This window comes from Larkinella sp. C7 (genome assembly GCF_006149005.1).
GTDB lineage: Bacteria > Bacteroidota > Bacteroidia > Cytophagales > Spirosomataceae > Larkinella.
The window spans coordinates 115,344-346,029 of record NZ_VBSL01000003.1 but is presented as its reverse complement, the minus strand read 5'-3'; the positions used below and the strand labels follow the sequence as shown (position 1 = coordinate 346,029).

183 protein-coding genes, 1 tRNA gene and 1 pseudogene (1 of these 185 running past the window's edge) are annotated in these 230,686 nt (G+C 52.3%); 88 read left to right on the top strand and 97 right to left on the bottom strand.

The window, feature by feature from the left end:
- The 4 genes from FH871_RS09755 to FH871_RS09740 form a co-directional block, all read left to right on the top strand.
- Positions 1 to 1,078: the 3' end of a TonB-dependent receptor gene (locus FH871_RS09755; RefSeq protein WP_229317180.1), read on the top strand. The gene continues 2,312 nt to the left of window position 1, outside the view; only the last 1,078 of its 3,390 coding nucleotides appear in the window; its start codon lies off the left edge, out of view; the stop codon is at positions 1,076 to 1,078.
- A gap of 20 nt (positions 1,079 to 1,098) precedes the next feature.
- The gene (locus FH871_RS09750) at positions 1,099 to 2,637 is read left to right on the top strand and encodes a RagB/SusD family nutrient uptake outer membrane protein (RefSeq protein ID WP_138991251.1); all 1,539 of its coding nucleotides are present in this window, start codon (positions 1,099 to 1,101) and stop codon (positions 2,635 to 2,637) included.
- A gap of 120 nt (positions 2,638 to 2,757) precedes the next feature.
- Positions 2,758 to 5,106, top strand: a complete 2,349-nt coding sequence (locus tag FH871_RS09745; RefSeq protein ID WP_138991250.1) for a PSD1 and planctomycete cytochrome C domain-containing protein — start codon at positions 2,758 to 2,760, stop codon at positions 5,104 to 5,106.
- Between the two features lie 5 nt (positions 5,107 to 5,111).
- Positions 5,112 to 6,569 (top strand): DUF1501 domain-containing protein, encoded by a 1,458-nt coding sequence (locus tag FH871_RS09740; protein WP_138991249.1) that lies wholly within the window; start codon positions 5,112 to 5,114, stop codon positions 6,567 to 6,569.
- Positions 6,570 to 6,825: 256 nt separating this feature from the next.
- On the opposite strand, the gene FH871_RS09735 is transcribed toward FH871_RS09740, so the two are convergent.
- The 6 genes from FH871_RS09735 to FH871_RS09710 form a co-directional block, all read right to left on the bottom strand.
- Positions 6,826 to 7,122 (bottom strand): HPF/RaiA family ribosome-associated protein, encoded by a 297-nt coding sequence (locus FH871_RS09735; RefSeq protein ID WP_138991248.1) that lies wholly within the window; start codon positions 7,120 to 7,122, stop codon positions 6,826 to 6,828.
- A gap of 35 nt (positions 7,123 to 7,157) precedes the next feature.
- A complete protein-coding gene (locus FH871_RS09730) occupies positions 7,158 to 8,324 on the bottom strand; it encodes a hypothetical protein (protein ID WP_138991247.1) in 1,167 nt (388 codons plus the stop codon).
- A 198-nt stretch (positions 8,325 to 8,522) separates the two neighbouring features.
- On the bottom strand, positions 8,523 to 9,713 hold the full coding sequence (locus FH871_RS09725) for an alkaline phosphatase family protein (protein WP_229317178.1): 1,191 nt from the start codon (positions 9,711 to 9,713) through the stop codon (positions 8,523 to 8,525).
- Positions 9,714 to 9,784: 71 nt separating this feature from the next.
- The gene (locus tag FH871_RS09720; protein WP_138991245.1) at positions 9,785 to 10,663 is read right to left on the bottom strand and encodes a metallophosphoesterase; all 879 of its coding nucleotides are present in this window, start codon (positions 10,661 to 10,663) and stop codon (positions 9,785 to 9,787) included.
- A 10-nt stretch (positions 10,664 to 10,673) separates the two neighbouring features.
- Positions 10,674 to 12,467, bottom strand: coding sequence for a RagB/SusD family nutrient uptake outer membrane protein (locus FH871_RS09715; protein ID WP_138991244.1), 1,794 nt, complete (start codon positions 12,465 to 12,467; stop codon positions 10,674 to 10,676).
- A 24-nt stretch (positions 12,468 to 12,491) separates the two neighbouring features.
- Positions 12,492 to 15,752, bottom strand: coding sequence for a TonB-dependent receptor (locus FH871_RS09710; RefSeq protein ID WP_229317175.1), 3,261 nt, complete (start codon positions 15,750 to 15,752; stop codon positions 12,492 to 12,494).
- 235 nt (positions 15,753 to 15,987) lie between these two features.
- Here FH871_RS09710 and FH871_RS09705 point away from each other — a divergent pair, with 235 nt between their 5' ends.
- The gene (locus FH871_RS09705; protein WP_138991243.1) at positions 15,988 to 16,626 is read left to right on the top strand and encodes a TetR/AcrR family transcriptional regulator; all 639 of its coding nucleotides are present in this window, start codon (positions 15,988 to 15,990) and stop codon (positions 16,624 to 16,626) included.
- 318 nt (positions 16,627 to 16,944) lie between these two features.
- On the opposite strand, the gene rhaT is transcribed toward FH871_RS09705, so the two are convergent.
- A complete protein-coding gene (gene rhaT, locus FH871_RS09700) occupies positions 16,945 to 17,982 on the bottom strand; it encodes an L-rhamnose/proton symporter RhaT (protein ID WP_138991242.1) in 1,038 nt (345 codons plus the stop codon).
- A gap of 332 nt (positions 17,983 to 18,314) precedes the next feature.
- Here rhaT and FH871_RS09695 point away from each other — a divergent pair, with 332 nt between their 5' ends.
- From FH871_RS09695 to FH871_RS09670, 6 genes are all read left to right on the top strand, one after another.
- Positions 18,315 to 19,025: an SDR family NAD(P)-dependent oxidoreductase gene (locus FH871_RS09695; protein ID WP_138991241.1), complete on the top strand. Its 711-nt coding sequence runs from the start codon at positions 18,315 to 18,317 to the stop codon at positions 19,023 to 19,025.
- A 64-nt stretch (positions 19,026 to 19,089) separates the two neighbouring features.
- Complete coding sequence (locus FH871_RS09690) at positions 19,090 to 21,987, top strand: pitrilysin family protein (protein WP_138991240.1); 2,898 nt, start codon at positions 19,090 to 19,092, stop codon at positions 21,985 to 21,987.
- 310 nt (positions 21,988 to 22,297) lie between these two features.
- Entirely contained in the window at positions 22,298 to 23,542 is a 1,245-nt protein-coding gene (locus FH871_RS09685) for a hypothetical protein (RefSeq protein ID WP_138991239.1), read from the top strand.
- A gap of 138 nt (positions 23,543 to 23,680) precedes the next feature.
- Positions 23,681 to 24,292, top strand: a complete 612-nt coding sequence (locus FH871_RS09680) for a TetR/AcrR family transcriptional regulator (protein WP_138991238.1) — start codon at positions 23,681 to 23,683, stop codon at positions 24,290 to 24,292.
- Positions 24,293 to 24,364: 72 nt separating this feature from the next.
- A complete protein-coding gene (locus FH871_RS09675) occupies positions 24,365 to 25,111 on the top strand; it encodes an SDR family oxidoreductase (protein WP_138991237.1) in 747 nt (248 codons plus the stop codon).
- 90 nt (positions 25,112 to 25,201) lie between these two features.
- Positions 25,202 to 25,681 (top strand): YdeI/OmpD-associated family protein, encoded by a 480-nt coding sequence (locus FH871_RS09670; RefSeq protein WP_138991236.1) that lies wholly within the window; start codon positions 25,202 to 25,204, stop codon positions 25,679 to 25,681.
- A gap of 104 nt (positions 25,682 to 25,785) precedes the next feature.
- Here FH871_RS09670 and FH871_RS09665 read toward each other — a convergent pair whose 3' ends face one another.
- The 3 genes from FH871_RS09665 to FH871_RS09655 all read right to left on the bottom strand — a co-directional run bounded on the left by FH871_RS09665 (position 25,786) and on the right by FH871_RS09655 (position 29,864).
- Complete coding sequence (locus FH871_RS09665) at positions 25,786 to 26,223, bottom strand: nuclear transport factor 2 family protein (protein WP_138991235.1); 438 nt, start codon at positions 26,221 to 26,223, stop codon at positions 25,786 to 25,788.
- A 147-nt stretch (positions 26,224 to 26,370) separates the two neighbouring features.
- Positions 26,371 to 28,941: a glycoside hydrolase N-terminal domain-containing protein gene (locus tag FH871_RS09660; protein WP_138991234.1), complete on the bottom strand. Its 2,571-nt coding sequence runs from the start codon at positions 28,939 to 28,941 to the stop codon at positions 26,371 to 26,373.
- Positions 28,942 to 29,177: 236 nt separating this feature from the next.
- Entirely contained in the window at positions 29,178 to 29,864 is a 687-nt protein-coding gene (locus FH871_RS09655) for an SDR family NAD(P)-dependent oxidoreductase (RefSeq protein WP_138991233.1), read from the bottom strand.
- 113 nt (positions 29,865 to 29,977) lie between these two features.
- Here FH871_RS09655 and FH871_RS09650 point away from each other — a divergent pair, with 113 nt between their 5' ends.
- Positions 29,978 to 32,596, top strand: a complete 2,619-nt coding sequence (locus FH871_RS09650; RefSeq protein WP_138991232.1) for a PQQ-dependent sugar dehydrogenase — start codon at positions 29,978 to 29,980, stop codon at positions 32,594 to 32,596.
- On the opposite strand, the gene FH871_RS09645 is transcribed toward FH871_RS09650, so the two are convergent.
- The 8 genes from FH871_RS09645 to FH871_RS09610 form a co-directional block, all read right to left on the bottom strand.
- The gene (locus tag FH871_RS09645; RefSeq protein ID WP_138991231.1) at positions 32,577 to 34,859 is read right to left on the bottom strand and encodes an FdhF/YdeP family oxidoreductase; all 2,283 of its coding nucleotides are present in this window, start codon (positions 34,857 to 34,859) and stop codon (positions 32,577 to 32,579) included. The two genes, FH871_RS09650 and FH871_RS09645, sit on opposite strands and share 20 nt — an antisense overlap.
- Positions 34,860 to 34,917: 58 nt before the next feature.
- Positions 34,918 to 35,574, bottom strand: coding sequence for an SCO family protein (locus FH871_RS09640; protein WP_229317173.1), 657 nt, complete (start codon positions 35,572 to 35,574; stop codon positions 34,918 to 34,920).
- The gene (locus FH871_RS09635) at positions 35,546 to 36,130 is read right to left on the bottom strand and encodes a toxin-antitoxin system YwqK family antitoxin (RefSeq protein WP_138991229.1); all 585 of its coding nucleotides are present in this window, start codon (positions 36,128 to 36,130) and stop codon (positions 35,546 to 35,548) included. The genes FH871_RS09640 and FH871_RS09635 overlap by 29 nt, the downstream gene beginning before the upstream one ends.
- Positions 36,102 to 36,896: a YHYH protein gene (locus FH871_RS09630; protein WP_138991228.1), complete on the bottom strand. Its 795-nt coding sequence runs from the start codon at positions 36,894 to 36,896 to the stop codon at positions 36,102 to 36,104. The genes FH871_RS09635 and FH871_RS09630 overlap by 29 nt, the downstream gene beginning before the upstream one ends.
- A gap of 49 nt (positions 36,897 to 36,945) precedes the next feature.
- Positions 36,946 to 37,467, bottom strand: a complete 522-nt coding sequence (locus tag FH871_RS09625; protein ID WP_138991227.1) for a Spy/CpxP family protein refolding chaperone — start codon at positions 37,465 to 37,467, stop codon at positions 36,946 to 36,948.
- 3 nt (positions 37,468 to 37,470) lie between these two features.
- Entirely contained in the window at positions 37,471 to 37,770 is a 300-nt protein-coding gene (locus FH871_RS09620; RefSeq protein ID WP_229317171.1) for a hypothetical protein, read from the bottom strand.
- Positions 37,771 to 37,870: 100 nt separating this feature from the next.
- Positions 37,871 to 38,467: an RNA polymerase sigma factor gene (locus FH871_RS09615; protein ID WP_138991226.1), complete on the bottom strand. Its 597-nt coding sequence runs from the start codon at positions 38,465 to 38,467 to the stop codon at positions 37,871 to 37,873.
- 24 nt (positions 38,468 to 38,491) lie between these two features.
- Positions 38,492 to 39,223 (bottom strand): LytTR family DNA-binding domain-containing protein, encoded by a 732-nt coding sequence (locus tag FH871_RS09610; protein ID WP_138991225.1) that lies wholly within the window; start codon positions 39,221 to 39,223, stop codon positions 38,492 to 38,494.
- A gap of 124 nt (positions 39,224 to 39,347) precedes the next feature.
- Between FH871_RS09610 and FH871_RS09605 the strand changes: the two genes are divergently transcribed.
- From FH871_RS09605 to FH871_RS09580, 6 genes are read left to right on the top strand one after another with little or no spacing between them, the layout of a single operon-like run.
- Positions 39,348 to 39,590, top strand: coding sequence for a PqqD family protein (locus FH871_RS09605; protein WP_138991224.1), 243 nt, complete (start codon positions 39,348 to 39,350; stop codon positions 39,588 to 39,590).
- Positions 39,587 to 40,660 (top strand): ATP-grasp domain-containing protein, encoded by a 1,074-nt coding sequence (locus FH871_RS09600; RefSeq protein WP_138991223.1) that lies wholly within the window; start codon positions 39,587 to 39,589, stop codon positions 40,658 to 40,660. Before FH871_RS09605 ends, FH871_RS09600 begins: the two co-directional genes overlap by 4 nt.
- Before the next feature lie 26 nt (positions 40,661 to 40,686).
- The gene (locus tag FH871_RS09595) at positions 40,687 to 42,054 is read left to right on the top strand and encodes a diaminopimelate decarboxylase (RefSeq protein ID WP_229317170.1); all 1,368 of its coding nucleotides are present in this window, start codon (positions 40,687 to 40,689) and stop codon (positions 42,052 to 42,054) included.
- A 22-nt stretch (positions 42,055 to 42,076) separates the two neighbouring features.
- Positions 42,077 to 44,284 (top strand): urea transporter, encoded by a 2,208-nt coding sequence (locus tag FH871_RS09590; RefSeq protein WP_138991222.1) that lies wholly within the window; start codon positions 42,077 to 42,079, stop codon positions 44,282 to 44,284.
- Entirely contained in the window at positions 44,281 to 45,510 is a 1,230-nt protein-coding gene (locus FH871_RS09585; protein WP_138991221.1) for a hypothetical protein, read from the top strand. The genes FH871_RS09590 and FH871_RS09585 overlap by 4 nt, the downstream gene beginning before the upstream one ends.
- A gap of 24 nt (positions 45,511 to 45,534) precedes the next feature.
- On the top strand, positions 45,535 to 46,146 hold the full coding sequence (locus FH871_RS09580) for a tetratricopeptide repeat protein (RefSeq protein ID WP_138991220.1): 612 nt from the start codon (positions 45,535 to 45,537) through the stop codon (positions 46,144 to 46,146).
- A gap of 62 nt (positions 46,147 to 46,208) precedes the next feature.
- Here FH871_RS09580 and fdhD read toward each other — a convergent pair whose 3' ends face one another.
- Positions 46,209 to 47,048, bottom strand: coding sequence for a formate dehydrogenase accessory sulfurtransferase FdhD (gene fdhD / locus FH871_RS09575; protein WP_138991219.1), 840 nt, complete (start codon positions 47,046 to 47,048; stop codon positions 46,209 to 46,211).
- 255 nt (positions 47,049 to 47,303) lie between these two features.
- Between fdhD and FH871_RS09570 the strand changes: the two genes are divergently transcribed.
- The 9 genes from FH871_RS09570 to FH871_RS09530 all read left to right on the top strand — a co-directional run bounded on the left by FH871_RS09570 (position 47,304) and on the right by FH871_RS09530 (position 60,079).
- On the top strand, positions 47,304 to 49,439 hold the full coding sequence (locus FH871_RS09570; protein WP_138991218.1) for a bifunctional aldolase/short-chain dehydrogenase: 2,136 nt from the start codon (positions 47,304 to 47,306) through the stop codon (positions 49,437 to 49,439).
- Between the two features lie 123 nt (positions 49,440 to 49,562).
- The gene (locus FH871_RS09565; protein ID WP_138991217.1) at positions 49,563 to 50,837 is read left to right on the top strand and encodes a TIM barrel protein; all 1,275 of its coding nucleotides are present in this window, start codon (positions 49,563 to 49,565) and stop codon (positions 50,835 to 50,837) included.
- Positions 50,838 to 50,940: 103 nt separating this feature from the next.
- Entirely contained in the window at positions 50,941 to 52,338 is a 1,398-nt protein-coding gene (locus FH871_RS09560; protein ID WP_138991216.1) for an FGGY-family carbohydrate kinase, read from the top strand.
- A gap of 13 nt (positions 52,339 to 52,351) precedes the next feature.
- A complete protein-coding gene (locus FH871_RS09555; RefSeq protein ID WP_138991215.1) occupies positions 52,352 to 52,927 on the top strand; it encodes a Crp/Fnr family transcriptional regulator in 576 nt (191 codons plus the stop codon).
- Between the two features lie 111 nt (positions 52,928 to 53,038).
- Positions 53,039 to 53,773, top strand: coding sequence for an SDR family oxidoreductase (locus FH871_RS09550; protein WP_138991214.1), 735 nt, complete (start codon positions 53,039 to 53,041; stop codon positions 53,771 to 53,773).
- Positions 53,774 to 53,873: 100 nt separating this feature from the next.
- Positions 53,874 to 54,350 carry a MarR family winged helix-turn-helix transcriptional regulator gene (locus FH871_RS09545; RefSeq protein ID WP_114407456.1) on the top strand — a complete coding sequence of 159 codons (477 nt, stop codon included), beginning with the start codon at positions 53,874 to 53,876 and terminating at the stop codon, positions 54,348 to 54,350.
- A gap of 79 nt (positions 54,351 to 54,429) precedes the next feature.
- Positions 54,430 to 55,758 (top strand): TolC family protein, encoded by a 1,329-nt coding sequence (locus FH871_RS09540; protein WP_138991213.1) that lies wholly within the window; start codon positions 54,430 to 54,432, stop codon positions 55,756 to 55,758.
- A 104-nt stretch (positions 55,759 to 55,862) separates the two neighbouring features.
- Positions 55,863 to 56,918 (top strand): efflux RND transporter periplasmic adaptor subunit, encoded by a 1,056-nt coding sequence (locus FH871_RS09535; RefSeq protein WP_138991212.1) that lies wholly within the window; start codon positions 55,863 to 55,865, stop codon positions 56,916 to 56,918.
- Positions 56,919 to 56,947: 29 nt separating this feature from the next.
- Entirely contained in the window at positions 56,948 to 60,079 is a 3,132-nt protein-coding gene (locus tag FH871_RS09530; RefSeq protein ID WP_138991211.1) for an efflux RND transporter permease subunit, read from the top strand.
- 286 nt (positions 60,080 to 60,365) lie between these two features.
- On the opposite strand, the gene FH871_RS09525 is transcribed toward FH871_RS09530, so the two are convergent.
- Positions 60,366 to 61,079 (bottom strand): head GIN domain-containing protein, encoded by a 714-nt coding sequence (locus tag FH871_RS09525; protein ID WP_138991210.1) that lies wholly within the window; start codon positions 61,077 to 61,079, stop codon positions 60,366 to 60,368.
- A gap of 228 nt (positions 61,080 to 61,307) precedes the next feature.
- Between FH871_RS09525 and FH871_RS09520 the strand changes: the two genes are divergently transcribed.
- Positions 61,308 to 61,943: an HAD-IA family hydrolase gene (locus FH871_RS09520; RefSeq protein WP_138991209.1), complete on the top strand. Its 636-nt coding sequence runs from the start codon at positions 61,308 to 61,310 to the stop codon at positions 61,941 to 61,943.
- Positions 61,944 to 62,238: 295 nt separating this feature from the next.
- Here the strand turns inward: FH871_RS09520 and FH871_RS09510 are convergent, their stop codons facing one another.
- The 7 genes from FH871_RS09510 to FH871_RS09480 all read right to left on the bottom strand — a co-directional run bounded on the left by FH871_RS09510 (position 62,239) and on the right by FH871_RS09480 (position 71,765).
- Entirely contained in the window at positions 62,239 to 62,643 is a 405-nt protein-coding gene (locus tag FH871_RS09510) for an energy transducer TonB (RefSeq protein ID WP_138991207.1), read from the bottom strand.
- Between the two features lie 141 nt (positions 62,644 to 62,784).
- Positions 62,785 to 66,012 (bottom strand): gliding motility-associated C-terminal domain-containing protein, encoded by a 3,228-nt coding sequence (locus FH871_RS09505; protein WP_229317168.1) that lies wholly within the window; start codon positions 66,010 to 66,012, stop codon positions 62,785 to 62,787.
- A 280-nt stretch (positions 66,013 to 66,292) separates the two neighbouring features.
- Entirely contained in the window at positions 66,293 to 66,907 is a 615-nt protein-coding gene (locus tag FH871_RS09500; protein ID WP_138991205.1) for an ATP-binding cassette domain-containing protein, read from the bottom strand.
- A 113-nt stretch (positions 66,908 to 67,020) separates the two neighbouring features.
- Positions 67,021 to 67,815: an acyl-ACP--UDP-N-acetylglucosamine O-acyltransferase gene (lpxA, locus tag FH871_RS09495; protein WP_114407409.1), complete on the bottom strand. Its 795-nt coding sequence runs from the start codon at positions 67,813 to 67,815 to the stop codon at positions 67,021 to 67,023.
- 99 nt (positions 67,816 to 67,914) lie between these two features.
- Entirely contained in the window at positions 67,915 to 69,309 is a 1,395-nt protein-coding gene (locus FH871_RS09490) for a bifunctional UDP-3-O-[3-hydroxymyristoyl] N-acetylglucosamine deacetylase/3-hydroxyacyl-ACP dehydratase (protein ID WP_138991204.1), read from the bottom strand.
- Between the two features lie 75 nt (positions 69,310 to 69,384).
- Entirely contained in the window at positions 69,385 to 70,416 is a 1,032-nt protein-coding gene (gene lpxD, locus FH871_RS09485) for a UDP-3-O-(3-hydroxymyristoyl)glucosamine N-acyltransferase (protein WP_138991203.1), read from the bottom strand.
- Positions 70,417 to 70,490: 74 nt separating this feature from the next.
- Positions 70,491 to 71,765: an HD domain-containing protein gene (locus FH871_RS09480; RefSeq protein WP_138991202.1), complete on the bottom strand. Its 1,275-nt coding sequence runs from the start codon at positions 71,763 to 71,765 to the stop codon at positions 70,491 to 70,493.
- A gap of 174 nt (positions 71,766 to 71,939) precedes the next feature.
- Here FH871_RS09480 and FH871_RS09475 point away from each other — a divergent pair.
- The 3 genes from FH871_RS09475 (at position 71,940) to FH871_RS09465 (ending at position 73,391) form a co-directional block, all read left to right on the top strand.
- A tRNA-Ile gene (locus FH871_RS09475) sits at positions 71,940 to 72,013 on the top strand.
- Positions 72,014 to 72,119: 106 nt separating this feature from the next.
- On the top strand, positions 72,120 to 72,350 hold the full coding sequence (locus FH871_RS09470) for an Arm DNA-binding domain-containing protein (RefSeq protein ID WP_138991201.1): 231 nt from the start codon (positions 72,120 to 72,122) through the stop codon (positions 72,348 to 72,350).
- Positions 72,351 to 73,391 carry a site-specific integrase gene (locus FH871_RS09465; protein ID WP_138991200.1) on the top strand — a complete coding sequence of 347 codons (1,041 nt, stop codon included), beginning with the start codon at positions 72,351 to 72,353 and terminating at the stop codon, positions 73,389 to 73,391.
- A 1,376-nt stretch (positions 73,392 to 74,767) separates the two neighbouring features.
- Here the strand turns inward: FH871_RS09465 and FH871_RS09460 are convergent.
- The 3 genes from FH871_RS09460 to FH871_RS33760 all read right to left on the bottom strand — a co-directional run bounded on the left by FH871_RS09460 (position 74,768) and on the right by FH871_RS33760 (position 75,679).
- Positions 74,768 to 75,046, bottom strand: coding sequence for a hypothetical protein (locus FH871_RS09460; protein ID WP_138991199.1), 279 nt, complete (start codon positions 75,044 to 75,046; stop codon positions 74,768 to 74,770).
- Between the two features lie 74 nt (positions 75,047 to 75,120).
- Positions 75,121 to 75,420: a hypothetical protein gene (locus FH871_RS33765; RefSeq protein ID WP_229317164.1), complete on the bottom strand. Its 300-nt coding sequence runs from the start codon at positions 75,418 to 75,420 to the stop codon at positions 75,121 to 75,123.
- Positions 75,356 to 75,679 carry a hypothetical protein gene (locus FH871_RS33760; RefSeq protein WP_229317163.1) on the bottom strand — a complete coding sequence of 108 codons (324 nt, stop codon included), beginning with the start codon at positions 75,677 to 75,679 and terminating at the stop codon, positions 75,356 to 75,358. The genes FH871_RS33765 and FH871_RS33760 overlap by 65 nt, the downstream gene beginning before the upstream one ends.
- A 208-nt stretch (positions 75,680 to 75,887) precedes the next feature.
- Here FH871_RS33760 and FH871_RS09450 point away from each other — a divergent pair, with 208 nt between their 5' ends.
- On the top strand, positions 75,888 to 76,097 hold the full coding sequence (locus FH871_RS09450) for a hypothetical protein (RefSeq protein WP_138991198.1): 210 nt from the start codon (positions 75,888 to 75,890) through the stop codon (positions 76,095 to 76,097).
- Between the two features lie 277 nt (positions 76,098 to 76,374).
- Here FH871_RS09450 and FH871_RS09445 read toward each other — a convergent pair whose 3' ends face one another.
- The 4 genes from FH871_RS09445 to FH871_RS09430 form a co-directional block, all read right to left on the bottom strand.
- The gene (locus FH871_RS09445; protein ID WP_138991197.1) at positions 76,375 to 76,821 is read right to left on the bottom strand and encodes a PH domain-containing protein; all 447 of its coding nucleotides are present in this window, start codon (positions 76,819 to 76,821) and stop codon (positions 76,375 to 76,377) included.
- Between the two features lie 264 nt (positions 76,822 to 77,085).
- Positions 77,086 to 77,937 carry a hypothetical protein gene (locus FH871_RS09440; protein WP_138991196.1) on the bottom strand — a complete coding sequence of 284 codons (852 nt, stop codon included), beginning with the start codon at positions 77,935 to 77,937 and terminating at the stop codon, positions 77,086 to 77,088.
- 381 nt (positions 77,938 to 78,318) lie between these two features.
- Positions 78,319 to 79,938, bottom strand: coding sequence for a RagB/SusD family nutrient uptake outer membrane protein (locus FH871_RS09435; RefSeq protein WP_138991195.1), 1,620 nt, complete (start codon positions 79,936 to 79,938; stop codon positions 78,319 to 78,321).
- Between the two features lie 11 nt (positions 79,939 to 79,949).
- A complete protein-coding gene (locus FH871_RS09430) occupies positions 79,950 to 83,477 on the bottom strand; it encodes a SusC/RagA family TonB-linked outer membrane protein (protein WP_212768210.1) in 3,528 nt (1,175 codons plus the stop codon).
- 354 nt (positions 83,478 to 83,831) lie between these two features.
- Between FH871_RS09430 and FH871_RS09425 the strand changes: the two genes are divergently transcribed.
- Positions 83,832 to 84,755 carry an AraC family transcriptional regulator gene (locus FH871_RS09425; RefSeq protein WP_138991194.1) on the top strand — a complete coding sequence of 308 codons (924 nt, stop codon included), beginning with the start codon at positions 83,832 to 83,834 and terminating at the stop codon, positions 84,753 to 84,755.
- A gap of 80 nt (positions 84,756 to 84,835) precedes the next feature.
- Here FH871_RS09425 and FH871_RS09420 read toward each other — a convergent pair whose 3' ends face one another.
- Genes FH871_RS09420 through FH871_RS09395 form a run of 6 tightly spaced genes read right to left on the bottom strand, consistent with a single transcriptional unit; the run spans position 84,836 to position 94,022 of the window.
- Positions 84,836 to 85,798, bottom strand: coding sequence for a C-terminal binding protein (locus FH871_RS09420; RefSeq protein WP_138991193.1), 963 nt, complete (start codon positions 85,796 to 85,798; stop codon positions 84,836 to 84,838).
- A 54-nt stretch (positions 85,799 to 85,852) separates the two neighbouring features.
- Positions 85,853 to 86,869, bottom strand: a complete 1,017-nt coding sequence (locus FH871_RS09415) for a zinc-binding dehydrogenase (protein WP_138991192.1) — start codon at positions 86,867 to 86,869, stop codon at positions 85,853 to 85,855.
- A gap of 13 nt (positions 86,870 to 86,882) precedes the next feature.
- Complete coding sequence (locus tag FH871_RS09410; RefSeq protein WP_138991191.1) at positions 86,883 to 87,506, bottom strand: cyclase family protein; 624 nt, start codon at positions 87,504 to 87,506, stop codon at positions 86,883 to 86,885.
- A gap of 4 nt (positions 87,507 to 87,510) precedes the next feature.
- Complete coding sequence (locus FH871_RS09405) at positions 87,511 to 88,260, bottom strand: SDR family NAD(P)-dependent oxidoreductase (protein ID WP_138991190.1); 750 nt, start codon at positions 88,258 to 88,260, stop codon at positions 87,511 to 87,513.
- Between the two features lie 27 nt (positions 88,261 to 88,287).
- Positions 88,288 to 91,029 (bottom strand): family 78 glycoside hydrolase catalytic domain, encoded by a 2,742-nt coding sequence (locus FH871_RS09400; protein WP_138991189.1) that lies wholly within the window; start codon positions 91,027 to 91,029, stop codon positions 88,288 to 88,290.
- A complete protein-coding gene (locus FH871_RS09395) occupies positions 91,026 to 94,022 on the bottom strand; it encodes a family 78 glycoside hydrolase catalytic domain (protein WP_171062809.1) in 2,997 nt (998 codons plus the stop codon). Before FH871_RS09395 ends, FH871_RS09400 begins: the two co-directional genes overlap by 4 nt.
- Positions 94,023 to 94,711: 689 nt before the next feature.
- Here FH871_RS09395 and FH871_RS09390 point away from each other — a divergent pair.
- Together FH871_RS09390 and FH871_RS09385 are read left to right on the top strand one after the other, a co-directional pair.
- Positions 94,712 to 96,178, top strand: a complete 1,467-nt coding sequence (locus FH871_RS09390) for a glycoside hydrolase family 28 protein (RefSeq protein WP_138991187.1) — start codon at positions 94,712 to 94,714, stop codon at positions 96,176 to 96,178.
- 100 nt (positions 96,179 to 96,278) lie between these two features.
- The gene (locus FH871_RS09385; protein WP_138991186.1) at positions 96,279 to 98,981 is read left to right on the top strand and encodes a hypothetical protein; all 2,703 of its coding nucleotides are present in this window, start codon (positions 96,279 to 96,281) and stop codon (positions 98,979 to 98,981) included.
- Between the two features lie 383 nt (positions 98,982 to 99,364).
- Here the strand turns inward: FH871_RS09385 and FH871_RS09380 are convergent, their stop codons facing one another.
- The 5 genes and pseudogenes from FH871_RS09380 to FH871_RS09365 all read right to left on the bottom strand — a co-directional run bounded on the left by FH871_RS09380 (position 99,365) and on the right by FH871_RS09365 (position 105,785).
- Positions 99,365 to 102,811: a putative Ig domain-containing protein gene (locus FH871_RS09380; protein ID WP_229317159.1), complete on the bottom strand. Its 3,447-nt coding sequence runs from the start codon at positions 102,809 to 102,811 to the stop codon at positions 99,365 to 99,367.
- Between the two features lie 30 nt (positions 102,812 to 102,841).
- Positions 102,842 to 103,540, bottom strand: a pseudogene (locus FH871_RS34150) (hypothetical protein); the annotation flags it as partial.
- Between the two features lie 482 nt (positions 103,541 to 104,022).
- Positions 104,023 to 104,457 carry a cupin domain-containing protein gene (locus FH871_RS09375; RefSeq protein ID WP_138991184.1) on the bottom strand — a complete coding sequence of 145 codons (435 nt, stop codon included), beginning with the start codon at positions 104,455 to 104,457 and terminating at the stop codon, positions 104,023 to 104,025.
- A 72-nt stretch (positions 104,458 to 104,529) separates the two neighbouring features.
- Positions 104,530 to 105,111, bottom strand: a complete 582-nt coding sequence (locus FH871_RS09370; protein ID WP_138991183.1) for a Crp/Fnr family transcriptional regulator — start codon at positions 105,109 to 105,111, stop codon at positions 104,530 to 104,532.
- Positions 105,112 to 105,353: 242 nt separating this feature from the next.
- Entirely contained in the window at positions 105,354 to 105,785 is a 432-nt protein-coding gene (locus FH871_RS09365; RefSeq protein WP_138991182.1) for a cupin domain-containing protein, read from the bottom strand.
- 84 nt (positions 105,786 to 105,869) lie between these two features.
- Here FH871_RS09365 and FH871_RS09360 point away from each other — a divergent pair, with 84 nt between their 5' ends.
- The 10 genes from FH871_RS09360 (at position 105,870) to FH871_RS09320 (ending at position 116,216) form a co-directional block, all read left to right on the top strand.
- Entirely contained in the window at positions 105,870 to 106,508 is a 639-nt protein-coding gene (locus tag FH871_RS09360; RefSeq protein ID WP_138991181.1) for a TetR/AcrR family transcriptional regulator, read from the top strand.
- A gap of 511 nt (positions 106,509 to 107,019) precedes the next feature.
- Positions 107,020 to 108,381 (top strand): hypothetical protein, encoded by a 1,362-nt coding sequence (locus FH871_RS09355; protein WP_138991180.1) that lies wholly within the window; start codon positions 107,020 to 107,022, stop codon positions 108,379 to 108,381.
- A gap of 341 nt (positions 108,382 to 108,722) precedes the next feature.
- A complete protein-coding gene (locus FH871_RS09350) occupies positions 108,723 to 109,619 on the top strand; it encodes an NAD(P)-dependent oxidoreductase (RefSeq protein WP_138991179.1) in 897 nt (298 codons plus the stop codon).
- Entirely contained in the window at positions 109,616 to 109,747 is a 132-nt protein-coding gene (locus FH871_RS33975; protein ID WP_255516899.1) for a hypothetical protein, read from the top strand. Before FH871_RS09350 ends, FH871_RS33975 begins: the two co-directional genes overlap by 4 nt.
- Before the next feature lie 85 nt (positions 109,748 to 109,832).
- Positions 109,833 to 110,777: an SMP-30/gluconolactonase/LRE family protein gene (locus tag FH871_RS09345; RefSeq protein WP_138991178.1), complete on the top strand. Its 945-nt coding sequence runs from the start codon at positions 109,833 to 109,835 to the stop codon at positions 110,775 to 110,777.
- 472 nt (positions 110,778 to 111,249) lie between these two features.
- On the top strand, positions 111,250 to 112,209 hold the full coding sequence (locus tag FH871_RS09340) for a hypothetical protein (RefSeq protein WP_138991177.1): 960 nt from the start codon (positions 111,250 to 111,252) through the stop codon (positions 112,207 to 112,209).
- Positions 112,181 to 113,212: a prolyl oligopeptidase family serine peptidase gene (locus FH871_RS09335; protein ID WP_171062807.1), complete on the top strand. Its 1,032-nt coding sequence runs from the start codon at positions 112,181 to 112,183 to the stop codon at positions 113,210 to 113,212. Before FH871_RS09340 ends, FH871_RS09335 begins: the two co-directional genes overlap by 29 nt.
- Before the next feature lie 470 nt (positions 113,213 to 113,682).
- Positions 113,683 to 114,837 (top strand): zinc-dependent alcohol dehydrogenase, encoded by a 1,155-nt coding sequence (locus FH871_RS09330; RefSeq protein ID WP_138991175.1) that lies wholly within the window; start codon positions 113,683 to 113,685, stop codon positions 114,835 to 114,837.
- A 7-nt stretch (positions 114,838 to 114,844) separates the two neighbouring features.
- Complete coding sequence (locus tag FH871_RS09325) at positions 114,845 to 115,363, top strand: hypothetical protein (protein ID WP_138991174.1); 519 nt, start codon at positions 114,845 to 114,847, stop codon at positions 115,361 to 115,363.
- A gap of 130 nt (positions 115,364 to 115,493) precedes the next feature.
- Positions 115,494 to 116,216, top strand: a complete 723-nt coding sequence (locus FH871_RS09320; protein ID WP_138991173.1) for a DUF72 domain-containing protein — start codon at positions 115,494 to 115,496, stop codon at positions 116,214 to 116,216.
- Between the two features lie 48 nt (positions 116,217 to 116,264).
- Here the strand turns inward: FH871_RS09320 and FH871_RS09315 are convergent, their stop codons facing one another.
- From FH871_RS09315 to FH871_RS09295, 5 genes are all read right to left on the bottom strand, one after another.
- Positions 116,265 to 118,091 carry a glycoside hydrolase family 2 protein gene (locus FH871_RS09315; protein WP_138991465.1) on the bottom strand — a complete coding sequence of 609 codons (1,827 nt, stop codon included), beginning with the start codon at positions 118,089 to 118,091 and terminating at the stop codon, positions 116,265 to 116,267.
- Between the two features lie 136 nt (positions 118,092 to 118,227).
- Positions 118,228 to 119,022 (bottom strand): hypothetical protein, encoded by a 795-nt coding sequence (locus FH871_RS09310; protein WP_138991172.1) that lies wholly within the window; start codon positions 119,020 to 119,022, stop codon positions 118,228 to 118,230.
- 572 nt (positions 119,023 to 119,594) lie between these two features.
- Complete coding sequence (glf, locus tag FH871_RS09305) at positions 119,595 to 120,716, bottom strand: UDP-galactopyranose mutase (RefSeq protein ID WP_138991171.1); 1,122 nt, start codon at positions 120,714 to 120,716, stop codon at positions 119,595 to 119,597.
- A 52-nt stretch (positions 120,717 to 120,768) separates the two neighbouring features.
- The gene (locus FH871_RS09300; protein ID WP_229317153.1) at positions 120,769 to 122,058 is read right to left on the bottom strand and encodes a family 1 glycosylhydrolase; all 1,290 of its coding nucleotides are present in this window, start codon (positions 122,056 to 122,058) and stop codon (positions 120,769 to 120,771) included.
- A gap of 20 nt (positions 122,059 to 122,078) precedes the next feature.
- Positions 122,079 to 123,314, bottom strand: coding sequence for a glycosyltransferase (locus tag FH871_RS09295; RefSeq protein WP_229317152.1), 1,236 nt, complete (start codon positions 123,312 to 123,314; stop codon positions 122,079 to 122,081).
- Between the two features lie 245 nt (positions 123,315 to 123,559).
- Here FH871_RS09295 and FH871_RS09290 point away from each other — a divergent pair, with 245 nt between their 5' ends.
- From FH871_RS09290 to FH871_RS34120, 3 genes are all read left to right on the top strand, one after another.
- Positions 123,560 to 123,973, top strand: a complete 414-nt coding sequence (locus FH871_RS09290; protein WP_138991169.1) for a response regulator — start codon at positions 123,560 to 123,562, stop codon at positions 123,971 to 123,973.
- A gap of 242 nt (positions 123,974 to 124,215) precedes the next feature.
- Positions 124,216 to 125,484, top strand: a complete 1,269-nt coding sequence (locus tag FH871_RS09285) for a sensor histidine kinase KdpD (protein WP_171062806.1) — start codon at positions 124,216 to 124,218, stop codon at positions 125,482 to 125,484.
- A 236-nt stretch (positions 125,485 to 125,720) separates the two neighbouring features.
- Positions 125,721 to 125,834, top strand: a complete 114-nt coding sequence (locus FH871_RS34120; RefSeq protein WP_306439234.1) for a DUF6766 family protein — start codon at positions 125,721 to 125,723, stop codon at positions 125,832 to 125,834.
- Positions 125,835 to 126,134: 300 nt separating this feature from the next.
- Here FH871_RS34120 and FH871_RS09280 read toward each other — a convergent pair whose 3' ends face one another.
- Positions 126,135 to 128,417 carry a hypothetical protein gene (locus FH871_RS09280; RefSeq protein ID WP_138991167.1) on the bottom strand — a complete coding sequence of 761 codons (2,283 nt, stop codon included), beginning with the start codon at positions 128,415 to 128,417 and terminating at the stop codon, positions 126,135 to 126,137.
- 106 nt (positions 128,418 to 128,523) lie between these two features.
- Between FH871_RS09280 and FH871_RS09275 the strand changes: the two genes are divergently transcribed.
- Complete coding sequence (locus tag FH871_RS09275) at positions 128,524 to 129,387, top strand: response regulator transcription factor (protein ID WP_229317201.1); 864 nt, start codon at positions 128,524 to 128,526, stop codon at positions 129,385 to 129,387.
- A gap of 146 nt (positions 129,388 to 129,533) precedes the next feature.
- Positions 129,534 to 130,010 carry a response regulator gene (locus FH871_RS09270; RefSeq protein ID WP_171062804.1) on the top strand — a complete coding sequence of 159 codons (477 nt, stop codon included), beginning with the start codon at positions 129,534 to 129,536 and terminating at the stop codon, positions 130,008 to 130,010.
- Between the two features lie 32 nt (positions 130,011 to 130,042).
- Here the strand turns inward: FH871_RS09270 and FH871_RS09265 are convergent, their stop codons facing one another.
- Both FH871_RS09265 and FH871_RS09260 read right to left on the bottom strand, forming a co-directional pair.
- The gene (locus FH871_RS09265) at positions 130,043 to 130,804 is read right to left on the bottom strand and encodes an OBAP family protein (RefSeq protein ID WP_138991164.1); all 762 of its coding nucleotides are present in this window, start codon (positions 130,802 to 130,804) and stop codon (positions 130,043 to 130,045) included.
- Complete coding sequence (locus FH871_RS09260; protein ID WP_138991163.1) at positions 130,797 to 131,549, bottom strand: succinate dehydrogenase/fumarate reductase iron-sulfur subunit; 753 nt, start codon at positions 131,547 to 131,549, stop codon at positions 130,797 to 130,799. Before FH871_RS09260 ends, FH871_RS09265 begins: the two co-directional genes overlap by 8 nt.
- Before the next feature lie 273 nt (positions 131,550 to 131,822).
- Here FH871_RS09260 and FH871_RS33095 point away from each other — a divergent pair, with 273 nt between their 5' ends.
- Both FH871_RS33095 and FH871_RS09250 read left to right on the top strand, forming a co-directional pair.
- Positions 131,823 to 131,978 (top strand): hypothetical protein, encoded by a 156-nt coding sequence (locus FH871_RS33095; RefSeq protein WP_171062803.1) that lies wholly within the window; start codon positions 131,823 to 131,825, stop codon positions 131,976 to 131,978.
- A 146-nt stretch (positions 131,979 to 132,124) separates the two neighbouring features.
- Entirely contained in the window at positions 132,125 to 133,000 is an 876-nt protein-coding gene (locus tag FH871_RS09250) for a DUF808 domain-containing protein (RefSeq protein ID WP_138991162.1), read from the top strand.
- A gap of 63 nt (positions 133,001 to 133,063) precedes the next feature.
- Here FH871_RS09250 and FH871_RS09245 read toward each other — a convergent pair whose 3' ends face one another.
- Positions 133,064 to 134,227 (bottom strand): glycoside hydrolase family 43 protein, encoded by a 1,164-nt coding sequence (locus FH871_RS09245; RefSeq protein ID WP_138991161.1) that lies wholly within the window; start codon positions 134,225 to 134,227, stop codon positions 133,064 to 133,066.
- Between the two features lie 445 nt (positions 134,228 to 134,672).
- On the opposite strand from FH871_RS09245, the gene FH871_RS09240 reads away from it, so the two are divergent.
- The 3 genes from FH871_RS09240 (at position 134,673) to FH871_RS09230 (ending at position 144,883) form a co-directional block, all read left to right on the top strand.
- Positions 134,673 to 138,575, top strand: coding sequence for an ATP-binding protein (locus FH871_RS09240; RefSeq protein WP_171062802.1), 3,903 nt, complete (start codon positions 134,673 to 134,675; stop codon positions 138,573 to 138,575).
- Positions 138,576 to 138,860: 285 nt separating this feature from the next.
- Positions 138,861 to 141,950, top strand: coding sequence for a putative Ig domain-containing protein (locus tag FH871_RS09235; RefSeq protein ID WP_138991159.1), 3,090 nt, complete (start codon positions 138,861 to 138,863; stop codon positions 141,948 to 141,950).
- Between the two features lie 98 nt (positions 141,951 to 142,048).
- Positions 142,049 to 144,883 carry an Ig domain-containing protein gene (locus FH871_RS09230; RefSeq protein ID WP_138991158.1) on the top strand — a complete coding sequence of 945 codons (2,835 nt, stop codon included), beginning with the start codon at positions 142,049 to 142,051 and terminating at the stop codon, positions 144,881 to 144,883.
- Between the two features lie 15 nt (positions 144,884 to 144,898).
- Here the strand turns inward: FH871_RS09230 and FH871_RS09225 are convergent, their stop codons facing one another.
- Positions 144,899 to 145,321: a response regulator gene (locus FH871_RS09225; protein ID WP_138991157.1), complete on the bottom strand. Its 423-nt coding sequence runs from the start codon at positions 145,319 to 145,321 to the stop codon at positions 144,899 to 144,901.
- Between the two features lie 216 nt (positions 145,322 to 145,537).
- Between FH871_RS09225 and FH871_RS09220 the strand changes: the two genes are divergently transcribed.
- The 6 genes from FH871_RS09220 (at position 145,538) to FH871_RS09195 (ending at position 155,532) form a co-directional block, all read left to right on the top strand.
- On the top strand, positions 145,538 to 145,975 hold the full coding sequence (locus FH871_RS09220; RefSeq protein ID WP_138991156.1) for a response regulator: 438 nt from the start codon (positions 145,538 to 145,540) through the stop codon (positions 145,973 to 145,975).
- 539 nt (positions 145,976 to 146,514) lie between these two features.
- Positions 146,515 to 149,877, top strand: coding sequence for a TonB-dependent receptor (locus tag FH871_RS09215; protein ID WP_138991155.1), 3,363 nt, complete (start codon positions 146,515 to 146,517; stop codon positions 149,875 to 149,877).
- Positions 149,878 to 149,895: 18 nt separating this feature from the next.
- Entirely contained in the window at positions 149,896 to 151,683 is a 1,788-nt protein-coding gene (locus FH871_RS09210; RefSeq protein ID WP_212768209.1) for a RagB/SusD family nutrient uptake outer membrane protein, read from the top strand.
- Positions 151,684 to 151,863: 180 nt separating this feature from the next.
- Complete coding sequence (locus tag FH871_RS09205; RefSeq protein WP_138991154.1) at positions 151,864 to 152,268, top strand: T9SS type A sorting domain-containing protein; 405 nt, start codon at positions 151,864 to 151,866, stop codon at positions 152,266 to 152,268.
- A 189-nt stretch (positions 152,269 to 152,457) separates the two neighbouring features.
- Positions 152,458 to 153,684 carry a sorbosone dehydrogenase family protein gene (locus FH871_RS09200; protein WP_138991153.1) on the top strand — a complete coding sequence of 409 codons (1,227 nt, stop codon included), beginning with the start codon at positions 152,458 to 152,460 and terminating at the stop codon, positions 153,682 to 153,684.
- Between the two features lie 486 nt (positions 153,685 to 154,170).
- Entirely contained in the window at positions 154,171 to 155,532 is a 1,362-nt protein-coding gene (locus FH871_RS09195; protein ID WP_138991152.1) for an ATP-binding protein, read from the top strand.
- A 61-nt stretch (positions 155,533 to 155,593) separates the two neighbouring features.
- On the opposite strand, the gene FH871_RS09190 is transcribed toward FH871_RS09195, so the two are convergent.
- Both FH871_RS09190 and FH871_RS09185 read right to left on the bottom strand, forming a co-directional pair.
- On the bottom strand, positions 155,594 to 155,998 hold the full coding sequence (locus FH871_RS09190; protein ID WP_138991151.1) for a hypothetical protein: 405 nt from the start codon (positions 155,996 to 155,998) through the stop codon (positions 155,594 to 155,596).
- 227 nt (positions 155,999 to 156,225) lie between these two features.
- Positions 156,226 to 159,093 (bottom strand): PVC-type heme-binding CxxCH protein, encoded by a 2,868-nt coding sequence (locus FH871_RS09185; protein WP_138991150.1) that lies wholly within the window; start codon positions 159,091 to 159,093, stop codon positions 156,226 to 156,228.
- A gap of 250 nt (positions 159,094 to 159,343) precedes the next feature.
- On the opposite strand from FH871_RS09185, the gene FH871_RS09180 reads away from it, so the two are divergent.
- The 4 genes from FH871_RS09180 (at position 159,344) to FH871_RS09165 (ending at position 162,558) form a co-directional block, all read left to right on the top strand.
- Positions 159,344 to 160,027: an MCP four helix bundle domain-containing protein gene (locus FH871_RS09180; RefSeq protein WP_138991149.1), complete on the top strand. Its 684-nt coding sequence runs from the start codon at positions 159,344 to 159,346 to the stop codon at positions 160,025 to 160,027.
- A 171-nt stretch (positions 160,028 to 160,198) separates the two neighbouring features.
- Positions 160,199 to 160,948 (top strand): OBAP family protein, encoded by a 750-nt coding sequence (locus tag FH871_RS09175; RefSeq protein ID WP_138991148.1) that lies wholly within the window; start codon positions 160,199 to 160,201, stop codon positions 160,946 to 160,948.
- Between the two features lie 94 nt (positions 160,949 to 161,042).
- Positions 161,043 to 161,936 (top strand): ROK family protein, encoded by an 894-nt coding sequence (locus FH871_RS09170; protein ID WP_138991147.1) that lies wholly within the window; start codon positions 161,043 to 161,045, stop codon positions 161,934 to 161,936.
- A gap of 61 nt (positions 161,937 to 161,997) precedes the next feature.
- On the top strand, positions 161,998 to 162,558 hold the full coding sequence (locus FH871_RS09165; protein WP_138991146.1) for an SIS domain-containing protein: 561 nt from the start codon (positions 161,998 to 162,000) through the stop codon (positions 162,556 to 162,558).
- A 94-nt stretch (positions 162,559 to 162,652) separates the two neighbouring features.
- Here FH871_RS09165 and FH871_RS09160 read toward each other — a convergent pair whose 3' ends face one another.
- A complete protein-coding gene (locus tag FH871_RS09160) occupies positions 162,653 to 163,363 on the bottom strand; it encodes a sulfite oxidase-like oxidoreductase (protein WP_138991145.1) in 711 nt (236 codons plus the stop codon).
- Positions 163,364 to 163,436: 73 nt separating this feature from the next.
- Here FH871_RS09160 and FH871_RS09155 point away from each other — a divergent pair, with 73 nt between their 5' ends.
- Both FH871_RS09155 and FH871_RS09150 read left to right on the top strand, forming a co-directional pair.
- Entirely contained in the window at positions 163,437 to 164,312 is an 876-nt protein-coding gene (locus FH871_RS09155) for a LytTR family DNA-binding domain-containing protein (protein WP_138991144.1), read from the top strand.
- A gap of 111 nt (positions 164,313 to 164,423) precedes the next feature.
- Entirely contained in the window at positions 164,424 to 165,164 is a 741-nt protein-coding gene (locus FH871_RS09150) for a hypothetical protein (RefSeq protein ID WP_138991143.1), read from the top strand.
- Between the two features lie 369 nt (positions 165,165 to 165,533).
- On the opposite strand, the gene FH871_RS09145 is transcribed toward FH871_RS09150, so the two are convergent.
- Both FH871_RS09145 and FH871_RS09140 read right to left on the bottom strand, forming a co-directional pair.
- Complete coding sequence (locus FH871_RS09145; RefSeq protein ID WP_138991142.1) at positions 165,534 to 168,068, bottom strand: YfhO family protein; 2,535 nt, start codon at positions 168,066 to 168,068, stop codon at positions 165,534 to 165,536.
- A gap of 87 nt (positions 168,069 to 168,155) precedes the next feature.
- A complete protein-coding gene (locus tag FH871_RS09140) occupies positions 168,156 to 169,064 on the bottom strand; it encodes an LEA type 2 family protein (RefSeq protein ID WP_138991141.1) in 909 nt (302 codons plus the stop codon).
- 97 nt (positions 169,065 to 169,161) lie between these two features.
- Here FH871_RS09140 and FH871_RS09135 point away from each other — a divergent pair, with 97 nt between their 5' ends.
- Positions 169,162 to 169,725, top strand: a complete 564-nt coding sequence (locus FH871_RS09135; RefSeq protein WP_138991140.1) for a Uma2 family endonuclease — start codon at positions 169,162 to 169,164, stop codon at positions 169,723 to 169,725.
- Positions 169,726 to 169,732: 7 nt separating this feature from the next.
- Here FH871_RS09135 and FH871_RS09130 read toward each other — a convergent pair whose 3' ends face one another.
- Positions 169,733 to 172,156, bottom strand: coding sequence for an endonuclease MutS2 (locus FH871_RS09130; RefSeq protein WP_138991139.1), 2,424 nt, complete (start codon positions 172,154 to 172,156; stop codon positions 169,733 to 169,735).
- A 238-nt stretch (positions 172,157 to 172,394) separates the two neighbouring features.
- Between FH871_RS09130 and FH871_RS09125 the strand changes: the two genes are divergently transcribed.
- Both FH871_RS09125 and FH871_RS09120 read left to right on the top strand, forming a co-directional pair.
- On the top strand, positions 172,395 to 173,483 hold the full coding sequence (locus tag FH871_RS09125) for a patatin-like phospholipase family protein (RefSeq protein ID WP_138991138.1): 1,089 nt from the start codon (positions 172,395 to 172,397) through the stop codon (positions 173,481 to 173,483).
- 58 nt (positions 173,484 to 173,541) lie between these two features.
- Entirely contained in the window at positions 173,542 to 174,423 is an 882-nt protein-coding gene (locus FH871_RS09120) for a hydroxymethylglutaryl-CoA lyase (RefSeq protein WP_229317151.1), read from the top strand.
- Between the two features lie 12 nt (positions 174,424 to 174,435).
- Here the strand turns inward: FH871_RS09120 and FH871_RS09115 are convergent, their stop codons facing one another.
- Positions 174,436 to 174,960, bottom strand: coding sequence for a hypothetical protein (locus FH871_RS09115; RefSeq protein WP_138991137.1), 525 nt, complete (start codon positions 174,958 to 174,960; stop codon positions 174,436 to 174,438).
- Positions 174,961 to 175,134: 174 nt separating this feature from the next.
- On the opposite strand from FH871_RS09115, the gene FH871_RS09110 reads away from it, so the two are divergent.
- Positions 175,135 to 175,461, top strand: coding sequence for an iron-sulfur cluster assembly accessory protein (locus tag FH871_RS09110; RefSeq protein WP_138991136.1), 327 nt, complete (start codon positions 175,135 to 175,137; stop codon positions 175,459 to 175,461).
- 82 nt (positions 175,462 to 175,543) lie between these two features.
- On the top strand, positions 175,544 to 179,299 hold the full coding sequence (locus FH871_RS09105) for a PAS domain-containing sensor histidine kinase (RefSeq protein WP_229317150.1): 3,756 nt from the start codon (positions 175,544 to 175,546) through the stop codon (positions 179,297 to 179,299).
- 30 nt (positions 179,300 to 179,329) lie between these two features.
- Here the strand turns inward: FH871_RS09105 and FH871_RS09100 are convergent, their stop codons facing one another.
- Positions 179,330 to 179,917 (bottom strand): HNH endonuclease, encoded by a 588-nt coding sequence (locus tag FH871_RS09100; RefSeq protein WP_138991461.1) that lies wholly within the window; start codon positions 179,915 to 179,917, stop codon positions 179,330 to 179,332.
- Positions 179,918 to 180,277: 360 nt separating this feature from the next.
- Between FH871_RS09100 and FH871_RS09095 the strand changes: the two genes are divergently transcribed.
- Complete coding sequence (locus tag FH871_RS09095) at positions 180,278 to 180,640, top strand: CoA-binding protein (RefSeq protein WP_138991134.1); 363 nt, start codon at positions 180,278 to 180,280, stop codon at positions 180,638 to 180,640.
- 72 nt (positions 180,641 to 180,712) lie between these two features.
- On the opposite strand, the gene FH871_RS09090 is transcribed toward FH871_RS09095, so the two are convergent.
- From FH871_RS09090 to FH871_RS09070, 5 genes are all read right to left on the bottom strand, one after another.
- Entirely contained in the window at positions 180,713 to 181,714 is a 1,002-nt protein-coding gene (locus tag FH871_RS09090) for a 3-oxoacyl-ACP synthase III family protein (RefSeq protein ID WP_138991133.1), read from the bottom strand.
- Between the two features lie 21 nt (positions 181,715 to 181,735).
- Positions 181,736 to 181,987: a phosphoribosylformylglycinamidine synthase subunit PurS gene (gene purS / locus FH871_RS09085; protein WP_114408823.1), complete on the bottom strand. Its 252-nt coding sequence runs from the start codon at positions 181,985 to 181,987 to the stop codon at positions 181,736 to 181,738.
- Between the two features lie 49 nt (positions 181,988 to 182,036).
- On the bottom strand, positions 182,037 to 182,720 hold the full coding sequence (pssA, locus tag FH871_RS09080; RefSeq protein ID WP_306439233.1) for a CDP-diacylglycerol--serine O-phosphatidyltransferase: 684 nt from the start codon (positions 182,718 to 182,720) through the stop codon (positions 182,037 to 182,039).
- A 125-nt stretch (positions 182,721 to 182,845) separates the two neighbouring features.
- Complete coding sequence (locus FH871_RS09075; RefSeq protein ID WP_138991132.1) at positions 182,846 to 183,835, bottom strand: 2-hydroxyacid dehydrogenase; 990 nt, start codon at positions 183,833 to 183,835, stop codon at positions 182,846 to 182,848.
- A 143-nt stretch (positions 183,836 to 183,978) separates the two neighbouring features.
- A complete protein-coding gene (locus tag FH871_RS09070) occupies positions 183,979 to 184,830 on the bottom strand; it encodes an aldo/keto reductase (RefSeq protein ID WP_138991131.1) in 852 nt (283 codons plus the stop codon).
- Between the two features lie 150 nt (positions 184,831 to 184,980).
- On the opposite strand from FH871_RS09070, the gene FH871_RS09065 reads away from it, so the two are divergent.
- Positions 184,981 to 185,670, top strand: coding sequence for a hypothetical protein (locus tag FH871_RS09065; RefSeq protein ID WP_138991130.1), 690 nt, complete (start codon positions 184,981 to 184,983; stop codon positions 185,668 to 185,670).
- 68 nt (positions 185,671 to 185,738) lie between these two features.
- Here FH871_RS09065 and FH871_RS09060 read toward each other — a convergent pair whose 3' ends face one another.
- Together FH871_RS09060 and FH871_RS09055 are read right to left on the bottom strand one after the other, a co-directional pair.
- Positions 185,739 to 186,734: an alpha/beta fold hydrolase gene (locus FH871_RS09060; protein WP_138991129.1), complete on the bottom strand. Its 996-nt coding sequence runs from the start codon at positions 186,732 to 186,734 to the stop codon at positions 185,739 to 185,741.
- A complete protein-coding gene (locus FH871_RS09055) occupies positions 186,731 to 187,315 on the bottom strand; it encodes a hypothetical protein (RefSeq protein WP_229317149.1) in 585 nt (194 codons plus the stop codon). The genes FH871_RS09060 and FH871_RS09055 overlap by 4 nt, the downstream gene beginning before the upstream one ends.
- A gap of 146 nt (positions 187,316 to 187,461) precedes the next feature.
- On the opposite strand from FH871_RS09055, the gene FH871_RS09050 reads away from it, so the two are divergent.
- Positions 187,462 to 188,106, top strand: coding sequence for a flavin reductase family protein (locus FH871_RS09050; RefSeq protein WP_138991128.1), 645 nt, complete (start codon positions 187,462 to 187,464; stop codon positions 188,104 to 188,106).
- A complete protein-coding gene (locus FH871_RS09045) occupies positions 188,107 to 188,247 on the top strand; it encodes a DUF2256 domain-containing protein (RefSeq protein WP_138991127.1) in 141 nt (46 codons plus the stop codon). It abuts the gene before it with no gap.
- Positions 188,248 to 188,259: 12 nt separating this feature from the next.
- Here FH871_RS09045 and FH871_RS09040 read toward each other — a convergent pair whose 3' ends face one another.
- Genes FH871_RS09040 through FH871_RS09030 form a run of 3 tightly spaced genes read right to left on the bottom strand, consistent with a single transcriptional unit; the run spans position 188,260 to position 189,723 of the window.
- Entirely contained in the window at positions 188,260 to 188,904 is a 645-nt protein-coding gene (locus FH871_RS09040) for a DUF2306 domain-containing protein (RefSeq protein WP_138991126.1), read from the bottom strand.
- A 47-nt stretch (positions 188,905 to 188,951) separates the two neighbouring features.
- Entirely contained in the window at positions 188,952 to 189,353 is a 402-nt protein-coding gene (locus FH871_RS09035; protein WP_138991125.1) for a group III truncated hemoglobin, read from the bottom strand.
- A gap of 22 nt (positions 189,354 to 189,375) precedes the next feature.
- Positions 189,376 to 189,723 carry an ArsC family reductase gene (locus FH871_RS09030; protein ID WP_138991124.1) on the bottom strand — a complete coding sequence of 116 codons (348 nt, stop codon included), beginning with the start codon at positions 189,721 to 189,723 and terminating at the stop codon, positions 189,376 to 189,378.
- Between the two features lie 282 nt (positions 189,724 to 190,005).
- Here FH871_RS09030 and FH871_RS09025 point away from each other — a divergent pair, with 282 nt between their 5' ends.
- Both FH871_RS09025 and FH871_RS09020 read left to right on the top strand, forming a co-directional pair.
- Positions 190,006 to 191,280 carry a dienelactone hydrolase gene (locus FH871_RS09025; protein ID WP_229317199.1) on the top strand — a complete coding sequence of 425 codons (1,275 nt, stop codon included), beginning with the start codon at positions 190,006 to 190,008 and terminating at the stop codon, positions 191,278 to 191,280.
- Positions 191,281 to 191,365: 85 nt separating this feature from the next.
- The gene (locus FH871_RS09020) at positions 191,366 to 193,255 is read left to right on the top strand and encodes a YgiQ family radical SAM protein (RefSeq protein WP_138991122.1); all 1,890 of its coding nucleotides are present in this window, start codon (positions 191,366 to 191,368) and stop codon (positions 193,253 to 193,255) included.
- Between the two features lie 290 nt (positions 193,256 to 193,545).
- Here the strand turns inward: FH871_RS09020 and FH871_RS09015 are convergent, their stop codons facing one another.
- From FH871_RS09015 to FH871_RS09000, 4 genes are all read right to left on the bottom strand, one after another.
- Entirely contained in the window at positions 193,546 to 194,796 is a 1,251-nt protein-coding gene (locus FH871_RS09015) for a DUF2264 domain-containing protein (RefSeq protein WP_138991121.1), read from the bottom strand.
- A 114-nt stretch (positions 194,797 to 194,910) separates the two neighbouring features.
- A complete protein-coding gene (locus tag FH871_RS09010) occupies positions 194,911 to 196,131 on the bottom strand; it encodes an NADP-dependent isocitrate dehydrogenase (protein ID WP_114408808.1) in 1,221 nt (406 codons plus the stop codon).
- Positions 196,132 to 196,301: 170 nt separating this feature from the next.
- Positions 196,302 to 196,511: a DUF2281 domain-containing protein gene (locus FH871_RS09005; RefSeq protein ID WP_229317148.1), complete on the bottom strand. Its 210-nt coding sequence runs from the start codon at positions 196,509 to 196,511 to the stop codon at positions 196,302 to 196,304.
- Between the two features lie 72 nt (positions 196,512 to 196,583).
- Positions 196,584 to 197,534 carry a hypothetical protein gene (locus FH871_RS09000; protein WP_138991120.1) on the bottom strand — a complete coding sequence of 317 codons (951 nt, stop codon included), beginning with the start codon at positions 197,532 to 197,534 and terminating at the stop codon, positions 196,584 to 196,586.
- 112 nt (positions 197,535 to 197,646) lie between these two features.
- On the opposite strand from FH871_RS09000, the gene FH871_RS08995 reads away from it, so the two are divergent.
- Together FH871_RS08995 and FH871_RS08990 are read left to right on the top strand one after the other, a co-directional pair.
- On the top strand, positions 197,647 to 199,311 hold the full coding sequence (locus FH871_RS08995) for an amidohydrolase (protein ID WP_138991119.1): 1,665 nt from the start codon (positions 197,647 to 197,649) through the stop codon (positions 199,309 to 199,311).
- A 6-nt stretch (positions 199,312 to 199,317) separates the two neighbouring features.
- Entirely contained in the window at positions 199,318 to 199,905 is a 588-nt protein-coding gene (locus FH871_RS08990) for a Crp/Fnr family transcriptional regulator (protein ID WP_138991118.1), read from the top strand.
- 76 nt (positions 199,906 to 199,981) lie between these two features.
- Here FH871_RS08990 and FH871_RS08985 read toward each other — a convergent pair whose 3' ends face one another.
- The gene (locus FH871_RS08985) at positions 199,982 to 200,218 is read right to left on the bottom strand and encodes a hypothetical protein (protein ID WP_138991117.1); all 237 of its coding nucleotides are present in this window, start codon (positions 200,216 to 200,218) and stop codon (positions 199,982 to 199,984) included.
- 241 nt (positions 200,219 to 200,459) lie between these two features.
- Here FH871_RS08985 and FH871_RS08980 point away from each other — a divergent pair, with 241 nt between their 5' ends.
- Together FH871_RS08980 and FH871_RS08975 are read left to right on the top strand one after the other, a co-directional pair.
- Entirely contained in the window at positions 200,460 to 201,248 is a 789-nt protein-coding gene (locus FH871_RS08980; RefSeq protein ID WP_138991116.1) for an alpha/beta hydrolase, read from the top strand.
- A 190-nt stretch (positions 201,249 to 201,438) separates the two neighbouring features.
- Positions 201,439 to 201,903 (top strand): Lrp/AsnC family transcriptional regulator, encoded by a 465-nt coding sequence (locus FH871_RS08975; RefSeq protein ID WP_114408801.1) that lies wholly within the window; start codon positions 201,439 to 201,441, stop codon positions 201,901 to 201,903.
- Here the strand turns inward: FH871_RS08975 and FH871_RS08970 are convergent.
- The 5 genes from FH871_RS08970 to FH871_RS08950 all read right to left on the bottom strand — a co-directional run bounded on the left by FH871_RS08970 (position 201,897) and on the right by FH871_RS08950 (position 209,018).
- A complete protein-coding gene (locus tag FH871_RS08970) occupies positions 201,897 to 202,514 on the bottom strand; it encodes a trimeric intracellular cation channel family protein (protein ID WP_138991115.1) in 618 nt (205 codons plus the stop codon). The two genes, FH871_RS08975 and FH871_RS08970, sit on opposite strands and share 7 nt — an antisense overlap.
- Positions 202,515 to 202,627: 113 nt before the next feature.
- On the bottom strand, positions 202,628 to 203,581 hold the full coding sequence (locus FH871_RS08965; RefSeq protein ID WP_138991114.1) for a nitrilase family protein: 954 nt from the start codon (positions 203,579 to 203,581) through the stop codon (positions 202,628 to 202,630).
- 358 nt (positions 203,582 to 203,939) lie between these two features.
- Positions 203,940 to 205,961: an SUMF1/EgtB/PvdO family nonheme iron enzyme gene (locus tag FH871_RS08960; protein ID WP_138991113.1), complete on the bottom strand. Its 2,022-nt coding sequence runs from the start codon at positions 205,959 to 205,961 to the stop codon at positions 203,940 to 203,942.
- Between the two features lie 365 nt (positions 205,962 to 206,326).
- Complete coding sequence (locus FH871_RS08955; protein WP_138991112.1) at positions 206,327 to 207,295, bottom strand: dihydrodipicolinate synthase family protein; 969 nt, start codon at positions 207,293 to 207,295, stop codon at positions 206,327 to 206,329.
- 124 nt (positions 207,296 to 207,419) lie between these two features.
- Positions 207,420 to 209,018: a sodium:solute symporter gene (locus tag FH871_RS08950; RefSeq protein ID WP_138991111.1), complete on the bottom strand. Its 1,599-nt coding sequence runs from the start codon at positions 209,016 to 209,018 to the stop codon at positions 207,420 to 207,422.
- Between the two features lie 234 nt (positions 209,019 to 209,252).
- Between FH871_RS08950 and FH871_RS08945 the strand changes: the two genes are divergently transcribed.
- From FH871_RS08945 to FH871_RS08930, 4 genes are all read left to right on the top strand, one after another.
- Positions 209,253 to 210,119, top strand: a complete 867-nt coding sequence (locus FH871_RS08945; RefSeq protein ID WP_138991110.1) for an AraC family transcriptional regulator — start codon at positions 209,253 to 209,255, stop codon at positions 210,117 to 210,119.
- A gap of 116 nt (positions 210,120 to 210,235) precedes the next feature.
- The gene (locus FH871_RS08940; RefSeq protein ID WP_212768208.1) at positions 210,236 to 211,606 is read left to right on the top strand and encodes a DUF3748 domain-containing protein; all 1,371 of its coding nucleotides are present in this window, start codon (positions 210,236 to 210,238) and stop codon (positions 211,604 to 211,606) included.
- Between the two features lie 54 nt (positions 211,607 to 211,660).
- Positions 211,661 to 212,188, top strand: a complete 528-nt coding sequence (locus FH871_RS08935) for a hypothetical protein (protein WP_138991109.1) — start codon at positions 211,661 to 211,663, stop codon at positions 212,186 to 212,188.
- Positions 212,189 to 212,585: 397 nt separating this feature from the next.
- A complete protein-coding gene (locus FH871_RS08930; protein WP_138991108.1) occupies positions 212,586 to 215,429 on the top strand; it encodes a putative Ig domain-containing protein in 2,844 nt (947 codons plus the stop codon).
- A gap of 285 nt (positions 215,430 to 215,714) precedes the next feature.
- Here FH871_RS08930 and FH871_RS08925 read toward each other — a convergent pair whose 3' ends face one another.
- Positions 215,715 to 216,074: a hypothetical protein gene (locus FH871_RS08925; protein WP_138991107.1), complete on the bottom strand. Its 360-nt coding sequence runs from the start codon at positions 216,072 to 216,074 to the stop codon at positions 215,715 to 215,717.
- Positions 216,071 to 216,847 (bottom strand): HNH endonuclease, encoded by a 777-nt coding sequence (locus FH871_RS08920; RefSeq protein WP_138991106.1) that lies wholly within the window; start codon positions 216,845 to 216,847, stop codon positions 216,071 to 216,073. The genes FH871_RS08925 and FH871_RS08920 overlap by 4 nt, the downstream gene beginning before the upstream one ends.
- 281 nt (positions 216,848 to 217,128) lie before the next feature.
- On the opposite strand from FH871_RS08920, the gene FH871_RS08915 reads away from it, so the two are divergent.
- Positions 217,129 to 217,482, top strand: coding sequence for a hypothetical protein (locus FH871_RS08915; protein WP_138991105.1), 354 nt, complete (start codon positions 217,129 to 217,131; stop codon positions 217,480 to 217,482).
- Positions 217,483 to 217,574: 92 nt separating this feature from the next.
- Here the strand turns inward: FH871_RS08915 and FH871_RS08910 are convergent, their stop codons facing one another.
- The 10 genes from FH871_RS08910 to FH871_RS08865 form a co-directional block, all read right to left on the bottom strand.
- Positions 217,575 to 219,248: a hypothetical protein gene (locus tag FH871_RS08910; protein WP_138991104.1), complete on the bottom strand. Its 1,674-nt coding sequence runs from the start codon at positions 219,246 to 219,248 to the stop codon at positions 217,575 to 217,577.
- A gap of 79 nt (positions 219,249 to 219,327) precedes the next feature.
- Positions 219,328 to 219,825 carry an NADH-quinone oxidoreductase subunit C gene (locus tag FH871_RS08905; RefSeq protein ID WP_138991103.1) on the bottom strand — a complete coding sequence of 166 codons (498 nt, stop codon included), beginning with the start codon at positions 219,823 to 219,825 and terminating at the stop codon, positions 219,328 to 219,330.
- An 8-nt stretch (positions 219,826 to 219,833) separates the two neighbouring features.
- Positions 219,834 to 220,178: a hypothetical protein gene (locus tag FH871_RS08900; protein ID WP_138991102.1), complete on the bottom strand. Its 345-nt coding sequence runs from the start codon at positions 220,176 to 220,178 to the stop codon at positions 219,834 to 219,836.
- Positions 220,179 to 220,257: 79 nt separating this feature from the next.
- Complete coding sequence (gene nuoB, locus FH871_RS08895) at positions 220,258 to 220,806, bottom strand: NADH-quinone oxidoreductase subunit NuoB (protein ID WP_138991101.1); 549 nt, start codon at positions 220,804 to 220,806, stop codon at positions 220,258 to 220,260.
- An 82-nt stretch (positions 220,807 to 220,888) separates the two neighbouring features.
- Positions 220,889 to 221,359 (bottom strand): NADH-quinone oxidoreductase subunit A, encoded by a 471-nt coding sequence (locus tag FH871_RS08890; protein WP_138991100.1) that lies wholly within the window; start codon positions 221,357 to 221,359, stop codon positions 220,889 to 220,891.
- A gap of 6 nt (positions 221,360 to 221,365) precedes the next feature.
- Positions 221,366 to 221,986, bottom strand: a complete 621-nt coding sequence (locus tag FH871_RS08885; protein WP_138991099.1) for a sterol desaturase family protein — start codon at positions 221,984 to 221,986, stop codon at positions 221,366 to 221,368.
- 110 nt (positions 221,987 to 222,096) lie between these two features.
- Positions 222,097 to 223,428 carry an NAD(P)/FAD-dependent oxidoreductase gene (locus tag FH871_RS08880; RefSeq protein WP_138991098.1) on the bottom strand — a complete coding sequence of 444 codons (1,332 nt, stop codon included), beginning with the start codon at positions 223,426 to 223,428 and terminating at the stop codon, positions 222,097 to 222,099.
- 113 nt (positions 223,429 to 223,541) lie between these two features.
- Complete coding sequence (locus FH871_RS08875; RefSeq protein WP_138991097.1) at positions 223,542 to 224,465, bottom strand: bifunctional UDP-sugar hydrolase/5'-nucleotidase; 924 nt, start codon at positions 224,463 to 224,465, stop codon at positions 223,542 to 223,544.
- On the bottom strand, positions 224,443 to 225,207 hold the full coding sequence (locus tag FH871_RS08870; protein WP_229317145.1) for a 5'-nucleotidase C-terminal domain-containing protein: 765 nt from the start codon (positions 225,205 to 225,207) through the stop codon (positions 224,443 to 224,445). The genes FH871_RS08875 and FH871_RS08870 overlap by 23 nt, the downstream gene beginning before the upstream one ends.
- A 4-nt stretch (positions 225,208 to 225,211) precedes the next feature.
- Positions 225,212 to 226,894, bottom strand: coding sequence for a M1 family metallopeptidase (locus FH871_RS08865; RefSeq protein ID WP_138991096.1), 1,683 nt, complete (start codon positions 226,892 to 226,894; stop codon positions 225,212 to 225,214).
- Positions 226,895 to 227,034: 140 nt separating this feature from the next.
- Between FH871_RS08865 and FH871_RS08860 the strand changes: the two genes are divergently transcribed.
- The gene (locus FH871_RS08860; protein WP_138991095.1) at positions 227,035 to 227,691 is read left to right on the top strand and encodes a DUF3267 domain-containing protein; all 657 of its coding nucleotides are present in this window, start codon (positions 227,035 to 227,037) and stop codon (positions 227,689 to 227,691) included.
- Between the two features lie 107 nt (positions 227,692 to 227,798).
- Here the strand turns inward: FH871_RS08860 and FH871_RS08855 are convergent, their stop codons facing one another.
- A complete protein-coding gene (locus FH871_RS08855) occupies positions 227,799 to 228,845 on the bottom strand; it encodes a response regulator (protein ID WP_138991094.1) in 1,047 nt (348 codons plus the stop codon).
- Entirely contained in the window at positions 228,823 to 230,439 is a 1,617-nt protein-coding gene (locus tag FH871_RS08850) for a PAS domain-containing sensor histidine kinase (protein WP_138991093.1), read from the bottom strand. Before FH871_RS08850 ends, FH871_RS08855 begins: the two co-directional genes overlap by 23 nt.
- Positions 230,440 to 230,686: the final 247 nt, after the last annotated feature.

Below are 230,686 nucleotides of genomic sequence, written 5' to 3'. Positions count from 1 at the left end.
ATTCGGAAATGCCCTCGTGCAGGGACGAAGCCCCAACACGATTGGCAATACGAGCCTGACCTGGGAAACCACCACCGGAATGGACATTGGCCTGGATGTGGGGCTGCTAAACGACCGGATTTCGTTAACGGCGGATTATTACAACAAAAGAACCAAAAACATGCTGTATCAGGTGGATATTCCGACGGGTACCGGTTTTTCCAACATCCAGGACAACATTGGCGAATTTCATTTCTGGGGGTATGAATTTGGCGCCACCACCCGGAATCTGGTCGGTACGCTGAAATGGAGCAGCGATTTCAATATTTCTTTCAACCGCAACAAGGTTATCAAGTTAGGAACCAATGACACGCCCATCGGAGGCATCGGCAACTATTCCAGTACGATCTGGAAAACGGAAGTGGGCCATCCGATCGGGCAGTTCTACGGCTATTTATTCGATGGCATCTACAAAACGCAGGAAGAGTTTGATTCACAGCCCAAACACAGCACCTCCAAGGTGGGCACCATGCGCATGAAAGACATCAACGGCGACGGGATCATCAACACCCTGGATAAAACGTACATCGGCAACCCCAATCCGAAATTTGTGTATGGCATCAACAATACGTTTGCCTACAAAAATCTGGATCTGAATGTTGTGATTTCGGGGGCCTACGGCGGAAAAATGTACTATGCACTGGCGGAATGGACCGAAACGCTGGAAGGCATTTTCAATGTCGAAACGTACATGAAAGACCGCTGGCGGTCGCCCGAAAACCCCGGTGCCGGTATTGTCGGCCGTTCGCTGTCGGGAACCACCGAATTTCCGCGCAATGTGCAGGACCGTCTGGCGCTCGATGCCTCGTATCTGACCGTAAAAAACATCACGCTGGGCTACACCCTGCCGAAAGTATCGCGCTACATCACCAAATCCCGGATTTTTCTGAGTGTGCAACAGGCGCTGGTTTTGACCAAATACAAAGGAGCTAATCCGGAAGCCAGTTTCAACGGTTTGAGCGGCCTGAGCGAAGGGGTCGACATCAGCCCGTATCCGGTTCCCCGGACGTTTGCGCTGGGTCTGAATTTGAATTTTTAATCGTATCGAAAATCAAAGACATGAAAAAGCTCCTGTATATATCGTTTTTAACGACCTTGCTCCTGACGGGCTGTTCCGAAGATTTTCTGGAACGCGTGCCGGAAAGCTCCGTAACGTCCGGTAATTTTTACCAGACCGAAGCCCAGTTCGAACAGGCCATGGTGGGTGCCTATGCGGCAGTCCGGGACGCCAAAGGATCGATTGCCGCCTGGTGCATGGGCGAGATGCGTTCCGACAACACGCACCTTGAGTTCAACAACACCAACCGTGGCCCGGCCTATATCGAGCGGGAATACACTGATTTTTTTCTGGATGATGTCACCAGTACGCTGGTCGCCGACAAGTATAACCGGTGTTACGTCGGCATTGCCCGCGCCAACAGCATCATCGACTACCTGCCCGGGGCGGGGCTGAGCCAGCAGGTAGCCGACCGGCTGACGGGTCAGGCCCGGTTTCTGCGGGCGTTGTTTTACTTTGATCTGGTGCGGTATTTTGGCGGGGTTCCGCTATACCTGAAAGCGGTCTCAGGAGCCGGTGATGCCTATCTTCCGCGTTCGTCCGTGGAGGAGGTGTATAAAGTCATTGTCGACGACCTGAAAGATGCCATTGCCAAACTACCGGCACCGGCGTTTCCGCAAACAGGACGCGCCACGCAGGCAGCGGCTAAAATGCTGCTGGCCGATGTGTATCTGACGCAGAAGAATTTTGCCCTGGCCGAAACCGAATTAAAGGGCATTACCCCGATGGGCTTTGCGCTTCTGCCCGACTATGCCTCGGTTTTCAGCTTATCGAATAAAAACAGCCGGGAGTCGCTGTTCGAGATTCAGTATCAACAGGGCAATCAGGGTCAAAACAGCAACTTTCTGTATCCTTTTCTGCCCCTGGCTTCGGACGTCAGCAAGATCACCGGCATCACCTCCCAAAATCGCCAGGGGGGTGGCTGGAACGTTCCGACTTTCGAGATGATCGGCACCTACGAACCCGGCGACAAGCGGCTGGAAGCGTCGATTGGCATTGCGGAGGGCACCGGCGTGGTGGGCGACATGGCCATTGAAACCCTGAAAAGCCCGGTTGGCTACGTCAAACCGGCGGGTAAAAGGGCGTATCCGTACATCAAAAAGTACCTCCACCCCCACAGTCTGGAGCAGAATACTGACGACAATTTTCCGATTTATCGTTATTCCGATGTGCTCCTGGGGCTGGCCGAAGCCCTCAATGAACAAAATAAAGGTGCCGAGGCTCTGACCTATCTAAACCCGGTTCGGGTTCGGGCGGGTCTGGCCCCGTCGACGCAAACCGGTCAGGCAGCTTTGCGGGACCTGATCGCCCACGAACGGCGTGTTGAATTGGCCTTTGAAAACAAACGGTGGCTGGATTTGGTCCGCACCGGTAAAGCCATCGAGGTGATGAACAAGAACGGGGAGTACATCAAGGCGTTTCATGCCGGCGAATCGTATCTGCCCGGTACCAGTTACAATGTAACCCAGAACCGTTTGCTGTTCCCGATACCGAATCGCGAAATATTGATCGGTAAGCTGCAACAAAATCCGGGTTATTAACGCGGGATGTGGGTAAAAAACAAGATGAACCTGTTTTATAAATGAGACGCTCCAGGGCGGTTTGCTTATAAAACAGGTCTTTTAAATTTTAGTCCAATTTTAGTCAGTCCAGACGTTACAATGAAAAGGCTTTCTTATTTGCTGTTCATGGTGGCAGGTAGTGCAGGTGCTTTCCAATCCTGCTCTACGGGCTTGACGAGCGGGTCAGCGGAGGAGAAATTACCGGAAACCGTCAGCTATAACTTTGACATTCGGCCTATTCTGTCGGATAAATGCCTGGCCTGCCACGGGCCGGATGCCAACAAGCGGGAGGCCGGTCTGCGGCTCGATGTCGCCGAAAGCGCCTTCAAAGCCCTCGCTGAAAACCCGACGGCCCACGCGCTGGTGGCCGGGAAGCCCGAACTGTCGGAGGCTTTTCTGCGGATCACCACGCAGGATACGTCCCTGCTGATGCCACCACCGTCGTCTAACCTGAAGCTCTCCACCCGCGAAATCAACCTGATTGAAAAGTGGATCAAACAGGGCGCAAAGTACGAAAAACACTGGGCGTTTGTGGCTCCCCAAAAAGCGGCCCTGCCGCCCATCGATCAGACGGCGTGGCCACGGAATGAGATCGATTATTTTATTCTCCACAAACAGGAGCAGAAAGGCCTGGCCCCCAACGAAGAATCCGACAAGGAACGCCTGCTCAAGCGCGTCAGTCTGGACCTGACCGGATTACCGCCCACCTTGTCGATGATGGATCAGTTTTTGGCCGACAACAGTCCGAAGGCCTACGAAAAAGTGGTCGATCAGTTGCTGAAAAGTCCGGCCTATGGCGAGAAAATGGCGCTGCACTGGCTGGATCTGGCCCGGTATGCCGACTCCTACGGCTACCAGATGGATAATTTCCGGACGCAGTGGCCGTGGCGGGATTGGGTCATTCATGCCTTCAACCAGAACATGCCCTACGACCGGTTTGTCACCTGGCAACTGGCGGGCGACCTCCTGCCGGTATCGCCCGGTGGCTCCTCCAATAAGGAACAGCTCCTGGCGACCGGTTTTAACCGCAACCATAAAATCACCGAAGAAGGTGCTGTCGACGAAGAAGAATACCGGGTTACCTACGTGACCGACCGCAACGACACCTTTGGCAAAGGGCTGCTGGGGATCACGCTGGAATGTGCGCATTGCCACGACCACAAGTATGACCCCTTCTCGCAGAAAGAATATTATCAGCTCTTCGCCTTTTTCAACAACGTCGATGAAATGCGCCCCAAATACACGGCCATCGACCCCGCCGTTGGCAAACCGGAATCCTATGCCAAAAAACCGCTGATGGAAATCAGTAACGACGATGTAAAGAGCCTGTTGAAGTTCATCAACAAACCGGACACCAGCCGCCTGATTGTATCCGTCATGGGTGATCTGGATACGCTTCGCAAAACGTACATTCTGAAAAGGGGTGTTTTCGATGCCTACGGCGACGAAGTGCAGCCCGGTACCCCCATATCCATTCTGCCGTTCAACAAAAAATATCCCCAAAACCGCCTTGGACTGGCCCAGTGGCTGTTCGACAAAAAGAATCCGCTGACGGCCCGCGTCTACGTCAATCGCATCTGGCAGGAATTCTTCGGGCGGGGCATCGTCAAAACCGCCGGGGACTTCGGGATGCAGGGCGAGCTTCCCTCCCATCCGGAACTGCTGGACTGGCTGGCCGTCGACTTTATGCAGCACGGCTGGAACATCAAACGGCTGGTCAGGCAGATCGTTACGTCGGCCACCTACCGCCAGTCGATTGTCGTTAGCCCCGAAAAGCTGCGGGCCGATCCGGAGAACGTGTTGCTGGCCCGGGCACCGCGCTACCACATGCAGGCCGAACTGGTGAAAGATCTGGTGCTGGCGAGCAGCGGTCTGCTGAACCGGGCCATCGGTGGACCCAGTGTAAAACCGTATCAACCGCCCGGTTTGTGGGAAAGTGCCACCGCCGGGGGCGACGGCATGTTGTCGACCTATAACCAGGATCACGGTCCGGCTTTGTACCGGCGTGGTATGTACACGTTCATCAAGCGAACCGTTCCGCCCCCCTCCATGGCCATCTTCGATGCCAGCAACCGCGACCAATGCGAAGTAGGGCGGAGCAAAACCAACACGCCTTTGCAGGCGCTGGTGATGATGAACGACCCCACGGTTTTGGAAGCTTCGCGGGTGCTGGCGGCCCGTTTGTTGCAGGAAAAAACCGGGATGGAAACCAAAATCGGCCAGGCCTTCCGGCTGATTGTCAATCGAAAACCGACCCAACCGGAACTGAGCGTACTGGTGACCTATTTCGGAGAGGAAATGCAGACGATAAAAACGACGGAGATTGAAAAAGTGCTGGCCGTCGGGGAATATCCAGTTCCCGAAAAAATCGACAAAAAGCGGCTGGCGGCCCTGATGCGCGTGGTATCGATGATTTACAACCTGGAAGAATCCATTACTAAATCCTGACCGTCATGGAAAAAGAACTGCTGGACCATTTGATGACCTTCAACCGGCGACGGTTTTTCTCGAAACTGAGTTTGGGCCTGGGCAGTGCTGCGCTGGGTTCGCTGCTGATACCGGATCTGTTTAGCAAAAACAGCGATTCCGACGACCCTGATTTCATTCCCGGAACCCCGCATTTTGCGCCAAAAGCCAAGCGGGTCATTTATTTATTCCAGAATGGCGCACCCTCTCAGCTCGAAACGTTCGACTACAAACCCAAGTTGCGGGAGTTGTTCGGCAAAGACCTCCCGCCGTCGGTGCGGGGTGGGCAGCGACTCACCGGTTTTACCGCCACCCAGACCTCCCTGCCCCTGGCCGGATCGTTCGTCGATTTCAAGCAGTATGGGCAGTCGCGGGCGTGGGTGAGCGATCTGTTGCCGCACATGGCCAACATTGTGGATGATCTGTGCATCGTGAAATCGATGCACACCGAAGCCATCAACCACGATCCGGCCATCACGTTTTTTCAGACCGGTGCTCAGCAGGGCAACCGCCCGAGCATGGGCTCGTGGCTGAGCTACGGACTGGGCAATGAAAACAAAAACCTGCCCAATTTTACGGTGTTGATTTCCCGGGGAAAAGGCAACAGTCAGGGGGTGTATTCCAAACTGTGGTCGAACGGTTTTCTGGATTCGATTCACCAGGGCGTGCAGTTCAGCAAAGGCGAAGATCCGGTCCTGTACCTGCGCGACCCGGAAGGCATGGACCGCCAGTCGCGCCGGAAAATGCTCGACCGCTTGGCGGAAATGAACCAGCTGGCCTACGAGGAGGTGCATGATCCGGAGATCAATGCCAAAATCAAGCAGTACGAAATGGCGTACCGGATGCAAACCGCCGTGCCGGAAATTACGGACCTGTCGAAAGAACCGGATGATATTATCAAACTCTACGGCTCAGACTGTCTGATTCCCGGAACCTTTGCCGCCAACTGCCTGCTGGCCCGAAAGTTGTCCGAAAACGGCGTGCGGTTTGTGCAGTTATACCACCAGGGCTGGGATCAGCACGTCAATCTGCCCGAAGAGATTACCGGCCAGACCAAAGATGTCGATCAGGCATCGGCGGCTTTGGTGACCGACCTCAAACAACGCGGACTGCTCGACGAAACGCTGGTGATCTGGGGCGGTGAATTTGGCCGCACCTGCTTTAGCCAGGGCAAACTGACGAAAGAGAAATACGGCCGCGACCACCACCCGCGCAGCTTCACGATCTGGATGGCTGGGGGCGGCATTAAACCCGGTATGGTGTACGGCGAAACCGACGAATTCGGCTACAACACCATTGCGAACCCCGTTCACGTCCACGATTTTCAGGCCACGGTATTGCACCAGTTGGGTTTGAATCACGAGAAGCTGGTTTTCAAACACCTCGGCCGCCGGTACCGGCTAACGGATGTTTCGGGTAAAGTGGTCCGTGATATTCTGGCTTAGCGAAATCTACACCAATACTATTGTAGGCTACTGGTCGATTTTCAAACAATGACTACTTAACTATTTGATCGTTAACACAATTAATTTGCTATAATCGAAGGCGTTAGAATACGGTTTCACAAAATACCAGGGACAAACCACCAACGCCCGCCCGGCTGAAAAACCGGCTCGATTTTGACAAACACAAACAATCCGGGCCACTTGTCAATCTGACAAATGGCCCGGACTTTATTCGATTGCCGTTTACGACGGTGGTTCAGTCCACAAACTGACGGCGGAGTTTGTCACTGGCGTCCCGCAGACCGGCGGCCCAGTTGGGACCGGTTCCTTCAGCAAACAGGTCGTTGCCGGGAATGCCCAGCCGCCAGCGCACCGTTTTGTTGTTCTCGGGGTTGCGTCCTTCTTCGCGCAGGTAAATATCGGCGGCAACGATGTCATTCCGGAAACGCATCACCCGGCGCAGTTCGCTTTCCACCTGGTTTACCAGTTCGGGCGTTTCGTCGAAGCCGACGGTTTGCAAATCAATTTTGATGTTATCAACAGAATATTCCATGAGATTTCGATGGTTGGTTAACGTTTTGTACTGAATTAGAACCGGTAAAGGGCCGTGATCATCACCGGACTGCGGCTGTTGAGCAATTTGACCTCATCCATTAAATATACCTCGCCACCGTGGCGCAGCGTCAATAAAGCCGCCTGATCGATCAAGGAAGCATCCCCTTCGTTTTCATTTTCGTGGATGGTGGCCGTCAGGGTTTCTTCGTTGAAATGCCCCCAGGCTTGGGCATCGTGCCGAACAAACAGAGCCTCGATTCGACCCGTTACAGCGGCTTCCAGGATCTGGCGGAGATCACGCGAGACCAACTCACTTCCGCTGTTGTTCTGGTATTGTCTGATCCGTTGCAGACGCGGCCCCTCAAAGTAATCGCCCAGCTGTTCATTGGCCATCTGATGCAATTCATCAATCTGAACGTGATCAAAATTGCCCGTCAATCCGCCTTCGTGTAAATACGGATACGAGTTGACCTGCCGGTAGATGGGTTGGTAATAGGCAACCGATGCCAGCAGCAGCGGAATGGTCTGGGTGCCGTTAAGCTTCATCATGGCCTCGTCGACGAGCCGGAAATAATCGGCCAGCAGATGGTCTTTGTCTTTGTTGTCAGTATCGTCACTCGCATACATCGCCGTCATGCCGCCTGCCCCTTTCGTGCGTCCCTGCAATTCCTGCTCAAAATCGTAGTATTTCGTTACCTCTTCCATACCGGACGGCATTGCATCTCCGGTTTCAACAACGGTAATCGCGTACTGATCGGCCTGATAGAGCACTACGCCGTTTTTCCCAAGTTGCAGCAGGAAGTATTGCCGGGAAGGCTGCACGTACGACAGCAGGGGTCTTACCCAAAACTGCGGGCCAATTTTATGGAAATCGTCCAGCGGTACCGGACTGTCAAATGTAAAAAAGTGGTCGGAGCTGCGAAAAACCGCCAGGCCCTCGGAGCGGTGCCGCCAGAATTGCGGATCATCCAGGAGCGCATCCAGCGGTAGCATCAATGCATCGATCTCGTTGCCCGGGAGCGCCTGCGCTTCAAGTTCAAGCCGAATGGCCTGAAGGTGGTTTTTGAACGCAATGCTGTCCTGACCTTCCAATACTTCCTTACCCCGGCGGTGGGTCGGAATAAAAATCGAAATCGAATGCTCGTGAGCATGATCAGCCAGTTCAAGCAGGGCTTCTTTGTTAAAATCTAAGGACGTCATCGCGTGAATAGGATTAAAAACCGGGGCGGTGGTAGATAGGCAGAAACCGCATCGAACCCGGTCAGGTTAATAAGAACTCTAAAAAGTAAACCCGCCGGTTATGACAATGTTGGGTATACTTTTAGAATGGGATCGATTTTTTAACCCTAAACAGCGTCAGTGAGGGGGATAGGCAGGTTTTATTTTTTTATCAATTACTTACTCCACAATCCAGCGGCTCAACGTATTATACCGCCCCTCCAGCACGATTTTGTAAAAACCGGTGGGCAATTTAGAGACGTCGATCACGGCTTTTTCGGCTTTGACGGGGAGTTCGTCCATCAGCAAATACCGGTCGCGCTGGCCCTCTTCGAAATGGTTGGTGGTCGTGAGCCAGATTTTGACATGGCCTTCCGGGTCGGCGGCTTTCCAGCTCAGGGCGATTTTCCCGGCTTCTTTTTTCGCCGTCGGATGGGTCAGCGACAGCTTGCCGGTGAGCGGAATACCGTCAATCTCAAAGGTTTGTTCTTTCGGAATGGAAACCTGCAGGTGCCGGGCCAGCGTCGGCATGATGTCGACAATACCGGGGGTCGAATGTCGGAAATACGGATTCAGGTTTTTGGCGTTCGTCACCATCCACGTACTCCGCTCCCGCTCCGACTGCCCGCCGTGGTTTTTGCCGGTATCCGCGCTCCGGCCGTGGTCGGTTGTGATGAACACCTGCCAGTCTTCGCCAAACGTTTTCTGCCGGTACTGCACGGCTTTCCACAACCGCCCCATCTGGTCGTCCATCATCCGGATGGCCGCATGGAACCGCTCACCATCGCCGTACCGGTGGCCCATGTCATCTGTGTATTCCAGGTATACCCACGACAGATCCGGACTTTCCTGCCGGATGTAAGCCGCGGCTTCGTTCACCACTTTTTCGTCAATCTGGTGGATGTACAGCTTGTCTTTGTCGTGCGGAAAATGGAGCGTGTCCAGCTCAAAACCGTCGAACGAATAGTCGAGACGCAGGTGGCCCGTGGCCGGAAGTCCTTCACCCACCAGTTTAGTGCGGTTGTCGAGCCAGGTCGAGAAAACGGCGGTTTTTTTCTGGGGATATTGCGATTCAAAAAACCGGAAGATCGTCCAGTACTGATAATTCGGGTCCTTGATGTCGTTGTCCCAGACGTTGTGTTTGTTGACCCACGTCCCCGTCAGCAGGCTGTTGTAACCCACCGCCGAAATCGTCGGCGTCTGCGAATACGTCCCTTTCTGTCCACCAACGTATGCCCGGACATAACCGCCTTCCCGGGCAATCGCGTCCAGATTCGGTTTGGCAATCTTCTCGATTACATCCGCCGAAATACCGTCGACAATGACAAACAACGCCTTTCTTTTATCCGACTGGCCCCGGCAGAGCGACATAGATAAGAAACTGAAGAAAAGAAGGAACGGGATTCTAACAGGGTGCATGGTGATTACGAACAGTAAAAAGGTCAATAATGATGGGGAAAGTAGGTATTCGTGACCGAGCCATCGGCGAACAGTTCCAGGATGGCGTAACCGGGCGGAGTTTCCTGGTAATAATTCGGTGCGGCTGATTCGGCATCGCCTTTACCCCACCAAAAACCGCTCACGGCTCCGTTGCAGCAGTAATGAACACCGTTGTAAACCGCGTGGTCGAGCAGGTGCTGATGGCCACTCAGGCACACTTTCACCTTGTCGCGGTGCTGGTAAAAGAGCGCTTTCAGGGCTTTGAAATCCGAATGTCCACCGCCGACGAGGTAAGGCGTCACGCCCAGAATCGGGTAGTGCGACAGGAGCAAAACCGGCGTGCGGGCCGGGAGTTGGGCCAGTTCGTTTTTCAGCCAGTCCATCTGCTCGGTGTCCAGCGATACATTGGCGTTGTTGCCGTCGAGGATGATGAAATGCCAGCCTTTGCGCGAAAAGCTGTAATAACGGCCCGGCATGCCCAGTCGCTTCACCACGTAATTTTTGCCGTACATCGCATCGTCCGGCGTCGGAGCCGCCCACCACGGATCATGGTTACCGATGCAACTGAATACCTCAAACGACTGAATGGTTTTCCGGCAGTCATCCCAGATCGCCCACTGCGCCAGCATCTGCTCGCGGGTTACGTCCTTGTAATCAGCCGCGTGGATGGAGTCTCCGCCGTTCAGGAAGAAGTCGACCTTGTGCTTTTTGACGTCTTCCAGGCATTTCCGAAACCGCTCAGGGGCGCGGTCGCCCTCGCGGATGTGCACATCGGTGATGTGCGCCACCGTCAGCGTTGGCTTTTGGGGGCGCGGTTTTGTCAGTTCCGGGCTGGTCAGCGCGACCAGCCCGGTTTGTTTGAGCCAAAGGCGTCGATTCATAGCACGTTGATTACCAGCCAAAAATCTGCTTGAGCGCCGGGTTCAGCAACACCTGCTGCTGCGGCACGGGCCGGTAATAATATTTGGGATCGTCGAATTTCCGGGGCGTCGTTTCGGTCACCATCGTACCGCCGTTCGCGCCGTTTTTCAAATATACCGTCACATCGTCGGTGCTGCTGCCGGTTTTGTAATAAATCAGCGTCAAGCCCAGCGAATTTTTCTCTTTCTTGTCCTCCGTCGGAATCGACACGCTCTTGTCGATCAGGATGATGTCCTCCACGCCGTCGCCGGTCAGGTCGTATTTGCCCAGGCCGGGGAAGTACATGCCTTCGGGAATCGTGGTCAGCAATTTACCGGCTTTCCAGCGCATGAGGTCATCGTAGCGCGAATTTTCGAAGGCAAACTCCACGCGCCGTTCGCGCCGGATTTCGAGCAGAACGCCCCGGTTGGCCCCGCTCAGGTTCGGGTATTTCTGCCCCATGAACGGATCGGGCGTGGCATTGGCTTTGGCCAGGTCGAGGTTGGGCAATCCGGCCCGCTTCCGCAACAGGTTCACCGACTGGTCGAGATCGGCCTGGGTCAGTTTGCCGAGTTCGGCCTGCGCTTCGGCGTAAATCAGCAGGGCTTCGGCGTAACGGTACACCGGGAAGTCGACACTGTTGACGGTATTGGTATTCGTATTGTTGATGAACCCTTTCAACTGGTGGTAGCCCGTAAAGTTCTTGTTCAGCCGCTGGATGTAGGGCTGCGCGTCGGGCTGGCGCACCCAGCCGGGATAGGCCACGGTTTGCATCAGACGCGGGTCGCGGTTCTGAAACTCCTTCACAAAACCGAATTGCTGGTAGCCGGTCTGGCCCGAAAAATACGAACCGTCCTTCATCAGGTAGGTCTGCACCAGGTCGCGGGCGGGTGCCTGCTCGTAATCCCCGAAAACCGTCCCGTTGACGCCCCCACTCCGTTTTTTATCCACATCGTAGGCATTCGTCAGGATCACTTCCGGGTTGGTCAGCAGGTTCTGGCTCGAGAACAGGGCCGCATAATCCTCGTTCGGTTTTCCGGTATTGTAAATGGAAAACTTCTTCGACGCCATGATTTCAGCGGAAACCGTCGCGGCCGTTTCCAGGAACGCATTGGCCGTGGCTTGCAGGTTCAGTTCGTCGTGGTATTTGCGGTAGGTGCCTTCGTAGAGCGCCACCCGGGCCTGCAACAGCTTGGCGGCCCATTTGCCGGGCGTGCCGGTCGGTACGTTTTCGCGCACATTGGCAGCCGCAAAGGCCAGATCGGCCATCACGCTGTCCACCACCATCGTGCGGGCGTCGCGCGGTTTGTACAAAGCCGGATCGTCGGGGTTTAGCGATCCCGAATACCAGGGCACGTCGGAATACCGCTTCACCTTGTCGAAATAAAACTCCGCCCGGTAATACCGCGCCAGGCCCGCGTAATGGTTCCGAACCGCCGGAGCGACGTTGGCTTTTCGGTAGTTGTCCAGAAAATAGTTGATGTTCCTCAACCGCCCCCAACTCCAACCGCCGGTGATGTTCTGGGCGGTGGGCGTGCCGGTCATGATGGTTTTGACCTCCACGGCACCGGTCGTGGCGGCATTGTCGGTGTTCTGGTCGTTCAGATAGGATTCCGTGCCGGGCAGCGAAAGCAGGCCATTCGTGTACAGCGCCAGGTCTTCTTCGGTATTGAAAAATGCTTCCGGCGCGATGGACGTTTGCGGATACCGGTCCAGAAAATCGTCGTTGCAGGCGGTGGCCCCGATCAGCAGGCCGGAAAGCAGGAGATAGAAAGTCTTTTTCATGATTTCGAGCGAGTTAGAGAGCCATTACAATTCGAAGTTGAGGCCCACGGCCATTTTCCGCTGGAACGGATAGGCCCAGCCATTCCCGGTGTTGATCGCTTCGGGGTCGGTATATTTCTTGATTTTCGAGAATTCGAAGAGGTTCTCACCGCTGGCAAACACCCGCACGCGGTTGACCTTGATCCGGCGGGTCAGTGCCGAGGGGAGCGTGTACCCGATGGTCACGTTCTTGATGCGCACGTAAGCCGCACTGAGCAGGTACTTGGTTTGGGGAATATCCAGCCCGGCCGCCCCTCCTCCATTATAATTGTGATCCGCCAGCCAGGATTGTAAAACCGGGAATTCGGCATCGGTATTGGCATCGGCCAGTCCCGCCTGGATATACGAAGCCGAGTGTTTCGCCCGGTCGGCCGCCGGTTCGGCCGTAGCCCGGTAGAAGTCGAGGTTCCAGGGGTAAATATTGGCGTACGGCTGCTGATAGGGTCCCCAGTACAGGTAATGGCTCGGGTAGTAATCGGCTTTGCCGACGCCCTGCAGGAAAACCGCTACGTCAAACCCGTGCCAGTTGGCGTTCAAATTCAGCCCCAGCCGGTAACGGGGCGTCGAGTTACCGATGATCGACAAATCTTTGGGGTCTTTGGCCGACAGGCCCTTCTCAATCTTCCCGTCGCCGTTCAAATCCCGGTACCGGGGCCAGCCCGGCACAATCGACAACGCCCCCCAGGGGATGATGGCCGTCTGGTCGATCTGCTTGATTTCGTCTTCCGTCCGGAAAAAACCGTCGTTGGTCAGGCCCCAGATTTCGCCCAGTTCCTGGCCCACCCGGTAGCCCGAGAACAGTTCCTGCTCGTTTTTAAACTTGGTGATGAACGAGCGCGAATCGGACAGAATAAATTTGGCGTCGAACGTAAGCGGTTTGGCCCCCACCGCGTACGAATCCCGGTAATTCAGCGTCAGTTCCCAGCCTTTGGTTTGCAGGTCGGCGGCATTCTGACTGGGCACCGTCGTGCCGAGCACGGCTGGCAATTCCTGCCCCGCCGTCAGCATCCCTTTCGTATTCCGGATGTAGTAATCGAATGAAAGCAGCACCTTTTCTTTCAGCAGGCCCACATCCGCCCCGAAGTTCAGGGTCGACACCCGCTCCCAGGTGTAATTGCGCGGGTCGATCCGAAGCGAGGGAGCACTGGTAATGACGGTTTGCTTGTTGCCATTGATCAGATAACCCGACAGGTCGGTGGGCAGCGTCTGGATGTAATTAAAGTTCCCGACACTCTGGTTGCCCAGGTCGCCGTACGAAGCCCGCAGTTTGAGCGTCGGCACGTAGGGCAGCATCCCGTTCAGGAAGGGTTCGGCGCTGGCCACCCAGGCCCCCGAAACCGAGGGGAAGAAGCCCCAGCGGTTGTTCGACGGAAACCGGGATGATCCATCGTACCGCCCATTGGCTTCCAGGATATACCGCTCTTTAAAGGTGTAGTTTAACCGGCCAAACAGGCTGCGGGTGGCAAACGACTGGTACGACGGGCGGATGAAGGCATCGCCGGTGGTCAGACCGATGTAGGGCAAGGAGGACGAAATGAGCACGTTTTTCTCGGCTTCCACCGAAGCGTACACGTAACTTTCCTGGTTGTAGCCCGCCAGCGCCGTCAGGGCGTGGCTCCCCAGCGTTTTCGAATAATTGGCGTAGAGGTTATACACGGTGTTGGTCAGCGTGCCGTTGCGCTCGATCACGTAGCCATTGCCGCCCTCCTGCCGGATGTCGCCGGGGCCGAACCCGATGCTGAATTTGCGCGAATCCCAGTTGTATTTCCACTGCTCGCGTTTGAAACTCGCGTCGCCGGTAATCTGCAAGGCGTTATCCAGAAACGACGCCACAGCCCGCGTGATGTTCTGAAACCCGAACATGGTTTCGGTATTTTTTCCGCCGTCGGTTAGCCGGGCCGCCAGCCGTCCGGCTGCGGTATTGGCCCAGGTGCCATCCGGGTTTTTGGCCACATCGGTGGGTTGCAGAAAGTACGTATCGATGATGGAAGCCGTCGGGTCCGCGCGCTCCGTCTGGTAAATGGTTCCGTTGTTATCGACTTTCAGCCATTTCAGGGGCGTAAAATTGAAGCGTCCCCGGAGCGTGTACCGATTCCAGTAATCATCGGTCAGCTTGTTGAGGCCATTTTCCTTGTTGTAATCCGCCGACAGGTAATAGCCAATCGGCATCTTGTCGGCACCGGCGCTGCCCGACATCGAAACGCTGTGGTTCTGCGACAGGCTCGACCGGTGGTAAAAGTAATCGTACCAGTTGTTGCTGCCCATGTAGGCCCATTTCGTCGGGTCGGCAGGATTCAGGCGCACGTCTTCCAGGGCCGGGTTTTCGGAGCGTTCCTTGGCCCAGCGGTAATGCTCATCGGAATAATTGACGTAATCCCAGGGCGTGTTGTCGGTAGCCGTTTCCAGCACACGGGAATAAATATACGGATCGGTGACCGGCTGCGGCAGCACGGTCGATTTGCCCCAGGAGAAGAAATTGTTGTACACCACCGACTGCCGTCCCTGCCCCCCCTGTTTAGTGGTGATCAGTACGACCCCAAAAGCCGCCCGTGCACCATAGATCGAAGCCGAGGCCGCATCGCGCAGCACCGAAAACGAGGCAATATCCGACGGGTTCAGGCGCAACAGGTCATCGTTATTGGCCGACGGAATTCCATCGATCACGATCAGCGGCTGCCCTCCGTTGATGGACGTAAAGCCCCGGATGTTGATGCTCGGAATCGTGCCGGGCCGCCCCCCGCCGTAGGTAATGTTCAGGCCCGGACTAATGCCCTGCAAGCCCTGCAAGACGTTGGCGACCGGCCGGTTTTCAATTGCCCTCCCGGCAATCTGATCGACGGCTCCGGTGATGTTGATTTTCTTTTGAGTCCCATAGCCCACCACCACGACTTCCTGCAGGTTAGCGGCATCCTGCGCCAGGTTGAGGTCGATCGTCGTGCGTCCGTTGACCGGTTCTTCCAGGCCGAGATAACCAATAAACGACACCGCCAGCACGGCGTTTGCGGGTACATTGCTGAGGGTGTACCGGCCCTGCCCATCGGTCGTGACGCCCTTTTGGGTGCCTTTAATGACAATGTTAACGCCCGGCAGGGCTTCCCGGCCGGTTCCGCCGGTGATCAAACCGCTGACGGTAATACCTTGCGCCAGGACCAGTCCCTTCGTCAACAGGACGAACCCCCAGACGATTCCCCAGACGGGGGCAGAAGGCAACCCCTTAAATAAAACACGTGATAGATTTCTCATCATACACAACAGTTAACAGTGGAAGAGAAGAGATTGAAAATCAACTTTTTCATGGAAAGACCCGGTCAAGTCAGGTTGATGCAAAGGTAGAGTTCAGCGTCTCCAATGAAGGGTAATCCAGTGTTACAAAATTGTTAATTTTGTTTGAATATTCATTCAATTTATTTAAAATTTACAGATTGATTTTTCCCGTATATTTGGGACTTTTTAGTTCATAGATTGACCGATCAGCAGTAGAATGGGAAGAAAAAGCCTCAAAGACACCCGGCAGCAGGAAATCATCCAAATGTTTTATCAGGTTGCCAAGAAGGAAGGGCTGGAGAACACCTCAATTGCCAAGATTGCGGGTATGATGTCGATCAATCCCAGTCTGATCATGCACTATTTTCAGACGCGGGACGATTTGATCAGCGGGTTGATCGATTTTATGCTGGCCAAATACCAGTTTATTTTCGACATCACGACGCCACAGCACGACGACAATCCGGAAGCGGTTTTACTGAAAGTCGTCGACCGGTTATTCTCCAAAGACTGGAATCAGTTATTCGACGACGGCCTGTTTTACAGTTGTTATTCGCTGACGTTTCGGAATGCGGTGATTCAGGAGAAGTATAAAACGATGCTGGATTCGCTGCGGCACAAACTGGCCCGGCTGATTCAGGATTGCGCCAGTGCCGACGCTTACCAAACCGCCGACGCTTACCAGACCGCTGATCTGGTTTTTATCCTCGTCGACGGGGCGTATTATTATTTGAGTCTGGTTAGCGATCAAAGCGAATACGAGCAAAAACTCAGTCAGTACAAGCAACAGGCTCTCGCTTTGCTTGATCCGTCAAAAACGCTGAACGGACCGGTTGTTCTGGTAGATCGCCCATAATCCAATCAGCAGCCAGGACACGTTGACAACGATACTTTGGCTATCATGTGTGTGCAAAGAACTGACAATGAGCCCTACTGCGCCCAGAATATTCAACAGGTGGTACACTAATTTATCTGCACGCAGTAATTTGAGAGTAAGCAGTAAGTAGGCCAGTAAGTAGCACAAAACGCCCAGCCACCCGGCCAGTTCGATCCAGAAAAACGCCATCGGAGTGTAAAGTCAGTCACGGTATAAACGGCTTGAATGTACAAATTATTCGCCGTTCAAACCTGATTAATCTGCTTCTAATGGCCCCAAACCCCTGAAACCGGTTTTTTATTCCGCCAGATAATTCCCGATACCGACCACGACCGTCGAAAAGACCACGGTGGCAATCCCGAGGGTAATGGTGCGCATGGTCTGCCGGTTGGCCCCCCGCCACTCGTGCAGATACAGCCCCCAGAAGCTGCTGAAGGCAATGATGAACGCCATGTGCAGGGTCCAGCCCGAAAACCGGTATTCGCCCATTTTGCTGTCGCCCATGCCGTAAAAGAAGAATTGCAGGTACCACGTCACCCCGGCCATGGCGCAGAAAATGATGTTCCGCACAGCGGGTGCCGTTACATTGCCGTAATCCGTATACGTCTTATTCTTGATATTGAGGTAGATACACCAGATGGCGTTGGTGGTCAAGCCGCCCAGCAGGATGAATACGAGGGGTGCATTGTTCATGTACAGCGGGTCGGCACCGTTCTGCACCGCCAGTTCGGCAATGGGTTGGCCGGCCGTTAGTCCGAACGAAAAACAGGCACTCATGATGCCCGAGAAAACCGCCACGAGAACGCCCTTTTTGAGATCAAATTCGGCGATGGTTTCTTTTTTCTGGTCATCCGTCATCGACTTTTCTTTCATCATGCCGGCAATACCGCAAATCGAAATCCCCAGTACGCAGACCGCTAAACCCAGAATGATGACCTGGCCGGACAGCGTGCTCATCAGCGTGCCGAATTGCCCCTGCCAGATGGGTGGAACGACGGTTCCGAAAACCGCACAGAGTCCCAACACCACGGCCATGCCGAGCGACAGGCCCAGGTACCGCATCGTCAGGCCGAACGTCAACCCGCCAAATCCCCAGAGTACACCCCAGAAATACGACCACCAGACGGTTTCGGATGGGGCTTCGGCCAGTACGTCAAACAGATCCGGGACGGTGAGCAGGCCGAAAATCAGCGGAGCAAACACCCAGGAAAAAATACCGCCCACGAGCCAGTAACTTTCCCAGGACCAGCCCTGTACTTTTTTATACGGTAGATAGAAACTGCCGGAAGCAAACCCTCCGAGCGCGTGCAAGACTACTCCCCAAATGACGGCCATGTATAGTGATTTTTCAACAAATCTGTGTAGTTTCCGGAGAAAGACCTTCCTGCGCTCTCCTGAATTCATAAAGCGAAAAGTTGGCCCGGTCTAACGATACAGCCCCTGAACTATTTTTTTAGAAGACCGTACAGAGCAGGAGACCACGGTATAGTTAGCTCGTTCTAAGTCAATACTTTTGCACCGTAGAATACTATTTCATCATAGGTTAGTAGGATAAGCCCGCTAGATTTCTAATGGGCTTATTTTGTTTTTTATGCCTTCAGCGCTTTCCTCTCCCCTTTCTTTCAACTTTTTTCTAACCACAAGGCTCAACATCGTGTTGGCCCCTCATGAACAACTTCGAAGGAAAAAACATCCTGATTGTCGGCGCATCGTCCGGCATTGGTCAGGCAACCGCCCAACGGGTTCAGGCGGCAGGGGCCACGGTTTTTACGGCCGGTCGGCGACAACCCGAAGGCATTCAATCTACCCACCTGACCTGGGACGCCACCCAACCCGGTGAGTCCGACCTGAGTGGTTTACCCGACACCCTACACGGGCTGGTGTATGCGCCCGGCTCTATCCGGCTGGCCCCGTTTGGCCGACTGACCCTCGATCACTTCCAGGAAGATTTCGCGCTGAACGTGCTGGGAGCCATTGCCATCCTGAAAACCGTCATGCCCGCGCTGCTTCAGTCCAAGTCGGCCAGTGTGGTGCTGTTCAGCACGGTAGCGGCCCAACTCGGCTTCGGGCTGCACTCGTCGGTCAGCGTGTCGAAGTCGGCGGTTGAAGGCCTGACGAAATCCCTGGCGGCCGAATATGCTCCGCACCACATCCGGTTCAACACCGTGGCCCCCTCCCTCACCGATACGCCCCTGGCACAAGCCGCCGGGCTGGTCTCGCCCAACCGGCTCGAAGCGGCTGGCAAACGGCATCCGCTGGGTCGCATCGGCACCTCGGCCGACATCGCCGGTATGGTCACATTTCTGCTGTCGGAGGAGTCCGGCTGGGTCACGGGGCAGATTCTGGGCGTCGATGGCGGAATGAGTACGCTCAAATAAGCAAACCGCTTTCAATCCTGCGCTTATTCCAGTTAATTTGTATAGATTTCATCAGCCTATACAAATGAGAAAATTACGCTATGGCATCGGGCTTCTTGGCCTGATGCTGACCCACCTGGCCTGGTCACAGACGAAACTCGTGGAAACCGTCACCCGCAAAGAGGGCGAACTGATTATTCCGTACCAGAAGTACGTGTTACCCAACGGATTGACGCTGGTCATTCACGAAGACCATTCCGATCCGATTGTCCACGTCGATGTTACTTACCACGTCGGGTCGGCGCGGGAAGAAATCGGCAAGTCGGGGTTTGCCCACTTTTTCGAGCACATGATGTTTCAGGGCTCCGACCACGTGGCCGATGATGAGCATTTTAAGCTCGTGACCGAAGCCGGCGGCACCCTGAACGGGACCACCAACGGCGACCGCACCAACTATTTCGAAACCGTCCCCAGCAACCAGTTGGAGCGCGCGCTCTGGCTCGAAGCCGACCGGATGGGCTTTCTGCTGGATGCCGTGACCCAGAAAAAATTCGAAATCCAACGGGCGACCGTGAAGAACGAACGCGGTCAGAATTATGACAACCGCCCGTACGGTTTGTCCTATGAGTATACCGCCAAGAACCTGTATCCCTACGGCCACCCGTATTCCTGGCTCACCATCGGTTACATCGAAGACCTGAACCGGGTGAATGTCAATGACCTGAAGAACTTCTTCCTGCGCTGGTACGGCCCCAACAATGCGGTTTTGACCATCGGTGGCGATGTGGACCCCAAACAGGTGGTGCAACTGACGGAGAAGTATTTCGGCAGCATTCCGAAAGGCCCGGAAGTGACCAAAACCATTGTGCCGCCGGTGGTGGTCGATAAAGACCGCTATGTATCCTACGAAGACAACATCCGGTTCCCGATGCTGCGGATTACGTATCCGACCGTGGCGCGTTTCCATCCGGACGAAGCACCCCTGGACGCGCTGGCTCAGATTCTGGGCGGTGGCAAAAGTTCGCTGTTCTACAAAAACCTGGTCAAAACCGAAAAAGCGGTTCAGGCCAACGTCGGCCACCCGGCCAATGAGTTAGCCGGTGAGTTTACGTTTACGGTGCTGCCTTTCCCGAACGTCCGGCTGGACAGCGCGGAAACGATCGTCCGGAAATCGTTGGCCGAATTCGAAGCCCGTGGGGTCACCGACGACGACCTCGCCCAGTTTAAAGCCACCCGCGAAGCCGAAATTATTGATTATCTGTCCAGTGTTTCCGGCAAAGTTTCGCAACTGGCCTCTTTCCAGACCTTTACCGGATCGCCCAATTACCTGCCGACCGAACTGAAACGCTATCAGGCCCTCACGAAAGCCGACATCATGCGGGTCTACAACCAGTATATCAAGGGCAAAAATGCCGTTATTCTGACGGTTTATCCCAAAGATAAAAAGGAGATTGTAGCGCATCCCGACAACTACACGATTGCGACGGAAGGCTACAAGGCCCCGGATTACGGCTACGACGGCCTGAAATACGTCAAGGCGAAAGACTCGTTCGACCGCAGCAAAAAACCGGCTGCCGGTGCCAGCCCAACCCTGAAAGTGCCGCCGTTCTGGTCCGACAAACTGCCGAACGGCCTGAAAATGATCGGGACTAAAAACGACGAAATTCCGACGGTTACCCTGCTGTTTTCGGTAAAAGGCGGTCACACGCTGTCGGCCAAAGACCCTTCCAAAGCCGGGATTGCCCAGCTTACGGCGGCATTGATGAACGAAGCGACGCAGAATTTCAGCAACGAAGAAATCAACGCGAAGCTCGAAAAACTGGGCAGCAGCATCCAGATTTACGCCAGCACGGAAGAAATTCAGGTGTCGGTTTCGTCGCTGACCAAAAACCTGGACGCGACGCTGGCGCTGGTGGAAGAAAAAATGTTCCGCCCCAAGTTTGCCACGGAAGACTTTGTCCGGCTGAAAAAACAACAGCTCGAACTGATCTCGAACCAGAGTACGCAGCCGGTGGTGATTGCCAACAAAGCCTACAGCCGCCTGCTCTACGGCGCGGACAACATCCGGGCGATTCCGACCAGCGGGACGATCAAAACCGTTGAAAATATTTCGCTGGACGACGTGAAAGCGTTCTATCAGCAGAACTTCTCGCCCTCCGTCACAAACCTCGTCATCGTGGGTGACGTCGAAAAAACCACCATTCTGCCGAAGCTCGACTTTCTGAAAAAATGGGCTGCCAAACCGGTCGTTTTACCCAAAGCGCCCGTTGCCAAAAAAATCGACAAAACCCGTATCTACCTGATTGACAAAGACAAAGCCGCTCAATCGGAAATCCGGATCGGTTATTTGACGGATTTGCCATACGATGCCACGGGCGAGTATTACAAAGCCGGACTGGCCAACTACATCCTCGGCGGTGCGTTCAACAGCCGGATCAACATGAACCTGCGCGAAGACAAAGGCTGGACGTATGGTGCCCGCTCGTCGTTCGGCAGCACCAAAACGCCCGGCCCTTTCACGGCTCAGGCCGGGGTGAAAGCAGCCGCTACGGATAGCTCGGTGGTCGAATTTGTCAAGGAACTGACAAACTACGGCAAAACCGGGATTACGGAAGACGAACTGGCCTTCCTGAAAAGTTCGGTCGGCCAGCGGGACGCCCTGCGGTACGAAACCTCGTTCCAGAAGGCGCTTTTCCTGAACCAGATCATCGACTACGATCTGCCGGGCAACTTCGTGGAGCAGCAGAGTCAGATTCTGCAAAAAATGACGAAGAAAGAAATCGACGCCATCGCCAAAAAACGCCTGCCTGTCAACAACCTGATCATCACGGTCGTGGGCGACAAATCGGCCGTCAAACCGGGTTTACAGCGATTGGGCTACGAAATTGTTGAACTTGACAAGGAAGGGAATCCGGCCGTGGCCGAAGGCACAACCACACCAGCCGCGCTGGGTGGTGCGTCGTCGACCAATCCGAAGAAATAAATCCGGAATTGAAAATACAATTACGCCAAAAGCCACTCCGGGGAGTGGCTTTTGGCGTAAATAGCGATTGCTTGGGTTGATTCAGAACGCCCGGTATAAAAACCGCAACTATTAATTGGTGCTGCTCTTGCATGTTACCAATTTGTTTTTAACTTTGGATCACAAAGTACTTTTAGTAAAAACAACAATTAGATGCTGTTCGGAATACTGCTGAGATACACTCATCCAGTGCGGCAATGTTCGGAAGGGCTATGGTCAACCTTTTTTAAAAGCGGAGAAACAAATCGTATTCATTTTAAACTACTGTGTCATGAAAGATGAAATTCTATCAAATCTCGACAACCCCGGACAGCTTGAGAGATTGTATAGAGCCGACAAACCAACGTTTAAGCGCGCATTCAAAGCGCTCTATCCCGAACTAAAAGACAACACCCTGCTTACCTTCTGGAACGAACGAATCAATTTCGCGAGTGAAGACATTTCCTGGGGGTCGCGGAAAGACCTGATGGTTGTCTTTGTCGCTTCTCTTGTGGCCGGTGGCATCGCCAAGTTACCGGTACTTTTATCCATCGATGAAGAATATTTTTACACCCGAAACATCGGTTTTATCATTTTTCCGGTCCTGGCGGCCTACTTTGCCTGGAAGAATAAATTATCGATGGGTAAGCTTATTTTTATAGCGATCTCAATCCTCGTAGCTATACTTTTTATCAATTTTCTACCCGACGTTAAAAGAAGCGACACCCTGGATTTAGCGTGTATTCACGTTGTTTTATTTCTATGGTCACTACTCGGTTTTGCCTTTGTCGGAGAGACGGGTACTGCCGACGAGAAACGGCTTAACTATTTGAGGTACAACGGCGACCTGATCGTCATGACCACCCTCATCCTGATCGCCGGTGGCATCATGACCGGTTTAACCATCGGCCTTTTCAAATTGATCGGTTTTGAGATTGAAAAACTTTATTTCGATTACTTCGGCATTTTCGGGCTTTCTGCGGCTCCCATCATAGGCACGTATCTCACCCAGACCAATCCGCAATTAGTCGGTAAAGTTTCACCGGTGATCGCTAAAATATTCAGTCCGCTGGTCGTTGTCATGCTGGTTATTTATCTCGTAGCCATCGTTTATTCCGGCAAAGATCCCTACAACGACCGGGAGTTTTTACTGCTGTTCAATGCGTTATTGGTTGGCGTTATGGCCATCATCTTTTTTTCCGTCGCAGAAACATCGAAAACCACAAAAAGCCAGTTGGAAATCTGGATACTTTTCCTGCTATCGGCCATCACAATCGTGGTAAATGGCATTGCGTTATCGGCCATCCTGTTCCGGATTTCAGAATGGGGCATCACGCCCAACCGGACCGCCGTGCTGGGCAGTAATGTTTTAATTTTAATCCATCTTCTGCTGGTAACCACGCAACTTTTCAGGGTCCTTTCCAGGAAGACAACGATAGCCAGCGTCGGAAAAGCCACCGCCTTCTACCTGCCCGTTTACGCCCTGTGGACCATTATTGTTACCTTCCTGTTTCCGGTTTTGTTTGGGTTTAAATAGCGTATTGCCCCGTATTCATCACGACCTGTCTCATCAGCGGTTCGAAATCAGGCACCGCTCACTCAGCCCGAATGAGCGGTGCCTGAAAAAAAATCAGAAATAGTTTGCACTTTATATACCGATCGGTATATTTGCAGCATGAAATTTACCCCGCGATCGGAAGCCACCCGCCAATTCATCATTGAAACTGCCGCCGGTATTTTCAACAAGAAGGGGTATGCAGGCACGTCGCTATCGGATCTGACCTCGGCTACGCGGCTGACGAAGGGCAGCATTTACGGAAATTTCGAGAACAAAGAAGATGTTGCCCTGGCGGTTTTCAATTTCAATGCCGCCCGCCGGAACAAGCTGGTTCGGGCCCGACTCAGCCGGGCTGTTCGTCCGAAAGAAAAGCTGCTGGCCTTTATCGATCTGTTCAGTCGGGAAGAAATTCAGCAATTTCCGGAAGGCGGTTGTCCGCTGCTGAATGCGGGCGTTGAAGCCGATGATACGCACGAACCCCTACGGCAACGCGTAGCGGAAGAACTGATCGAAACGCAGACCGAACTGGCTTCCATCGTTCAAATGGGCATTCAGGCAACCGAGTTTCAGGCGGATACGGATGCCGAAAAAGTGGCCGTTACGCTGGTTGCGCTCATTCAGGGCGGTATTTTCATCGCCCGGACGACCCAAAATCCGTTTTATCTGGATACGGTGCTGGAAACCGCCCGGAAAATGGTGGCCGACATCGAAATAAAATCATCACCTTAATTTTTTTTGAGTCCATATATACCGATCGGTATATATCAGTTATCCAATCAATTCACAGTCTATTTTACAACCATGAAAACGCAGAACAACACGGTTTTAATTACGGGCGGCAGTGCCGGGATCGGTTTTGAAATCGCCAAATTATTCGCTCAACGTGGCAATCAGGTCATCATCACCGGCCGGAATGCCGAACGACTGCAACAGGCCGCAGCGCAACTGGACAACACCACGGCCATCGTCTCCGACGTCAGCAATCCGGCGGATGTCGATCAGTTGGTGAAACGCTTGAACAAAGATTTCCCAACCCTGAATCTGGTCATCAACAACGCCGGCCGGGCATTCTATTATTCTTTGTCCGAAGATGGCATTCAGGCGAGCGACAAAGCCGGGGAGGAAATGACGACGAACTACCTTTCCATCATCAGCCTGACGGAAAAGCTATTGCCACTCCTGAAAAAACAAAGCGAGGCCGCGCTGGTCAATGTCTCGTCCATTGTCGCTTTTGTTCCCGGCCACACCACAGCCACTTACTCGGCCAGCAAAGCTGCCTTGCACGCCTACACACAAGCGATGCGGTATACGCTGGCGAAAGATACGGCCATCAAAGTGTTTGAATTGATGCCGCCATTGGTCAATACCGATTTCTCGCAGGAAATTGGCGGCATCAACGGCATCTCACCCACGGTCGTAGCCCAGGACCTGCTGACGGCCCTGGAAACAGACACCTACGAAATCCATGTCGGCAACACCGCAACGCTCTACAAACTCTTCCTCTCCTCACCCGAAGAAGCCTTTCTGGCGTTGAATACCGGTCGATAAAAGCAGATTTTTCCAGCCTTCGCAGGCTATTCAGCGCCTTTTTTTATGCCTATCTTTGGGCAATGGCGTTGAATCGGCCGCCTTACTGCTATGGAAAAACCGTTGGTCAATGGCTCGTATCTGTTGGAAAAATTTCAGGGGAAAGGGGGCTGGACGTATGCCGCCCTGCCCGATGTGAAACCGGATAAAAAAGCGTATTTCAACTGGGTAAAGGTGAACGGCACGATCGACGGCTACGCGATCCAAAACTACAGCCTGATGCCGATGGGCAATGGCCAGTTGTTCCTGGCAGTGAAGGCCGAAATCAGGAAGCAGATCGGGAAGAAAGCGGGCGATTGGGTGGAGGTGGTGTTGTATCCCGCTCAGGCTCCGGTCGATACACCAAAAGACCTGCTGCTCTGCCTGGAAGACGAACCAGCCGCCCATCAAACGTTTTTAAGCTACACGAAAGCCGAGCAAAAAGCATACATTGACTGGATCGATTCGGCCAAAAGCGAAGAAACCAAAATTGACCGCCTGGCCGAAACCATCAACCGGTTGCTGAGGAAGCAAAAGTTCTCGGAGAAGTGAAAGGCGGTATTCGGTTTACCGTATTCGATTTAAAGTTTACGGTGCATCAGTCCCGGCGGGGAACCACACCGTAAGCTTTAAACCGAATACGGTAAACCGTAAACTTAAATCTTAACCGCCTGTCGGGCCAGCAATTTCCAGTCGCCTTTCTGCTTGACCCAAACCAGCAAAACCGAGAGTTTGACCGTTCCGGCCACGCCCTTGTTGTTGGTCGTTCCCGACAGTTTGTGCCGGACCCAGGCGGTGTTATCCACGATGGAAATGCTCTGATCGGCCAGGTCAATCGTCACAAAATCAGACTCTTTGCTCACCAGGGCTTTGACAAAGGCGGTTTTGTCTTCCAGCAATCCATTGGAGTGTCCGTACGTCAGTTGATCGGTGACGAGGGATTCGAGCGTGGCCTGATCGGCATCGATAATGCCTTTCCGCAGCTTCTCAACGGCTTGCTCGACGGCCTGTTTCTCGTCTTTTTTACCGGGCTCGGTGGCCATCAGGTTGCCGGTTAGCAACAACAATACAAGCAGGCATTTCAGGGTTTTCATGGTAGTAAAAGTAAGGGTAACTCGTTAGGAATAAGACAATAGAATAAAGAAGTGAGACAAAAGAGTAAAGAAGTGAGACAGGAAATCTGAGACGGAAAACGGGTGACCAATCTCCGGTGTCTGTTCTCACTTCCTGACGCTCTTGTCTTATACACCCAGCAAAACATATTCTTTCCCCGGTTCCGTCGCCAGGTCGTAGAGATAGACGCCGTTGGCGGGGGTTTCGGGTTTGGTCGTTTGGTAACGGTTTTCCGGCTGCTGAAAAAACGCATTCGGATTGGTGCCTTTGGCGGTTTGAAGCCGGGTTTTCCCATCGCTCTTCAGCGCACTCGTTACCCGCAGCCGGCAGTTGCCACCCAGCGCCGAGCGAACGGCCACGCGCGTCAATTTGCCGTTTTTCCAGCTCATATCGAGTTCATAACCGCCCCGCGTCTTCATTCCTTTCACCTCGCCAGTGGCCCAGGCATCGGGTCGGGCGGGCAGCAGGTTGAGCAAACCGTCGTGGCTCTGCACCAGCATTTCACCAATGCCCGATGTGCCGCCAAAATTCCCGTCGATCTGGAACGGCGGGTGCGCACAAAACAGGTTGGGATACGTGCCGCCCCCTTTGGCGTAATCGGTGCCTTCGACGCCCGTCAGTTTCAGCAGTTCGCGCAGGAGTTTGTAGGCATGGTTGCCGTCGTGCAGCCGCGCCCAGAAGTTGATTTTCCAGGACTTGCTCCAGCCCGTTCCGCCATCGCCCCGGATTTCGAGGGTTTTGCGGGCCGCATCGGCAAACTGGGGCGTGGTCAGCGGAGAAATTTCGCGACCCGGATGCAGTGCATACAGGTGCGAAACGTGGCGGTGCTGCGGATCTTCGTCCTGCCAGTCTTTGTACCACTCCTGCAAATTGCCGCTTTTTCCGATCTGCAACGGAAACATTTTACTTTTTTTATCGGACAATGTTTTCCGAAAATCCGCATCAATTCCCAGTTGCGACGAAGCCTGAATGACGTTCGAAAACACATCCCAAATTAACCCCATGTCCATCGTGGTGGCTACGGAAACGGATTGCTTGACGCCTTTATCCGTGATAAATACGTTTTCCGGCGATGTGGACGGTGCCGTTACCAGACGTCCCTGCGGGTCTGCCACCAGCCAGTCGAGGCAGAACAGGGCCGCATCCTTCATCAGTGGGTAGGCATAGGTTTGCAGGTATTTTTTGTCACCGGTAAACAGGTAATGGTCGTAAAGATGCTGGCTCAGCCAGGCACCACCCACCGCCCAGTTGGCCCACGACGGACTGCCCTTGCCCTTGTCGCCGACGGGATTCGACGCGCCCCAGATGTCGGAATTGTGGTGAACCGTCCAGCCCCGGGCGTTGTAAAAGTTCTTCGTGGTTTCACGACCGGTTTTTGCCATGTAACCAATCCAGGTCAGCAAGGGCGTGTGCAGTTCCGACAGGTTGACCATTTCCGCCGGCCAGTAATTCATTTCGGCGTTGATGTTGGTCGTGTAGTTGCTGCTCCAGGGTGGACGAACCATCGGATTCCAGAGTCCCTGGAGGTTGGCTGGTGGTCCGCCGGGGCGGGAACTGGAAATGAGTAAATACCGCCCGAATTGAAAATACAGCGTTTCCAGTTCCGGGTCGGCACCGCCTTCGGCATACCGCTTCAGCCGTTCGTCCATCGGCAGATTAACCGCCGATGCGGTTTCCAGCGTAAAACTGGTGCGGTTAAAATACCGTTGATAATCAACCAAATGAGCCTTCCGAAGCGCATCAACGGTTTTGGTGAGTGCTTTTTTCAGGTAGCCGTCCGCCAGTTGTTTTTCATCCCGCCCTTCCCGATCGGGGCATTTGTCAAAACCGTTGAAACTGGTAGCCGCCGTCAGCAGCAAAACCGCTTCCGTCGCATTTTGAATGCGAATACCCGCCGTATCGGTCGAAACCGTGCCATCCGTCGAGCGAACTTTCACCCGCCAGTCGAAACGCATGCCTTTGCAGCCTGCAGAATCGCCGTAAATAACCGGTTTCGGATTGTAGTTGACGTAATTCGGATCCGCGTGGGCGGGGGCTTTTCCGCGAATAACCAGTTCGTCGCGCCCCTGTGCTGATTTCGTAACCGGATGCGGACTTCGGGCGGCTGCCGTTAGCGTCAGGGCTCCTTTCTTATCCGCCGTCAGGCGCACAACCACGACCTGATCGGGCGCGGAGACGAAGATTTCGCGGGTATAATTGACACCATTTACCCGAAACCGGGTGGTTGTCGTGGCATTTTTTATATTCAGATCGCGGTAGTAATCCGTAGGTTGTCCCGAAAAATCCTGTTTCAGTAACAGATCACCCAGCGGTTGGTAGGCTTCCGTATAGAGCCCCTGCATGTGCTGCGTCAGTTTGGCAGCGGCTTCATAATCTTCCCGGAAAAGGGCTTCCCGAATTTCGGGTAAATACTTGGCAACACCGGGATTGGGATTGCGGTTGACCGGCCCGCCCGACCAGAGCGACGATTCGTTCAACTGAATCAGTTCGTCACCGGCGCGGCCAAAAACCATCGCCCCCAGCCGACCGTTGCCCACCGGCAGGGCTTCGTTCCAGTTGCGGGCGGGCTGACGATACCAGATTGCCGGCGGATTCTGGGCAAATACGGCATGAATAATCAGCCACAGTAAACCAGTCCAGATAAATCTTCGATTGATTAGGGAATACAGTCTTCTAAAAAAAAGAATGAAAAAGAACATGTGTTTGAAAGCGAATGAAAGCTGCAAATTACGACACGAACCGGACTTTACAGCCGTTTCAAGCGATTACCAATGGAAGTGTGGAAGCACGTCCGTTCTCATAACACAAACAAGCACTGACTATCAATGCGTTATTCAATAAAATTGCATTTCCTCGCTGAAAACCCTTAGCCGGGACCATTTATCGTTGGAAACAGGAAGCCCGGTCGGTGCTTCGGGTAGCTTTTTCGGTTTCTCTAGGCCTTGTTGTACACTTTCAAAACCGATTCGCGCAACATCTTTCCGGCGCCAAAGGTCACAAAATCAATCAGTTCGGCAATGTCTTCAGGTTTTACCCAATTGGCCGGATCGGCATTGGGCATGGCTTTGCGGTTGGTCGGCGTGTCGATGGTACTCGGCACCAGAACCGTCGAGATAATATTCTTGTCTTTGCCGGCGGCATTGAGGATTTCGGACAACTGGATAACCAGCGATTTCGAGAGGGCATAGGCCACCATACTCTTCCCGGCCGACGGAACCAGGGCCGGGCGGGCACCAATCAGCACAAACCGTCCGCCCTGCGCCTGCTGGCTCATCTGCTCAAAAACCGGGCGGGCCACCTGGTAGGTTGTCTGAAAATTCAGCCGGAACAGGTGATCGATGGCGGCAAAATCGGTGTCCGTGATCGACCCCATCGCAAAACCGCCCACCAGCAGGATGGCCGCATCGATGCCACCGTGTTCGGCCACCACCTTCTGAACCAGAGCCCGACAACCCGCTTCGTCGGTCAGGTCCAGTTCGTGCGTCACCAGATTGGGCTGCGCGTCGAGCGTGTGTCCGCCCGGTTCGAGGGTGGCAATAACGGTATGGCCACTGTTTAGCAACTGTTGGGTAATGGAGCGGCCCAGACCACCGGCTCCTCCGGTCAATAATACGGTTGACATAGGGTGTTATGTTGATCAGGCTAAAAATCAAATGTAAGGAATGGAACGGGCCTATTCCAAAACAAAACCGGATTGAATTACATTTGAATAAATGAGTCGTCCCTAAACACGCTATGAAAATAGTCCGTCTTTTTTTGCCACTGATCCTGGTTGGTGTACTCTCGGTTGCTTTTCGGCAGGACCGCCCGACCGAAGCACCCGACGAACACCGGTTTCGGAAAGTGGAACTCACCGGCAACCTCCGCGACCTGATCGAACTGGACATTGCCCCGAATGGCGATGTGTACTACATCGGCCATCGTGGTGAGCTGTATGTTCACCGGGTTGCCACCAAAAAAAACAAACTGCTTGGAAAAATCGACCCGCAACCGTCGGAAGCTACGCTGCAATCCATTGCCCTCGATCCGGGATTTATGCAAAACCGGCACCTGTATTTGTACTATGCCCCGAAAACCCGCAAGAACGTCAACGTGCTGTCGCGCTTCACGCTCCGGGGAGATTCGCTCGATCTGAGTTCGGAGAAGATGATGCTGGAAGTTCCCGATTCGTGGGAATGCTGCCACTCGGGCGGAGGCATGACGTTCGATCAACACGGAAACCTGTACATTACCACCGGCGACAACACCAATCCGTTCGGCACCAATTTTGCCCCGCTCGACGAACGGCCCGGCCGGGAACTCTTCGATGCCCAGCGTTCGGCGGGCAATACGCACGATTTACGCGGGAAGATTCTCCGGATTCATCCTGAACCCGATGGCACCTACACCATTCCGAAAGGCAATCTGTTTGCCGATTCCAAAGACACACTGACAAGGCCCGAAATTTACGTCATGGGCTGCCGGAATCCGTTTAAAGTGACCGTCGATCAGGACACGGATTTTGTATACTGGAGCGAAATCGGCCCCGATGCCAGCGACACTGAGTCGCGCGGACCCCGGGGCTACGACGAACTGAATCAGGCCCGCAAAGCCGGTAACCACGGCTGGCCGTTGTTTATCGGCAACAACGAACCGTATGCCAAGGTGGATTTCACGAAAGATTCCGTCCTGTTTCAGTTCGATCCGCAACATCCGATCAACACCTCGGTGAACAACACCGGTTTGCGGGATTTGCCACCGGCGCAACCGGCTTTTCTGGCGTATCCTTACGACGTGTCGACCGAACACCCGGAATTAGGCTCCGGCGGACGAACGCTCGTGGCCGGACCGATTTACTATTTTGATCCCAAGAACCCCTCCCCCATCAAATTCCCGGCCTATTTTGACCGCAAGCTGTTTCTGGGCGAATGGATGCGGAACTGGATGAAAACCGTGTCGTTCGATGACCAGAAAAACCTGAAAGCCATCGAATCGTTCATGCCTTCCACAGCTTTTCGCAAGCCGATTGCCATGCGATTCGGACCGGATGGCGCCATCTACCTCATCGAATTTGGGGCCTTGTGGGGTGGAAACAGCGATTCGCGCCTGGTCCGGATTGAATACATTGCCGGCAACCGTCCGCCGGTGGCAAAGCTGGAGAAAACAACCGAGGCCGGGGCCGTACCGTTGCCGGTTCGGTTTTCGGCCAAAAACTCGCTGGACTACGACAAAGACGACCAACTCGCCTACCGCTGGTTCATCAACGGAAAACCGCTCAGCCAGACATCCGCCGACCTTTCCTATACATTTCGGAAACCGGGCAACTACCGCGTCAAACTGGTGGTCAGCGACCGGGTGGGGCTGCGTTCGGAAACCGAAACCGTGGTGAGTGCGGGCAACAATCCGCCCAAAGTAACCATTGAACTGGCCGAACCGGGGCGGCTGTATGGTCCGGCGGTTTCGTACCGGACGAAGGTGGAAGACGCGGAAGATGGCCGCGTCGATCCGGCCCGGATTCAGGTAAAACTGACGTATTTGCCCACCCGAAAAACCGTTTCGCTTTCGGAAAAAGGGGAACTAAAATTGCCCAACCAACGCGGCTACACCTGGATCGAGGAGAACGACTGCAAAGCCTGCCACGCGTTGAACGACAAATCCGTCGGGCCGAGTTTTCGGGAAATTGCGGTGAAGTACCAGCCCAAAAAAACCGATCCGGCGCTCATTGAGCAACTCAGTAAAAAGATTCTGAAAGGCGGTTCCGGCGTATGGGGGCCAACCAACATGAGCGCCCATCCGCAGCTTTCGGATGAGGTAACGTCAGAAATGGTGCGATATATCCTGTCGTTGTCAGACAAAAAGACCGAGAAAAAAGTCCCGGCGGAGGGCAAATTTGCTACCGATCCGGCCGCCCAGGGAACGTATGTGCTGACGGCCACCTACACCGACAAAGGCCATAAAACCGCCCGCCCGCTGACCCGCCAGTCGACGGTGGTGCTGCGCCCACCCGTGCTGACGGCCCAGGATTTTGATGCCCATTATGAACTTCAGCGCAGTGACATTATGTACGACATTCATAAAGCGGGCTGGGTGATGATGCGCCAGTTCGATTTAACCGGCATTTACGCCATCGACTTCACGCTCGCGACCGAAACCAAAGGCACCAGCATCGAAATCCGGCTCGACAGCCCTGCCGGTGAACTGGTGGGTGAAATGGATGCACCCGCCACCGGAAAGCGGAGGGAATGGGTCGAGAAAACCCTGCCCATCAAACCGGTGACGGGTGAACACGATGTCTACATTGTTTTCCGTAACCGTCTGACCGTCGTTGACTTGATGGAAGTGAAAGCGGTTCGGTTCAGGAAGGATGCACCGTAATCACAATCGACTTCGACGTGGGTGTCAGGCTTCCTTCGGCAAACTGATCGATGGGCAGCAGCACGTTGGTTTCCGGGAAATAAGCCGCCGTACAGCCGCGCGGAATGTTGTAGGGAACCACGATAAACCGCTCGGCGGTACGGATTTTTCCGTCATACCGGCTTTGCAGATTCACCACCTGCTGCGGTTTCAAGCCCCGGTTTGCGATGTCGTCGACGTGCATGAACACCACCCGCCGTTCGTTGTGAATGCCCCGGTAGCGGTCATCCCGGCCATACACCGTCGTGTTGAACTGGTCGTGGCTGCGAATCGTCATCAACAGCAGTTCGTCGGGTTGCAAGGCGATTTGGCTGGGGACATTGATCGAGAAGTGCGCCTTGCCATCTTTGGTTGGAAATTTCCGTTCGCGGGGGCCGTTGGGCAGGTAAAAACCGCCCGGTTTCCGGACACGCTCGTTGTAGTTGTCAAAACCGGGAACGACTTTTTCGATCAGGTCGCGGATGTAATCATAATTGGCAATCAATTGGTCCCAATCGACGGTGTTCGGGCGATTCCGGAAAACCGCCCTGGCCAGTTCCGCCACAATCGCCGGTTCACTTTTTAAGTGCTTCGAAACCGGTTCCAGGGTGCCATGCGACTGTTGAACCACGCCGGTGGTGGCTTCGGTCGTCACAAACTGATCACCCGAAGCCTGCGCATCCCGGTCGGAACGCGCCAGACACGGCAGGATCAGGGCCGTTTCGCCATGAACCAAGTGGCTGCGGTTTAGCTTGGTAGACACCTGAACGGTGAGTCGGCAGCGTTGCAGGGCCTCGGCGGTGTAGTTCGTATCGGAAACCGCCATCAGAAAATTGCCACCCATCCCGAAAAACACTTTGGCGTCTCCCTCGTGCATGGCTTTCACGGCTTCGACTACGCTAAAACCGTGTTCGCGCGGGGGTTCAAAGCCAAAGACGGTTTTCAGTTTGTCCAGAAACTCCGGTTTCGGTCGCTCCCAGATGCCCATCGTCCGGTCGCCCTGCACATTGCTGTGTCCGCGAATGGGAGCCGCTCCCCCGCCTTCAATGCCAATGCTTCCCTTAAGCAACAGCACGTTGATCACTTCGTTGATGGTCTGAACGGAATTGCGGTGCTGCGTCAACCCCATCGCCCAGCAAATGATGATCTTCTTTTTGTGTTTGAGAATATCGACCGTCTGCTGAATCTCCGCCAGCGACAACCCGGTTTGGCCCACCAGTTCGCTCAGTTCATAGTGCGCCAGACTGCTGATAAAAGCCTGATAATCTGCCGTATATTCCTCAATAAAAGCGTGATCAATGACTTTACCCGGTGTTTTCTTCTCCTCTTCCAGCAGCAGTTTACAGATGGCTTTCAGAAAAGCCAGGTCCGAGTTGATCCGGATTTGCAGATACAGGTCGGTCAGTTTCTGTCCACCCAACACCATGTCCCGAACACTTTGCGGAAACTGGAAGGCCAGCAAACCGGTTTCCACCAGCGGATTGACGGCGATGATCGTGGCCCCGTTGCGCTTGGCCTGTTCGAGGGGCGTCAACATGCGGGGGGCGTTGGTGCCGGGATTCTGGCCCATGATCATGATCACTTCCGCTTTTTCCAGGTCTTCGTAGACAATCGACGCTTTGCCCAGCCCGAGGGTTTCGGCCAGTGCGACGGAGGTCGATTCGTGACACATGTTGGAGCAATCCGGCATGTTGTTGGTGCCATATTGCCGGACAAACAACTGGTACAGGAAAGCCGCTTCGTTGCTGGTTCGGCCCGAGGTATAAAAAACCGCTTCGTCCGGCGAATCGAGCGCATTGAGGTGGTCGGCAATGAGTTGAAAGGCATCGTTCCAGGCGATGGGTTCGTAGTGCGTCTGCCCTTTCCGAATCACCAGCGGCTGCGTCAACCGCCCCTGCTGTCCGAGCCAGAAATCATCCTTTTGCAGCAAGTCCGCCACCGAATACCGCTGAAACAGAACCGGCGAGGCTGTGTGCTTCGTCATTATTTCGTCGGCAACGGCTTTGGCACCACTTTCGCAATACTCCGCAATGGATGAACGGTCATCGTCGGGATCGGGCCAGGCGCAACTCGGGCAATCGTAGCCGTCTTTCTGATTGAGCTGATACAGCGCTTTCCAGCCGCGCACCAGTTCCGTCTGGCGAAAAACGTGTCGAAAAGATTCGGTTACAGCGGTCAGCCCGGCGGCCGTATCCTTCGGTTTGGTAATTTTCAGATCGGTTAAGGTATCAGGAGCAAGTTTCATAACGGGCTTTCTTTGCGGTAGCGTGAAAACAAAAGTACGATTCCGGTGAAACTTTCCTTCAACGCTCCTGCTGCAAAGTCTTTATGTCAGCAATAAGTTGCTGCATCTCTAGTTCAAGTGTCCCATTATAAATGCCGCGGATGCGTTTTTGTTTATCGACCAGTAAAAAATGTTCGGTGTGCAGAAATTGGGTACTGTCTTTGCTGAACCCCAATTCTTCTTCGGCAAAGTAGGATTGCCGCGCTAGTTGGTAAATCTCGGATTTTCGGCCCGTCAGCAAATGCCAGGTTTTCGATTGAATCCGGTTGGCTTCGCTGTATTTTTTCAACCGTGCAACCGTATCGATCCAGGGCGTCACGCTGTAGGAAAGCAAAACCAGGTTTTGGTCATTCGGGAACGCCTTTTCGACCATCTTCAGGTGTTTGGTCATCTTAGGGCAGATGACTCCGCAGGAAGTAAAGAAAAAATCGGCGACGTGAATTTTACCTTCAATATCCTTCTGGCTGATGGTCACGCCGTTTTGATCTTTGAATGAAAAGTCGGCGATGGTATGGGGGATTTTTTCAGCCACACTGCCTGCCGATTCCAGAAAGACGGGTGTAAAATCCGGGGTGTTGTAATACGGTAATCCGGGGTTGGTTTCCGGCGGGTTACAGCCAAAACAGACTGCCAGAAACAGCCAGAAGCTAGTTCTTAAATACGCTGTCGGCCACATTGACGCAGTTTTTTGTTCCGAGTAACCCATACCTTCTTCCTTCGCTGATGATGTAATTGGCTTTTACCTTACCGTTATCATAAAACGCTTTTTGACGCCCCTCTTCGTAACCCTGTTTATACGTCATTTCTTTCAGGAGCAATCCCGACTCCGACCATTCTTTACAAACCCCGTGGTATTCGCCATTTTCAAAATGGTAGTCCAGTTTCTTACGGCCGTTGGGCCACCAGGCAACATAGTCCCCGTTTTTTTTTCCGTTCCTGAAAAACCGTCTTTCCATCAATTTCCCGGACTCATAAAACCGTTTCCATTCGCCGTGTTCGACGCCATTCCGGAAACCGACAATTTCCGCCGTGTCTTTTTTGTTCTGCCACAAGGTGTAGACGATGCCGGTAAACGGTCGGTTGTCGGCGAAAGCCACGCCATTTTGTGCCTGAATTTTTACGTCCGCAGCGTTAACGACCGGCATCTGTTCCGACTCGTTTGAGTCGGAACATGCGACCAGCAGGGCCAGAAGTGCCAGAATTTTATTTGGAAAATGTACCCGCCGTGCCATAATAGCCACTTCCGTTGATGTATGGGTCCGACGCCGTGATGTGGTAATGGTAAATACCGTTGGGATAATCAGCCGTTGCGTGCGTGTGGCCGTGATACGCATCCAGCGACGAACTGGCAACCAAAGCGCCATTCTCTTCCGGTCCGTAAACCGGAAAACCGTCCAATAAAAAGCCCAGCAGGGAAGATTTGGTGGCTTTCACGGTGGTCAGGTATTTCGGTTCGACGTGGTAGTGGTATTCGCTCGTGGGAGCCGGGTGGCCCCACCACTGATCGAAAGAGACAATTTCGCCGGAGAGCGGCTGGTTGGGACCGGCGTATTGGTTAAAAAAAGGAACCCCATTGAGCGAAACACCGATAGCCCCCAGGTTGGTGGCCGAATGCGTGGATGCCACTTTCGGATTCAGCGGTATCTTAAACGTAAAATTCTGCGTCGCAATGGAGTTGGGGTTTTTGGAAAACGTGTTATCGCCGAAGGTTTTGCCCGAAAACGTTTCGTACAAACTGTTCGTGGTGGCATAATAAACACTTTTGTGGTCGGGTGTTCCGGTCGTTTTGATGGTTACATACGTTCCGTCAGTCGTGATGCTGGTGGCTCCATAGATTTTTTTATACACCTCCGGAACGCCCGCGCCAACGGTGGTCGTCGTGCTGCTGGTGCCGGTTGTTGTGCCCGTAGAAGGCGACGCTTCGTCTTCACGATTATGGCAGGCGGAAAGGGTAAGGCCCAGGGCCGAGAAAAAAGCGCAGAACAGGAGTCGATTCATGGTGGTTGGTGGTTAATTTTACCGTTAGACGATGCCACCAACGGAATTCCTACGGCCTGTGCGGAAAATTTTCTGGCGGCCCTCCGACACCCGGCCGGGGTGGTTGATGCCGACCGAACAAACCTGCCAGGTCGTCTGCCAACGCCCGAAAATCGGCTTGCTGATCGGGGCGACACAAGGCTTTGATTTGCTCAAAATGCCGGAAATTTAATTCCGCCTGTGCTTTCTGGTTGTCGGCAATTTGTTGGCTCAAAACCGTTTGCCGGGCCGAGTCGGAGGTTGTGGCCGCCAACAGACCGTAATACCGCTGGTGCAGTTGTTTCATCTGTTCAGTCAGCCTGTTTACCTGTTTCCGGTGCTCTTCGATCAGTTTTTGGTAAGCCTGTTGCTGATTCGGGTCGAGACGAAGCCGTGCGATGATGATTCTGGCGGGTTCTTCCCGACCCTGGGGGCCGTTTGGCCGACCGGAATGCGGACCTCCGCCCGGACTAAACACCAGAAAGCCAATGGTTGCCAGATTGAGCAGGATCAGTCCGGCAACTGCAAAAGTCAGCAATTTTGTCCGCTCCATCTTTTAATAGAGTTGATTGCCTGTCGGGAAAAGATTCAGCTCCGTGGCAACGTGGGTTAAATCTGTGGATTGGGAGGGCGCAGCATTTGACGGCCAATCTACCACCCGCCAGTTGAGCAGGATCAGCAAGGCGAAAGTGGCGACGGTCAGCCACACGGTTACGGGCGAGACATACACCGGCGGGGCACCCGATGGTAGCCGATTACGGATTTTGGCAAACAGAAAAGCCCCAGGTTCTGCCCGCTGCATTCCATCCGTACTGTTCAGTATATCGTTAATCCATTGCTCTTTTTTAGGTTCCATAGCGGTTGAGACGACAAGTATAATCGATTCCTGCGGGTTACGATAAAGATTTGTTACTTACCTTATTCTGCATCAATAGTGCCAACGAGTCGGGTTGGATTTAACCGCCCTCATTTATGGATTTGTAAACGCGGGCCAATTGTTTCTTCAGATTTTCGGTTGCCCGCTGCAAAAGCGATTCCACCGCCCCCACGCTGGTGGTCAGGATGGCTGCGGTTTCGATGTTACTCAGCCCTTCCACTTTTGTGAGCAGGTAAGCGGTTTTTTGTTTGTCGGGAAGGGTATCGATGGCCCGGAAAAGCCGGGCCGCGTTCTCCTGGTTTTCGAGTGCAATACCGGGATGAAAAAAGTCGGTGGGCTGGTGCAGCACTTCGCCCGATTGGGTGTCGAACAGGCTCGTGAAGAAAGCAAAGCGTTTTTGCCGTTTCCGGTGTTTCAGAAAATCAAGCGACTTATTGACGGCAATGCGGTATAGCCAGGTCGTTACGCTGGCATCGCCTTTGAACGTATGGGACGAAAGAAATACTTCCAGAAATACATCCTGCATAATTTCTTCGGCGTCTTCGCGGTTGCGCACATAGCCCAGCACCAGGTTGTACACCCGGTTTTTAGTCTGCTCATAAAAGCGCCGGAAATCCGTTTCGTTGCCTTCCCGGATGCCCTGAATTGCTAAAAATAGATCATGTCCTTCGTTCATTCCTGGCTGCTATCCAAGGTATTGTTATAAGAGCCCCACCTGTTCAATCAATTCCAGAAAAGGTTTCTTTTGGCTTTTGCTGATCGGTAGTTGATGGTTTCCAACCGATACTACATTGTTCTGGATGAAATTGATTTTATACAGGTTGACGAGGTATGAACGATGAATCCGCAGGAACTGCTGGGTAGGCAGTACTTCCATGAGTCGGGAAAAGGACTGTAATACAACATACTTGGCGGTATCCGTATAGATTCGGAGGTATTCACCCAACCCTTCGACAAACAGAATATCGTCGAAATTAAGTCGAACCAGTTTATAATCCGATTTGACAAAGATAAAAGGCATCTGAGCCCGGTGGCGCTGACCAACGCCCAGACTCATCGTATTTTTTGCCAATAGCTGCCCAATCTGCTGACTCAGGTGTTTCGGCTGGATTTCGCTGGACAAAAAACCGGACGCCCCCAATACGAAGGCATCGGCGGCTACGGCCCGATTGGAACTGCATACGAGAAAGGGAGGGCAGAAATCCAGCTTCTGGATAAACAAGAAATCGTTGATTTCCAATTGGCTGACCACCAGAAATGCCAGATGATAATCGTCTTCCCGGAGCCGCTGTTCCAATTGCTTTATTTCGCTGACAACCCGAATCAGCGGTTTCTCCGACAAACCGGGCAGCCCTTGTTTGAGCCAGCGACCAGCGTCAAAAGTATCTTCATAAATCAGACAATGGAGCGATTCAAAGGCGTTGGTCGTCATGTTCCGTTAGCTGAAACGATAGGTCCGTTTACTGAACGATTCGGTGTTTTGGTTGAATCGTCCGAAGGTTTTCTCTATTAGACGTCGTCTTTACTGCAGATGTCACTTAAATGCCAACTTCTTTATGAAACTCAAAAAAAGCGTTGCCATTAGCGAAAACGGCTTTGTTTTTAACGCGTCGCGGGGGGATTCGTTCTCGACAAACCCGACTGGCACCCAGATTCTCAACTGGCTCCGGGAAGGTCAAACGGATACCGAAATGAAGGCGCTGCTTCTGGAAAAATACGAAATCGACGAAGCGACCTGTGAGAAAGACCTGTATGACTTCATCAAAATGCTGAACCAACAAAACCTGATCGAAGCATGAAAAAGATACCCCTCACCATCGCGGTCACGGGCCTCAACAATTCCGACAATCCCGGCCCCGGCATTCCCGTCATCCGCAGTCTGCGCGAAAGCCGTCACCTCGCCGTCCGGATTATCGGGCTCTCTTACGAAAACCTCGAACCAGGCGTTTACATGGACGGCATGGTTGACATGGTTTACGCCATTCCGTATCCGTCGCTGGGCCACGAGACCCTGCTCTCGCGGCTGGCCTACATCCACGAACAGGAACAACTTGATTTGATTATTCCCAATTTTGATGCGGAATTGTTCAGTTTTATCAAAATCAGCGATCGGCTGACGCGGATGGGCATTCGGACTTTGCTGCCCACGCAGGAGCAGTTCGATGCCCGGCTCAAAGGTAAATTGGTTGAATTTGGCGAACGCTTTCACATCGACGTTCCGAAAAGTTTGACGGTTTTCAACACCGACGAACTGGCGCAGGCACTCAGTGAATTTAGCTACCCGGTGGTAGTAAAAGGCAAATTTTACGAAGCCTACGTCGCCCAAACTGCCGAACAGGCCCACGGTTACTTCCATAAACTGGCGACCAAATGGGGCACCCCGATCATTCTCCAGCAATTCATAAAAGGCCAGGAGTACAACATCACCGCCCTCGGCGACGGAAAAGGGCGACTTATGGGCGCCGTAGCGATGCGAAAAACCTACATAACGGCCACGGGCAAAGGATGGGCCGGTGTTTCGATCGACGATGAAAATCTGCTTGACATGGCCCGTGAGGTGGTTACGCAAACCCGCTGGGGTGGCGGTCTGGAGCTTGAACTGATGAAGGAAGACAGCTCCGGCAACGTCTACCTGATCGAAATTAATCCCCGTTTTCCGGCCTGGGTTTATCTGGCAACGGCCTGCGGGCAAAACCACCCCGAAATGCTGGTGCGGCTGGCCCTGGGCCAGGACGTGGACCCGCAGCAAGACTATGAAGCGGGCAAAATGTTCGTTCGATATTCCTGGGATATGATCTGCGACCTGAGCCGCTTTCAGGAAATCGCCACCACGGGCGAAGTGGCCATCCGTCCGCTGGAACTGGCGTAAACCATTCACTCAATCACTCATTAAAAATGGAAACCTTGCAAAAATTAAAATACGAACGCCCGGTCATTAAGCAACTTAATGCGGGTATTACCAATAAATTCGGAGCGCAAACCGGCTTTATTCCCCATACACACATCGATGGTCTGGCTGTGAAGGACCTGACGGCCCGGTTCGGCTCTCCGCTGTTTGTGATTTCAGAACGCACCATCCGCCAGACGTATCAGGAAGCTTACAATGCGTTCGCCAACCGCTATCCGAATGTGCAGTTTGCCTGGTCCTATAAGACCAATTACATGAACGCCGTTTGCCGCGTTTTTCACCAGGAAGGTTCCTGGGCCGAAGTGGTATCACGCTTTGAATATGAAAAAGCACTGGGCAACGGCGTGCCCGGCGACAAGATCCTATTTAACGGTCCCGACAAAACCGCTGACGACCACCGAGTGGCGGTGTTGAATAATTCGCCGATCCACATTGACCATTTCGACGAACTGTACGGATTAATCGAGGTCAGTACCAAACTCGGCAAACGTCCGAAAGTAGCGATCCGTGTGAACATGGACACGGGCGTTCTGCCCATGTGGGATCGCTTCGGCTTCAACTACGAAAATGGCCAGGCGTGGGATGCCATTACCAAAATCATCCAGACCGACAAAATGGATCTGGTGGGCTTGCATTGCCACATTGGCACTTTTATGCTGACCACCAGCGCCTATGCGGTAGCGGCTTCGAAAATGGCCGACCTCGCCCTGAATATCAAACGGCAGTTCGGTTTAGACATTCAGTACCTCGACATGGGCGGTGGATTTGCCTCAAGAAATACGCTGAAAGGCGCTTATCTGAGCGGAACCGACATTACGCCCTCTTTTCACGAGTATGCCGAACAGATCTGCACGACGCTCATTAAAGCCGGTTTCCGGTCGGAAGAATTGCCATTGCTGATTCTGGAAACAGGCCGGGCTTTAATCGACGATGCGGGCTATCTGCTCGGTACTGTACTGGCCAACAAGCGGTTGTCGGACGGTCGGCGGGCTACCATCATGGATTTTGGGGTCAATTTGCTCTTTACGTCATTCTGGTATGAACACGCCGTTTCGCCCGCCCAGGACTGCAGTCAGTATGCCGAAGATGCGGTTTTGTATGGACCACTTTGCATGAACATCGACGTTGTGCGCGAGAATGTAAAACTCCCACCCCTGAACAAAGGCGATCAGATGGTTGTACACCGGGTCGGGGCCTATAACATGACGCAGTGGATGCAGTTTATCGCCCTTCGCCCCAACATCGTGCTCATCGATCAGGACGGCCAGCCACACCTCATCCGCAAACACGAAACGGTGGCAGACCTCACCCAGTTGGAATCGACCCCAACCCACCTGGAATCGTTCGATTTATAAGTTTCTTCAATCCTTTTTATCTATGAAAAATACCGTCACAACCCTCTTTACGGGGGTCCTGAATAGCTATGCGCAATTGTTTTTTACGCAGAGCAAAGTAACGGGTGTGCTGGTGCTGCTGGCATCGTTCACGAACCCATCCGTGGGCCTGTGGGGGCTGACGGGGGCGGTAGTTTGCAACCTCCTGGGGCTCTTGATCCGAACCCATCCGGCCCTGCTGAAACAGGGCATGATGGGCTACAATGGTGTGCTGGTTTCGCTGGGGCTGGCATCGGCCCTTCAGGTAAACGGGGCTTTTCTTGGATTATTCGGGGTCGCTTGTCTGTTGACGGTAGGGCTGTCCATCGCCTTTTTTCATCAAATGAGCCAAATAAACCTCCCCTCGCTGAGCATGGCCTTTGTGAGCGTTTACTGGATCGTCATGCTGGCCTCAACCGGTTTTTCGGAACTGCATCTCCAGCCGGTTTCCACCGACCAGTCGGCCCAGTGGTACGGTTTTGTTCAATACGGGCCGTTGCCCGACTGGATACGGTTCTACCTGCAATCGCTGGGTGGTATTTTGTTTCAGGGGAATGTCGTGGCCGGCTTGCTGGTGGTCCTGGGCATGCTGTGGGCTTCCCGCATCAGTTTTACGTTATCGGTTTTGGGTTTTCTGACGGGATACGGTTTTTTCAGCAGCCTCGGTGGTAACCCCGTTCACATCAGCGACCATTTTATCGGCTTCAATTTCGTCCTGACAGCCCTTGCACTGGGCGGATTTATGTACATTCCCAACTGGCGTACCTACGGGCTGGTTGTACTGGTAATGCCAGTGGTCGTGTTGCTGATCGTTGCAGGCACCAACCTGTTCGGCAAGGCGGATTTGCCCGTTTTATCGCTGCCGTTTGTGATGATTGTCCCGCTGGTGATGTATGCTCTGCGCAAGGGTGGCCTGGTTCCGGAAATGGTGGAAGTGACCCATCAGCACGATGCACCGGAGATCAATCTGTATTCGTTTCGAAACTACCGGCAACGGTTCGGGAAATCTACCTACCTGGAAATTGGCCTTCCTTTTTTCGGAGAATGGACTGTTTATCAAGGCTATAACGGAAAATACACCCACAAAGACGCCTACCGGTTTGCCTGGGACTTTGTGATCCGGGATGTCGCCGAAAAATCCTTCCGGACCACCGGCCTCACCCCCGATGATTACTATGGTTACAACATGCCGGTGGTAGCGCCGGCTTCGGGCTATGTCGTGACCATCGTAGACGGTATCGAAGACAACCCCATCGGCAACATGAACATGAAGGAAAACTGGGGCAACGCGATAGTCATCAAACACGCCGATTACCTGTATTCCAAGATTGCGCACCTGAAAAAAGACAGTTTCACCGTGCGGCCGGGCGATTATGTACGCAAGGGCGATGTCGTAGGCATCCTGGGTAATTCGGGTCGTTCGCCAGAGCCACACATCCATTTTCAGGTACAGGCAACACCCGACGTGGGCGCACCGACGATTCAGTATCCGATTACCTACTACCTGCTGAGAAACCATCCCGAAATCCGCCTGAAAAGTTACGATGTGCCGCAGGAGAACGAGACGATAGCCAACATCCGGACGACCCCGCTGCTCCGCGAAAGTTTCGGATTTGTGCCCGGCCAGGTGCTGCAATTTCAGGGAGAATCGGAGACCGAACGCTTTGCGGAGGAATGGGTAGTGGGCACAACAAGCCAGAACCAAGCTTATCTGCACTGCGCGGGCACCGGTTCGACGGCCTTTTTTGTCAATGACGGAACGATGTTCTATTTCTCATCATACAGTGGTCCGCGCCACACGCTCTTGTACTATTTCTACCTGGCGGCCTATAAAGTGATGCTGGGATTTTACAGGAATACCACCATCGACGATGAGATTCCGCTCCATCAGATTGATCAGGGCCCGGGGCGTTTGGTGCAGGATTTTCTAGCTCCCTTTGCCATTTACCGCCATTACCCCTACCGGCTGACCTACGGACAGATGGATCATTACATCCGGCCTAAAATGATAAAGATCCAATCTTCTGTGAAAAGGGAAGTACTGGGCAAATCGGTGAAACTGTACCATTTCGAGATGCTGCTCGAAAACAAAACCATTGCCCAATTCACCATTCGTCATCAGAACCGCACGTTGGTTGTCCGCCAGATTTTGCCGTTTACCGATTCTACCGACGTTTTACCCGCTCCTGTTTTAATCGAGGAAACCGTATGAAAAAAGCTGCCGTGTTGATTACCACCATCCTTTTGGGGGTGGTGATACAGGATGGGTTTGCCCAGAACAAACCGGATTACCTCAGTATTGAAGCCCAGATACAGGAAACCTACGCACAACGGAACTGGTGGAAAGTATTGAAAATAAGCCAATTATCGATCAACAACCAAATCGACTATCTGGCGTTACGCCAGCGTGCCGGGATTGCCAGCTTTTTACGGGGCGATTTCGGCCAAAGTATCGTGCATCTGAACGCAGCGCGTCACTTCGATCACCGCGATTCGGTTGCACAAGTTTATCTCTACTACAATTTGCTGTATGATGGTCGCCCTGCCGAAGCCGTTGCCCGTGCCGATGCGTTTCCGACGGTTGTGCAACAACGCCTGGGGTTTCGCGCCCGACAGTTCATTACCTCCCTGAACCTGGAAAGTGGAATCAAGGTCAGTTCGGTTCCGGATCAGGTCGGAAATGCCACTTATCTGACGATTGGCCTGGAGCACCGCCTTAGTCCGTTTATGCACCTATACCAATCGCTTAGTCGACTTTCGCAAGGCTACGGCACTGATATCCATCTCATTCAGCTCCAGTATTTTATTCGTACGGACTTGCGTCTATCGCCCGGTTGGCTCGTTTCACCCGCCTTTCATCGGTTTTCAGTCACGGGTACCGGCACTGCCATGACCGGCCTTCAACAGCGCGGTACGGTTTTTCACCTCAATCTGACCCGAAGCGGCAACGAATGGAAAGTCTTTCCGTTGCTGACGTATTCGCAAATCAGCAATGGCGGCACCCCATCGCCTGATCAGGGACCACCACCAGGAGGGGGAATTCCGAACAAAGAAAGCCAGTGGCAAATCGGGCTGGGTGGAGAATATGCCATTCATCGGGTACGGTTTCAAGGGAGTTATGAGCTTCAGAATAAATCACTCACAAGCACCTGGAATCCACTTTGGAGCCTGAATGCGGTTTTTACGAGTTCGCCGAAGTTTAGCATCAAGGCGGGCTACGGTTATTTCCAAACCACTAATTTTCTGGAATCGACCACGGCCATTTACAACAACGTACCAGATCCGACCCGCGACAAAACCACCCTGCTGTTCAACGTTGGTGTCGGCAAACGCACGTCATTGTATTTGCTCGGCCAATACGAACGGAAAGGATCGAATATCCTGAATCAAAATTACCACTACCTGACCGTTACGGGCGGTTTTATCATTCCATTTTAATCTCTGTTTAAATTACCTAACACGATGAAAACCACGCAAAAAATCGCTGCCATCCTTATTTTTTGTGCCATTTCTCTGGCATCACTACACGCCCAAACGCTAAATGCTTTCAAGGAAAGCTATACACTGGAAACCAAAAAAGAGTACAAACAAGCCATCGCAGCTCTGAAGAAAACGAACGACAATTCGTATGAAATTAACCTGCGGCAAGGCTGGCTCCACTACCTCGCCGGTTTATTACCCGAATCGGTTACCTACTACGAAAAGGCGATCATGCAGCGACCAACTTCCATTGAAGCCCGGCTGGGCTACGCGCTGCCTGCCTCGAGCCTTAACCACTGGGACCTGGTAACGGAACAATATCAGGCGATTTTAAAACTCGACCCTAACCATACCCTTACCAATTATCGAATGGGGCTGGTGTTTTATTACCGCAAGGAATACAAAACCGCCGAGGTCTATTTTCAGAAGGTCCTCAAACTGTATCCCTTCGATCATGACAGCCTGCTCATGCTGGGCTGGACCAAATACATGCTGGGACAAGCGAACGAAGCCCGCGGACTGTTCAACCGGGCTTTGCTCAATACGCCCACCGACTCCTCGGCCGTGCAGGGGCTGGCGGCCCTGAAGCAGTAGGTATCGGAATCATCACGGCCCACGGTTCTGACCGTGGGCCACCCAAGCCAAGCCATTCAATTTCAGGAATATACAACATTCTTCACCAGCGTATAGTTGTTAAACCGGTTTTCCCGGACAAAACCGAGCAGCGTCATTCCGGCTTCATTTGCCAGTTCCACGGCCAGACTCGACGGGGCACCCACGGCGGCCAGCAGCGGAACACCCGCCATCCAGCATTTCTGCACCAGTTCGAACGCAACGCGCCCGCTGACCAGTACCCCAAACCGGCTTAGTGGCAACCAGCCCTGCCAGAAAGCCGCACCGATGAGTTTGTCCAGCGCGTTGTGCCGCCCGATGTCTTCCCGAACCAGCAGCAACTGCCCGGTTTCATCGAACAAAGCCGCTGCGTGTAGTCCTCCCGTGCAAGCAAACGTCCGCTGGGCCGCCCGCAGTTTTTCCGGTAAACGGTGAATAATTTCCGAATCTACCCGAAAATCGGCAGAAAGGGGGGTCTTACAAGCGGTTTGGACCGCTTCAATGGACGCTTTTCCGCAAATCCCGCAACTGGAAGCCGTATAACTGTGTCGTTCGAGCCGCTGCCAGTCGATTTTGACGTCCGGCTGCAGTTCAACGCGAAGAACATTGCCTTTTTTCTCCGAATCGGTAACACAATGTCGGACGGAAATGATTTGGGAAGGCGTAAAAAGTATATTTTCAGTAAATAAAAAGCCCAGGGCCAGTTCTTCATCGTGGCCTGGCGTCCGCATCGTGACGGCTACGCTGCGCTGCTGGCGGTCGTCGGGCGGGCCAAACCCCAGGCGGATTTCCAGTGGTTCTTCCACCGCCAGCAGGTCGCTGTGCTCCTGAGGTTCATGGTTTTGACTGATTTTCTGGATTTTGACGGGTGTTACGGCCAACATGCGGTTTTATATTCTTTATTTAAAAAACCCAATTAACAGAAAAGAGTTTAAACGTGCTAAATTGGCGGATTGTCGTCTCCAAAGCCTGAGTTGACAGACAGAAAATTCATTTTTCAGGCACAAAATAGGACAGTACATGAAAGTAAGGCTGTCGGAAGCGTTTATCTTTGGGTATAATTTGGTTAAAACCGCTTTTTAGTACAGAATTAAGGCTCTGAAGTTTCAATCGCGTCGGCGTTCCGACATCAATTCGATATGCTCAGTACGAACAAAACACGGCAGGCGAACGAGTTTCGTCATGTAAGCTACTTGTGGGACGAAGCCAAAGCCGCCCAACTGGCCGGTGACGAAGTAGCCCTCCTCATCTATCGTTCTAACCTTTTAGGTGCCGACCTCCGGCTGACCAACTACGGTGGCGGGAACACCTCCTGCAAAGTGATGGCCAAAGACCCGCTGACGGGCAACGATACGGAAGTGATGTGGATCAAAGGTTCTGGCGGAGACATTGGTACACTCAAAAAAAGTGGTTTGGCGGCACTTTACGTCGATCGGTTGCGGAGTCTGAAAAACGTCTACCGGGGTATTGAGTTTGAAGATGAGATGGTGGAACTGTTCAACCACTGCATTTTCGATTTGTCCTCCAAAGCGCCTTCAATCGATACGCCCCTGCACGGTTTTCTGCCTTTTGCCCACATCGACCACCTGCACCCGGATGCGGCCATTGCGATTGCGGCTGCCAAAGACGGCAAAAAAATTACGCAGGAACTGTTCGATGGCACCATCGGCTGGGTCGAGTGGCAACGTCCCGGTTTTGACCTGGGTCTGAAACTGGCCGAATGCCTGGAGCAGAATCCGGGTATCCGGGGCATCATGCTGGGCTCACACGGCTTGTTCACCTGGGGTGACACGGCCTACGAAAGCTACATCAATACGCTGGAAGTTATTGAAAAATGCGCGGAATATCTGGAAGAAAACTACGGCAAAACCCGTCCGGTTTTTGGTGGTGCCAAAATTGAAAGCCTCGAAAAAGACGCCCGGCTGAAGCAGGCGGCCACGCTGGCCCCGGTTCTGCGCGGTTTCTGCTCCAACCATACGCCGATGGTCGGCCATTTTACGGACGACGAGCGTGTGCTGGAATTCATCAACTCCAATGATCTGGACCGGCTGGCTCCGCTCGGAACCTCCTGCCCCGACCACTTCCTGCGGACCAAAATCAGCCCGCTGGTGCTTGACCTGAAACCGGACGAGGATGTGACGGATACCGCAACGATTCAGGAAAAACTGGCTCCGGCGTATGAAGCCTACCGGGCGATGTACCAGACGTATTACGAAACCTGCAAACACCCGAACAGCCCCGCCATCCGCGATAAAAATCCGGTCGTGATCCTGTGGCCGGGTGTGGGCCTCTTTACGTTTGCCAAAGACAAACAAACCGCCCGCGTGGCGGCCGAGTTTTATACCAACGCCATCAACGTGATGAAGGGGGCGGAAGCCATTTCGGAATACACCTCGTTGCCGCGTCAGGAAGCGTTCGACATTGAATACTGGCTGCTGGAAGAAGCGAAATTGCAGCGGATGCCGAAGCCAAAACCCTTGTCGGGCAAAATTGCGCTGATCACCGGCAGTGCGGGTGGAATCGGAAAAGCCATTGCCAAGCGGTTTGTCGCCGAAGGCGCGGTGGTGGTCATCAACGACAACGATCCGGAACGGTTGAAAGGCGCGGATGAGGAATTCCGCCAGCAATACGGCCGGGATACGCACACCTCCGCAACACTCGACGTAACCAGTGCCGAAACCATCAGCAAGGCCTTTGAAGCGGCTGCGCTGGCGTTTGGCGGGGTGGATATTGTGGTAAACTGCGCCGGTCTGTCGATCTCGAAACCGATTGAAGAGCATACCGAAAAAGACTGGGATCTGCTGTATGACGTCCTGGTAAAAGGCCAGTTTCTGGTCACCCAGAAGGGCGTCGAGATCATGCGGAAGCAGAAACTGGGGGGCGACGTCATCAACATCGCCAGCAAAAACGGTCTGGTTTCCGGCCCGAACAATGCCGGTTATGGTTCGGCGAAAGCGGCCCAATTGCACCTGAGCCGACTCAATGCCGCCGAACTCGGCAAAGACCACATTCGCGTCAATGTCGTGAACCCGGATGCGGTGATTTCCGACAGTAAAATCTGGGCGGGTGCCTGGGCCGAAGGCCGGGCGAAAGCCTACGGCGTAACGGTAGCCGAACTGCCAGCTTACTACGCGAAACGGACCTTGCTGAACGAAATCATTCTGCCGGACGATATTGCGAATGCCTGTTTCGCGTTCGTCGGCGGTTTATTGAGTAAATCGACCGGCAACGTGCTGAACGTCGATGGTGGTGTGGCGATGGCATTTGTGAGATAATGTATGTTGTTGTTACACAGAGCTAATCAGAGAACATCAGAGGCAACCAGAGTTTTTTTCTGATAAACTCCAATACGCTCTGATTAACTCTGTGTAACAACAGCCTTAAACCCTTACCCTGACATGCAACTCGAAGCGTATAAAATAGCCGATCATAACCAGAAGGCACTGGAAGCGCACCAGCGCAAGCTATCCTACTGGACGGATGAAATTGCAAACGCCGAACCCATCATCCAGAAGCTGATCGATTTTCAGATTGCTATTCCGAGTTGGGCGCTCGGCACCGGCGGCACCCGGTTCGGGCGTTTTCCGGGCGGTGGAGAACCGCGTTCGCTGGAAGAAAAAATTGCCGATGTGGGCCTATTGCACGCTCTCAACCAATCGAGCGGGGCGATTTCGCTGCACATTCCGTGGGACATTCCGACGGACGGCGAAGCCATCAAAAGTCTGGCGGCCAGCTTCGGTCTGCGGTTTGATGCCATGAACTCCAACACGTTTCAGGACCAGCCGAACCAGGAGCATAGCTACAAATTTGGTTCCTTACAGCACGTCGACCGGGCGGTTCGACAACAGGCCATCGACCACAACATCGACGTGATTAAACACGGGGTGGCGCTGGGCTCCAATTCGCTGACAGTCTGGTTATCAGACGGCTCCTGTTTTCCGGGGCAATTGAATTTCCGGAAAGCGTTTGAACGCACGCAGGAAAGTTTGCAGGAAATCTACACAGCTTTGCCCGACGACTGGAAGGTCTTCGTTGAATACAAAGCCTTTGAACCCAATTTCTATTCGATGACCGTCGGCGACTGGGGTTCGTCATTGCTGTTTGCCACTAAACTCGGACCGAAAGCCTACACGCTGGTCGATCTGGGTCACCACCTGCCGAATGCCAACATCGAGCAAATCGTTTCGCTGCTGCTGATGGAAGGCAAATTGGGCGGTTTTCACTTCAACGACTCCAAATACGGCGACGATGATTTGACGGTTGGCAGCATTCGCCCCTATCAGTTATTTCTGATTTTCAACGAATTGATCGAAGGTATGGACGCCAAAGGCATGAATCACGCGACCGATCTGGGTTGGATGATCGACGCCAGCCACAACGTCAAAGATCCGCTGGAAGATTTGCTGCAATCGGTCGAAGCCATTCAATTAGCCTATGCACAGGCGCTGCTGGTCGATCGGTCGGCCCTGGAAGAAGCCCGCGACGCCAACGATGTGGTGCGGGCGCAGGAGATTTTGCAGGAAGCCTACCGCACCGACGTCCGGCCCCTGGTGGCCGAAGCCCGTCGGCGCGCCGGTGGAGCTTTGCACCCCCTGGCTCTCTTCCGACAATTGAACATCCGTCAGCAACTCATCGGCGAACGCGGCCTGAAAACCATCGCCACAGGACTTTAAATTCAATTGTGAATGAGTGAATGAGCGAATGAGTGAATAACCTGCCGGATTCATGGTACTTTATTCGCTCATTCGCTCATTCACTCATTCACTCATTCAAAAAATGAAAACGCCCGTTATTGCCATTTTCGACGTCGGGAAGACGAATAAGAAGCTGTTTCTGTTTAACGAACGGTATGAAATCGTGTGGGAGCGATCGGAACCGTTTGACGAAATCGTGGACGACGATGGCGATCCGTGCGAAGACGTTGCCCGGCTCACGGCCTGGGTGCAAACCCTGCTGCGGGACGTCTTGCAGTTACCCGAGTTCGACATCCGGGCGTTGAATTTTTCGACCTACGGAGCCAGTTTCGTCCATCTAGACGAGGAAAGTCGCCCCATCGGCTATCTCTATAATTACCTGAAACCGTATCCGGCCACCATCCGGCAGAAGTTCTACAGTACGTACGGTGACGAAACGACGCTGGCGATGCAAACCGCTTCCCCGGCTTTGGACAGCCTGAATTCGGGCCTGATGCTTTACCGGATCAAGTATGACAAACCGAAGTTGTTCCGCCGGATCTGGTATTCGCTGCATTTACCCCAGTACCTGAGTTACCTGTTTACCGGACAGGTGCTGACGGACGTCACCAGCATCGGTTGCCACACGATGCTGTGGGATTTCAACAAAAACCAGTACCACGACTGGGTCATCGCCGAGCAACTGGACAAACTTTTTGGCCCTATTTTCACATCGGACAGTGTGCTAAACGCCATCTGGCTAAACCACCCGCTCAAGGTAGGCGTTGGTTTGCACGACAGTTCGGCGGCTTTAATTCCCTATCTGGCCTCTTTTCAGGAACCGTTCGTGCTGATTTCGACCGGAACCTGGTCGATCAGCCTGAATCCGTTCAATACCATTCCGCTGACGGCGGAAGAATTGCAGTACGATTGTCTGTGTTACCTGCATTACCAGGGCCAGCCGATCAAGGCGTCGCGTCTGTTTGCCGGCTATGAACACGAACAGCAGACCAAACGAATTGCGGCCCATTTCCAGACACCGGTCGATCAGTACAAGCAGGTCGATTATGATTCGGATCTGATTCAGTATTTGCGGGAGTCGCGCCCCAATTCCGACAACCGGTTTGAGGGCGTCAAAGCTCCTCCGCTCCAGGAATCGTTGTTCCGGCACCGTGATTTGTCGGTTTTCCGGTCCTACGAAGAAGCCTACCACCAGTTGATGCTCGATATTGTGTCGCAGCAGTTGATCTCGACCAACCTGGTGCTGGAAAACTCGCCGGTCAAGCGCATTTTTGTGGATGGCGGATTCAGCAAGAACCCGATTTACATGAATTTGCTGGCATCCGCTTTCCCCCATACCGAAGTGTTTGCTGCTTCGATGGCCCAGGCGACGGCGCTGGGGTCGGCCCTGGCGATTCACCACCACTGGAATACCAAACCGTTGCCGGGTGACACCATTGAGTTAAAACATTACTCGGCTACCGGCCGGTATGCGGTTTAGGCACTGCGGAGTCTTGGAAACCCTAAAAGCCTTTCTGAACACCCTCACACCCCTTCGTCCCGAAACCTGGCAAAGGGTGGAACCGCTTTTTTCAGAAATCCGGTTGCCGAAAGGCCAGTATTTTCTGGAAGAGGGACGCAAAGCCACGCAAATTGGCTTTCTAACGGAAGGCATTATCCGGGCCTTTTACCGGAATCGGGACGGTACGGAATACAACAAACATTTTTTCGTCCCGGATTCCTTCGCGGGTGGTTATGCGTCACTGATTACCGGCAAACCAAACCAAATCTGGCAGCAGGCCCTAACCAACTGCCGCTTGCTGGTAGCCGATTTTGCGGCCCTCTCGGCCCTTTATGACGGCGCTCCCGATCTCGAACGGGCGGCCCGGATGCTGGCGGAACGGTTTTTTGTTCAGAAAGAAGAACGGGAAATTGAACTCGTTTTGCTGGATGCCCAAACCCGCTATGCACTCTTTCAGCAACATTATCCCGGACTCGAACAACGCATTCCGCAATACCACATTGCTTCCTATCTGGCCGTCACCCCGACGCAGTTAAGCCGCATCCGGCGAAAAATAGCGCAGCGCTGATTTCTTTACCTATGTCATTTTTTTTTCATTTCGTGTCCGATAGTTTTGGCGGCAAAAGATACGACAGTAAACTCTCCTTCAGGCGTTTACCGTCAACTGACAGCCTATTCTATGAAAGTCACGAACAATACGATTCTGCTGACCGGCGGCACTTCGGGCATTGGGTATGAACTGGTCAGGCGGTTTTATGAACTCGGCAACCGGCTGATTGTGGTTTCCAGTGATCCGGGCAAGTTAACCAACCTTCGCAGTCAATTTCCAGACATCGACACCATTCCCTGCAATCTCGCGGATGCGACGCAGGTCAAGGCCCTGATCCGGCAATGCCTGGAGGATTATCCGGACATCAATGTACTGATCAATAATGCAGGGGTTCAATACCCGTACGATTGGCAAACCGAATCGGATGGTTATCAGAAAATCAGCAACGAAATCACGATTAACCTGACCAGCCCTTTACAATTAGCCTACGGCCTTCTGCCGGTTTTGTTGAAACACCCCGAGGCCGCTCTGGTGACGGTGTCATCCGGTTTGATTTATGCGCCTAAAAAATCAGCGCCGGTCTATTGCGGAACCAAAGCCGCTATCCATACGACCACGAAAGCCCTGCGGTATCAGCTTGCGAAAACCGGCATAAACGTTTTCGAAATTATTCCGGCGCTGGTCGATACGCCCATGACGGCCGGCCGGGGAAAGGGGAAAATAACGCCCCAACAACTGGTGGATGAGTTCATTCGCCACTTTCGGAAGAACCACTTCGAAAGCCGGATCGGGAAAACCAAACTGCTCCGGCTGCTCCAGCGGCTCTCGCCCGCATTGGCCGACCGGCTGATGAAGAATGGGTAGCTTTTACCATTCATCCTCCTTATCGACCGCATCCTCAAAAAATACAAAACTTTTTCCGGAAAAATTTGGTTGACATATCAACCTATTATAAGTTTGCACCATGATCACGCAAGAAGAAACCAGTATACGGGAAAAGATATTCAATCAGATGGGGGGATTTGTGGTATTTAACGTGAACCACTTTTTACACCAGGTTGCCAAAAAAGCGAATCGGGATCTGGCCAAAGCCGGTTTTACACTCCAGTATGAACAGCTTCCGGTACTTTTTGTCGTCAACTTTGCTCCGGATGGCTTGCTTTCGCAGCAGGACATTGCCAATGCCTTGCAGAAAGACAAATCGGGCATTCAACGCTCTATTCGCACCTTGGAACGCGATGGTTACCTCCGAATTACCCCGGACAGCATCGATCGGCGCAAAAACCTGATTCAGTTGACCCCGGCTGGCAAGATGATTATCGATCAGATTATCGAAGCGGCCAAAAGGCAGGACGAAGAAGTGCGAAGCCAGCTTGATCCGGAAGAGGTCGATACGTTGCTCAAACTCCTTCGGAAGTTGACGGCTTTGGTTGAAAGTTGATTTTTTATTTACCCATATTGTTGACATATCAACAGTAGACCTATCAACAATATAAGTTTTTCTTAGTTTATTACCAATCATGAAAAAAATAGTTGTTCTGCTTGTATCCCTCTCAATAACCGCTTCGCTGCCCGGTTGGGCACAGACAAGCTGGTCGCTGAAAAAATGTATCGATTACGGTCTTCAGCATTTTGGAACCGTGAAAATTGCCAGCTATCAGGTTGAAACCGCCAATCAACAGGCCCGGCAGGCGTTGGGGCTTTATTTACCGCAGGTATCGGGTTCTGCGTCATTCACGGATAACGTCAAGTTGCAAACATCCGTCATACCGGCGGGTCCGCTTACGCCGGAACCGATTCGGGTTGTCTTTGGCCAGAAATACCAGAACAATGTGGTAGCCCAGGCCACTCAGCCTATTTATGACCGGGCTCTGTTGCTGGGGTTGAAGGCGAATAAGCCCAACCAGCAACTGGCCGAACTCAACAACCGGCAAACTCGTGAGGACGTTATTTACAACATCACGAGCAACTACTACCAGGTTTTTATTTCCCAGCAACAGATCGCCCTCTTGAAAGACAACCTGGAGCGGACGCAGCAGGTGCTGAACATTCTGAAACTGCAACGCGATAACGGCGTGATTCAACCCGTGGATTATACGAATACGGAAGTGAGTTACAACAACACCCGTTCGCAATTGTCGCTGGCTGAAAACGATGTAAACCTGGCCCTGAACCGTCTGAAATACCAAATGGGCTTATCGCAGGATCAGCCGCTGACGCTATCGGATTCGTTGCTGATGAGGGTGGCGCCCGTGGTGGAACAAACCCAGTTCGACGCCAAAAATCTGGTGACGTTTCAGCAAGCCGAGACGAACCTGGCCCTGCAACGATTGCAACTCCAGCGAATCCGGGCCGGTTATATGCCCAGTTTAAATTTCACGGCCAATTACGGTACGCTGAACTTTGCGAATCAATTCAGCAATGCCTTTAAGAATTTTATCGGGTATGGCAGCATCGGGTTGCGATTGAACGTGCCGATTTTCGACGGATTCCAGCGCGATGCGCAGGTGCAGCAGGCTAAATTGACCGTATTGACCCAGGAAGAGCAACAGCGGCTGAACAGCTCGGCCTATCAGCTTCAGTTCAGCAATGCCCAGTCGCAAATTCAGAAAGCGAAACTGAACGCCGAAAACGACGAACGAACCGTGAAGCTGGCGCAGGAGGTTTATAACATCACGACCTTACAATACAAGCAGGGAACCAAACCGCTGACGGATCTGATCAATGCCGACAATTCGTACCGGCAGGCCCAGTCGAACTACATCAATTCGCTCATTAATTTCTACCAGGCCCGACTCGATCTGGAACAATCGCAGGGCACGTTGTTAACCTTTTATAACCAGCTCTAAAAATAGTTTAGTGTTCAGGATTTATAGATTAAAGTTAAAACACTGAAAATCAACTACAAATCATAAATTCTAAACCGATCAACTACACTATACAACCGAACAAAATGAAAAAGACCACCATCATCGTCATCGTCGCTCTCTTGGCCATTACGTCACTCATCGGCTTCCGGCTGGCTTCCAACAAGAAGAAAATCGATGAAAAAAACCAGATGCCGACCAACACCAACACCGCCATTCCGGTGACCGTTGCACCGGTTGCAGAAGGAACCGTCAGCCAGCAACTGGTCAAAACCGGCAATCTGATCCCGTTCAAGGAAGCCGACATTACGGCCACCACCGCCGGCAAAGTGACGCAGGTCAATTTTGATCTGGGTTCTTCGATCCGGCAGGGCGCGACGCTGGTGCAACTCGACAACAAACTGAAAGAACTGTCGCTGGAAGCCACCCGACTGAACATCGAAAAGCTGAAAAAAGACGTGACGCGGTATACCACCCTGCTGGCGGGCAATGCAACCACCGAAATTCAGTTGAATGAGACAAAATATAACTACGAAAACGCCGTCAATCAGGCCGAGCAGATTCAGAAGCAGATTGCGGATGCCAACGTGAAAGCGCCGATCAGCGGCCGGATTGTGAAGAAAAACATCGAACCGGGCGAATACATCACCGTCGGGACGGTGTTGGGAACGGTGTTGGACGTGGCCCGGCTGAAAGTACAGGTGCCGGTCAACGAAAGTGACGTGTACCGGTTGCGCGAAGGCCAGACGGTTCGCGTGTCGGCGGATGTGTTTCCGGGAAAAACGTTCAGCGGCCGCATTTCATACATCGCTCCGCAGGGGACCGAGGAACACAATTACCCGGTTGAGATTACCATCGACAACGCCGGTGGACTGAAAGCCGGAACGTTTGTCAACGTTGATTTCTCGCAGAAATCCAACCAGAAAGCCCTGCAAATTCCGCGCATGGCCCTGGTCGAGAGCATCAAGAATCCGTACGTATACATCATCAACGGCAATGCCGTGCAGAAACGCGTTATCAAAGTGGGCCGGGAATTCGACAATTCCATCGAAGTGCTGGAGGGGTTATCGGCTGGCGATCAGGTGGTAACGACGGGTCAACTGAACCTGAGCGACGGCAAAACCGTACAGATCACCCAATAACCGTACCTACGGCTTAAACGATTCAAACCATGTCCATATCCGAAATAGCGGTCAAACGGCCGTTGCTGGTAATCACCATCTTTATTGTACTCATCCTGTTTGGGGCACTGAGTTACAAGCAACTGTCTTACAACCTGTTGCCGAAGTTCGAAGCCAACGTCATCAGCGTGGCCACGACCTACCGCGGAGCCTCCGCCGATGAGGTGGAAACCAACGTGACCAAGCGCATTGAAGACGCGCTATCGTCGCTGGAAGGGCTGGATCGCATGACCTCAACCTCGCAGGAAGGGGCCTCCATTGTGATTATTCAGCTTAAAAACGGCATCAGCACCACCCTGGCCCAGCAGGATGCCCAGCGGAAAGTGGAGCAGATTGTCAACCTGTTGCCCGACGAAGCCGACCGCCCGATTCTGAACAAATTCTCGACCGATGAAATCCCGGTTTTGCGGATGGGGGTTACGGCCGATATGTCACCGACGGCGCTGTACGACCTAATCGATAATGACATCAAACCGCAGTTGTCAAACGTTTCCGGCGTGGGCCAGGTCAACGTCATCGGCGGCAACGAACGCGAAATTCAGGTGAACGTCAACCCGGAAAAACTTCGTGCCTACGGTGTGTCGATTGGCCAGGTTTCACAGGCCATCAACGCGGCCAATACCAGTTATCCGGCCGGTCAGTTGGAAACGCGCGAGTCCCAGTATTCGATTCGTTTTGATGCTTCCGTCGAAACGACCAACCGCCTGCGCGAGTTGATCATTGTCCGCAAAACCAACGGCAGCCAGGTGTTGCTCAAGGATCTGGCCGAAGTGGTGGACGCAACCACCAAACCGACCGCCATCAACCACATCAATGCCCTGCCGGCCATCGGGTTGCAAATTCAGAAACAGTCGGATGCCAATGCCGTATCGGTCAGCCAGTTGACGCAGGTCAAGCTGACGCAACTGGAAAAACAATACAGCAAGTTCAAGTTGAAATTCAACATTGCCTCCGATCAGTCGATCTACACCCTGGCGTCGGCCAATGCCGTCGTCTTTGACATGGGACTGGCGATTCTGATTGTGTCGGTGGTCATGCTGCTCTTCCTGCACAGTTTCCGGTCGGCCATGTTCGTGCTGGTGGCCCTGCCATCGTCGATGATTCCGACCTTTGCGCTCATGTACATCATGGGTTTTTCACTGAACCTGATGACGCTGATGGCCTTGTCGCTGGTAGTCGGTATTCTGGTCGATGACTCGATTGTGGTGTTGGAAAACATCAACCGACACCTCGAAATGGGCAAAGACAAACGGACGGCGGCTTTGGACGGACGGAGTGAAATTGGTTTCACCGCTTTAGCGATTACGCTGGTGGACGTCGTGGTGTTCGTGCCATTGGCCATGACCGGCGGTTTGATCGGGAACATCCTGCGGGAATTTGCCCTGGTGGTGGTTTTCTCGACGCTGATGAGTTTGCTGGTCTCCTTTACGCTGACGCCTTTGCTGGCATCGCGCTTTGGCAAGATCGAAGTCCTGAGCAAAAGCTCTTTGTGGGGACGTCTGAACCTCGGTTTCGAAAGCCTGATCGACCGGCTGACGGCCGCTTATGGTCGGATTCTGGTCTGGGTGCTGGGCCACAAACGCTATGTATTCATCGGTATTTTTGCCTTGCTGGTGGGTTCCATTGCCTTAGTGCCGGCCGGTTTTATCGGTGGTGCCTTTATGCCGGCCAGTGATCAGGGTGAAATGAGCATCCAGATTGAACTCGCACCGACGGCTTCCATTTATCAGAGCAATGCCGTAGCGCAGCGGGCGGAGCAAATTATTATGAAACACCCCGAAGTGACCAATGTGTTCACCAATGTGGGGTATACCAGCAGCGGGATTGCTACCTCCTCGAACAGCAACATTGCCGATCTGAACGTGAAACTGATCGATAAAAAACTGCGCACCATATCGACTGAGGGCTTCGGTCAATTGCTGAAAGAAGAAGTTGGCAAAATTCCGGGCGTGAAAGTAACGGTTGTTCCGGTGGGTCTTGTGGGAGCTTCGCAGGCACCGATTCAGATTGCCGTGAAAGGAACGAACCTGGCCGATATCCGGAAAGCCGCTGCACAGGTGAAGGAAGTGACGCAATCGGTGCCGGGCACACAGGATGTGAAGTATTCGGTGAAAGACCCAAAACCGGAAGTAACGGTCAATCTCGACCGCGATAAAATGGCCCAGTTGGGGATCAATGCCTCTGAGGTTGGGATCGAGTTGCAAAATGCCTTCCGGGGTAATGACCTGTCGAAATTCAAGCAAAAAGGGAATGAGTATGATATTCTCATCAGCCTGGATCAGTTCGATCGCACCAAGCCGGAGGACATCAGCCGGTTGACATTTGTCAACAACCAGGGCAAAACGTTTGAACTCTCGCAATTCGCTCAGGTGCAGGAGCAAATCGGGGAAAGCGTGCTGGAACGCATCGACCGGCTTTCTTCGGTAACGGTTAATGCCCAGGTGGTGGGTCGTCCGGTGGGAACCGTTGGGACGGATATTCAAACCAAAATGGCGAACGTGAAACTGCCGGAAGGCGTTTCGATTCAGTATCTGGGTCAGTTGCAGCAACAATCCGACGCGTTTGGTAGCCTCGGACTGGCGTTGATGATTGCCATTCTGCTGGTGTATTTCATCATGGTGGCACTCTACGAAAGCGTGGTCTATCCGTTCGTCGTGTTGTTCTCCATTCCGGTGGCCCTGGTGGGAGCCTTGCTGGCGCTGGCGCTGACGATGGAAAGTCTGACGGTTTTCTCGATTGTCGGGATGATCATGCTGCTCGGTCTGGTGGCCAAAAACGCCATTCTGATCGTTGACTTTACGAACCAGTTGAAAGCCGAAGGGCACGATGTGGTCGATGCCCTGATCGAAGCCGGGAAAGAGCGGTTGCGCCCGATTCTGATGACGACGCTGGCGATGATTCTGGGGATGCTGCCGATTGCGCTGGCGAGTGGTGCCGGTGCCGAAACCAAAAACGGGATGGCCTGGGTCATCATCGGCGGTCTGACGTCGTCGCTGATTTTGACGTTGCTGATCGTTCCGTCGATGTATCTGGTGGTCGATCGGATTATCGCCCGGTTTACCGGAAAGAAAGTAAAACCGAAAAAACCGCAGGAACTGGAAGTGGCGCAGGCGATTGATTGACAAGCAGTTTGAATTAACCGGGGAGGGCCCTGGAAGGGCGGTCTGTCAATAGACAACATACATCAGCGCGTGGTAGCTCCGGAGCGGTCTATAAACATCTTCAGACCGCTCCTCCGGAGCTACACGCGCTGATGTTGTTGTCTATTGACAGGACAGGCTTCCGGCCTTTGCTCAAACAACTTCTGAGTTTTTTCAAAGCAAGTACAGAAGAAAGGAGCACTTGTCGGGTGCTCCTTTTTGGTTAAAAAGTCTTTTCTCTTTACTCTCACTTCTTGCATCGTTGAAATCAATCCTTGCGCACGGTGCTTGACCCCGATATATTGGTTTTTACCTCGGGAGTACCCCGATACCGCACGCTGCTGGCGCCACTGGCTTTTACTTCGAGCAGTTTCGACACCCGGACGCGGGCCGTGCTGGCTCCCGACAAATCCAGTTCGGCTTCATCAACCGGATAATCAAAGGCTTCTACTTTGCTGGCTCCCGACAACTCGCCGATCAGCAGCCCACTCGCTCCCCTGAGATCGAGGTCTGATGCGCCCGACAGGTCGATGTTGGTCCGGTCGGCATCGATGTCGACCGTTGAACGGGATGCACCCGTCAGCCGGATATCGAAATCCCGCAGGCCCTGAAAACCGCTGATGTCGGAACGCGAGGCACCGGAAAAATCGACGCCCCGCAGGCTTGGCATCGTAATCGTGATGTTCATGTCGTAACGCCGGTGCCGCGACGAGCCATTGCGATAGCGGGCGTACAGCGTACCGGCGCGGGTGTAGATGTCGAGATCATCCAGATCCCGGCTGTTGCCGCGGGCTTCGATGCTAAAGTTGCTGCCTTGTTCGACGCTGATGGTAAAGGCACTGCCCATGTCGAGCCGGTCGAAGTTGGTCAGGCCAAACGAGCGGTCGTCCTCTTCATAAGGGCCGACGTGTTCAAAGTCGCAGGAGGTCAGCGACACCAGGGCGAAAAGAAAAAAAGCGGAAAGAATGGTGGATAATTTCATGGTTGTCATAGCGATTTGTGAATGTATTTGCTGTTGTATACGGCTATGACCCGCGTCGGAATCGCTCCCCCTACGCGGTTTTGAAAAAAAGTTTTTTGTAGAAAAGAAAATGGGGATGATGGATGGAAAAACCGCTTATCAGCCTGAACTTTGGGAGTTTCTCTTGAACAAGTTCCCATCCAGACGGCCTTTCAGGACTTTAAATCGGCAAGTAAAACAACAAAGACGATGAACTACAAACTGGTTATTTTCGATTTCGATGGCACGCTGGCCGATTCCTTTCCTTATTTTTTGAAAACGGTAAATGTGCTGGCGGAGACCTACCATTTTCCACCCATCGATCCTGAAAATGTCGATCAGCTCCGGGGCATGGATGCCCGTCAGTTGATGAAAAACACCCGGCTGCCCGCCTGGAAAATACCGCTCATTGCCAATGCCTTTATTCGCCAGATGGGCAAAGACATTGCGCAAATTCCGTTGTTTGAAGGTATTCCCGATCTGTTAAAGCAGTTGTCGAATCAGGGCGTCCGGCTCGCCATTGTCAGTTCGAATTCGGAAGAGAATATCCGACGGGTGCTGGGCCCCGAAACCGCAGCCCTCATTACGCACTACGGCTGTGGCAGTTCGCTGTTCGGGAAACAGCACAAATTCCGAAAAGCCCTGGCAAAAGTTGGCGTACAGCCCGGCGAAGCGCTTTGTGTCGGCGATGAAATTCGGGACATGGAAGCTGCGAAAGGAGCCGGTATTGCCTTCGGTGGCGTTGCCTGGGGCTACACCCGCGCCGATGTACTGGAAGCCTACGCCGATAGTACGGTTTTTTATACCGTACAGGACATCGTCAAAACCGTGGTCTCAGCCGGGTAAGGGGCAGGGTGTTACGCTCCTTTTTTTCTCCTCTTTTTCCGCCTGCCAGTTCGTCAGAATCGAAAAAGGCCAAAACATAGTAGACACAATGGCTTTATGCCAATTCGGTTTGCCAGGCGTGCGCAATGCTTTTCCGCAATACCAGGCCAGGACAACGAGGGATATAAACCATGCCAATGCCATATCGTTGGTAATTTATGGGTCGTTAAAGGTAGTAAAAAAGTTCATAGGATGAACGCTTCTGCAAACATCAACTACTCAGCTGTTTAGCAGACCATTTTGAATCCTGTCTTCGTTACATCCCATACAGATAAGCGGTTCTTAACTTTACTTTTACCGGTTTTCCCGCCAGTTTACCCGGCACCCATTTGGGCATGGTTCTGAATGCCTCCAGTGCTGCCTCATCACACCCATAGCCCAAACCTTGGGTTACTTTAAAGTTGCCGGGCGTTCCATCTTCATGAATAACAAATTCTAAAAAAACTTTGCCCTGAATCTTATTCTTACGGGCTTCTTTTGGGTAATGATGATTTCCATCCACCAGTTTCATCAGCGCTTTCATTCCACCCGAAAACTGAGGCATTTGATCCACTTTGGTATACACACTATCCGTTGAAACATGCGCATCAACGGTCTGGGCATTAGCTACACTGATCGCAGCAACCAGGATTAGAGCAGATAAATAGAGTGATCCTATCATAGAATTTAAGGTAATAGCTTATACCTCTGCAATATATAAGTAAACTTTATATATTGCAGAAATACAGGTTGGAATCCAATGGGAATTCTTCTATTAAATTCTACGACAAAGCTTAAAGAATCTTCAATTGGTTACAAAAACTCACTCCAGCACCTCCACCCAGCCCTTGCACTGCGTCCCCCGCTGCGTCGTCAGCAGGTAATAATACAAGCCGCCCGGTGCCTCATCTCCCCAGTTGTTCGTGTAATTTTCACTGCGGTAAATCAGTTTGCCCCAGCGGTTAAAAATCTCCAGCTTTGCTCCCGTGAATCCCACGTTGAACACATCGTTTTTCCCGTCGTTGTTGGCCGTTACGACGTTCGGAACCTCACTCATGTTCTCGATAATAACCGGTAGATTGAGTGCCAGACTGCACCCGTTTTTGGAAGCCGTCACAGTAATTTCATACTGCCCGGATTGCGGATATTGATACGGCTCGGGCGAATTAGTCCGCAACGTGTCACCATTGCCCATGATCCACTCCAGGCCGGTGGCACCCGTCGTTTTGTTGACCAGTTCCACTTTCATGGGCCGTCCGCATTCCGAACTGAGCCGCACCTCGGCAACGGGCCGGAAGGAATCATCGGTGGTAATGGTCACATTTTTGGTGGTCGAACACCCATTTTCGTTCGTGATCTTTACGGAATAGGTGGTGGTTTGGGTGGGATTCACCACCGGGTTGCTCACCGTCGCCGTGGTCATTCCCTGCGTGGGCGTCCAGGCGTAGGTGGCTCCCCCTTCCGCCAGCAGTTGAACCGGCTGTCCCGGACAAATCGTAGTGTCTTTGCTGACCTTGAAATTGGTGGGAAAGACTTTAATCACCTTTTTGGCAACATCGACCCGCTTGCAGGTCAGCCGGTTGTAGGCCGTCAGCGTAACCGTGTATTCGCCCGGTTTATCAAACGTATGGCTCACCTGCGCCGGGTTGGTTGAGGTGCCGGTGTCGCCAAAATCCCAAGCGTAGGTAATGCCGCCTTCACTGGTGTTGACGAAATTGAGCGTCAACGGCGTACAACCCTGAATGACGTCTTTCTGCGTTCCCTGATAGGCATCGAAGGTGGCTTTCAGCCGGTCGATGTCGAATTTGAAAGCCGCATTGTTGCAGTTGGGGCTTTTGTTGGTTTGTGACCAGACCTGGGCCGTCGCCGGAAAAGACGTTCCTCCACAGGCACAGGCCGCGTGGTAGATCACCCCACTTTTATCGAACCGGCTGGTTCCGCCATCGACGTGATCACCGCGCCCAGCCGGGTTTTGACTACCGAAATAGGTGGCATACAAAAGCGATTTCCCGCCCTGCTCCAGCAACGCCAGCCAGAAATTGCTGCCATCGGTCGTCCGTCGGAAGGCATCCGCTGTGACGGGCAACCCACGCGTGCTGCTGTTGACGTTGGCACTCCGGATATTCACATTGCCGCCCCAGCCCGACAAATAAATATTGCCGCATTCGTTCACCAGAAAAGCCGTCGGTGAAATATCCGGCCCCACCCGGCCGGAACCGATGACGGTTGAAAAGACGGTTTTTGACAGCGTGGGGTCAAGCGCGTGAATGAACTGCCCGCTCCGGGCGTTTTGATACACACTGTCCGTCACCGCGTACGTTCCCCGGGTTAGGCCAAAAACGTGCGGATTTTCCTGCGGGTCGAGGTCGATGAGGTAAGCGGCATCGTCGGCGTTGGTGCCCAGGTAGGTGCTACGGTCGAGCTGGTTGTTGGTAAATTTGACCAGAAAACCGTCTTCCTGACCGCCAATGGCCGGTTTGAAGGCACCGGCCATACCCGGCAAATCTGCGCTACGAGTGGTCCCAACGGCATACAGCGACCCCGACGCGCCGATTCGCAACGCGTAAGCGACATCGTAACCACTTCCGCCAAAATACGTACTCCAACGCAACTGGCTTAAATCCGGACTCAGTTGCAGCAAAACCGCATCGGCCGGGCCGTTGAGTTTGGGTTGCGGAGCGTTGGCCGTTACCGGGAAATCAGCGGAAAACGACACCGTGGCCACGTAGACATTGTCGTTTTTATCGACCATGATTTCTCCCCGCAGGTCGTCGCCGTAATTGTAGATACCCAGGTATTGATCGGCCACATTGATGCCATCGTTGGCCGAACCGCCGACGTACGTACTGCTTTTCAGGGTCCGGCCGTCGGTGCCGAGGTTGGCTAAAAACAAATCGGTTCCGGTTCGGAAGTAGATGGTTCCGAAAAGACTGCCCGGTTCGGGCAACCCATTCCCGATGGGAATATACCCCGTACCACCCGCAAATTTCCGGCTGTAGGCTGAAGCCGTTGTCGGGAAATTCGCCGATGAGGTAACGCCGTAAATCAGCAGTTCGTTTTTACTGTTCACAATCAGACTGTTAGGCGTTTCTCCGGTCGATCCACCCAGGTAGGTTGCATACAACAGCTGTTTCCCGTCCGGGCTGAATTTCATGATGGCCACATCCATTTCGGCTCCATACCGGGTTTGAAACGCGCCGGTGGTCGGCACAAAACTGGTCCCGTACACGGTTCCGGCCGTGTAGAGGTTGCCGTCGTTGTCGTAGGTGGCCGTGTGCCCCCAGTTGTCGCTGACCGAACCGGAATAGGTTGAAAAGATCAGGGTCGGATCGATGGTGAGCGGTTGCTGTTTGTCGTAGCCATTGGGAAAACGAAACGTGGCGGTTTTATCTTCCAGCACCCAATCGGCCGGGACCTCCGTGGTTTTGTTGTTTTTTTCGGTAAACGAATACGGTTTTTCTTCCCGAAAGGGCAAAAGGCTGGTTTCAATAACCAGTTGTCCCTTTTCCGAACGAACCGACGACGCTCCGTCATACCGCAACCGGATCACCGACGGATCGGCACCCGGTTTTACCAGAAACTCGTATTTCATCGTCTGGTAATAGGCAAACAGCCGCAGGTCGATTCCGGGATAAATATCGTGGTAGATGATTTCGCCAAAAGCCGGAACGGCACTCGCCCAGCGGTTGGAGTCATTCCCCAAAAAATAATTCAGATGTTCGGAAACGCGGTTTTTGCTTTCAATTTGGGCCGTGGGCAGGCTGTTTTGCAGTTGTACATCCACGCCGTGGGCATTCACCAGCGGTTCGGCGCGTTCGGGGGGCGCTGCCGTTCGGGCTGCAGGCTGGTTAACAGGCCCCGCGTGAAGCCGATCCAGGGTTTCGGTATCGTAAAAAACGTAGTGGAGCGACTGCTTTTTCAGGAACAAAAAACCGCCCGGTAATTCGGCCCGGAACAGCACTTCCGGCGACCACTGGCCCTTGTTCTGCACAAACCGTACGGCCCCACCCGGAGCCTCAGCAAAAGCGGAAGAGAGCAGTCCCAAAAGCACGAAAAACAAAGCGAAAGTAAACGTTCTGCACATAGACCGGCGACATCAGTAAAGAATTTCAAGATAATCATTTTAGAGGAAAGAGCCGCGACGGCGGACCGTTGAGACCAGAGAGGAAAGACACCTTCTATCCTACTCAAAATACCAATTCTCTATTCTCTTGTCTAACTTCTTTTGTCTCAATTACCATGACTCCATAACGACGCGAAGAGTTGCAACTGTATGTTCCTGAAAGGCTGTTTTGAGGGACAATTTAGCCCATCAGCAAGCCTGGAAAGAATTACTTCCAGCGGCTGATGTCGATGACGTTGGGGCAGAAATCGTATTCGTCGGGCTGGTTGGAGCCGATCAAGACGAGTTGGTCGGAAAGCAACCGGACGCGCTCGCGGTACCAGGCGACGCCCTGTTTGTCGAGGTTGGACGTGGGTTCGTCCAGCATCACGATGGCGGCTTCGGAGTAAAACGCCAGGCCCAGTTTGACGCGTTGTTTCATGCCCGACGAAAACGCTTTGATTTCCTTGTTCCGGGCGTGGCTCAGATACATCAGTTCGCAAAGCTGGTCGGGCGTAAGCTGGTTTTTAAACGGTTTGAAGGCCTGGTGGAACGTCAGCAATTCGAGGAGCGTCAATTCTTCAATCAGTTCGAGGTACGGAGCCGCTACCACCAGGTGGCGGAACCAGTCGTCAATGTCGACCGGTTTTTCCTGAACCGTATAGTGGATGCTACCTTCCGAAGCGGGCAAAACGCCGGCGAGGGTCTGGAGCAGGGTTGATTTTCCACTGCCGTTCGGGCCGACAAAGGTGTAGCTGTTTCCGGCCCGCATCGTCAGATCAACGTTCCGGAAAATCCACTCGCGCCGGAAGCGCTTGCTGAGTCGTTCGGTGGTAATTTGCATATATTTCAAACAAAAAAATAACGAATGTTAAATATTGAATAACGAATAACGAAATCCGGGTAAAGGCTTCGATATTCAGTATTCAATATTCAGTGTTCGTTATTCAATTCTCCTTACTCTCCCACTTCCCGCCCCGATGGGCCTTTCATGATGCCGCGTTCGGAGTTGCGAATGAAGTTGACGATTTCGTCGCGTTCGTCGGAAGGAGGCAATTCCAGGTCGATGCGGGTGAGCGCTTCGGCGTTGTTCAAGCCACGCAGGTAGACATACCGGTAAATTTCCTGAATCTGGTTGATTTGCTCGTTGGTATAGCCGCGCCGACGCAGCCCCACGGAGTTGATCCCGGCATAGGTGATCGGTTCGCGGGCCGCTTTGGAAAAGGGCGGAACGTCTTTCCGAACCAGCGAACCACCCGAAATGAAGGAATGAATCCCGATTTTAGCGAACTGGTGTACGGCACTGAACGCGCTGATGATCGCCCAGTCGCCGAGTTGAACGTGGCCCGCCATCTGGACGGTATTGCCAATGAGACAGTGGTTCCCAATCCGGCAATCGTGCGCGACGTGCGCATAGGCCATGATCAGGCAATCGCTGCCAATTTCGGTTCGGCGGTGTTCTTCGGTTCCCCGGCTCACCGTAGCGTACTCCCGAATGGTGGTATTATCGCCCACGAAGGTGAGCGTATATTCGCCTTTGAATTTCAAATCCTGGGGAATGGCCGAAATGACGACCCCCGGATAAATGCGACAGTTTTTGCCGATGCGGGCGCCCTCATTAATAACGGCATGGGAGCCGATCCATGTTCCTTCACCGATTTCGACATCTTTATGGATGATTGCAAATGGCTCGATAACAACGTTTTGAGCAATTTTAGAATCAGGATGGATGTATGCAAGTGGTTGAATCATTCAACTTTGTGGTTTAACGTTTTCGGTTTAACGTCTTCCGTTTAAAGCGGGGCGTTGGAATGGAACGCGTCCTTAAACGTTGAAATTCAAACCTTAAACCTATTTTTTCTTAACAAGACTGGCGATCATTTCGGCTTCGCAGACAAGTTGCCCGGCGACGTATCCCCGGCCGGACATTTTGACGATCCCCCGCTTCATGGGCGAGATAAATTCACAACGAAAAATCAGCGTATCGCCCGGAACGACATTCCGGCGAAAACGGCAGTTTTCGATACCGATCAGGTAGGGCCAGTAGTTCTCCGGATCCGGAACGGTGCTCAGCACCAGAATTCCGCCGGTTTGGGCCATCGACTCGAGTTGCAATACACCCGGCATCACCGGATTTCCCGGAAAATGCCCCATGAAATATTGCTCATTCATGGTTACATTCTTCACGCCAACGACGCTGGTTTCGTCCAGAGCGATGATTTTGTCGATCATCTGGAACGGGTAGCGGTGCGGGAGCAGGCTGGCGATTTTGTGAAAATCATACACCGGCGGTTGAGTCGGGTCGTAGGCCGGGCTCGTGTTCGCGGCATTTTTCTGCATCAACTTCTTGATCTTTTTGGCAAAAGCCACATTGGCCGCGTGGCCGGGCCGGGCCGCCAGAATCTGCGCCTTGATGGGCCGCCCCACCAGGGCCAGGTCGCCGACGAGGTCGAGCAGTTTATGGCGGGCCATTTCATTGGGGTAATGCAGATCGAGGTTATTCAGGATTCCCTCCTTCTTATTGACGCTAACTTTCGGTTTGTTCAACAGGTCAGCCAGGTAATCCAGCTCGCCCTCGCGCACATCCCGATCGACAATAACGATGGCGTTGGTCAGATCACCGCCCTTGATCAGGTTCTGTTTGTAGAGCATTTCCAGTTCGTGCAGAAACACAAAGGTTCGGCACATCGCGATCTGCGACGAAAACTGGCTGATGTCATTTAGAAACGCGTGCTGGCTCGTGATGACCCGCGAGTTGTAGTCCACCATGACGGTGAGCCGATAGTCGTTGAGCGGTAAAGCAGCAATTTCAATGTCTTTTTCGGAATTCTTGTAATGAACGTATTCGTTGATTTCGAAGTAGTTACGGTACGCATTCTGTTCTTCAATTCCGGCATCCTGCAAGGCTTCGATGAACTTGATCGAGCTGCCGTCCATGATGGGCGGTTCGGGGCCGTCGAGCTGAATCAGAATGTTGTCGAGTTGCAACCCGACCAGCGAGGCCAGGGCATGTTCGACGGTATGAATCCGCGCGCCGTTCTGCTCCAGGGTGGTGCCGCGGGACAGATCGACCACATTATCGACATCCGCATCGACAATCGGCTGACCCGGCAAATCGACGCGTTGAAATTTGTAACCGTGATGGGCGGGTGCGGGCAGGAACGTCATCGTTGCCGTAACGCCTGTATGCAACCCCACACCTGAGACCGATACCGATTTTTGAATTGTTTGCTGTTTGGTATTCATTCCGTAAGCTTCTGACCAGAAGACTATTATCGTCACTTCATAACGGCTATTCCGTAGGAAACCGTTCGTTTGTAACTACTGATTGTTTAGTTTATTTTCTAACACCCCGATGCGTTTTTCGAGTGACGGCAGCCGTTGAAAAACAAGGGCCGATCGCAAGCTGTCTTTGACATCGAAAGCGGGCATGCCATTGAGCGACAATCCCTCTTCTTTCACGGACTTGGTAACGCCCGACCGACCGCCCACTTTCGTGCGGTTGGCTAGGACAATGTGACCGGTGATACCGCTTTGTCCGCCAATGACGCAGTTTTCGCCAATTTTAGCGGAACCGGCAATGCCACACTGGGCCGCAATAACCGTGTTTCGGCCAATTTCAACGTTGTGTCCCACCTGAATCAGGTTGTCCAGCTTGACGCCTTTCCGGATGATGGTGGAACCCACCGTGGCGCAATCGATGGTGGTGTTGGCCCCAATGCTAACGTTGTCTTCAATGATGACGTTGCCCAACTGCGGAATCGCCCGGTAGCTTCCGTCGGGTTCGGGGGCAAACCCAAACCCTTCGCTGCCAATCACCGCATTCGGTTTAATGACGCACTGCTGACCAATTACCGTATTGTCGATGATCCTTGCACCGGCATGAATGATCGTGTTGTCTCCGATGGTAACGTTGTTACCAATATAGGCCTGTGGGTATATTTTGACATTGCTGCCAATCAGGCAATTTTCTCCAATGTACGAAAAAGCCCCGCGGTAGACCCGGTCACCGATCCGGCTGGTTTCGGCCATAAAGGAAGGTTGCTCCACGCCAATTTTTTCTGTGGGCTGGAGCCGGTTTACGTGCTCCAGTAACTTGGTAAAAGCGGAATAGGAGTTATCTACGAAAATTAAGGTTGCCTGAACGGGTTGCCGGGGTTGAAAAGACTGATTGACAATGACGGCTGACGCGGCTGTTGTATACAGATACTGTTCGTATTTCAGATTCGCTAAAAAAGAGATGCTGCCTTCCTTACCCTCTTCAATTTTGGACAGTTGACTGATTTTCAGAGATTCATTCCCATCAACTGTACCGCCGAGCAGGGCAGCAATCTGCTTCACTGTAAATTCCATAGAGTTGACGTCGTCGTCGTTGGGGCTATGTAAGACTCGGATATTTGTGCCGCTAAGGTAGAGAACAAATTGAACTATACCAACCGAACCGGTTGCTGGGTCAGGTTTTTCGCCCAGCAGAGGTAGTATCGCCTGACCATATTGGTCAGGGCTTTAATACCGGGCAGATCGGACGCATCGGCAATGTCAATAATACGATCATCTTTCAGCTTGATATTTATATTATCGATAGACGGTAAATAGGCTGAATTAGTGGCAACGCCTTCGACCAGAAAATAGGACAATTCGTCCTGCTGAATTCCGGCTTCCAGCAATTGCTGCTCAATTTCACGTACCAGATCCCCGGCAAAAGGCTGATCCGACAGAATGATTTTAAACAGCCGCCGGTCGAGCAGCATCTGGCACAGCGTAGACAAAACCCGGTCGGGATGTCGGCTCCAGAATTTGACCGACGTCCAGATGTCGTAATCGTCCAGTTGCGTAAACGCGTTCAAATAGTCCGGATTCTGTTGAAAGTCTTCCATCGTGATCGGTTTTGACAGAAACGTGTGCAGGGCGGGGGTCGTAAAAACCGCCGTTTCGCGGTCCTGACCCGACCCGGTTTGTGTAAGCAAAAACCGCGCCCGTCGGATAATCTGCACCAGCATCGATTCGGCGCAGAGCGACGTTTTGTGCAGATACACCTGCCAGTACATGAGCCGCCGGGAACTCAGAAAGTTTTCGATGCTCAGAATCCCCTTGGCTTCCACCACCAGATGGTCGTCGACGAGGTCGAGCATTTTGATGATGCGATCCGCGCCGATGGTTCCTTCGGCCACGCCCGTGTAGAAACAATCGCGGTTGAGGTAATCCATCCGATCCATGTCCAACTGACTGGAAATCAACTGGTGGAAAAACGGCCGGGGATAGGTTCCCTCAAACATCTGAATGGCAATCGACAGGCCACCGTTGAATTGCCGGTTCAGGTCTTCCATCAGCAGCAACGACAGGCGCTCGTGCGGAATGCCTTGCAGGATGGTGTATTCCAGGACGTGGGAAAACGGCCCGTGGCCAATGTCGTGCAGCAGAATGGCGATTTGGGCGGCATCGCATTCCGGTTCCGAAATCCGGTGGCCTTTGCCGCGCAGGGTCTGGATGGCCTGCCCCATCAGGTGCATGGCGCCCAGGGCGTGGTGAAACCGGGTGTGCAAGGCCCCGGGATACACCAGTTCCGACAGTCCCAGTTGCTTGATCCGCCGGAGCCGCTGAAAATACGGGTGTTCGACCAGATCGAACGTCAACTCGTTCGGGATGGTAATAAACCCGTAGACGGGGTCATTCAGGATCTTTTTTTTGTTCTGGGAAGCCAACTGGAATGGGACCGGTTTTCAGACAAATATACGCCAAAATGGAGTAGAGTGTTGCACAACGCCAGCGAGACCATCCAATTGGGCGACTTTTGTGGTTACGATTTGAAGCGGAAGTCGATTTTTGTATATTTGCAGACGCTTTGCCCCAGGGTCGGAGCCCCGGTTTTCCGGTGCGGGCCTATAGCTCATTCGGTTAGAGCAACTGACTCATAATCAGTAGGTGCTTGGTTCGATTCCAAGTGGGCCCACGAAACAAGTCAAAAAGTGCCCATACGCGCCGTATGGGCACTTTTTTTATTCCTAATTCCATTCCTAATCTCTTTTTCAACCCCTTTCATTCCTAATTCATTCCTAATGGGAAACGTCCAAGACTTTTTCAAAAAGGTTATTATCAAAGACGATTACGTGAAGACTGACGGCACGTCAGCACTGTACATCTATGTCGCTATCAATGGCTCTAAGGTTCGAATTCCATTAAAGCTTGCATGGCCACCCAATTATTTCGACAAGGCAGCAGGGAAGCTTTTGCCTCGATCAAAAGACGATAAGGATTATGCCGATTTAAACATGATGATTGAAACCTAAATGGGGAAAATCAACGAAATTTTTAAGACGTTCCGATTGGCAGGGAGAGATTTGAGTATTGAGATACTGGAGCGAGAGTACTACAATTTTAGGAAGCGGAATTGCTTTTTGCAATATATAGACATGGAGTCAAAAGAGCGATATAAGCGAAAGAAAATCGAAAAGGCTACCTACGACTGCAACCAGGTTGCACTCAACAAATTAAATGCGTTCTGGGTAAGTGAATGCAACAGAAAAAACCAGAACGCTGTGGTAACTGAAGAAAATCGGTTTCCAGTCCCCCTCCCCTTCAGTCAGCTTTCCGTGAAGTTGCTGGAAAACTATGTAGCCTACTGCAAAAATCTATACGGAAACTCCCCGATCACCATATCAAAGAATTTGCGTGACTTCAAAACGTACATCAATCGGGCACAAAATGACAAGCATGTTTTCGACAACCCCTTCAATAAATTCAAATATAAAGCGACTGAACCTCTCCCGAATGCTCATACTGAAGATGAGTTAGTGGCCCTTCTCAAATTATTGAATCACCCTGTTACAACTGAGTCCTGGAAAAAGGTTTTACAACATTACTTATACAGTTGCTTTACGGGTCTACGAATCTCTGACATTCTGGCTGTCGGCCATAGCAATATCCAGGATGGTTGGTTGGTCCTAAAACCTCATAAAACCCGTCGCTGGGACAAGACGGTACGGATTCCACTTCATCCCATCTGCCAGAAATTTATCACGTCCACGACCGGAAAATTATTTAAAACTTTTTCAGAGCAATACATCAACCGGATTTTGAAGGAAATTGGAAAATACCTGAATATTCCATTTGAACCTTCCACTCATACAGCCAGGCACACGTTCGGAACCATTTTTATTGAACTGGGTGGCGATGTCGTAACCCTGAAAGATTATATGGGCCATTCTGACATTGGAACGACCATGAAATACGTCCACATCAGCGAGAAGCGGAAGAAAGAAAAGATCAACGTGTTTGATAAACTGTTTGCTAAGCCAGACAAGGATGGCAAAAAGAAAAGAGGGACTTAAACGATTTTCCTATAAAACAGAACATTCTTTGGTTGGTGAGCCGCTGCACCTGGTTGATACCGACCAGGTCCGGCGCTCGAGCGACCGCCGGTGGATGCTTTGCGAGGAAACCACCCAAAGATTGTTCTGTTTTTCTCACACCCGCCACAAGTCCACTTCCCCCGGAATGACCCCGCCTTTCGATCCCAGCTCCATTTTGAGCGACCCCACCAGGTAATGCACGCCCTGGAGTGGTTTTGTAACTAAAAATTGAGAACAAAAGCTAATTCGATTTAAATATTTTGTTAATACGATTTTGTATTGAAAAAATACCAATAGGAAAAATCCAAAGTAATAAAAATTCTGGTACTGATTCGCCAAATTGTGAGATCTTATTGTTTTCAACGCTTTTTAAGTACTTGGCTACAAAATATGCACAGTAAATAAAACTGAATACATAAAGCATTTGCAATCTATTAATAATAATATCAATGGATATATAAGATAATTTGTCAGGGGTAATAAAATAAGAACCAACTACTATTGATGCGAATAGTATCATGAGTACGGGTATAAATAGACTGACTTTAAACATTAACAATTCTAGTTTATGGGATGCGTTCGACTCTCTAAACAAGTTACTGCCAACTACCCAGAACCACGTAGATAAACATAGTAATATCCAAACTCCTGCTAAGCCGGTAATGGAAGCCCCTAGAAAAGGGTCTTCGAATGGAATAAAATTAATGAGTAGTATTGGGACATAAGTGGCTAGAAATATTTGCCAGTGTTTTATCTTCAGAACAAAACCCATGATTAACAATGCTGAAATATATTATATAAGTATCTTTATATTAAGGAAATAAGTACAGAACGGTTAGAATGATCGTCGAGGCAAATCATTAAATAAAATTATATTCTCCTGTTATCCATTTACCCTTAAAAACAGTATTAACCACATTGTAATCCGGAAATATTAGAAAAATGCAGATGACACTCACTTTATCATTAAAGGTTATTGCAAAATAAAAATAGCTTTCTGAAGGAAGTTGCTTAATCCCAAAATTCTCAATATTCTTCGATCCTACTATCTTGATTGAACTAATGTCAGAAAGAGATCGATAAATACTGAGGGTGTCATTTGTTATCGTAATCCAGCCGTCAGAAATCGTGACCATCTTGTTCTTATCTTTTCGGTAATAGTCTATATGAAGCGGCAGAAATGAAATATGCAAAGGTTATGGCAGAAGAGTGAAGTTGAAGGTAATATACCGTTCCGATTATGCCAAATATGATCAACAATACATACCTAACAGCCTTGATATGATTGCCTAAGGTTTGCTTAAATATCATCTGTCTAAGTATTATATAAGTGCATTTATGTTTGGCTGACCCTACTATTTATCATGAAAATCGGGTATAAATTCTTTACCTCCAGCAGAGTTAAAGTTTTTGATAAACTTCTCTAATACCTCGAACGGAATAACATGCTTAAAAGAAGTGTACTGAATTGTCTTAGTACCATCATTCCTAAAGAGTTCAGACAAAAGAATACGTTCAGTCAGTAAATGTTCCCATAGCTCCCAGCAAAGGCCATCGCGGTCTACATCACTAGAAACGATTATCTCAAATGATCTACTTTCAACTTCGAAAATCTGCAACATATTCTGTTGCATAATGTAGCGTTAAGATAATTAGTACGCAAATATCATACTATTTCTATCATTCCGTCCCTTCTATTTTATAGATATTAATTCTCAAAACGCTGCTTAATAGCCTGCATAATCGGCTCAGGCAACGCTTCCAGCAGTTTCGCCGACGTGCTGCAGATCAGTTTCCCCCACGCCGGATTGTAAAACGCGTTCCGGCTTTTGCGGCTCCGGCCCGAATCCCGGAGTTGGGCGTGCTGCCGCATACTGGCCCGGATTCCCCAGGCGATGCGGTTGATCGCCCGGCTGTCGGGAATGATCGCCCGGCGTTTGGCATCACTGAGGTAGCCGGGAACGTACTGAAAATTCTCCACCCCAATCTGTTGAACAAAGTCTTCCATCACCGCGATGGGCGGCATTTAGCTTGCGCATGTCTTTGAACCGCCCGTAGCCCGCAAAGCCAATCGAAAATTCGGCGTACAGGTCTTTGGCCAGCACCGCCGTTTGCAGGTGCTGCGACCGGAGCAGATCACCCATCAGCACAAAACCGGCATCCTGCACCCGGCGCTGCATCACCTGCAACGCTTCCTGCACGATACCGGCCACCACGTCGCCGGCGATCCGCTCAAACTCGTCCTGGGTCAGTTGAATCGGGAGCATTAGAAGTCCGCGGCCGACCGCGATGAAGCCAGCACCACGAGTCAGCTGGCGATTATTGAGGCTCCGGTCGAGGATTACACCACCCCAATGCAGCAGGCCGTATAATCGCGATGATCATTAATGGAACGGTTTTGAGGTTCGGAATAGCAGTCGCGCCCTGAAACGACCGGCCTCCCTGAATGTACGGGCCTCTCTCATGGCGGAAGTGATGAGAAAGATTGCAGCCTACGTCCTGATCGATGAGAAACCCGTTGTGTCTTCCGGACCCAGCGGAACCGGTCTTGAGGTAGGAATTGCGTTTATGACCCTGCATCGGGACAGCTACAAAAAGGTGCTGGCTTTACTGCTGGAACTCGCCAGGGATGATAAGGAGAATGCAACGCATCGGCAGATTCGGGCGATTATGGAACAGGGGTAAATTGATCTGTATTCGTGACAGCTTCAGTACCCTGATTTGCAAAGAGACCCTTTCTTAAACTGATTCATCCGTCAAGCGGTAAAGTCCAGTAAACCGACGTTTTATAAGTCGTCAACCGGACTTGATTTCGGACTTTAATTTGCAGAACGAGTTGTTTTTCACTATTGAACACCAAAGCTCTATACTTCAAATCTTCAGCCAATTGTTACCTAATCCCAGGTTTTATGGAATTCATAAATCTTGCAGGGGCTCGTAATAGACAAAAATCTAGCAACGCCTATTTATTAAGATGATTCTCCTGACTGATGGGAACTTTACTTTTCAGGTGGACCTCAATCTCTGGCTTAACGTCGGCCAACGCCTTAATGAAACTCATCTTGTCGATTGGTGAAATAAGAACACTATCGTATTGATTGTAGATTAGTTCGATTCGATCAAGCGAGAGTGCAGGTGAACTAATAGGATTACGGGTTTCGACGATCTTCCTGATGGAATCAATTTTAAGTGACTTATTAAAGAATAATCCGGATTTGATTTGTATGGTATGGCCGTCAATTGTATAGGAAGTCGTCATAAACAGATGCCCAATAAAAAGGGCGATGATCATGATAATACCGACTCCTTCCCAGATTCCTTTGTAAACCATTAAACTTCCAATACCAATAAACAGGATTGAAAATGGGATCATTAGCTCAAGTCCGATTTTGGATTTTTGTGCTGTCATTAGTACCAATTTTAGAATCGTCCAATACTTAATAAGGAGCTAGGAGGAATAAGCTGCAAAACAATATCCTGCGCCCAGGTCTAGGTGACTCAAATTTACTTTTTTCGAGCAGGGGAACAAATCATTTAAGTCAATATAAACCTCCGTTTCGCAACTGATGAATGCGCTGAACACCCCTGACGGTCGGCCAAGGTGCGGCAATGAGTGATTTTATTGTATAATTTTTGCCGGGGGCACCTCGCTCGGGCCATTGGCCATGTTCCATCAATATGTCGGGCAATTCAGTGTATAACGGTCAATCAGGAGCAAATCCGGCTGCTGGGGTCTTTTTACATAATCAACTTTGTAGACACGGCCTTCCGCTTCGTGGAGATAGTGAACCTTTACATCGGCGGTGTCTCCATTCTGGTCCTTACTTTGGTATTCAGTCAGCAAATTGGCATCCGACTTGCCATTGAACGGATAAATAGCTGGAATCGGATTGGCTTTGGTGATGTCAAATTTGTAGTCATAGACCAGATAGCTACTTCCGGCATAATAAGGCCCTTCGACGAATTTGATCACGTTTCCGTTCGATACCGTATATGTTTGGGAATAGGCATCGTAACGACGTTCGACCACGAACCCATTTTCGTAGGTTACTTTCGGGTCGATCACAAGCCCATCGCTCGTCAGTTGTAAGGTTCTGACCAGCGTGTCGGGTTTCGGTCGAACGGGCAAATCCTGGATAGTGGTTACGATAATCTTGCCGGGTTCATAGCTGTATTCATTGTAAAAGGTGGCCCCTGAAAAGGCACGCGGGGTTTGGTTAACGGTTCTTTTAACCCGGCCCTGCGAATCGTACTCATAGGTTGTAATAGCGTCAGGCCCACCGACAGCATACGAATCGTCACCGATCTTGATGATGCCCAGCACCGGCCAGGTATACAGCCGCCCGGTTACAACCTGACCAATTGTAACAGTTTCACCGGGTGCCAATTTGTAATAATCGAGGCCGTCCAGAAATTCAGTAACCTGACAGGAGTCGGATGACGGAATCACATGGTCCTGAACCGAGCAGGCACCAAGCAGGAGAACAAACCACAGGGGTAAGATAAACCGAAGCGATTTTGGCATGGCTTGAACAGATTATAGGTTTAGAAGGGGACGTATTCTAACTAAAGGATGAAGACACAGTTGTTACAGGAAAGGTTGGAAACCGTAAGATAAAATTGCGACACCGAGTCTATCCGAAAATAAGGAAGGCTGAACAAAAAATGCTCTGGCGAAGGCCGAAGAAACCGCCTTTTCAGTCGGATTACTTTGTAAAGTGCTGGCTGCCAGCAAAAGTAGCTATTGTGCTTATGGAACGGGATAACCTTTATACAAGCGATTCATGATCAACCCACGACAACGGCGATTGATTACGATCTTCCTGTATGGTTCAATATTTTGCAAAGCCAAAAAAAGAGAGGTGGCCATTGCGGAACACCTCTCTTTCTAAACTTCAAAAATTGATTAATTCTGCACAGCCAACGGGTTGTACAAAATTTCATCTTCGGGAATCTGAAGGGTCATCTTGGCTACCGGTAAACTGGACTTGGTAACATGGTTGTCAGAGCTGGCTCTGTCCACAGGGATATTCCAGCGCTTGTTGTTGTAGAACTCGCGGCCGCCTTCACCCCATAGTTCGATGCGGGTTTGTAGCTGCACCATTTGTAAAGTGGTGAGCCCCTGCATCGCAGGATAAGTAGCCGTAGTTAGCGGTGTCATTCCTGTTTTGGTACGGGCCGCCAACAGCCTGTCGAGCGTTGCTTTGGCCGCAGCTTCTGTAGCTGGCGACATCGCTTCCGCTTCCGCTTTCATAAGCAGTACTTCCGAAGAACGCATGTAAAACGCCGTTGAAGCGCCCACATCAATTTTGTTGTTGCTGTTCAATCCGTGGGTAGCTGCAAATTTTAGGTTCGTGTAAGAAGGGATAAAGGCAACCGTGTTGTTTGGCGGATAGGTATAGTTGCCAAGTGGTGCCAGCGAAAAGGCATCTTTACGGAAATCATTGGGTGCTATTTTTTCATACAGTCGGTTATCAATCCGCTTGTAAGCCCTTTCCAGTCCTCCGTTACCTCTACCGTAGGGATTCATGTAAGCGGTAAAGTACGTGTTGGCAGCACCAAGCGGGAAACCTAAAATGACCTCCGGATTTTGCGCATTATTGAGAAAGCCATTGGTTTCCGGCCTGATTTCGGGAGCTGCTGCGGTGCCTATGTTCTTACCTCCGTACTGTACCTGGCTCAGCAGCGTGGGATACTTTGCCAGAATCTCATTGCACGCACTGATCGCAGTAGCCCAGTCCCCCGTCCAGATCGATACACGTGCCAGCAGGAAATTGGCCACAGCCAGATCGATATCGGTTATATCAGCCGTATAGCCAACCCCAGCCTCTTTGAACAAGGCAATGGCACGGTTCAGGTCGCTTTTGATAAAGGCATACGTTTCTACAGCAGAGGAACGAGGCTTGTTTTCCTGAGTGGGTTGAAACCGGTCATACAACGGAAGGCCAAGTTTGTCCTTTCCGCCCTGCAGGAAGGCGTCCTGATAATTTTCCATTAGGTAGTTGTACCCATAGGCTCTGGCAAACAATCCTCTGGCTTTACATTCCTTCAGAAAGTTGTTGCTGGCCACGGTTTCATCCGGAAGATAATTGAGCATCTGGTTAGCAGTAGTAATACAAAACCAGCCATACCTCCAGTAATTAGCATTCTTTGCGTTGGCAGATCCAATGAAGTCACCGAGCTGATATTCGATTGAACCGAAGAGTACGTTCAGCCCTTCCTGATCGCCCAGAATGATATCATTTCCTTCAATAGAACGATTGACATCCAGTCCCTGACTGGAATAATACATGTCCGCAACGCCCGCACCTGTGGCACCTGCGTTGTTGAACAGCAGGGGCATGGCGTTGGCCATTCCACCCATGACGATCCGGATCTTGGCCTCGTCACCCGACGCCAGAAGTTCGGCTATTTGCTTGTCGGTAATGCTGTGGGGGGGCTCCACTTCCAGCTTATCGGCACACCCAGAAAATAGCAGCATACCCGAAACTGCCAAACCCGTTATCCATTTATTTAGAATACTCATCTTTCGACTGATTAAAAGTTAAAATTAATACCCACCGAAAAGGTGCTCATAGGCAGATACACGGCTGCCCCTACTTCCATTCCACCGACCAGCGACATGCGCGGATCAATACCTGAGTGAGCCGTCAACATGGTCAGGTTGTCGCCGGATGCATACACCCGTATACTTTTTGTATTCAACTTGTCCAGGATAGCGCCACTAAGCGTATACCCCAGGGTGAGGTTTTTGATATTCAGATAAGAAGCGCTGAATAGAGCCTGATCGGTATACTGCCACGGCCCAAAGGTAGACCCGCCCGTATAGAACGTATCTCCATAAAATGCCATCGGGAATTTGGCGTCTCTGTTCTCAGGTGTCCAGGTATTTCCCAATACTTCCTTCGATAATGCGTTCCCTATGTTCCCCGATCTGTACAGGTGGTTGGCATATTCCACACTCAGGAATTTACCCCCCAGTTGGTAGGCCAGGATAGCGGTGAAGTCGAACCCTTTATACTGAAAGCTTGTAGAAAAGCCACCAATAATTTTGGGAATTGCACTACCCATTTCATACCGGTTGGCCAGCGTGTAATTAGTTGTGCTCACAATGTCTCCCACGCTGCTATCCGTAAAGCGCCCTGCATCCTGGTCTTGCTGCGTAACGGTGTGATGGAACAAGGGCAACCCTGTGCTCTGATCCACTCCTGCGTACTTGTAGAGATAAAGGTTGTAGTAATCCTTATTTTCACCACGCAGGTACATGATCTGGCCGGCGGTGTTAGCACCGCCATTGGCAATTCCCCATCCATCGATGAAGCCTGTAAAGTTTCCGCCCAGTGATGGCGAACCTACACTTTTGGGAAATTTAGTCAGAATGGTGCGGTAGTGGGTACCGTTCAATCCAATGCTCCAGTTGATATTTTTGTTTTGGATGAGTTTGATGTCCAAGGCAATTTCCACACCGCGGTTGACAATTTCAGCGTTGTTCAGGGTGAGTGAAGCTTGTCCCATTGAAGCGGCAAGAGGCTGTGCAAACACGGAGTTTACCGTCTTCTTGTTGTATACATCGATGGTTCCACTCAATCTCCTGTTCAAAAGGGTGAAATCGATACCGGCATCAAAGGTATGCGTGTTTTCCCAGGTTAATTTATCATTTACGGCAGCACCTTGCTGAAGTGTGTACGTTGCAGGAACACCTGTTCCAGCCGTTGAGTTTGTGTAAACTGCACCGTAGCTCCAGGTCTGATAACCCGAATAGTTGCTGATACCGCTCTGGTTACCGATAACCCCATAGCTGGCCCGTAGTTTCAGTTCGTTGATGACGTCACTGAATCTCTGCATGAATTTTTCCTGAGAAATACGCCATCCACCACCAACAGACCAGAAGGTTCCCCAGCGATTCTCGTTGAATCGGAATTTGGACGAACCGTCTCTGCGCAGCGAGCCTTCCACAAAATACTTGTCTTCATAGTTGTACACCGCCCGTCCAAAATAGCTATCCATGGTCGTGATGTCTCCACCATAACCCGGAACACCAAACGGTGCGCCCGCTGTATTGTACCGGCTGGTAAAGTTACCGGCGCCGGTAAACCCATTGATCAGCGAATACGCGGAGGCAAAGTTCACCAGATCACTTTTAAATTGGTAGAATTCATGGGCAGCCAGTGCCGTAACGGAGTGGCGACCAAATTCTTTACCCCAGTTAAGCAACTGTTGCGTGTTGAAAACGCCGGTGTTCGTATAATACTTTCCAATCGCACCTATACCCACGACAGCTCCCGTCTCAGGCGTACCGTAACGCGTCCGCTCTTCCGTAAAGCGGTCATACGAAATGTTGTTTGTAAAGCTGAAATTCTTGAGGAAATTCACCGTGAAATACCCTTTAAGGTTCAAGTCGTGCGATTCCCTACGATCGATATCTTTATCCAACAGGTCGATCAGGTTGGTTGCATAAAGCGGTTGGCTGGTGGTTCCGTTCGGAAAATTGGGCTGAACGCCAAGGGGCGAGTAGGTATCATTCGCATTATCAGATACCATGTCGGTGCCGTTCGGATTTTTACGGATGTTTCCCTGAAGGTCTCTGGCGAACAACGGTACGAGTTGATTCTGCCCATTCACCCACCTAAACGCGTTTTGCTGCACGGTTCCGGGGTTACGTCCGAAACGGGTAGCCGGAGATTGGGTATTCCGCATACTGTAACCCAGATTTGTTCCTACTTTCAGCCAGTTGGTGAGTTGCGCATTCACATTTGTACGTGCGTTGTAACGCTTGAATGTCGACCCTCTGATATAAGAAGGATCTTCCAGCATGCCCACAGAAACAAAATAATCCATTTTATCGGAGCCACCGCTTGCCGATACCGTATGCTCCTGACGGAACATTTTTTCGAAGAAGTAATCCTTGTACGATCCGGCTTCCCAAAGTGGTCTTGCATTCGGATTCAACTTGCCCGTAGTCGGGTCAATCAGGTACGCACCCGACATGGTCGCACTGGCATTGGCCCCGCTACCGGTGGTGGTATACACTGCGCCCGGCACGTCATAGGCCATGTAGTTCCCCAATAGGTTCATGGCAAAGTTGGTCTTTGATCCGGTGTAATCGAATAAATGGGCACTGGCAAACAAACCGGCCGCTTCATGAGACATGTTGGGATTGGCGACATTCGTCGTGAATTTACCGTCGGTAGATGATCCGCCGTTCACACCGTAGCGTGCAGAGTTGTAGATGGCCAGCCAGGCATGTTCATAAATGTCTTTGGCATTATCCATGAGATCAAACCGCAATCCACCCAGATAATTAAATCCAGCCCGAGTTTGTACCGAAATATTCGGTTTGCCTTTTGTTCCTTTTTTAGTCGTCACGAGCAAAACCCCATTTGCTCCACGCGAACCGTAAACGGCCGTGGAAGCAGCATCTTTCAGCACGCTGATGCTTTCAATGTCCTTTGGATTGATGGAAGACAGGGCATTGGGGTATTCAGTGGGCACCCCATCGATCACGATCAGGGCATTGGAGCTGTTCTGGCTGGTAGAGCCCGCTCCGCGTAAACGAATACCCATGTCCAGACCGGGCTGGCCATCAATGGAAGCGACCTGAATCCCGGGGACCACCCCTTCAAGGGCTCTGGTAACCGTGGAGTTTGCCTGCACAGAAATGATTTTAGAATCAACCTGTGATACGGCACCAGTAAGCGTGCTTCGCTTGGCGGTACCGTACCCGATCACGACTACTTCGCTAAGCTGATTGTCTGCCGCAGCCAGCTTAATGTCAATAATTTTCCTGTTGCCCACAACGGTTTCCTGGGTGGTGTATCCGATAAAGGAGAATACCAGGGTGGAATTTACACTAGGAACATTTGGGATGGTAAAAACACCATCGGAATTGGTGACAGTGCCAGTCGTTGTCTCTTTAACGATCACACTCACCCCGGGCAACGTGGCCCCTGAGGCATCGGTTACCTTTCCGGAAACCTGTACCTGTGCATAAAGGCCCAGGCTAAAAAACAGGTTGCACAGCAGGAATAAGGATCCTTTTCTTTTGATCGTAATGATTTTGAGCATACCGGAATAAGAGTAAAGGTGAATAATAAAATGAAAAAAAATTAATCTAAGAAAAATGTAAATAAAAAATAAAAATAAAGAACTTGTGTTAAAAATAATATTATTTCAATATAAATTCATGTTCATCTAAGCAATTTATATGAACAAATTGATATGAAATCGACAACACATCCTGAAAAACACGTTCTACTTTCTTCCAATCGTGCGATCCATAACCGCGCGGGCGGCCCCGCTTTGACCGGACCGCTTTTAGGAAAGACCTCAGCAACCTCCCTGTCTTAATCTTTGAACGATCCAGTAATTGGAGCATGGTTACTTTTCCGCAAATTGATTAGCTGTTCGAAAATACATTCTATGGATCCTCTTCTTTTGAAAGTTAAAAAAACAGAAACTGATTCTTTCAGTGTCAATTATTTCAAATATAATGGCCCATTTCCGGGCTTGTGGCATTACCATTCCGAATACGAATTAACGCTAATCGTTAAAAGCTCTGGAACCCGATTCGTCGGAGATCATATTGATCGATATAATGAAAACGATCTGATTTTTATTGGAAAGAATTTAGCGCATACCTGGAAATCCGATAGTTCTAAAGAAAAACCTCAGTCGTCAGAAGCGCTTGTAATCCATTTTAAAAAAGATTTTTTAGGAAATTCTTTTTTTAAAACACCAGAATTATATGCGATAGAACAGTTCCTGCAACTATCCCAGCGAGGAATCAAAATAATGGGTAAAACCCAGACCGAAGTTATCGATCAAATGTATCAGATTCAGACTTTAAGCGGTGTTCATAAATTAATCAAATTGTTGCAAATTCTTTGCTTGTTAGCTGATTCTAAAGAGTTAACCTTATTGTCCAGCGAGGGATACAACTTAAATATCAATGAAAAAACGAATGATCGATTAAATAAGGTTCTTGCCTACATCATGAATAATTTCAAATCATCTATTCGATTAATTGATGCTGCAGATATTGCCAATATGAGTCCAACGGCTTTCTCTAGGTATTTTAAACAACGAATGCAAAAACCATTTTCACAATTTGTAAATGAACTGAAAGTTGGCTATGCCTGCAAACTCTTAATGCTGCATAAATTTAGTATACAGCAGATTTGTTTTGAATGCGGCTTTCAAAATGTCTCAAACTTTAACAAACAATTTAAAAGCTTTACCGAACTGTCACCTAAACAATTCCAGCTTAAGCATAGATCTATGTACTTTCAGGCTTCACTATACCAGCTTCAGGAAAACAATTTTACTGATAAGGATACGACTTAGAGAAAATCATAAATAATCCTCCGAACGTATTCAAAAAAACATTCCGGATAAATTTACTCGAAGCAGAGTCAATATGACTATTAAGCCACTTGGTTCTTCAGCGGTTCTCCGTTTATCATTCTCAATACTTCTTCGGCGGCAAATTGCTGAAGAATCGGAATGCTGCGTTGGCTATACCAGGCCGTATGTGAGGTAAGTATCGCATTGGGTGCCTGAAGGATTGGATGAGATTCCGGAAGCGGTTCCTGTTCAAATACATCGATACCGGCGCCACCGATTTTGTTTTCTTTCAATGCCTGAGCTAGGTCAATCGTGTTGATCAATCCCCCCCGGGACGTATTGATTAAAACCGCATTCGACTTCATTTTCAATAACGTTTCCCGGTTCATGAGATGATGGGTTTTGTCGTTAAGCGGCAGATGCAGGGAGAGAATATCCGAATTAGCCAGGGCTTCCTCAAAGGTTATTTTCTGGACACCCAATGCCTGCATTTCTTCGTCGCTCACAAATGGATCAAATGCCGCCAGTTTAAAATGGAACGCTGCGGCTTTTTGAAGGACAACCCGGGCAATCCGTCCGAATCCCAGCGTCGTAAACAAGGCATCTTTACAGGCCGGAACCGTACCGGGCGGAATGATTTTCCAAACACCCTCCCGAACCCGTTGATCCGTCGATACTAATTGCCGGTGGAGCGCCATCGCCAAGGCCATCGCGTGATCAGACACTTCATCGATGCAATAATCCGGGACGTTGCAAACCGGTATTTGTCTTTGCCTGGCTGCCGCCAGATGGAGATTATCAACACCAATACCGTAGCGTACAATGAGCCGACAATGATCCAGGTTTCGGATGACGGTTTCCGTAATGGGTGCCCATTGGACGATCAGGGCAAAAGCATCTTTGGTGGCTGCTAATAACTCGGCTTCGTTTTTACATTGGGCGTCGATAAGCTCATAGCCCGATTGTTCCAACACCGCTTTTTCCGGGTTGATGTTGGAAAAGCCGTGATCCGTAATAACAATTTTCTTCGTGCTGCTAGTCATAAAAATTCAAGGGCGACAGGTTAGGAATGGGAAAAGACGGATGGAGAAAGAAGGTTAAAAAAGAATAACCGATTTAACGTGAGCCCCCTTTGCCATCATCATATCGGTAAAGGCCGTAACCCCGTCATCCAGTGAGTAATAGTGTACCCATGACGTCACGTCTACTTTCCCGGAAGCGATTAACGCCAGCGATGCTTTGATTTCCTGCTGCGTGGCCGCGTAGGTGCCGATGATTTGTTTTTCGGCTAAAATAATGTCGTACGAAAAAAAGGACTGAGCGTTTTCATAAAGACCGATGAGCACAATTGCCCCGCCGGGCCGAATGACTTTCAGGGCCTGCTGGTTGGTTTGCGATGTCCCCACGGCATCGACAACCAGATCAATTCCTTCCTGATCAGTCAATTGATTAATCGCAGCCACCAGGTCTTCCTCCGAGGAATTGATGGTGGCCGTAGCCCCTAATTTCTGCGCAATGGAAAGCCGTTCATTCCGCAGGTCGGCTACGTATACCACTACGCCAGGCAGGGATTGAAATGCCTGCTGTGTCACCAGTCCGATGGGTCCGGCACCGATCAACAAAACTTTTTTAGGATTTAAGTGCCGGGTCAGGTTCACGATATGAATCCCATTGGCCAGCGGCTCGGTCATGCAGGCGGCTTGCGGGGTCACGTTCGCAGGCATCGGCACCAGGCAGTGGGCCGGTACGTTCACGTACTCCCCAAAGCTCCCTCCCCGATGCATCCCAAAGATTTGCCGGTTTTTGCATAAGTTTGTTAATCCCCGTTTACAGGGATCACAGGCTCCACAGGACACTACGCTATTACTGGCCACCCGATCGCCTTTCGTAAAGCCTGTTACGTCGGAACCAATATCTTCAACAATTCCACAAAATTCATGGCCCATAATTAAAGGCGGGACACGGCGGGGGCTTTGGTTTTTAAAGGTTTCCAGCTCACTCCCGCAGATACCACAAGCCAGTACTTTCAGCAAGACCTCATCCTCGGAAAAAGAAGGTAATGGCCTTTCTGCAATCGTGAGTTTGTTAAACTCGGGATAAAAAAGTGCTTTCATAGGTAGCTGACTTTCAGAATTGAGCTACTGCTCTTATTGGGGAGCCGTCACGGCCTTGTAAGTTGAGCGGAAACCCCATGAAGGTAAATTCATCCGGAACCTGATCCAGGTTCGTCAGACTTTCCACAATGACGATTTCTTTTTTCAGCAGGATGTGATGCACTTCGTACCAGTCGCGGCTGGGCGTTGGCGTGTCCATGCCCAGCATCCGGATATTCCGGTCGGCCAGATACGTGCTGGCTTCCTGCGTCAGCGAGGGGAAATTTTCGAAGAAATCATCCTTCCCGAAGTTTTTGTACCAACCCGTGTCGTAGATGATTTTAGCCTCCGGAACCAGCAGATGTTCATACGGTAAAAAATCATCAACGGTAATTTCTTCCCGGGCTTCTTTGGGTATTCTCAGCACGTGCACCTTCCCGTAAAACCAGTGTAAAGGCATCTGATCCAGCGTTTTGCCATCATCCAGAAAGTGGTACATCGCGTCCAGGTGCGTTCCCTGATGCGACCCCATCACGATTTGCGTAATGTTGTATTTCAACGTTCGGGTCGTTCCGTGCGGAACAATGCTCAGCTTGGGGTCCGACGGAAACGTTTGCTGCCCGTGGACCAGGGGATGAGATAGATCGACAAGTTTCATCGTTTTATTTAGCTAAATAGCCGCCATCAACCAATAAGTCGCTGCCGGTCATGAAGGAAGAATCGTCACTGGCCAGAAAGGCGGCTGCCGCGGCTACTTCTTCGGGCCGTCCCTGCCGGTTCAGCAGGTGCATGGCCGAAGCCCGCCGATCTTCTTCGTCGATGTTCAAACCCAGTTTTTCGCAAGAATTGATAAAGGCGCTGGTGTAGATGTAGCCCGGGCAAAGGGTGTTCACCCGAATGCCAAACGGCGCCAGATCCTGCGCCCAGCATTTGGTGAGTCCCCGAATGGCGAACTTGGTGGCGTTGTACGTAGCAAAGTTGGCTTGCCCGACAAAGCCGCTCACCGATGAAAAATTGATGATACTGCCACCACCGTTCTTTTTCATTTGCGGCACGATGTATTTGGTCATCAGCGACGTACCGCCAATGTTGACCGCATTGATCTGCTGCCACTCGTCTGCCGTGGCTTCTACCCCTTTGAAGATAAACCGGGCTGCGGTATTGATGAGCACATGAGCGGGGCCAACCTCGTTTTCAATGGCCGCGCAGGTTTCCGCCACGGCAACTTCATCGCTGATATCAAGTTGCCAGAAATGGGCATCCAGATCTGAGGCTTTATGCTTCGTATCGGGCTGAAGATCAACCAGAACAACCACACAGCCCTCTTCGGTCATTCGGGTGGCGGTGGCATAACCCAGATCACCCAGACCACCGGTAATGACTATAACTTTGTCTTTTAATCCTCTCATCATTTCATCCAATTCATTCTAGTACGTTGATCACTCGACCTTTAGCTCGTACTGACCCGAACCTAGTTCCAGCAGAGCCGTATCCGCTTCGCTTTTATAATTCCGGACGATTTTCCCATTTTTATAAATTTTTGAACGGGTCGTCGCTGGCAGATAAACGGTTGCGCGGGTGTTAACGGGAATTTCCACCTGAAAGGTTGACAGGCCACCGGTCCTGGTCCAGCCGGATTTGATCCAGCCGTACGGCGAATGGAAACGGGCCCTGGCCCAGGTCAGATCGCCCACGGGCTGGGGACGAATTTTCAGGTGCTTAAACGCGACGGATTTTTCTTCCTGAGCAATACCGGCAATGCCCTCGTAAAACCACTCCAGAATATGTCCCATGGCCAGTTGATTCTGCGAGGCTTTGCCGTCCCAGGTTTCGACCAGTGCCGTTGCTCCTTTTTTCAGCAGATAACCATATCCCGGCACGTCGTCGCGATTGGTCATGGTAAACAGCGTTTCGGGGTGGCCATTTTCGTAGAGCGCCTTGATCAGGTACCGGTTGCCAACGTCCCCAGCAGTCAGACGGTAGGCGTCAATAGCCTGAATGTTTGTTACCAGATTATGGAGCACGTCATTTCGATACCGTTCCTCCACCAGACCCAGGCTGAGCGGCATTGCCATCGCGGTTTGGCTACCGGTCGCATAGATTTTCTTATCCGGGTTGAAAAACTTTATATTAAAGGCGGTTTTGATGGTTTCGGCCAGATTGCGGTAGCGGGCGGCATCGTTCGGTTTTCCGATCAACTCCGCCATCCTGCTTAAGGCCATTATCGCATGGTAATAATAGGTCGTAGCGGTGATTCCGGTGGGTGTCACTTTCCCAATATCCAGCCAGTCGCCCAACCCATACAGCAGCAGGTTGTCCGTCGCCCGGCGTTCCAGAAAATCCGCGTACCGCGTCATCATCCGGTACGTTTTGCGAACCACCGACGTATCCCCGTAAAACTGATACAAAAACCAGGAATCCAGGATCGCCGTTGTGCCCCATTCGGGCGAATCAACAAAAGGGCCTTCGAATTTTACATATTCAGGGGCAATGTCGGGAACCAGACCATTTTCGTGCTGCGCGTCGGCCATGTTCTGAATCAGGCTGCGGTATAGGTTGTACCCATTGTACGTATAATTGATCGCCGTACGCATAAAATTCTGCTCACCCTGCCAGCTAAGTTTTTCCCGCTGGGGGTTATCGGTGATGTAGCTTTGCAGATTGCTTTTTATCGCCCAGTCCGTCATCGTATAGATCCGGTTAAACAAGGCATTCGAACACGCAAACGTACCATTTCGCGGAGCGGCATTGCGGTTGTGAAGCACAGTCAGCTCCGTAACCAGCGGCAGTTGACCACCCTCCGCTTTGTTGGCCCTTACCCCTTCGACCTGAACGTACCGAACGGCAAAATAGGAAAACCGGGGTTGCCAGGTTTCTTCGCTGTCGCCTTTTAGCGTATACGAATACGAATGGGGTGTCACGCCATCCGCCTGGTTGACGGTACCGTCCGCGTGCAGCAACTCGGCCGGCGTCATTTTCAGGGTCTGTCCTGCTTTCCCTTTTACGCTGATGCGGGGAATTCCCGAACAGTTCTGGCTGAAATCATACACGACGGTATGGGGTCCGACCACCGTCATTTTCGTCGCGGTTAATGAATCCAGCAACCGGACGGGGTAATCGATTTCGGGTAATAGTTTACCGGTTGGCGCAGTCACTAAAACCGCATCATTCCAGGTCTTATCCGAAAAAGCAGCCGTATTCCAGCCTTTCTGCTCCAGGCGGGCGTCATAATCCTCCCCGCCATAGATGGTGTTGAACGTAATGGGCGACGGGGCTGCTTTCCAGCTTTGGTCAGAAATGATGTGTTCCGTGCTGCCATCGGTGTACGTAATTTTCAGCAAGGCAATCAGTTTGGGATTACCGAAGGTGCCCGTTCCTTTCACATACCGCTCCTGCGAAATGGAGTAGAAACCGTTGCCCAGCACAACTCCAATCGCATTGTTTCCGGGACGTAGCTGGCCGGTAATATCGTAGGTATTATACAGCACGGTTTTATCATAACTGGTCCAGCCGGGCGACAAAAAAGCGTTCCCAATCCGTCGGCCATTGATGCTAGCCTCGTAATGACCTAAACCGCTGATAAACAGAAGCGCATTTTTCACCTTCCTGACCGTTGTAAAATCTTTACGGAGTAACGGAGACCGGGCGTTTTTAAAAATCCGGGGATCGCCCGCCTTCATTTTCAGGTGAACGAAGGGTACAACCCGCCCGGATTCGGGCATGTCTTCGTAGCCGATCCAACGGGCATTTTTCCAGTCCGCCGGGGTTAACAGGCCCGTTGTGAACTGCTGCGGGCGGCTCCAGACCGACGGTTGATGATCCGAATCCCACACGCGCACTTTCCAGAAATACGTCTGCGCCGACCGAAGCGGTTTTCCCGAATACCGAACCTGAATGCTACGGTCACTTTTCACCACATCGGTATCGAATACATCAAATTGGCCAGCCATTAACTTCGCTTTCGACGAAGCAATAACCACCTGATACGCCGACTGCCTGACCGCTTCCTTTGGTGATTGCATTTCCCAGGAAAAAAACAGATCGCCGGGGTTAATACCGACCGGATTAGCCCGGTTATCGCACAACGCGGCCACCACCCGTATCTGCGCTTTGACGGTATGACCGACGATAAGCAGGAAAACGACCAGTGCGGTTAAATTCACCGTTTTATCTTGCTTCATAAGGTTACGCTAAACGAATAACTACCGGATGGCACTTGTAAAGCAGTGCCTGCTTCCGAGGTTTCAGTAATCCGAATATCGGTTGATCCAGCGATAGGTTGCCCGTTTTCGCGAATGTTTTTTCCGGTTGGCAGGAACACGGTAGCCGTGGTATTCGCCGGAATCTGAACGGCTAACTGGAACGTGCCGGTATCGACTTTCCAGTCAACGGCAATTTTTCCGGCAATGGAATGATAAGACCCTTTGGCCCAGGTCAGGCTGCCTCCCAAACGCGGTTTAATGGTAAAATGCTTGTAACCAGCCGAATCGGCATTAATGCCCAGGATGCTTCGGTACATCCATTCACCGACGGCGCCGATGGCGTAATGATTGAATGAATTCATGCCTACGTTCTGAAAACCGCGTCCCTTTACGTAGCCGTCCCAGCGTTCCCAAATCGTGGTTGCTCCCTGATCAATGGAGTAAATCCAGGAAGGAAACCGGCGGCTTTCCAGTAATTTATAAGCCACGTCGGCGTAGCCATATTCCGACAACTGATTCATCAACCGGATCGTCGATTGAATACCGGTCGAGATCCGGTAATCATAAGCTTTGATGGCCTGAACCATGTGGGCTGCGGCCTGTTTCTGCAACTTTTCGGGCACCAGATCAAACTCCAGCGCGAGGGCGTAGGCCGCTTGCGTATTACCGGCAATGGTACCGTCATCGGTCATGTATTCTTTGATAAACCGTGACTTTATCGCCGTTGCCAGCGAGTCATAAAACACATAGTCCCGCTGATGACCAAGCAGCCTGGCAACCTTTGCGACGGTTCGGGTTGAATGGCCAAAAAAGGCCGTTGAATAAATGTCATTATCCACTTTACCCCCCTCCTTCGGATAGTCGTCCGCAATAATGGTATTTCCGTTCAGCCAGTCGCCATACATATTCCCGCGCTCATTTTTCCACAACAGATCCGGATTGGTGTCCAGGATGTGCCGGATGTAGGCTTTCATCGACGCATACTGGCGGGCTAAGATGGCCGTATCGCCGTAGTTCTCATACATTCGCCAGGGGACCAGGACCCCCGCATCGCTCCAGCCGGGGGCGTTGCAATAGCGATTCCACTTATCGACCTGGGGCGTGTAATCCGGGTAACGTCCGTCGGCTCGTTGGCAATCGGCAATATCCCGCACCCACTTCGTGAAAAACGCACTCATGTCCAGATTGAAAATGGACGTCTGGGCAAACACCTGGGCATCACCCATCCATCCCGCCCGCTCATCCCGCTGGGGGCAGTCGGTTGGCACCGAATGCATGTTTCCCTGCTGGGTCCATAAAATATTGGTCCACAACTTATTAAGATCGGGCGACGAACTTTCAAATGCACCGGCCAACGGCGCAGCCGACGCAACCACTTTCCCCGTTACGTTGGTAAGTTGAGGTTCCCGGGTAAGGCCGGAAATCTCAACGTATCGAAAGCCATGATACGTAAAGCGAGGTTCATAGTCAACAGAATTTTCTAACCCGGGTGTATATACGTCTATTTGTTTGGCGGCTCGCAGGTTGCTGACGTAGAGTTGGCCATTTTCGTCCAGCACTTCGCCGTGCCGGAACGTAATGGGTTGCATTGGATTGTACGGAATTGTCAGGTTTACCCACCCCGCTATATTTTGCCCCAGGTCAAAAATGTACGTTCCTTCCTTCACCTTGACCACCTTTACCGGCCTGATCTCCTGGATCACTTTAATCGGCTCATTAAGCTGGGCGTTGAGTATTTTTGAGACGGTTTTATCAACGGTAGCTGGTTTCCACCCGGCGTCGTCAAAATCCGGCTCCGTCCACCTGGCGGGCAACCGTTTCGCATCAAAATTTTCGCCGTCGAAGAGGGAGGCTGTCTGGATTGGGCCATTTTCCAACAGCTTCCAGCTAGCATCGGTTACAATCTGCGTTCGGGTACCGTCGTCGAACAGCAACTCCAATTGCCCGATCAACCGCCGGTCGAATCCATACGCCCCCCGGTCAGGATGGGAAAAAAGACCGCCCGCATACCAGCCATCTGCCAGCATCGCCCCGATCACGTTGACGCCCTTTTTCAGGGATTTCGTGACGTCATACGTTTGGTATTGAACGCGTTCGTGGTAATCGGTCCATTCGGGGGCCAGAACCTGATTTCCGGCTTTTTTGCCGTTCAGGGTCATCTCATACATGCCCAAAGCGCTCGCGTAGAGGGTGGCCTGCTTCACTTCTTTCGTTACCGTGAAAGTCTTCCTTAACAACGGCGATGCGGGGATGGACGATTTAAAGGGCTTGCGATTAGCCGAACTGCCGGTGTAGGCGCCATCCGTCAATTTGGCCGGGTTCCAGTTCTCCGCTGAAAAGGCCGGATAGGTAGCGTACGGAACGGAGGCAGCGACCGGTTTTTTCAGCGCCATATTTTCGGAACGGGCATTGATGGCTTCTAATTCGGCGATGGCGTAGGCGTACTTCCCCTCGTCCGTTTTTCGGAGTTTATTAACGACTACCCGGACGTACCGACCGGTTGCGGACGCAATCGGTTTGCTGTACGGTTCCAGCCCTCTCTGCTCGTAATCCCGGGTACTTTCGTCGGCAACAACCATTGGCTTTTTAAAGTCAGCCGTGGCCGATACCAAAATCTTGAAACGTTTGGGAAATAAGTAGCCGCTGGGCTGAAGTTTATACGCTACGGGATAGAGTTTAATTTGACGAATTTCCTGTTGCGAACCTAAATCAACATCGACCCATTGATTGCCTGCATTCTCCGTAGCGCCAGAACCTGACTGGAAGCTATGCCAGATGTCGAATTTTGCGTCGGCAGGTACATTTTCTTCCGGCGCTCCAATCCAGTGTGCCTGCCAGTCCTCTCTACTGAGCAGACCCATCGACCAGCTGGCGATGGCACTCCACGCACTAACCTTCTTCCCGGCGTCCCAAACGCGGACTTTCCAAAAGTATTTGGTCCGGGTAGGCAGCTTGTTCCCGGTGTACCGCACTTGATTGGCACTATTGGATTCAACTTTTTTTGAGTCCCATACATTCGCTACACCTTTTACCAGGGACAGGGAGTCCGCACTAATCAAGATCTGATAGGCAGACTGAGACTGTGCTCGCTTTGTAGAAACCAATTCCCAACTCAAACGGGGCTGTTTGACGTCAATCCCAATCGGATTTACTAAATACTCGGTCCGCAGATTACTAATTTTCAAATCATTATTTTGGTTGTCACCGTATGCTAAAAAGGTAGACAGCAGCGCCAGAATAATAAACCCTAGAATCTTCATTGGTAAAGCTTGAAAGTAGTGAATAGCCAAACAGTGTTAAAAGTCGAAAATGGATTGCAGCTAATCAGGGTATCTCTCACATTTAATATGTATTAATTTCTATAAAAAACGTATAATTTTTGCAATGTAAACTTAGTGCTTTGGAGCACTAAAGAATACCAGTTTATTAGCAGAAAATGATGCTTTTATGCCATTTATTCAGCCTTTATTACCAATTCTAGCTAACGATAAGTAGTTTTATAGGCGATGTACCACTCAAAGTGGTGATTGTCAGCCCACCTTCTCAAATGGATTTTCGAAGCAAATCTGAACGTGTATTGGCCGATTCTGCGAATCCTGATGGGGCTGCCCGGGTAATTTTGTTGATCGACGTTTGCTATCTAAACCCATCTTCATAATCCATGATCTATTTAAGAACCGCCCTGCTTCTGCTCTGGGCCAGCCTGAGCCTTCAAGCCAAAGATTATCCAGCGTCGTTTTTTGGCATCTATTCGGATGGCGCTACGCTCAACACGCGTTCCATTCAGTACGCTATCGATTATATTCATTCCAATGGGGGCGGTCGGCTGGTGTTCTACGTCGGACGGTATCTGACGGGGTCGATTCATTTGAAATCGAACGTAACGCTGCACCTGGAAGAAGGAGCCGTGCTCATGGGATCACTCAATCCTTTCGATTACGATCGACACGTCTGGACGGCGCTGGTGTTCGGCGAAAATCAGCAAAATATTGCCATTACCGGTAAAGGGGTAATCGACGGGCAGGGGCGTCAATTAGCCCGTAATGTCGTGAATGTGATTCAGAAAGGTCTCGTCAAAGACTTGTTCCGCTATGATCGTCCCGAGGCCGAAGCGCGCGCCGTGATTATATACTTCAAGGGATGTCAGCGGGTAAAACTTCAAACCGTAACGTTACGGAATGCCGCGAGTTGGGTGCAGATTTACGATCAGTGCCGCAACGTGCAGTTGGCCGGCATTACGGTCGATAGCAAAGCCTACTGGAACAACGACGGCATCGACATTGTGGATTCGGACAGTGTCAGCGTTACCGACTCCTACATCGATTCAGCCGATGATGGTATTTGTCTGAAATCGCACGAAGCCTCGCAGGTTTGTCAGAATGTATACGTCCGCAATTGTACCATCCGGTCGAGTGCCAATGCGATCAAATTTGGTACGGCCAGCTATGGAGGTTTTCGAAACATCAAAATGGTACAGAACAAAGTCTACGATACCTACCGCTCCGCTATTGCCCTGGAAGCGGTGGATGGTGGTTTTGTCGAGAACGTAGTGATTGACAGTTTACAGGCTATCAATACCGGAAACGCCATTTTTCTGCGAATCGGCGAGCGGGTGAAGGGGAAAAAAGGCCGTCTTGAAAACGTTCGGCTGACGAACATCCGGGTCGAGGTGCCCGCTACGAAACCCGACGCCGGTTATGAATATGAAGGCCCAATCGAAGACATGCCCCGAAATGTATCGCCCTCATCGATTGTGGGTATGCCCGATGCCTTTGTTAACGATGTGACGTTGAAAAACGTGGAGATTATTTACGCCGGCGGGGGTTCTTCGATGGTGGCAAACGTACCGCTCACGGCGCTCGACAAAGTACCCGAAAAGCCGACGGCTTACCCGGATTTTTCCATGTTTGGCGAACTGCCGGCCTGGGGTTTTTACATCCGCCATGCGCAGAATATCCGGTTCGATAACGTCAAACTAACTTGTTTGAAAAAAGACTACCGTCCCGCCGTGGTGCTCGATGATGTGAAGCAGGCTAACCTAACCCCCATGCTTATCACTGACCCCGACCGAAAAAAACCGCCTGTCTATTCCGCCCATTCCACCGGCCTGACCTTGCCGGGACGCTGATCTTTATCCGTTGGCGAGGCTATCGAAACTTTTGTTCCAATCGTTTTTTTGTCGTCCCGTCCGCGTCGGGACGACAAAAAATACCTAATATGGCTCGAGTATGAATTACAAATGGATTTCCAATGCCTTCATTTTTTTGCTGTTGTTTTTGGGAGCAAAGGCATTTTCTCAGAAAGCAGTACAAATCAGGGTCGAATGGAAAGAAGGTTCGTCGCCATCCGGTACGGTTCAGTTGCAGCACGGTGTTTTGCGTAAAATCGAAGGGTCGGCCGGAAAAGGGAAGATCAAAGCCAGTGCCTTTCAGCTGGGGTCAGGCAGTCGCCCGGGCATTCTGATAACGATTGACAGTGCCCGGACCGAATACGGGACCGGAGCCACCGTCGTGTCAATCAAAACGGCTAAAAATCCGTTCTCCTTTTTTCTTCGGGACGTCACCCCCACCTCCCCCATTTATCTACCGGATTATGGCGTCGTGGTGTTGAATGCTGCGGATAGACGGTCTTATCAGGAGGTAGAGACCGCCGTACGTTCCAGAAAAACAATGACCAAACTGCAACGGATTGAAACCGAGCGGGAGGTTTCCTTTTCCTCGGTCGAGAAGAAGGTCCGGAACATGACCGTGCCTACCTGGCTGGGGACCAGCCGGGATTTTAGAATTTTTGAGATTGTCGAAAACCTCCCGGACGCATCCCAGGGAGAAGCCAGCATTATTTCACCCAAACGGTCGTCGACCGCCTTGCGACTGGCCGAGACCAAAAATGAACCGGTCCATTATCTATACACCTATGGCCGGGGCGTTGGCGTAAAGGACAATGTCTCGCGCCGGTTGGAACAGGGTACGTTGCCGATTTTACACTCCACGCTGACCGACGACGATATGGTTTACAAATCGACCACGTTTGTATCCCTGGAAAAATCACCCCTTTCGGAGTTGAAAGGAACCGATTTTCTGGTGGCCGACAGTTTCAGTGGCGGTCACATGTTCACCAAAGAGCAGCAGGAACTGGTGAAGACCAAATCGGAGAAAGCCCTGAATCCGGACGAGGAAACCGTTTTGTTTTTCCGGGTTGAGGCCGTGAATAGCGGATCTGTGCCCCGTTATGCCTGGTTCAAGACGCCACGACCGGGCACCATGTGGTGGCAGAAATTTCCGTATCGTTTCGAAGCAAAGACCGGCTTTTCAGCTTATTCGGAAAACCGGGTTTTTTGTATTTCCAAACTGAACGGAAAACCGCTGCCCGGTGAGGAAATTTCTATTTTGCTGCAACCCGGTGAAAAAGCGCTGTTTGATTTTTTCATTCCCCACAGTCCCGTTTCCCAGGAACGGGCTGCGCAACTGGCGATGCTGACCTTTGAGCAGCGTTACGCTGAAAGCCGGGATTTCTGGCTCGCCAAATTAGGGAAAGCTGCGCAAATCCACGTCCCCGAAAAGCGGATCAACGAAATGATCCAGGCCGGATTGCTTCATCTTGACCTGATTACGTACGGCAATGAGCCCAACGCTACGCTTGCTGCAAACATTGGCGTCTATTCACCCATCGGAACGGAAAGTGCGCCAATCATTCAGTTTTATGCTTCTATGGGCTGGACCGAGGTGGCAAAGAGGTCGTTGGCTTATTTTCTTGACAAGCAGCACGAAGACGGTTTTATCCAGAATTTCAATGGGTATATGGTCGAAACCGGGGCGGCTTTATGGAGCATGGGCGAATACTTCCGGTATACCAACGACCGGGAATGGGTCGGGACCATCAAAGCAAAACTCCTTAAATCCTGTGATTACCTGATTGCCTGGCGTAACCGGAACAAGCAGGAAGAGCTGCGCGGGCGGGGGTATGGGATGATCGAAGGAAAAGTAGCGGACCCCGAAGATCATTTTCATCAGTTCATGCTCAATGGCTATGCCTACCTCGGCATGAGCCGCTGTGCCGAAATGCTGGCCGGTATGGACCCTTCCCAATCTGAGCGGCTCCGAAAGGAAGCGGATGCCTGGAAAGCAGATATCCGCCAGTCGTTTTTTACTTCGGTGGCGATGTCGCCGGTGGTTCCCCTGGGCGATGGTACCTGGTGTCCCACGGCTCCGCCCTGGACGGAAGGGGCCGGTTTGAGAGGGATGTACCAGAAACGTGAGACTTTCTGGTCGCATGGTACATTTACGGCACCGGATGGGATGCTTGGTCCCATGCACCTGATTTTTTGCGAAGTACTCGACCCTCATGAGCCAGCGGCAAAAGCGCTACTGAACTACCACAGCGAGCTTTTCTACCAGGAAAATTCAGCGTTTAGTCAACCGTATTACAGCCGCCATAACTGGATGCAGGCGAAACTGGGAATGACCAAACCTTTTTTAAGTACCTACTATCATACGTTTGCGGCCCACGCTGACCGGGAAACCTACACCTTCTGGGAGCATTTATTCAAGGTCAGTCCGCATAAGACGCACGAAGAAGCGTGGTTCCTGATGGAAACGCGCTGGATGCTCTATCTGGAAGAGGGTTCCAGCCTCCGACTGTTCAATACGGTACCGCGCCACTGGCTGGAGCAGGGCAAAAAAATAACGCTGAGTAATGTCCGGAGCTATTTTGGTCCGATTTCGACCAATGTAACTTCGGAAGTCGAAAAGGGGTACATTACCGCTACCGTGAGCTGCCCGGATCCTCGTAAACCGAAAGAAGTGCTGATCCGGATCCCACATCCCGCCGGTAAAAAGCCCGTGAAGGTAACCGGAGGGATTTATCACGAACAGTCGGAAACCGTCTCAATAAAAGACTTTTCGGGCCAGACCGAAATCCGGCTCGACTACTGATGAGCTGGTACTGCGATGAAAAGGCACTGGCGTTGAACCTATTTAATAAAAAGCCCGATTCCTATCTTTCTTCAGCATTCGGTAGTTGTATTATGGTACTCTGATGACCGTGATGTTTTGCGTGGGCGGATTTACGTTCCGGTTACCACCTTCCGGGTTTGTGCCTTCCTGGTTGGGTAAGCTAACTGTAACGATACATCTCCCGGGTCGATACAAATCGGTTCATGGCTGGAGCCATTCTAGTTTTTTTCAAATGCCTCCACTGTCGGCCTGACCCAATTTCCCTGCATCGGAATGGGTTTACCTCAATTCCTGGTGCCGACCAAACCAACATCGGCTCTGACTGCTGGGGTCAGAGCCGATGTTACCCACCCACCAGGTGTTTAAGGAATAAGTACCTTCACCGTTCGCGTCTGTTGGCCGCTGATGACCTGCAGCAGCAACAGGCCCGCCCGGCGAGCGCCAAATACCAGCGTCTGGTGTTCGACCGCCTGGGTCTGACCGATAACCCGTTCCGTCACCAGTTGTCCCTTTGGATCAAACAAGACCAACCGCAGCGGCTGGCCCTGTCCTCCCCGCACTTCCACCACGACCTGTTCCCGACTCACCGGATTGCCCAGCACCGTCACCTGTAGTTGAGGGTCTTCTTCGGCTGATAAGCGCGCCGGGGCATTGCATTGGAATGCCTTCGGCGAACCTTTCAGCTGATACGTTGATCCCAGCACCCGGGCAAACACCTGAGTTCCGTTGGCCATACTGGACGGCGGGGTGAAATTGTAGGCATGGGCACCATTTCCTTTGCCCGCATCCTTCAGGTCTTGCCGGAAAATACTGCCCACGGTGCTGCCTAACACCGTCACATTCCCCGGACTGGGTTCAAGGTAAAACTCGACCGTCAGTGGGGTATTGGGCTTGTTGCGGTCCCACACCCAACCCCGGATGCCCCCGCAATCCAGCTTGTCGAGAAACCCCTCAAAGCTGCCCGTCACCGGATCGGACGAAGCTGGATTCACTACCAGAGAAATAGTCAGGCGGCTCGAAGAACCTTGCCCATCCGTAGCTTCATAAAACAGGGTGTAACTGCCCGCTTCAAGCGGAGTTCCATCCAGCAGTCGATTTGCGGCTGTGAAGTGGAGCGGAACGGGCAAGCCCGTCAGCGTATAAGTCAAGGCGCTCCCTTCCGGATCAGTAAAGGCAGGCAGGGTGACCGCCAAGGCCGTGTTGACCGTAGCCACCAGAGGGGAAACCACCGGAACCAACGGGGGGTGATTGACCGGGGGCTCACTAGAGGGACAGGTCAGCGATTTGGGTGCCTGTTTGAGGACATACGCACTGCCCAGCACCCTGGCACTGATCGAAACCGCCCGACCGGTTTTGACCGATGCCGGTGTCGGGAAGGAATAAACGTGGTAGCCATTGCCTTTCCCGGCTTCCTTCAGGTCCTGCCGGAAGATGTCGGCCCGCACCGATCCGATCGACTGCCCATCGGCCAGGAATTCGACGGTAAGCGCGTCATGGGGTTTATTGCGGTCCCACACCCAGCCCCGGATCGATTCACACTCCACTTTGTCGAGGTAGCCCTCGAAGTTTCCCGCCACCGGCGCAGTGGATGATGGATTTACTGTCAGCTGAATCTGGATGCTGACACGGGCATTTTGGGCATCAGTGGACTGATAATTCAGCGTCCAACTGCCCGCTTCAGTGGGTGTGCCGGTGATGGTACGGGTTTCCGCATTAAACTGAAGGGACGTTGGCAAACCTGTCAACCCATAGGTGAGCGGTTCGCCCTCCGGATCGGAGAAAACCGGCAGCGTGGCCGAAAAAGACACCTCAACCTGAGCTATCAGCGGAGAAATCGAGGCCGGGGGCAGTGGGGGTTGGTTTCCCTCCGGATTGGCGGTCTGGCAGCGAATGGTTTTGGGGCCGTCTTTCAGCGCAAAGCCGTTACCCGTCACCCGAGCCCAGAGGCTGTGTGATGCCCCGTCTTTGAGCGCTTCTGGAATGGCCCAGCGAAAGGCGTGTTTACCATTGCCCTTGCCAGCCTCGGCCAGATCGGGCCGAAGCTGGTCGGCCATCAGGGTGGTAATGACGGAGGTTCCCTCCAGGATATCGACGGAAATAGCAGTATTGGGCTGGTTGCGATCCCAGACCCAACCCCGGAACGAGGAGCAATCAGCTCCGTAGACAAAGCCTTCGAATGAACCTGTAACGACGCGGCTCGAGACCACGACGGTGGCACTCCCAGGTTCACTCATGCATCCGTTGAGGACACAAGTCGCCTGATAGACGAAACTTCCCGGAGTGACGGTGGGCACGGAAATCGGACCGGTCCCGGTGGTGCCATCAGGTCCGTCCCAGGCGAGTATTCCGGTACAATTACTGGCTGTGAGGGTGATGGCGGGGTCTCCCTGGGTGACGGTGGTACTGATCAGATTGGGGCGCTCAGGCGCAGCAGTATTTCCAGACACCATTACCCAGGCCGTGGCCGAACAACCATTGCCTGAGGTTAACGTCACCGAATACGTCCCCGCCGTGGTCACGGCAATGGTGGGCGTGGTTGCTCCGTTCGACCACAAAACCGCTCCGCTCCCCACGGCGGATAAGCTCACGCTCGGACTGGCGCAGGATAAAACCGGATTGGACGGACTGATGCTCACCGTTGGCGCGCTCGTATTGCCGGTGATGGTCACACTGGCCGTGGCCGAACAACCATTGCCCGCTGTGACGGTGACCGAATACGTCCCCGCCGTGGTCACGGTTCGAACCGCATTGGTCGAATTATTTTCCCAACGGTAAGTCCCTCCCCCGCTGGCGGTCAAACTCACCGTTGGACTGGCACAGGTCAAGGTCGCACTTGAAGGTGAAATGGTCGCGGTGGGCACGGGGTTTACCACCACGTTCCGGGTACTGGAGTTGGCACAGCCATTCACAGTTACTGTGTACATAATTGCTCCCCCATTACCGGCATTGGAAGGCGAAAAGGTGGTTCCTGAAACACCGGGACCACTGAAGATGCCGCCAGCGGTTGTTGGGATTAATGTAACGGGAGTGACATCGGCGCAGTAGGAAGTACCAAGTCCGGAAAAGGCCGCGTTGGGTAGCGGGTTCACCGTAAGCAACACCGTAGCCGATTTACTTACACCCGCGTTATTGACTGTTAACGTAAAGGCTTGGGGACTGGTTGAACTACCGATGGTAATGTTCTCCGAAAAAGCAGGATTCGTACTGGTCCCCTGACGAGTAACATCTATTCCATTCGTGAGGGTGTAGGCATAACTACCCGTGATATTACCAACGGTAGCGGTAAAGGTAGTGACTGCACCCACACACACCGAGGCTGACGGGGAGCCAAAGCCGCTAAGTGTTAGCGGGGCCGGCGAACTGGTAAGCCGGGCAATTCGATTGCAAGTCGTTCCGTTGTATCGGACAAACGTTCCTCCCATCAGAATATCGCCATCCGGCTGAAGGACTAAACTAAAGAGTTCATTATTTGCTCCTGAACCGGGATCAAAGTCTGTATCCAGGCTCCCATTGGCATTGATCCGCGCAATACAGCTGCGGAAAATTTCATCATATCTGGTAAAGGCGCCACCAATCAGAATTTTGCCGTTCCCCTGCACGGTCATGCATTGAACCCGGGCGTTGACGCCCGCGTTGGGGTCAAAATCCGTGTCCAGGCTGCCATCGGTGTTGAGTCGGACCATGCCATTGCGAGTCGTCCCATTGAATTGGGTAAACTGCCCCCCAACCAACGCTTTTCCGCTCTCCAGAACGGCTACACTAAACACTATATTATCGGCGCCTGAACCGGGGTCAAAACTTGTATCCAACGTTCCATCAGCGTTGAGCCGGGCAACCCGACCACGAGACGTTCTGTTGTAATGGCTAAAAATTCCTCCGATCAGGATCTTGTCAGTCCCAAGCAGGGCTATACTTTCAACGTTACTATTTGGACCAAAACCGCCGGGATTAAAGTCTGTGTCCAAACTTCCATCGGTATGAAGTCGCGTGAAAAAGAAGCGGGTTTCTCCGCCGTATCCCGTAAATCCGCCACCGATCAGGATTTTACCAGTCCCTTGCAGGGCTAAACTGCGAATTTCACCATTTGGTCCTGCTCCAGGGTCAAAGCTTTTATCAAGAATCCCATCGGCATTAAGTCGGGCAATTCGGTTGCGCGTTATTCCATTGTACTGGGTGAAATTTCCCCCGATCAGAATTTTACCGTTTCCCTGTAAGGCAACAACACGAACGGACCCATCGGCTCCTGAACCCGGGTCAAAGCTTGTATCCAACGTTCCATCAGCGTTGAGCCGGGCAATACCATTGCGCGTTGTCCCATTGTATTGGGTGAAATCTCCCCCGATCAGAATTTTACCGTTTCCGAGTAGGACAACACTACGAACGGCCCCATTGGCTCCCGAGCCAGAACTAAATTCCTGGTCAATATATTGAGCCAACGAGGCATTACTCACTAGTAAAAAAACGCATGCCCACCAGTAGGACAGGCTGGTCTGCCCCAAAAAAGCGCTGAGCCTAAACAAAGTAAAAGGTTGTTTCATCGATTAATAAAATTAAGAAAGCTAAAGGGTACGAAAACTGTAATAAACGTGGGATGTCGCTGGCCCGAATGGATCCGTGTCGCTGGCGACTCAATGAGCCGATACACGAGCTTTTTACGGTTGCGGGCACCAAATCACTTGTCAAATCGGCTGTCAAAAACGGCCAACCGTATCAGGAGAAAAAACCGGGTACTACATTGAGAAATGCCCTAAAATCGCTCGTCGAGACAGTCAAAAAGGAGGAAAATTGCAGGTCCATGCGCCACTTGCCTTCGGGTGTAAACGATCGTTTGAAAATAACCTTGCAAGTCTACAGGATGGACAAAAAAGGTTACACAATGGGCGGCCGACGGCGGTAGCCCCTGTTCCGACGGGCTGAAATGACCCCCAGAAACGGCAGGCTCATCCGTAATCGCCCGAATATCCTAGAATGCGCCAGCAAATCGGCTGATCGAACCGGGTGAATAGCCGGAACTGGATGGTTAGCTAGCCACGGGCACCAGGCCATGCTCCAGCATGATGGCTTTCAACCGGCCCATATCCGGCGGACCACCGGCCTTTAATACCCCCAGAATGTCTTTGAAGTAATTGGCTGTGAACACGCCGGGATTGGCATAGGCCAGGATTTCTACCGTCTCATTGGTGTTGTTAGTGAAGCTGTGAATCCGGCCTCTTTTAATAAAGCAATGATCACCGGGCCGGAGTTGCATGATTTGGTCATCCACCATCAGCGTGAGTGATCCTTTTAAGCCGTACAGGGTTTCATCGAAATTGTCATGATAGTGTGCAGCCGGAACTTTTGCATTGGGATGAATTATCACTTTAAACAATGTAAACTGGGCGTTGGTGTCGGCCGCATCCAAACAAAAATGGATTTCCAGACCATTACCCAGACTGATTACTTCACAAGGTTTCATATGTTATTTTTTAACGATAGGACAAAGCAACTTACCGGGAGTCGCTAAAAAATTGATCCGGATCAAGAAATTTCACAAGGGCCGGTTTCTTTTTCGAATGCGGCTGAGCGTTTCGGGGGTTACGCCTAAATAACTGGCGATGTGGTATTGGGGTAAGCGGTTGATCCAGTGGGGGGATTCTTTCAGAATTCGGCGGTATTTTTCGTCCGGCGTTTCCGTTGTCATGTTGCTGAGCCTGTTTTTAAGCCAGGCCACGGTGCGCCCCCGGTTGATAATCTGGTAAAGCGCATAGTCCGGAATCGTTCGGGTGGCATATTCCCAGTTTTCCCGGTTGAGATAAATCAACTGGCAATCTTCCAGCGCCTGCATGCTCATGGTTGAGGGAGTGCGGTTGATGAAGCTATCCATTTCGCCACACCACCATCCTTCTTCGGCAAAAAATAGGGTTCGTTCGGTTCCTTCCGGGGTGTTGTGGTATTGTCTGAGGCAGCCTTTCAAGACAAATGCCAGGTGTTTGACCACGGAATCCTGTATAAAGAGCAATTCATTTTTAGGAACAAATCGCTCCTGAAAAAGCAGAATGAATTTCTGGAACTCTTCTTGGGGAAAATGGTGCCTTTCCTGTAACGTTTTAAGCAGTAGGTGAGGGTCCATAGGGAAATGATGAAACTTCGGCTAACGGGTCGGGATAGATCATCGACCGATTTTTGATTTGAAGGATGGATTATACAGGATGAGTTTGCCGTTTTGCCGCACACTGAACCAGCCTGGACACCCTTCATGCCAGGTTATCTCAGGCCAGCGACAGTCACCTGGAAGCCTCTGCCGTTACGGGCAAGAGGCTTTCTTGTGGAAGATGGGCAAGTGACGAAAGAACGTCCACTTGAATTGAGCGATTACGGTAATTTGATATGCATATCATAGTCGGCGGCTTCCTGGAGCACTGCCTGAATGATCTGGCCATCGACTGATTGGGCAAAGGCGTCCTCCCGCATGGCATCCACACCAAACTTCTCGAAAAACGATAAAAATCCCTTCGGACTGTGAATGTTCATCCACCGGCAGGGACCATCGCCGGCATTTTTGAACGTGTGCAAGGTGTTCGCCGGAACATCGATCGATTCGCCTGGTTGAACCAGAACCGTCTTACCATCCAGCATAAATTCCATTTTCCCTTCCAGTACATAAAACAGTTCCGAGTAACCCGCATGATAATGGGGCGGAGGGCCGGGCACATTGGGAGGAGTTAGCCCTTCGATCATATCAAAGTTGCCCGAAGGATTATGCAGGGTCATTTGATGGCCCAGGCACACGAGTTGTTTATTCATGATTAATGTTTATTATGAGATTACTGTCTCACAAATGTAAGAATGCGATTAGCGCATTTGCAAATTTTATGAGATATTTGTCTCATGAAAAAGGAAAAATTTACGACCGGCCGGATTAAGCAGAAACTAGCGACGCGCAACCGAATTCTGGAGACTGCTCAGCATATGCTGGAAACCGGGACGCTGGTTTCCCTGGAGGAGGTTGCTAAGGCAATGAACATCTCGCGGGCGACCATCTACCGCTACTACTCTGATGTGGATCTTTTGTATACTGAAGCGGCCCTGTCACTGCGGGTGAAGCAGCCAGCTGACTTCATGGCGGACACCCAATCGATGGGCCTGCCAGAATCACTGCTTTACGTGCAAGGATATTTTAATGCCCATGCCCAGCTCCACGAAACGACTTTACGCAAGTATCTGAGTGTGGTGCTGAATGAGTCGATCCAGGCGGGTTCTTCGGGGCCCTTACGCGGAGCTCGGCGACCAGCGGCTCTGGAAGCGATACTTCAGCCTTACATCAAGCAGATCGGAGTAGAAAACTACAATCGGCTCAAACAGATCATTACGGTACTCTCTGGCATCGAACCATTGATAGCCAACAAGGATGTCAATGGTTTAAGTAATGAAGCTTCTCAGGAGTTGCTACAGTGGGCACTAACCATGATCCTGAAGGGTATGGGGGTGGATGGGCACTCACTGGATCAAAGTCATTCCAGGGAGTAGTTGAATGACTGGAAAACCGGTCGTTAAAATTGACAAACCTTGGTCAGGTTTTCCAGTCGCCATTGCTGATCGCTATTTAAAAGATTGGGGTCCCATCCCCTGATTTTATTCCTTAGTTGATGGGCTTTACGGAAGGCAGCAGAGATACAGATTTTTAACCTGAAAATTAATTCATTCCAATAAACCGGACACCTACCTAGGCGTTTAAAGCGACAAGATACTTTTGGTGTTTTACTTCTGTACATTGGTGGTAATCGTTTGTAATACAGTCTGCAGTGCATCGCGGTGCCCCCTATCCCGGTTGCGACTGTTGGATTAGGTCAAGAAGGGCTGTGGAGCATGGCAGGGTACTGCCTGGGGAAAACGCGGGGCCCGCAGCCGCGGACGGTGCCCGAGCGGGCGTTCATGAAACGGTGTATCAACGCGTATTTAGCTTGAAGTTTTCGTACTTTGGCTACGATAAAGATGATTATGCACCATAGATTGTAACCATCAGCACACACGATCATTCATGTCTGGTAACAACCCATCGCCTGCTTCACAACTTACACCTGACGAGCAAGACAAGCTCCGGGAATTAACCACTCAGAGCTGGAACCTCGAATTAGCCATCTCCGGCGTTGCGATGTTCGCCATCCTCCAGTTGCCCGATCTGCTGGAGTCGGCCTTCAGCTACCTCCGGTATAATTACATGACCCACACCGATGGCGCAGCGGTTATGTTGCCGTCGCTGGCCTACAGCCTGATTCGGGCCACCTGTCACGTCTTGTTTGCGGCTTTTCTGGCCAATTTTGTGATGCGGGCGTTTTGGGTGGGTCTGGTAGGCCTGCTGGCCGTTTTTCCGTCAGGCATTCACTACGACCGTATTCCGTTCTCTACGCCTTATGCGCAAAAACGCCTTGCCGACGAGCTTGGCCCACTGGACCGCTATATTCTCTGGCTCGACAAACGCTGCAACATCGTGTTTGCCCTCGCTTTTCAATTCGTGTTCCTGCTGGTGGTGGTAGCCCTACTCTACGTACTGGGGTTACTGATCTACCTGGTTGTTCAACCCAACGTACCCGCCAACGTCTGGTTCGGGGTCAAAATTGCTTTAGGCACGCTGGTTGCCGTGTTTTACCTGGCCATTTTTTTGTTAAATCACAAGAAGGTGAAACAAACCCCCAGGGGCATGCAACTCAACTACCGGGTTATGAAGTTGGGGCAATTGATAATGCTGGGCATGTATAAACACACTTCCTATGTTACCAATACTTTTTACAGCAATATCCGGCCCGGCAAGTTATTTCAGACGGCAGCGGTTTTCATGTTGGTATTTTTTGTAGTGTTCTTCCTTGAATACTTTAACGATATCTCACGTACCAGCGGGCGGATGACACTTTTCAACAGCCGACATCTTTACTCGACCCGAATTGATAGTCTCTACATCGAACCCACGGTCTATGACAACCAGCGCCCCGAGGGTGCGTTTATTGGTGTGGCTTCCATCCAGTCAGACGTGATTCGGGAACCGTACTTACGCTTGTTCATTGCCTATCCCAAATCGCTCGACAAGCTGTTCAGGCAGGTTGCGCCCGAACCAGTCTGGAGCGATACGCTGTCGAGGCAAGCGCGTCGGCAGCAGTATGCCATCTGGAGCAACCAGCAGATCAACCGGCTGATTCGCATCTCCGTCAACGATTCAGTCTGTGCCCAGCCTAACCTGCTGTTTACCCAAGCCGGAATCCAGGAGCAACGCGGCTGGCAAACCGTATTGGTGCCGGGCAATCTTAAAACAGGCCGCAACCTGCTGCGCGTGGCCCTGCAGGATCCCCGGAAAAAAGAAGCCGATGAACTGGTGATGATTCCATTCTGGTATGTACCTGAACCCTAACCTACCCACCCTTCATTACTGCTTCGCACGCAAATGGCCTCTCCTTACTCAACAAGCGGGGCTATTTATGTAGAAAATAAAACATACCGTTTTGTGTCTCTGGTGGTTGTCATTTCTTGCCTTGCCCCTTTTCAATAGCTTGTTTTTCCTTCATGATTCGTGCCCGTTTAGAAATGAGGTAGGGAAAGCTATGGTGACTAGATCAAAATTTGCGCACCTTGACCTTCGTAAACTTCGCACGATGGATCAATGGGGCATCAATCCATAGCTGGATAAAGGATTGACCTTGGTTTATAAGTTAGTTTGCTTTACTATCTTTATCGTTTTACCCAAACACAGTTATGACTAAACAGCGAATCTGTTTTACCGGGGGGTCAGGGAAGGCCGGTAAGCACGTCATTGCCTACTTACTGGAGCAAGGCCATACCGTGATGAATGTTGACCTGAGTCCGTTGCAGCACCCGGGAGTCACCAATTTGATAGCCGACATGACCGATTCGGGTCAAATGTTTAATGCGCTCAGTGCCTATGCCAGCTTCGACGAGTTGGAGCCAGGTACGGGCATACCCCAATTTGATGCCGTCGTTCATTTTGCCGCCGTACCCCGCATATTACTCAAACCCGATAACGAAACCTTTCGGGTCAATACCCTGGGGACCTACAATGTGATTGAAGCCGCGGTTAAACTGGGGATTCGAAAAATTATTATTGCTTCCTCGGAGACCACCTATGGCATCTGCTTTTCGGATGGGCAAACCAACCCGAAAGTCTTGCCCCTGGAAGAGGATTATGATGTAGATCCTATGGATAGCTACGGTTTATCAAAGGTGGTCAATGAACAAACGGCCCGCAGCTTTCAGCGACGCTCGGGCGCGGATGTGTATGCCCTTCGGATCGGCAATGTAATTGAACCCCACGAATACGAGGAACTGTTCCCCTACTATCTGACTCACCCTGAAGTACGACGCCGTAACGCTTTTTGTTATATTGATGCGCGGGACCTGGGCCAGATTGTCGACTTATGTTTGCAAAAAGATGGGCTGGGCTACCAAGTGTTCAATGCCGGAAACGATCACAATGGGGCTCTTCTTTCCAGTAAAAAACTGGCGGAACAATTCTTTCCTGGCGTGCCTTTCCGTCGGGGAATGGAAGAGCATGAAGCCCTGTTTTCCAATCGCAAAATCCGGGAAGTGCTGGGTTTTAAGGAACAGCATAACTGGCGGAAGTACGTGAAATGAGGCAAGGTTTTCTGGAAGGGAAGGTGGTGATTGATTTCGGCTGTCCCTCGCTGGAAGTGCGGACGATGGAGAAATTGCCCTTCAAGCCCGATCCACGCGGTGGAGGAAGCGGTTTATTTCTGAACTGACCCGACCGGCCGGTAAAATTCAGCAACAGTTCGTGCCTTTTGGCAGTTAGCGGGGTAGTCTGTCTGATCGCTAACCCCATATCCTATGAATCGTTCCTTTACGCTGGTCCTTCTCCTTTTGGTACTCTGCAGCGCCTGCCTGAATGACCACATCACCGCCCCCATTGCCATTAAACTGGAAAGTTACCCCATTCCCGGAGAGACGTTTTTTCCGGAAGGCATTGCCTATGATGCCCACCAGGGCGTCTTTTACACCGGCAGCATTGGCAATGGTGATATTCTGAAAGTTGACGTCCAGACCGGAAACATCGCTTTGTTTGCGTCCGGTTCTGCCCAGGGCCGACCGACCTGCAATGGCCTGAAACTGGATGCCAAAGGGCGTCTGTGGGTCTGCGGGGGGACTCAGAACAAAATCCAGGTGCTGAATCCGGATGGCTCACTCCTTAAAAATTGGGATTTGACGGCTTTTTCGGCAACCGGGTTTATCAATGACTGCATTCTGGATGACCAGTACGTGTATTTCACCGACTCGTGGAATCAGCAGGTCTACCGGACCAGCGTAGCCGCCAGCCAGCCGGGCGAGATCGAGCGGTGGCTGACGTTTACCGACGCCCAGATTCCATACGCTTCAACGGGCGTCAACGCCAACGGCATCGAAATGACTCCGGACGGCCAGTACCTGATTCTGGTCATCTCGCCGGTGGGCAAATTATACCGGATCGGTATCGCCGACAAAAGCATTGCCGAAATTCAGTTATCCACGCCGGTAACGGCGGGTGATGGGTTGTGGCTGGAGCAAAACACACTGTATGTCTCCCGCAACGCCCTCAACCAGCTTTTCCCGGTTACGCTCAGCAGCGATTATTTGCAGGGCACCGTCGGTACGGGTTTTGGCGATAATCTGCTGTTTAATACCACGATGGCGAAAGCGGGGCCGTATTTTCTGGTTGTCAACGGCCAGCTCAACCGGCGAATGGGGCCAACACCCCCCGTTTTGCCGTTTACCGTATCGCGGGTTCTTATCCCTTAGCGATCGGAGTCACATTGTAAAATTGACAGGGCCTGACGGGATCGGTGCCGTTGACAAAGAGCGACGGTAGCCGCAACTAAAAATCGGCGCTGTAAACGAAAATAGCATCATCATCAATATTGAGAGTATGAACGGCCCGAAAAGTCACACGAACGAACAGATTATTTTTCAATGACCTCGGTTTTCATCAGCGATTCGTCGCGTGGCTGCATCAGTTCCTGTATCTCGCCTTTGGTCAGCTCCGGGTCGATCCAACGCCGTTAACCAACAAAGGTGCCAGTCGCGGTTTTATGCCTATTCCGGCAGCCGAGGGGTTCGTGCCAAATTTCCGGTTGGTCAATAAAAAAAGGCCGTTCGTACCGCCAAACCGCCCGGTAGTCAAATCCATTTTCTTCCCGCCCAACAACCCCTTACATTCGACCGAAAACCGGTTTAATAGAACCGGTTGGCCCAGTCAGAAATTATTCATCGTATGACCTATCGTAGGCGCTGGAGCAGGCTCCCTCTGTGGGGGGTAGTGATACTGCTTGTCAATCAGAGTGTAGGAAACACCGCACCGGTCCCCCGAAAACCGGAACCCATTCAACAGCGGCTGCAACAGCATTCCGAAGCCCTCGTGACAGCGGAAAAGAACGATGATCTGGATGTTTTTCTTAGCTATTACGCCACGAACGCCATCGTCATGCCGGAGTACCAGCTTACCCGAACGGGTTTACGGGAAATACGTGAATTTTATCAGGAACTCTTTCAGCGGCAACACATCAGGACTTTGCAGCAGAAGGCCGATGAATGGATCTGGCTCACTGACAGCACCATTGTTGAACTGGGTACCTTCCGGAAACAATTCATCGACCCGGCGTTGGGCGACAGCCTCCAGACGCACCGTGGCCAATACTGGCACATCTGGCGCGCTCAGTCGGATGGAACGATTAAACTTCAGGGCGTAGCCTACGGTTTTTTTCACCCGGTAACCCATCCGAAACGGCTGGTCGTCGCTACCGGGAAACAGCCGGACGAACCAGAAATCCACACCATTCGGACACCGTCTGTCGAATTACAGGCCTACAATGCGCTCATGGAAAAGGGGGTGCAGACCCGAAACGGTGCGCTGCGTTCGTCGTTTTTTGCGGAAGATGGCAGCTTCAAACCGTATGCGGAGGAACTGGTGACAGGCATGCTCCGAATCAAACCGTACCTCATCGCCTACAGTAACCGGGGTGTTGTAACGATCGACTCGGTCAGTTGTTACACCTACGCGTCTGAAGCTTTCGAACGGTATACGCTGGAATACGATATGTTTAAAGTAAAATGGCACCGGGCCAACGTAGCCGGTCGCACCGAGGGCAAGGGCATCCGGATCTGGAAACGACAACCGGATCAGTCGCTCAGACTTTACCGTGAAATTGGCACCCACAATTACCTCGAACCCTGAAAACGCCGTGAAAAGCCTGTCGAGAACCGTTTTCCTGCTTGGATTATGGCTCCAACTTCCCACCTGTGCCCAAACCGCCTGGCACCATAAAGAATACCAGCAAAGCTATTTTCAGGGCCTTCGCTATGGCCTGTTTACGCCCCGGAATTACCAACGGGGCAAGGTATACCCGCTCATCGTTTACCTGCACGGCAGCCGGGATACGGTTTCGCGGGACAATATCTGGTACCAGGCATCGATTCAAAACGAACACCCCTGCTTTGTGTTGACCCCCAAATGCGAAGAGCCCGAACAAGGCTGGGGCAATACCTGGACCGACACCCATACGGCAGCAATGCGTAAGACGCTTGCGCTGGTCGATTCACTGGTGAAGCACTATGGGATCGACAAATCCCGCCTGTATCTGTATGGAATCTCGATGGGCGGTTTTGGCGTCTTTTCCGTTCTGGCTAAGGAGCCCGGCAAGTTTGCCGCAGCGTATGCCGTTTGTGGGGGCTCCAACGAGTCCGTTGCATCCAGAATTAAAACGCCCCTCTGGATTTTTCACGGTGCGGACGACGATGTCGTGCCCGTGCGTTTATCAAGAGACATTTACAGGGAAATGGTTCGGCAGGGAAAAAAAACCGTGCGCTACACGGAATATCCCGGCGTGAAGCACAACAGCTGGGAAAACGTAGCGCAGGAGAAAAGCCTGCCGACGTGGCTGTTTCTTCAACAGAAAAGCAAAACCGGTCCGGAGCCCGATCCGGCAGAAAACCCAAGCCAACGGCCTCAGGACAACGGTGTACGCGTTTCCTGGACGAATCCGACGCAGCGTGCCGACCGGACCGTCTGGTACTATAAACTATTCCGGGATAAAACCCTGCTAACGGAATTACCGGGCGATGCCACGGATTTCGTAGACACCTCCGTCAAAAGCAGAACGTTCCACCAGTATTCGCTGACCGCCGTAAGTTACTTTTTTATAGAATCGAAACCTTCCATAGCCGTTTTACGAAAATAAACCGGTCGTCTGATCAACCAGCCGATCACCCGCGTATAAATCCGGTAGTCGGCTTCGTCCGGGACCGAATGGATTGTAATGCCGTTGCCACCCGTGTGCGGCAACGCAAAATAGTTATACGAGGCTGAAGCCCGGTGTCATGGTGGTCTGCCAGAAGCTCCAGACCCTGTTCGTTCCATTCCCGCTCGTCGGTAAAGTAATGAGCGGTGGCGGCTCTGAGCCGGTTGTGGACTTGCTACATTTGACTGGAGACCTTTCTTTAGCAAATTGGGGGCCAACACCAATTGAAGACAGAAGCTGAACTTGTTGCCAGATTGGTTCGGCTGTCCGTTGTTTAATGAACTTGGCTGGAAGAGATCCAGAGAAATCTCGCCAGGGGCCGAATGCTCACTAAATTAAATCCCTCCTATTTTTTGGTAGTTAACCATTCGGAAGCCAGTTCCAAAAATACAAACGTAAAAGCGATTGCTATGCTAGCCATAAATTACCGCGGCCCACAACGGGTTCGTGTCAGCCACAAACCCATGCCCGAAATCAAGCATCCCGAAGATGCGATTGTGCGGGTTACCCGCTCCTGTATCTGCGGTTCTGATTTGCACCTCTACAATGGCAATGTGCCGGATACGCGGGTCGGCATGACCTTCGGCCACGAATTTATCGGCATTGTCGAAGAAATTGGTTCGGAAGTGCACAAAGTAAAAGTCGGTGATCACGTTCTGGTGCCGTTTAACATTGCCTGTGGCAAGTGCCATTTTTGCCGGCAGGGACTCTTCGGAAACTGCCATGAATCGAACACACAGGCGACAGCGGTGGGTGGTATTTTTGGCTACTCTCACACCGGCGGTGGATATGATGGCGGGCAGGCCGAATTTGTCCGGGTACCCTATGCCAACGTGGGGCCAACCGTCATTCCAACGGGGATGGACCCGGATGATGCCGTTATGCTGACCGATGTGGTGCCAACGGGCTATCAGGCTGCCGAGATGGCGGGGATTCAACCCGGTGATACGGTGGTCGTTTTTGGTGCCGGTCCGGTAGGCATCATGGCCGCCCGGTGTTGCTGGTTGTTTGGGGCAGGTCGGGTCATTGTCCTGGATCAATATGAGTATCGGCTGGAGTTTGTTCGCAATTACGCCAATTGCGAAGTCTACAACTTTAAAGAAATGGACGATCCGGTCGTTTTCATCAAGAAAATAACCGACTGGATGGGGGCCGATGTGGTGATCGATGCGGTTGGCGCGGAAGCGGCCGGAAGTGCCCTGCAAACCATTACGGGGCGAAAAACCCTGCTACAGGCGGGTTCGGCTACGGCGCTGCACTGGGCCATTAACTCCGTCAAAAAAGGCGGAATTGTGTCTATTGTAGGTGTCTATGGCCCCACGGACAACCTGGTTCCGATTGGCAACGTCGTTAACAAAGGCCTGACGCTGCGAGCCAATCAGGCTTCGGTCAAACGTCTGTTGCCAAGGCTCATCGAGCACGTCCAGAATGGAATTTTAAACCCCAAAGCGCTGATCACCCACCGCATTCCGCTGGAAGAAGCCGCCGACGCTTATCGCATGTTTTCCAGTAAGCTCGACAATTGCATCAAACCCGTTCTTATTCCACCATCCGCCAGAATGTAAAATTCCTATGGAAACTAAAACCAACGATTTACCGGCTATCGCCCAGGACTATTCGCACATCAAAGGCTGGGGCATCGATGCCGATCCAAAAAACGATCCGACGTATCCTATTCGAAACCGCATAGACGGCATCGATGGACTGGACGAATACAGGGGCAACACCTGGGAGCGACCTACCCAGCAACCGGTGGACATGGAAGTGCTGCGTTCCATCGAACGGCCGACAATCAGTGCGGTTTTTGGTACGTCGACACCGCCTTCCGGATTGAGTGGGGCCATCCGCCGGTATGCCTTCAAATACAGTGAGTCCGAATACGGTCACTGGCTCCCGCTGCTGCTGGCCGACCGCGTCAATATGGTGGAGGGCATCATCGATGATTTCAAACGGGGGCATATTCCCAATATTTTTGCCGAAAGAGGCTGGAAAGCGGAGTGGAAACACGACCCGCAGGGCCTAACCAAAAAAGTACTCATCGGAACAGCGGTCACCGTGGCGGTTTTTATGTTTCTTCGAAGAAAGAAATAAGGAAACCGCTAAGTTCGCCTATTCGAAAAGTCGATCAGAAACCGGTCGGGTTCTGATCGACTTTGATGTACCTTATTCAGATGGAGTCGAAAAGAGCCGGTTTGTTTTTACCTGTTTTATTCAGGAGTGGATGGCAACTATGGTGAACATTGGCACCTGCGGTTTCCCGCGCCCCAAAACCGAATACGCCCAACTCCTGTCGTGCGTAGAAGTGCAACAGACGTTCTACCAACCACCCCGGATTTCAACGCTGGAGAACTGGCAGCGACAACTGCCGCCCGAATTCGAATTCACCATCAAAGCCTGGCAGCTCATTACCCACGAAGCCCGAAGTCCGACGTATAAGCGGTTGAAAAAAAACCTTTCGGAAGAAGAACGCCCGCAGGCTGGTTCGTTCAAACCGTCGGATGTCGTTCAACAGGCCTGGCAAGTCACTCTCGCCTGTGCCAACGCCCTGAAAGCCAAAACCGTCCTGTTTCAATGCCCCGCCAGTTTCAAACCGACCCGGGAAAATGTGGCGAATCTGGAAAGCTTCTTTTCCGGCATCGACCGCCAGCAACTCAATCTGGCGTGGGAACCCCGGGGTGCGTGGGATCGTCAGCTCGTGAAAGACCTCTGCCACAGTCTGCAACTCTGGCACGTTGTCGATCCATTTACCACCCAAACCGTTACTCCCGAACAGTGTTACTTCCGGCTGCACGGACGCCAGGGCTGGCGGTATCAATACGAAGAGCAGGAGCTGTCCGACTTGCTGGAACTGCTGCCCGAAAACCAGCCAGCTTATGTCTTTTTCAACAATATACACATGCTGCAGGACGCCCTGCGCTTCAAAAAGCTTTTCGAAAACCGGTAGCTTGCCCCAGCCGGGCGGTCCTTAGAACCGGTTACCCGTTGCCAGCACCTACGCTGGCGGTAAATTCCTCGAATTCAGTAAGCCCGCCGGTACGGTCAGTTCACCGGTTTTTGGGTCGATCAGCCCATTGCGTTCCTCTTCGATGTTGGTAGCCTGCGTATAAATATCACCGGCAATGGCGTGTTGTCGCAATTCGCGTTTGAAGAGCCCGATGCGTTCCGCCCGTTCGCTGGCGTCGTTGGGACCACCATAGTCGGCAAAACCAAAACCGCCCCACTCACTGATCACCAACGGTACCTGTCGCCGGTAGAAAAACGGATCGCCAACCACCAGTGGAAAAGCGGCTACGCCAGTTAGCTCGCCCGCGGCCAGTCGGTCGAGCAACGCCCGCCAGTGGGCCAGATCGGGTGTATACAGGTGCGCGGTCAGCAAATCCGATTTCAGCCGTCCTTCGAAAGACACATGCTGCCAGCCATCGTTGTCAACGACCAGAAACTGGGGATGCGCCAGTTGCATATAGTGGTACATATCCACGATATACCGGCGCGTATCCGGGTTGGTCGCAATGTCCTGAGCGCCCCAGTCTTCGTTATACAGACTCCAGATAACCACCGAGGGGTGCGTGCCGATCAGGGCCACCATCCGCAGCAATTCGGCCCGGTGGTTTTCCCGACTTCGAACCGTGGAGACGTGCGGGCTGGGTACTTCCACCCACAACAGCAAACCCAATTCATCGGCCAGGTTATAAATCCGGGGATCAATTCCGGCAATATGCACCCGTACCAGGTTGCATCCCAGGGCTTTCATGGCCCGCATGTGCCGTTGCATTTCCTCAAAGGTGGCTGTGCCGGGCTGATAGAGAATACCATCCAGGTAAATCGGTTCATTGTTCAGGTACACATAACGCCCCCGGGCTTCTATTTTCCGCAGGCCGAAGTGCGTTTCAATTTGGGCGGTATACCCTTCCTGATCGATCAGTTGGGCAACGAGTTTGTAGCGGATGGGATTTTCGGGTGACCAAAGCTGGGCATCTTCCAGATCCAGCACGACCCGCTGCTGCTTTTGCCCGGCGTCTAAGCGCAAGGGATAGTCCGAACTGCTCAGGGGTGTGGCCGATCCCGGGGCAAAAGACTGCAACCGCAATACGTAGTCGCCCGGATCATGAATCCGGGTGGTCAGGCTGAAGCGCACGAGCCGGTCTTCCACAATGCTAACCACGCCAACGCGGGACCGCAGCCGATTGCGCTCGACAGTTTCCAGCCATATGCTCCGGACGGCTCCGGTGTAGGTTTGGTACCAAATACCGCCCCGCTTGTAGACGTGGGACTCCTGTTTGCCCCGCGGAATTTCGGCATCCATGGTGTCGGCAATGCGAACCGTGAGCCGATTCTCCGGGCGCAGGTAGCTTTCAGGCAATTCATACGAGAACGACGTGTATTCTCCGAAATGTACCTCTTCATCTTCGATGGTCCGGAGCGGATAGCCGTTGAGCCAGACCCGGGTTTCGTAGCCACAAGCCCCGAAGGTGAGTTGAATCATCGACCGGGCGGCTGATTCACTGCGGGAAGGCGCGGTAAATTCCCGTTCATACCAGGCCACTACCTTGTCTTTCCAGGCCGTTGTCCCGGTTTGATCTTTTGCCTGTGCCAGATGGGCTTCAATGGCACCGGGCCAGTGGGCGGTCCCTTCAAACGAATGGCCTAAAAACCATCGTTCCTGTATGCCCCGATCGTCAGGATCGACTAAAAACCGCCATTCGCCATCGAGTAGCATGAAATCATTGGACCGTAAAACGGCTCTCGGCAGTTGATTGACCGGTTCGGCACTTTCGGATTGGCTCGCTGAAAAACCGGTGTTGGGATGCTTAAACTCCATATAAAACGTGAAATGGTGAAAACCGTCTTTGTCCGCGTGGATCGCGGACAAAGACGGTTTTAAGGCTTCACACAAGGCGTTCGCTGTGTGTTTATTAGGTTCAGGCTTACGATTTTAAAGGCAATCGCTGGCAGAATCAATAGATTGGGGCTTCTCCCTGGTTCGCTTCGTCGTCCACCTGTTTGGTCAGCAACGCACCAAGTTTGGTGGCATTCAGGCTATCCATTTTCGCCGTTGGGCCCTGGTTGACCGTGATATGAAAAACGTGCTGCAGATTCAGGATATGCAGCGTTCTGCTTGTCGCATCCCATACGGCTTTTTCCCATACCCCCGGTACGGGCTGGGGTCCGGCTTGCAGCTCGTCGCTGTCTTTCAATTGAGCAGATGCCAATTGGCCCGGAGCCGCGTGGATCTGAATCGAATCGTTCGGAGCACCCGCTACGGCGCTGTTTCCGGCTGTCGAAGTATCCCCAACTCCGCCAACCGGACTTTCAGCACCGGTTCCCTGGGGCTCCGGGCCCGTAAAGGGTTGTTTCCCGCTGCGACGATCCAGGGATTCGGGTTGATACAGGCGTCTAAAATAAAAATCGGCATGGAAAACCGACTCAAACGGCCGGTCGGTGGTGGTCGAAAGTACCACCAGTTTTTTATTGTTCAGGACGACTTCACAGGTACTCTCGGTTTCCTTCCAGATCAGGGGGGCGTCTTCCGCCAGGTTGAACATGGCTTTGAGCGACGCTTCACTGATGTAATAACACGGCATATTGTATTTGTAGTGCTCGCTCAACAGCCGGGAACCACTCACCTGGCGTCCTAATGTATTTGAAGCATGGCGCGCCCCACCTCCGCTATCGATATCGGCGGTGCCGGAACCTCCTCCTCCACAAGCCAGAAGGCCCAGGAGGAATATTGAAATCCAATAACTTTTCATTGATTCCTATTTTATTAAAATCGTTAACCGCCACCCTGAAAACGGGCTAATTCCCCCAACAAATCAGATTAACCCGGTTTTAGTGAAACTGCGCCTGGAAAAGGTTGATGAAAATCGTCTTCTAAAATGAGGTTCCGGTCCGGTAAGACGCATGTCCATTCCGGCGACGACACCAGCATCCTGAAAAGCCGCAGGCCGAATCCTCATTCTTTTAGTTTTTCCGGTAACTCACTTCAAAGGATATGGGTTTTCATGAGTAGCCATTGAAAAACGACAGACATACGCGACGCGGTAGCGAAGGCACAATGCAGGGCACGGCTCCCGTAATGACAAGAAATCAAAACGGTTGCAGAAGCAGAGCGGCCCTTCGCCCGCCCCCCGGTCGGCCCAATCAGCGCGAAATGGTTCCCAACGATAAGTTTGATGTTTATGATTGGTGATGGCAATAACCGTAGCCAGCTAGTGGCTGCGGTTATTCTTTTTTGCATGCTGCTTCGGGGTGGTTCGGACGGGGTGGACATAACCAAAAACCGCTGACAAAGAGCGGAAACCGTACGGTAATATCACTACCATCAGCCTTTTATGGCCTCCTGAAGCGAGTCGATACCCGCCAATTTCTTAAACAGTGTCAGGGCCTGAGCGACCACCTGATCCATATTATAATACCGGTACGTTCCCAGCCGCCCGACAAAATGAACCCCCGGCTGCCCGTCGGCCAATTGCTTGTACTGACGGTAAAGCGCAGCGTTCTCCGGTCTGGGAATTGGGTAGTAAGGATCGCCCTCATCCTGGGGGTATTCAAACGTAATGCTTGTTTTAGGGTGTTCCTGACCGGTAAGTTTCTTATACTCCGTAATGCGGGTATAAGCATGATCATTGGGGTAATTAACAACGCCAACAGGCTGGTAGTTAGCCACTTCTAATGTCTGGTGATCGAAGCGCAGCGACCGGTAGGGAAGCTTGCCGTAACAGCAGTCAAAATACTCATCGATTGGCCCCGTATAGATCAATTCGTCGAAGGAAAGTTGCCGGTTAATTTCTTTGAAATCCGTACTGAGCAACAGGTGAATGTTTGGATGATCGACCATTTTCTCAAACATTTTCGTGTAGCCATGCAAGGGCATACATTGAAACTGATCCGTAAAGTAGCGATCGTCCTGATTGGTACGGGTTGGGATGCGGGCAGTCACCATTTTGTCAAGTTGGGAAGGATCAACGCCCCATTGCTTGCGCGTATAGCCCCGAAAGAATTTTTCGTATAAATCCCGCCCTACCTGGCTAACGACAACATCCTCGGCCGTCTGAATGTCGGCAACGGGCTCGCCAACGCTGTCAAAGTAGGCCATCAACTGCTCGGACGTAAATGAATAGCCATACAGTTTATTGACCGTATCCAGGTTGATGGGAATGGGTAACAGTTGACCGTCTACAGCAGCCAACACCCGGTGTTCATAAGGGCGCCATGACGTAAATTGAGATAAATAAGTGTAGACCTCAGGCGAATTGGTATGGAAGATGTGAGGGCCATACTGGTGAATCAAAATGCCGTCTTCATTCAGACAGTCAAAAGCGTTTCCGCCGATATGGGGCCGTTTGTCGATGAGCAAAATGCGTTTGTCCAACTGCGTCGCCAGACGTTCGGCCAATACACTACCGGCAAAACCCGCCCCGACAATAACATAATCGTAATGCATAAATTGAAAAAGTGAAGTGGTAAGCAATCCATTAAAACGAAATAAAACAGGGTCAACACACTTGCGCTACCGTTTGCCACCAGCCTAAACCGGGGGGAACCAATGCTCCTGGATTCTGTCCTGTGGCCAGGCGTTGTATCAAATTGGCTAGTGGAGTCGTTTGCAGATGACCCGATTGCACGTCGAAAGCCCCTGGTTCATAATGACCTTCCTGGCGGGTCAACAGACAATGCCAGTCATACGAACCTAAAAGAGCCCAAGCGGTAACTGCCCGTACGTCAACGCCGACTTTTCGGACTTCCTCGGTTTGCTGCCAGACATCCAGGAGCCAGCGCATCTGCTCATCGACGGTGCAACCCAGGTGGGCTTCGGTAACGGCGATGGGAATCCCATAGCGCTCCCAGGTCTGCTTTAGCAAACCACTCAAGCCGATGCGTCGCTCCGGTGCCGCCCGAACCACCTCCGTGTCCACGTAGCGGTGTCGGCCATTACCGCCCCACAGGTGAGCCGGATACGACCAAAGCTGCTCATCCAGATAGCGCTCACTGGTAATGTAATGGTTCACCCCAATCAGGGAAGGCGGACTGGGGTTATCGCTAAAAAAGGCCAGATCTTTCTGGTCAATGCCCACCCAGCGGAAATAATCCCAGAGCGGATGTTGCTCCGTAACCTGTCCGCATAATAAATCCCAGGTTAGCCACCGGCGGTGATTTTCCCATTCCGCCTGACCGCTTAACTGAAGCGTACTATGTACCTGCCCCAGATCATCGGTTTGGATTAACTGGGCATCAGACCTCACTTGCCGAATCTGCTGCATACTCAGAACGGTGGCCTTGCATTGGCGAAGCAAAATTTCGACAAACGCCCGGTCATTGGTCTTATGTGGAAACCAGTGACCGTTTAAGCCGGAAAAGCGAGCGGTCGTCAGGGGCTCGTTTACGGGGGTGAAGGCATCGACCCAGGGATATCGCTCTGCTACCTGCCGCGCATAGCGGGGCAGTTGCTGCTCAAAATTTGAGCCGGTAAAGGTAGCATAACGCGGGCCACAGCCGTGATGGACCAGGCCAACGATGGGCCGGATCTGAAGCTGCTGCAACATTCCCAGGCGCTCATCCGCCCATCGCCAATCGGGCTGGTCGATTCGCTCGGAGGCCGTACGTTCCCAAAGTACCGGGTATCGCAGGGTTTTCAGGCCCAATTCTGCTATCTGAATGAGGTCATCAGAACGGTGATGATGCCCGTTCCGTAGGAGCTGATCCTGGTAGCAATTGCCCACCCGGTTAACGGTACACTCTATCCCGCCCCAGAGTGCTAACGGCTGCAGCGCCGAATCTATCGGCACTGCGGATCCGGGTTGCCCGCTCATAGGGACAGCATTGGCTGCGTGGTCGGAGAGTCAACGTCCTCGGCCCTTAATTGTTCCTCCATCAATCCCAACATCGCCTGCCAGGTTTGTTGCCAGGACTGTTGCCGTAACTGGACATCAACGCCCGACCAGTCAGGTTTGGGATGGTTTTGCAAAATTCTGCCAATCGATTCTTCAAACGTCAACACGGAATCGGCAATCCAGACGGGACCGCTGCCACCGTAGGTTGTGACCACATCCCGAATCGGTGTTGAAACAACCGGGAGTCCCCCGGCCAGATACTCCGGCGTTTTCGTCGGACTGATAAAACGAGTGGCTTCGTTGAGTGCAAAGGGCAGCATTCCTACTTCCCAGTTACTAAAATAAGCCGGTAACTCATCGTACGATTTCATACCCAGGTAATGCAGATTCGGAGCATGGGGCAGGGTAGCCGGATCAATCTTGACGACAGGCCCCAATAGGATGAGCTGCCAGGTGGGCTGACGTTGAGCAAGTTCCCTTAATAGAGAGAGATCGACTCGTTCGTCAATTACACCGCTGTAACCAATGCGCGGATGAGCTAACGCCTGCTGATCGGCTGGATCGGGCAAGCCCTTACGGGCTTTGGCAAAGTGAGCAAAGTCGACACTGCTGGGAAATGCGTGGACGGATGGATTTAGCATCTTCTTGGCTTCAAATAGGCTATGACCGCCCGTAAAGACCAGATCCGCCCGTTTCAACAACTGCTTTTCCTGCTCCCGAAGCTGGAGCGAAGCCCCCTGAAAGGCGGACAGTTCATCCATGCAATCGTAAAGCGTAAGCCGGGGCTTCAGATGATCGGTAAAAGCCAGTGCCAATGGTGTATAATACCACGTAGTATAATCCGTCATACCGTGCTGGATCAGCAAACCATTCAACCATTGGCGTTGCTGATCTATTTCCGCTTCAGGCCCGGTAGTCGGCAACAAATGAGGAGTAAGAATGTGGAGCTGCGGGGTAATCGAACGGACTTCCAGCCAGTTATTATCATCTCTGACAGGTTCCTCCCAAAACCAGACCCGAAAGTGCTGACTTGCCCGGCTCAGCAGGTGTTGAGGGCGTTGGTAGACAAAGTTCCAACGCAAATGCGAAAAACAAAGTAAATCCTGTAACTGATAAGCGGATGGGATTGATATTTCCTGTTCTGATACTCGTAATTGGGACAAAGGTTCAGAACCCGCTTTGATCCCGGCCAGTGTTGGATGAATAGACATAGTGTGCTGATTTAATGATCATTGATCGACCTCGGCGCATCCCCGGCGGATTTGGACCCGTTGGCAAGAATCCCAGTTCATTGATGTAACCCACTTTCACGCGTGTGCGCCGGTTTCGCGGTCTCACAAATGAGGAGATGGTCCTATCGATAATTTGCGGCCGGACCTTTCCCTTATTTCCAGGCAACTATCCGTGAACATCCGCAGAAGAGCTGGTTTGCTTCAGTATAACAATCACTTGACTGATGGCTCCATTTTATTTGTTAATCGCCGATGATCAAATCGATATCGGTAAGCTCCTGCAGCTTACCGTCAGGATGGTCTACAAGGATCAGGTTCACCTAAGAATTGCGCTCACCGTTCCCGATTTGAAGGACTGCATGGCCAGCACCAAGTACCGGCCGGATGTGCTGTTGCTGGATTATCACCTGCGGCCCTTACCTGAAAAGGCTCCCAATGTCCTCCGCTGGATGCAGTCCCAGGACCATCTTCAAGGGTTACCGGTTGTGGTATGGTCCTCGCTGCCCGACGGGCCCGAAGCAGATCAGTGTCGACAACTGGGTGCTCAGCGATTTGTAACCAAAATGGATGCGATGAGCGATATGGTTCAGTTTGTCAAAAGCTTGGTCGAAGACCGAGTTTCTAATGAGTCATTTTAGACGACATTCGTTCCGGGATGCAGGAAAAACCGTAGAAAATTCGGAGGTCACGCTACGACTTGCCTTCATCTCCATTATCATTACCAGTCTTGCCAAATAAAATTCTAAACCATACGCTCAGTTACCTTGTTTATCTTACAACTGCGACAGCTTGTCGTTCTCTTTCGCCTGGTCGCCCAATAGGGATGTATCACTTCCGGATCGAACCGCTCAACCGGATGTTGAACCATAACGAAATCCGTATGGAATCCTTGGCCTTTAACCACCTTCAATCGCTGATTGATTTGTCTGCCTACTTAGCAGCGCGCCGGGAAGCGGTTTTAAACACCTGGCGGACGGCCTGTCAGACCGATCCGGCGTTCAATACGACTGCCGGACTGAGCCGCGAGGACTTTAATAATAAAGTTCCTTTCATGCTCAATGAATTTGAACGGCGACTACGCCAACAGCCTCTGGAAGTGGATGTTGGGCTGCTGGCCGAAGAACACGGCTTACACCGCTGGCAGAAGGGCTACGTTTTGCACGAACTACTGAGCGAGGTTCAGCACATGAACCGGATTTTGCTGGAAGAATACCGACAGTACTGGCTCTTAAATCCGGTAGCCTATCCCGAACCGATTGTCCAATCTTATGAGCATTTAGCTTGGTTTACTACTCTGTGTATGAAAGGCAGCATCGAGCAGTACACCGAATTGCAGCGTATTGCCGCCAGCAGCCGGGCGCAAACGTTGGAAAAAACCCTGGAAGAGCTCAATGAACTCATACGCCAGCGGGGCGATCTGCTGCGCACAACTTCTCATGATCTGCGTGGTAGTTTCGGGGTAATTCAAGGTTCTGCTTCGTTTTTGGAGCTAATGGATGCCGATGAATCCGAACGGAAAGAGATGGTTACGATGCTCAATCGCAACCTGACGACCGTCCGCAATATGGTCGTTCAACTCATGGATCTGGCCAGGCTGGAGGCAGGTCAGGAGCCGGTTGCCATCAATGCTTTCAATGCGGGTGAATTGCTGCATTCGATAGTGATCTGCTATCAATCCCTGGCTCAGGAAAAGGGACTGGTGCTGAAATCAGATGGCCCTACGGAGTTGATGGTTGAAAGTGACCCCATACTGATGCAGCGCATCGTGCAGAATCTGGTGCTGAATGCCCTGAAGCACACCGACTCAGGCTGGGTGTCGGTTTCCTGGTCAAGTGAGGATCAATACCGCTGGATTATCAGTATCCAGGATTCGGGTCCTGGTCTACCCCGCCAACAAGCCGATACACTTGCCCAGGTGTTGTCTCCCGATTCAGAATCAACAGCATCTACTGGCTTTGCCAGTCTCCCGGCCAAGGCCCGGGAAGCAACCACGGTTCTGGCCTCCAAAGCAGGTCAAGGGGAAGGAATTGGCCTTTCGATTGTCAAAAGGTTGTGTGAGTTGCTGGGAGCCAGCCTGGAGACCGAAACAAAAACGGGCTGGGGGACATTGTTCCGGATCCGCATGCTGGTTCACAGCAATGATCGCTGAAGAACTTACAGCCCCTAAAGTCAACCCACAGAAGTTCAATGGATCAGTCGAAAGTGCGACGCATCCTAAACCATTGATAATCAAAGCGAGTCACGGCCCTGATTATTTATGCTCTATTCCTGAGACTAATTCCCTTCGCGGACAGGAAAGAAAACTGAATACCAGGCAGAGGCTGAAAGGAAAAAGCGATTGCCGACACTTTAGCCGTGGGAACCAATCCGTTCTGGTTTCAGTCGATGCAAAATAGGCAAAGCGAGTTTTTATCGGTGCCTGCGATCGTAGCCTGGTCCATTTTCCCGCGTCAGAAGGGATCTCCCCAGTCCAAACCGGCGGATAGGCCCATTCCCTAAAATAAAATCTTACTTCTGGTCCGGCTACGTATAGCAGTGAACGGTTGTTCTGGAATTAGTTAATAAATGAACGCTTTTACCCAGACGTTTTTGGGCTTCGTCGCGTTGTTTCTGATGCCGTCCGAACGTAAAGATTCGCGCACCGTATGAACCCAGTTAGATGGCACTGGCCCGACTGATTCCGGTTTATGCCGCCCGCGATAACAATTCGTTTACCATTCAGCGATTCGCCAGCCGTGTGTGTTTGCGGCTCCGGAGCGTTCGTTTGTAGGTATAAATCAGGAATAAAAGAATGGGAGATCAGACCTGATCTCCCGGATTCCATTCCACCCGAAGCCGTTGATTTCCCTGAACCCGGTAATCATAATACTGACCCGTTTTTTCGACTGGCTTAAGTGCTGAACCGCCCGGATTATCCTCGTCGAAGAGTTGCACGGTTGGCAGCTTCCGGTTTTTGGGCAACAACCGAACCCGGCACTGGCAGTCGGCCGTACCCGCCAGCCGGATCACGGCGTAGCCGCTACGTTTGCCCGTCAGCCGGTACTCCGCCTGGTAAATAGGATAGTCTGAAAAAACCACGACTGGCATATCGGCAAACTCCTTGTAGGCATAGGTAGTCAGAATATAGGCCAGAGCTCCTCCGTACACTTCCTGACCTACTTCACCGGCCTGGGTCCAGCCCGTCGAAATATCTTCCAGCGGCATGGGCAGGTCCCGAATAATCCGCCCCTCACGGGGCTGTTCACAAACCATCTCCGCAGGTAATTCCGATGGATAATAATACCGCCCCCGGTGCAGGAGGTATTTTATATATTCGGAATACAACAAGCGGATGGAATCGGGCACATCCCTGCCAACCTCTTTGAGGTAATTCAGCATGGTGGCAAAAATTTCGGCTTCTTCATAAGCCGCCAGGTAGGGCGCATCTTTCAGCGGAGCTACGCCCATGAACGTGCTGCGGGTCTTCCCAAAGCCAAAATTGCCTTCCCAAATCCACATGCGGGCGATCACGTTGGCAATGCTGAGTCGGCTCAGATCGAAATAGAGTCGGTTACCGGTAATTTTCCAGAGTTTGGCCAGCGTCAGCGAACTCATCACGGTGATGTTCGTCTGATACAACAGTTCAAAGCCTTTGCCCCGCAACCGATCGGCCGAGGCTATGGCTTCATCCAGAAACCGCGGTTCTTTGGTCAGTTCGTAAGCCTGAAGCATCACATGGGTATACAACCCGGCCACATCCAGTTCACCCCCTTTTCCTTCATTCGTTTCGGCCTTTACGATTTCCAGCGTTCGAATATCATAAAACACCGGCCAGTCATACTTGAACGCATGAGCAGCCTTTATTGCAAACTCCAGCGAGCGAAACAACAGCTCTTTGGCTTCGGTGTCGCCCTTTTCGGCGAGCCGCCCCAGGTTCATCAGCGTATGCAGCAGGTACCAGGAGTCGATTTTATTTGAATCCTGTTCCTCATTGCGGTTCTCGTCTTTAAAAGCTTCGCCCGGTAACCAGCGCATGATGACCTCATGCTGGTTATCATAGAAAGAAGGTAAATTTTTTTGGAGCTGTCCAGCCAGAGGAATCGGTTTCCCCAACCATTCCTGGTACTCCCAAAGCGGTACCAGAATGGCCAGTTGTACCATGCTTTCGGGCGGTTTTCGGGTTGCATCGACGTAGGCATTGAGGTAGTACTGCTTCTGAATCCGGCGTCCGCAGTGCGAGGATTCAGTCAGGGCCTGAATTGTTCGTTCAGCGATTTTCGGCCAATCAAAATAATCGGTTTCGGGTTTAGGCAAGTGTTTGTAAAGGCAGGCCATTGCCTCCAGAAATTGGTCAGCGGCTTCAAATTCGCTTTGCGGAACCGATTCGCTGCAATACATGAAAGCATCCGACAGCACAATTTCTTTCCCGGCTTCCAACGGTTTTTCGGAAGAAGGCAGTGCAAAACCGGCTTCCGGCCATTGCACTTTAACGGAGTTGGACGGTTCCGTCTGGGTGACCTGGCAGTAGTCGTTGAGCGCCGTAAAGTTCTGAAAGTATAAGATCGACCCTTCTGCAGGCTGGGTGATTGACAGGTAAGTCATCCCAGAGGTCGGTCCGTTCTGCGTGACATACACCATTCCTTCAGTTGTTAAGGGGTCATAATCAGTATCCAATAGATACAAATCCCGGGGAAAAGCCTGTACTGTGAAGGGCTGTTTGGGCTTCAGAGAGGTGGTATAACGAAGCAGGGGTTGATGCGGAAGCGGCCGCTCGATCACCACCCGGAAAACGCCGATCGCGCCCTGCACCCGGTATTCGACTAGCGTGTCCGTCGCCCGAAGGTGTTTATAGCCCTGAATTCCCTGCGGATCGAAGCACGTCCGAATCGCAAGTTTACCCGCCTTCCCCCACTCCCCGATCAGCCAGAGGGAATTGGCCGTCAGGCCGATTTTTAGAGTGCCCGGTTCGAATGGCAAAGGAACGGCATCCCAACGGGTAGCCTGATTAAGTTGCTGGCCGAGTCCATTTACCCACTGTGAGGTTTCTTCGGTTTTTGTAAAAGTTTGCCAATAGGTGGGACTGTTGTAAGATTTTGTTTGCATGGTTCCTTTAGGTTTAAACCTGCTATTTTTCATACTAACCCCTATACGTCAAAATGTCCCGCTTTTTTACCAAAAAGTAAGGGAACGGAATCTTTCGGGTTGTGTGATGGTCATTATTCAGATCTTCATACGACCATTGTCTCACTCCGAAAAACATTATCGAACTGACCGGCTTCTACTACCAATTAACGTAGGAACTATACGTATGAGTTTTATAGATGAATTACTCGACTGCCCGATGGGAATCACTTATCTATCGGGGGCCAACAATTACACCTGGCTGAATTTTGCGAACGGAAGAAAAACATTGATCAGTAAACCACTGCGTTATTTTGAAACCCGATTAGACCAGTTTATTCGAGTTCATAAAACCGCCCTGATCAATCCTCAGTTCGTTCGGGACTGGATAGCGCCTGCGCGCTCGAAAATGGCAGGAACAGTCCGCATGAATTGCGGCACGGTTTTACCGGTGGGCCGTCGCCGGTGGCGCCAGTTCATTGACCATGTATCGGCTTCTGCGGAGGAGCCGGTTGAAACAAAGCCTGGAAAAAACGATCCTTCCGTGATTATTGTCACCGATAGCCAAACCAAAGCATCTTGGGTACGGAAAGGCTTTCAAAGCAAGTTTGCGAACTGTCTGGTAAACCAGTTGAATCGGGGCGAGGTTATACCGGATTTGCTACTTTCATTGCCTGATGATCAGCTCCCGGCCTTGATTTTACTTGATGCGTGTTCGTCAACGACGGATCGAATGAACACCTTGCGATCGTTGAAAGAAACGCCCCGGCTGGCTTCTATTCCCACCCTATTGCTGGTACCCAGAAACACCCCGGAAACCGTTAATCTGGCGTATGCCGGATGGGCAAACTCAGTCGTAACGGTTTTGGAAGACCAAGCTATTTTTACTCGGACGATGGCCCAGTTAGGCCATTTCTGGTTTCATCTGGCGGCCTTACCATCCCGAAATTGACCGAGCTTACAGGCAGTTGATCGCGGGTCTTTTCTCCCGCTATTGCCAGGATTTGCCCATTGAATTCCGGTATAGTTACCCAGTATCAGCAGGTCGGTCGAACTGATCGCAGAGAATAAATCTTTTGAACGTAAATGTATGCGTGTATGAACAGAGAACCGTCAAATCGGGATCGCAGCCTTCGCAACGCCAGAATACTGGTTGTTGAAGACAACCCGGATCAAGGAATCGTTATTCGAAAGGCATTACAACAGACTTTCCCCGATGCCCAGCTCGTGCAGGTCGGTACGCCGGAACAGGCAATATCCTACCTGGAAGAATTGAAGGATTGTGAGTGGAATATACCCCAGTTGATTATCCAGGATTTATACATGCCGCAACGGGAAGATGGATGGCAAATATTGGACGCAATCCGGCATTTCCCTATGCCGATTTGTACGATTCCAGTCATTATGCTGAGTTCTTCCGATCATCCCGACGATATTCGGGAAGCTTACGAGCGGGGAAGCTCTTGCTATGTCGTAAAACCGTTTGCCTTTGACCAATGGCTGGAACGTTTCGACGGCTTGCGACAATACTGGTGGAACACCGCTAGCCTGCCCACCGTTCGCTATTCTTTTTAACGGCCGGTCCAGGAAAATCCGGATTAAAAAACTTAATGCGCGTGGTGGGGTAGCGGTTCTTTTTCCGTACTCACTTTCAACTGCCGGATTTCGCCCTGCTCCCAGGCGTTGGCCCCCGGCTGAACTCTGGGCATCGGAATATCCGCCCGGTTCCGGTTTTTCTCCGCGGTAGAAATCTGAAACCGTTCATCCCGCCGACGGAGCAGGCTGTCGGCCAACTGGCCTTCTTTGGTAAACCCCATCATTACCAGCGGATGGCCCAGCGGGAGCTTCAAATCCCGATCCGTATGCCAGGTATGGAAGGTTTTTCCGTAGGTTGAAACCAGTTTTTCCATCAATTCGTGTTCGGCAACCAAGGGCAAACCGGGAGCAATCAGGCTTCCTGATTTCACCTCGTGGTGGTGGCTGTGCCAGAGTTTCTTTTCTTCGTCGGGCAGGGTTTTGAACAGACGCTCAGACACGATGTATTCGACGCCCATCATTTTGGCGTCCTTGCCGTTGCCGTCGAAAATTATGCATTGAACGACGTCTTCATTCAGTTGGGTGCAGTAATGATGGGCTTCCATTTGCCCCTTTATATTCCCGCTGTAAAAATGAAAACCATCCAGATACATGCTCATAGCCTGGAGCGGAGCTTTGTTTTGCAACAAATCCGCACCGGTTTCAAGTACTTCGGTTTTGGTGGTTTTGTCGTCCCCTGGCGACTCGACATTGGACGAGGTATTTTTTCCACCACAGCCCGTCAAGCAGATGAGCAGAACCCAGACCAGGGTTGAATATCCGTGTTTATACATTGTCAGAGGTTAATTTGGCCCCCAGGTACTCCCGGTTGAGTCGGGTGATGTGATCCAGTGAGATGGATGCCGGGCATTCGACCGAGCACGCTCCCGTGAACGAGCAGGCTCCGAATCCTTCTGCATCCATCTGGGCTACCATTCGCTCGGCCCGGAGATGGCGCTCGGGCTGCCCCTGGGGCAGAACCGCAAACCGGGATACCTGGGCCGCCGTGAACAGCATCGCCGACGCATTTTTACAGGCCGCAACGCAGGCCCCACAGGCAATACAGGCGGCCGCGTCCATCGACTGTTCCTGTTTCCCGCGCGCAATCAGAATTTCGTTGGCGTCGGGGGCCGCCCCGGTATTGACGGAGATATACCCACCCGCCTGAACGATGCGATCAAAAGCCGACCGATCAACCACCAGATCCTTGACAACCGGAAAGGCCCGGGCCCGCCAGGGTTCCACTACAATCGTGCTGCCGTCCTCAAAACTACGCATGTGTAACAGACAAGTCGCCCCGCCGGTCTGAGGCCCGTGAGCCCGGCCATTGATGAACATGGCGCACGAGCCGCAAATGCCTTCCCGGCAATCGTGGTCAAACACAACCGGATCTTCGCCCCGGTGGAGCAAATCCTGGTTCAGCACGTCGAACATCTCCAGAAACGACATATCCGGGGACAGATCGGTTACCTGATAGTCTACGAGTTTGCCGGGCGTTTGGCTATTTTTCTGCCGCCAGACCTTTAAGGTTACATTCATCACATACGGTTTTCTGATCAACACCTTGTGGTACAAACACTGAAAAGCGGGCGAGTAAACTACAAGCTATCATCAGCTTATCTGGCACCGTCTGGTGAACAATGGAGAAATAAGGTCGCTTAAAAAAGTGAGGATTTGGACACCTGCTTATCCAAACATCGGTTGCCCACATGCTTATCGATCACGGTTTTAGAATGGTCATCGGCGAGATTGCTCCCGAGGTTGACAAAACTCCGGCTTACCTGGCTGACCCCGCACGCCTTCTTTCAGACAATGCTCCACCACTTTTTTAAAATCGGATCGCCAGCGGCCAAAATTGTCATTGCCGTAAAGAACCGGAATATTCAAATGCAACCTGACCTCACCGCCGAAAACCAGACCTTTCTAAAGAAAATAGTTGGGGTGATTTCCCGGTACTTCACCCACTAACCTATCGCTATTACGAATTCTAAGCTGCTGCCGGATGGACTTAGGTTTGATCCCAAACAATCAGATAATGGATGCAGACGGTACTTTAGAGGCAATCTATCTCTATCTTTCAGCCGTAAAAAGTTTTCGTATAATCCACTCGACCAATGGCCTCTGGTTTTTTTGCAATTTTAGATGATATCGCTGCCTTAATGGATGATGTTGCTTTAGCAACAAAAATAGCCACTCGCAAAACCGCCGGTATACTGGGTGATGACCTGGCGGTAAACGCAGAAAAGGCGACGGGATTCCTGGCCGACAGAGAATTGCCCATCCTGTGGTCTATTACGAAAGGCTCATTCATCAATAAACTCATTATTGTTCCGATTGCCCTGCTGCTGAATGCATTCTTTCCGGTCGCCATCACCTTCATCCTGCTGCTGGGCGGTTGTTACCTGGCCTATGAAGGGGGCGAAAAAATAATCGACTACTTTGGTAAGGAAAAGGCACCCAAACAGCAGGCAATCTCGGATAGCCCGCAAGTCACTCCTCCTGTCGACCAGGAAAAAGTCAAAGTAAAATCCGCCATAACGACGGATTTTATCCTTTCCGTAGAAATTGTCATCATTGCGCTGGGGTCGGTTGCCGGACAACCCTCCATGATACAAATTTTGACGGTGTCCGTGGTGGCCCTGCTGGCGACGGTTGGCGTCTATGGCCTGGTAGCGCTCATTGTCCGAATGGATGATGCTGGCTACAAGTTGATCAAACGGTCGAACCATACGGGTTTCCTGTCAAAACTGGGCCATGTGCTGGTTGGCGCTCTACCAATTATCGTCCGGATTTTAAGCGTGGTGGGGACGTTGGCTCTTCTGCTGGTTGCGGGCGGAATATTTGTGCACAACATCCACTACCTGCACACCTTATTTCCGGGCCTTCCGGCCATCCTGAAAGAATTTGGGGTTGGTTTGGTGGTCGGATTAATACTGGCCGGCGTTGTTGCCGTTTTCAAGTCGCTTCGGCGTTCTTCTAACAAAGGATAAACTCAATCGGCGTCTACGGTTTGTCGGTTTTGTGCCGGGGCACCCATACAAAGGCTCATGCGTTTACTCTTTTAACGCCTTTGATGCGCCGGAAGGACGTTTCTGGGGCGTCGTGGTAGGCCCGAAAATGGTGATTTTTCCATTTTTCACCTCCATGCGGTCGATACAAACCACTCGCTCACCCCCGGTTTTGGCCGTTCTGGCGTGGTATACGCAAAACATTTCCCGACCGTCCGGCGAGTAGGCTATGCTGTTGTGCCCGGTGCCCGTAACCGAACCTCCCTGGTCGGTATTTTTCTGCAATACCGGATTGTTAGCCGCTTTTTTGAAGGGACCCAAGGGGGAGTTGGAGGTGGCATAACCAATGGCGTAAAACTGACCGCCGAAATGGTTGGCCGAATACATCATGTAATACGTATCGTCCTTTTTAAACGTGACGGAACCCTCCGTCCAGCGACGGTTGACTTCGCGGGCCGTAACCGAGCGACTTTCCCATTCGGCCTGCTTGTCGTTGAGCTGAACCGGGGGCCGCAGCAACAAAACCGGTTCGCCAACGACACCGGAAAAATCCGCTTTGAGCTCGACCCCATACACCCAGCTTTCTTCAATCTCCTCATACCACCCTTTTTTCCGGGCCAAATCGGCCACTTCGCTCTCGACCGGGTGTTTATAGCAGCAACGCGAATAATAGAGATAGACTTTTCCATTCGGGTCAAAAAACACATTGGCATCGATGATGGGATACCCCGGATCAAAAATAGGCTGGTCGGCCAGATCGATGAAAGGCCCCGTAGGCTTGTCGGCAACGGCCACGCCGATCCGGAAATTTTCCACTTCCCGGGTGGGGTTTACCTTCCATTGCGCACTGTAAAACAGATAATATTTCCCCTTCACTTCGTAAACCTCAGGGGCCCAGTACGCCCCGCCCCAACTGGCTTTGGGATCACTCCAGCCATTTTTGTTCGTGTGAAAATACACCTGTCCCTCGGCTTTCCAGGAAACCATATCGTTTGACGAATAAGCGGCAAACCCCTTCTCCGCTCCACCGCCCGTGCCGTACATATAATAGGTACCCTGGGTGTATAAAATGTAAGGATCTCCAAATTGGATCGGCAGGGGATTGGAAAAAGTAGCTTTTGCCGGGCCATCGACCGGGGCCTTCTGTGCCCGCACAGCGCGTAAAAAGGGGGTACTGAAAAAAAGGAGCAGGAGGAGTACGGGTTTCATGGAATTGATCTTTTGACACAAGCCAGAACTTGATGAACGATGACCGGATTGTGCATTTCTTCGTGCAAACCGGAAAGCACGAAGGTAAACGGTAAATCTAACATTCCATAAACGCCCCGTTAGCTTTGGGCCCAGACAGCCTGTGTGCGGAGCAAACTATCTGGCTGCCCGGAGCGTATGTATTGACGACTCCGCGTGTTGTTGTCAGCTCAAAAAGGAACCAATTTATCCATTTGCGTCAGCACTAAAAATGACAGCCGACCAGCGAACCCGATTTTCCAAAATTGCTACGTTCAGTAAAAAGTATATCTACGAATAGTAACATATCGAAAAAGTGTTCTTATTTGATGGTGAGGGTAATTCAAAGGTGTGAATGAAACAGATTGACAGTCACTTGATCCTGTTGTGGTTGATTTGGGGATGGTTGTTCAATCCCTGTTCTTTCGTGCTTGCGCAACCTCATAAACTGCCCGCGCCCGCGTTCATCACCGACCGGCAAGGGCTGCCTCAGGCGTTTGTACCGTCCATTGTGCAGGACCAAAAGGGATTTATCTGGATGGCGACCCGCGACGGTCTGGCCCGCTACGATGGCAGTCAGTTCAAAGTGTTTCAGCCTGATCCGAACCGGCGCCCTTCCCTTTCATTTGCCGGAATTACCAAACTGAAAGTGGATCCCAACGGAAAGATCTGGATTGCCTCAGAGCGCCAGGATCTCGACGTATTCGATCCGGTTACCGAACAGTTTACCAACTTTTCGCAGCAACCGGCTTTTGTAAAACTGTTTGGAAAAAACGGGATCGGCGACTTCTGTTTCGACCGCCGGGGCGAGCGGCTATGGGTCGTCCGCTCCAACACCGGTTTGGTCTCGTTCAACCTGCGTACGCAAAAAGCTACCTTGTTTCGTCACCAGCCCAACCAGCCCAACTCCCTTTCCTCCGATGTGATTGGCTTCGTTCAGTCGACGCCGGAGGATGATCTGTGGGTTTTTACCAGCAAGGGAATTGATTATTTTGACCACCGTTCGCAGTCCTTTCTTCGGCATGTCTACCAACCCGGCAAAGCCAGCTGGATGCCCGAAGCGTATTTGAACGGGTTATACCTGCGGCCCAATGGCGACCTCGTCGTTGCCTTTCACCACCATATTACAGTTTTCGAGACGGCTACGCACCAGGCCCGCAGCTATCCGATTCCGCCTTTGGAAAATGAACTGTTCAATACCTACTTCGCTGCCGATCAGAAGGGAACGATTTACTTTGCCCGGGACAATAAGTTATTTTGCTTTACCGATGCCGAAGGCCCCCGCTTGCTCCGTTCCGGGAACGAGAATGGACCCATTAATTACCGCAGTATCTTCATCGACCAATCGAATGTGTTGTGGCTCGGGACTGCGGGCAACGGTATTCAGAAGTATGACTTACGGCTCAGTCCGTTTCAAACCGCAACCTACCAAACCGGTTTTGTGAAGGATTTGCTGAACAACGGATGGCTTTCTTTACCACCCGATCAGATCCCCCCGCTCGACCCGTCTTTGTCCAACTACAACTTTCGCCATACCTTCGATGGACAGGGGCGGCTCTGGTACAATGTCGGAAGTTCTGATCTGTACCGGGTTGATCTCAAGACCCGGAAATCCGAAAAAATCCCCTTTCCCGTCCGTTTTAAAAACATTGCCATCGGCGAACGGCTCTGCCCGCTGACCACCGACCGCCAGGGGCAGGTGTGGGCGTTTCTGGATTCCACGGCGTATCGGTATGACGAATCACCAGGGCGGTGGACCCGTTTTCCATATGCCATCCGGAAAACGACCTTGATGTTCACCGTCGATGATCAGGCCTTGTGGCTGGCAACACCGAGCGAAGGACTGGTTCGGGTCGACCGCAAAACCGGTCGACTAACCAGCTATAAAAACGATCCCGACAACCCAAACTCCCTGAGCAGCAACAATCTGTTATGCCTGGCCACCGACCCTGACCGACCCGATCGGCTCTGGATCGGCACCTTCGGCAGCGGAGCCTGTCTATTCGACAAAAAAACCGGTTTGAGCCAACGGTTGTCCGTAGCCAACGGTCTGCCCAACAACGTCATTTACTCCGTCATTCCCGATCAAAAAGGGCAGGTCTGGGTGGGGACGAACAAAGGGATTTGTAAAATTCAACGCCGGACCCTGGCGACCCAGACCTACACGACCGAAGATGGTATCCTGGCCGACGAGTTCAACCGCTACCATTTTCTGCATCTGCCGAATGACCGCATCCTGATGGGTGGTCTGGAAGGCATTACGGCGTTCTATCCGGGCCACATCCGCCCGGATTCGTTTCAGCCCGCAACCGAGATCACCACCCTTTCCATCAACAATAAACCGGTCGTTCCGGGCCCGGATTCTCCTCTCGGCGAGTTACCCGTTCAGGCCATCCACGAGCTGCGTTTACCCGACAACCAGAACTTCCTGACCATCGGGTTTGCGGCTTTGCAGTTCAACAAACCCGACAAAAACCGGTACCGCTATCAACTGGTGGGCCTGGAACCCACCTGGGTTGAAAGCCAGCGGCCCGAAGCGGTTTTTACAGATTTAAGGCCCGGCACCTATACCCTGCGCCTGAACGCAACCAATTTGACCGGTGTCTGGAGTCCGAAAATTCGAACCCTGCGCATTGTCATTCATCCGCCCTGGTGGGCCACCTGGTGGGCGTATACTTTCTACACCATCGCCGGGGTCGGAATTGCCTACGGTCTGTTTCGGAATTACGTCAACCGGCTCAAAATGCAGCAATCGATAGCGCTGAAAGAACACGAAGCCGCGAAACTCCGGGAACTGGATGAAATGAAAACCCGGTTTTTTGCCAACGTCACCCACGAGTTCCGAACGCCCCTGACACTGATCCTGTCGCCCGCCGAACAGTTGCTGCAACAGCCCCTTGAACCCGGAATTCAGCGCCGGGTTTCGATCATGGAGACCCAGGCGCGTCACCTGCTGCGGCTCATCAACCAGTTGATGGACTTTTCCAAACTGGAAGCCAACCTCATGACCGTCAACGAGTCGCTGGGGGACATAGGCCAGTGTGTTGATCAGTGGCTGTTGCCGTTTCGGGAACAGGCGTCAGCACTGGGCATCGATCTGGTCTTCGAAAATGCGTTGCGGTCCCATTATTGGTTCGATTCGGACAAGCTCGAACCGATCGTCTATAACCTGGTGTCGAATGCCCTGAAGTTTACGCCGGAAGGGGGGCAGGTGCGGGTTCAAATTCACCCCCTGCAAGGAACGCAGCAAGAGGTTGAACTCGTGGTAAGTGATACGGGGATTGGCATTCCACCCGCCAGTTTGCCATTGATCTTTGATCGGTATTATCAGGTAGAAGCGAGACCGGAATCCCCTCCAAACCGACCCTTGGGAACGGGCATCGGGCTATCGTTGGTCAAAGAACTGGTGGAGAGCCAGCAGGGGCAGATCACGGTGGAGAGCCGGGAAGGACTGGGCACGCTCTTCCGGGTCTGGTTGCCGGTTCGAATGGCGCAACCGACCGAAAAGGGCCGATTGGCCGATGAGGGGCAGTTGATACCGTCCAATGAAAACGGGAAGGACGAACCGGTTCGAATTTTGGTCGTAGAAGACCATGTCGAACTGGCGCAGTTTATCACCGAGAGCCTGTCTGCCGGGTATGAAGTGGATCAGGCCCGCAACGGACAGGAAGGGTTGAATCTGGCCCTTGAACGAATGCCGGATGTCGTCATCAGTGATGTGATGATGCCGGTGATGGATGGCTATACGCTGTGTAACCACCTGAAAAGCGACCTGCGGACCCACCACATTCCGGTGGTGCTGCTAACGGCAAAGGTCGCCTATGCGGATCGGATCGAAGGCTTGACGCGGGGAGCGGATGAATACCTGACCAAACCGTTTCATGTACAGGAGTTGCAGTTGCGGGTGCGGAATCTGCTCGAAAACCAGCGTCGGCTGCGGGAGCAACTACAGGCCGGGTTGACGCATCCCGCCCCCCCGCAACCGGTTCAGGCCCCGGTATCCGTCGATCCGTTGCTGGCCGGCATCACCCAACTCATTGAAACCAATCTGGACAACACGGCATTTCGGGTCGAAGACATCGAGAAGTATACGAACCTGAGCCGGATGAGCCTGTACCGCAAGATGAAAGCAGTGACGGGGGTGACGCCCGGTGATTTCATTCGGGTACACCGGCTGAAGCGATCGGTTCAGTTGCTGGAAGAGGGAAGAGCCGTATCGGAAACCGCCTACCTGGTGGGCTTTGACTCCCCCGCGCATTTCACCAAGATGTTTCGGCAACACTACCAGGTGACCCCGAGGGAGTATCAGGCAAAGGTCAAACTGGACTAGCCAAGGCACGCTGAAGCCACACCGCCCCCCCACATTTTTACGGATTGGATAAGCGCACTTCTCATGGTGGCAAACCGACCAGACCGTTGCCACAATTCTACCAAAAACGATCGCAATTATCCCAACTTTAACCCCATGAGCATGATTTTTGGGGATCAATGTCCATTTTTTGATCCGTGGGAAGATTGTTATAGGAATTGGGAAAATTGCGATAGTCAGTTTGTGAATCGAAGACTACGTTTGGGCCATTTCCGACCCGGCACCTAAACCGCCCGGGGTATACTTATGAAAACAAAGCTACCCTTCCCTGGACCGATTGGTCTTTTCGTCACCTGTACTCTGCTGCTTTTCAGTGTTCTGACGGCTTCCGCTCAGATCAAGTACGTAACCCCAACCGGCAACGGTACGCAAGACGGCGATAGTTGGACAAATGCCTATCCCGCATCCCAATTACAGGCCGTGCTGTCCCAATCACCTGCCAGTACCACCGTGTTGGTGGGGGCTGGACTCTACAAGCCAACGGCCACGACCGACCGAACGCAATCGTTTTCCATTGCTTCGGGCGTACAGGTGTACGGGGGGTATACCGCCGGAACCGATGTCCGCACGACGAATCCATCCAGTACCACCTTATCGGGTGACATCGACAATAACTCTACGCTGGATGATGGCAACAGCTATCACGTCGTTCAATTTAAAAATGCCAGCGCCCAGACCCGGCTCGATGGCATAACCATTACGGGTGGCTATGCCAATAACCTGGACGGCAATCGATCGGGAGGAGGGATGGTCAATGACGGCAGTGGTTCGGGCAACCAGAGTAACCCGACATTGAACCAGTGTACGTTTATTCAGAACTTCGCGTACGAAGGTGGTGCCCTGTACAACAATGGGAGAGAAGGAGGAGTCAGTAGCCCCATCCTGACAGACTGCCGGTTTATTCAGAATTTAAGCGGTGTCTATAGTTTCGCCAATGACGGAGGAACCACGAGTCCCAGCCTGACCAATTGTAGTTTTTCTCAAAACCGGGGCGCATTCAGGACCTATGTTGACGATGGCGGAACTTCCAACCCCATCCTGACGAATTGTAGTTTTACCCAGAATACCTTTTATGCGCTAAGGACAGAATCCGCTTCCGATGCGGATGAAACCGGGAATTTGTCGGTTAGCCATCCCAGAATAACCAATTGCAGTTTCATCGAGAACACGGAAGGGACTGCCGTCGACAACAACAGTCAAAACGGTTTGCTGGAGCCGGTCTTTACCAATTGCCGCTTCATCCGCAACGAAGGAAGCCGGGGTGGAGCGGTGGAAAACGATGCCAATACACAGGGCAATCTTCAATTGACCATGCTCAATTGCATTTTTATCGGCAACCAGGCCGACCTCGGAGGAGCCATTTTTAATGACCTCTTTGGACGAACAAGTGATGGCACGTCGGCTTTGAATCGTTCGATGCTGATCAATTGTAGCTTCTACCAGAATACGTCTACCGAGAATCAAGGTAACGTCATCTATAATGAGGGAGGCATCGATACGGATGGTGGAGGTACTTCGACGGTTCGTTCGATTCACAGCCTGATCAACTGCATCCTGTGGGATAACGGCGGGGCAACTGCTTTTTTTAACGCGGTTGAAGAGGGTGTAAATTTATCACTCACGGTTGCCCACAGCCTGATCGAAACCGGGGCGACCGGTTTTATGGATAGTGGCGACAACCGGGTTGGTCAGGATCCGAAATTCACCGATGCGGCCAGTGATGACCTGAGCCTGACGGCCTGCTCGCCCGCTATCAATGCCGGAACGAACAGCGCTACGGCCCTTAACGGTGTTACCACGGATCTGGCCGGCAATTCCCGGTTTTTCAACGACGGCCCCATCGATCTTGGGGCGTATGAGTTCCAGGGCTCTCCGCTGGCCGCACTCCTGCTTACTTCCAACGTTTCCACCCAACCGGTTTTTCAGAACACCCCGGGCGTCGCCCTTTCCATCACCGGTTGCACCACTGGCACCCTCAACTGGACCGGCCCCAACGGCACCAGCGGTACCGGAACCGCCATCGCCGTGCCCACCTCCGCCACCGGTACGCTGGTCTACTCGGCCACCTGCACCACTGGCAGTTGTTCCGCTACGGCGTCCACTACGATAACGGTTTCGCCCCCACTCATTACCGGCTCCTTCGACGGTTTTGTCTACGGTGCTGACTGTGCCACCTTCCGAGGATGGGCCTGGGACCGCAACAAACCCAACTCCCCCGTCCCCGTCGACATCCTCGACGGACCCAACGTCATTGCTTCCCTCTCCGCCGACGTCTTCCGACAAGACCTGCAATCCGCCGGAAAAGGCAACGGACGACACGCCTTCTTCTTCAACATCCCTGACAATCTGAAAGATGGCTTGTCCCACAATCTCTCCGCCCGCGTCAGCGGCAGCAGTTTCATCCTGAAGGATTCCCCCAAAGCCCTCATCTGTCAGGGAACCGGATCGCCCGCCAACAAAGCCCCCGTGCCCCCCTCGCCAACCATCCTCATCGCGCCCCTGGTGGCCCAGGTCGGCGTGCCCTTCTCCGGTACGCTCGTCGCCTTCACCGATCCCGAAGCCCAACCCCTCACCTACCAGCTCACCGGATTGCCCGACGGTTTGTCGATCAGCATGACCAGCCGGGTGATCTCGGGCACACCGACGCAAGCAGGCACCTTCGTGCTGACCTATTCGGCCAGCGATGGCGTGCTGACCAATTCCGTCAGTTTTCCGCTGACCATCAACCCCGCTTCCACCACGACCGTGACGGGCAGCTTCGAGGGCTATCTCGACAAGCTCGACTGTGGCGGCATCCGCGGCTGGGTCTGGGACCGCAACAAGCCCAACACCCCGCTCACGGTGGAATTCTATCTGGAGGGATCGGGAACGGTTCTGGGCAGTACGCTGGCCAACATCTACCGCCAAGATCTGAAAGACGCCGGGAAGGGCAACGGAGCGCATGCCTACAACTTCACGCCACCGGGCAGTGTGACCAACGGGACGCTGATTCGGGCGCGGGTGCTGGGCAGCACCTATGACCTGAAAGGCGCCCCGAAGGCCTACCAGTGTGCCCCGGCCCGGTTGTCGGCCGAAACCGCTTCGCAGCTTGCGGTAACGGTGTTGGGCAACCCGGTTTCGGATCAGGTGGTGGTCGAAATCCGGGGGGCGGAAGGCCAGCCGCTCCGGTTGCAACTGACGGATGCCGGGGGGCGGCTGATCGGCCAGCGGCACATTGACGCGGCAAAACCGGTAGAGCGGCCGACGGTATCGGTTCAGGGACAACCGGCAGGCTTACTGTTCTTACAGGTCAGTAGTGGCCTGAAACAGGTCAGTCTGAAAATCCTGAAGCAGTAAATAGGATAAGCGATCAGATCGGTAAAGGAACGGGTCACTGTTCGATGCCAGAGCCCGACAGCCCGTTCCCATTGATCAAAACCAATAACTATCGTATCATGAAAAACGCTTTATGGATGCCGTTTAATCGCCGGTGGCTGCCGGTACTGTTCCTCTTCGTAAGCACCTGTCTGCGTGCGCAGGTTGCCAACGTTTTCGATAAAACCATCGGCGGAAATGATTTTGACGAGGCCCGAATCATTCTTCCAACTGAAGGCGGGTTTCTTCTCGGCGGATCTTCCTCATCGGGGATCGGTGGTGATAAATCCGTCAACAATCTGGGGGCCTCGGATATTTGGATTGTCAAAATCGACGCCGATGGGAACAAGCTCTGGGATAAAGCCTACGGAGGAAGCGGTTATGATAATTTAAATACCATCGTGGCAACACCCGATGGCGGTTTTCTGCTGGGAGGAGGATCTGATTCCAACAAAGGGGGGGACAAATCGGAGGATGGACGGGGATACGGTGATTTCTGGGTCCTTAAGATCGACGCGAATGGGAACAAAAGCTGGGAAAAAACTTTTGGGGGCGAATTTCCGGAGGAGATTTCGGGTATTGCGGTTCTTCCGGACCATGCAGGGTATCTGTTAACAGGCACCTCCAGTTCTTCCCCCCATCTGGACCGAACGGCTCCTTTGAAAGGAGAAGGAGACTACTGGGTGATCCGGATCGATCTGGATGGAAATAAACTATGGGATAAAAGCTACGGCGGTCCTGCCTTTCAGGCGGTGTCAGGGATTGTTCCGACCTCAGACGGCCAGTTCGTGCTGGTGGGTTTGTCGTGGTCCAACGCGGGTGGCGACAAAACCGAAAACGTGCGCGGGACCAATACGGATTTTAGTGATTACTGGCTGGTCAAAATAGACGAAGATGGGACGAAAATCTGGGATAAAACCATCGGCGGGGACCGCGAAGACACGCCAGCGTCCGGGGTCGCTACGGCTGATGGCGGGGTGGTGGTGACCGGGGTTTCCTATTCCAACCAGGGTTTTGAAAAATCGGAGAATTCTTTCGGTTCTTCCGACTACTGGGTCGTCAGTGTCGATGCGAATGGAAACAAACGCTGGGACAAAACCCTGGGAGGGGCCAGTCAGGAAAACGGGCTCAACATCATCAAAACCGCCGATGACGGTTTTCTGGCCGGTGGCATGTCCCAATCGAACCGGAATGCGATCAAGTCGGAAAATAGCCGGGGAGACTGGGACTACTGGGTTGTTAAACTGGGCTCAGACGGTGCCTGGGTGTGGGATAAAACCCTGGGGGGGGCCGATGAGGACATTCTGTTCAGCGCTTGCCAAAGCGCCATCGGCAATTTTTATCTGCTGGGCCGATCCTATTCCAACGCCAGTGGGGATAAAACGGAAAATTCGAAAGGACTTACGGATTTCTGGTTAGTGGCTGTAAAGGAATCGGCCTGCACCACGCCAACCCTGACGTATACCTCCAATGGAACCGCGTCTCCCCTTGTGCAAAACACGCCGGGCGTCCTGCTTACGATGGAGGGTTGCGAAACCGGTCAGATCGCCTGGACGGGGCCGGATGGCCAGCGGGGAACCGGCCCCTTCATTCCGGTGCCGACGGCGGTAACCGGTCTCAGGACGTATTCGGTCACCTGTAGCCGGGGCAGTTGCCAGGCCACCATTACCCCGGCTCTGGAGATCGTTCACCCATCGGCGACGGGCTCGTTCGACGGCTATGTCTACGGTGCCGATTGCGGTACATTTCGGGGCTGGGCCTGGGATGGCAACAAACCCAATACGCCCGTTTCCGTCGAGATTCTGGATGGCCCCAATGTGATCGGGATGCTGACTGCCGGCGAATTTCGGCAGGATCTGCTCACGGCGGGCAAAGGAAATGGCCACCATGCGTTCATTTTTTCAATTCCGGAACAAATAAAAGACCGTAACCCACACAGTTTGTCGGCCCGCGTTCGGGGCAGTAGTTTCATCCTGAAGGGTTCGCCGAAAGCACTCACTTGTCGGACGGGTCGCGAACCGGAAAATAAGCCCCCGGTGCCCCCGACCCCAACCATTTTAATTACGCCCATCACGGCGCAGGTGGATGTCCCGTTCTCGGGAACCCTGGCGGCCTTTACGGACCCGGAAGGGGAAGATCTGCTTTTTTACACCCTGGATAATTTACCCGCCGGACTGGATTTCGACCCCTTCGACCGGATCATCAGCGGCACCCCCAAAGTGGCCGGAACGTTTGTATTGTCGTACCAGGCTTCCGATGATGCCCGAAACACGAACAGTGTCAGTTTCGTGTTTACGGTTCTGCCAACATCGGCGACCGCGGTAACAGGGAGTTTCGACGGCTATCTGGACAAGGTCGAGTGCGGCACCATCCGGGGCTGGGTCTGGGATCGGAACAAACCCAATACGCCACTGACCGTAGAATTTTACACGGGGGACACGGTTTTGGGCAGCACGGTGGCCAATATCTACCGCGACGATCTGAAAAATGCGGGCAAGGGCAACGGCGCTCATGCCTACAGTTTCACGGTACCGGCCGAGTTAAAAGACAACACGTCGCGGTTGGTGTATGGACGGGTACAGGGCAGCACCTATGTGTTGAAAGATTCGGGCAAACCGCTGCGTTGTCCTTCGGCGGCCCGGATGTCGGCCGAAACCGCTTCGCAGCTTGCGGTGACGGTGTTGGGCAACCCGGTTTCGGATCAGGTGGTGGTCGAAATCCGGGGGGCGGAAGGCCAGCCGCTCCGGTTGCAACTGACGGATGCCGGGGGGCGGCTGGTCGGCCAGCGACACATTGACGCGGCCCGGGTGGTTGAGTGGCAGCATTTACCGGTTCGTCAGCAACCGGCGGGGCTCCTGCTGTTACGCGTAACGAACGGATTGAAAAGCGTGGCAATCAAAGTGGTTAAGCACTAGCAGCGAAACGAACCATCAGCCGATGCAGCGACCGATCAGCCATTGTTTTCGCAGCGTCAGGATGAGTTGGTTGTACTCTTGCAGCAATAACGGTTTGGTCACAAACCCGTTTGCTCCCAATTCCAGAGCCCGCTGCTGATCGATGGTCTGGTTGGAGGTCGTCAGGATGACAACCGGCAGGCTATCATACTTTGGCTCCTTTCGAATCAGCGCCAGGGCTTCCAGGCCACCCATAACGGGCATGTTCAAATCTAACAACACCAGGGCGGGCAACAACTCGACCGCTGCCAGGGCATCCAGAAGTTCAACCCCATTCATGATGCTGTTAATCCGACACTCAGGGCTGTGGTGGCCAAAGACGTGCTGAATTAAAAACTGATCGTCTTCATCATCATCAACCACAAAAACACAGGGGGTTTCACAAACAGGATATTTCAAGGGCTATCGTTTAAATCTTGAGCAGCTACATAACTCTTTCCAGAGGGCAAAAATTCCCTGCCAGGGTAAGAAATCGTTCAGGATATAACCAGAATTCCCTTGGATTGTTCCCTCAATAACCGTTCCCAAAAAGCCGTATACTCGAACTGCGGGTTTTATCAAACACTTGGGCAGCCCTTCAGTTATGTTCTGATAAAAACCTACGAAAAGGAAAGCATGGAAACAAAGGGGCCAATTGTATTAATCGATGATGACGAAGATGATCACGAAATTTTAGTACCAATTCTTCAGCAGACCGCCCCCCATAATCCGGTTGTGGTTTTTACCCGGGGGCAAGACGCCATTGATTTTCTGCGTACCACGGACCAACGCCCTTTTCTGATCATCTCGGAAGTGACTATGCATACCATGACGGGCCTGGAGCTTCGGCGACAGATCGAGCAGGACAATGGCTTGCGCAAGCGGGCCATTCCTTTTATCTTTTTTACTCACCCGGTTTACAAGCATCTCGTCGAAGAGGCTTACGACCTGACTATTCAGGGTTTCTTCGAAAAAAAGAGCAATATGGCCGACATCACTACGCAACTGCAAGCCATTATCGACTACTGGTCAAACTGTCTGCACCCCAACCGGTTTGCCTCCCGGGACCTTTGAACCGGGTTGAATACAATTAGTCCCCCACAATCCCACCTGGATTTCCACGGCTGCCGCAGGAGACTTACGCGCCAATGTGCCGGGTGAAGCGCTCCGCTACTACGGATTCATCTAAACCCGCACCAGTGACGGGCGATGGTCAAATACCGGTCCGGTCCGCCTGTGAATGGCGCGGCCAGACCGGTATTTTTTTACAGAGCAATTTGCTAATCAGGAACAGTTGAAATAGAAAGTTGCAAATTAAACGATAAATTCTGCAAATTTTTTATCAAAAAAATGCTTTACAATGATCGTATTTTGCTATTAGGATGCGGAATCTGAATGTATTTTCGAATACCGCACCGACTACGCACCCTTCAACCCTGCCCGTATGAACCGCCGTCCGTTTCTCCGTCAGCGCCTGCGCGCTTCGATGAGAATTCCAGCCGACTTGCCCCCATTGCGCCTTAATGCGGTTCTCCACCAGTTTGAATCCGCCGATTTGTAGTGAACCAATAACCTAATTGACCCAATACCTTAAACCAATCAATCCATCCAGTATGAAGCGATCTATACGTTCTCTGATTTTGCAGTATGGCCGACCGATCGGTTGGCTGTGCCCCCTTCTCGGCCTTTGCCTGGCAACCGGGTCGGTGGTGGCGGCCCCGGCGGGAAGCGGCCCGTTGATCCACAGGTCGTCTGCCGCGGAGGAAACCATCACCGGCTCCGTGACCGACGAAACCGGCAAAGGACTCCCCGGCGTCAGCATTCAGGTGAAAGGCACCACGCGCGGCACCACAACCGACGCCGACGGAAAATACCGGATTGCCGTCGATCAGGGGGCAACGCTCGTCTTCTCGTTTATCGGTTATACCCTACAGGAAATTGTGGTGGGCGCGCAAACAACCATCAATGTGACCATGGCCCCCGACATGCAGGCCCTCAGCGAAGTCGTGGTGGTGGGGTACGGTACCCAGAAAAAAGTCAACCTGACGGGTTCGGTGGCCACGGTAACGGCCAAAAGCATCGAAAGCCGGCCGGTTACCAACGTTTCGTCGTCCCTCGCGGGTCTGGCGCCCGGGGTCTTTGTGCGGCAGTCGTCCGGAAAACCGGGTGCCGATGGTGCCACCATCCGGATTCGGGGAACCGGTACGCTCAACAACAGCGACGCGCTCGTCATCATCGACGGGGTGCAGGGCTCGATGGACGCCGTCAACCCGAACGACATCGAATCCATGTCGATCCTGAAAGATGCGGCTTCCGCTTCCATCTACGGATCTTTGGCCGCCAACGGCGTGATTCTGATCACGACGAAAAAAGGATCAGCCAAGAAAACGACCGTTACCTATACCGGCATCCTGTCGTCGGCCCGCCCGAGCAACGTCCCCGAATTCATTTCAGACTACGTTCGTTACATGCGGTTATTCAACGAAAGCAACCGGAACGTGGGTGTGGCAGAGGTGTATTCGGCCAACACGATCCAGACCTGGGAAAAAGCCAACAAAGACCCCAACGGCATCAGCGCGGGGGGCGTTCCCAACTATGTGGCCTATCCCAACACCGACTGGGCCAGTTGGGTATTCCGGAATGAAATTGTCCAGAACCACAACATTGCCGTCAGTGGCGGGGGCGAAAAATCGTTGTACAACATGTCGCTTGGCTACCTCGACAACCGGGGCGTGATGCAGAATACGGGCATCAAACGCTTCCAGCTTCGGGCCAACATCGAGTCAAAAGTTGCGAAGTTCCTCACCCTGGGGGCGCAAACATTTGCCTCGACGCAATCGGCCGGGAAAGCCAATACCGATCTGGCCTTTCAATATTTGTGGCAAACCAATCCCGGTATTTATCCCTACTACAACGGGAAATACGGTTTTCCGGTAGCCGTGGAGGAACCGACCACGGTCAACAACATCTTCTCGTATCTGGACGGCACCGGCGGGCTCGACCGCACCACGCGGTTCAATACCACCCTCTATGGCATCATAACCCTGGCCAAAGGGCTTACGCTGGAGCCGAAAGTCAACTACCAGACGCGGTTCAACGAAGGCAATTCCTACGCGCTGGCCGGGCCAGCCGAACGCTGGGATTTCTCGACCAACACCCTGAAAGTGCAGTTGACCCCCGCCGACCAGTTGACGACCGGTTATTCGTTCAACCGGGATTACCTGCTGACGCTGGACAACGTGCTGCGCTACAGCACGACGTTCGGGAGCGACCATGATTTTGGTGCCCTGGTCGGTTACAACCAATTCAACTTCCGGTATTACGATTTCAATGCCTCGAAACGCGGTTTGATCGACTACTCCACGACCACGCTGGGATCGGCGGGTGAAACCTCGAACACGGCGGGTGGCCAGGAATATAACCGCGCCATGCGTTCGTATTTCGGTCGGGTCAACTACGCGTACCAGTCGAAATACCTGTTTGAAGCCAATTTGCGGTACGACGGTTCGTCGCGTTTTGCACCGGAAAGCCGCTGGGGTGTCTTCCCCTCGTTCTCGGCCGGCTGGCGGCTCTCGGAAGAACCGTTCCTGCGCGGGCTGAACGAAAAAATTCAGGGCCTGAAACTGCGGGCATCCTGGGGTAAACTCGGGAACAACGGCGCGAACAATAACGTCATCTATGCCGCTGGGGCATCGGGCGATTACGACTACCAGGCGGTTTACGGCAAAGTCCCCTACTCATTCAACGGCGTTGCCACCACGGGGCTGGTGCAGGCCAAATACGCCAATCCGCTGCTGCTCTGGGAATCGACGAGCGTTACCGACATCGGTCTGGAAGGTGCCTTGTTCAAGGGCCGGATGAATTTCGAACTGGACTGGTACCACAAACTGACCGACGGTATTTTGACGACCCCGCCCATTTTCCTCACCGCCGGAACGAAAGCGGCTCCCACCCAGAACACGGCGGGCGTGCTCAACAAAGGGCTGGAGTTGACGCTGGGCTGGCGCGACAAAATTGGCGAAGTCGATTTTTCGGTGAGTGGCAACGTGGCGTATAACATCAACCGGGTGACGAATTACCGGGGTTCCCTGGTCGAAGGGTACACGACCGATGCCGCCGGTAATCAGGTGTATTCGTCCAACATTGGCCAGGTGTCGAGCGGGGGAGATACCCGCATTCTGGAAGGTCATCCGATCAATGAATATTACCTCCTGGATGTGTACAAGGGCGACGGCAGCCATTCCAATTCCGACGGAACGGTTAACATCAACGGCGGACCAACCGACGGCATGATCCGGACGCCCGAAGACCTGGCGTGGGTGCAGGCGATGATGGCCAAGGGGTATAAGTTCCAGCCGGTCGGCACGATCGGAAAAGGGCAATTGTACTACGGGGACCTGATTTATGCCGATGTCAACGGCGACGGCACCTACGGTAACAATTTCGACAAGCGGTTTTCGGGCGTAAGCAGCACCCCCCAATTTATCATGGGTCTTTCGCTCAGTGCATCCTGGCGCGGGTTCGATTTTTCGATGCTCTGGGCGGGTAGTGCCGGCATGAAATACCTGTATAACCAGACGGGGATCAACGGAACGCGTACGACGCTGACCAATTCGATCGGCACCCGGATCGCCGACGACCACTATTATTATAACGACGCCAACCCGAGCGACCCGGCCAACAACATCGGCGGCAAATTTCCGCGCCTGAAATACAACTCGGATAGTCAGACGAATATTCCCAGCAGCTACTGGTTGTATGACGCTTCCTACATCAAGCTGAAAAACCTGCAGATCGGCTACACGATTCCGACGGCCTGGGGTGCTAAAATCGGCATGAGCCGCGCCCGGGTGTTTTTGTCGGGCGAGAATGTCTTCATGATCACCAAGTATCCGGGTCTCGATCCGGAAGTGGGGGCCAACGTCTCCTACCCGACCATGAAACAGTATGCCGTGGGCCTGAACGTAACGTTTTAATCGACACCCTCCAAGACTATGAACTTCCTTCGATTGATAAAAACTATTGGCTATTCGGGCATCAACAAAACGGGCCTGGGCCTGATGATGGTGCTTAGCCTCGGCAGTTGCGAAAACGACCTGCTGGACACAACGCCCTACGGCTCGATCAGCTCGGCCAACATGTGGACGAGTGATAACCTGACCGACCTCGGCGTCACCGGGGTGTATAATGCCCTGCGCCTGGGCATCCAGACCGGGGGAGCGTCCGACCGGGAATTGTACCAGATGGACGGCATGGGATTTACTTCCTCGAGCCGCGGGGGCAACGACATGATCAATGCCACCTCAACCACGTCGAGCGGGCGGTTTCTGAACACCTGGAAAGAACTCTACGAAGGCGTCCACCGTGCCAACGACGCCATTGCCAACATCGGGACCAAGTCGCCCTCGGCGGCTGAAAAAAAGGCGCGGCTGATTGCGGAGTGTAAATTCCTGCGGGCGTATTTCTACCTCCGCCTGAACCAGCTCTATAAGGGCGTTCCGGTGTACCTCGAACCCGTTACCGTTCCCGAAATGAACCGTCCCCGCGAAACAGAAGCAAAGGTATGGGAAGTGGTGATTCAGGATTTGACCGATGCCATCAACGAACCGAACCTGCCGGCCAAATACGTGGCCAAGGCGGCTAATTATGGACACGTGACGAAGGGCGCGGCCTATGCGCTGCGGGGCAAAGCGTACCTCTACCAGAAAAAATACGCCGAAGCCGCGGCCGATTTTGCCAAAGTGAAAGAAGCCGGGTACAAACTCTTTGCCGACTACAGCAAACTCTTCAAGGAAGTCAACGAGCAGTCGGACGAAATGATTTTCTCGATCCAGCATACGGGCGTCGACACCTACGGTTCCACCACCCAGTGGTATTGCGGAACGCGTTCGTCGTTCGGTTCGTGCTGGAACAACTACTACGTTTCGACTTCGGTGGTGGACCTGTATGAAAACAAGGACGGTTCCAAATTCAACTGGGACGCCATCATTCCCGGCTACAGCAGCATGCCTGCCGATAAGCGCGAGGTGTTCTTTTACCGGAACGGACTGACCGCAGCCGAAATCACCACCGGCACCAACAAGGGCCTCAACATGGCCCTGTATTTGCCGAACGGCAACGAGGAGCGGATTGCGAAAGCCTACCAGAACCGCGACCCCCGCCTGCTCAGCAACGTGATTGTACCTTATGCGACCTACCTGGGCCGTCCGCAGAACGGCGCCGATCAGGTGTATACCAACCGCTGGCCATCGCGCAGCGAAACGCCCCCGGTGCTCGACTTATTCACCGATTCGCGGAGTCAGTTCTTTTACCTGCACCGCAAGTTCGTCTACGAAGGCTCGACCGAGTTGCTGAACCGCCAGTTTGGCCCGATCGACTTTCCGCTCATCCGCTACGCCGACGTACTACTGATGTGGGCCGAAGCGCTCAACGAGCAGAACAAAACGACGGAAGCCGTGGCGCTGGTGAACGAAGTACGCGCCCGCGCCGGGGTTGGTTTGCTGAATTCCTCGGCAGCCACGACGGTAGCCGGACAAGCCGATCTGCGTGAACGAATCCGCAACGAACGCCGGGTTGAGTTTGTCAACGAAGGCGTCAACTATTTCGACGAACTCCGCTGGGGATCGCTGAAAGACAAGGTGTTTACGCCGGGCAGCGGGGTGAACCAGATCTGGGGCAGCATCACCATTCCGTATACCTGGAAAGACAACATCACCGTCTGGCCCATTCCGCAAACGGAAATTGAAATGAATCCCAAACTGATCCAGAATCCCGGCTGGTAATCAATACCGTGAGAAAATCATCTTTCTTGCTTTCTCAAGTGGTCTTGTGCTACTAGTAGCACAAGACCACTCTCGTTTCTCAAAAGTAACAGGGATTGACTCATTTGTGACAGCCTTTTCTGGCGTTGATGCCGACCTTTGATTCATTCAAACAGAAACAAAAATCAAACGTCATACGCCATGAAAACGCTCATCAAATCCCTGCTCGTTGCCTTTACCCTGACCGCCGTAACCGTCTCGGCTTCCGTGGCTGACACCAACAAGCCCGCTGGAAAACCCAAAACCGCAGCCGCCTTCAAAAGCAGCATGTACAAAACGATGGAAGGCAAAATCCAGATTGCCCTGCAAAAAGAAACCGGCGGAACGGTGTTCGTTCGACTGACCAACAGCGCGGGCAAGGAGTTCTTCGTGCAGCAGTTCGGCAAACGCCAGGAAGCAGCCCGGGTGCGTCTGGATGTCAGTGCGTTACCCGACGGCGTCTATCAGGTCGCCATCAGCAACGGGGTCGAAACCACCACGCAGGAATTAACGCTGGCCACAAGCCCGCAGACCCAGGCGGCTTCCCGACTCGTCGCTATCAACTAAGCATGAACCCTACCTCCATAGACGGGAAAAGCCGACTCCGATTGGGTCGGTTTTTTCACGTTCGGGCAAAATTCCGGGCCGTACGCTCGCTATTCCCACATTTTCAGATCCCACACACCGGCTTGTCAGGTTAGCATGATAAAAAGAGAATAACTCCCTATTCACGCAACATTCACAGCTCATTTGAAAATGAAGAATCTACGTTTCGCTTCTGTGCTGGCCGGTCTGGCCGGATTAGCCTTCGCAAGTTCCTGCACCAAGGACCATCTCATTGATGCCAAAATTCCCGAAACCAACAAAGAACCCACGTCGGCCAGCATTCAGGGCAACGTCTTCGAACCCGCTTTGGTCGACGCCACCGACGCTCGCGTGGCACAACTGAAACTCCCCGCCGGTTTTAGCATCGCCAAGTTTGCCGACCAGCTCGGCAAACCCCGGATGCTGACCGTCAGTTCGTCGGGAAATGTGTACGTCACCAGCCGCGAAGCGGGGACGGTTACCCTTTTGCGCGATACCACGGGCGATGGAAAGGCCGATCTGAAACAGGTGGTCGCTACCATCAAAGCCGTGCATGGCCTTACCATTCACATGGATAAGATGTATCTGGTGACGGTGAAAGAAGTGTACCGGGCCGATCTGAATCCGGATGGCACGCTGGGTACACCGCAGCAACTCATCAACAACCTGCCCGACGGCGGTCAGCACCCGAACCGGACCATTGGCTTTGGTCCCGACGGTTTGATGTATATCACCGTTGGCAGTACCTGCAATGCCTGTGCCGAACCCAATGCTGAACACGCTACCATTCTGCGGGCCAATGCCGACGGCTCCAACCGCATCATTTATGCCAGCGGCTTGCGCAATACCATCGGTTTTGGCTGGCATCCCGAAACCAAAGAACTTTACGGTTTTGACCACGGCATTGACTGGCTCGGCGACGAACAACAGAAGGAAGAGCTGAACCAGATCAAACAGGGTGCTTTCTACGGCTGGCCGTACATTTACGGGGATGGCAACTACAATCCGCATCCCCGGCCGATGGGCGATACCACCTACGCACAAATCCTGGCCAAAACGACCTTACCGACACTCTCCTATGAGGCCCACGCGGCTCCCCTGGGTATGGTGTTCTACACGGGCGGCATCAACAGCTTCCCAGCGGACTATCAAAATGATGCCTTTGTGACAATGCGTGGCTCCTGGAACCGTTCACAACCGTCTGGTTATAAGGTGGTAAGAATCCACTTTGAAAATGGAAAACCGACCCGCATCGATGATTTCGTAACGGGTTTTCTGGTTAACAGCAACCAGGCGCAGTTTGGCCGCCCGGTCGGGATTGCAACGATGCCGGACGGCTCACTCCTGTTCACGGATGACAACAACGGGGTCATTTACCGGGTGATTTACAAGCCATAGAGCAAAAATCGGGTCGTTTTTATCTCAAAATTGCTCATCGAAATGGTATAAAGAAGTGATATCAAGACCACTTCTTTATACCATTCTTTTTATCTATTTACGAGGCATCGTAGGGAGCTGACGCGAAGAAAGCAAGATTCTATACCGGGTTTCCGTTTGAAGTTTCAGCCGGTCATACACCACATAATGGCTTGCTGAATTTTATGTAACTTCACCGACTCCGGAAGACAGGAATAGGCATATCCCAAAGCAAAATGAGGACCAATAAACCAGCAACTGTGTACGCACGAATTAAAACCACTCATAAACTACGAAATCCGCAGAAAAATCATCAACAAGCGACTTAACGCATTTTAATGGACATTCCGTCAAAACAAACCCGGGGTAGTAATGGTTAGATGCTGAAGATGTTTTTAAAATTTGTTCATTCATCAATTTATTCATTGAAACTATCCTGGCAAATCGCTACCAGACTGTTAATTACTGATGCAACCAACTTTTTCGCCTGAAGAAATCAACCGAATAAATGCGTTAAAAGCGTACCATATCCTTGATACGTTACCCGATAGTGATTACGATGCCATTACCGACCTGGCATCCCAAATCTGTAAAACGCCCATTTCCCTGATTAGCCTGATTGATGACAAAAGGCAGTGGTTTAAATCCAACCACGGGCTCGATGTCCGGGAAACACCGCGTGAACTGGCGTTTTGCACCTACGCCCTGCAAAATCCCCTGGAAACTTTTATCGTAACCGATTCCAGAAAAGATGAACGCTTCGTGGGCAATCCTCTGGTTACCGGTGAACCGCACGTCATTTTTTACGCGGGGGTCCCTCTCGTAGAGTCAAACGGTTATGCCCTCGGCTCGCTGTGTGTCATCGATCACGAACCGAAAGTGCTGGATGAACACCAACTGGGCGCGTTGAAGATGCTGGCGAAACAGGTGGTGAACCTGCTGGAGTTGAGAAAAGCGAACCATGAACTGAGGCAAAACGAAGAGCGTTTTCAAGTGCTGGTCAGCAACCTGGAGGAACAGGTTTACGAACGCACCCGCGAACTGGAAGAGGTTAACAAGGAATTGGCAGCTTCCAACAGAGAACTGCTGAAATCCAACGAGCGGTTGCTCCAATCGAACAATAGCCTGCAGGAGTTTGCGTATGTGGCGTCCCACGATCTGAAAGAACCGCTGCGCAAAATTCAGTCCTTCAGCAGCATGCTATCGGATCAGTACGGTTCGGTGCTGGAACCTGCCGGTCTGGACTTGTTGAACCGCATGAAGATGGCGGGCGAACGGATGTCTACGTTGATCACGGATCTGCTGAACCTCTCCCGTTTGTCGACCCAGCGGGAGGTCGACATTCCCGTTTCGCTCACGGCGCTGGTGAATCTGGTGGTGACGGACCTGGATGGTGTTATCTCGGAATTGGATGCAAAAGTCGACCTTGATCCGCTGCCGGTGGTGCTTGGCGATTCCCGTCAACTCCGGCAACTTTTCCAGAACCTGCTCAGCAATGCGCTCAAATTCCACAAGCCGTCAGCTCCCCCGCAAATCCAGATCAAAGCCCGCTGGATCGCCGGAGAAAATCTGCCGGATGGCGTTCAGACGCGTGGAAAAGCAATCGCCTATCATTGCATTGATGTTATCGACAATGGCATTGGTTTCGATGTCCGGTATGCGGAGCGAATTTTCCAGGTTTTTCAACGCCTTCATGGCCGGAAAGACTATGCCGGCACCGGAATTGGCCTGGCCATTTGTGATAAGGTGATCAAAAATCACGGCGGAGCCATTGTGGCCACCAGTCAGGTGGGTCAGGGAGCTACGTTCAGCGTTTTTTTACCCGTTTGAGTTTCCCATCGAGGGGCCTCCTGCAACCGGCCGAATCGTTACCAGGCTTAATCCTTCCACATTATAGACTCACTTTCAGCCATTTCAAAGTTTGCATCCCCCCGTAGGCCACCAGCAGACCAAGGAATGACCCAACACCACCCCAACCAATATCGGCCCAGCTAAAGTGCCGGTGTGGCATCGCGATCTGTCCCGCTTCCGCAATGGCAGCAATACCGGTGAGACCCACCAGGGTTGCCAACCACCAAACCGAAGACTTCTGTAAACGAAAGAGCCAGACACCCGTGATCAGCCCTAAAAAGACGAAGGGAACCGCCGTGCGTAAATCGCCATTGGCCCGGGCGTCGGTCCAGTTCGCAATCCAATCCGGAACAAACCAGACCAACCCCATATCCGGATTCGGAACCCAACTCAAGTAAAACACCAGGCCAATGCCAAGCGCAACCAATAGAAAGACAACCCGCATACGTTCAAATGAAATTTACGATGAATGTAGGCGGTATATTTTACTTTTCCATTCCCGGTGCATCGCGAATTGGTCCAGTCAAAGAAAAGGCTGGTAAAGTACCATCGGTTTTGGATGGGAACACGGATTGAACGGATCGAGCGGATTTACACAGATTAAACTAAAAATCCGTTTTTTGATCCGTTTCATCCGCCCAATCCGCGTTCCCATTTTCGTTACAGGTGATGTCACTCTTCCAGCACCTTCGCCAGCACCTGTTGAATTTCGTGATTCTCGTGCGAATGCTCCATTTTCCCCAACCGCCCGTTCAGTTCTTTCAGCACTTTTTTGGAGTCATTTGAACCAATGGCACCGATGCGTTGAACGGCATACGGCATGATTTTTGGAAGTTTGGCTTTCTCGGCCATCTGCAACAGCCGTTTGGCATCCACAATGGCCAGCGGTTCGGCGGCATACCACACCATCAGCGGCAGGTTAGGATCGTCTTTATCCTCGGTTTTCTGAACCAGGGCTTCCAGCACGTTCCACCGCTGCGCCGGTTCCAGACGCAGCATCGCCGAGGTCAGGTAAAGTCGTACCAGGGCCGAATTGTCATTCTGGGCCAGGGCCGCAAAGCGCTTCAGGGTTTCCGGCGATACGGTTTTGTCTTCCGCCAGGAGTTGAATCGCCCAGCTCCGGACGTATTCGCTCTCGTTGGCAAGCAGGTCTGCCAGCTCTTTTTCGGTCAGCCCCTTCGTTACGTGCAACGCCCACAGCGCCCGGAGTTTCCGGGTCGCATCGGGATTTTTAGCCAGTATTTCCTTCAGGGCTTTGTGGACCTTCTTGTTGGGGCCGCGCTCCTGCAAAATCGTACGTGCCTGTCTGACATACCACTCATTCGGATTGAGCTGCTGATTCACCAGTTCCAGATCCGACGCTTTTGACAGATCGACCTGCACCCATTTGTCATTTTCGTGGGTAATCTTGAAAATCCGGCCCATTGTTTTGTTGTGCACATCCGGGTTTGCACTGTGACACTGGTTCTTATCGTACCAGTCGATGGCAAAAACCGAACCGCTGGGGTCGTATTTCATATTCAGCCATTGTGACCACGAATCGTTCATGGCCAGAAAATCCGGTTTGTGTTTCACCAGGTAGCCCGATCCGGACCGGGTCGGATGATCCTGGTTTAGCCGGGCCCCGTTGATGTTGTTCATAAAAATATCGTTGCGGTATTCCTGCGGCCAGCTATGGCCGAGGTAGATCATGGCCCCGGCATGGGCGTGCCCCCCTCCCGCTGCTGCCGACCGGAAATTACCGGCATGAGGTCCCCGTTTGCCCAGCCAGTGCACGTGATCGGCGTGGGTTTTGATATCGTCGTAGGTATACGGGTTGAAATGTTTGCCGGCCTGCCGGAAATACCGCCCGCCCTGAATCATGTGATACATGTGCGGAATGACGCAGGCCGTGATGAAGGCATGGCCGTAGTCGTTGAAGTCGATACCCCAGGGATTGCTGGTTCCTTCGGCAAACAGTTCAAACTGGTGGTTGGTCGGATGATACCGCCAGACCCCGGCGTTCAGTTTGGTCCGCTCCGAATCCGGTGCACCCGGTTTTCCGACGTTAGAATGCGTAAACACGCCGTGGTTGCCATACAGCCAGCCATCGGGTCCCCAGCGCAGGCTGTTGAGGGTTTCGTGGGTATCCTGCGTGCCCCAGCCGTCGAGCAGTTTCTGGGCCGGGCCGGTTGGTTTATCGGTTTTGAAATCCGCCGGAATAAACAGCAGATAAGGAGCCGCCCCCAGCCACACACCCCCCATACCCACTTCCATCCCGCTGACGAGGTTCAGTCCTTCGGCAAAAACTTTTTTCTTATCCAGCGTTCCGTCGCCGTTGGTGTCTTCAAAAATCAGGATGCGGTCACGGCCCTGGCCTTCGGGTGCCGGAATCGGATACGTGTGTGATTCGACCACCCAAAGCCGCCCCCGCCAGTCGATGGTGAAACAAATGGGTTTGATGATGTCGGGTTCAGAAGCCGCCAGCGTAATCTTAAATCCTTTCGGCAGGGTCATCACCTTAGCGGCTTCCGTACCGGAAAGGCCGGCGTGGAGGACGGGATCGAGGGGCGGCAGAATGATGATGTCCTTCTGATCCAGCTCGTTTGGGAAGTTGGGGCGGGTGGGATAAAACAGAAATTCATCAAAATTGATGTGTGCCCACTTGTCGTTCGGAATGTACGGAATCTGGGAAATACCGGTTTCGTTGTCGATGATCCGAATGAAAATATCCTGGTTCAGATATGGTTGCAGATCCACAACGGCGGGTTGAAGCGTGGCCCGACCCTGTCCGGTAATGTGGTAAATGACCTGGTTGGTCCCCGCCTGAACGAGTTCGACGCGTGTATCCTGCAACGCCCCGCCCGACACCCGGAAAGCCGCAAACGGCTGGGTCACTTTAAACGGTACGGAAGTCAGCGTCCCGGTTTGTTTGAAGTTCACCGTTCCCCCGCTGCTCAGGAAATATTTCCCTTCAAAACCGATGTTCATTTCCTTTTCATGTACCGGCGACGGATCGGCGTTCACGAGCGGGTTGGCAAACGCGTCGCCCGTAGCCGTCCAGTCTTTCAGCGTTCCCGTCTCGAAGTTCAGGTTGAGCGGCTGGCCGTCTTTCATCGGCACCTGCCCGGCAATGGTGGCGTCCGAAATCACGCCCTCCACCACCTCGATGGCCCCCACCATCCCGGCGGCCCGGTGGCCCGGAACGGAACAATAATACGTATCATTCTGACCAGCCGTAAATACGATGCTGGTGCTGGACCCTTTTTCGAGGATCGTCTTGCTTTTCAGCTTGAGTTTTTCCAGCGCAATGTCGTGCGTCATGGTCTCCCCGTTGGTGATCGTAATGCGAACCCGGTCGCCTTTGTTGGCCCGTAAAGTGGGATTTCGCGCGCCGTTCTTACTGAAAAAACCGGTCATGTTCGCTTCCAGGGCATAATCGCGGTCAATCTTCGTGGTGTCCTGAATGGATGGGTGGGGAGAAATTCGTGCCGTTGGATCCGTTTGGGTTATGGCAAGAATGGCAAAAACGAAAGGGATGAACAACAGGAGTTTGTACATGGGAACAAATCATAAGGGTCTAGGAATCTATACGTTAAAATTAGGAGAAAATCCAATGTCTCCAACGTTCTGTCTACACCAAATTTAGGCCCGTTGAAACAAAATCAGCCTGTTGACTTCCTCTGTAACCAAACAGAATCTATGAAGCCCAACAACAGGAATGAAAAAATATATAGAAATAATCTTATTTTCGTTAATTGGTAGAGAACATGGGCACGGTGTTTCCCGCAAAATTTAATCTATACAGGATATGAAATGGTCATTTGTTATTCAGCAAAAAATGAAGGCAGCGCTCCTTCTGAGCGGAATCATGGTATTGATTATCCTGAGCACATTTCTTTCCCGCAGCAACATCAATGACATCGATAAATCCTTCTCTTCCATCTACCAGGACCGGCTTGTTCCGGCAGTCGATATGGTTCATTTAATCGAAAATCTGTACATCAAACGGCTTTTGGTGGAGAAGCATCTCATGGCAACAACGACCTCCACCCCGGCCGAAATCAAAGCCCAACTTAAAACACAAAACCAGTCGATCGATTCACTCATCCGGAATTATGAAAAGACCTTTCTGATTACGGAAGAAGCCAAAAGCCTGCACACTTTTAAAAACCGGGTTAGTGACTATGCGATACTCGAAAACCGTATTCTTCACCTGAGCGAATCCGGAAATAAAGAAGCGGGCAGTGAATTATTCAACGGCAAAGGCTCCCAAACGTTTCAACGGGCCATTGCGTGCCTGAATGAACTAACACAAATTCAATATACTGAGGGTCAGAGTCTTGTTAAGGAATCAAAAACAGAATCCTCACAATTCAACCTCATCTCATCTCTCCAGATTGCCGTCGCTATTGTGATCGGTTTGCTGATCCTGGGCCTGATTCATAATTCTAAAATCATCCAGCAGGACCGGCAACCTTTTCATTTAAATTAGTTACAATCGGTTTTATATACAAACAATAACACCCTAGTCTAAAAAAATAAACCGCCCCTGGCAAGCGTATATCTTTTCAAAAAAAGTAACTTCCCCGGCAAAATTACCTCGAACAAATCCTGCGAACGAAAGTTGTGATCAATGTTGAGGAACGCATTTTTTTCTGTCACAATGATCAAATTGGGGTTTTATGTACTGGGAGCCGTACTGCTACTGGCTTGTGGAGGAGATCATACGTCATCCGGTGCACCCTCAACCCCTTCTTCCGAAAGACGCCAGGCAAAGACTAAACCCGCCGAAAAACCGCCGACTCCGGCTCAACAACTGGCGCTTTATCTCAACAAATTTCAATTTTATAATGGCCAGCGGGCAAACCAGTTCGAGGCTCACCACTATTGCAGTACGCTCAGCGAAGACCTGACGCAATGCGCCATTTTTGACGGCAGCGGAACGAATGCCAAATTGATGGGCGTGGAATACGTCATTTCGGAGCGCCTGTTTAAAACCCTGCCGGACGATGAAAAAAAACTCTGGCACAGCTACCGCTACGACGTGAAAAGCGGGATGCTGGTGGCCCCCGGTTTAAGCCCAAAGGCCGAACACGATCTGATGAGCACGCTGGTTACGCGGTATGGCAAAACCTGGCAACTGTGGCACACCGAGCAGGACTCGACGCTCCCCTTCGGCGGCCCGGCGCTGGTGATGGACTTTACGAGGGACGGCCAGATCGACCCCGGCCTGCTGCAAACCCGTGATCAACGTTTGCATGTTTCGTCGGCCGAAAAGCGGCAATTGCGGTCTGACATCCTGGGACGCCCGCCCGTTTCGGGGGCCGACGCCTGGCAAAACGGCCCCGGCATCCAGCTTCCGGCGCTTACCCGACGAAATTACCCCCATCTTCAAAAAGATACCCTCCGGTAATTTTTTTCTTCTTTACTTTGTCGGGGACTGCGTTTCTGACGCATCGCCTGACCATCTATTCCTACGCATGGCGGATTGAGTTCCGCCCAACAGAATGAATCTTGGCATTGAAATTGGCGGTACTAAACTGCAACTCGTAGCGGGTGAAGCAACCACCCTTCGGCACCATTTCCGGTTTACGGTCGATAAGTCCCGCGGGGCCACCGGTATTTTAGCCCACATCGACGACACCCTAAAGCAACTTTCCGAACCCATTCAAACCATTGGCGTCGGGTTCGGCGGCCCGGTCGACACCCAAACCGGTCGGATCGCTACTTCCCACCAGATTGAAGGCTGGGCCGGTTTTGGCCTGGGCGAGTGGCTGCGGCAGCGGACAGCGGCCCCGCGGATTCGGGTGGAAAACGACGCCAATGTGGCGGCCCTCGGTGAGGCCCTGCACGGCGCCGGGCGCACCTTCCGACAGGTTTTCTACGTAACACTCGGTAGTGGTGTTGGGGGTGGCCTGGTGATCGACGGGCAAATTTACCACGGAATGCCACCGGGCGAAACCGAAATCGGTCACCTTCGGCTCGATAAAACCGGCACCACCCTGGAGTCGGTCTGCTCCGGCTGGGCTGTCGACCGCGAAATCCGCGAAGCGCTGACCAATCTGCCATCAGACTCGATTCTAAGGCAAGTGGTTGGTCCGGCCCAAACGGGTGAAGCCCGGTTTTTACGGGAAGCATTCGACCGGGGCGACCCGACGGCCCAGCGAATCTTCGGGCGACTGGCCGACGATCTGGCGTTTGGGCTCTCGCACGTCGTGCATCTGTTGCATCCGGACGTCATCGTGCTGGGCGGTGGCCTGTCGCTGACCGGTGAACCGCTGCGGTCGGCGGTCGAGAAACGATTGCCGGCCTACCTGATGGGTGCTTTTCAACCCGGCCCGGCGGTTCGGCTGGCGGAATTGGGCGAAAATACCGTGCCGATTGGCGCGTTGAGTTTATAAATGAATAACCGGACGTTCGTTCGGTTCGACCACCCTCTACTATTTCAATCTTATACTTGGTATGCAAACGTATTTTGAACAGTATCTTGTTCACCACCAGGCGGCCATCGACTCCATTCCGGTCGGGCGCGTGGAGCGCATCGTCAAACTGCTGAAAACCTGCTGGGAAGAAGACCGCCAGTTTTTCGTTTTTGGCAACGGCGGCAGTGCGGCCAATGCTTCCCATTTCATTACGGATCTGGGAAAAGGCGCTTCTGACCGGCTCGGCAAGCGGTTTCGCTGCCTGTCGCTGAACGACAATACCGCCTGGATCACGGCCCTCGGCAACGATTATTCCTACGATGACGTGTTTGTAGGGCAGTTGCAAAATTACGCCCGCCCCGGTGATCTGGTGTTGACGATGAGTGTCAGCGGCAGTTCGCCCAACCTGGTGAAAGCCGTTCAGTGGGCCAATGAGCACGAACTCACGACGGTGGCCCTCGTCGGCGGCAAACGCGGCACCCTCGCCGACCTCGCCCACGAAGTGATCGCCATCGACTCGGTTCACTACGGCCGCGTGGAAGACGCCCACATGACGATCTGCCACATGCTGTGTTACGCGTTTATGGAGAACTCCATTTGAGTTATGAGTTATGAGTTAAGAATGAAGAGATATAGATTGCATTGCGTCAACCAACCGCGTGAACGGCCCCGTTTTCATTCTTAACTCATAACTCTTAACTGTATCTGTCATTCCGCCACGGGTAAGCCGTATTAGAATAACCGCGTTCTTCCCAGAAACCCAGGCGATTACCGGCCATAAACTCGATTCGTTTGATCCATTTGGAGCCTTTCCAGGCGTAAAGCTGGGGTGTAATCATGCGAACCGGCCCGCCGTGTTCGAGGGGAAGCGGCTCACCCTCAACGGTATGAACCAGCAGGACGTCGGATTTGAGGGCTTCTTCCAGTGCGATGTTGGTCGAATACCCATCAAAACCGTAGCACATGACGTGCGTGGCGGTTTCTTTCGGCATCACCAGCGCAGCCAGATCCGCAAACCGGACGCCCACCCACGGCACATCCAGCTTCGACCAGGTCGTTACGCAGTGAAAATCACTTACATCCTCCGTTTGGGGCAACGCCATGAAATCTGCCCATTTCAGCCGAACCGGCTGTTCAACTTCCCCATCGATGGCCAACTGCCACTTGTCCAGCGGAATGTTTGGTTGGTAGCCCAGGTCGAGAACCGGCCATTTTTTCGTAACCGTCTGGCTTTTTGGTATCTTCGGCATCCCGTGGCGGTTCGGCGGACCAGACCCCAGCGGTTTTTCGTCGGTCATCGACGGGGTATTCTGAATGGCTTCCTCAAACCGGCGTTTCAGCTTCATGCGGGCGTCGATGATGCGGTCGAGTTTATCAGCATTCGGGGCGGTTTCGTTCGGCTCCATGCGTTTTTAGTTTGATGAATAACGGCCCGTATGCCGTTCTGGTTTATAGACAAAAAAAGCAACTGAAACCATCATGGAGCCGTTAAGCCGCCGACAACACGGTTTTTTGCTGCTGATTCTGGTCCCGCTTCTGGCAACGATCGCGTCGCACGTCGTTTTTTACCGGCATTTTCCGTGGCAGTCGGCGTATCGTTTTCCGACTGCTTACTTTCTGACGGTTGCCACGGTCATGCTGTCGTGCTGGTCGGTCAATATACTGATTTTTCGGCATTTCGACCGCCGTATGCCATTTTCCTACAACCCTGCCCGACGCATCGGGCGGCAATTTGTGGTGGGCGGTTTGGCCACGCTGCTGACGTTTTCGGTTGTTTTCCCTTGCGCCATCCGGCTGTATTCCGGTTTCTGGCCCAATTCGGTTCAACTTACGTCCGGTATTTTTGTCTGCCTCACCATCGCCACGCTGGTCAATGGCGGCTACGTCGGGCTGTATCTGCTTCAGGCATTCCGGCTCGAAAAACAGTCGGCGACGGAAGCCATCAACCTCGAATTAAACCACTTGCAGCCGCCTGTTCAACCGGTTTGGGATTCCGTCCTTTTGATCGACGCCGGTTCCCGCCAGTTCAGGTTGCGCCCCGGCGAAATCGCCTATTTCTTCTCGACACAGGGCGTGGTTCTGCTGGTCAAAACCGATGGGCAGCAACTGACCACGAATTACAACGCCTTTTCCCGGCTGGAAAGTTTACTCCCTGAAGGCCATTTTTTCCAGTTGAACCGCCAGTTTATCGTGTCGCTGTCGGCCATCCGAGCGGTGCAGGACGACAGCAACCGCAAGCTCCGGGTGACGCTGGCCCCGGCTTTGCACCGGAACCAGCCCGAAGAAACCGTAACGGTCAGCCGCTACCGGAACGCGGAGTTTAAGAAGTGGCTGCAACAGGTGGCCGCTGGTTGACCCCTCATCCCCGGTTTCCGTACCATTCGTTGAATTGGATTCGAAAACCGTTCCAAAAACCGTCTTTGCGGCCTTGTTTTGCAACATCCAACGACATAGCTGTCAACAACAATGGTACGCAATCTTTCACACCTTTCCGACAATCCGCCCCTCTGGCTGAGCCTCTGTTTTGGCGGAATTCTGATTATCACCTTAGCGGTTTTCTATACCGCTCTTCGCAAAGCCGCTCCGACCAGGGCTGGTCTTATCTTGATGAGTATGATCCTCTGGCTGATGGTTTTGCTGGTGCTGGCCCAACGTCAGTTTTTCCTGAACATCGACGCTGTGCCGCCCCGGTTCCTGCTCATGATTGGCCCACCGCTGCTGATCATCCTGGGGTTGTTTCTCACGAAACCCGGACGCATTTTTCTGGATCAGTTGCCACTTCCAACGCTGACGCACCTGAACACGATCCGGATTCCGGTGGAGTTGACTTTGTACGGTTTATTCGTTTCCCAGCAAATTCCGGAAGTCATGACGTTCGAGGGACGAAATTTTGATATCCTGGCGGGCGTCACCGCGCCATTGGCCGGTTACTGGGCTTCAAAAAACCGACCAGCCGACTACCGGAAATTGCTGTTCTGGAACTTCCTGGCTTTGGTTCTCCTGATCAATATTGTCGGTCATGCCATCGCATCCGCCCCCACTCCCTTTCAGCAACTGGCCTTCGATCAACCCAACGTTGGCGTATTGAAATTTCCGTTTGTCGGGTTGCCCGGCCTGGTGGTTCCGGTGGTTTTGTTCGGGCATCTGGTTTCGATCCGGCAATTGATCAGAAAAATGAAGAAGGCATCACCCATCATTGCCTTTTAAACCGGCCAAAAATGCCGTTAGGCATGACCACTTTGAAGAAAAGATGGTCTCGATCAGAAATGCCGTTAGGCATGGCCATTTTGTAGCAGAAGCCTGGAAGAAAAACGTACAAGTTCCGTAGGAACGGCCCATTTAATGCGCTAGTCAAATGAATCGTTCCTACGGAACTTACTACTTGGAACGCAGCAATTTCTACAAAATGGTCATGCCTAATGGCATTTCTGATCGGTTCAGACAACAAATCACTATTATCTACAAAATGGTCATGCCTAACGGCATTTTTGGCTGGTTCAGATAACAAAGACTATTTCATTTCTGACCGGTTTAAACGGCATTGACGGGCGTTTTAAACCGGCCTCTCTCCGATTTTCACACCGTTTTTTTCCGGTTTTCGATGAAAACCGCCGTCCCGATAAACGCGATGATCAACAGTGAACACACCAGATCGACCACTTTACCGACGCGGATCGAAACCGGATCAAATTTGAAAACGATCGTATGTTTTCCGGCCGGAACGCGCATCGCCCGCAACACGTAATTCGCCCGCAGGTGCGGCACCTCCTTGCCATCGATGGTGGCCTGCCACTCACCGCGAACGTTGTAATAGATTTCGGAGAAAACCGCCAACTGCTCGGTGGTCGCGTTGCTTTCGTAGATCAGTTCATTCGGTTTGTAACTGGTCAGGCGAATCGAATTGGCGGCCGAATCGGGCTGGATTTTCAAGCCGGTCAACTGTTCGGCAAACCGCTGATCGACCACGGCAGCTTTGGCGGTATTCAGGCTGTCGAGGGCTTGCATTTCCTCGTTGGCATTCGGCACCAGCCGGTAAGTCTCCACAAACCAGGCATTGCCCAGCGCCCCCGGATTCCGTTGCGCCACCGGCGGCCCCGGCGCCTGCTGTGGGTTAGCGGATTGAAGCTGCGTAATGAAATACTTCGTATTCAGCATGTTGATGACATTCATCGCATTGGGTGCCGTTTGGGGTTCCCGCAAATTCCGGTAAAGCTGAAACTCTGCCAGCTCCTGGTACCGGCGCAGTTTGGCCGCGTGATAGCCTCCCAGCGACTTGTGGAAATACGACGCTTTGGCGTCGCTCATGAAGCTGGCGGTCAGGTCGAGCACCCGGAAATCGAGGGCTTTGTCGGCCAGAATCTGCTCGTCGGCGGCTGTTGGCGTAATCGTCTCCTGAATCGCCTGTTTGCTCACAAAATCATCGTTGTTGAAATACCGCTTGTCGACGTTGAACAAATCAAAAATCATCAGCGCCAGCAAAACCGGGTAGAAAACAAGGGGTTTGATGCGGTTCCGAACGAACAGCCAGATCAGGCCACCGACCAGCAAAATCAGAATGGCCGACCGGAAAGCGTCGGAACGCAGCATGCCGATGCGGTCGTCGATCATCGCGGCAACAACCTGTTCGGCCAGCGGTTTACTTTGCAGACCCTGTTCCAGATTGTTCAGCATCATCTCGTCGTTGTTGCCCCGGAAGCTTTGAAAAACCGTGGGTGCCAGCGCCATCAGCAGCGAAAAACCGGCCGTTGCGCCCAAACTGATCAGCAGCGGGCGGTTGAGTTGAGCCGCCGAATATTTTTTATCGACAATCTCTTTCAGGGCCAGAATGCCGAGCAGCACCAGCGGCAACTGCGCCAGCGTGAGCGTCATCGTGACCGCCCGAAACTTGTTGAAAGCCGGGAAGTAATCGAAAAAGGCGTAGTTGAAAGCCGGAAAGTTTTTGCCCCAGGCCCAGGCAATGTACAGAAAAGCGATGCCAAGCGCCCACCATTTCAGCCGACCGGGAACAATCAGCAAACCGAGTACGAACAGGAAAATAACGATGGCCCCCGCATAGGCCGGGCCGCTCTGGCTATACAGATTTCCGTGATACATCGGCAATTGCTGCACAAACTGTTGAGCATTGCCCGGATCGACGCCGATGCCGGTCATTTTTTTGTAAGTCTCCGAGTCCGTCGTGAGCGAACTGACGGATGGGCCACCGGCATAATTGGGAATGAGCAGCGTAAACGTTTCGCCAATGCCGTAGCTGTACTGAAACGCGTAGTCTTTCCCCAAACCGTCTTCGGGCGTCGTGGCTGCAGCCGCCGGCGCACCGGGTTCTGCTTTGGGTGTTATGGTCAGTTCGGATTTCCCACGCGTCGTAACGGTCACGTAATCAGCGGCATTCCAGAGCCGGGTGGTGTGCGTCCCAACGGCGAGAACAGCCGCAACACCCAGTGCCGACAACGCCAGCAGGAGTTGGCGGATTCGCCCTTCCCGGATGGCGACCACGCTCTCGATCAGGACATAGATGATGATGCCAAAGGCCAGATAATACGTGATCTGCACGTGGTTGGCGTAGAGTTCGAGGCCCAGAAACAAAGCCGCCAGCGCGGCCCCGGTGAGGTATCGACCCCGCAAAGCCAGAATGACGCCCCCCAGTATCCCCGGCGCGTAGGCCAGGGCCAGGATTTTTGAAACGTGACCCGCTTCCAGACTCAACAAGGTGTAGGACGCAAAACTATACGCAATGGCTCCCAGGGCCGACAACCAGACGTTGACGCCCAACGCCAGCATGAGCACAAAACCGCCCACCATCATCAGCCAGATGTAGTTGGCCGGGTCGGGAAGCAGTAAATTGATGTATTGACCGAGTTTGTGGGTCAGGCTGGTGGGATAATCGCCGGAAATCATATAAGCGGGCATTCCACCGAACATGCTGTTGGTCCACCACGCCCATTCGCCGGTTTGTTTGTGGTACTCGACCACTTCGCGACCGGCCGCAACGGACTGAATGATATCGTGTTGATTCAATCGTTTGCCCTTTAAAACGGGCGAGCAATACAGGACGGCCAGAACCGCAAACCCAATGACGGCGACTAAGTGAGGAAGAAAGCGTTTGAAATTCATACAATCGTTAGGAATACGAAGCGCAGCGCAGCGATGAAATAACGAGTAAAGAAACGCTTTTTTCCAACACGGCGGAAACTCCGCCCGTCACTTTTTCAGTTCTTTGAGGTCTGCCAGGGTGCCTTTGATGCGGTTTACGATCCGGCTGTCGTCCAGGGCGCTGTTGCCATCCGGGCTGATCAGCTTACTCCGGAATTCAATTAGATAATTCGTATTCTTCTTGTCAAACAACGCCTTCAGAGCGACGTTGTCGAATTTTCCGGGTTTGAGCGTCACCGGAAAAACCACGGGCGTAACGGCCTGCGCTTTGATGAGGATGGGTTCCGGCTGGCTTCCTTCCGCAACGACATCGCCGTCGATGCTGACAATATAGTGGGTATCTTTAAAATTCAGAGGGAATTTGTTCCGGTTTCCAATCTCCACTTTCGCAGCCAGATCCGTCTGTTTAAAGCTAATTTTACCAAAATCAATAGCCGTTACTTTAATGGTGGGAAGGTAAAGCGTCGGCAGCTTCTTTTCGGTTTTGACTGAAAACGACCGCTGTCCCAAAACCGGCACGTCCAGATCGAAGGTTGATCGAATCGTGTAAACCGTACTATCGACGTTTTGCTGGTCCAATTGCTCGAGAATGTTCATAAACCGCTTGTAGAGCAGTTTGACCGGAAGCGTAACCAGGGTGCTATCGCCAGCTTCCAGTTCGACGGTTTTGCGGTAGCTGTCTTTCATGACCAGCGCCGTGTCGATATAGACTTCGTAATCGACGCGTTTTGCCTTAAAACCGACCGGCAACGGATTGTCGATCAGGACCTTCATGCTCATCATAAGCTGGTCATCGTCGATGTCGGTAATCAGAAAAGAGGCCAGTTCCAGCCGGGGGACTAACACGGTTCCGTGGGGTTCATCAGCCGCCCGTTTCTGCTGACGCTGGTACCAGATATAAGCGCCGATGAAGCCGATCAGTAGCAGTCCCAGTGCAATAAGCCATCCTTTTTTCATTCTATTGAGTTACTTGTCGGGTACTAAACCGTCCTACTATGAGACTGTTTACCAAGTATTCACTATTTTTATGGAAGCAAGAAATTACGAATTTTCGATGGTCACAGGTACAGAGAAGAAAGTATACACCTTCGAGGAGTACGAAGCACTGGAAAGAGAAGAAGGAATTCGGTATGAATTCTTTGATGGCGAAGTCTTTGCGATGGCCGGAACGACCAAAAGGCATAACGCAATCGTTCAATCGTTTGCCCGGATTTTGTACCCCTTCGCCCGGAAAAGCGGCTGTTCCATCTTTACAGAAAGCATCAAGCAAAAACTAAAGACCGGCGAAAGATACGTTTATCCGGACGTGATCTACACCTGCGAGCCCGCCGATCTGGCCGATGATTCAGAGACGGTTGTGCAATCGCCCAGCTTGTTGATCGAAGTATTTTCCGAGTCTTCACAACGGTTCGACATCCAGGATAAACGACTTGAATACTTTAAAATTCCGTCTTTACAATACTATTTGCTCGTGTCTCAAAAGCACTACGGCGTTGAACTCTATGAACGCTCCGCCGATTTCTGGAAATACACGATTTATGACGGTCTGAACGCCAAAATCGCGTTGGAGAAACTGGGGGTTACAATGACGCTGGCAGAGATCTACGAAGGTATCTGAATCTTTATCATTTCATCTTCACCACCGTCACCCCGGCCCCGCCCCGGTCGGCGTGTTCGTCCTGCATGGAAACGACCTGCGGAAAGGTTCGCAGGTGATTGCGCACCAGCGTTCGCAGAATACCATCGCCTTTGCCGTGTACGATCCGGAGTTCGGCGTAACCCAGCATCAGGCCGTTGTTGATAAAATTATCCAGTTCCACCATCGCTTCCTCGCCCCGCTGCCCCCGAATGTCGAGGTTGAAGCTGAAGTTCATCATCTTCTCGTTCAGGTCGATTCCCTGCATTTTGGGCCGGGCGGTTTCCCCAACGGCTTCGCGATAGACTTTCCGGCTGACTTTCTCCAGCCGGTTGAGTTTGATCGTTGATTTCAGGTCGCCAATCCGGATTTCGACGTCTTTTCCGCGCAACGCCAGCACCTCGCCAATCGTCGATTGCCCTTTGATCTGCACGAAACTGCCCACGGCGATGGCCCCCGATTCGGGCAAAAACTCCTCCGGTTCGACCTTTTCCGGTTTTTTACGGACTTCCTCCACCAGCGTTTCCGGCTTCAGTTCTTTTTTGTCGAACTGCTCCAGTTCCTGCCGAACCAGCCGCGTCATATCCCGCTCGGCCTTGTTTTCCTTGATTTCGCGGATGGTATTTTCAATCCGCTGATTGGCCTCCGCCACCAGCGCTTTGGCTTTTTGCTTGGCTTCGTTCAGGAGCCGTTTCTGGTCGTTGTCGAGCCGGGTTTTGAGGGCGTTGGTTTCGGCCAGTTGCTGGGCCAGTTTGCGCTGATTGATCCCGACTTCCATGTTTTTTTCGGCAAACACCCGCTTCTCGATGTCCAGCTCTTTCAGCAGTTTTTCGAGGTTCACCTGCTGCGAGCCCAGCTTTTCTTTGGCCCGGTCGATCAGCGGTTTGGGCAGGCCGATTTTCGAGGCAATTTCGAACGCAAACGAACTGCCGGGTCGGCCAATTTCGAGTTCATACAGCGGTTCGAGGTGTTCGCCGTCAAACCGCATCGCGCCATTGACCAGTCCCGTGGTTTTGTCGGCAAAGAGTTTCAGGTTGGTGTAGTGCGTGTTCACAACGCCGTAAGCACCCGATTTGGTGAGTTCTTCCAGAATGGCTTCGGCAATGGCCCCACCCAGCCCGGGTTCGGTTCCGGTACCAAACTCATCGATCAGAAACAGCGTTTTGCGGTTTGCAAAGGTCACGAACGCCTTCATGCTGGTCAGGTGCGAGCTGTAGGTACTGAGGTCGTTTTCAAGCGATTGCTCGTCGCCAATATCGATGAACAGATTCTGGAAAACACCCGCCGTGGAGCCCTCGATCACCGGAATCAGCAAACCGCTCTGGATCATGTATTGCAGCAAGCCAATCGTTTTGAGTGCCACCGACTTCCCGCCCGCGTTGGGTCCCGAAATAATCAGAATCCGCTGGCCCGAATCGAGCAGCAGGTTCAACGGAACCACTTTTTTACCCTGTTTCTGAAACGACAGATGCAGCAGCGGGTGCCGCGCCTGGAGCCAGTCGACCAGCGGCTGGTTGACCAGTTTTGGCATCCCGGCGTCGATTTGCAGGGCAAATTTGGCTTTCGCCCGGATGAAGTCGATCAACCCCAGAAAGGTGGTTGCGCGTTGTAATTCAGGCAGGTAGGGACGAAGCAGGGCAGTCAGCTCGCGCAGGATGCGGGCCACTTCGCGCCGTTCTTCGTACTCCATTTCGCGGATTTCGTTGTTGGCATCGAAGACCTCCGCCGGTTCGATAAAAACCGTCTGCCCCGTGGCCGACTCGTCGTGGATAAAGCCCTTCAACCGCCGTTTGTGTTCTGCCGAAATCGGAATCACGACGCGACCATTGCGGATCGTGAGCGAAATATCATCCGGCATCCAGCCCTGCTGGCGGGCGTTTCGCATAATTCCATCCAGTTTTTTGCGCAAGCCAGCCTGTTCGCTGATGATCCGCCGGCGAATGGTAGCGAGTTCGGGCGAGGCATTGTCGCGGACGTGGCCCCGGTCGTCGATGACGCGCTCGATGGCTTCGGTCAGCTTTTTGTCCACCGTAATGGCGTCAGCGAGTTCGTTCAGATACGGGTAAACTTCTTTTTCTTTTCCGGCCAGAAACCGCAGGCACAACTGGATGGTCCGAAGTGTCAGTTTCAGGTCGAAGAACTCCTCTTCGGTGAGCATCATGCCCTCAATCCGGACTTTGGCGAGCTGCGGGCGAATGTCGAGATAGTTGGACGACGGAAATTCCGGTTCATACTGCACGATGGTCTTGAACTCGGCCACCTGCCGGAGCATTTTATCGATCAGTTGGAAATTGTCGGAAAACCGGATTTTATCAACATACGACTGCCCCAGCGGGCTGATACAAGCCTGCCGCAGCAAGTCGCGGATTTTATCGAAACCTAATTTTTGTTCAAATGAATCGGGGTATAGCATCTACTTATCTTTGAAAATGTACCCACGGTGTAAGGAATGTCACGGACGAAAGTCCGTGGGTACGTTAAAATAACACCAGAGATGGCCAAGCGGTTCTTTTAAAACGGCTTCCAATACCTTCTCCCAATCAGAAAAGGTATTTTTCTCCCTAAAAGCCGTAAAACTACGCAGTGAAAGTCAATTCCCGATTTTTTACCTTGTCCACTCGTTTAAAACTACCCTTAACACTCTGTGAATCATGAATAAACCACTGCGCATTCTTTCCATCGACGGGGGCGGGACCCGGGGTCTTATTCCGGCTACGATTCTGCAATGCATCCAGCAGGATACCGGCAAAAAACCGCTGGACTTATTTGATTTATTTATTGGGACGTCAACCGGCGGTATTATCAGCATTGGACTTTTCTTTGGTCTTGAGACCGGCCAATTGGTTGATTTGTACCTTAACAAAGCGGAGGAAATTTTTGATGATAGCTGGTTCGATGACGTGAGGGACGGTTTCGGCAAAAAACTCGGTTCCGATTATTCCAATGATAATCTGAAAAAGATTTTAAAGAATCTGTTTGCAGATACAACCCTGAAGCAAGTCCATGAAAAACACAATCCCAGCTTAGGAGAGGGCGAATTACGGAAGATTTTGATGGTTCCCAGCTTTGATCTGAATCCGACGGTCAAGGTTGGTGACGACATGAAACCTACTAATTTCCGGGCCATTGTCTTCAATTCGTTTTTGAAGCGCTATGAAAAAGACACTTTGGTTGATCTGGCTTTGCGGACTTCGGCCGGACCGACTTACTTCCCTATTTATGAAAAACAATACATTGACGGCGGGGTGGCGCTGAATCATCCGGCGATGGCGGCTGTGGCTTTTGCCATCAATGATAATGAATTCGGCCCCGACGATGGAGAAACGCCCGATTACTGTTACCCGGACGGATTAAGAAAGGGTCTGGGATTGGAATTAAGCGAGCTGCGGGTTCTGTCGATCAGTTGTGGTACATCCAACAAGAATTTTGTTCCAAAAAACGATATCAAAACCGGCGATTGGGGTGAAATTCAATGGGTAAAGTACCTGCCCGATCTGCTGACGGAATCCAATGTACAAGTTTCGGAATACTATGTCAGTCAGGTACTTACAAAAAAAAGGTACAAACGACTGGCTCCCACCTTCGATGATCCGGACATTGCCGATTTAAAACCAATTTTTAACAAAATAATTGGCCTGGATGAAGTAAAAAAAGACGTTCTGGAAGGCATGCAGGAATGTGCCAAGCGGTATTATACAAAACACAAAGACGCCATTCTGGCCTTTGTAAATCAGGAATAAGCCCGGCAAATTCTTTTGAAACGAGACAACTTTCAATAAGTTGCCCCATCTTGCACCCATGAATTCGTTTAAATTGATCGAATGCCCCCGCGATGCCATGCAGGGCCTTCCCGGTTTTATTCCGACAGCCGACAAAATACGGTATCTGAACGCGCTGCTGCGGGTGGGATTCGACACGCTTGATTTTGGCAGTTTTGTGTCCCCCAAAGCCATTCCGCAGATGCGCGACACGGCGGAGGTGCTGGCCGGTCTGGACCTGAGCGGAACCAAAACGAAGTTACTCGCCATCATCGCCAACGTACGCGGGGCGGAGCAAGCGGTTTCGTTTCCCGACATTCAGTACCTCGGTTTTCCGCTGTCGGTCTCCGAAACGTTTCAACTCCGCAACACCAACAAAACCATCGAACAGGCGTTTGCGGAGGTAGAAGCCATTCAGCACCTATGCGCTGCCCACCAAAAGCAGTTGGTCGTTTATCTGTCGATGGGTTTTGGCAATCCGTATGGTGACCCGTACAACCCCGAGCTGATTGGACAATTTACTGAACGGCTGATCCAGACCGGCATCGAAATCATCGCACCGTCCGATACCGTCGGTTCGTCGACACCCGAAAGCATTGAGACCCTGTTCCGGTATTTGCTGGCCACGTTTCCGGCCATCGAGTTCGGCGCCCACCTGCACGCCCGCCCGGAGCAGGTCACCGAAAAAGTGAAGGCCGCTCTGCGGGCGGGAGTTCGGCGCATCGACGGGGCCTTGCACGGCCTGGGCGGCTGCCCGATGGCGTCGGATGACCTGACCGGTAATCTGCCGACGGAGCACATCGTCTATTTACTTGAAAAAGAAGGAGTTGAAACCGGAATAGATCAAAATCGCCTGACCGAAGCACTGGTTTTATCCTCCGAAATTCTCAATACCCACGAACCGCCGGGCGGCCCCGTTTAGTGCGCAGATACGTTACAGAAAAACCGCCTGCACCTCGTTCTTGACGGCTTTGAGACCGGCCACCGTGGGCTGGCTATTCTTCTGAATCACGATGTCAAAAATCTTCTTCGACAACTCCAGGGCGGGCGATTCGGGCGAAACTTGCCCGGCGGCTTCGTTGATGAGCATAATCACCTCATTCATGGCGTTCTGCACCTCTTCCCAAACGGCCTGACTCATATAAATCTGCTGGGAGACGTTGTGATTGTATTCTTCCCGGATTTCGCGCAGCAGCAGTTGTTGCAGATCCAGCGCCACCGGGGCCTCAGCGCTCAGCCGCAACAGCAGGTTGGCGGGGGTGATGCGTTCCAGAAACAGGGCCATCCGTTCGTAGGCCTGGAGCCGCAACGGGGTTACCTCGCTGGTATACCGGTTTTTCAGATCGACGCGCTGCTTTTCGGCTTCGCGCTCAAGCATCAGTTTGACGGTTACATACATTCCGTATAAAACCAGACCGGCCGGAACCAGCAATTTTACTAAATCAGGGACAAAATCCATACGTAATTTTCAAGCGTCTTTGATCGACTTTCCATTATCCACCACCAGCGCCGGTCCCGCAGGCAGCGTTGCCAGGCCGGTGGCGAAAGCCACACACTGAAAACTGGCAATGGGTGGCTATATTGTGGGGTAAAGTTTGTAAATTTCAGTCAGCAAACGGAATTTTTACTTAGTATGTTTATTGAAAGCATCAAAAATCCGGTTCGTTTGACACCACAAGCCATTGATCAGATTCAGGAGACGTTCCGGGCCAACAAAATCCCGGATACCTATGGGTTGCGGGTTGGCATTCGGGGCGGAGGCTGTGGTTCATCGTGGGTCCTGGGTTTCGACCAGCCCGGCCAGGCGGATGAGGTATTCGACATTGATACCATTCGGGTAATTATCGACAAAAAACACCTGCTTTACGTGTTGGGGGTAGAAGTCGGGTATGAGAATACGGAAGACGAACGCGGTTTCACCATTCAGAAACCGGAGCCGACGGTAGCCGAACCCCAGTAATTGATGCGGGGAGTATGCCAGAAATTTTGGCATGATTTTGGGGTTATATCAGGCAGGGAAAGCCTTTTCATCCATTTTTGTTGTGAGTATACTCAACAAGCATATCTTCCTGATTCTATCGATTCTGGCACTCGGGCTGTCAGTTTTCTTCTATTCCGTGCTGGAAAGGGGCGCAATCAGTGCGGCCCATGAACAGTATTTGCAGACGACTCAGGAACGGATCAAAAATGAACTGAACACCAGTTCGGAAGAGCTCCAGGCCGTCAGCGAATTGCTTCGGGAGAAAGCGCCACCCACCTTTGCCGGCCTGAGCCGGGAAACAAAATATCCGTATTACGTCTTCCGCAACAGGCAGCTCCTCTACTGGTCCGACTACCGTTTTATCCCTGATTATCAACAACTAAAGAGCATTCTATACCCCCGGCTGATGTCATTTCCGCAGGGCAAATACCTGGTCAGTCGGCAGTTTGTCAAGCAGGGTACGGATTCGCTGGAGGTGTTTTCGCTTGTCAATGTCTACCGGCATTACCAGACTGAAAATGGTTACCTGCGCTCGGGATACAACCCGGATCTGTTTTCGCTGACACCGCAGGAAATCTCGGTGGAAAAAAGCAGCATTTACGAAAGCATGTATGACCAGACGCCGGTGTTTCTGTTTTCGGTCATTCCTCCGCAAATGGAGGGCTATCAAAACCAGACTTCACCCGTCAACACGGTCATTCTGGCCCTGTTGTCGGTCTTTTTCATGGGCATTTACCTCGTTCGCCGAACCCTGAATTTACGTCGAAGCCGGCATTATGGGGCGGGTTTTGTCATTCTGGCCCTGTATCTGATCGTTCTTCGGGCGGTGATGCTGTATTTCGGCGTTCCTTTTTTGTTCTTTGAAACCGATCTGTTCAATCCCGGCTATTTCGGTTCGTCGGTGGTGGCACCTTCTCTGGGCGATCAATTGCTGAACTGCATCGTGATGGTCATTCTGGCCCTGTATCTGGCCAGCACCTTTTACCGCACCCGCTCCTACTACTGGCTTCTGCGCCAGTCGGATGGGTTAAAAGCCCTCGTTTCGACGATCACGGTTGTTCTCAGTTATAGCGTATTTTACGGATGTTTCCACGAACTGAATACGATCTACGAGAAGTCCGGTTTTACGCTCGATATTACGCTCAGTCTTTCCTTTTCCAGCTTAAAAATGGCCTGCCTGCTGGTTTTTATCGGCATATCGACGGTTTTTTTTCTGCTTCAGTATGTTTTTTCCAGTCTGTTCATCCGCCTGAATTTAACCCTGTGGCGGGGCCTGCTCTGGTTCCTGGTAGGCACCCTTCTGTCGGTCTTGCTTTTCTGGCAGGACTCCATGCCAATGCCCTGGATTTTAGCGATCCAGGGGGTGTATTTTATGGTGCTGTATGTGAGTCGTTTTCCGCGCGCGCTGTATTCATTCCGGTATAAAACCACCCTCTACCTGTTTTTTACGGCTTTTGTCTGCGCGACCGTAGCAACCTATGTCGTTTACAATCAGGGCCTGAAAAAAGATCTCGTCAACAAACGGAAATTTGGCGAACAGTTGCTGGTCGAAAACGATGCATTTGGCGAATTTCTGCTCAACAAGTCACGAACTGCCATCACGCAGGACGCCGAAATTCGGCGGGTCATGGCCAGTGACACCCTGCTGCTGCGCGAACGCATCCAGCAGCGGGTCAAGAATGTTCACCTGGATAGGTATTTTGAACGGTATTCGATCGATGTTCTGATTTTCAACTCAGGCAATCCATTCCCGGGTAATCCGCAGGCAGAAACCCATTATCGGAATTATGCCGAGCGTTTCCGGCGGGATCAATACCGAACCCAATACCCCGGTATTTATTTCATCAACGATGCCGGCAATAACTTTATCAAGCAATACGTCCAGTTTTTCGACTTCAAACTGGGTGAAAACCGGGTGGGGCATGTCGTGCTCGATCTGAAATTAACCCGAAATCAGTCCGGGCGACTGGATCCCAACCTGCTGACTGACAAAAAATTCATGCAGGCCCCCGAAACACAAATTTACAATTATGCCATTTACAGCCCCGGAAAGCGAATGCTGTACAATTCCGGGGAATACAACTACGACCGGAAGTTACCGGCATCCCTGCTGGGTGACCGTGTTTTGTTCGACCAGGGCGTATCACACGAAAACTACAAACACGTTGGTTTGCGGGATGAAAGCGGCCGGATTGTCGTCATCTCATCCCGAAACTACCCGATTCGCAACCTCTTTTCCAATTTCTCCTTTCTCTACCTGGTTCTGATTCTGTATATCCTGATTCTGATCCTGATCTATTCCATCCGGTTTGGCTTCTCCCGGTTTTACATCAATTACTCGACTAAAACGCAACTCTACCTCAACGCAGCCTTCTTTTTGCCGCTGGTGCTCGTTGTCGCCATTACGTTTGGCGTAATTAGTTCCAATTATGATGCGTATCAACAAACCACGTACCTGACCAATGCCAAGAACATCAGCTCCAATTTCCGGGGCGACTGGACCAGCTTTTTGCAGGGAACCACCAGCAAGGCGTATCTCGAGGAGGAACTGAAGAAAATCACGCAGGATGACGATATCGACATCAGTATTTTCGACAAAAGCGGAACCCTCTTCTGCTCGACCCAGCCGCTGGTCTACGAAAGTGGTCATTTATCGAAACGGATCAATCCGGAAGCGTATATTCACCTGGCTGAAGGGAAAGAAAACCAGGTTTTGCTGACCGAGTCGCTGGGAACGAAGCAATACCGCACGGCGTATGCCAGCATCAAATCCTACGATGGAGAGTTGCTGGGCATGTTGGGCGTATCGCATTTCAATTCCGAACCCGAACTCGAACACCAAATGATCGACGTCGTTTCTACGGCGCTGAGCGTGTTTACGGGTCTGTTCATGGTCTTCCTGCTCGTTTCTTACTGGGCTTCCAACGTTTTGACCAAACCGCTCAAAATCATCACGCAGAAAATCCGCAAAACCAACCTCGACCGGTTTAACGAGCCGCTGGACTGGAAATCGGACGATGAAATCGGGTTGCTGATTGGCGAATACAACCGGATGCTGGTGAAATTGGAAGAGAAAAAGCAGGCCCTATCACAAAGTGAGAAACAGTCGGCCTGGCGGGAAATGGCCAAGCAGGTTGCCCACGAAATCAAGAATCCGCTGACGCCGATGAAGCTGACGCTGCAGCACCTGCAACGCACGCTGCAATCCGACAGTCCGACGGCCCGGCGGGTGTTGCAACGAACGCTGGAGACGCTGCTCGACCAGATCGACAACCTGAGTGACATCGCTACGTCGTTCTCCGACTTTGCCAAAATGCCTTTACCCAAAAATGAGTTGTTTGAAATCACCTCAGTGATCAATAAAGCCGCCGACCTGTATGCCGACGATGGCAAAATCACGTTGATCCGGGACATTTCCCCGTATCCGGTGATGGTTATGGGCGATCGGCAATTGATTGGCCGCATTCTTACCAATCTGATTATCAACAGTGTACAATCCGTTTCGGCCGACCGGAAGCCGGTTATTAAACTACGGCTAACGGTTACCGACGATCACATCAATATTGAAATCAGTGACAACGGGGCAGGGGTTCCCGAAGCCATTCGCAGTAAAATTTTCCTACCCAACTTCAGCACAAAAGAGGGCGGCTCCGGCCTGGGGCTGGCCATTGCCAAACGCGGGATCGAACACGCCGGTGGCAGCATCTGGTTTGAAACCGCAACCGGAGAAGGAACCACCTTTTTCATCAGTTTACCACACATTCCGCCCATCGGTACGGGCAGTGGACTGAAAGGCGAAAGCATCGGGCTCAATTAACAACGCTGAAGGCAAAGCGAAAAACCGCCTTTAGTTTTTCTCACTCGGAACGTCATCGTCAATCGTAACGTGCTTCCAGTTCTCACCCGAACGGATCCGGTTCAGTTGGGTGTGTGTGATGCCAAACTGCTTGGCGATCATTTTCAGGCGGTTCTTCTCATTCTTCAATAACTTTTTGATCATCTTCACCTTCGACTCGGTCAGTTTATAATTCCGGGTCCGGCGCGGAATTTCGCGGTTCAGGATGTTCGGGCTGGTGCGGTTGTGTTCAATCATTTCCTCTTTCGTTACCCACTTCAGGTTCTGAAAATGATTGTTTTTCTTGTCGTGGTCGAGGTGAATGACGTACTTCTGCTCCGGGCTTTCGCGGTTCAGAAACAGTTCGGCGATCAACTTGTGAAAATACCGGTTGATCGTTTTGCCGCCGGTACGGATGTTGAGTGAACGATAACCCTGAATGATCGATCCATTGATGAGCGTGCCATCCTTCGGATCGTTTTGAAAACTCTTCAGTCGGCCGTAATTCGAAACTTCATAGCGGGGCGGGTTTTCAACTCCCTCAAAGTTGATCGCCACCCATTTCTCATTCCAGTAATTGCTGGTCCTTTTCTCGGGCATGTTTAGGCTAATTCGGTTAGTCATCGGGTATGTTTGTTGAATGAACAATTAACAAAATAAACGGGGAAGCCGGGAATGAAATATGGTTAAAAGTGTCAATAATTCATTGAAATAGACAAGTTGAGAACAATTTAGTAAAACTTAATCGTTCCCACAAATTTTATTTTGTTTAACATTTTTCAATTTTTGTTAAACAAATATAGGCACAATTTTTGGCATAGCAAGTCGATCAGAAAAGTAACAATAGAGATGAAGTGGCCGGAATGGTATATACGCAGTAGGGCCGGATTAGGATTTGAAATAGAAACTAAACTGCTGTCCCGATAGTTTTCTGGGAAGAGTCGAATAAAAAATGTAGTAATGAAAAGCAAAACATTAGTCATTGGGGCTTCCGAAAACCCGGAGCGCTATGCCAACAAGGCCGCCAATCGCCTGGTGCAGCATGGCCACGCCGTCGAATTACTCGGTCTGCGGTCGGGAACGGTTCGGGGTAATCCCATTCAGACCGGGCAACCGGAATTGAAAGATATTGATACCGTTACCCTCTACGTTTCGCCCAAAAACCAGACGGGCTTCTACGAATACATCAAAGAGTTGAAACCCCGGCGGGTGATTTTTAATCCGGGAACGGAGAACCCGGCTTTTGAGAAAGACCTGCAACAGCAGGGCATCGAACCCATCGAAGCCTGTACGCTGGTAATGCTGGCCACCGGGCAGTACTAGGAGTTATGAGTTAAGAATTAAGAGTTCACTTTTAACTCTTGATTCTTAACTCTTAACTCATATAATTCTCTCTCACCACTTTATCAGCGCGGAGGCCCAGGTGAAACCGCTGCCGAAAGCCGCCAGACAAACCACGTCGCCGGGTTGAATGCGGCCCTGTTCCCAGGCTTCGGTCAGAGCAATGGGGATAGATGCGGCTGTGGTGTTGCCATACCGCTGAATGTTGTTGTAAACTTTCTCGGCGGGCAGCTTCAGTTGCTGGCGAACGTAGTCCGAAATGCGGATATTGGCCTGGTGGGGCACCAGCAGCGCAATGTCTTCGGGGCCATAACCGTTCGCTTTTAGCGCTTCATTGATCACTTCCGCAAACCGCACCGTGGCGTGTTTGAAAACCGCGTTGCCGTTCATGACGACATCAAAACCGCCTTCGTCGACCATCTCTTTGGTGGCCGCGCGCGAAGGTCGGCTGCTGCCCGGATCCCGAACGTAGAGGTCTTCGGCATAACGTCCATCCGCGTGCAGGTGGGTCGACAGAACGCGGTGTTCCGGATCGTCGGTGGCCTGCAAAACGGCGGCTCCGGCGCCATCCCCAAAAATGACGGCCACACCCCGGCCCTGGTTGCTTTTGTTGATCCAGGTCGATTGAATTTCGGAACCCACCACCAGCACCTTTTTGTACATGCCGGTTTTGATGAACTGATCGGCAATGGACAGGGCATACACAAAGCCCGAACACTGGTTGCGGATGTCGATGACGCCGATGCCCTCCAGCCCCAATTCACGCTGCATCAGGAAACCTGAGCCGGGGAAGAAATAATCGGGCGTGATTGTCGCAAAGACAATCAATTCAATGTCAGTCGTTTGCAAACCCGCCCGGTCGATGGCCATGCGGGAAGCAGCCGCAGCCATGCTGGCGTTGGTGTCTTTTCCGTAGGTAAAATACCGCCGTTGCTCAATCCCGGTGCGTTCCCGAATCCACGCGTCCGACGTATCCATGTATTGCGTCAGATCCTGGTTCGTGACGACGTTTTCGGGAACGTAAAATCCCAGACCGGTGATGGTGGAATAGGTCATAGAAAGGAAATGGGAGGCTGACTACACGCCCTGAATCGAAAACGTGTATTCTTCCATAATCAGATTGGCGAGCAGCTGGCGACAGGCCGTATCGACCGTTTCTTTCGCTTTTTCCTCCGACTCCGCTTCGACTTCCAGGCGGATGTGTTTGCCAATCCGGACATCTCCCACCGAATCGATGTGGAGGTTGTGCAGTCCCAGTTTTACGGCTTTGCCCTGTGGATCCAGAATTTCCTTCTGGGGCATTATGTCAATTTCAGCAACGTATTTCATGTTTGAAGCAGATCAGCAGTGCGGAATTTAGGGGTTAAAATTCAATCCGTCACGGCTTGTTTTTAGCAAAGTATGAGATCAAAATGTATAAAGCGATCACCAGCGGTACGGCTGCGAAGTGCAAAAATAACAACAGAAACGCTGATCCGATCAGAAAACTGAATTTTATGCGGTTTTCACGCCAGCCGAAGGATTTGAATTTGAACGCCAGCAAGGGCAATTCGGCCACCATCATGAACGAGAAAACAATCAGGAGAAACAGCGTGATGGGGTTTTGCCACAGAAAAGCAAATTGCGGCTGGTAGTGAGCCATGAGCGGAAATGCCGCAATGAAGATGGTGTTGGCCGGAACCGGCAAACCAATAAACTGGTCGGACTGGCGGGTGTCGATGTTGAAATTGGCGAGTCGCAAGGCGGCTAAAACCGCAATGGTGAAGGCCAGATACGACCAGTTTCCGAATCCCAGCGACCACAGGGCCTGGTAAACCATCGTCGCCGGCAAAACGCCGAACGTAACGACGTCGGCCAGCGAATCCAGTTCTTTCCCAAACGGCCCCGACGCATGAACCAGCCGGGCCACAAAACCGTCGCCAAAATCGAGCACACCAGCCAGTAGAATAAGCCAGGCCGCCGTGTCGGAATGGCCGCGCAGGGTCATTACCAAACCGATGCAACCGCACAGCAGGTTGCCGCAGGTCATGGCATTGGGCAGGTGGCGAAGCAATTTCGTAATGGATGTGATGGCTAAGTGAAACACGCTCGTCCGAAAACGATGGTGTAAAGCTACACGAGAGAGTTGTCAACTCAAATTTTGGCCGAAAGAAAAACGAATCGGTGTGCGCGGTTTTCAGAAACCGGTCACATCGATATTTTGCTGATGCCTTCCTGCCGACTGTTCTGGTAGAACGAAATCTGAAGGATCAGCCGGTGGGCAATCTGCTGTAGGGCTTCCTCGGTGAGAAATCCCTGGTGGGCCGTCAGCAACACCCGTGGGTGCGTCCGCAAGCGGTTTAGCAGGTCGTCGGTGATGGGCTGGCCGGAAAAATCCCGGTGAAACCACTTCTTCTCATTCACATACACATCAGCCGCATATCCGGCCAACGCATTGGCATCCAGCGCATCCAGAACCGCTGCGGTATCGACCAGCCCACCCCGGCTGGAGTTGACCACAATGGCCGTCGGTTTCAGTTGCGACAGAGCCGGTGCGTTCAGAAGCTGCCGGGTTTGGGCGTTCAGCGGGCAATGCAGCGAGATCACATCGGATTCGGCCAGGAGCGTTGGCAGGGCAACGTAGCGGACGCCCGCGTTGAGCAGCGGCTGATTCGGTTTGATATCGAACGCGAGCACCCGACAGCCAAATCCCAGCATGATCTGGCAAAAAGCCTGACCAATGTGCCCCGTGCCGATTACGCCAACGGTTTTTCCGTGTAAATCCTGTCCCGTGAACCCATTGATCGAAAAATTGCCCTGCAAAACCCGCTCGTGTGCCTGCGGAATGTGCCGAACCAGCCCCATCAGCAGCGCAACGGCATGTTCGGCAACGGAATAGGGCGAATAGCCCGGCACGTGTAAAACCGTTATGCCCAGTTCGTCAGCGGCTTCCAGATCGACATTGTCCAGCCCCACGCAACGCATGGCCACCAACTGAATGCCCAGCGATCGGAGCGATTCTAAAACCGGTTTGCTCAAATCATCTTCCACAAACGCGCAAACCGCTTCGTAACCGCTGGCCAGGTGACTGGTTTGTTCGGTCAGAATCTCGTCGATAAACGTGATGGTATGGTGCGCCTGGTACCGGATAAACCAGTCCCGTTCGTAAGCGGCTGTACTGAAAAAGGCAATTTTCATAGCTCCTGGATTTTATGCAAAAGTACGGTAATTAGCCTGGATGCCGCATGACTTTCATCACTTCGACCAATGACCCTGATTGCCAAAATCCCGGTTTGTGAGCAAAGTCGTTCGCCTAGCCCAACAACCGGACGGGCTGCGATTCACGCCGACAAAGCGGCAAAATCCTCGTCCGACAACACAATCCGGTCGGCGGCCAGATTCTCGTTCAGGTGATCGAGTGAGCTGGTTCCGGGAATCAGCAGGATGTTGGACGACCGTTTCAGTAACCACGCCAGGGCGATTTGCGCCGTTGTGGCCTCGTGTTTTTCCGCGATTTCCCGAATTTTGGCGGCCAGTTTCTTTGGCCCGGACGCCAGTGGATACCAGGGAATGAACGCCATGCCGCGTTGAATGGTGTAATCCAGAACCGCTTCCCACTTCCGGTTGCCGAGGTTATACAGGTTCTGGACCGATACGATCGGCAACACTTTCTCGGCGCGCTCAATCTCCTTGATGCCCACCTCGGACAAACCGACATGGCGAATTTTCCCCGCCTGAACGGCTTCCACGACCGGGCCGAGGGTTTCTTCAACCGGGATGTCGGGGTCAAACCGGTGAAGTTGCCAGAGGTCGATGCGCTCCAGTTTCAGCCGCTGCAGGCTGCCGTCAATCGCCTGCCGGATGTGATCCGGGTCGCCGTTGGTCACCCACTGATTGGGGCCGGTTCGGTCAAAACCGCCTTTGGTAGCAATGATCAGTCCTTGTTGATACGGATGCAGGGCATCGGCAATCAGTTTTTCATTGGTATGCGGGCCGTAGGAATCCGCCGTATCGATAAAATTCACGCCCGACTCCACCGCTTTCTGCAAAACCGCCTTCGCCGTTTCGCGGTTCTGCGCATCGCCCCACACCCCAAAACCGGTCAGTTGCATGCCGCCGTAGCCCAACCGGTTGATTTCCAGATCGCCCCCCAGTCTGAAAGTTAATGCTGTTTGTTCTGTTGTGTTGCTCATGGTATGGTTTGTTGATTCATTCCACCACAACACAAGATCAATCCGGTTCGCGTTCCAATTCAGGGCGAAAAATTAGTCTGTGACCCTTCCAACCAAACGACAAAACCGGGAGTCCGTCTATCTGATATGACCTCAATTTTCCCCGATCCAATGAAAAATACCCTACTCTCGACCCTGTTTATCTTCCTATTTCTCACCGGTTGCCTAACAGACCCTTCGGTCGAACCCGAGCCCGTCACCGTGTGCCCACCACCAGCCGTCATCCTGAGCCGTGACAGCATTGCGAGTGGAAGTTACCTCGGTCTGACGATCAACGATGAGGCTGAAAAAGCGTATGCCGGGCTTCAAACCCTCCGGCAAACCACGGGCATTACCTTTTTAAACGTCGTCAGCAATAACACGTCGGACCTTGCGCAGTTGCGTGAACGCCTTCCTCTCTACCAATACATTTTGCTGGATCAGAACCAGGGAACCGACTCCGGTGTTCAGATCACCATCGAAGCCGATCAGGTTAAAAGCATTTATCTGAACAGTGGCAGACAGCTCTCGCAGTGGCCTGCGAACTTACAAGCGGCCTCTTCTATCCGGCTCGGAGACGCCACGGGTTCGCTGTATACCAAACTTGTCAAAATCAGAGCGGTGCGTGCGTATGCCAATAAATTTGAGCGCATCTCACTCCTGACAAAAAATCTCGCTGCGGCCTATGATCCAGCCATGCGCCAATCGCCACAGTGGTATTTCACGTATAATCCCGGCGCTGGCCTGATGGACGAAGTTCAGGTACATTTCAAAGACGGTAAGATCAGCTACATTTCCACGATTCGCTACAAAATGGATTGAAAGGCGGTTTTGTGGTAAAAGTCAGCCGCCTGATCGAGAGCGTATTTTCCGATCAGGCGGCTGACTTTTTACCTGACAAATTTCAACACTTCTGCCACAAACCGGTCGGTTTCCGATATAAACGGCTCGTGGTAGGATTGGTCGAAGGTAACAAACGTCGGCGCGGTTTTCGTCAGCAAATCCCGGGTTTCGTAGCCAATTTCGATGGGAACAACGCCATCTTTTTTGCCCCAGAACAAGGCCACCGGAATCTGGATGTTTTTCAGAAACGCGCTCCGGTCATACCCCCGGATGGTCGTTTCGCCGTATTCCGAATACGCTTTCGGATGCGAGAACTGGGCCAGAGCGGTGTTGGGTGAGGCAAATAAATAATTGATGACAAACTTCTTATCGTCGTAAATCGAAACCGGATTGCCGTCCAGGTCGAGCATTCGTTTGTAAAGCTCGGGCCACTCATAGGTTCCCAGATTCTCGGCGGTTACGGGCCGGGCCTGAACGTACTGCTCGATGGCAGTATTGTTCTGCCGACGGGCTTCACGCAGTACCCACTCCCGCATCTGCACCAGCCAGCGGTAGGTCGAAAATGTACCGTTAACCGCGATCAACCCGCTGACCAGCTTCTGGTTATCGTTTGTCGTCAGAAATTGCCACGCCAGTTCCACGCCGAAACTATGCGCCACCAGATAAATTTGGGTGTTGGGATATTGCTCTTTCAAAAGCTTCACAACGTAATATGCATCTTCGCCGAACTGCTCGTAAGTCAACGTTTTCACATCCACTTTTCCCGACGACGACCCGGCAATCCGCTGGTCCCAATAGGCCACGGCCACATCGTTTTCCAGTCCTTTGAGGTAATGACGGTAACACATGGCGCAGTCGCCGGGACCGCCGTGCAGAAACAGAACCAGTTTGTTCGACGCCAGATTGCCGCGCACCCAGATGGGCATATCCGCGCCTTTGTGCCGTAAATAAAGCGTTCGGTCGGTCGTCGTTGCGTCGTCTTTTTCGCAGGCAATGAGCGAAACCGCCACCAATAGGAACAGGTATTTATAGAGCGTTTTCATTTGTTTTTCAAGGGTTTGCGAATACCACATTCGATTCCAAAGCGCATCAAAGTCGACGCGTTGTAGGGCCGTTGCTGCATCAGATTCAGTTTGGCATACCAGGCGAGTGAGCGGTTTTTCCGGATCGACAGATCGCGCCCGAAACCGACCGAAACCGTTGGCAGATAAGCTCCGCGACCGGCCATTTTCACCCGCCGAAAACCGCCGTTTTCATCGACCTCGAAGGTTTTTCCCGCCAGAAAATACCGGAAATACGAGTTGGAAAGCCCGACTTCAAAGGTGCCACCCCGCCGACCCGTCCGCTGGTAAGCCAGTTCGGGCGAAAGGATGAGCCCCACGTGGTTGTCGGGGTGATTGTAAACCGCCAGTCCGGGTGTCAACAGGAATTCTTTCCGCGCCGAATTGCGGGCTTTGATGCGGGAAATGAGCGGGTATTCGTAGGCCACTTTTAGCCCGTAATGGGTGACGGTTTCGCCGAAATAAGCCACCCGCAGTTGCTGGGCGCTGGCTTCCGGGCCGGGCAGGGCGACAAAAACCGCCAGCAGCAGGAGCCCGGTTCTGGTGTAATGTTTCATGTTCATGGTATGGTGTTGTTTATCAAGCTGTAAAGGTCGCTGATCGGATGCAGATGCAAGGTGTCAGAAGATGCGAAAAAACGATCAGAAGGCGACAGAAAACGCCAAACGAGTCCTACCTTTGACGGGCTATTTTAAAAACCAGACCGATTATGCACCTGACCAGAGCAGACCTAGAAACCACCGAACGAATCAAACGTCTGAATATCATCAACTCCGTTACCGGCATCAAACCGGCCAACCTCATCGGATCGGTTTCGAACGAAGGGCAATCCAATCTGGCCATTTTTAGTTCGGTGATTCATTTGGGGAGCAATCCCGCCCTGCTGGGGTTCATCCTGCGGCCCGACCGGGAAGCGGGGCAGCATACCTACGAAAACATTCTCGAAAATGGTTTTTACACCATCAACCACGTTCACGAATCGTTTGCGGAACAGGCCCATTACACCTCCGCAAAATTCAAACGCGACGAGTCGGAGTTTGACAAATGCCGCTTTACGGAAGAATACCTTTCCGGTTTTAAAGCGCCTTTTGTGAAAGAAAGCAAGTTGAAACTGGGTATGAAGTTTTTGCAGGGCATTCCGATTGAAGCCAACAATACAATGCTGATCATCGGCGAAATCGAGCATCTGATCGTGCCGGACGAAGCCGTCGATGAGCAGGGACATATTGATCTGAGCCACGTTGACGATGTGGGCATTTCGGGCTTGAACAGCTATTATAAACTGGAAAAAATCGCCCAGTTTCCGTATGCCCGCCCGCAGTCGCTGCCCAATTTCGCCGGAGAAACTGACTAAATGAAAAAGCAGGATTTACCCACAAAAATCTGTGTGGTTTGTGGAAGACCGTTTAGCTGGCGAAAAAAATGGGAAACCGTCTGGAGCGAGGTGAAATATTGCAGTGAACGATGCCGACGAAACAAAAATACCGTGTTATAAGTCGCTGCGCATTCAACCGTTCCAGACCACATCGGCGGTATTGGCCCGGTTTCTTCGCGTTATCCACCACTCCACAAAAACCAGATTCGGCACCCAGCATAACCAGGCTACGACCGGGAATGCCACCGAAAACGGCAGGTGAAAAACCGCTAGCTCGACGGGTAAGATGATCCGCAGTGTCACCGCTGATAGGGTGGCGGCATAACTGCGAAACATCCATTCCTGATGGCTGCGGATCTGGCCCCGACGGATGGCCTGATAGGCGCGGAACGTCGTGTAAAACCAGGCAATTGCCAAACCGGCAAAACCCACAGCCGCCACCCAGCCCGTGCTGGCAAACCAGGCTGCGCAGAATGCGGCCACGCTCGCTACCAGGATGCTGAACACGTAGAGTTTTCCCAGTCGCCGGTGTAACCCCACCCGGCGCTGGCGGAGTTGGCGGGAGAATTGAAACGGCCCCAGACTCAGCGCAACAGCACCCAGACCAACGTGGGTGAAGAAGACCGTTCGCCAGAACAGGTTGCCCAGCGGTTTGTTGTTGAGAAAACCGGGTTGGTAGCCCGGCAGAAAATAGGCCAGGGCATAGATTGCCACGCCGAAAATCAGGAAATACCCTAACCCGGTGGCGACCTTGCTAAAGAGCCTTTTCAGGAGCATTGTGTTTTCGAAAATTACGGGTGGCAGGTTCAGATTGCAAATCTTGATCAGCCGCCCATGTGCGAATCGTTGTTGATGTACTCGAATTTATGGTTCCAGACCAAGGCAATCTGCGTAGCGCGCTGGCGAGTTAACTCGGCATTCGTTCCCTCGAAATGCTCCGTGAGCGTTTCCGAAAACAGCGTCAGCCACCGCTCAAAATGGTCGAGCGTCAGCGTATGTTGCTGGTTGATGAGCAGATGGGGACGAAACGGATGACCGTGATAGGCGTCGTTGCCCAGAATGATGTTTTCCCAGAAGGCGTACATCTTGGGTAAATGCTTCGCCCAGTCGACGTGGGCGACATCGGTAAAAATGGGGCCGATGAAGTCGTCGGCCTGTACTTTCTCATAAAATGAATCCACCAAAAACCGGATGGCTTCCGGTGAATCCAGCGTTCGTTTGCTCATCAACTCCCGGTTTTATACGTTACTACGTTGAGAACACATTTTCGTAGACTTCCGGTTTAAACCCGAGTGCAATAATCTGATTTTCTGCTTCGATCAGCGGTCGGCGAATCACCGATGGCCTGTCGATCATCAGCGCGATGGCGTCTTCCATCCGGGTCGGTTTTTCGGCCTCGGGCAGTTTTTTCCAGGTCGTTCCGGCGCGGTTCACCAGTTCTTCCCACGGTTTTTGCGTCAGCCAGTGTTCAATCGTTTTCCGGTCGATGCCCTGTTTTTTGTAGTCGTGAAACTGGTACGCAATGCCGTGTTCAGCCAGCCAGACGCGGGCTTTTTTCACGGTATCGCAATTCGGAATGGCGTAGAGGGTGTACATGAATGGCGTTTATGAGCCGCAAAAGTAGCGAATTTGCGGGTTGTAATCAGCGGTTTTTGTAGAGTAGTTTGGCGCCGGATTTCTCTTTTAAGTTCAACTCAGCTAGCCACCGCAACGGGGTTTCCCCGCACAGAAACGATTCCTTTATCATGAAATTTGTTCATTCTTCTTATCACCAACCAGCGGTGATATTTTTTTTTAATATCCTCTTCTGCTAATCAAACGAAACGTTTCATCAGGATAAACCAATTCCGTACAAACCAACTTTCAACCTTGAAAAATATTCTATTGATCCTGCTCCTGGGCGTTACTGTTCTGACCAAAGCCCAAACAACCGCCGACGCTTTTTTGCCCGGTGACCTCCTGCCCGACGCCCCCGAACTGGCCCCACGCGGCCCCCACGCCGTCGGTGTTCGAACCTTAAAACTCATTCACACGGCGCAGGTCGATGTGCTGCATACCAAAGAAGGCAAGAGTCCGCTGTATGACCGGCCCTTAACCGTGGAAGTCTGGTATCCCGCCAAAATACCGGCGGGGAAACCGCAACTCGTCACCTACGAAGACGCGCTGGGCCGCGCCAACGATCCCAAACGCCCGCTGGTGCCGTTCACCTTTGGCGGCCGGGCCTTGCGCGAAGCCGAACCGGATGGATCTCAAGGAGCATTTCCGCTGGTTATTGTGTCGCACGGATATCCGGGTTCGCGGCTGCTGCTGACGTACTTGACGGAAAATCTGGCATCCAAAGGCTACGTCGTGGTCGCCATTGGCCACACCGAATCGACGTATCAGGATCTGGCCGGTTTTCCGAGCACCCTGCTCAACCGCTCGCTTGACGACCTGTTTGTGCTGAATGAAATGGCGCGGCTGAGTACCAAAACCGCTAAAAGCTTTCTGAGCGGTTTGGTCGATACCAACAATACCGCCCTAATCGGCTATTCGATGGGTGGCTACGGCGCACTCAACGTGATGGGTGCCGGGTATAGCGCCCAGGCCGTCAAATTCTTCGGTCAGTTGGCGGGGGGCAGCACGGCCCTGCAAACCCGCACCCTGAGCGATCCCGGCTACAAAGCCACGATTGATCCGCGCATCAAAGCCACGGTGGCGTTTGCGCCCTGGGGGATGGAACGGGGTGTCTGGGATGCTGAAGGACTGGCGGGCCTGACCGGGCCGACGCTGTTTGTCGCCGGCAGCAAAGACGACGTTTCGGGCTACGAGAAAGGCATCAAAGCCATTTACGACGGCGCCGTCAACGCCGACCGGTATTTGCTGACCTACGTCAACGCCCGGCACAACGTGGCCCCCAACCCGCCCCCGGCGGCTACGCTGAAGCCCGGTCAGCCGCTCGACGATTACCAGCATTTTTCGGAACCGGCCTGGAACGAACGCCGGATCAACAACATCAACCAGCATTTTGTCACCGCCTTTCTGGGCATTCACCTCAAGAAACTCGACTACGCGAAGTACCTGGATCTGCCGGAAACCGCCACGACCGAGCCGTGGGCGGGTTTTAAACCCCGGACGTCGGTGGGGCTGGAAATGCGGCACGCCAAGCCGTAATGAAGTTGCAATCCACGATAGATTAGGGCTTTGAATGAATTATTTCGTACTTTCGATGGTTCTGAGATAGCTAATTCACGTGCTCATGATTGAAAGACCCCTGACAGACTGGTTGCCTCTGACGATGAAAGAAGTCGAAAAAAGAGGCTGGGATGAAGTTGATATTGTGCTTGTTTCAGGGGATGCTTATGTAGACCACCCGGCTTTTGGAACCGCTGTGATTGGCCGCATCATGGAAAGTGAGGGCTTTCGGGTTGCTATCATTGCCCAACCCAACTGGAAAGACGACCTGCGCGATTTCCGGAAGTTTGGCAAGCCCAAATACTTCTTTGGCGTGACGGCGGGTTGTATGGATTCGATGGTCAACCACTATACGGCCAACAAACGCCTGCGCTCCAATGACTCCTACACGCCCGGCGGTGAAGCGGGTTTCCGGCCCGACTATGCCACCATTGTGTATACCAAAATCCTGAAAGAAATTTACCCCGATGTGCCGGTTTTGCTCGGCGGCATCGAGGCTTCGCTGCGTCGGGTGACGCATTACGACTACTGGCAGGACAAACTGATGCCGTCGATTCTGGTGGATGCCGGGGCCGATATGCTGGTGTACGGTATGGGCGAGCAACCGCTCCGCGAAATTCTCAAACTGGCGCGGCAGGGTGTGCCGTTTTCGTTGATGCGGAACATTAATCAGGTGGCTTTTCTGCACGATGCCAGCACCGAACTGCGCGATTACAATGAGTGGAGTTCGGTTGAACTCGCAAGTCACGAGGTCTGTCTGGAAGATAAAATCAAGTACGCGGCCAACTTCAAAATTGTGGAGGTGGAGTCGAACAAGTGGCAGGCCAACCGGATTCTTCAGAAAGTCGGCGATCAGATTCTGGTGATCAATCCGCCGTTCAAGACAATGGAAGAAGCCGAAATCGACCAGTCGTTCGATTTACCCTACACCCGCCTGCCACACCCGAAATACAAAAAACGGGGACCGATTCCGTCCTATGAGATGATCAAGTTTTCGGTCAACATGCACCGGGGTTGTTTTGGCGGTTGTAGTTTCTGCACCATTTCGGCGCACCAGGGGAAGTTCGTTGCTTCCCGCAGCGAAAAGTCGGTTCTGAAAGAAGTCGAAGAAATTACGAAGCATCCCGAATTCAAAGGGTACATCTCGGATCTGGGCGGGCCATCGGCCAATATGTATAAGATGAAGGGCAAAGACGAATCGATCTGCGCCCGGTGCCAAAGCCCGAGTTGCATTCACCCGGTAATTTGCTCTAACCTCGATACGTCGCACAAGCCGATGACGGAGCTGTATCGCAAAGTCGACGCCCACCCCGCTATCAAAAAGGCGTTTGTGGGTTCGGGCGTACGCTACGATTTACTGGTCGATGATTTCAACAAAAACAATCAGGATGGCAACCACGACGAATACATGGAGCAACTCGTTACGCGCCACGTGTCGGGTCGGCTGAAGGTCGCGCCCGAGCATACGTCGGACGACACGCTGCGGGTGATGCGAAAACCGTCGTTCAAATACTTCAGGCTCTTTAAGGAGAAATACGACAAGATTCAGGAAAAATTCAACCTCAAGCAGCCGCTGATTCCGTACTTCATTTCGTCACACCCCGGCTGTGAAGAACAGGATATGGCCAACCTAGCCGCCGAAACCAAAGACCTCGGCTTCCAACTCGAACAGGTTCAGGACTTTACGCCCACACCGATGACGGTGGCCGAAGTTATCTATTACTCCGGCGTTCATCCGTACACGCTGAAACCGGTGAAAACCGCCAAGACCCGGGAGGAAAAGAAGAACCAGAATAACTATTTCTTCTGGTACAAACCCGAATACAAAAACTGGATTCGCGACCGGCTGACCAAGCTCAACCGCCCGGATTTGCTCGAACGGCTTTTGGGAAGTGCCAAAAAGGAAAGTACCAATCGGTATACGGGGAATTACAACGGCCGCAAACGCAAGTAAATGGGTTTATTCGTCGGGTGATCCCGAAAACCGACCTAGCCTAAAGGCCATTCTTGCAGCGGTTTTATTCATTCGATCACCATTTTACCCCGAAGGGGTTTTGTGTCAATTGCTACGCAAGCCCAGTCAATGGTGTAAGCCCCGGCAGGGGCGGCCTTAAACACCGAAATAGCCATTAGAACGCCCCTCCTGGGGCTGAACGAAGAACAAGCCGGTCTCTATTGACAGAAAAACCCTCCGGGGTAAGCCTTTCCATTGGTTTTTCTGCTAAAGGTCTTGTCTTAAATGAGTTACCTCAAATCGACGCTGTGGTCGTTGGGAAAATCTTCGCCACTCCAGATTTTCTGTGCACTCCATTTGACCGGCGCATCGGCCCAAAACGGGTCGGAATCGGGCAAGCCAAGGGGCAGGAAAAGAGCGGTGCAAAGGTAGGGACTGCCCTGGTTGTTGTAAACGTCGGCAATGTCGGGCTGTGAACCATACAAACCGAGGGTCAGCCAGCCGTTGCGATAGGTAGAAGGACTCTCCAGCGTTTTTTTCAGCACTGCCGTCAGGGCACCGCGCACCTGGGCCGGTTTGAGTTGTTCCGGCAGGGCTTGGCGCCAGGCCATGTCGGCGAGGTGATGAAAAGCCGCTCCCCGGTAAATGATCGAACGGCCCGTCGCGGGAAAGGTGCCATCCGTGTTGATCAATCGCTCCTGAATCACGGCATAGCGCTCATTGCGCTTCTTTATTTTCAGCGTCATGTCTTTGTATGACCCGTTCTTACCATTAATAATCCCGGAAATCGCAGCCAGATAGGGCTGCATGACGTAGCTGTTGTAGTAGTCGAACGCAAAGTGCGTGCCGTCGGAATACATCCCATCCCCCACATACCACTGCTCCAGTTGTTGCAGGGCATAATCGATGCGCATGGGGTCCCATTCGTAGCCGTACTTGCAAAAAAAAGCTTCGGTCATCGCCGAAAACAGCAGCCAGTTCGAGAGACCGGGGCGGTACCGGCGGGTCGTTTTAAATCCGTTGACCAGGCGGTTTCGGGTGGTTGCATCCAGGTTTTCCCAGAGCCAGGGCGCCCTTACGAACGCAAAAGCCAGAAAGGAGGCATCGACCAGTTGCTGGGCGGCCACATCGAACCGCATGTAATCGTTCTTCGTCGAATCCAGTGCGTTCGACAGCCCCTGCAGCGTCCACTGCCGGTATTGGTTGCGCAGCGCCACCTCTTCCGGTGTTCCGCCTTCGAGTTGCAGCCAGGGCGCGATGCCGCTCAACACCCGACCCAACACTTCCAGATACTGCACCTGAACCCGCTGCGCCTTGTTGTCGACCCGTTGGGAAGTGATCTGGGGCATCACGATGCGGAGGCTGTCGTGCGCCAGACTCCGCAAAACCGGGCGAACCATCTTATCCATTTCGGCCAGCCAAAGCTGACGATCAGTCAGCAACGGAGCTTTTTTAACAGCGGTTTTCTTCTGCGCAAAACCGGGATTAGCCAGCGTCATCAGCAGACCGATCACTACATAGATTGCGGTATTTCTTTTCATACGGTATGCCGGGTTTAGGGTAATCTGCGGGTTGAATTTGGCGAAAAATACAAAAAAAAGACCTGCAAGGTTTTTGAAACCTCACAGGTCTTTTGCTCAGCATTATTTCTACGATTAACCCAGTTTCACTTTCAGATTCTGATCCAGTGCTTCCAGGAAATCTTCGGTGTTGAGGTAGTGTTCACCAGCGACGAGTTTGGTGCCGCTCGGGAATGCCGACAAGGCCAGATCTTTCGTCATTTTTCCGCTTTCAACGGTTTCGACGCACACTTCTTCCAGCGCCAGGCTGAAGTCGATCAGCGCCTGGTTGCCGTCCAGTTTACCCCGGAAAGCCAGACCGCGCGTCCAGGCAAAAATCGAGGCAATCGGGTTGGTCGAAGTCGGGTTGCCTTTCTGGTGTTCGCGATAGTGGCGCGTAACCGTCCCGTGAGCCGCTTCCGCTTCCATCGTTTTGCCGTCGGGCGTCACCAGTACGGACGTCATCAAACCGAGTGAACCGAAACCTTGGGCCACAGTATCCGACTGAACGTCACCGTCGTAGTTTTTACACGCCCACACAAAGTTACCTTCCCACTTCAGAGCCGATGCCACCATGTCGTCGATCAGGCGGTGTTCGTAGTGAACGCCTTTCGCCTTGAATTCGGCTTCGTAAATTTCCTGGAAAATATCCTTGAAACGACCGTCGTATTTTTTCAGGATCGTGTTTTTAGTCGACAGGTACAGCGGCCAGTTTTTCTGCAACGCCATGTTGAAACACGCATGGGCAAAACCCCGGATGGATTCATCCACGTTATACATACCCATGGCCACACCCGGCCCCTGGAACTGGTACACTTCGTATTCCTGAACGGTGCCGTCTTCGCCTTCGAACTTCATCGTCAGCTTGCCTTTGCCCGGCACCAGAAAATCCGTCGCCCGGTATTGGTCACCAAACGCGTGCCGACCAACGATGATCGGGGCCGTCCAGTTGGTGACCAGACGCGGCACGTTTTTGATCACGATGGGTTCGCGGAAAACCGTACCGTCCAGAATGTTCCGGATGGTGCCGTTCGGCGATTTCCACATTTGTTTCAGATTGAATTCTTTGACACGGTCTTCGTCGGGCGTGATGGTGGCGCATTTGATACCGACACCGTATTCTTTGATGGCATTGGCGGCATCGATCGTTACCTGGTCGTTGGTCTCATCGCGGTATTCTACGCCCAGATCGTAGTATTTAATGTCAACATCGATGTAGGGTAGGATGAGTTTGTCTTTGATAAACTTCCAGATTATTCGGGTCATTTCGTCACCATCCAGTTCGACAACCGGATTTGCCACTTTAATTTTCTCCATTGGTTTTCTATCAATCAAGTGAAACGATACAGGAAATCAGCCGCAAAGGTAACAATTCTGCCAATACCGGGAAATGAAAGCGGAGGAATAGAATGGGGAACTGAGCAGACGGACTCAATAACAAAAAGAGTTACCAAAGCCAGCGAATTGGATAGCCAGTGGTAAATCCGTTATTGGCAATCATCAAAGTCGTCCAGCGGCTTATCAAAATCGGGCGACATTTCGAATTGCCCCCTGGCACTACCAAAAACCGGCCTTTTCTCAGGCGGGTTCGCTTGGGTTTGCTTCGCTATTAGAAAATCAATAAAATACTCTACCTCAGTCTGATAAGGAGCAGATAGCGTTTGCAGCTTTTTATATACCTCCCAATAGTTCAGCATAGAAAACCCGAAAAATCATTTCGTATTTTATCCAGAAGCCGATGCGTGTTTGCGATTCAATACTAAAAGCAGTCAATTCGAGCAACCGTATTCATAACGATAGTAGATGGGCTGCTCCAACTCTTTATTCGTGAGTTTATCCAATTTACGGATCAAAACCTGCGCGGGATAACCTGCTGAATTGTAGTCATACGTATACCTGACTTCTACATGTCCCACCAATACACTCCCGTCATGGGTTAACCAGGTTTCTTTAAGACGGTTATTACGTTTTTTTCCAAATGAATAAAAACCGGCCGGAAAGCCTTTAAAATCAGCATAAGAAATGTCTACAGGCGGTGTCTTTTTAGTGTCGTAGTCAATAGTAATCCGGGTTAATGGTTTATTTTTATTGTATTCCTTCTCCATATACTTTTTTTGTTCAATCAAAACTTCGTTTCCCTTCTCATCATAAGTGCTCTCCCAGTATATATCGTAAAGATCGGTGGGCGTCGAAGATTTATAGTTACCTTCTATTACATCAATTTGTTTACCATCAACAAGCGAACTGCTTAAGCTACACCTTCCCTGCGAACAATTGTACCTATCAATTCGCTTTTTAGGATCATCATACTCAAATTTCCACTCTAATTCTCCGTTTTTAACCATGCTTTTTATCCGTCCCTGATTATCGTATTCGTAAGTATGATGTTCCAGTAACCTATCCGGTGTATCGTAAAATGGCGTATAATTGACGTAAACCTTTTCTTCGATCAACAAATCATCGGTATTGTAGAGATAAATTATCTTCTTGGTATTGTAAAGAAAAGTTTCATCTTGAAATAATTCTTCTTTCCGTTGCACCAGCCGACAGTACTGATCAAAGTAATGCGTTATTTTCGTTTCATTGGTGTAGTTGCCATTTGCTTGACGAACGGAAGATGTTCGCAGCGTTGAGCCAATATTAGTTGGCAAAACAAATTCCCCTTTCTGACAACCCAGTGTGAACAAGAGTAATAGGGTGAAACAAAATAAAGGCTTCATAAAAGAACATTTTTTATGAACACACCGGTTATCTGATCGTAAATATGTAACCGTTTGTCCGTATATTTAACAGGTTTTTACTCTAATTGTAGAATAAAATTTGGCCTAAATTATGAAAAACTTTACAAAAATCATGATTTTGCTGGCATTAGTTCCCTCGCTGCTGGTAGCACAATCAAAAAAAGCCAAGGCGCCCGACAAACTGGAACGCCTGAAACAGGAAGCCGTCGCCGACATCGACAAGCGGAAAGACCAGGCACAGCAGATCAACGACATGCTGTTCAGCTTTTCGGAACTGGGTTTTCAGGAAGAAGAGACGTTCAAGTACCTGACGACCTTGCTCGAAAAAGAAGGATTTAAGGTACAGAAAGGGATTGCCAACATGCCGACGGCCTGGATTGCGACCTGGGGAAGCGGCAAACCCGTCATCGCCATCGGTTCCGACGTCGACTGCATTCCGAAAGCCAGCCAGAAACCGGGGGTGGCCTACCACGATCCGCTGGTCGAAGGCGCACCGGGCCACGGCGAAGGCCACAATTCCGGTCAGGCACTGAACATCGTTGCGGCCCTGGCCGTCAAGCAACTGATGGAACGCGAGAAAATACCGGGTACGCTGATGCTGTGGCCGGGAGTGGCCGAGGAGTTGGTGGGTGCCAAAGCCTTCTACGTCCGCGACGGTTATTTCAAAGATGTGGATGCCTGCATTTTTACACACGTCGGCAACAACCTCGGCGTTTCGCACGGCGATGCGGGTAACAATGGGATCGTGTCGGTCAAATTTACCTTCGAAGGCCAGGCCGCCCACGCAGCCGGCGCGCCCTGGCGGGGCAAAAGTGCGCTGGATGCCGTCGAACTGATGAACATCGGCTGGAACTTCCGGCGCGAACACCTCGAACTGACCCAACGGTCGCACTACGTCATTTCCGACGGCGGTGACCAGCCCAACGTGGTGCCCTCGAAAGCCGCTGTCTGGTATTATTTCCGCGAACGGACGTACCCCAAAATCAAGAAACTTTACGAAACCGGCGTCAAAATTGCGGAAGGTGCAGCTTTGATGACGGATACCAAGTTTACCTACGAAATTCTGGGCTCGGCCTGGCCAGGGCACTTCAACAAACCGATTGCCGAAGCCATGGACGCCAACATCCGGAAAGTAGGGCTGCCGGTTTGGTCGGAGGAAGACCAGATGCTGGCCAAAGCGTCGCAGAAGGAATTGCAGGCCCCAAAAGTGGAAGGGCTGGCGATGAAACTGGACAGCATGAAATCGCCCTCGGCACCAACCGCCATGATGGGCGGGCAGGTGATGACATCCATGGGTGGCGGTTCCGACGACATTGCCGACATTTCGTGGTCGTTGCCGACGGTCGTGTTGCGGTATCCGTCCAACATTCCGGGGCTGCCGGGCCACCACTGGTCAAACGCCATTTCGATGGCAACCCCGATTGCCCACAAAGGCGTCGTAGCCGGTGCCAAAGCGGAAGCCATGACGCTGCTGGACATGTTGCTGAAACCCGAAATTATCAAAAACGCCTGGGACTATTACACCAAAGAACAGACGAAAGAGATCAAATACACACCCCTAATCTCGCCCAAAGAGTACCCGGCAGTGTATCTGAACAGGGAGATCATGACGAAATTCAAGCCGGAATTGAAGAAATATTACTACGATCCGACCAAATACAAAACCTATCTGGAGCAGTTGGGCATCAAGTACCCCACCCTGCGCGACGACCAGCGAGCGGAATTGATGAAGGAAAAAGAATCGAAAGGAAAGTAACCGGCAATGACGGAAATCGATTTACTAGGGTATGCCCTGAACCAGTTTGCGGGAATGGATGAGGAAGCCTTTGCCTTGTCCATTCCTTACTGGCAAAAGAAACACTACCGGAAAGGCGAGTTTTACAATGAGTACAAGAATGTCTGCAAACACCTCGGCTTCATTCTGGACGGGGTTTTCAGAACGTATTATGTGAATGAAGAAACCGCCGAAGAAAAAAACGTTTTCTTCTTTACGCAGAACCAGATCGTCGTTTCCTACAAGAGTTTTGTCAACCAGACGCCCTGCAATTATTACACGGAGTCGATGGTCGATTCCACCATTCTGTACATTCACATCAACCACGTGAACCAGCTCTACGCGCAATCGCAACCGTGGGAGCATTTTGGAAGGCTGGTGGCCGAGCGGGCCTTTAACCTGGCCATGGAACGTGCCGAGGATTTTCTGTTTAAAACCCCGGAACAACGGTATCTGGAACTGATTGAACAGCACCCCGATCTCTACAACGCCATCCCGCTCTACCACATTTCTTCGTACCTCGGGATTCAGGGGCCGTCGCTGAGCCGCATCCGCAAAAGAATGGCCGGGCGTTGACAACGAGGTAATTCCTTCATCAACTTTTAAAAAAGTGCGTAAAAATCTGCGTATAAATCACTGATTACGAATCGATTCAGTGCGTATTGGAAATCAAAGCGCGGTTTTTTATGCGAGACACAGGGGACGCATCCGGGTCAGGAATAAAGTAATCGTGTTCGTCTACCCATTCCGCCGATTGAACAATACCAGCCGTTATACCCATCCCAACGGCAATTAAACCGCTAAGCATACTCAAGATACCACTACCAGCGATAGAAGCCAGAACGAAAAAGAGGGCCAGGGCGGCCAGAGCAAAGGTTGGTTTTCTCATGGCAATAAGCAGGGTTGGTAGTGTGAATGTCCGTCTCTCGGCTTTCTATAAGGTTGGACGAAGGAAGTTGGAAGAAGTCACGTGTTCCGGTAAAAATTTTGGGTGATTGCTCCAAAAAGTTTTTTCGCCCGTTTTTGCTTTCTTAACCCGGGTTAAAAAGATTGGTCGCGATCCTGCCGAATTTTGTCCTGTTCAAATCGCTGAACGACAAACGAAAAAATACCTTCTAAACGATACGATCATGAAAGCCAGTAAAACCAAAACCGTCCTGTTTATTACCGGAGCCTTCGTCGCCAACAGTGGCTGGGATGAATGGAAAGCCTATTTCGAAAGCAAAGGCTACAAAACCCTTGCCCCGGCCTGGCCCTACAAAAACGGCACGGCAGCCGAACTGAGAAACCGCCAGCCAAACGACACCGACCTGGCCGCCCTGACCCTGGGCGAACTCGTTGATCACTATGCAGCTATCGCCAAAAGCCTGCCCGAAAAACCGATCATTATCGGACACTCGCTGGGTGGTTTGATCACACAGATTCTGGTGAACAGCGATCTGGCGGCAGCCGCCGTCGCCATTCACTCCGTGCCCCCACAAGGCGTGTTTCCCTACGAATTTTCGTTTCTGAAAGCCGGCTGGAAAGCCCTCGGGTTGTTTACCTCGCTCAAGAAAACCTACCTGATGTCTTTCAAGGACTGGCAATACGCTTTCGTGAACAACATGCCGCTGGCCGAGCAACAAAAGGCGTACGACGAAAACACGATTCCGGAATCGAAAACCGTTGCCCGCGGGGGGCTGACCAGTGCCGCCAAAGTAGATTTTGCCAAACCGCACGTTCCCCTCCTGCTCACTTCCGGCGAGATCGACAACATCATCCCGGCCCATTTAAACTACCGGAATTTCAACGCGTATAAGGGGAACGGTTCGGTGCTGGATTACAAGGAATTTCCGGGACGCAACCACTACGTGCTGGGACAACCGACCTGGAAGGAAGACGCCGATTATATCCTGAACTGGCTCGCGAAACACGCCTGATCGTCTGCTGTCCGCTGCCGCTTCTCATCAGGTACCGACGCAGTCTACATTGTTGTTGAACGATAGTTCGACAGACTTTTTTTAGGAATTTGTCAAATAAATCAGTTAATTCTGTTGTGATACGATAGCTGATAAGATAGTATTGCTGAATAGAACACGTTTAGGTATTGAAAAAAGAAAAATTTTCGGCATGGAACAACTGGATGAAATCGACAAAAAACTGCTGCGGCTTTTGCAGGAAGACGCAAAGCTGACCACCAAAGAACTGGCGTCGCAACTGGGCCTGACCCTCTCACCGGTTTACGAACGGATCAAACGGCTGGAAGGTCTTGGTTTTATCAAACAGTATGTGGCGGTTTTGGATAAAAACCTGCTGGGCCAGCCGATTACCACGTTTTGCCAGGTGTCGATGCGGTATCACGACAAGGCTTTCATCAACAAGTTTGAAGAAGAAATTAAGAAGCTGGTTGAAGTGCAGGAGTGTTACCACATGGCCGGGCAGGTCGACTTCCTGCTGAAAATTCACGTCGGCAGTTTAGACGAGTACCACAACTTCGTAAAATACAAACTATCTGAAATTGAGAACATTGGCACCTTGAACAGCACGTTTGTGCTGAAAGAAATCAAACGCAACCTGGGCTATCCGATTCATTGAGTGCCAATGCGGGGCAATGACCAGCCTTTCCGGATGGCCAGCAGACGAATCAGGGTAATGGTTCCGGCGGAAAGCAGGAAATTAAGGGTTGGGTCGAGTTCCAGCGTATGGCCGATCAGGTAAATGATGGCACCGGCCAAGCAGGCGGTGGCATAAATCTGCCGGTCGAAAATCAGGGGCAAATCATTCACCAGCGTATCCCGCAAAACGCCCCCGAAAAGTGCCGAAATCATACCCAGCAGAATGGCGGCCCAGTTGTTGACGTCCAGACTCAGGGCTTTTTGCATCCCGAAAATGGTGTAAATGCCGATGCCCAGTGTATCGAAGAACAGCAAGGCGTTGCGAAGTTTCCCGAGCCACCACCGACGGCCTAAAACCGCAACGCCGACGCTGCCCATGATCACGATCAGGTAATTCGGGTCCCTGATCCAGGGAATGGGATAGGCTCCCATGACCACATCGCGCAGGGTGCCGCCACCGGTAGCGGTCAGGAAGCCGATAAAAAAGATCCCGAATAAATCATGGTACATTTTTTTGCTCAACGCCGACAGGGCGCCCGAAATGGCGAAAACACTCGTCCCGACTAAGTCGATGAAATACCCGGTTGTCATGTTTCAAAGGAAACACTTTTCTGGCATATCCTGCGAAATTTATCCGGTTTCAGTGTCGATCAAACGTGTGTCTCAACGATTATTGCTCCGGCAAAAAAACCGCTGGATGGGTTTTACAATGAGGTATTCAGCCAGACGACTTTCTGTTCCGATTGATGCTCCTGCCCGATAATGTCCCGGTAGAGTTCGGGTCGGCGGGCCAGTTTGTAGCGATAACCACCCGCCCGCGTCAGCTTTTCCGGGGTGCAAAGCGCCATCGCCAGATCATTGCCGAGCGTCCGGCATTCGGCCAGCACATCGCCAAAGGGGTCGATAATCATCGAGCAGCCGTTTTTGAGCTGATCGTCGTCCATGCCAATCGGGTTGGAAAAAACCACGTAAATGCCGTTGTCGTAGGCCCGGGCCGGGAGCCACTTCATCAACCAGGCGCGGCCTTTCATGCCATCAAATTCCAGCCGCAGCGAGGTTGGATCCTGCTCCCGGTTTTCCCAGAGCACCGGATCGACAAACCCGGCGCCGGGGCGGGTCGAGGGCGTGCCCATCGTGACGTGCGGCATGAAAATGATGTCGGCCCCCAGCAGAGTCGTAGCCCGGACGTTCTCGATGATGTTGTTATCGTAACAGATCAAAATGCCGCATTTCCAGCCCTTGATCTCAAAAACGACGTATTGATCACCGGGCAACACATGCGGATTGATGAAGGGATGGAGTTTGCGGTATTTGGCCATCAGCCCGTTTTCATCGACGCATACGTACGGTTTATACAGGCGGTTTTGGTCGTCTTTTTCGAACAAACCGGCCAGAACCACAATCTGGTGTTCGCGGGCAATTTCGGTCAGCGCCCGAACGCTGTCGCCGTCGGGTACGAGCTCGGCCAGTTCCAGCATTTGCTCCCGCGACAAGTGCCGGGCGTGGGTATAACCGGTGATCGAGCACTCGTGAAAAGCGATGACGTCGGCTCCCTGTTGGGCTGCCTGCGCGGCTAACTGACGGATAATCGAAAGGTTGTAGGCTTTATCAGCGTTGCGGTGTTCAAACTGGGCGGTGGCAATACGAAGTGGTTCCATCCCGTAAAAGTAAAACGAGAATCCAGTTTCGGCTAATGAATACCGCCCCGGTTTATCAGAGTTCAAGAAATAACCGTTCGGTTGGTGGCCCCGTTAGGGGCTTCACAGCGCAGCGTCGGTAGTAAAAAGGACCGCATACCCAGCGTGCCGTGAGGTACGCGACCACCGTCTTGCTAAAATAGTTGCGTACCTGACGGCACGCGGAAACGTCACAAAACCGTGTTGACTACCGACGCTGCGCTGTTCAATCCCTCCGGGATTTTAGACTTCCCTCATTAACTCGTTAAATCACACGAAGATCGAATCAACAAAATCCCGGAAGGTTCTGTCCCCTTCACCCCAATCCAACGACAAATTCCTACGGTCTGGCCGCTTCCTGCACCAGCTTCTGCTGCAACCACGCCAGATTAAACCGGTAATGAATGCTGCTGCTGATCAGGTGAATCAGATTATCAGGGGTTTGCGTAAGGGCCAGATAACCGCGTGGTTCGGCATTCGTTGCGTTCATTTCAAAGGCCCCCGTCCAGGCTCCGCCGTTGAGGTAGCGGTATTTCCCGTCGGTTAACAGCTTTTTCACCGGCCAGGTTTTTCCTTCGTCAAAGGAAAGAGCCGCGTACATGCCGTAGCCTTTGAACGGTTTTCCGCTCGCGTCGGTAAATACCATGCCTTTCTTGGTTTCGTCGGGTTCTTCGGGGTGGTGTGTAAACGCAATCAGCATCAGCGGTCCTTCGTTCAGCCGGTAGAAAATCAGCCGCTGTCCGCCCGCAATCGGCGGAAATTCGGAGGGCGAATACGTCCAGGTTTTGCCCATGTCCTTCGAAAGACTCATCGGCATTTTCGCTACGCCGTCGGCCCCGGAAACGTTGTCGTTGCGGCCAAACGCCATCAAGCTGCCGTCTTTCAACTGCGCTACCCCCGCGTGAATCCCGGCAATCAGTCCGCCGGAAGCCCCGGTTTTATAATCCGGTTTTTGCGGGTCAGTATACGGCGCTACCCAGGTTTTACCGCCATCCTTGCTGACGTGCACCGCCGTCCCGCCCGACGAACTGGGGTCGGCATCACAGGCCTGCACCAGCCAGCCCTCTTTCGTCTGAAACAGCCCGGCTATCACCTGATGCCGCTTTTCGTGCTCCGGGGCCACCAGTTGCGGGGCCGACCAGGTCGCGCCGTTGTCGCGGCTGATGCGCAGAACCATCGCCAGATTCTGCCAGTCTCCGCTGGCTTCGACGCCGTTCATGTGGTAGATTGTCCCCTTGCCGTCGTGAAAAAGCGAGCTGCCCGTCATGTTGCGATCCGGCACTTTGAAAAATTCGGAGGGTGCATCCCAGCGTTGCTGTCCGGCGCGTAAGCGACTGGCCACCACGGTCATTTCACGCCCGGATTCTTTCTCGGTCGAGAACCAGATCGCCAGCAGATCGCCGTTCGGACACCAGCTCAGGGCGGGTTGGTGGTTGTGCGAATAATACGTCACCCTGGCATCACAAGCCGGTTTGTTGGCGTAGCGAATCGGTTCCAGAAAAACCGGCTGCGAAGGCGACACGGTTTTCCACGAAAACGGTTTTTGGGAAACGTTCTGCGCGTTGGCTTTGGCCGGAAGAGCCGGAAGCGGCTGACCAACCGGTTTTTCGGCCTGCACCACCCGAAAGCCCACCAGCCAGTGTTTGTCGTCGGGAATCATGCCCAGGCGGTTGGTCGCCCGCAGGTAGTTCATCGGGGTGCCGTGGCTTCCTCCGCGCGTCACCCGAAACAAACCGGCTGCCCGGCCCACCGGGTCGCGCTGTTCGGCGGCTTCGTAGGGGCCATACCAGTCCGAGCACCACTCTTCGACATTGCCGTGCAGATCCTGCAAGCCCCATTGATTCGCCGGATTCTGGCCCACTTTCAACGACACCACCACCGGCGTCCGGTCAGTTTTCTGGCTTTTCTGGTAGCTGCTGGGTAAAAACCGGCCCGTCGAAAAGTCGGTAACGGTTCCGGCATGACAGGCGTATTCCCACTCGGCCTCAGTGGGTAACCGATACGGTTTGCCTTCTTTTTTGCTCAGCCAATCGCAGAAAGCCGCCGCTTCGGCGTAGTTTACAAACACCACCGCTTCGTCATCTTCTTTAGAAAAACCGGCTTTGCCCCGCAGCTTTTTGTGTTCGGGGTCGAAGGCTTCGTATTGTGCATTCGTTACCTCGGTGGCCGCCATCCGGAACGGTTTGCTGATCGTCACCCGGTGCACCGGTGCTTCATCAGCGTTTTCGCCTTCGCCCTCCGACCCCCTATAATACCGCCCGGCGGGAATGGTCACCAGCTTCATGCCGACGGAGTTGATTTCCTGGGCAAAAACGGTTTTTGAAAACAGAAGGCAGAGGAGAATGAGACGGCTTGGTTTCATACGGACTTAATACTTTGTGAAATAATGCTTCATTCAACGCCTGGAAAGTACCGTCAGGCACCGCATCCGGATCGTAAAGATAGAAGGTCAAGCAAGTTTTTGCTCCGTTAGGGGCTCGACAGCGCAGCGTCGGTAGATAGGTAGAAAAAGGCAAATTTCCGGTTCCATCGTGCCGATAGGTACGAAACAATTGGTCTCTACAAGGTAGGTCGGCTGCCAACGCTGCGCTGTTGAGCCCCTAACGGGGCAAAAATAGCTCGGTTTTTTCAAGCTTCTGACAAACCGGAATGACTAGCTCGATGGGAACACGGATTGAACGGATCAAAACGGATTTTCACAGATTTTAATCCGTTCAATCCGCGTTTCTATCCGATCAATTTCCCCACGAAAACCGGCTCGATTCCCAATTCCAGTTGGAGTTGATTGGCCGTTTCGACCAGGGCATCCATGTCGCGCTGCAAGGCCGGCGTCAGGGGATCGACGTCCCGGCGGGTATACAGCGAAATGGGTAATCCGCGTTTTTGCAGGGTATATTTGGCAATGGTCGGATAGGCCGTATGAACCAGGTCCATACAATCTACGAAAAACTGCTGCACCCGCTTGACATCATCCTGACGCGCCAAGTTATTGTAGTTGTTGGCCAGCCACACGACCAGTTCCGGAAATTCATTACCCTGAATGCACGACAAACCTGCCGCTCCGGCCCGCAACGACGAAACTGCATTGACCATGTAGGCATCGTACAAACCGAACTGATACCCGGCACCAACGGCAATCCGCCGGGCCACTTCGGCATCATCCAGGCAGGTGTCTTTGTGGTAAATAAGCCGTCCGGTGGGCATCAAGTCTTTCAATATATCGCTGCTGATCAACCGCTTGTAGGGAACCGGGCATTCGTAGAAACCCAGTGGAATGTTTTCGGTCAGGGCGATCAGTTCGTGCATCCGTTCCAGAAAAACCGCATCCGATTCGTCGGCATCGGCAATCAGGCTGGTGATCACGATCACGGCCTGAACACCGGTATCGTAAATCCGTTTGACGAAGTCGGCCTGCTGGGCGATGGGTCCACCAAACGTGCCCGTAGCGACCACCGGAACCCGCCCGGCGGTTTGGTCCACAACCAGTTTGGTGACGGCCAGCCGTTCATCTTCCGTCAGTTCATACATCTCGCTGGATAAACAGTTGGCAAACAGGCCCGCAGCACCCGCTTCGATGTAAAATTCGGTCAATTGGGCCAGCGTCGTCCCATCGACGGCACCGGTTTCCTGAAAAGGAGTAAGCATGACGGGGATGAACCCACGGGGTAACGACCCGACTGAAGGAGTGGATGGCATGGTTAGAGGAAAGAAGGTAAAAAATATCAGTACCCTGCCCACCGCCCTTCGAAAAGGGCGGTGGAGGACGGGTTTATTAAGGGTCAGGGTTTAAAAACAGTTAGATTCTTCAATCGGGTAATAGCTACTCCGTAATGACGCTATTGTTGGGCTTTAATTCCGGAACGGGTTCGAGCTTTTTGCCCCGGATGCGGGTGAGCAGCAAGCCGACCAGAAAAATCGTCAGCGTTCCAATCACCATGACCATGTTCAGGTGGAAAGTGCTGCGGAGAGCCGCGTATTCGTCGGGAATCTGGGGCGAAAACGTCATCCAGACAATCACCAGCACGCCGACCAAAGTGGCCGTCAGGGCTTCGGCATTCTGGGTTTGCCGGGAAATCATGCCCAGTAAAAACAGACCCAACATGCCGCCGGCAAAAATACCGGACAGTTGCCACCAGATGTCCAGCACGCTTTTGACGCCAATCATGGCAATGCCGGCTATCATGCCCAGCACCCCGAAAACCGTAGTGGCAATGTATAACAACCGCAGTGATTGCCCGTCCGTCATCTTCGGGTTCAAATACCGCTGGTAAATATCGACCGAAAAAACCGTGGCCGACGCGTTCATGCTTGAACTGATGGTGCTCATGGCCGCCGACAGAATGGCCGCGACGATCAGACCGACCAGCCCGGCCGGCACCTTGTTCACCATGAAATGCGGCATCACTTTATCGCCATATTCCGCCGGACTCAGGGTGGCCGCCAGTTGCCGGATGGCTTCGGGACTGCCGTCGGGCAAGCGTTCGCCCGCAACCTGCATCCGGATGGCGTCGAGCAGTTCCGGATTGGTTTGATAATAGGCGTAGAGACACGAGCCGAGCACAAAAAACATCAGCGAAACCGGCACATACAGGTAAACACACAGCCAGATGGAACGCGCGGCTTCCTTGATCGAGGTGGTGGTGTGATACCGCTGAACGTAGTTCTGATCCATCCCGAAGTTGTTCAGGTTCATGAAAAACCCGTACAGAAAAATCACCCAGAATGTTGACTGCGAGAAGTTTGGCGCGAAACTGCCCAGACTAAATTTATCGTCGACCTTCCCGATTTCAATAATCCTGTCGACCCCGCCCGGCATGCCGTCGACCACCAGATACAGAATGATCAGCGCGCCGGCGGTTTTGATGACGCCCTGCACCACTTCCGTCCAGATCACCGCTTCCATGCCCCCCATCACCGTATAGAGAATGATGCAGATGCCAACCACAATCATAATCGTCGCCATCGGATACCCCGTCAACGCCTGCAAACTGAGGGCAATGCCGAAGAAAATGGACCCCATGCGGGCGAGTTGGGTCAGCAAAAAACAGACAACGGCGTAGGTGCGCGCCCAGGCTCCAAACCGGTGTTCGAGGTGCGTGTAGGCCGACACCTCGCCGGTATTGCGGTAGAACGGAATAAAATACCGGGCCGCTACCCAGGCCGACAGCGGCATCGCCAGACTAAAAACGAACGAATTCCAGTTGCTGCCGAAGGCTTTGCCCGGTACGCCCAGAAAGGTATTGCTGCTGAGAAAGGTCGCGTAAATCGACATGCCGATGGCCCAGCCCGGAATCTTCCCGGAGGCTTTCGTAAATTGATCGGCACTCTTGTTGTTGCGGGAAAAATAAACCCCAACGGCAATCATCCCGACCAGATACGCTACAATGACCAGCAAATCGACAACGGGAAGGGTTTTCATTGGGTTTCGATCGGACACCGGTTTTCAAGCCGGAATGATTACGATAAATTATAAGAATTATTTTTTATTCTTTACCAAAAATAAGTGCTTCTTGATTAGCTTGCGGAGGCACTTTTATGACTGCGCTGGTATTTTATTTAATTTTACTGGCAAAAGTACGCGATAAAGTGGTAATACCGATATGGGGATTTTTCCAATTAATGTACGAATTTATCATATTCGAGTAAATCCTGAATGAAACCGCAATTTCACAAAGTACCCCTGAATGCCCAGGATTCGTTCAGCATCCGGCACGAAGTCAAAGCCAGTTTCGGGAACATCTGGCATTACCATCCCGAACTGGAATTGCACTACGTGATTCGGGGCGAGGGCGTCCGGTTTATTGGGGATAATGTCAGTAATTTTTCGGCGGGCGAAATGCTGCTGGTGGGCGAAAACCTGCCGCACACCTGGCGGTGTAACGAAGCGTATTTTCGGGAAGACCCCCATCTGCCGGTCGAAGCGATTGTGATGCAGTTCCGGCCCGATTGCCTGGGTCGCGACTTTCTGAATCTGACCGAAACCCAGCCCATCCGGCGGCTCTACGAAAAGGCGCTGCGGGGCTTGCTGATCAAGGGCGAAACCAGCGAAAAAGTGGCGGCTTTGCTGCACAGCGCGGTGGAAGCCCAGCCCCTGCAACGCCTGATCGTGCTGCTGTCGATCCTGGACGTGCTGTCCCATTCCGCTGATCTGGAGACCATTACGTCGGAGCGGGCATTCTACCAGTCGAACGAACTGGAAACCGTTCGGCTCAACAAGGTCTACAGTTATACCTTGTCGAATTACGCCAAAGACATCGGCCTCGAAGAAATCGCGTCGGTAGCCAGCTTGAGTGTGACGTCGTTCTGCCGGTATTTTAAACTGATGACGCACAAAACCTACCACGAATTTCTGACAGAGATTCGGGTTAGTCACGCGTGTCGGGCGCTGGTCGAAAACAAATTGAGTGCGGAGGCCATCTGTTTTGAAAGCGGTTTTAACAATCTGTCGAATTTTTACCGGCATTTCAAGCGCGTCAAAGGCATTACGCCCCTCGAATACAAACGAAATTACCTTCAGTGAGTGGTACACAGGTTAGTGTTTTGGGTATATAGTTTACGATTCCCGGTAGCTGACACACGCGACAGGAACCCGTCAGCCACCGAAAACCTTGACCTGTAAACCGTAAACCCTTTTCCATGAACTTCCGGATCGGCTGGCTTTTTTTTGGCATAGGCATTCAGGCCTGCGCTCCCAAACCACGCACCACCATGACTTTTACGGAACACCAACTGACGTTCGACACCAAAGGACACACGATTCACAACAACCAGGCTTTTTCGCCCACCGACGAGTGGCTGGTGTATGACACCCGGAACCAGGACGGCGGCATTGGCGGCACGGCAGCCATCGAAATGGTGAACGTCAAAACCGGCGAAATCCGGCGGCTTTACCAGACAACCAACCAAACCGAATTTGGTCCCGGCGTGGGCGCGGCCACCTTTTCGCCGACGCAAAACCGGGTGCTGTTTATCCACGGCATCCGGAATGCCAATCAGCAGAAACCGTATGATTTCGACCGCCGGACGGGCGTAGCCATCGACATCGACCAGCCCGGCAAACCGATTTTTCTGGACGCCCGCAACGTCAAACCGCCCTTCACGCCGGGGGCCTTACGGGGTGGTACGCACGCGCACTACTGGAGTGCCGACGGGCAGTGGATCAGCTTTACCTACAACGATCACCCCATGAATGTACTGAGCAAAACCAATCCGGCGGTGAAGGATTTGCGCGTAGTGGGCGTGATGGCTCCGTTCGGCAAGGTGAGCGTGCCCGACGACGGTTCGCTGGAAAACAATCCGGGTGAACTGTTTTCGGTGGTGGTAACGAAGGCCACCGAAGCCCCCAAACCGGGCAGTGACGAGATCGACAAGGCCTTTGACGAAGGCTGGATTGGCAGCAACGGCTATCTGAAACCGGATGGAACCCGGCAGAAGCGGGCGATTGCGTTTCAGGGCAATGTGCGGAACAAGGAAGGAAAAACCGTTACGGAAATTTTTGTGGCCGACCTGCCCGACGACCTGACGCAAGCCGCTGAGGGTCAGCCGCTGGAAGGCACCGAAACCACCCGCCCGAATCCGCCGAAGGGCGTCCAGCAACGCCGGATCACATTCACGGAACACGGCGCGGAAGGCCCCCGCCACTGGCTCCGGACCCCGCCCGACGGTTCGGTGATCGGTTTTCTGGCGAAAGACCCCAGCGGTACGATTCAGATTTTTGGGGTGTCGCCCAACGGCGGCCCAATCCGGCAACTGACCCGCCAGCCGTTTTCCATCCAGACCACCTTCAATTTCAGCCCCGACGGCCGCTGGCTGGCCTATGCCGCCGACAACAGCGTGTTCATCACGGATCTGCAAACCGGCGACTTCCGGCGATTGACGCCCCGCTCGTCGGACGACGCCAAACCCTGGAACGGCATCATCTGGTCGAACCAGGGCGATCAGATTGCCTACAACCGGTATGTGACGACGGAAAAAGGGCGGTTTTTGCAGGTCTTTTTGTTGAAATAGCTTGGGTATTCAAAAAATACCGTGTTTTTTTTGACCGAAAAATAATGCGTGGTTATGGCTGTCGAAGATCAACCCTTTGTGTGTCCGACCTGTGCCTGGCGCGGCACGGAAAATGAGTTAGACTGCGACTATTCCCTGTTTGGCGAGTATACCGAGAAAACCTGTCCAAAATGCAGCACCGTTCTCCAGACGATTCGCAACTACCTGACAGCGGAAGAGGCTCAGCAACAAGCGGATGCCGGGAATGTCTGGCTACAACAGGCGATCAGTTACCGGTCTCTCATCGAGCAATCCCAATTGAAATCCATTGACCAATTCCCCGATCTGGCGGATCGATCCGAACTTGAATTGGTCTGGGAATGTGTCAACATTCCGGAAGAAGGGCGGCAGGAGTCCGTTTGGATCATCATTCGATTGGCGAGCGGTGAGCCGATCTGGCGGGAGCGTTCGTATTATGGAAACCAGGCTCGTTTTTTTGAAATGAAAGAATTACTCACCCTGAAATACGGGGACCGTTTAAAATCGTTTGAACGCGACCGCAGCGATTTTTTGTATACCTCTTTGTACTGGTATGGCGATTAGAGACGGACGGTTTTCGGGGTACTTACTTTTTTGTTACCAAGTCAGTTTCTGATTAAAAAAAAATTCTACATTTACCGTCAAATCAGTACTAAATCAGGCTACGTAATCGCACGCGTTTTTTCAATCGTATGCGGGCATCGTTAGCTGATTTTATTAACCCTCCCGGTCAGGTCCGAAAGCGAGTGAGCCAAACCTGCCATGAAACAGGTTCTCCGGCCTTCGTGCTCCAGTCCGTTTCATTTATCGTCGAAACGTGTGTTGATTGAAATCCGTAGTTGGTTCCTGCCATTCGGCAGGTCGGAGGTTGCTTGTGCCCTACGGAAATTGCCCGAGTCCGATTCCTACGATTTTGAATATTCATTTACTGATTTACTGTCCACCAAACTTCTTCCTCCCGATGACTATTTATCTACACGTTTCGATGGCCCGCAGGCACCTGATTCGGGCCGTATTCATTTGTCAACTGGTTCTGGCCACTGCCGTTGCCGCTGTGCAGGCCCAGCCTCCCCTACGCTGGGATAAAACCTTCGGCGGGAGCAGTTCTGACGGGACTCCCGGGGTAGTCCGTACAGCCGACGGCGGGTTTCTATTGGGGGGTAGTTCTTCTTCCAATACCAGTGGCGACAAATCGGAGAATAGCCGGGGAGGCCTGGATTACTGGGTGATCCGGATGGACGCCCAGGGCAACAAGCTCTGGGATAAAACCTTCGGGGGGAGCGAATGGGATGACCTCAATGCGATCGTCCCGACGACCGATGGTGGTTTCCTGCTCTGCGGTTCTTCGCGCTCCGGACCGAGTGACGATAAAACGGAGGGCAGCCGGGGTGATCTGGACTACTGGGTGGTTCGGATTGACGCCGAGGGGAATAAGCTCTGGGATAAAACTTACGGGGGAGATGGCTACGATGATCTGACTGCCGCAGTCCTGACGACCGATGACGGTTTTCTGCTGGGCGGGTCTTCGCGCTCCGGGCAGAGTGGCGATAAAACGGAAGACAGCCGGGGAAATCAGGATTACTGGGTGGTTCGGATTGACGCCGGGGGCAACAGGCTTTGGGATAAAACCCTCGGAGGTGGAGAGATCGACTATTTAACGGCTTTGGCCACCACGTCCGATGACGGTTTTCTGGTGGCCGGTTATTCGTTTTCCGGGGACGATGGTGACAAAACCGAAGGGAACAAAGGCGGGGGCGATTACTGGGTGATCAAACTCGATGAGGATGGCAACATCCTGTGGGATAAAGCCATTGGCGGCAGTGAAACCGACTACCTGAGTGCAGTGCTGGCAACCCCCGACGGAGGGTTTTTCCTGGCCGGGGCTTCCGGTTCAAACACGAGTGGCGATAAAACAGAAGATGGCCGGGGTGATCAGGATTACTGGGTGGTCAAACTGGATGCTGACCGGGCGGTCGAATGGGATAAAACCCTCGGAGGAGATGGTTACGATGGTTTGTTCAGTGCATTGCTCACGGCGGATAACGGTTTTCTGGTGGGGGGCTACTCCTACTCCGGAGAGAATGGCGACAAGTCTGAAGAAAACAAAGGGGATGTGGATTACTGGGTGATCAAACTCGATGAGGAAGGCAACATCCTGTGGGATAAAACCCTCGGAGGAACGGGGGCAGATTACCTGTCAGCGATGACCACGACCCTGGACGGCGGTTTTTTGCTGGCAGGACGATCAGACTCGAATGCTGGTGGAGATAAGTCCGACAATAGCCGGGGCGATTTTGATTATTGGGTGGTTAAACTGAAGGAGTGCGAGGTCGTGCCGTCTTCCCTGACCATTACTTCAAATGTTGTCAACCAACCGCTTTTCCAAAATACCCCCTCCGTTTTGCTGACCGTATCGGGCTGTGAGGGCGGCACTGTTGCCTGGGCAGGTCCGGGCGGTTCATCCGGGACAGGCGTAAGCATCCCCGTGCCCACGTCGGCCACCGGTACGCTGGTCTATTCGGCGACTTGTACGGGTGAACTTTGCCCTACCGCACCCGGCTCGGCTACGATCACCGTCAGCCCGCCCCTGGTGGCGGGCAGCTTCGACGGGTATATTTACGGGGCCGATTGCAACACCTTCCGGGGCTGGGCCTGGGACCGGAACAAACCCAATACGGTTCAGTCCGTCGATATCCTCGACGGCCCCAACGTCGTCGTCACCATCCCGGCCAACGAGTTTCGGCAGGATCTGAAAGATGCCGGCAAAGGCAATGGCATTCACGCCTTCCGCTGGAACATCCCGGCCGGACTTAAAGACGGCCAGGTGCATTTTCTCTCGGCGCGGGTTGCAGGCAGCAGCTTTATTTTGAAAGATTCTCCCAAGGCCCTGGTTTGTGAAGGAGGAACGTCTTCCCCACCGAACAAACAACCGGTGCCACCAGCGATTTCGCCCCTGGTAGCCCAACAAAATGTGGCTTTCACCACCACGCTCCCGGCTTTTACCGATCCCGAAAACAGCACACTGAGCCACGGACTGGTGAGCTTACCAACGGGTCTGAGCTTCAGCAGTGCAACCCGGCAAATCAGCGGGACACCCACGCAGAGCGGTTTGTTCGTGTTGACCTACTCGGCCACCGATGACAAAGGCGCCACCAACTCGGTAAGCTTCAATCTGACGGTCAATCCGGCGGCCACCACTCCGGTGACGGGCAGTTTCGAAGGGTATCTGGATAAGGTAGAATGCGGAACGATCCGGGGCTGGGTCTGGGACCGCAACAAACCCAACACGCCGGTTACGGTGGAGTTTTATCATACCAACACCCTGGAAGTGTATGGGAGTGTGGTCGCCAGTATCTACCGGGTGGATTTGCTGAATGCGGGCAAGGGCAACGGCGCTCATGCCTACAGTTTTGAAGTACCAGTCGGGTTGAAAGACAATACGACCCGGTTGATCAGTGCGCGGGTATCGGGCAGCACCTATGTGTTGAAGGATTCGGGCAAACCGTTAACGTGTCCGTCGGCAAGCCGGTTGTCGGCCGAAAGCAACCGGGAGTTCCAGGTCACGGTTTTGGGCAACCCGTTGAGCCACGATGCCGTAGAGGTAGAGATCCGGGGGGCGGAAGGCGAGCCGGTGCGGCTGGCGTTGACCGACGTGACCGGTCGGCTGGTAACGGAACAATTGATTGAAAAAGCGGGAGTTGTCGAGCGGCAGGCCGTAGCGGTCGGCAAAAACGCTTCCGGGATGCTCTTCCTGCGGGCAAGCAGCGGTTCGCGCTCTGTAACGTTGAAACTCCTGAGAAACTAACGAAGCACCGACGGCCCGAACCCCGGCATCAAAGGAACTGACCGATCTTCCGAAGGTTCTCGGTGGCGAAACCGCTGTTGAGGAGATAGCGATTGGTTTTTATGGCTGTTCAGGATTTGAAATCCTGAACAGCAACCATTTCAAATCCTGACCAGCAACCGGGTTTGGGAGGCTTAACAAAAAACACGTCCGGGAGGTTGATGCATTGACGCTCCATCCGTCCGAAACACCGGCGAAAGGAGCGGGTAATATGGCTGATGTACATACCCCCCAGCAGCGGAGATACTATGGTTCAAAAGCATATTCTTCCAACTCGTCTTTCTCAAGTTTGTAGAACTGATTTCCTTTCAAAGAATTAAATAAAAAATCAGCGATATCTACATCACTCGTCTTACGTTTTGTGGTAATACCTATCCATTCGATTTCATGCCAAAGATGATCTAATTCAGAATCAAATCTTTTAAAATTCAACCTCTTAACACCACAACGATCAGGATCAAACCAAAGCTTATCAATAAACACGACTTGCATTAAATCCCTGATTTGGCGAATGGTTAAATTATTCTTATTCTCAAAAACAACTCGATGACGTAACTTATTATTACCCGCATCTCGATACATATATTCCATTTCAATTTTATTCATTGCATGAATATATTTTGGTAGTGATAAGAAAGAAACTCTTCGGCTGGTTCAAACTTATTAGGCAATTTTATAAATTGATTGTGGTATCTCTCAAAATATTCACTCTGCCATCCAGAATTTCCACTAAAAATCCTTGAAGATATTTGAATTTTATATTCTGGAGTAATTGACAATAATCCACAATCGAATGCCTTATCATGTAAAGCATTTAAAGCTAAGCCATTACGTGGATTAAGACGATTTTTATCATCCATACTCCAAGGCTTTATATGACTGGCAATCAACAAATTTTTCTCGCTAATACCGGTTATGCAACATCTATTCTCATAGGCAGACATTACCAATTGGCGAAATAAACTTTGATTCGCCCTCACAGCAATAGTTTGCATTCTGGTTCTTCCTTCAGGTATTACAAAATCATCAGTAACAGTCTCCAACTTTACAGCTACATCCCCAAAATCAATTGTATTTCCTAAAAGGCTTTCGCTTTCTGCAAAAAGAGTATCCCAATTATTACTAAATTCAGCCCATACAAGTTGATCTAGCTTACTGGAATTTGAGGCCCCTTTTTTACCTTGAGAGGTTATTTTAGGATCAAGGCTTGCAATATTAACTAATTTATAAGCAACTGAACCGGGAGTTCTTCCTAGACGAGAAGCTAGCTTAATAACATCCTTATTTTTTTGGTGCAATAATCCAAATGTTAGTTTTGAATAAAGGTTAATAACCAAAAGTAACTCATTTCGGGTCCACAAACGCTGATCTTCTCTCATGCAATCCCTGGTTATTTTATAGAGTAAAAAGCAACCTTTTCATCTTAATGAGGGACTCAAATATAGGAGAAAAATCAATTTTTCAGCTATTTTTTCAAGTTCTTCGCTGCCGAATAAAAACAATTTACATTCCTTTATAGATTGGATACAAACGTACCAACATTATCCTTACTGCGAGTTCGGTAATTGAAAATTGACTACTGCCTTCAACAAAAGAATTCCTCGCCCTCTCCCAACCTTTTCCCCACCAAAAGCGTCTTACTACCAAAACCAGTACATCCATGAAGACGCTATCTTTGATTGTTGGCCTGCTGATGGTGGCCTGCCAGCCCAGCCCCTGGGACCATGAAGTGACCGTCAGTTCCGACTGCGCGGCTTATGCCGAATGGAAAAAAGCCGCCGACCTGCGCGAGGTGCCGGGGATAGTGGTCAACGAAGCGGAGACCTCCCAAACCAGCACGTGGATCTACATCCGAACCAGCGACAGCACGCGCTATTTCGCCTGCAACCTGCCGACCTCGGTGCAGAAAACCGGTACGAAAGTCGTTTTCAACGCCGACGAGTTTGCGCCCCCGCCGAACGTCCGGCTGGCCGGTATTCCCGTTAAACTGACCAAACTGCGGACAGCCCCCTGAAACGGCGCGGTCCGGAGTTGGAAAAGGGCGCACTGATCGGCCCGAAGAAGAAGAATTTCACAGCCGTTGAAGTGAGTACGCCTGGTGCGGTTTTACAATTTTTCCCGGATGAGTTTCAATACCTCGTCCGGTTTAGACGGCAGCGGTGCATCACGTTTGACGACTTTTCCGTCGCGGCCCAGCAGCCCGGCCGCCGGAATGTATTCGGCCCGGAGTGTTCCGATCAGATTGCCAATCTGGTCTTCGTCCACAAAAACGTGCAGGCCCTTGGGCTTGTTTTTAGCCACCCACTCCCGCCAGAGTTCCATCGAATTTTCACTGCTGCACACATAGACAAACAGCACATCACGGCTGCCAAGCTGATCCTGAATGGCCCGGGCCGCGAGGGCTTCCTGCCGCGACGGTTCCACCTCAGTCGACCACGCCAGCACGTAAACCAACCGCCCCAGCGCCTGTTTCTGGAATTGTTCGAGCAGATCTTTCCCGTAGCGGCTGGACCGCATCAGGGTCACCCCCGACAATACCTCGACCGGCTCATCGACCTGATTGGTAAACTTTTCTGCCACCTCCCGCACCGTCGCACTGTCTTTGACCTCCAGCCGATACAACTCTTCCAGCGAAAGCCGGTAGCGCGGATCGGTTACCTGGGGCATGATGTGCTGGTATAAAAGCTGCTGGTTTTTCAACTCAATTTCGGGCAGAATGGACGCCAGAAAATGGGCTTTCAGGTAATCCATTCCGGTGGTGTCCACAATTTTCCGGTATTGCGACATCTCCGTTTCATACACCAGCAGCTTCGCCAGTGTGTCCTGGTGGCGTTGTAAAATCCGCTGCAACATCGGCATATCCCGGCTAACGGCGGTTTTCCCGGCTTTCAGCTCGTCTACCCGCGTCCGCTCCGTGGCCGACAGGTCCCGGATATATCGGTCCACGAGCGTGGCAAATGTGCCCACCGGAACGCCACGACCGGCCTGATCAGCAATCCGCGAATTGGCGTATGCCGCAAACCGTTCCATCGCCGTCGTCCGCTGAACCGTCAGAAACAGATCGTCGGCGGGTCGCAGACTGACGCCGGAGGGCAAGCTTGTTTCCAGGCGCGTGTCCTGCTCGGCCAGCGCCCGGTCATAGAGGTAGGTAGACACTTCATATTTGATGCCCGACCGGATGTACTGATCCAGCAGCGGCAACACCTCGTGGGTCTGGCGGTATTTTTCGTAAGTTGCAATAAACTCATTTGTCAGAATCTTCCGACTGTCGTCTGCCGACCGCCCATCGACTCGTTTCGCCAACTGGCGGTTATCGACTTTGGGTTTGTTTTTAAATTCGAACGCCTTATACCGGGTCAGTTGGTTGTTCACCTGGGCGTTGGTGCCGCTAAACCGGAAAGGTGCTTCGGACAAGAACAGGGAGTCGGCATCGAGCGCAATTTCGATGGTGCCGGCCGAACCCAGAAAGGCGGTTGAAATCTGGCCAAAATTGAAATACAGTTCTTCGTATGGATACACCAGCGGCAGCGTCACCTGAAACGAGCCATCGGGCGCGAGCGGGGCCGGGCGCGCCATTTCGCGGTTAGCCTGCAGGATGTTGTTCCGCGAAACCGTCACGTTGGGGCTTTGGCGGTACAGTTGAATCGTCAGGTTTTTGATCCGGCCCTTCACCGTCACGGAATCGGATTTGAATTGGGCGTAAACGGTTGGAAATTGGCCGAAAAAGAAGGTCAAAAGAAGGCAGAAAGCCGGGAATAGTCTATAACGTCGCGTTGGCATGGAAGCAATGGCTCAAATCCAGAAAAGATACAAGTTAAACTGCCAATTGCACACTACCAAACGTTCCGGGCTTGCCGGGCTATTTCACTTTGATTCCGTGGTACGTTTCCATCTCCCGGTAATCTTTCCGCAACGGATGGCCTACCCAGTCGGTGGGGAGCAGAATCCGGCGCAAATCGGGGTGGCCGTCGAAATGAATCCCGACCAGATCGTAAATTTCGCGCTCGTGCCAGTCGGCGGTTCGCCAGACGCTGCTGACCGTCGGAACCACCGGCAGCGGTTCGCCTTCGGCAGTGCGCGCCAACACGACTTTCAGCGTCAGGTTATGTTCGTAGGGGATCGAGGTGAGGTTGTAGACAACTTCCATCGTGTTGACCTGCAGACCGTTATCGATTCCGGTCATGCAGGCCAGAAAGTCAAAAAAAAGCCGGTCATCGTCGCGCAAAAACCGGCAAATTTCGGCAATCTGCGTTGACTCCACCACGAGGAAAGGCTGCGGATTGGCGGTATTGGTTTGCAGAATTCCGTCGGTTCCAAATTGAGCCAGCAACAGTTCAGATAATTCGGAAAAATTCATTCCGCAAGTTAGCGAATTGAGACGATCGTTATCTCATCGGCCTCGAATTTCGAGCCCCAGCCGCATTCGACGGTTTTCTTCCGGTCCGTAAATTTATAGACGATGGTACCCTGCTTCTGTTGTTCCTTGCCCACAAAGTTTTCCACCAGGGCAACGGATTCAGCATCGGGTGCATACCGGATAATCTTCTGCGGATCGTTCCAGTTCAGGGCCACATGCGCCTGACAACCGTCATACGCCAGTCCGTTGGGATACAGCATGACCTCCGACCGGAGTTCGGGGCCGGAAGTGGAATCGTCTTCGGTGCAGGCTGCGAAGCACAGCACCATCAGGGTGCTCAGGATCGTTTTCATACGTGTTAGCATTTGTTAAACGATATGACCCTTTAATCCTTTAATTGGTTGGAGTACATTCGACTCTTTTCAACAAAAGTTACTTCACGGCTTCCATTTCGTCGGCTTCCATCGCCAACAGGGCCGTCGGTGCCGGTTCGTCCCGCAGGCTGCTGTTGCGGATTTTTTCCTGCAATTTCAGAAAACCGCCAATCAGGGCTTCGGGGCGCGGTGGACAGCCCGGCACATACACATCGACGGGAATGATCCGGTCCACGCCCTTCACGACGTGGTAACCGTGCTGCCAGTAGGGCCCTCCGCAGTTGGAACACGACCCCATCGAAATCACGTAACGCGGTTCGGGCATTTGTTCGTAGAGACGCCGGATGCGGTCGGCCATCTTGAACGTCACGGTGCCGGACACGATCATGACGTCCGACTGCCGGGGCGAAGGCCGGGGGAAAATTCCGAACCGCTCCAGGTCGTAGCCCGACGCGAAGGTTTGCATCATTTCGATGGCGCAGCAGGCCAGCCCGAAGCCCATTGGCCACAGCGACGAAAGCCGCGCCCAGTTCAGGAGGTCTTCGGCCGTGGTCAGCAACACCCCACCTTCGCCGGATTTGAATCGTTGATCGAGTAAACCGCTCATTTTTTAACTGTATACGGTTTACGGTTTTCAGTTTACGGTAAATTGTCAAGTACTGAACCGTAAACTGAAAACCGTAAACCGATCAACTATTTTTATATTTCTGATTCACTTTTTCGTACAGCGAAACCGGTACGGCGGTTTTCATTTCCGGCACTTTCGGTTCCGGTTTCACCCAATCCAGAAAGCCCTTGGCCCAGACATACGCCAGCCCCAAGGCCAGAAGAGCCACAAAGATGACCATTTCCGCCAGCGAAAGCCAGCCCCACAAGCCGTTCGTTTCTTCGATCAAGGCCTTTTTTCCAAAAACCGTAGCCCACGGAAACAAAAAAACCAGTTCGACGTCGAACAAAACAAAAATAAGGGCGACCACGTAAAACCGGACGTTAAACTGCACATTGGCATTGCCAACCGGTTCTTCGCCGGACTCGTAGGTGGTTTGCTTTTCGATGTTGGGGCGGTTGGGACGCAACAGACTCCCAACAAACAAAACCAGCCCAACGAACGCCAGGCCGGTAATGATGAACAATAGAATGATTCCGAAGTCGGATAACATGCGACGTTATTTCATGTACGTTCCAAAAATGTGGTCCCACAAGGGCGACGAAACGCCGTAATTCTTTTCGTGGCTCTTGTAGTGGTGAACCGAGTGATTGATCCACAGCCACTTAAAGAAATTCTTGGGTGGAGCGTAGGCATGAACGATGAAATGCACGAACAAATAGCCCGAATAGCCGACCAGAAAACCGGGAAAAAACGCGTAAGAAGCTTCGCCCAGCAACAGAAAAAGAACGCCAAACAACGCAGACGCTACGAATACGGCCGCAGCCGGGGGCATCGCCAGCCGGGTTTTGTCTTTCGGATACTCGTGGTGAATGCCGTGGAAGGTATACTGAATTTTAGCCTTCGTTGGCGTGTCGGTTTCCATGTGGAATACGCCCCGGTGAACGGCGTATTCGACCAGCGTAAAAACGGTGATGCCCGCAAAAAACAGGAAAGTAATCCAGAGAGCCGACATTTCCGTATACGCAAAAGCGTACCAGCAGAAGAGTGTGGACGTTACCAGGTAAATCGTGATCGGAACCGCAATGTGGGTACGTGACAATCGTTCAAGAATGGGGTTCTCAAACAACGGCTTGGTGCCACTATTTTTAGGTCTGGTTTTGGTTATCGTTTGTTCCATACTGTGATAGAATTAAATGCCGCCAAAACGTGGGGAACGCCGGGGCGCGGGTGTGTAAACTGCAAATTTAAACTACTTTTCAACAGATGGTCAAACAAGTTGACCATTTATTATTTTGTGATTAACTGGTCTTCTACTTTCTTCTGGATGGCTTCCATATTGCCTTTCGGGAGTTTGGGTTTGATAATCAGCCGCAGCGATTGGTCGTCGCTGAGGTAATTCCACGCCCAGTTGACCAGAATGAGCAACCGGTTCTTAACGCCAACAATGGCCATAAGGTGCACAAAAAGCCAGACCATCCACGCAAAAACGCCCTGAAAGCTCCAAAAAGGCAGATCAACGACCGCTTTTCCGCGACCAATTGTCGCCATCGTTCCCAAATCCTTATAGGTAAACGGTTCCATCGGTTGATCCTTACCCATCCGCACCAGATTTTTTGCGAGGTGTTTGCCCTGCTGAATCGCCGGTTGCGCAATTTGCGGGTGGCCGTTCGGGTATTTTTCTTCCGTCATCAACGCCATGTCGCCCAGAGCAAAAATATCCGTGAATCCCTGCACCTGACTGAACCGGTTGACGAGCAAACGCCCCCCACGGCCCATCGCTTCGGTTGGCAACCCGTTCAACGGATTGGCTTTTACGCCAGCCGCCCAAACCAGGTTGTTCGTCCGAATCGTGGACCCGTCGGCCATGTGAACCAGCCGACCGTCGAAATCCTGAACGCGGGTATTGAGTTTAACGATGACACCCAACTTTTCGAGGTACTGCTGTGATTTCACCTGCGACTCGACCGACATCGGCCCCAGCAGTTCCGCCCCGGACTCGATCAGGTAAATCTGCATCATCCTGAAATCCAGTTCCGGGTAATCGCTCGGCAGAACGGTTTTCCGCATCTCCGCAAAGGTTCCGCATAACTCGACACCCGTAGGCCCTCCGCCCACTACGACCACATTCAAAAAACCTTCTTTTTCATCTAAGGTATCGACGGAAAGGGCATCTTCAAAATTTTGCAGCACCCGGTTTCGAAGCGCAATTGCCTCAGAGACCGACTTCATCGGCAACGCGCGCTCGATGATGTTCTTCATACCGAAAAAATTGGTATCGGCTCCGGTGGCCACGACAAGATAGTCGTAGTCGATGGGTCCTAAGTCGGTATCGACGGTTTTGGTATCAGGATGAACCGCCGTCACGGTGGTGACGCGGATGTGAACGTTCTTACAATTTTGAAAAACCGCCCGCAAGGGAAAGAGGATGGAGCTGGCTTCCAGTCCCGAGGTCGCCACCTGGTAATAGAGCGGCTGAAATTCGTGGAAATTATGCTTGTTGATCAGAACGACCTGAAATTCTTTGCGGCTGGAAAGTTTGCGCGCCAGTTGCAAGCCGCCGAACCCTGCTCCCACAATCACTACGCGTTTGCGGTCGGTACGTGGAATATTTGGGTTCATACGTCGTGGAATTAAAGCTGTTGACAGAATAACTGCAATCGTTTCCGTAAGGTTTCAACCGCTTACGCGAATCGGTCGATTTTCGCCGAATCCGCTTTCGAACGGTTCTGGCCTCACGATTTCACTTCCACCGCTTTGCTTTCCACAACCGGCTTCGCTTTTCCGCGCTCAAACGTCAGGTCGATCCGGCCCAGGTAAATCCCGGCGAACCCCACCTGATTGATCAAAACCGGGAGTCCGTCCTGGCTCAGCACGTTGACGGGTGCTTCCAGAAACGTATGCGTATGCCCACCAATGATCAAATCAATATTCCTGCTTTTGGAGGCAAAAACCCGGTCCGATACGGCTTTGTCGTTGTATTGGTAGCCCAGGTGCGACAGACAGATCACGTAATCGCAGTTGAGGTCGTTCCGCAGTTTCGCGGCCATGTCGTTGCCGGTTTCGATGGGGTTCAGATACCGCGTTTCCCGGAATAACTCCTTCGGTATCAACCCTTCCGGTTTGATACCCACGCCAAAGACACCGATTTTCAAACCGTCTTTTTTGAAAACCCGGTACGGTTCCGTGCGGCCGTCCATCGCCGTGTTTTTAAAATCATAGTTGGCAATCAGAAACGGAAATTTCGCTTTTCCGAACTGCGTCACCATGTTGTCCATGCCTCCGTCGAAGTCGTGGTTGCCGATGGTGCTCGCGTCGTAGCGCATCTGGTTCATGGCCTGCACTTCGGGTTCGCCCTTGTACAGATTGAAATAGGGCGTTCCCTGAAACAGATCCCCCGCGTCGAACAGCAGTACATTGGACTGTTCGCTCCGAATCTGGTTGATCAGCGTGGCCCGGCGGACAATACCGCCCCGCCCGGCATTGCGGCCCCCATCCATCGGAAACGGTTCCAGTCGGCTGTGTACGTCGTTGGTGTGCAGAATCGTCAGTTGGGTCAGTTTCGGTTTGGCCAGGGCTTCCGGGGCAAAACCGCCCACCACGGCAGCCGCACCGAACAGCTTCAGAAACTGGCGTCTATTGGATTGAAATGCGTCCATCGGTTGTCGGGTTTAGGGGTTGACCGGATTTGCCAAGCTGGCGGAAATACTCAATGAAAACGTCCCGGATGGGAACGTTGAAATTCTTCCGGGCTACGGCATCTTTCAGAAACGCCGTTCCTCCACCCCGGTCGGCCACGTAATCGCTCATCAAAACCGTGTAGTTCTGGTTGGGGTCGAACTTCTTCCCGTTCGTAAAGGCAATGTCGGTCAGGATGTTATTCTTGATCACCACCCGAACGCCACCCACCACCAGCGATTTTTCATCGATTTCGCTGCCCACGAAAAACTCGAAAAATTCCCGCAGCATGGAGCCTTTCAGCGTCAGCATCACCAGTTGGTTGTCGAACGGCATCACTTCGTAAATGCTGCCAATCCGGATCGGCCCCTGGGGCAATCCCGTCCGAATTCCGCCGTAATTCAGATGCGAACAATCGGCGGCTTGTCCCAGCTTCTGCTGTGCAACCTGCAACATGGCGTCGGTGAGTAGGTTGTTGAGGGCACATTCAGGTTTGGAGCGGTTCAAAGGCACCGCCGACTGCACCAGCACCTCGTTCATGGTTTGATCCATCTGCTGCTTGTAGGGTTGCAGAAAACGGGCCATGCTGCTATCAGCCGGTGCCGCCAGCGAGTCGACCTGAATGCGTTTATAGCCCTGATCGGTCAGGTGATAGCCCGTCTGACATGCCGTGGTCAGCACGACCAGCAGCGGAAAAAAACGGAAGGTTGAAAAGCGCATCATAGGGTTATTCCTGAGTTTTCTGAGCGGTTTCGACCAGGGGTCGGGCACCGAAATATTGCAATTCATACGCAAAATTCAACCACCCCTGCGACCGGCGGATGAGCATCGTCTGCCATTCCCGCGTGGTAAACAGGGTGTGCCAGGGGCCGTAGGCAAACCGGTATTTCAACGGCATGTTGAAGCCGGGCGCATCGGCAATCCAGCGGTGCTGCACTTCGATAAAGTCGCCCTTTTCGGTCACCTTGTATTCGAGAACGGGCGGGGCGGCATAGTTCAGAAACTGATCGAAGATGGGGCGCAGGTCCTTTTCGGTTTCCCGGCACAAAATATCGATGATCTGTTTGGTCGTCACCAGCGAGTGTTTCCGCTCCAGCGCCACTTTCCGCAGCGCCATAAACCAGACGTTGTCGTCGTCGACCACACACCGCAGGGAATGCAGCAACCACGCTCCCTTGTAATAAATATCCGTATCCTTGTGCTGGAAGTTGACGCCCCGCGGCCCCATTAATGGAAATTTGTTTTTAATCAGCGGTTTTTGCGTCATCAAATACTTGATTGCCTGCGGGGGGCCGTGGGTGTTTTCCACATAAATTGATTCCATGTAGGTGGCAAACGATTCGTGAATCCACATTTCGGCGGGATCGGAAACACTCAGGCTGTTGCCAAAATATTCATGTGCACTTTCGTGAATCAGGATGAAATCGAAGCCGAAAGGGTTGTTCTGGTATTTATTTCCGTAGCCAATGGCGCTCTGGTGTTCCATGCCCCAATACGGTGTTTCGACCACCGAATAACCATCACGCCAGTAGGGATAATGCCCGAAATACCATTCGTAACAATCGAGCATCCCGATCACCTGTTCGAAGTGTTTTTTGGCTTTTTCTTCGTTGTAGCGCAGTACGTGATAGTTCAGGTCCAGGTATTGGTAATCCCGGCTCCGGTATTGCTCCTGAATCGTGACGTAATCGCCCAGATTGAAGGTGACGTTGTAGGTATTGATGGAATACGAAACCGCCCACACGAACTCGGTCTGGTTGTCGCCCACCTCGCGCTCTTCCTGAAGCCTGCCGTTCGAGACGGCTTTCAGGCCCCGGGGTACGCGGAAAGTCATCTGCATCGACTCGGGTTCGTCGGACAGGTGATCCTTGCAGGGCCACCACGAACTGGCGCCCAGCCCCTCGCAGGACACGCCCACCCAATCGTTACCGGTGCTGTCTTTGCTCCAGGAAAAACCGCCATCCCAGGGCGGATTTACGGCTTCACGGGGCTTTCCGTGGTAGGCTATTTTTATTTCTTCAACGTTATCCTTTTCCTGGGCCGCCTTCATCGTCACAAAAATGGCGTTGCCTTCGCGGGTATACCGCAGGGATTGGCCGCCCTGCGTAATCGCATCGATGGTCAGGTTTTCGAACAAGTCAATCTGCATCCGTTTGAAGGGCGTTCGCACCCGGTACCGGATGGTGTTGCTCCCCGCAATGCTTTTTGTCGCCGGATCGACGGATAAATTGAGGTCATAAAAAAGGACATTGTAACAGGTGCGTTCCGGACGAAGCGAGCCCCGCAGTGAATCCTGCCGGGTAAAGATATCAGGCGTAATCCGTTCAGGTTCAGAAAGTTGCTTCGGTTGTTGAGCAAAAAGAGGAAATACGTACCAAAAGGCCAGCAGGCCCACTACCCATTGTTTCATGTAAAGAAGCTGCAAATTGTATACAATGATAGCAAATTATTGCCCGCCAACCAGTATTGCACCCGAAGGTTCGCTATGAATTCAGACCCGTTCCTTCTTATCTTTAAGAAAACAAAAAAGCCCTCCATATTTTCAGCGTTATGACCAAACCCCGCATCGCCGATTTTCAGGACGTTAGTCGGTTTCACCTCGTTGAATCGTTCTCCGTCGACGACATGAAAGTGTTTCTGCTGCGCGAACTGGGCCTGAACCCGTCTGCGGAAAAAAAACCGGCCCGGCTAACCGTCAAGTCCGCCCTTTTCTTTCTGAGTATGGCGGGATTTGGCGGCATTTTCGGCTTTCTGCTGGCGAAAACCGCCGGAACGGTTCCGTGGTGGCACATTCCCGCAGCATTGGCCGGACTGCTGGTGCTCCTGCCTATTCACGAAGGCATTCACGCGCTGGTTTTCAAGGTGCTGGGCGCACCCGAGGTGGGCTTCGGGTATTCCATCAAAAGCCTGATTGTGTATGCCTACGCGCAGCGGTTTGTGATGACACTCCGGGAAAATGCGCTGGTGGCCGTCATGCCCTTTCTGGTCATTACCACGGCTTTGGTGCTGGCGTGGATCGCCTGGCCGTCGTGGGGTGTGATCTGGGGAATGGTCCTTCTGATGCACACGCTGGCCTGCATCGGCGACTACGTGCTGGTGCGGTATTCCATTAAAAACCGCCACCGTACGATGTTTACCTACGACGATCTGGACGAGCGGAGATCGTATTTTTACGAAAGAACCGACGAACCGGCCGTACTACAGTAACATTGAAAGGTTCACTTCCAGCCCCGGCAAAACCGACTGGCCCGAAAGGGTTTCCGTAAACCATCGGGATTCCGGTGCTTCATCCGGGCGGTAGATGGTGGTTTGTTTCACCAGTTCGCCTGACGCAGTTTTTCGGGCTGCAGCACCCGGATGGTGCCCGTTGAAGCGATTTCGAGCAAACCATCCTGCCGGAACTCGCTCAGGGTGCGAATCAGGGTTTCGGTGGCCGTGCCGACAATGGCGGCCAGGTTGTCCCGCGAAAGCTGAATAACGCCTTCCGGATCTTGCCGGTAAAGGTTCAGGAGCGCATCCGCTACCCGGCGCCGGATGGAATTGTAGGCCATGTGCAGCAACTGCTCCTCGCGCTCGCCAACGTGTCCTGCCAGCATTTTAATGAACTGTCCGCTCACCGTGGAATTCGCCAGGAGCAATTGCTGAAAATCTTCTTTCGGAATGTAAACCAGTTCCGAATCCTCCAGCGTTACGGCAGAGTCGCCGTAATCCCGGTTTTCGAGCAGGGCGAGATACCCGAAAAAGTCGCCCGACTGGTAGAGTCCGGTGATAAATTCTTTCCCGTCGGTGTTGGTGCGAACGGTTTTGACCTTCCCCGATTTCAGAAAATACAGGCGCGTTGGCGTATCGCCTTCCGTATAGACAAACTGCTTTTTCCGCATCGGATGGGCTTTTCGATCTACCGACAGGCTCTCCAGATTTCCTGCGTGCCGGGCATCGTTCAGAAACTGGTCGAGACCGTCCTGCTGCAGGTTGTAGGCAGGCCCGACGTTGCGGAAGCGGTTTAACCGGCCTTCAATCGCACTGAGCAGTTCCGACTCCTCGAAGGGCTTGGTCAGGTAATCATCAGCGCCCAGTTCCATGCCCTTTCGAAACTCCGTCCGCTCGGTTTTGGCGGTCAGAAAGATAAACGGAACACCAGCCAACTGGGGGTTTTTGTTGAAAATATGCAAAACGCCATACCCATCCAATACGGGCATCATGATGTCGCAGATCACCAGATCCGGCTTGTCGGTCAGGGCTTTTTCTACCCCCACCTTCCCGTTTTCGGCCGTGTGAACGGCATAACCGGCCAATTCCAGAATTTCGGCAGTATTTTCGCGAATGGCGTCGTTGTCTTCAATCAAGAGAATGGTTTTCATACGGAATAAATAACGTTACGGACGTGCCCTGATTCAACTCACTTTTTAAGGATACCTGCCCCCCCATCAACTCCACGTAACGCCCCACGATGTGCAGACCCAGCCCGGTGCCCGATATATCGGTTACATTTTGAGCCCGGAAAAACCGTTCAAAGAGGTGTTCCTGGTCTTCTTTGGAAATCCCCACACCCTGATCTTCCACGGCCAGCCTCATCTGTCCATTTGCACAGGCAACCCGTAGGGTTACCGTCGATCCCGGCCCGGAATACTTAACGGCGTTGGAAAGGAGATTCACCATAATTTTACGCAGCAGAGACGGGTCGATCCATACCGAAATCGGGCACGACAGCTCGGTGTGGATCGTTTGTCCGGGTTTCAACAGACTTTGCATATCGGCCACGGTTTCGCCAACCAGTTGGGAAACCACCACTTCAACGGGGTGAGCAACGACTTTTCCCTCCTCCAGTTTATCGACGGACAAAAACTCTTCGAGGATGTCGTTCAGGTGATTGACCGACGCCCGGATGCGGTCGAGGTGTTTCTGCCGGTTGCTTTGGTGTTCACTGCTGGCGTAACGTTCGATCAAGGCCGCCGAGGTCAGCACTACCGTCAGTGGAGTCCGGAATTCGTGGGAAGCCATCGAAACGAAGCGCGATTTCAATTCGCCCAGTTCCCGCTCCACCACCAGAGCCTTCGCCAGTTCATCTTTTGAGTGTTCCAACTGTTCCAGCGTGGTCATGAGCGCCTGGGTGCGGTCGGCCACTTTGTGTTCCAGGTCGGCGTTGAGCCGCTCGATGTGGTCGCGGTGGGCCAGCAATTGCCGTTCGGCTTCTTTCTTAAACGTAATGTCAATAATATAGGCAACGGCGTGCAATTCGTCTTCCAGCCGGAAGTAACTGAGGCTGATTTCAACCGGAAACACCGAACCGTCTTTTCGCTGGGCGTGCAGATCGCGGTTGTGGCCCATCGCCCGCACCTGCGGATTTTCGTTGAAAGATTGCCGGAGTTTTTCGTGGTAACTGCTCACTTTCCGCGGAACCAGCTGCTCGATGGTCAGGGCCATCAGTTCATTCGGAGCATACCCAAACAACTGTTCCGCCAGTTGGTTGGCCGACACAATCTGGCCCTGCTGGTTGCAAACGATGATGCCAATGGTGGCATTGGAAAAGATACCCTGATACCGCCGGACGCTGTTTTCCAGCTCGCGCTCAGCCTGGTGCAACGGCTCCTGGTCGATGAGCTGAACGAGCGCGTAGGGCCGGTCATACACGACAAAAGTGCTGATAATGAGATGCCCCCAGAACATCTGCCCGTTTTGCCGCCCAATCGGTGTTCGTTCTTCGTAATGCCCATCGCGCAGGAGTTGCTCGATCAGACGATTGCGGTCTTCGTCCGGCAAAGGCTGCGTCCGGATGGAACGGGAACGAACCGGATCGGCCAGCAAAGCCTGCTCCGAAGCAAAGCCCAGCATCTGAACACCCGCCGGGTTGACATGGACAAAGTGTTTCTCGCTCAGGTCGTAGATGCCGAAAAAATCGTCACTTTTTTCAAAAAGTAGATTGATTAAGGCCTCAGAGTATAGATTAACTAACATAGGATGCGGCTATACTGCGGTAAAGTCTCCATCGGCACCGGCCGGACTGAACGAATGCACATACGAAGTTACTAAATAGATTTTCTAAGTTACTCTATTCGGTCTACAATACCCTATATACGTAGCACATTTCAAAGAATGATCATCAATTTAATGTAAAGACGGCGACTTCCACCTCATCGGATTACCCCGCCAAGAATCATGGCTGCTCCTAACCAACATCAGTCTTTTTGGCCAGCCGAATTAC

Bases quoted from the DNA above. Each gene is read 5' to 3' on its own strand.
- FH871_RS08930 (WP_138991108.1), top strand. From the start codon at position 212,586: ATGACTATTTATCTACACGTTTCGATGGCCCGCAGGCACCTGATTCGG.
- FH871_RS09120 (WP_229317151.1), top strand. From the start codon at position 173,542: ATGAATTCGTTTAAATTGATCGAATGCCCCCGCGATGCCATGCAGGGC.
- FH871_RS09720 (WP_138991245.1), bottom strand. From the start codon at position 10,663: ATGAATCGACGCCTTTGGCTCAAACAAACCGGGCTGGTCGCGCTGACC.
- FH871_RS33765 (WP_229317164.1), bottom strand. From the start codon at position 75,420: ATGGAAGACTTTGTTCAACAGATTGGGGTGGAGAATTTTCAGTACGTT.
- FH871_RS09015 (WP_138991121.1), bottom strand. From the start codon at position 194,796: ATGAAAAGAAATACCGCAATCTATGTAGTGATCGGTCTGCTGATGACG.
- FH871_RS09375 (WP_138991184.1), bottom strand. From the start codon at position 104,457: ATGAAACCTTGTGAAGTAATCAGTCTGGGTAATGGTCTGGAAATCCAT.
- FH871_RS33975 (WP_255516899.1), top strand. From the start codon at position 109,616: ATGAGGCAAGGTTTTCTGGAAGGGAAGGTGGTGATTGATTTCGGCTGT.
- FH871_RS09540 (WP_138991213.1), top strand. From the start codon at position 54,430: ATGAAAAAAATAGTTGTTCTGCTTGTATCCCTCTCAATAACCGCTTCG.
- FH871_RS09535 (WP_138991212.1), top strand. From the start codon at position 55,863: ATGAAAAAGACCACCATCATCGTCATCGTCGCTCTCTTGGCCATTACG.
- FH871_RS09585 (WP_138991221.1), top strand. From the start codon at position 44,281: ATGAAAAAAGCTGCCGTGTTGATTACCACCATCCTTTTGGGGGTGGTG.
- FH871_RS09710 (WP_229317175.1), bottom strand. From the start codon at position 15,752: ATGATGAGAAATCTATCACGTGTTTTATTTAAGGGGTTGCCTTCTGCC.
- FH871_RS09310 (WP_138991172.1), bottom strand. From the start codon at position 119,022: ATGAAAAGTTATTGGATTTCAATATTCCTCCTGGGCCTTCTGGCTTGT.
- FH871_RS09045 (WP_138991127.1), top strand. From the start codon at position 188,107: ATGAAAAAGCAGGATTTACCCACAAAAATCTGTGTGGTTTGTGGAAGA.
- lpxD (WP_138991203.1), bottom strand. From the start codon at position 70,416: ATGGAATTTACAGTGAAGCAGATTGCTGCCCTGCTCGGCGGTACAGTT.
- FH871_RS09610 (WP_138991225.1), bottom strand. From the start codon at position 39,223: ATGACGACCAACGCCTTTGAATCGCTCCATTGTCTGATTTATGAAGAT.
- FH871_RS09180 (WP_138991149.1), top strand. From the start codon at position 159,344: ATGAAATGGTCATTTGTTATTCAGCAAAAAATGAAGGCAGCGCTCCTT.
- FH871_RS09020 (WP_138991122.1), top strand. From the start codon at position 191,366: ATGATTGAAAGACCCCTGACAGACTGGTTGCCTCTGACGATGAAAGAA.
- FH871_RS09415 (WP_138991192.1), bottom strand. From the start codon at position 86,869: ATGAAAGCACTTTTTTATCCCGAGTTTAACAAACTCACGATTGCAGAA.
- FH871_RS09620 (WP_229317171.1), bottom strand. From the start codon at position 37,770: ATGGAACCTAAAAAAGAGCAATGGATTAACGATATACTGAACAGTACG.
- FH871_RS09195 (WP_138991152.1), top strand. From the start codon at position 154,171: ATGCAACCAACTTTTTCGCCTGAAGAAATCAACCGAATAAATGCGTTA.
- FH871_RS09640 (WP_229317173.1), bottom strand. From the start codon at position 35,574: ATGTGGCCGACAGCGTATTTAAGAACTAGCTTCTGGCTGTTTCTGGCA.
- FH871_RS09030 (WP_138991124.1), bottom strand. From the start codon at position 189,723: ATGTACACCCTCTACGCCATTCCGAATTGCGATACCGTGAAAAAAGCC.
- FH871_RS08975 (WP_114408801.1), top strand. From the start codon at position 201,439: ATGGAACAACTGGATGAAATCGACAAAAAACTGCTGCGGCTTTTGCAG.
- FH871_RS09385 (WP_138991186.1), top strand. From the start codon at position 96,279: ATGAATTACAAATGGATTTCCAATGCCTTCATTTTTTTGCTGTTGTTT.
- FH871_RS08990 (WP_138991118.1), top strand. From the start codon at position 199,318: ATGACGGAAATCGATTTACTAGGGTATGCCCTGAACCAGTTTGCGGGA.
- FH871_RS09725 (WP_229317178.1), bottom strand. From the start codon at position 9,713: ATGTCGCTCTGCCGGGGCCAGTCGGATAAAAGAAAGGCGTTGTTTGTC.
- FH871_RS09570 (WP_138991218.1), top strand. From the start codon at position 47,304: ATGCTCAGTACGAACAAAACACGGCAGGCGAACGAGTTTCGTCATGTA.
- FH871_RS09110 (WP_138991136.1), top strand. From the start codon at position 175,135: ATGTTTATTGAAAGCATCAAAAATCCGGTTCGTTTGACACCACAAGCC.
- FH871_RS09680 (WP_138991238.1), top strand. From the start codon at position 23,681: ATGAAATTTACCCCGCGATCGGAAGCCACCCGCCAATTCATCATTGAA.
- FH871_RS34120 (WP_306439234.1), top strand. From the start codon at position 125,721: ATGCAAAATAGGCAAAGCGAGTTTTTATCGGTGCCTGCGATCGTAGCC.
- FH871_RS09365 (WP_138991182.1), bottom strand. From the start codon at position 105,785: ATGAATAAACAACTCGTGTGCCTGGGCCATCAAATGACCCTGCATAAT.
- FH871_RS09400 (WP_138991189.1), bottom strand. From the start codon at position 91,029: ATGAAGCAAGATAAAACGGTGAATTTAACCGCACTGGTCGTTTTCCTG.
- FH871_RS08910 (WP_138991104.1), bottom strand. From the start codon at position 219,248: ATGCCAACGCGACGTTATAGACTATTCCCGGCTTTCTGCCTTCTTTTG.
- FH871_RS09500 (WP_138991205.1), bottom strand. From the start codon at position 66,907: ATGCAAATTACCACCGAACGACTCAGCAAGCGCTTCCGGCGCGAGTGG.
- FH871_RS09145 (WP_138991142.1), bottom strand. From the start codon at position 168,068: ATGAATTTCAAACGCTTTCTTCCTCACTTAGTCGCCGTCATTGGGTTT.
- FH871_RS09230 (WP_138991158.1), top strand. From the start codon at position 142,049: ATGAAAAACGCTTTATGGATGCCGTTTAATCGCCGGTGGCTGCCGGTA.
- FH871_RS08920 (WP_138991106.1), bottom strand. From the start codon at position 216,847: ATGAGAGAAGATCAGCGTTTGTGGACCCGAAATGAGTTACTTTTGGTT.
- FH871_RS09280 (WP_138991167.1), bottom strand. From the start codon at position 128,417: ATGCAAACAAAATCTTACAACAGTCCCACCTATTGGCAAACTTTTACA.
- FH871_RS08855 (WP_138991094.1), bottom strand. From the start codon at position 228,845: ATGAAAACCATTCTCTTGATTGAAGACAACGACGCCATTCGCGAAAAT.
- FH871_RS09275 (WP_229317201.1), top strand. From the start codon at position 128,524: ATGGTCATTATTCAGATCTTCATACGACCATTGTCTCACTCCGAAAAA.
- FH871_RS09370 (WP_138991183.1), bottom strand. From the start codon at position 105,111: ATGGACCCTCACCTACTGCTTAAAACGTTACAGGAAAGGCACCATTTT.
- purS (WP_114408823.1), bottom strand. From the start codon at position 181,987: ATGAAATACGTTGCTGAAATTGACATAATGCCCCAGAAGGAAATTCTG.
- FH871_RS09650 (WP_138991232.1), top strand. From the start codon at position 29,978: ATGAAAATAGTCCGTCTTTTTTTGCCACTGATCCTGGTTGGTGTACTC.
- FH871_RS08940 (WP_212768208.1), top strand. From the start codon at position 210,236: ATGAACTTCCGGATCGGCTGGCTTTTTTTTGGCATAGGCATTCAGGCC.
- FH871_RS09075 (WP_138991132.1), bottom strand. From the start codon at position 183,835: ATGAAAATTGCCTTTTTCAGTACAGCCGCTTACGAACGGGACTGGTTT.
- FH871_RS08935 (WP_138991109.1), top strand. From the start codon at position 211,661: ATGGCTGTCGAAGATCAACCCTTTGTGTGTCCGACCTGTGCCTGGCGC.
- FH871_RS09140 (WP_138991141.1), bottom strand. From the start codon at position 169,064: ATGAAAAAAGGATGGCTTATTGCACTGGGACTGCTACTGATCGGCTTC.
- FH871_RS09245 (WP_138991161.1), bottom strand. From the start codon at position 134,227: ATGAAACCCGTACTCCTCCTGCTCCTTTTTTTCAGTACCCCCTTTTTA.
- FH871_RS08850 (WP_138991093.1), bottom strand. From the start codon at position 230,439: ATGTTAGTTAATCTATACTCTGAGGCCTTAATCAATCTACTTTTTGAA.
- glf (WP_138991171.1), bottom strand. From the start codon at position 120,716: ATGCATTACGATTATGTTATTGTCGGGGCGGGTTTTGCCGGTAGTGTA.
- FH871_RS09440 (WP_138991196.1), bottom strand. From the start codon at position 77,937: ATGCCAAAATCGCTTCGGTTTATCTTACCCCTGTGGTTTGTTCTCCTG.
- FH871_RS09560 (WP_138991216.1), top strand. From the start codon at position 50,941: ATGAAAACGCCCGTTATTGCCATTTTCGACGTCGGGAAGACGAATAAG.
- FH871_RS09040 (WP_138991126.1), bottom strand. From the start codon at position 188,904: ATGCTCCTGAAAAGGCTCTTTAGCAAGGTCGCCACCGGGTTAGGGTAT.
- FH871_RS08860 (WP_138991095.1), top strand. From the start codon at position 227,035: ATGACCAAACCCCGCATCGCCGATTTTCAGGACGTTAGTCGGTTTCAC.
- lpxA (WP_114407409.1), bottom strand. From the start codon at position 67,815: ATGATTCAACCACTTGCATACATCCATCCTGATTCTAAAATTGCTCAA.
- FH871_RS08995 (WP_138991119.1), top strand. From the start codon at position 197,647: ATGAAAAACTTTACAAAAATCATGATTTTGCTGGCATTAGTTCCCTCG.
- FH871_RS09520 (WP_138991209.1), top strand. From the start codon at position 61,308: ATGAACTACAAACTGGTTATTTTCGATTTCGATGGCACGCTGGCCGAT.
- FH871_RS09155 (WP_138991144.1), top strand. From the start codon at position 163,437: ATGGAGCCGTTAAGCCGCCGACAACACGGTTTTTTGCTGCTGATTCTG.
- FH871_RS09090 (WP_138991133.1), bottom strand. From the start codon at position 181,714: ATGACCTATTCCACCATCACCGGTCTGGGATTTTACGTTCCCGAAAAC.
- fdhD (WP_138991219.1), bottom strand. From the start codon at position 47,048: ATGTTGGCCGTAACACCCGTCAAAATCCAGAAAATCAGTCAAAACCAT.
- FH871_RS08960 (WP_138991113.1), bottom strand. From the start codon at position 205,961: ATGAAACCAAGCCGTCTCATTCTCCTCTGCCTTCTGTTTTCAAAAACC.
- FH871_RS09060 (WP_138991129.1), bottom strand. From the start codon at position 186,734: ATGAAAACGCTCTATAAATACCTGTTCCTATTGGTGGCGGTTTCGCTC.
- FH871_RS09685 (WP_138991239.1), top strand. From the start codon at position 22,298: ATGAAAGATGAAATTCTATCAAATCTCGACAACCCCGGACAGCTTGAG.
- FH871_RS09355 (WP_138991180.1), top strand. From the start codon at position 107,020: ATGTCTGGTAACAACCCATCGCCTGCTTCACAACTTACACCTGACGAG.
- FH871_RS09580 (WP_138991220.1), top strand. From the start codon at position 45,535: ATGAAAACCACGCAAAAAATCGCTGCCATCCTTATTTTTTGTGCCATT.
- FH871_RS09405 (WP_138991190.1), bottom strand. From the start codon at position 88,260: ATGATGAGAGGATTAAAAGACAAAGTTATAGTCATTACCGGTGGTCTG.
- FH871_RS09655 (WP_138991233.1), bottom strand. From the start codon at position 29,864: ATGTCAACCGTATTATTGACCGGAGGAGCCGGTGGTCTGGGCCGCTCC.
- FH871_RS09635 (WP_138991229.1), bottom strand. From the start codon at position 36,130: ATGGCACGGCGGGTACATTTTCCAAATAAAATTCTGGCACTTCTGGCC.
- FH871_RS09160 (WP_138991145.1), bottom strand. From the start codon at position 163,363: ATGGAGCCGAACGAAACCGCCCCGAATGCTGATAAACTCGACCGCATC.
- FH871_RS09595 (WP_229317170.1), top strand. From the start codon at position 40,687: ATGGAAACCTTGCAAAAATTAAAATACGAACGCCCGGTCATTAAGCAA.
- FH871_RS09005 (WP_229317148.1), bottom strand. From the start codon at position 196,511: ATGCTGAACTATTGGGAGGTATATAAAAAGCTGCAAACGCTATCTGCT.
- FH871_RS09285 (WP_171062806.1), top strand. From the start codon at position 124,216: ATGGAATCCTTGGCCTTTAACCACCTTCAATCGCTGATTGATTTGTCT.
- FH871_RS08980 (WP_138991116.1), top strand. From the start codon at position 200,460: ATGAAAGCCAGTAAAACCAAAACCGTCCTGTTTATTACCGGAGCCTTC.
- FH871_RS09055 (WP_229317149.1), bottom strand. From the start codon at position 187,315: ATGAACATGAAACATTACACCAGAACCGGGCTCCTGCTGCTGGCGGTT.
- FH871_RS09345 (WP_138991178.1), top strand. From the start codon at position 109,833: ATGAATCGTTCCTTTACGCTGGTCCTTCTCCTTTTGGTACTCTGCAGC.
- FH871_RS09750 (WP_138991251.1), top strand. From the start codon at position 1,099: ATGAAAAAGCTCCTGTATATATCGTTTTTAACGACCTTGCTCCTGACG.
- FH871_RS09000 (WP_138991120.1), bottom strand. From the start codon at position 197,534: ATGAAGCCTTTATTTTGTTTCACCCTATTACTCTTGTTCACACTGGGT.
- FH871_RS09235 (WP_138991159.1), top strand. From the start codon at position 138,861: ATGAAAACAAAGCTACCCTTCCCTGGACCGATTGGTCTTTTCGTCACC.
- FH871_RS09165 (WP_138991146.1), top strand. From the start codon at position 161,998: ATGCAAACGTATTTTGAACAGTATCTTGTTCACCACCAGGCGGCCATC.
- FH871_RS09645 (WP_138991231.1), bottom strand. From the start codon at position 34,859: ATGAAACTTGCTCCTGATACCTTAACCGATCTGAAAATTACCAAACCG.
- FH871_RS09295 (WP_229317152.1), bottom strand. From the start codon at position 123,314: ATGTCTATTCATCCAACACTGGCCGGGATCAAAGCGGGTTCTGAACCT.
- FH871_RS09210 (WP_212768209.1), top strand. From the start codon at position 149,896: ATGAACTTCCTTCGATTGATAAAAACTATTGGCTATTCGGGCATCAAC.
- FH871_RS09170 (WP_138991147.1), top strand. From the start codon at position 161,043: ATGAATCTTGGCATTGAAATTGGCGGTACTAAACTGCAACTCGTAGCG.
- FH871_RS09675 (WP_138991237.1), top strand. From the start codon at position 24,365: ATGAAAACGCAGAACAACACGGTTTTAATTACGGGCGGCAGTGCCGGG.
- FH871_RS09530 (WP_138991211.1), top strand. From the start codon at position 56,948: ATGTCCATATCCGAAATAGCGGTCAAACGGCCGTTGCTGGTAATCACC.
- FH871_RS08965 (WP_138991114.1), bottom strand. From the start codon at position 203,581: ATGGAACCACTTCGTATTGCCACCGCCCAGTTTGAACACCGCAACGCT.
- FH871_RS09330 (WP_138991175.1), top strand. From the start codon at position 113,683: ATGCTAGCCATAAATTACCGCGGCCCACAACGGGTTCGTGTCAGCCAC.
- FH871_RS09185 (WP_138991150.1), bottom strand. From the start codon at position 159,093: ATGTACAAACTCCTGTTGTTCATCCCTTTCGTTTTTGCCATTCTTGCC.
- FH871_RS08885 (WP_138991099.1), bottom strand. From the start codon at position 221,986: ATGGAACAAACGATAACCAAAACCAGACCTAAAAATAGTGGCACCAAG.
- FH871_RS09220 (WP_138991156.1), top strand. From the start codon at position 145,538: ATGGAAACAAAGGGGCCAATTGTATTAATCGATGATGACGAAGATGAT.
- FH871_RS09200 (WP_138991153.1), top strand. From the start codon at position 152,458: ATGAAGAATCTACGTTTCGCTTCTGTGCTGGCCGGTCTGGCCGGATTA.
- FH871_RS09430 (WP_212768210.1), bottom strand. From the start codon at position 83,477: ATGCTCAAAATCATTACGATCAAAAGAAAAGGATCCTTATTCCTGCTG.
- FH871_RS09100 (WP_138991461.1), bottom strand. From the start codon at position 179,917: ATGCCCGAGAAAAGGACCAGCAATTACTGGAATGAGAAATGGGTGGCG.
- FH871_RS09190 (WP_138991151.1), bottom strand. From the start codon at position 155,998: ATGCGGGTTGTCTTTCTATTGGTTGCGCTTGGCATTGGCCTGGTGTTT.
- FH871_RS09715 (WP_138991244.1), bottom strand. From the start codon at position 12,467: ATGAAAAAGACTTTCTATCTCCTGCTTTCCGGCCTGCTGATCGGGGCC.
- FH871_RS08880 (WP_138991098.1), bottom strand. From the start codon at position 223,428: ATGAACCCAAATATTCCACGTACCGACCGCAAACGCGTAGTGATTGTG.
- FH871_RS09265 (WP_138991164.1), bottom strand. From the start codon at position 130,804: ATGTATAAACACGGATATTCAACCCTGGTCTGGGTTCTGCTCATCTGC.
- FH871_RS09730 (WP_138991247.1), bottom strand. From the start codon at position 8,324: ATGACGTCCTTAGATTTTAACAAAGAAGCCCTGCTTGAACTGGCTGAT.
- FH871_RS08900 (WP_138991102.1), bottom strand. From the start codon at position 220,178: ATGAAAACGATCCTGAGCACCCTGATGGTGCTGTGCTTCGCAGCCTGC.
- FH871_RS09070 (WP_138991131.1), bottom strand. From the start codon at position 184,830: ATGAGCAACACAACAGAACAAACAGCATTAACTTTCAGACTGGGGGGC.
- FH871_RS09390 (WP_138991187.1), top strand. From the start codon at position 94,712: ATGATCTATTTAAGAACCGCCCTGCTTCTGCTCTGGGCCAGCCTGAGC.
- FH871_RS09630 (WP_138991228.1), bottom strand. From the start codon at position 36,896: ATGAATCGACTCCTGTTCTGCGCTTTTTTCTCGGCCCTGGGCCTTACC.
- FH871_RS09290 (WP_138991169.1), top strand. From the start codon at position 123,560: ATGGCTCCATTTTATTTGTTAATCGCCGATGATCAAATCGATATCGGT.
- FH871_RS08925 (WP_138991107.1), bottom strand. From the start codon at position 216,074: ATGAATAAAATTGAAATGGAATATATGTATCGAGATGCGGGTAATAAT.
- FH871_RS09410 (WP_138991191.1), bottom strand. From the start codon at position 87,506: ATGAAACTTGTCGATCTATCTCATCCCCTGGTCCACGGGCAGCAAACG.
- FH871_RS09705 (WP_138991243.1), top strand. From the start codon at position 15,988: ATGGGAAGAAAAAGCCTCAAAGACACCCGGCAGCAGGAAATCATCCAA.
- FH871_RS09745 (WP_138991250.1), top strand. From the start codon at position 2,758: ATGAAAAGGCTTTCTTATTTGCTGTTCATGGTGGCAGGTAGTGCAGGT.
- FH871_RS09010 (WP_114408808.1), bottom strand. From the start codon at position 196,131: ATGGAGAAAATTAAAGTGGCAAATCCGGTTGTCGAACTGGATGGTGAC.
- FH871_RS09095 (WP_138991134.1), top strand. From the start codon at position 180,278: ATGAAAAGCAAAACATTAGTCATTGGGGCTTCCGAAAACCCGGAGCGC.
- FH871_RS09050 (WP_138991128.1), top strand. From the start codon at position 187,462: ATGCACCTGACCAGAGCAGACCTAGAAACCACCGAACGAATCAAACGT.
- FH871_RS08945 (WP_138991110.1), top strand. From the start codon at position 209,253: ATGAAACCGCAATTTCACAAAGTACCCCTGAATGCCCAGGATTCGTTC.
- FH871_RS09435 (WP_138991195.1), bottom strand. From the start codon at position 79,938: ATGAGTATTCTAAATAAATGGATAACGGGTTTGGCAGTTTCGGGTATG.
- FH871_RS09150 (WP_138991143.1), top strand. From the start codon at position 164,424: ATGGTACGCAATCTTTCACACCTTTCCGACAATCCGCCCCTCTGGCTG.
- FH871_RS09135 (WP_138991140.1), top strand. From the start codon at position 169,162: ATGGTCACAGGTACAGAGAAGAAAGTATACACCTTCGAGGAGTACGAA.
- FH871_RS09035 (WP_138991125.1), bottom strand. From the start codon at position 189,353: ATGAGCAAACGAACGCTGGATTCACCGGAAGCCATCCGGTTTTTGGTG.
- FH871_RS08950 (WP_138991111.1), bottom strand. From the start codon at position 209,018: ATGAAAACCCTTCCCGTTGTCGATTTGCTGGTCATTGTAGCGTATCTG.
- FH871_RS09670 (WP_138991236.1), top strand. From the start codon at position 25,202: ATGGAAAAACCGTTGGTCAATGGCTCGTATCTGTTGGAAAAATTTCAG.
- FH871_RS09215 (WP_138991155.1), top strand. From the start codon at position 146,515: ATGAAGCGATCTATACGTTCTCTGATTTTGCAGTATGGCCGACCGATC.
- FH871_RS09445 (WP_138991197.1), bottom strand. From the start codon at position 76,821: ATGACAGCACAAAAATCCAAAATCGGACTTGAGCTAATGATCCCATTT.
- FH871_RS09130 (WP_138991139.1), bottom strand. From the start codon at position 172,156: ATGCTATACCCCGATTCATTTGAACAAAAATTAGGTTTCGATAAAATC.
- FH871_RS09660 (WP_138991234.1), bottom strand. From the start codon at position 28,941: ATGTTCTTTTTCATTCTTTTTTTTAGAAGACTGTATTCCCTAATCAAT.
- FH871_RS09315 (WP_138991465.1), bottom strand. From the start codon at position 118,091: ATGGAGTTTAAGCATCCCAACACCGGTTTTTCAGCGAGCCAATCCGAA.
- FH871_RS09740 (WP_138991249.1), top strand. From the start codon at position 5,112: ATGGAAAAAGAACTGCTGGACCATTTGATGACCTTCAACCGGCGACGG.
- rhaT (WP_138991242.1), bottom strand. From the start codon at position 17,982: ATGGCCGTCATTTGGGGAGTAGTCTTGCACGCGCTCGGAGGGTTTGCT.
- FH871_RS09470 (WP_138991201.1), top strand. From the start codon at position 72,120: ATGGGAAACGTCCAAGACTTTTTCAAAAAGGTTATTATCAAAGACGAT.
- FH871_RS09605 (WP_138991224.1), top strand. From the start codon at position 39,348: ATGAAACTCAAAAAAAGCGTTGCCATTAGCGAAAACGGCTTTGTTTTT.
- FH871_RS09270 (WP_171062804.1), top strand. From the start codon at position 129,534: ATGAACAGAGAACCGTCAAATCGGGATCGCAGCCTTCGCAACGCCAGA.
- FH871_RS09250 (WP_138991162.1), top strand. From the start codon at position 132,125: ATGGCCTCTGGTTTTTTTGCAATTTTAGATGATATCGCTGCCTTAATG.
- FH871_RS09615 (WP_138991226.1), bottom strand. From the start codon at position 38,467: ATGAACGAAGGACATGATCTATTTTTAGCAATTCAGGGCATCCGGGAA.
- FH871_RS09350 (WP_138991179.1), top strand. From the start codon at position 108,723: ATGACTAAACAGCGAATCTGTTTTACCGGGGGGTCAGGGAAGGCCGGT.
- FH871_RS08890 (WP_138991100.1), bottom strand. From the start codon at position 221,359: ATGTTATCCGACTTCGGAATCATTCTATTGTTCATCATTACCGGCCTG.
- FH871_RS33095 (WP_171062803.1), top strand. From the start codon at position 131,823: ATGCTCCACCACTTTTTTAAAATCGGATCGCCAGCGGCCAAAATTGTC.
- FH871_RS08915 (WP_138991105.1), top strand. From the start codon at position 217,129: ATGAAGACGCTATCTTTGATTGTTGGCCTGCTGATGGTGGCCTGCCAG.
- FH871_RS09510 (WP_138991207.1), bottom strand. From the start codon at position 62,643: ATGATAGGATCACTCTATTTATCTGCTCTAATCCTGGTTGCTGCGATC.
- FH871_RS09425 (WP_138991194.1), top strand. From the start codon at position 83,832: ATGGATCCTCTTCTTTTGAAAGTTAAAAAAACAGAAACTGATTCTTTC.
- FH871_RS09565 (WP_138991217.1), top strand. From the start codon at position 49,563: ATGCAACTCGAAGCGTATAAAATAGCCGATCATAACCAGAAGGCACTG.
- nuoB (WP_138991101.1), bottom strand. From the start codon at position 220,806: ATGAGCGGTTTACTCGATCAACGATTCAAATCCGGCGAAGGTGGGGTG.
- FH871_RS09590 (WP_138991222.1), top strand. From the start codon at position 42,077: ATGAAAAATACCGTCACAACCCTCTTTACGGGGGTCCTGAATAGCTAT.
- FH871_RS09260 (WP_138991163.1), bottom strand. From the start codon at position 131,549: ATGAATGTAACCTTAAAGGTCTGGCGGCAGAAAAATAGCCAAACGCCC.
- FH871_RS08875 (WP_138991097.1), bottom strand. From the start codon at position 224,465: ATGGACGCATTTCAATCCAATAGACGCCAGTTTCTGAAGCTGTTCGGT.
- FH871_RS09460 (WP_138991199.1), bottom strand. From the start codon at position 75,046: ATGCAACAGAATATGTTGCAGATTTTCGAAGTTGAAAGTAGATCATTT.
- FH871_RS09175 (WP_138991148.1), top strand. From the start codon at position 160,199: ATGATCAAATTGGGGTTTTATGTACTGGGAGCCGTACTGCTACTGGCT.
- FH871_RS09690 (WP_138991240.1), top strand. From the start codon at position 19,090: ATGAGAAAATTACGCTATGGCATCGGGCTTCTTGGCCTGATGCTGACC.
- FH871_RS09420 (WP_138991193.1), bottom strand. From the start codon at position 85,798: ATGACTAGCAGCACGAAGAAAATTGTTATTACGGATCACGGCTTTTCC.
- FH871_RS09490 (WP_138991204.1), bottom strand. From the start codon at position 69,309: ATGAATACCAAACAGCAAACAATTCAAAAATCGGTATCGGTCTCAGGT.
- FH871_RS08865 (WP_138991096.1), bottom strand. From the start codon at position 226,894: ATGAAACAATGGGTAGTGGGCCTGCTGGCCTTTTGGTACGTATTTCCT.
- FH871_RS09320 (WP_138991173.1), top strand. From the start codon at position 115,494: ATGGCAACTATGGTGAACATTGGCACCTGCGGTTTCCCGCGCCCCAAA.
- FH871_RS09065 (WP_138991130.1), top strand. From the start codon at position 184,981: ATGAAAAATACCCTACTCTCGACCCTGTTTATCTTCCTATTTCTCACC.
- FH871_RS09450 (WP_138991198.1), top strand. From the start codon at position 75,888: ATGAGAAAGATTGCAGCCTACGTCCTGATCGATGAGAAACCCGTTGTG.
- FH871_RS09665 (WP_138991235.1), bottom strand. From the start codon at position 26,223: ATGAAAACCCTGAAATGCCTGCTTGTATTGTTGTTGCTAACCGGCAAC.
- FH871_RS09115 (WP_138991137.1), bottom strand. From the start codon at position 174,960: ATGGATTTTGTCCCTGATTTAGTAAAATTGCTGGTTCCGGCCGGTCTG.
- FH871_RS08970 (WP_138991115.1), bottom strand. From the start codon at position 202,514: ATGACAACCGGGTATTTCATCGACTTAGTCGGGACGAGTGTTTTCGCC.
- FH871_RS09695 (WP_138991241.1), top strand. From the start codon at position 18,315: ATGAACAACTTCGAAGGAAAAAACATCCTGATTGTCGGCGCATCGTCC.
- FH871_RS09600 (WP_138991223.1), top strand. From the start codon at position 39,587: ATGAAAAAGATACCCCTCACCATCGCGGTCACGGGCCTCAACAATTCC.
- FH871_RS08985 (WP_138991117.1), bottom strand. From the start codon at position 200,218: ATGAGAAAACCAACCTTTGCTCTGGCCGCCCTGGCCCTCTTTTTCGTT.
- FH871_RS09625 (WP_138991227.1), bottom strand. From the start codon at position 37,467: ATGGAGCGGACAAAATTGCTGACTTTTGCAGTTGCCGGACTGATCCTG.
- FH871_RS09125 (WP_138991138.1), top strand. From the start codon at position 172,395: ATGAATAAACCACTGCGCATTCTTTCCATCGACGGGGGCGGGACCCGG.
- FH871_RS09205 (WP_138991154.1), top strand. From the start codon at position 151,864: ATGAAAACGCTCATCAAATCCCTGCTCGTTGCCTTTACCCTGACCGCC.
- FH871_RS08870 (WP_229317145.1), bottom strand. From the start codon at position 225,207: ATGATGCGCTTTTCAACCTTCCGTTTTTTTCCGCTGCTGGTCGTGCTG.
- FH871_RS09735 (WP_138991248.1), bottom strand. From the start codon at position 7,122: ATGGAATATTCTGTTGATAACATCAAAATTGATTTGCAAACCGTCGGC.
- FH871_RS09465 (WP_138991200.1), top strand. From the start codon at position 72,351: ATGGGGAAAATCAACGAAATTTTTAAGACGTTCCGATTGGCAGGGAGA.
- FH871_RS08955 (WP_138991112.1), bottom strand. From the start codon at position 207,295: ATGCCATCCACTCCTTCAGTCGGGTCGTTACCCCGTGGGTTCATCCCC.
- FH871_RS33760 (WP_229317163.1), bottom strand. From the start codon at position 75,679: ATGCTCCCGATTCAACTGACCCAGGACGAGTTTGAGCGGATCGCCGGC.
- FH871_RS08905 (WP_138991103.1), bottom strand. From the start codon at position 219,825: ATGAATTTTTCCGAATTATCTGAACTGTTGCTGGCTCAATTTGGAACC.
- FH871_RS09325 (WP_138991174.1), top strand. From the start codon at position 114,845: ATGGAAACTAAAACCAACGATTTACCGGCTATCGCCCAGGACTATTCG.
- FH871_RS09550 (WP_138991214.1), top strand. From the start codon at position 53,039: ATGAAAGTCACGAACAATACGATTCTGCTGACCGGCGGCACTTCGGGC.
- FH871_RS09360 (WP_138991181.1), top strand. From the start codon at position 105,870: ATGAAAAAGGAAAAATTTACGACCGGCCGGATTAAGCAGAAACTAGCG.
- FH871_RS09545 (WP_114407456.1), top strand. From the start codon at position 53,874: ATGATCACGCAAGAAGAAACCAGTATACGGGAAAAGATATTCAATCAG.
- FH871_RS09525 (WP_138991210.1), bottom strand. From the start codon at position 61,079: ATGAAATTATCCACCATTCTTTCCGCTTTTTTTCTTTTCGCCCTGGTG.
- FH871_RS09340 (WP_138991177.1), top strand. From the start codon at position 111,250: ATGACCTATCGTAGGCGCTGGAGCAGGCTCCCTCTGTGGGGGGTAGTG.